The sequence below is a fragment of the Nocardia suismassiliense genome (assembly GCF_900269665.1).
GTDB classification, from domain to species: domain Bacteria; phylum Actinomycetota; class Actinomycetes; order Mycobacteriales; family Mycobacteriaceae; genus Nocardia; species Nocardia suismassiliense.
On the sequence record NZ_LT985361.1, the window covers coordinates 5,978,587 to 6,209,272 of the forward strand.

Below are 230,686 nucleotides of genomic sequence, written 5' to 3' on the forward strand. Positions count from 1 at the left end.
TGAATTCTTCAGTGCGGCAGCGTCAGTGACTTCGAGGAGCCCTTCGAATGTTGCGGTGGAGATGGTGACACGTTTATCACCGCGAGGGAATCGGCGCACACCTCGGTCGGTGATGAGAAGCTCGAGCTCGCCGTCGACAGCGTTGTCTGCCTGGCGCGGCTGTATTTTGAATCCGTGCCGCGAGGCACGGTCGAGCAGCCATTGTTGTTGTTGACGGACAGTGACGTGGCCGAGTGGTTTGGTGTCGGTCCAGCCTTCTCGCCGGCCGGAGTGGACGGGGTTGGCGGTGAGCCGAAATTGCCATCGTTGTCCGACGGTCAGGCGGTCGAGGAGGCGCTCATACGGTTTGGTGTCCCATGTTTCGGTGGTGGGCCATCCGGCTTGTTCGATGATGTGGGTGAAGTCGGGTTTGTCTGGGCTGGCTACGAACAAGATCACACGATGAGGTCCGTAGTTGTCCAGACGCCACAGGATTCTGCCTTCGTCGCTGGGCGTGGCGTCGGCGAACCCGCTGCACACTGCGGCGTGCAGGGCTTGCGGGGATGACAGCAGTATCCGAGCGCCACGACGACGTGGATTGATTTGCATCCTGGTCAGGAACATCGTTATGCCTCCAGGACCGACATGGCGTCGTGCTCGATGACCGGTGCGGCGGTGCCGTGCGGGTTGACGATGTCCACGGTGCCGCGCACGATGTTGCGCCATTCGTACTGGCGATGGTTCGGGTCGAAACTGACCGGGGTGTCATGGATCGTCTCACCGGTGAGTTCATTGTCGGCTGCGTCTCGGACCGTCGCCAGGGTGACACGGGTGTCGCGGGTCCGTTTCTGGGTCCGCGTGCTGGCCAGCCATGGCACAGCGGTCAATGCGCCCTGAAGGTCTGTATCGAATACCCCGAGCGCGATCGGTCCGGCGGGTGGGCACGAACGGCGGCCCAGGTAGAGCGGAAAGTGCGGGCTGCGCACCGCTGCGTCGATGGTGGTGACGAGTTCGTGCTCGCCTTCAAGGACTGCCAGGTAGACGGCATCGGAGATGTAGTACCGATACGACAGGGGCAGGGAAGTCCACGTGGTGGATCCATCGCGTTCGCGTTTGGGGCGTTGTGCGGTGTGGAAGTCACGGACAAGCTGTCCGGGTTGGTCGATGCGGACGCCGAACCGTAGGCCCAGCAACGATTCGAGGGGGTCGGTGCGTCGCAGTCCCTTGGCCGCGGCGACGAGGCCGAGCACGCCGCTTTTGGTGGGTGCGGTTTCGGTGTCGCGTCGCACGAATTTGCTGCTGGCGCCCCAGGATTGCAGAGGCCCGGCCAGTCGCAGAGCGACGACACTCATTGTGGCTCCCCGAGCCTCGTCTCGACCAGCGCACAGAGCTGGCTGACCAGGTCGGCGAAGCTGACGTTGCTACCGAGGTCGTTTAGGGCTGAGGTGTCGGAACCTAGGCGTGTCACCCAGCCGGTGACCGGTGCTTCGTTGTAGGCGCGTTCGATCTCTCGCGCCTCGTCGCGCAGTGCGTCGGCAGCTCGTTTGACCCGTCCACCGGTGCTGGATTCGCGGATGGGGTGTTCGAAGGCTCCGACCAGATTGATCGGTTGGGTGTCGCGCACGAAGACCACCACGGCTTCAGGCAGTGTTCGGTTGGCGAAGGTGTTCTGTTTGCCTGTCGGCATGGAGCGCACGAACGAGGTCACGAACGCTTCGACAGCGCGGCGGGGCGCTTCGGGGTCACCGAGGGTGTCGTGGAGGCGGTCGACATCGACGGTGGCGTATCGGTACAGGGTGGAGGAGTTGAATTCGACGGTGCCGATCATCGCCGCACCGGTCTCGGCATCGCCGATGTGATCGTCGACGGCGGTGAAGTAGTCGAATTCGGTCTCGACCGGATGGACGCTGATGGCGTGAGCGACCTGGACGGCGGCATCGACGTTGAGATCGGCTTGGTCGGCGACCATACGACCGAACAATGCGATGTCCACCGAGTGCTCACGATCAGCCAGGTCCTTGACCTTCGCTTCCTGCAACGCTTTGGTGACGTCGGTGGCGGCTGCGGCGTCGACGGCGGCTCGGGCCAGTGCCGCGATCTGATGCCTGCTGAGGAACACCAGATATCCGGCCTCCTCAGTGGCGTCTTTCTTCGGTGGCTTGACCTTGATCCCGATTTCCTTCATCACCGCACTGGCCAGTTCGAGCGCACGCGCCTCCAGATCAGGTGCGCGGGAGGTGATTTCAGAGCCCAGCAGCTCGACTACGCGCCGAGTGCGCACGCCGAGTTCGGATCGGTCGAGGTGGTCGTCGAATGCCACCCGGGTTGCGCGTTTCCACGCTTGGCTCGAGACTCGCGCGCGGCGCACACCGCCGTAGATGGCGGTTTTCGGGCTGCCGGTATCGTCGCGATTGAGGTTGCTCGGCGGCACTGTTTGCAGAATATGCAGCTCGATCAGGGTTCGGTTCATCAATCGTGTCCTTTTCGATAGTTACTATTGGGCCGGCTCTGGTTCGGCGTCACTGGGTGCAGGCGTGCGGTAGAACTCGCGGCCCCAGGCCAGACGCACGCGCTGGGCACGGCCGGGAGTGAGCAGGCCGACGAGGTCGTCAGCGAGGCGGGCGTAGTCGAATCCCTGTTTGGCTGTACGTAATTGCGTCACCAGACCACGAATGTGCATCAGCACCTCATCGATGGACTGCGCCGTGGCCACCGCCATGAATCGACGGGTCACAGCCTCGGCGCTTCGGCCCTCTGCCTGCGCCAGTATCCCCACTGCCCGCCCGAACGAGACCGCCGCGACGTGGGCTCGCACCGTCATCGATTGCTGGTGTGCAGCGAACAACGTCAGCACCGAGTGTGCGGCCTGTTCAGCGACACTGGGCCCGAAGTCATCGGCGCTATCGGTTCCGCGCAGCGCTGTCGGCACGGCGGCAATCGTCGAATCCCAGATCTCAGGGACATCGCCTGCCGACTTACCCAGGCCGCGACGCAGTTTGGCCAGCTCCGCTCGTGCGACCGGCGATCGGCGCAAGTACTCCTCTTGGAGCCGGTTCAGCCGCCATTCCAAAGCCGCGCCAAGTGGGCCTAGGCGTCGCTGAGTGGGTTTCGCCGGCGCTTGTTCTTCGTTGTCGACTGTGCTCACGCAATCACCATCTTCTCTGGTGTCGAGTCGTTGGGCCGGGTATCGGTGAGGGGTAATGCTTTTCGTAGCGCGGACCTGAGCCACAACTCGGCGCGGGACACGTTGGCCAACTGCCCTCGAACCTGCCGCCCCACCCAGGCGGCGGGGGGTGCGGCCGAGACCAGTTCCGCGACAATGGGGTATGTGGCGTCACGGACGGTGTGTTGCCACTGCGTCCGCGCTTCACCGAGATCGGCGCCGGGGGTTAGCGACGTCAACCATTGTCGGTAACGGGCGTCCAGCGCCGCATATAACTGCTCGCGAGCACGGTCGCCAGCACCTGATTTCGGTGCGGCGCCAGCGGCTTGGGCGATGTTCTCGGCGAAGCTCCATACCGCGAACGCCGCATGCTCGGCGTCGTCGACGGCATTCGTCGCTGTCTGACCCGCGGCCGGTTTGTCCTGGCGCAACAGGATCACCGGCAGCGGCAGCAGGTCCTCGACGATCTCGGCGAACGTGGCGCTCTGCGCCCCGTATTCCGCTCCCATGATCCGCACCCGTGGCGTATACCGTTCCGGCAGCAGGTCTTTCGATCCCAGACTGCCGATCCACTGCAAGATCCCTGGCGCCAGTCGCGGTTGCGGATCCGCGCCTCGGGCCGTCGGGCGACCCGAAACCGTGGGTAGCATCGCGCCGATACCCCGCCATACCGAGCGCTCTGGGTCATGGGTCAACGGCATATAGACCACGGTCTTATGCTTCTTCGACTGCGGTTCGCTGTATCGCCAGCACGTGTGCGGATCCATGTCGTTGCGGTTCTGCGGAACGATCCTGTCCCCGTTGGCCAGCACGACCCCTGTAACCCCTGTGTGGTCGCCTACCAGGCGGATACGACGCGTCTGCCACGTATACAGATCGATCGCACCGTGCGGCGGGCGCTCCTTCCCCGCTGGTGTATCCGGATCGCGCTCCCATGGCGGAACGTCACCCGCACCGCCGATGGTGACGTACGGGTTGTCTTCGTAGGCAACGATGTTCAGCAGCAGAGTCTCCCGCAGAGTCTCGCCCTGCGGCAGCACTCCTCCGATCTGGCCCGACCAGCCGGTGCCGATCGGATACCCTTTCCCGTTCTTGACTGTGTTGTCGCCGACGGCTCCGGACTTGATCCCCGACGGATCGAACGCATGCGCGTGCACTAGCCAGCGCGCCGCCTCCGCCGCCTCGATCCGGCGAAGACTCGCTGCAGACCGAGCGGTGAAAAACGGCTGCCCGTTCGGCACGTCCGCGACGAGCTTTTCCAGCCCCGACACCTCCTGCTTCGCCGTGTGCAACCCGGCGACCTGGAAAAACGGGGCCTCGGCGTCGAACAGGTCGAACCGATGACGAAGCGGATCAACATAAGCGCGAACACGATCCAGCGGCAGTGCCTCCGCGGCCCACAGATCGTGCCACTGATCTGCATCGGTCGGCCCATCGATCGCTCGATGCATAAGCGCCAGTAGCATCCGCGTGATCGCGAACCCCTGTGTCGACACCTCCCCACCGATCGTCGTCAGATCCCTTGCCTGCTCCAACAATTCGAGTATCGACAGCCTCCGCTCGCGACCATCGACTCCGAGCGCGAGTATCCAAGGCTCGTCGAGCAAGTTGAATCCCTGCCTATTTGGGCCATTCATGAGTGGATACCCGCTTCTCTCGATGAATCGACGGCGCTATGAGGGTTGGCTTCCTCGGCAGCCAATATCCGCAGTCCCGAATCTGGGGTGTAGTGCACACCTCGACCGGCGATCTCACCGAAACCGTCCTGATCGAGCACTAAGACCGGAAGGCGGTAGATCAATGGCGAAAATTCCCACTGTTCCGGGGTTGCAGCCCACAGTTCGCTCTCTGCCCGTTCGGTGCTGAACTCGAGTGGCAGCCGCAGCGAGCATGTAGCCATGATCTGGGCCAGCTGATCTGACGGTGTCGATTCACGAGGCACTCGGCGGTTGCCGTGATCTTCCGCCAGCCATGAGGGGGTGAACCAATCAGCATCAGTGTGTTGCTGGACCACGATTACCTCGAGGCTGGGAGCACCGTCGCGGACCTGCCCTTGTCCTTGAGAATGATCCTCGGTTTCGCCGACATCTGCTGCAATCCAGCCGACGATCGAGTTGCCAGGCCGCGCAGGCTCTTTGAGTTGAAACTTCTCCGCATTCGCCGCGCGCAGTGCGCATCGGTCCAGCCAGCTCTGACGCGCAGCATTCATTGCGTCCTGCCACGACTCCGGCCCTGCCTGCTCAAGGCCGTATGCGTGCTGAACCAATGGTGCGATGTCGTCGGGCAGACGAATTACATGACCTAGATGTGGGAGGAGAACTGCGGCCGCACGCAGCAGTGGATGCTCACCATAGACATGCCGTGCCGCTGCGGGTTCCAGCTCGGGTACTCCCGCAGTGAACTCCACACCGGCGATGTAAGTCTGCGCGGTTCGAAGTTTGGGTGGCCTCTCAACCTGGTTTTCGCCGCGTTGGTGGCGGTGCAACCGGCCCATTCTCTGCAGGACCAAGTCGATAGGGGCCAGATCAGTGACCAGCAGGTCGAAGTCGATATCCAGCGATTGTTCGACCACTTGTGAGGCGACAACGATATGCCGGGCGGGCCTTTGCTGAGCCCGATCGAGTGACCCGAAGCTATCGAGAAGCTCAATGTCCTTGCGCATCCGATCCGCGGCGATGAACCGTGCATGTACCACAGTCACGTCACCGGGAAAGTGACGTTCCAGTTCGGCGGCTGTGGCCAGTACACGGCGGACGGTGTTCCGGATGACCAGTGCACAGCCCCCGCCGGACAGCTTGTCCTCCAGCAGCGCAACCAAATCGGCCGCATCGTCATCGACCTTCCCGCCAAGCGAACACACCTGCACCGAGGTGCTCCGGCCCGAAGACTCGATCCGGCGGTGCCGCACCGCGGCACCTGTTGTCCACGACAGGATCGGATAGCCCTCGACATCACTCATGGGTGGCGGAGCAGTGCGATGACAACCGCGCCGGTACGCCGCCATCAGCTCCTGGCGACGATCAGCGGGCAACGTTGCCGACAATGCAATCACTGGAACCCGATAGGTGCCCAACCAGGTCAGTACCTTCGTCAGGTAGGAATTCATGTAAGCGTCGTAGGCGTGCACTTCATCCAGCACGACGACCTTGCCGGCCAGCCCCAGGTGCCGAAGCATCAAATGCCGAGACTTCAATGCCGCGAACAGCAGCTGGTCGATGGTCCCCACCGAGAAGTTCGCCAACTGAGCCTTTTTTCGGCCTGACAACCACGCGTGTGCTGTAACCGCATGGTGGGCGACACTTTTACTACCGATACCCGAGTCGCAGTCGATCTCTGCGTGACCAGTTCTCCCGTCCCGTACGAGTCCTTGGAACAGTCGGTTCAGCCTGGCTTTGCCGTGCCCGAGGGTGATCGATCCACCTACCTGCTGACCGTCATCGCCCAAACGGTCAAGCCAATCGACGACGCGAGCGAACATCGCGTCACTGGTTGCTTGCGTGGGCAGCGCCACCAGCAGCCCGCCTGCACCCCACCGTTGCGCCATGATCTCCGCTGCGGCCAGGGCCGCTTCGGTCTTCCCCTCCCCCATCGGTGCCTCGATGATCAGCAGCCCCGGCTCACTCATCGCCCTAGCAACATCGCACGCGGCGACCTGAACCGGCCGCACTCTCGCGCCCGGCGGCAACGAGAATCGCGTCGCGAAAACGTCCGACACCTCATCCGGTATCACCGAGGGGATCCACGGCACAGGCAGAGCCAGAGCCGCCAAGGCACGACTCGATCGTTGGGGGTCGATCACCGCCTCCGGCAGTTCTCCGGTATGGAACGGCAACAGCTCCTCGTTGCTGGCGATCCAATCCGAGACGATGACGATCCCCGTCACCAGAACTTGGAACCGCACCGACAGCCTCAACTCACGCCAACCGTCGAGGTAGTTCAGCACCTCCGAACGTTCGGCCATGCGGCACAACAGTTCTCGCTGAACCTGCACCCACTTGCCTTCGCCGAACAGGTGCGGATAGCTTTGCGGCAGCAGCCGATCGTCCTCATCGGGCGGCGCTCCGTGGTGGCCCCCGAGAACCACTCCCCACGCGGCTGCCCACCGTCGAGACCATCCTCTTTCCACCAGCCAGCCGATCAGCAGATGATGCCCTGCCACCGTATGATGAGCCAACTGCCGGTCAGCCATTTCACGCCGGTTGAGAGGCATATACAAACCATGCTCGCGCATCCGCTGAGCGAGTCCCTCGTGTTGAATTGCGAAGGCAGGCGTGGCTTTTCCGAGATCATGAACCCCCGCCAAGAACCGTATCGCGCACCGCGCCGCCTCGCAGTCACCACCTAGCTCCTTCACCAACAGCTCGACAACACCCGGTGCGAGCCAGTGGTCGAACAGATGACAGGCAACATCCGCAGAATCATCCATGTGCTGCCACAGCGGCAGCCACTCACCAGCAGCATTCGGCGACTTCGCCCACACCGATCGAGCAGCCTCGCTCAACACCAAAGACCGACCCCTTACGAAAGAATCCGCCCCGAAATTCCGGGAATGCCCAACACTGTCTCACCCCCCACCGACAAGTTCGCGGCGCCTCCGGAATGCCCAGAAGCTCAACGACTTCCGGCAACAGTACTCGCGAAACAAACTGTGCAAGCGCACTTCTAGCAAGCCACAACAGAAACATCGAAATGACCAACCGACCGGTTCTCCTGCCCGACGTACCAACCACCACCACGCACAGCAACGCGGTACAACCAACCCAGCCCTACCTCGCACCGCTGAAGCTCACCTCACCCAGCGAGCTCCACAGTCGGGCGCTCCCGTCACCAATAACCTTCATGCAGCGGACCATGCCTCTAACATCGGCATCAATCACGGGCAACACATCTCCCAGCAGGCGCGGCAACACTCGTCACGTTCGTTGCACAGCCGGTCGTCCTTGGGGGGTCATCCCCACGTGCACGGGAGCACTGACGAATCTGGATCTGAAAGCCAATCCGCAGAACATCCCCGCGTGCGTGGGGAGCACGACATGGATTGTCATCAGAGATTCCAAATACAGGGATCATCCCCGCGTGCGTGGGGAGCACCGCCGCCGCCCTGGTCAGTGCGCCGTCACTGGCGGATCATCCCCGCGTGCGTGGGGAGCACTTCGCGACGGTCTCGACGCTGAATTTGGTGCGCGGATCATCCCCGCGTGCGTGGGGAGCACCGGATTCGTCACAGCCCTACCTCCCTGTCACTGGGATCATCCCCGCGTGCGTGGGGAGCGCGCCCTCAAATTGCCGACCTCCGCGGCAGCCGACGGATCATCCCCGCGTGCGTGGGGAGCACGCGCAGGGGTCGTTTGCCGCCGCTGTCCAGGGCGGATCATCCCCGCGTGCGTGGGGAGCACCATCGCGAACCGGGTTCCATTCAACAACTCGGGGGATCATCCCCGCGTGCGTGGGGAGCACTTGTTAAAGGTCTCGTCGGCGTCAGAGAATTGCGGATCATCCCCGCGTGCGTGGGGAGCACTCAATGCTTGGGGTAAAACTTGCCGTGCTCGCCGGATCATCCCCGCGTGCGTGGGGAGCACTTCGCGTTTGGCCTTCGCAAGGTCTTGGTCGAAGGATCATCCCCGCGTGCGTGGGGAGCACGGCAAGCGGTTTCCATATCTCCGATACATGTAAGGATCATCCCCGCGTGCGTGGGGAGCACCTCCCGCGCACCGACACCTCACGCCGGTAGAGCGGATCATCCCCGCGTGCGTGGGGAGCACGAGTACCTGGCCACGTTCCTCGGTCGCTGGTCCGGATCATCCCCGCGTGCGTGGGGAGCACACTTCTTGACCTGGTCGTTTACCTCATGATTTCCAGGTTTTCGATCGGTTTGTTCCGCCCTTCCTAGGTGTTAGCAATGGTTAACCGCGTGTGCTCGAAACCTTCGAGCCGACACCGGTGTCGGTGGTGTCAGCACGCAGAAGATGGACAGCTTTCCAGTCGATTCCCCTAGGCGCTGCATCGAGGACGCTCGCGAGGAGGCCGAGACGCGCCGACCGAACCGACGAGTCATTGTCCATCACAAGGATGTTGTCGAAGAACACACGGAGGGCTCCGGCGAGCGGTGTCGCTCGGCTGATCCAGCTCACCAGCGAACGATCATCACCGCCGCGGGCGAGGCCGTCTACTACATCGATCAGCTGTCGCTCAGCGGGAGCGGTGAGAGCCGCAGGGTCCACGGAGGCTGTTGTCCCTAGGGGCAAGATACGGACGATCCGTTGGAGTCCTTCCACGAGTTCGGCGAATTGCAGTCCGTGTTCCCTGCGGGCTTGGTCGATCTCAATGCGCAGCTGGTCGGCTCGCCGCGGGGTGTGTGCGGAAGGGCGGACCGCGTCGATGAGCGCGGGGACAATGTTCGAATCGCGCAGTCGTTGTTCGTATCGCGTAATGAGTAGCTGTTCGGCGGTGTCGAGAACGTCTTCGGAGACGGTGATTCCTTGATCACGCAGGCACCCGACTGCGGCGGTGAGTCCGTCTCGGTAAGTGAGGTTTTCGAGTTCGGGCCGGTCACGAAGGATGCGGACGATGCCGAGCGCGGCGCGGCGCAGCCCGTAGGGATCCGAGGTTCCGGTGAGCTTGGCACCGACTGCGAGCATTGCGACCAGCAGGTCATAGCGGTCCCCCAGCGCCAGCAAGGCACCGGGCAGTGTGGTGGGGAGTCGATCGGCTTGGTGGCGGGGCAGTTCGGTGTCCAATAGCGCATCCGCCACCTCGGTCGGTTCTCCGGCTTTGAGCGCGTACTCGCGTGCCATGGTGCCGGCGAGCGAGGTCATCTCGATCACCATCTGAGTGGCCAGGTCAAACTTCGCCAGCTGACCCGCCCGCAACAGCGTTGCGGTCTCGTTGGTGGACAAGGTGATTCGCTGTGCAAGCTGCTGGCTGATCTTGGCGATGCGGTCAGCGCGCTCGGCTACCGAGCCGAGTCGCTGTTCGAAGGTGAGTTCGGTGAGTTTGGTCCGGAACTGCTCGGGTGGGGTGCGCAGATCAGCACTCCAGAAGAAGGAGGCGTCCTCGAAGCGGGCGCGGAGTACTTTCTCATTCCCGTCGCGCACCACTTCGAGGTCGCAGGCTCCGTTGGCGAGGGTCACGAACATCGGCAGCAGGGAACCGTCGCGTGCGCGAACGGCGATGTAGCGCTGGTGTTTACGCATGACGGTAGTCAAGATTTCGGCAGGCAAGGCCAGGTACTTCTCGTCGAAGTACCCGAGGATGCCGGCGGGGGTCTCGACCAGGTTGGTGATCTCCTCGATGAGCGCCTGTTCGGTGGAGATGTCGATGATCCCGCCGACCTGATCCGCCAGCGTGGTTGCGGCGTGGGCTACGGCGGCTTGGCGGTCACGCCGATCGAGGAGGATCCCTTCGCTGCGTATGGCGTCGCCGTAGTCGTTTGCGTGGCTGATGCTGATCTCGGGTTGCACTGCTTGGCGGTGAGTGCGGGTGATTCGGCCGGCTTCCAGAACTCCGGCGGTGACAGGCAGCACCGTGGCGTCGAGGAGGGCGAGCAGCCAGCGGATGGGGCGGCTGAAGCTGAGGTCGGGGTCGTTCCAGCGCATGTTCTTGTCCGAGTGCAACCCGGTCACGACTTGTGAGAGCACGGCGGTCAGGAGCTCGGGTGCGGTGCGGCCGGGACGGATGCTCTCGATCGCGACGTGCTCGGTGCCGTTGACTTCAACGCGGGTCAGGTCGGTCTCTGTCGCGTTCTGCGCGTTGAGAAACCCTTCCAGCGCACGGGTAGCCCGCCCGTCGTCGGTGTAGGCGGCAGCCACCTTGGGGCCGCGACGGACCTGGACGCTATCGGGCTCGCGGTCAGCGACGTCGTTGATACGCACCGCGATTCGACGCGGAGTGGCATCGACCCGGATCGTGCCGCAGCGCAGGCTGGATTCACCGAGCAACCGCATCAGCTCATGCTCGACGGCCGTTGCAGCTGAGTCGACGACATGGGGAGGCAGCTCTTCGACACCGATCTCGAACACCAGCTGCCCACCGTGCGCCGGGAGCGAGGCAGGGTCGACCGTCGAAGTGGCTGGGTGGGGGTGCTGGTAGATGCCGCGGGGGTGCCCGGCCTCGGCGCGCAGCTCGATCCACAGTTCGGCGACCGAGCGGGATTGATTGCGCATGGTCTGAAACCACTTGGCGCGCTCGGTGGTTGAGATCGCGCCGCGGGCATCGAGGACGTTGAAGGCGTGCGAGGACTTGAGAACGAAGCTGTGTGCGGGAATCGGCAGCCGTCGTTCGATCAGATGGTCGGCTTCGCGTGAGTAGATATCGAGCAGAGTGCGGGTGGCGTCGACGTCGGCGTCGTCGAGGTAGTAGCGCGACATCTCGTATTCCGATTGCCCGAGGAATTCACCGTAGGTGACACCGGGTGCGTACAGCAGGTCTTTGAAGTGGGTGACCTTCTGCATACCCATGAGGATGCGTTCGAGTCCGTAGGTGATCTCCACCGGGACAGGGTCGAGGGTCTGGCCGCCGACCTGCTGGAAGTAGGTGAACTGGGTGATCTCCATGCCGTCGAGCCAGACTTCCCAGCCCAATCCCCAAGCGCCGATTGCGGGTTGTGCCCAGTTGTCTTCGACGAACCGCACGTCGTGTGCGTGCAGGTCGATGCCGAGGGAGGCCAGTGAGTCGAGGTAGAGCTCTTGAGGATTGCCGGGTTCGGGTTTGAGAATGACCTGGAACTGGGTGTGGGTTTGCAGACGGTTCGGATTCTCACCGTAACGGCTGTCGTCGGGACGGACGGAGGGTTCGACGTAGGCGACCCGCCATGGCTCCGGACCCAGCACGCTGAGCAGAGTGGCTGGATTCATCGTTCCCGCACCGACTTCGGTGTTGTACGGCTGCGCGATCACGCAACCGTGACCGGCCCAATAGTTCTGGAGACGCAGGATCGCTTCTTGCATGGACAGCGACGCGCGCGCCGCTGTGCGGAAGGATTCGTCGGGGGCCATCGCGCGATCCTATCGGCCTTTCCCAGTCGTCGAGGCGGCACCCACACTCGGTAAGCCCAACCCCGTGACCTGCTTAGAGGTGAAGAAACTCGGCAGATGACAGCCGCCGCGGCACGCCTCGGCGACCACGCAGCCCGCGCAGGTGTCGCGGGTCCTGACTGCGGCATGGACTCGCTCAGTCAGATTTGGCCACAGCTCGGCGACTCGGTGCTCGGCGAGACGTCCGAAGTAGACGTTGCTGTGCGGGCAGTTGCGGAGCCGACCGTCGTAACTGACGCTGCCCCAGACCATCCCGGATTCGCAGTGACCGACGATTTGTGAGGACCGCAACGCCAGGGTTGGATCATCGGCGTGCAGCGGCATGTCCGTGTCGCTGGTGCACAGCTTTTGCGCACAAGGCCAGGCCACGCTCATGCCGGCGCATTCGGCGGCGGTCAATTGGTCGATCTGACGCATCAACGGCAGGGTCACCGACACCGGCACCCCGTACTGGTCGTCGTTGCGTCCGGTGGGCACGTAGCGCATCACACCGAACTCGCGCACGCCGATACGGTGCACGTCGCGGATGACATCGAGCGCGCCGGGGATGTTGTCCTTGACCAGGGTGAGTTCCGCGACGACGTTGATACCAGCGTCTTGCAGCAGTTGCATCGCTGTGATGGCTTTGTCGTAGGCGCGGGGGTGGCCGGTGAGTTGGTTGTGTTGGTCTCGGTCACCGTGAATGGACACCAGAGCGCATCGCACGTTGGCTGCGGCGAGGCGGGCGGCGCGTTCGGCAGTGATGAAGTGGCCGTTGGTGAAGATGACCTGGTAGAGGCCGAGTCTGCCGCCGTGCTCGAAGATGTCCATCGCGTCCGGGTGTAGCAGGGTCTCGCCACCGCTGTAGCGGATGACGAAGCACCCCTGTGCGGCGCACTCGTCCAGGATCGTCGTGGCCAGGTCGGTGGGTATGTGTTTCTCGGGCAGCTCGCGGACGGCGCGGCGGACATCGCGATCCGACATCGTGGGGTCGATCTTCCAGACGTTGTAGCAGAACCCGCAGTTCCAGTTGCAGACCGCGGTCAGCTCGATCTCCAGGCGCAGCGGGAAGCCTAACGGAGCGTCGAATCCCTTATCGATCTCATGGAGTGATCCTCCGGGGCGGCTCGACGGGGGTGAGGCGTTGGTGAGGTTGGCAACGAGGGCGTCGAGGTCCGCGCCGACAATCTCGGGGTTGGCTCGGAAGTGGCCGCTGATGCTGTCGATCACCGTTTGCCGGTCTGCACCGGAAAAGATCTGGGACACCATCTGTTTGGCTACTGAGTTGCGGAGCCGATGGAAGGTTCCCGACCGCGGATGGAAGAGCAGGCCGAGGTCGTGGCGGTAGCGCAGTGTGGCGGGAAGGCTGTCGAACGCTGTGGTCATCATGCTGCCCTTCGCGCTTTTGCCGGGGTGAGTCGTTCCAGCAGGCTGTGTACGTCGGCGGTGGCTCGATTCAGCGGCACCCGGTACTCGCCGGCGAGGGATGCCGCGATCGCGTCGAGGTCGTATCCGGCGTAGGCGAGGTCGATGATTCGTTCTGCGGTCGTGTTGCGGACACGGACGCAGGTGTCGGTTTGCCAGTCGTGCAGCAGCTTCAGCTCGCGGTTGTAGCGGTAGTGGCGCAGGATCCACTGCGGGCTACCGAACTCGGCTGCGTCGATCACGCGGTAGATGGCTGTGGCCTCGTCCAGATGGTCTCGGACAGAGGGGCGTTGCAGCAGCCGATGGGCGTACTCAGCGACCCGGCGATCGGCGATGCCGATTCCGAGGCCGGTGATCTGCTGAAAGCACGTCGAGAGCAGAACGTCGACGAGGCTGAAGTCGCCGACCACGAACGGGCCGCCGCTGTTGCCGAGGAGCGCGGCCACGGTGTCGCATACCCAGCGGGCTTGTTCGACCGCGCCCGCATTGAGCTCCGAGGGTGGTTGCGGGCGTATAGATTTCGCGTACGGCGCATCATCGATCAAAAGCGACAGATCGTGTGAGGCCCATGCACTCAGAGTCCGGATTCTGGCGCGTTGCGCCGCGGTTGACCCCGTCAGCGCGGCGCCAGAAGCTGAAGCGATGTCGTCGAGGTACTCGGCAATGGAGACCACGTCGGCAGCGATGGCGCGGGTGTCGGTGTCGACCAGGATCGGCACGCGCGGTAGCAGCTCCGCCACGGAACCCGCGAGCAGTCCCTCGGTATCGAGTACCTGCAGGTCGGTGAACGCGCATTGGCAGCCGATATGTGCTTCACGTTCCTCGATGACGTCACCGACCGTCAGGACGCCCTCGGGTGTTTCGGTAGTCGGCCAATCCAGTTCGATCCGCCGCTCTTCGAAGGAGATCTGCTTCTCCCGCAGGATGATTCGGCCACGCATGGACCAGCCGGAAAAGTGCAGGTCTCCGACGTACAGGATCAACATCAGATCTCCTCGAATAGCGCGGGCCGAGGCGAGACGGACGCGAGAACTTGCTGTAACTCGCACCCGCCCGACCCGGGGTTGATCAGTTGCACTGACGGCTGATGATTTCCTTGGTCTCCACCTCGGGCGCTTCGTACTCTTCGGCGTCTGCGACGACGATCTGTTGTGCCATGACTTGTTCTCCCTTCGAACGCATTCGGGTCGCTTGTACCATTCGAGTCTTCACCGCCGAACACGGCCGAACCATCCCGTCTACCTGCCGTGTTCGTGGACATCTCAGGTGCGGAGTGGACAGTTTCTGGACACCCCGGCGCACGCTGTCGGCAATATCCGATGTCGCTGGTGTGCCCGGTGGACATATCGTGGACAGATGGCACTCACCTCTGCTCCGTCGGTGGACCAAGTCAAGGAGTGCCTGATCAAGCTGCGCCAAGGCCAAGGCCTCGCGCGGCCCACCACGCTGCTGAGCGCGCTCGATGAGTCGGTGCGAACGTATCTGTGCCGGGGGCACGACTGCGAGCCCGATTCCGCCGCCCAGATCGCGGTGCTGGCTAAGGCGATCGGGACCGCGATCGACCAGCTGGCCGACCATGAACGCCTCTATGCCCAAGTGGATTTCAACCTCATACCCGAACACCGCTTCGCCACTCTCACCGAGCGGCAGGAATCACTGGCAAGCCACCAGAAGTGCGCCACCAAAACCGTCCGGCGCCATGCCGCTCGCGCCCTTGACACCCTCGCCTACCTTCTGATCGCCGACCCGGTCCAGCCTGCCGCAAACACGATGCACAATGTCGCGGCTCCGCAGCGCGCGCTTGCGCATGGTGAGCTCGTAGGGGCTGTGTGCGACTTCTGGAAGCTGGAGCCAGGCACACGAGTCGACATCGTCTGTTCGGAGATCCCCGACGACGAGCGCCCCGACTATGCATCACCTTCTGATCGCAACTACCTGCGGTACGCAAAGTTCGCCGACTTGGACACTCTTATCTTCGTGCGAACCCGCCTCGCGCAGCTGGCACCGACGGTGGTCGTGCGCGACTTCGCCCCCTCCGAACACTACGACACCCAAGCCGACATACTGGTGGTGATCGGTGGACCACCATGGAACGCGACCTACCGGAAGTTCCTGCCGCAGTTGCCGTTCCGGTTCGATTCGCACCCCTTGGGGGAGGACGATCCGCTCGTCGTCCCTGAACTCGACGACCTCACCATGGCGCCGCGCTGGACCGCGGATCATGAGCTGATCGAGGACCTCGCGGTGCTTACCCGCCTCACGGTGCAGGGCACGACGGTATTTCTCCTTGGCGGCTGCCTGACTCTCGGTGTCCTCGGTGCGGCGCGCTGTGTGCTCGATCCGGGGCGAGGCGCCGCCAATGCCGGCTACCTCACCGACCGCATAGGTAACGATGACTTCGTCCTGGTAACCGAAGCCCGACGCGTCGGCGGCATCACCGACGTCGCAGATCTCACCGCTGTCGATCCCTTGCTGCTGCTGTCACGACCAACCGGCGAGCGATTCCGAGTGGTCATCGATAACTCCAAACGCTATGTCTGCAGCGACCATCCCGCAGCGTGCGCCGAGTGATCGATCCTGGCGATATCGCGACTTACATCGTGAATCTACCGCGGCGAGATGACCGTCGGGCGTGGATCCAGCAGCGCCTACCCACCGGCCTACCGCTCACCTACACCTCGGACTGGGACATAGTCTTCGACGGCCACGAGCTAACGCTCACCGGTCTGCGAGCTCGCGGATTCAAACTGTTCGATTGGCAGATCGATTCCGACAACCCGTGGTGGAACAGACCTCTCAAATATGGCGAAATCGGTTGCACCCTCGCGCATCTGGCATGCTGGGCCCACGCCGCCGACCACACCGATACACCATATGTCCTGGTGCTCGAAGATGACGCGGTTCCTGGCCCGAACCTTCTCAGCAAACTACTGGCCGGGATTGACAACCTCGACCGGCACGCGGTGGAGTTCGATCTGCTCTACCTCGGGCGGTTCCCCCTGGAACCCGATCAACCGACTCCGGTGCCAGGGCTGGTCCGCGCCGGGTACAGCCACTGCAGCTTCGCGTATCTGCTGACCCGGTCAGCTGTCTTCACCGTACTAGCCGCTGGCCTCGCAGAAGCGATCATCCCGATCGATGAATTCTTGCCCGCGCTCTACCTCCCGCATCCACGCCCGGATCTTCGAGCCCGTTTCCCGGTCCAGCTCACCGCGCTTGCGTTCGACCCACCTCTGGGCGCCCAACGCCCGAAGGACGAAGCTGGCAGCGATACCGAAGATTCCGACTTCGTCTAACCAGATCACGCCTCACGGAGCCGTCCGTGACTTCCAGCACCCGATCAATGCCCTTAATCGCTCCCCGGTCCATTGGTCGATCGGCGTATGCGTGTTGATCCCGGTGACAACGTGTTCGGGCGCAACGTCTTTGGTCACCACCGCACCGGCCGCGACGTAGCTGCACGGCCCGATCCGCACCCCTCCGACCACGCGGGCACCGAATCCGACGACCGAGTCCGCTTCGATAACCGGCGACGGCTCGTCGATCCCCCACCAGCCAAGGTCTGGGCGTGTGTACTCGTGCACAAGATCGCCCATCACCGTCGATCGATCGCCAATCGTCGTAGCGTCGCAAACGAAGCCGGCCACACACGCATCGTCGCCCACCTGGACGCGGTCACAGAGATAGGCACCGTGTACCAGCCGCGTCCGTGCGCCGATCACACATCCGTAGCCGATCCGCGATCGGTCCTCCACCACACAGTCCGCACCGACCGCAGTGCCCTCGTGGATTACGACCTGGTTGAACAGCAGACACCGGTCGCCGATCACGACGGGCTCACCAACCGAGTAATGCCCCTGCTGCGCCTGCCGGATCCGAGCCTCCTTCGGATAACCCAGCACACAATGCTCGCCAACTACCGCCGACTCCGCCATACGAACCGGCGCGTACAGATCACCGACCTTCACACCTCCACCGCATACTGCTCGGACAACCAGCCGACCGTTACCCCGATCGCCTCATCTTCCCGTTCCCGCGAGTCGAACCCATGATCCGAACCGGCGACCGTATGGAACGTCGTATCCGGGCGGGACCGCGCGAATCCGGCGGCAATGTCGTAGGACACCGACTCGTCGCGATCACCGTGCACCACCAGCGCTGCCACCTGGGCGGAGAGGAGGTCATCGACCGGACGGTAGCGCTCGAACTCTGCAAACAGAACGCGACCCAACCTGAACTCCCCGTCAACGAGCAGAAATCCTTTGTCCTGCAATAATTTTTGCTGCTCGGGTCCGAAATTTTGTCTCCCCCATGCCAACTCGGGCACAAGGAATGTGTGAGACAGATCCAGCACTGGATTCCACAAAGCAAGACGGTGCAAACCAACCAGCCACGACAGCGACAAAGCCACAGAGACCGCCCCGAAACTCGCCGCCACGATCGACAATCGCTGGCCCGGGAAACGGTCCTGCGCCGCAGCCACCGCGGCCTGTAGGTCCAGGCACTCCCCCGCGATCGTTATCCCCTCCTGGGTACCACCGCTCGACCCGTGGCCCCGGAAGGAGAACCGCACGACATTGAATCCCGCGTCCACCAGCCGATCAGCCAACCGAACAAACATCCCCCCGCCCTCATTCATGTCCACCGTGATGCCATGCACCAACACCGCAACACCTCTCGTAGACGCGACCGGAGCGCGGTGCACTACGGCATCCAATTTGATCCCGTCTATCGAGGACAGCTCAAGGTGTTGCACCGAAGCGCTCCCATCCACTCGACTACAGGAACGCTCATCGTCTCCCGCTGGCACCGAGTCGCACAACAAGTCTCCGCCGTGAAGGATCATGCTGAGGGTTCGAGCCAGCACTCTGCCCGTGGTTGTCGGTTTAGCTCCGCCGAACTCTGCGCCTAACTTTAGCCCGCGCTCAGGACAAGCTGGTCATCTCAACTGCTAGGCGGAGTCGTCGTCATCTACACGCTGGCAACCTCTCGAACAAGTGCGGGCGGTGCCCGAATCGCGACCCCGCGTCCACGTGTAGGTTCTCAAAATTCGTGGCACCAACCGATGGCCTGATCCGTAGCTTCTTCGAACGTCTCACGACCGGGTCGACATCGTAGGTCTCAAATCGGTGGCATTTCCTCACAGAGGACGTCTCGGAGGGTGTGGCTTGGCCTCACTCGCGGCGGTCGCGCAGCCTCGTGGTGGTAAATGCGCGTTGATCGCGCGTCGGTTGTCACCTCCAACGTCGAGCTGCTGGGCGTGGTGGCGTGGCCTGGGCTTCGAACTCGGACCCAGGCTTTTTTCGTCAGCTGAGGCTAATTGGGCCGCTGTTGTCACCGCGGATATGGCCTGGCGGACCTGCGGCGGCGAAGGCTAGGTCGGTGCCTGCCGCCTCGGCGATCACCTCCGCCACGGTGTGGCCTGCTTCTGTGGGGACGGGCCATGTCGTGGCTCGAACTTGCCCGCTCGCTGTTCGCCAACTTCACGGGAACCATTGCTGTACAGATTCTCCCGATTGCGTTGTTCAGCAGTGTAATTCGAGTTTATCGGGGTGCCCGCATCCACTTAGTCGTGTTACCGTGTCTCACGGTGTTTGGGAGGAGTGTGCGTGGATCCGTTGACCATCATCATGACGGCGTTGATCGCGGGGGCAGCCGCGGGAGGTAAGGATGCCGCGTCTGCGGCCGTTCGTGATACGTATATGGCGTTGCGGAATCGACTCACCGGTGGTGACGACGATTCCGGGGCCGTCGCGGTGATAGAAGCGAACGAGGCAGCACCAGGCGGCAATATCGATGACCTCGAAGACACGCTGCGGCGCCGTCGGTCGGCCGAGGACCGTGACTTGCGATCGACCGCAGAAGTTTTGTTGTCGCGGTTGCCGCCGGATCGGGTCGACGACGCTCGCAGCAGGATTGATCTGCGGCATGCTCAAGGGGTACAGATAGGCGATCACGGCATCCAGCACAACAGCTTCGGATGACCAGTGGCGATCACGATACGGGTCCCTCGGTAGGTGGTCCCCGCGACCAGTCCGACACCGGTTTCAATCGCGACCGGTTGGTGGATGCGCGGGCGGCGCAGGGTGTACAGATCGGTGATCACAACACACAGGTGATCTACAACTACCGCAGAACGCGGACCGACAGTGTGGCACCGCCCCCGTCGATCGGTGTCGCCGGTGAACCGATCACAGCGGGGCTTCCGCCGGCACCGCGCACCTTTGTCGGCCGTGAGCGCGAGCTGCAACGCATCCTCGACTCCGCCGCCCAGGACGAGCGAGGGGTGACGATCCATGCGATCGACGGCATGGCCGGGGTCGGAAAGACCGCCCTCGCCATCCGCGCCACACACGAGTTGGCCAGCCGGTTTCCCGATGGCCGGTACTTCGTCGAGCTCCACGCTCACACTCCCGGCCAGACATCGGTGAGTCCGCTTGATGTGTTGGGCAGGCTGCTGTGGAGGCTCGGTGTAGATCCGCATGATGTGCCTGACACGCTCATCGAGCGCCGGGATCTGTGGCGCCACCACACCGCCCGCAAGGCGGCACTGGTAGTGCTCGACGATGCCGCCGACCGTCACCAGGTAGAGCCGCTGTTACCCAGTGGACCTCGTTGTCTGACGTTGATTACCAGCCGCCACCGGCTGATCCTGCCGGACATGCAGCCCATTGCAGTGGAAGTTCTCAGACCCGCCGCAGCCGCAGAGATGTTCCTCATCCTCGCTCACCGCGACCCGAGCCATGCCGGGGAGCGGGAGGTAGCCGAACGAATTGCCGCAGTGTGCGGGTACTTGCCGCTCGCGGTCGGACCGGTAGCTGGACACATTGCCCATCATCCGGCCTGGACGGTCACCGATATAAGTCAGCACGCTCAGCAATTGGCTGCGGCGGCCGACCGGCTGGCCGCCCTGGATTCGCCCGGCGATCCACGGATACAGGCCGCGTTCGAGTTGTCCTATCAGGCTCTCCCGACCTCGCGGCAGCTGCTGTTTCGGCGACTGGGTCTACACCCTGGCCCGGAACTCGAGGTGAACGCAGTAGCCGCACTTGCTGACGTCGATCTTGTTACTGCCCGCCGGGAGTTGGAGGCTCTCTACACCGATCACCTTATTGAGGAAACAGCACGAGGTCGGTACCGGTTCCACGACCTGCTGCGCGAATTCGCCCACGCCCTCGCGGCTACAGACCCGGCGGCCGACAACACCGGCGCGATCGAGCGGCTGCTGAATTACTACCAGCACACCGCAACCGCCGAGAACCGATGGGAACCGATTACTCCGGGTGCCGACCCCGACGATGGTGCAGCGGCCACTGCACCGGAGAGCGATGGGGAGGGCTCTGCAGCTCGACCTCGGGCGTTGGCATGGATGCGCGTCGAGCTGGCCAATCTGATGGCTTGCCTGGACTATTGCTCCGACAGGGATCCGGCCCGGATGGTCGAACTGACCGCCGCCATGGCGCCTCTGTTCATGGAGGACGGGCCATGGCCCGTCGCCGTCCAACTACACCAGCGCGCCGCTGAAGCCGCGCACCGTCTCGGTGATCAACTCGGCGAAGCCAACGCTCTAAACAACATCGGCCGCATGCGGTGGGGCACCGACGACTACGAGGCCGCCGAGGAGCTATTCCAGCAAGCCCTGACCCTCCACCGCAAGATCGGCAACGAGTTCGGCGAAGCCAACTCCCTCGCTGACCTCGGCCGTGTCCGATGGGCCCTCAACGATCACAGGCCCGCGGCCGAGCTGTTACAACAAGCCCTCGCCCTCTACCGTCGGACCGGCAGTTACCGCTGGACCGGCAGCCTTGTTGGGGCAGCCGACGCCCTCAACCTTCTCGGCCGGATCTTGGAGGCAAACGGCGGCTACGAGACCGCCGAAACACTGTACCGGCAAGCCCTCTCCTTGTATCGCAAGACCGGCATCCGCCGCGGCGAAGCCGAATCCCTCGGTGCCCTCGGCGGGATCCGACGGGCCACAGGCGATTACGAGGCTGCCGACGAACTACTCCAGCAGGCCCTCGCCCTCCATCGTCAGATCGGCAACCGACACGGCGAAGCCAGCACCTTGAACTTCCTCGGCCAAGTCCGGGTGGACACTGGCGATTACGCGGCTGCCGACGAACTGCTCGCGCAAACCCTCGCCCTCCATCGTCAGATCGGCAACCCACACGGCGAAGCCGAGGCCCTAGTCCTCCTCGGTCACGTCCGATTGAGCACCGGCAGCTTTGAGGCTGCCAACGAGCCAGCTCAGCAGGCCCTCACCATCCACCGCCAGATCGGCGACCGTCGCAGCGAGGCACACACCCTCCACCTCCTCGGCTTCATCCGACTCGGCACCCACAACTACGAGGCTGCCAACGGGATGTTCCAGGAGGCCCTCACCCTTTACCGTGAGATCGGCAACCGCGTCCACGAAGCTGACAGCCTCAGCTTCCTCGCTCAAGTCCGACTTAACACCCGCGACTATGAGGCCGCTGTCACGCTGTCCGAGCGCGCCCTCGCCATCTACCGCGAAGTGGACAATAGCCTCGGCGAAACCAACACCCTCAGCTTCCTCGCCCATGCACGTTCGTTCATATCTAGCAACCAGTAGCTGGCCAGGCAAGTTGGCGGCCTCTAATCGCCGGACGAACCGAACACAAATCGGCCTGTAGAAAGTGGAAATCTCAGAATCGCGGCGGATCTGCCACGGCACCGCCACACATTCCGAGATTCCGCCACGCGTTCTGAGGACCTACACTGTCATGCCGCTTATCGAGCGGTAGCGGACAACTCCGGACAGCTGCACCGCCGAGGGGAACCACCGACGCGGCCAAGCCCGTCAAAAGAAGCATGGACACTTCCGAATTCGACGCCGACCCATGGGATCGATACACCCCCGAGGGCCTGTTGAGCCAATGCCAGATGTGGCAACAGTGGATGGACGGGACGTACTTCACCGCCGTACGACCGCCGAACTGGAAGCCCTGGCCCGACGAGCCCAGCTGATCCTGTCGCACACCCCCAGAGAACCGTTGCAGAACAAGCCTGCGAATCAGCAGATGCAACTGTGTGCTACAGGCTTAGGAGCCCTAGAGAACGCATTACAGAGGGCTTAGGTTTCACGTGGCGGTGCAAGTGTCCGTCCTTGTCCGGGGACGGATTCGACGATGAGGGGTCGGGGCTGTAGGTTCTCAAACCTCGTGGCGGAATCTCAGAACGTTTGGGCAGTGACATGGCGGATCCGCCACCGGGCCAGGCAAGTGCACGACACGTCTGCGCAGAGTGAGAACCTACGCAGTCGGTGACTGTTTGTCTGATACCGATGATGGATGACCTCCGGCCCGCCGAACCCGCATCAGCCTTTCGGAATATATGCGCGTTGGCGTGTGGCGAGGGAGATGCTGCTGTTCTTCGGACCGCCGGGGGAGGCGCCGCATGCGGACGGGGAGGCCGAGGCGCGGTCGCTCGCGGATTTCATCGGCTACCTGCAAGAAAAATGGGGCGACGAGGATCTGGGGATTCGCTTTCCGCAGTTCATCGCACTAGCTGACTCGATGGAACGCGCCGGGCTGCTGCGAGGCGCGCCTGGGTCGCATCCCCCGTTTCGCAACTTCAGTGTCTTGGGTCTGGGCGTGACCGCAGCACAGTCGAACGGCATTCTGTGGTTGGCGAGGGCCCTGGGCCCAGAACTGATCATCCGCTCTTACGGCGCGGCGACCATCGCCATCACCGGCATCAGTGCCGACGGCGAGGCCTCCATCGGCACTGGTCTTCTGCTCGACGCGCGCCATCTATTAACGAATAAGCATGTCGTGGAAGAGATGACCCTCGATCGGGAGTTGAAGACTTCGGCAACCGCCGCACCTGACACCGACGTCGAAGTCGCCGAGCAGCAATCTGTACGTGTTGTGAACTTTCGGTCTCACGAAAGCATCGATGTCGCCGTCGTCGAGATCGAACCAATCAGCGGCGAAGCGACCATCAAGACTGTCGGAGGTGTGGCGTTCCGCGGTCCGGGGTGGGAGGACGATACATGGACCTTCGGCTATCCGCGGGTGCCGATGGCGATCGACCCACCACCGCTGGTGGTCCACAAGGGCAGCGTTGTCAATCCTTGTGTCCGCGACATGCTCGGATGCAAGTATTTTCTGTTTTCTGCGACGTCCAGACCTGGTAACAGCGGGGGGCCGATCGTCGCTCAGGACGGGCGGGTGCTGGGAATCGTGACGCGGACTCTGGAGATCAAAGGAGACACGGTCGACGACAGGCTCCATACGCCCTTCTACGCCGGTGTGCCCACGAATCAGATCGCGAAGGCTCTCGTAGATCTCGGGTATCCGGATCTTCTCAAGGTCGAAAAATGGGGCCCGGTGGACTGATAATTTGCCAGCAAATGTGGCCTTACCTGCGTGGTGTGGGCGCCACGACGCTGACGGGCAACGGCACCGGCTCACGAATCTCCGGAAATGGCGGCATATCGAGCGATCACCTCGCGAGGGTTGACGAGCGGAGGCGCGGTTCGTGGCGGGATGTCGTGATCACGGATAAAGCGTGAGGAAATGCCAGCGAATAGAGACTGGCAACGCCCGCCACGGCGGGAGCAAAACCAGAAAGGCCAGTTCAACCAGCTGGCGGTCCGCTACGACTTTCAGGACCCTACAGTCAGCGCTCAACCAGGGCTTTACTTGGTCCGATCCCTCTGCCCGACCACGACGACCCGGGCTGCGCCTGCACCGAAAAAACTAAACCAGTCGGTACTATTCGTTAGATCGCCAACACCAGTCCACACGGCGGGAAGGACCGGCTATACCGACACGGGCGTGAGCAGGCTGCCGCGCTATGCGGCCATGCTGGCAGCACCAGGAACGCTGCCCAGCGACGATACCGGCTGGTCCTACGAGGTCAAATATGACGGAATCCGTGCTGCTGCATACGTTTCCGACACACTGCGATTGATCTCGCGCAACGGAAACGACATCACCGCGGCCTGGCCCGAGCTCGCCGGGCTAGCACCAGCGGATCCGCCGTTCGTGGTCGACGGCGAGATCGTGGCCTTCGTCGACGGCCGCCCGTCCTTCGAGGCCCTGCAACCGCGCATGCACCAGCGCAACCGCCGCGCGATCACCGCGCTGGCTGCCACGACACCGGTCACCTTCGTCATCTTCGACTTGCTCCATATCGGCGACCGGCCGCTGGTCGACCTGAGTTATCTGCAACGGCGTGAACTGCTCGAGCGGATCGGCGTGCAGGGCTCGCACTGGCGGGTGTCTCCGCGGCTGGCCGGCGCCGGTGCCGATCTGCTCGAGATGTCGCGGCAGCTGGGTTTAGAGGGGTTGGTCGCCAAGCGCCTTGATGGCCGCTATCTGCCGGGGCGCCGTAGTCCACTGTGGACCAAGGTCAAAAACGCACTCAGCACCGAGGTGATCGTGGTCGGCTGGCGCCCCGGCACCGGCAACCGCAGCCGAACCATCGGATCACTGCTGGTCGCCGTCCCGGACCCGGCAGGCAGGCTGGTCTGGGTCGGTAACGTCGGAACCGGATTCACCCGCCTCGCACTAGCCGACCTGCACATCAAACTCACTGCCCTGCAACGAGACACGCCACCAGTCGTCAACGGCACCGGCATCACCGGCGTGGTGTGGACCGCCGCGGAACTAGTCGGTGAAGTGAGCTTCACAGAATGGACCCGCGAGGGCATCCTGCGCCACCCGGTCTGGCGCGGACTACGCGACATAACCCCAGCCCAAGTCACACCCCGCCTCTGATCAGCGTGGCGGACAGTTGCAGCTTGGCCATGCCATCGCATGACGACCCGAAAAATACTTCATCTCAGAGGATGTTCCAAACGATCTCGGCATTCACCTTCAGCGCTTCGATGCGCCGCAGAACCTCAGCCGCAGTGGAGGAGTCCCGTGCTGATTTTCGAGCATTGGTGGTGATCATGCGTAGCTCTCGCAAGTCACGTAACCACGGATAGCCCGACCAATCGCGGATGTCGAATCCGTACGACCTGGCGAACTGGTCGTACTCGTCGGCAGGGTGACCAAACCGTCGGCAATGGACCTCAAGCGTGGTGAGGTCCCACTCAGGTGGACCAATTGCCGCGCTCTCCCAGTCGGCTAGTACGGCGCGCCGATTCGATGCGTCCCACAGGGCATTTCGGTGATGCGCATCGCCATGGATCAGCCCCGGAGGCAGCGCCCACTGAATGTCGTCGGTCCGTTCTGCCAGTTGTTCTCGTCGTTCATGGAGCAGCCTGCGATCCTGGGCGGACAGGATCGTGTTGGTATCTATTGCCTCGGAGATCGCATTGAATGTGTAGACAATCTGATGGGCGGGCAGTGTCACTGGTACGGCTGTCCGACACAAGTGCAGTTTGGTGAGCGGGTTGGCAAGCTCAGCCGCGTTGACGATCCCGTCCTGCTGATCCAGGTATCGCCAAAAGGTGACCGGGCAGCCTGCGATCAGGAGCGGCTGCTCGGTGTCCACTAGAGACACACTTGGTACAGCCTGCTGTTGAAGCCACCGCACGAGGCCGACTACGTCGATGTGGCCGTCATGACCGGGTCTGCCGATCTTCACCACGATCGGTTCCGTATTGAGGAGATACACGGCGTTGGTATGGTGGCGGATCACCTCAGCGGCGGAGATATCGAAACCCGCTATGCGACATGCTATCTCAAGAATTCTGCGAGTGTTTTCCGGAGTGAATGTTGATTCGCTCAGGTGCGCAGACTTGGCGTCTTGAGGTGTCATTGCGCTTCCGACTGCGCGGTGACTAGCTCTCGCAGTGCACCCGCTGCAGGCAGTCCTCGTCTTCTCGCCGGTAGCGCTTCGAGAACGTCCGTCGCGCGGGCTATCACGAGGCGGGTCCGGTGCCCTGGAGGCAGCGAGTCCAGGACAGCCAACGCCAGCTGGCAGCTCTCTTCGGCCGATCTGTCCATCGCGTAGCCCACCGCAGCATCCAGTTGGATCAGCGCTGGGTCGATGACGACTGCCGGCGTTGCCTTGTAGAGCCGTAGCGCCTCATCCTGGACACGGCGGGCTCGAGCGATGCGCCCCATGTAAGTCAGTGTTCCAGACAAATAGAGCAGCAGCCTTTTGGAACTGAAACGAAAAGCTTCGTCACTGCTGGCACCATCGAGGCCGTCAGTCATTGCCTGAGCTTTCGCCATCGCCCGCTCGGCGCCGTGATCATCACCTAATCGCGCAAGCGCACGAGCCTCAGCGGCCGCAGCCAGTGCGGTCGCGTCACACGCTCTGTCGGGCAGCAGTTCCTGCGCAGACCGCGCCAACGTGACGGTATGCGCGAGATCACCGTAGTAGTAGGGCAGCATCGCGTGCTGGGCCCGAACGCCTGCGCGTAGCTCAAGATTTGGACTGTCGTCGGCGGCTAGGCGAGCTGTGCCGTACCAGTAGTTCGCGCGCTGGATCTGGCCCAACTTCATCAATGCGTCGGCGGTCAGCAGACTCAGTACTGCGGTTGCCTCTGAGAGGCGTGCCTGAATGGCGGCGGGTTGACGCTCCGCCGCGATCGATTGGACTTCCAGAAGGTCTGGCGTGATCGAGGCCAATGCTGTGCTGGGCGCGATCGTGGTGTAAGTCCGTACCTGTTCTGCTACGCGTTCTCCGATCAGCTCGACGCCAGCAGGAGTAACGCTGCACCTCGTCAGTGTCTGGTCGACTGCCATGCGCAAGCCGTCGAGTTCCGACAGCACACCTTCGCGGTGCTGTCGAGCGGGCAGGATTTGCCCGACGCGGGAGGCGGCTAGTGAGCTGTCCTCATGCGCCCGGTCATAGAGCGCCTTCTCGAATCGCTGTTTCCCGCGATCGTCCAGCTTGCGATACGCGTCCTCAAGAAGCCGTTTGCTGCTCGGGCTGATCCGCGCCTGGCTCCCTTGCGACAGCCATACCCGTACTGACCGCGGCGAGCATCCGATTCGGTAGGCAAAATCTTCGGTGCCAAGCAGCATCGCGTCTTGCAGGCACAACACTTCGACGCCGGTCCAGGTGACACCGATCATCGGCGGCTCCGCTGAGTGTGTGGTTGACAGTGGTGTCAGGCTACGCCGGGCGCGGCGGCCGGCGACCAAGGAATGCCGGAAAAATGCCGACTCGTTGCCTAGCCGCTTCCGACCTTTAGGCGAAGCCTGAAGGGGCACCCGGCGTTTCCAGTTCGAACTCAACTCAGTTATACGCACAGCTCACTCTCGCGCAAGACAGCCATATCCGGAGCCGCCGAGTACTCCAACCGCCAGCAGGGAGCCCACATCATGCACACCTCACTAACGGACCGATATCGGCAGTCAAATGAGCCCATAGCCTACCGGGCCGAATCCGGCATCGTGCCCCGAAGGACATAAGCGAATGTGGTTTGGATATTTCGTAATGGATCTGATCGGGGGTCGATCCAGCGATGCCGTCGCTGCATTGTGCGCGAGCGCTGTTCCGTACTCGCAGGACCGTCCCACGATCACGCGATGCACGCTGGGCCGCGAATACGCGAGGCGATTCGAGTCGGTCGGAGTGCGATTGTGATGGATACTGCACTGACGCTCGCGTCGTTGTTCGAGGTGACGGTTTCGCCGGTTTTCGGCTACACCGTTCTGCACACTGAGTCGTTGCCATCGCGGGATCAGGTGTTGACTGCTCTCGCTGGTCACCTGCGGGATGCACCGGACCTCCTCAGGTGTGCTCGCGAGCTTGGCGATCTACACGCTTCGTTGATCCCAGCAACCGTGGATCAGGGCCACCGCGAGGGTGTGGACGTTTTCGCGGTGCTGGACGAGATCGCTGGCGTGGAGGCCGCGATCGATTCATGGGCTGCGTTCAGCGTGCCGCGCTCACCGGTAGGGCGCCGACACACCCATTCACTGGGTGAGGTCATCAGCCACATTGCCCGCACCTATGCCCACGTGTCGTGGACGTTGCGCCACTGTGTTCGCGAGCTACACAAGGCATCTGAGGTCGAGCAGACCATGCACGAAGCGTGGTTCCACCTCGCGCAGGTTATCGAAGGCTACGCCGATCTCGTCGACGACCTCGACGCCGGTCGTGTCCAACTGCCGCTGGGCTGGCGTGGCGTGCGTCCCCCCGAACAGGTTCGCCCGGCATGAGGACGGAACCGGCGCGCGAGTCGATCGCGCAGATGTTGGCGGAGGTGACGGGATGATCGCCGTTCTGATTTCCTCCGCCATCACGGCGACATTTTATGGCCTGTTCTTCGGAATCCTCAGGCTCTTGTCACGGCGCGATCAGGAGCGGCTGCCGTCCCCGCCACGACCACCGCGTGTGGAGGCGATTGTTACTCGACCTGAGTTCTATGCGCCGCCGACGCGCCCGCTGCCGATTGTCATGGCAGCTGGCGCATTACAGGCTCGACACCCGCACATCGGAAGCCGTACGGCTTCCAAAATGTCTGTTCTGCAACGTATTTCTTGATCTCACGAAAGGCTGGTGAGCAAAATGTTCTGGTACGTCCGCATCTTCAAAACGGTGAGCTGCCTGTGATGGCGAGTCGGATGGTTCTTCGTATGTTATTGCTCGTCGTTGCATGGCTCGCCGTCGAGGTTAAGCGGCTCCGGGAGCGACTCGACCAGGCATATCACCCGGCAGTCGGCTGTCCCCACTATAGCCGCCGCAGCCATGTTCAGTTGCGTTGTGGGCGTGAGGATGATGCGCGATGAGCGTTACTGATACCGGGACTGTCAGATACGCCAATGAGCTTGGATGGGGATTTATCGCGCCGGACGGCGGTAAAGCCGACGTTCTGCTTCGCGACCGGGTCGCCTTACACACCAGAGTGCAATTCGAAATCGCTGAGGAACCTAGCGGCCTGTGCGCAACGAACGTCGTACCGGTAACGGGAAGTCCTCGCTGAAGCGAATCGGCCGAACGAATAGTCCTCGCATCAGCCATTCCAATCCGTTTACACCACGCAGGGATTAGACGAATAGCTGTTTCGGACAGAGGCTAAGTCTCGCCATCAGCCTAACCCTGCACGTTGCAACATTTCCAGAAAGGTCTCCGCTGTGGGTTCGGAAGACGACGATGATTGCAAAGGGGCCTGTCCGATGGGCCAGTGCCATTACTCGCCGCTTGCTAACGATATGCAGACTAAGCAAGACGTTTGGCGTGTGTTCCGCCGTCACGAAACACACCCGGAATGCTGCAGATATCGCAAAGCGTCTATGGCCGAGCTGGCGCGGCTCGGCCTGGTGGACTCGGCCGCTATCAGACGCACTCGTGCACAACAGCATGCCCCGATAGTGCACGAGGCGCGCGCGGCTGCACTGCGCAAGTTCAACCCGGTGAAAATGGCGCGCGCTCGCGGACACGTCCCCGAGTACGTGATCTCCGCGCCGGACGAACCCCGCGAGAGCATCAAGACCACAAGACTCCGGACGCAGAAGTTTCGCCACACCGTCCGCCAGCGTTTCCCCTACGCCCTCGCCGAAGTGAGCTTCGATGTCCCCGACGTAATGCCATGGCAAGCGCTGATCACTGCCCCACCGCTGCCCACCGTCGGAATCTCGCTAACCGACAACGGACTGCAAGCGTATATCGACCCCGCCACCGACACTACGGCCGCTTTCATTACGGCTTGGTACGCGAAAACATTTCCAGCGCCCGGCATGACGTTGTATCACCTTGACACCCACACCACTATTTCCCTCAGTCCCACTATCGCGGGTATGTCGATACTTGCCGAACTGACCAACGCCCGCGAGAGCGCCCCGCGATGACGGACGACAACCGAACGCCGCAACCGTTCGAGCATGGTCACCTGAACTCTGCCCGAATTTATGACTATCTGTTGAGCGGAAAGGATAACCGCGAGATCGACCGGGACATGGGCGATAAATTGCTCTCTCACGCACCCGAACTCAAGACGTTGGCTTGGTTCTGCCGGAGCTTTATGCTCAAGGCGGTCCAGCTGGCCGCAGATGCAGGTATCCGGCAATTTATCGACCTGGGCTCGGGTATTCCGAACTCGCCGAATGTGCATGAGGTGGCTCAGGAGATCGATCCATCGTCGCGGGTGGTGTATGTCGACTACGACCCGGTGGTGCACACCCATTGTGATGCGCTGCTGGCGGCCAAGGCGGACGGTGTCACAGCACTGCTGGGCGACATTCGTCATCCCCATAAAATTCTCGATGAGCTGAAGCATCGTACCTTGATCGACTTCAACGAGCCGGTAGCCGTCAGCCTCATCGGGGTTATGCATTACGTAATGGAGTTCGAGGACCCCGCCGGGATTATCGCAGCCTTCCGCGATGAGATGGCGTCAGGCAGTTACCTCGCGCTCACCCACGGCTCCCTCGATTCCTACCCCGAGATACTCCAGGTGCTCACCGCTACCAAAGGCACATCCGCCCAAGTCGAGTTTCGGACCGCAGCCCAAACGGAGGCACTGTTCGCGGGCTTCGAGTTGTTCGAACCCGGAGTAGTGCCAGTACAGGAATGGTTGCGCCCCGACTTGCCGAGCACTCGAATGGTCATGCTCGCTGGCATAGGGCGAAAGGGGAAATGACGGTATGGAACATGACAATGTTCCTGGCGAGCTCGGTATCTACCGCATGCGTCGCTTCAGCCTTGCCGCGTAGGCGCGCATCGGACACATCTCTACCCGCTCGCGTGCACGCTGCCCACCGAGCATTCCGAGACGCGACACCAGTTGCCGCGCTACATCTTCCGACCAACTCGACCAGATCGCCAGAAGGGATGGGTTCTGTGATCACCTCCCCGTACCGCTCACCGGATGCCCCCACCGTCGTGCTGGACACCGACGTCGGTTACGACCTCGACGACGCTCTCACCTTCTGGATTGCCGCGGTACTCAGGATCGCCAATCTCGTCGTCATCACCACCGACGAAACCGAGCATGATCAACGAGCGCAGCTGGCGGGTGCCATCCTCGACAGCTTCGCTCGCCCCGAGGTACCCGTCATTGCCGGGCGCCGACTGCCCGGTGCCGACACCCGGTTTCTCATGGACCCGCTGCCACGGGCGGCCCAGCCGGTACGCACCGATGTTGTCGACTATGTCAGCGCACTGTGTGAGAAGTCGACGCACCCAATCATTTGGGTCGGTATCGGGCCGACGTCCAATCTCGCCGACGTCCTCAGCGCCCGGCCCGAGCTCGCCAAACGAATCAAACTGACGATGATGGGCGGCTGGCTCGACCACTACCGCCGCCCCGACCTCGCCTCACACAACCCCCGACTCGACCCGGCCGCGTTCAGGCTCGTCATGGCCGCCGCACACCAACCGCGGCTGGTATTGAGCACCCACTGCAACGTCGACGAACTCGCCATCACCCCCACCTCCAACCTCTACTCGTGGTTGACCATGCCCGAGGCACCGGCCGATTACGCGCTGATCACCGAGAACGCTTCGCGCTGGTTCGACCACCGAGCCCGCCGCGCTCCCGACGCCGTGCCGAGCAGCTGGCTGAACGACCCGCTCACCTTCGCCGCCGCCATCGATGACGATGACCTACTCGTGAAATTCAGGACCGAAAAAGTGCGCATCGAAGCCGACGCTCGGATGTATCGCGACCCCCACGGGCACCCGATCCAGGTCTCCACCCACGTCGACTACACCGGCTTCCTGACCTGGCTCTCAACCATCCTGCCCCTGACCCCCATCGAACGCTGATCTCATCGCTAACCCTCGATCTCGCGACCGAGCTATCCCAGGGGTGGGTCTAGGACGGCATGTCCGAAGAAGGACGCCACAGCTTCCAATCATCAGCATGCCAACACGATCGGATTCATCACGTGACTAAAAGCCAGGTTTGTATGTCGATATTCCGTTGTGCCACAACCATCTTGACGCATCTATCAGGAGCAGCGCTGTTCTGTGCAGTGCTCCGACCCAGCCATCTTCGCAGCACCGTCGCTGCCGTCCACGGCGCGCTCGTCAGCTATGGCGGCGACTTCGATCCCGCACCGGTAACCACCGACCACAACTGATCACTCAAGACCGAAGGAGACCCGATGGAATACGGCACAGTCAAGAATTTCCACAAGCAAGGCTGGGGTCGGATCGTAAAAGACAGTGGCGGAGACATTTACGTCCACCACAGTGACATAGTCGCCGACGGGTATCGCATGCTGGAGGCGGGGCAGCGAGTCAGCTTCGTTGCCGGCAACAACGCCAAAGGCCCCATCGCACGGCACGTGCGGGTCCAATGACCGGCTCGCAGTACACAGGGTCTAGGCAGCACTGCGCGTCTGAGGATCCGGAGCACCCGCGGCGACAGCTGATCCGGGCAGCGACCGTGCTGTTCCTCTCCCGAGGAGTCGCTGCCACATCGGTCAAGCAGATCACCGACCGTGCCGACATATCGGGCTCGTTCTTCACGCATTTCAAATCTAAGCGTGCGATATGCGATGAAGTCGCCGATCTGCTGTGTGCTCAGGCCACCGCGCGGGTTCTTCGCTTTCGTCCCCGCGACAGCGAGGAACTCGTGAGCAAGTTGGTCACCTGGACAGAGGTCGCACTGGCCCGACCGGGTTGGGTTCGGCTCGAACTCGAACTCGCCGCCCGCAGCGATCCCGACCACCGATCCGGCAAACGTTCAGCCCAGCGTTCGGCCCAGCTTTGCAACGCGATCGCCGCACTGCTCGACACAGTGCGCAGCGAAATGACCACGGACACCCTCACCGAGGTCCGCGCGGCGATGGTGTGGTCGACGATCGTCGGGTTCGTCTGTCGCAACGCGCACAACCGCGAGGTCTCGCGTGCCGCGATAGAACAACACATCACGTATGTCGTGCGATTCGCGCTCACGTAATGGGTAGCGCCCCAGATCGTTTCGAGCCTACGACCGTCAGCGACTGCGAACCCACCGCGTCACTTGCCCATGCGCACTACACCGACCAGAAATCGGAGCCCGTCGATCGCGCCCTGCTGCTCGAGGTGCTCGCCGGGCTGCTGCAACTTCTCGCCCAGCAGTCACACGCAACCGCCCCAGATGATCCACAAGCACATGCTGAATAGACCGCAAACTGCACACGAGCACAGTCGCTTTCACCCCTCCGTGTGCCTTCCCACGTGGGCGTCCGGTGTCCCTGCGTGGACCGAGCTCGACGCCGTTGATGGAGGGAACTGATGTGACAATTCGCCAACACCTACCCACTGATCAACGAGACCTGTTGCTCCTACTCGACTGCGCCAGCCCACCACCTGAGCTCACCGGAGCGCAAGCCGACTTCCTGGCCCTCGTTCACGCAGGCCATGGTGCGGGTTGTCTGCAATTGCTCGCCGCGACGGCCTTGCGCTTCGCCGCATCGACCAACGAATCTTCCAGTAGCGCTGCACAGCCTGGCGCGCGCATCACCGAAGCTTCGGACACTTCCGGCAACATGCGGTACGCACCCGCAGACCGGATCGCCGCCTCGCCGACGGCGAGCAGCCGATGAACCACCTCCTTCAGGTGGTGACCAGCGCGCTGGCTTTCGGCGGTGTCGTGGGAGTTGTCCGCGCGCTGCTGCAGTCATCTCATGTCCGTACTGCCCGACGGGAACGCCTCTCAGCGTTCGAAGATCGCGGACAGCCGGGTACTGCGCCTCGCGGACCGACTCACACCGCACCTGCACGGCCCTTCACTATCGCTCAGGCGCACCGGGTGATGCAGCATCACTGTCGATGTGACCTCCGAACCTGCCCACGCAAACGCGCGGCATTCAAACGACTGATCGAGGTTGGTCATGCGGTACCCGATGTGACCCAGCTTGACTGGTCCTTCCGGGTGTGGCTCTACTGGCGGACGCTGCTCGTGACCGTTCGACAACTGCGACCGTGGACCCGTTAGGTTGTAACTGCGGTCCGGGGGTGAGCGAACCGCTACTACACGCGAATGTGCCAGTCTCGATCAGTGCGCGAAGACATCACCATCGTGCGGGCAGCCGACGCGGCACTGCCCGCATATCGAGCGTTACTTGAGCAGCTGGACCGGCTACACCTATTGCGCGACAGTTCCTTTGCCAGCCCCACGTGGCTACACCCCTGCCAGGCTGGTGACGGCTCGCTCAGACTCCTCGCGACCAGGCAAGGCCAGGCGGTGGGTTTCCTCGGCGGCCTGCCCGCGATCGGGCATATCTCCATCGTCGGCACTGTCCGCCCTGGGAGCGGGACCGGCTCTCGGCTGGTTTGGGCGTTTGCCGAGCATGCCCGCAGCGCGGGAGCCAGCGAGCTCACGGTTTCACTCGACAGCGAACCGAGCCACCGTTGGGTACGGCGACACTTCTTCGAAAGCAACGGCTTCACCGCGCAACCTGGCAGCGCCCTCCATTTCACCCGGCCGCTCACTGATACGCCACATGCGCAACGCCCGATGCGGTGATGGTTCGTACGCTATCCGCAATCATGCGCCCTTACGAAGGGCTGATCGATGAGGTTCCTGTTCGGTTTGGGTGCGCGTGAGCAGCAGTACGGCGTGGTGCGAAGCTACGTCTGACGGCGTTGCTCCCGGTCGGGATTGGCCGGAACCATTTGGCGGGCGAATCGCTCAGGGCGCGGCCGTAGGCGCGGACTGTGCCCGGCCACGGGTTGGTTATCCGGCCGTTGACGTGTCGATACCAGCTTGTCGTGGACGGCCAGACAGTTTTCGCGATGGACTGGTCGATGCGTGCTTGGTGTTCCTGCATCGCGGTGGGGTCGACGGCTATCGCACGCGCACCGATGCGTTCACGCCAGCGCAGGCACCGCACGATGAAGTGGGCTTGGCGTTCTTTCATCTGCGGGTTCGATCCTGCGGGGGTGAAGGTGTTCGGGCCGGCGATCATGAACAGATTCGGGTAGTCCGGGATAGCGATGCCCAGATGTGCTGTGGCGCCGGAACGCCAGTCTTCATTCAAGAGGCGACCTCGGCGGCCGCGCACTGTCATGGGTGCGAGGAATTCGGTGGCGCGAAACCCTGTGGCGTAGACGATGACATCGGCGTGGTGGTGTTGGTTGTCGCTGGTCTGGATGCCGTTGGTGGTGATTGTGGTGATCGGGGTGGTGATCAGTTCTACGTTGGGGCGGGTCAGGGCTTGGTAGTAGTGGCTGTCGATGATGATGCGTTTGCCGCCGAGGGGATAGTCGGGGGTGAGTTTGGCGCGTAATTCCGGGTCGGCGATTTTGTGGCGGAGGTATCGGCGGGCGGCCCATTCCGCGGGCCGGGCCGACCATCCGCGCCGCATGATCGGCTCGAGCATGAGGTCGGCGCCGGTCGCGAGCGCTTGCCGGTAGAGGTGGTGGGCGTACGGCAGGTGCAGAGCTGTCCTGGCGAGTGGCCCGAACTGTGGGGAGGGTTTGGGTAGGACCCAGTGTGGGGTGCGTTGAAAGACGCGCACGGTCTGGGCGGTGGCCGCGAGGTAAGGCAGCAATTGGGCTGCGCTGGATCCGGTGCCGATCACCGCGATGTCGCGACCGTGCAGGTCTTGAGTGTGGTCCCATCGAGCCGAGTGGAACCAAGGCCCGGTGAACTTGTCTCGACCGGGGATGTCGGGGATGTGAGGCCGATGCAGTTGCCCGACGGCGACGATCACGACCTCGGCGACGATGGTGTGGCCGGTGGTGGTTGTCAGCCACCACCGGCCTTCGGTGTCGAGGTAGGTGGCGTCGCTCAGGGCAGTGTTGAGTCGCAGGTGTGGTTCCAGGTCGTGTTCGTCGACCACGCTGTGGAGGTAGGCCAGGATTTCGCGTTGCCCCGGGTATCGGATTCTCCGATCGCGGTAGGGGGCGAAGGAGAACGAGTAGAGGTGTGCGGGGACGTCGCAGTTGCAGTCGGGGTAGGTGTTGTCGCGCCAGACACCGCCGACCTGGTCGCCGCCCTCGAGGATCGTGAAGTCCTCGACACCAGCGTTTTTGAGCCCCACGGCCATGCCGATTCCGCCGAAGCCTGCTCCGACGATGACCACCTTGAAGCGCGGGATACCGCTGGTCAGGTGCCGGTGGTTTTGTCTGGGTTGTGTGAGCATTCCGATCTCGATTCCATGTGTTGAGGTGTGGTCGCGCGGTCGATGACGGCAAGGGCCCGATCCGTCGTCTGGGCGATACGTGCCGCCAGCGGGGGCCAGTCCCGGCCCACGAACGGCTTAGGTCGCCGGACTGGGCGGTCGCGGTGGTAAGCCACTCGTGCACGGCGCGGTGATAGTCGCCGGTGTTGGGGCGCTTGTCCGGTGCCCGGCGGCCGCCGGGGACGTCGAAGGCGGTGGCGGTGCATGCGGCGGGATCTGGTGGATCGGCGTACGCGATGCCGGGTGCCACGACCAGCATCACCGGCGCGGTGAGTGCGGTGATAACACTGATTGCTCTGCGCGTGCGCGGGATATGCCCGGTCGCGAAGCAAGGTTCCGACCGGCGCTGGCCGTTGGGAACCGGAGTACCGGACCCCGCGACCACCAGTGCTTGTGCGGTAGCCGATGTTTCGTCGCGCATGGTGGTTCACCTGGGCTGCTCGGTGATCCATTGGCGGCTCTGGCTGGTCTGGGTGACGCGGCCGATTTGGACGTCGGCGAAGTGGACTCCGAAACCTGTCGTGTCGCCGTGACTGAGTTCTTCGATGAGGCGGCGGGCGGTGGTGACCGATCGAGTCGGATCGTCGTCGGCTGCCGCGCTCAGGTGCGGGTGGTGGATCTGGATGGGGCTGGTCAGGGCATCGCCGAAGGCGAGCAACCGACGCCCGCCCGAGGCGATGCTGTAGGCCATGTGTCCGGGTGTATGGCCAGGGGTGGCGATGGCTTCGACGCCGGGGCCGATGGTCTCGCCGTCATCGACGGTGCGGACTTGGGATGCGAACACCCCCAGCATTTCGGGGGCGACGCCGTCGGTGGCGGCGAGTTCGGGGTGGGACCATTCGATCGCGCCGACGAGTACTTCGGCGTGGGCGAAGGGGCTCGTGATCCTTCCGGGTGCGCTTTGCCACAGCCATCCGATGTGGTCGAGGTGCAGATGCGTCAGCGCGATCAGGTCAATGTCGGACGCTGATTTGCCCACTGCAGCAAGGCTTTCCAGTAGCTGTCCGCCGCGCAGGAGGCCGAAGGGGGTGGGCAGGGCCAGGGGGCCGACGCCGGCGTCGATGAGCATGGCGTGGTCGTCGGTTTCGATCATGAGGGCACCGACGCTGGCGACGAGGTATCCGTCGGGGTTGAGCAGGTGGGTGTGGTCGCGCCAGGTCTGTTCATCGGCACCCGGTAGCCAGGCGCGGGGTTCGAGCAGCGCGACACCGTCGGGTAGGTAGGTGATTCGGTGCGTGCCGAGCTGGTGGCTGTAAACGGTTGCTGGACGGGTGAATCGGTCAAGGCTGAGAGTCATGGGAGTCCTGTTCTCGATGATGCGGAGGCTGCGTGGTCGTGGCGAACGTGTGCGGGGCCGGTGTGGGTTCGGCCGGCAGGGATCTCGCCGGTGTGGTGGACCGGTCATGGCTGCCGATAACGCTGGGCGCGGATCACGCTCGGTTCGCTGTCGCCGGACCGGTGTCGGAGCGCTCGTGGTTATCGCGGGCGGGGGCCGGTAGCCAGTGATCGGAGAAGGCGGCGGTCGCTGCGGTCGCTCCGGCGGCTTGTTCGGCGCCAGCGAGGGTGCATCGACCCAGGCCACAGGCGGTGGCTACGGCGTGCGCGGGCCGGTTGGCGGCTCGTTCGAACAGGCGCAGACTGATCATGGAGTCGACGACGCTGGCCGGTGAGACAACCCCGGCGATCAGAGTCCATCCCGGATCCAGGCGTCGTAGCGGGGTGTAGAAGCGGGGATCCAGGGATGCGGGTTCGCCGCCGTGAGCGCAGGGGATGTGCACGGTCGGTAGCGGGATACCGTTGCGGCGCAGCTGGCGCGCCAGCGGGTTGAGCAGCGCGACGGCGGGGCCGAGGCTGCGTGGTTGCAGTAAGGCGGTGTGGCGGTAGTCGCCGTAGCACAGGTGCAGGCTCGATGCTGCGCCGAGACGATGCAGGCCGGTGAACACTCCGGCGAGCTGGCGGGCGACCATCGCCGCGAGCATGAGAGCGGCGTGCAGCTCGGTGGCTTTGACCAGCGATAGCAGCGCGACCGGGGACTCGACCTGCCAGGTGATGAGCGAGCCGTATCTTCTGGTGAGGGTGGTTATTTCCTGGAAGATGGCCTGGGTGAACACCGGTACATGGCGCAAAGCCGTGGTGAGTGCGCCGAGATGACTCAGGGCTTGACCGATCGGTAGCCCGTCGCCGGTGGCCGAGCCAGCGAGGGCGAACAGGCTCATATCCAGTGAGTTGGGTTGGCTGAGTTGGAGTTTGACGTTGGCGAGTTCTGGGCGATCGCGGCGCAGTGCGGTGTAGTGGGTCACGATGTGGTCGATGGTGCCGACGCGGCGCATCGTGAGATGGTGGGGTGCGAGGGTGACCCCTGAGCGGATTCGGCCAGTCGGCATGTGGTTGTAGTCGGCGTAATCGTCTGGGGTGTGGTCGAAGTCGAAGACGTCGGTGCGGGTATGGAGGTCGCGCAGGTAGTCGATGATCCAGTTGGGATCGATGTCGCACGGCAGCGCGGTCAGTGGTTGTCCGCCGCGGTGGTCGAGGATCCACTCCATCGCGGCGCGCGGGCTGCTCATGAGCGGTCCGGGCAGGCTGCCGACGAAATGCACCTTTCGTTTCATGGTCATTGCTTCCTTTCGTGAAGGGTCGTGAGGTGAGAAGAGCGGGTTCATGGCCGAGGGCGTGGGATCGTTGCGCGCGGTGGTCAGGGATCGGGCCCGAGCTCGTGCTCGGGAACGGCAGTGACTGCGGGCTGGCCTGGATCGGCCTCTGGGGTGGTGTCCCCGAGGTCGACTGTGCCGCCGATCGCGTCGCCGAGTGCGGTGTCGATGGCGCGGCCGGTGTCGGGTTCCTCGGACAGGATGATGTGCATGTAGTGGCGGGCCAGTACGACGTGCAGGGCCTCGCGGGCGTGCTCGATCAATGCCGCCGGTTCGGGTGGTTGGGCACGCTCTGAGTTGGTGCTTGTGGTCTTGGGGTCGGGGTTGGCTCGGTGCAGGCTCCGCAGCGAGCGCCGCACGCTCGACGCGATCGACGGTGTGGCGTGGTGGTAGAAGAGCGCGTCGAGGTCGGCGCGGCTGTAGTGCCAGAGCTCGGTGACACGCTCGCTCAGGTCCGCGTCGATTCTGAAGGTTCGGGCGCGAACCCGCCGCGACATCTCGGTCGCGTCGGCGGTGCGGACGGCGCGCGTCCACAGTGCGTCGAAGTTTCTGCGGAACTGTTCTGCGGCAACAGGATCGGGTTCTGTCGTGCCCGCACGGGCGAGGAGGTGTTCGCGGGTGACGAAGACCGCGGCCATTTCGGTCATTTGACGGGTGTCTCCCAGGACCCGGGTGGCCGTGGGTCTCTCGGGCTGCCGTGCGGGTGCTGGCAGCCGGAGGTCGTCGGTGAAGGGCTGGCCGGTGCGGCCGAGTCGGCGTGCGTGATCGATCCAGCCCGCGGGCAGACCGGTGGCGCGGGCACGGATTTCGGTCATCGCACGATCGCGGTCCACCATGCGCAACTGTTCGAGTGTTGCTGTCGCCGTGTCGGTATCGGCCGCGCCGTCTCGTGCGGCGGCATGCAACTGCGCCCCACGCTGTGCCAGTGCGTGAATCCGGCGAAGCATCCCCGCGTGCTCGGCAGGCAGCTCACCAACTCGCTTGCCGGTCGCCGGTGGTGTACTCACCGCTCGAGCCCCTCGGCATGCGAAGCGAAGATCGGAATGGGGATGTCCCGGTCCGGATCACCGTCGGGCCCCCAGGGATCGACCTCCGTCGCGCAGCTGAACAGTGCTGTTTCCGAACTTGTTTCGCTACCGTCCGCCGCTGTGAGGGCTGATGCGATCGCTACGCCGGGTGATGGCGTTTCATCCCGTGCGTGTAGTGAGGGCAGTGCGTGAGTCAGTGCGGCGACGAGGTGTTCGTGGGCGGGTAGAGCCGGGGTTGCGTCGAGGGCGATTTCTGCTGCTCGTAGAGCGCTCGCGTGCAGGGTGTAGGTGCCGGTATCGGTGCAGGCCGCGATGTTCCAGCGGTCGATGACCTGCTCGGCGGACAGTCCATCGAGCACCGCGACGCCGGTGTGGGCCCAGTCTTGGACATCGCCCCAGAGTTGTTCGCCGAGGTCGGTGTCGAGTCCGAGCAGGTTGGCGATACCGGTGGTGCGGGCGCGCAGGACCGCCAGGTTGTGGTCGAACGCCGCCGCGCCGAAGCCGCGATCGGGACTGTCCGCGCGGCGGGCCAGGTCCAGGGCGGTCCATTCCTGCAGGCGGGCAACGTCTGTGCACAGTGGGCCCAGGACCCGGTCCCAGTCGACAGGATCGGGAGGTCGCAGGGGGATGTCGGGGGGCCATGGCGTGCCGGTGGATCCGTGCTCGTGGACGTGGGAGATCCACGCTCGCGGGACCCCACCGGCGGCAGCGACCTGCTCGAGCGCTTCGCGCAGGATCGCGTGCTCTTGGTAGTCGCGATACCAGCTCTGCGGCGGGCGTTCACCGGTGCCGGCGCGGTGACGGGCCGCTTCGGTCAGCAAAGCAGCCAGGTGCGCGCAGTGGTCGTGCAGCGCGGTGAGCACCTGGCGTTGCGGCGGTGTCGGGATTCTCATGAGGAGTCCCTTCCTGTGATGGTCTCGGCGAGGGTGCGGAAGTCCGGCCCGAAGCCCAGGCGCTTGAGCTCGGTCGGTGTGCTCGCTCCCGGCGGGCCGAACCAGGCGGTGGGGATCGGGGCACTGGGCAGGCCAGGACATTCGACGTGCTGGTCGGGGGTGCAGCGGTGCAGCGGGCCTTTGGCCGCGTCGAGGACCTCGCGCAGGTGGACGTCGATGTGGCGCAGGAACAACGTGCTCATCGCGGCGGGGTCATCGGCGCGGGCACCGGCCTCGAAAGCCAGGTGGATTGCCGCGAAGCGCACGACGACGCTGTGGTGTCGCCACCACTGTCGGCACCAGCTGTACTGGCCTTCGCGGTTGTTGGCCGCGATCCGTATCGAGGTCACCGGCAGCAGCCAGTCCGTCACGAACTCCGAGTAGTGCGCGAACACCGGTGGCGGAGCCTTCTTTTCCCCGGCTGGTGTCGGTTTCGGTGCTTTGGGGCGGCCGAACCAGCCCGGGGGTACTGGATCGAACGGCAGCGACGGGGTGCTCACATGGGTCTGGCGGGTGCAGCGGTGCAGCGGGCCGTTGGCGGCATCCAGAATCGTGCGCAGGTGCCCGTCGACCGCCAGCAGGAACGTGCTCAAGGCGGTGCCGGCGCGGGAACGGCGTTGGCCTTCGAAGGCGCTGTGCAGGTGCGCGATTCGTACCGCGACCGCCCGGTGTGCCCACCATTGCGGGCACCAGGTGTAAGTGTTCTCCCGGTTCGCCTCGGCCAGGCGCACGTTGACATACGGCAGTAGCCAGTGCTCGGCGAAATCGGTGAAATGGCGGTAGCGGGGCGCCAACGGTGCAGGTTGGGCACCCGCAGCAGAGACGGAGGGGGCGCTCATGACCGCGGTCCCTGGTCATCGGACTCTGGTGGTGGCGCGGGAAGTGCGGCCGGGGCGGTGGCGGCTTTTTCGAAGCGTGCGAGTGAGGCGTGGATCAGGGGCGCGTATTCGGTTTGCTGCCACCAGATCTTGCGGACCACGACCGGCCCGTAGCCTGGAAGTCGCACCATGGCACGGTCTTTGGGCAGCGCGGCCAGCAGCGAGACGTCCAGAATGGGCTCGGGTCGCCAGTTCAGGCTACGGTTGACCCCGCCCGCTCCGTGGCTGCGGGAGCGATCGGCGACATCGTGCGGGCCGGTCATCGCCGCCCAGTGCTCGAGGTAGTCGACCGCGGCGATGCCACCGCCGTAGACCTCGATCGACTGCGCGCGCATCGTTTTAAGGCCGCTGGGACCCCACAGATCTTCGCCTTGCTCCAACACCTGCAGGATGGTCATGAGCACGATCCCGCTACCACCGGCGTAGGTGTAGTAGTAGGGCAATTCCGAGATGCGCGCGCAGTTGGCTGCCTCGTCCAAGACCCCGAGCAGCGGCACCGCGAGGCGCCCGTCCGGGCGCATGCGGGCCGCGGCGAGGGCGGCCTCGAGGATCTGCCCGACCAGGGCCGCGGTCAGCGGGGTCGCGCTATCGGCGCCCGCCATCGACAGCGCGTACAAGGTGTCGTTCGAGCTGACGAAATCACGCGGCCGGAACTGCGGCAGATCATGGGTCTGGTCTTGTTCGGTCCGGTCGATCACGATCTTCTCGCGGCCGCTCTTACCGGCCGTGGTCTCGCGCACGCGGAGCTGCTGGCGGCGCGGCGGGGTGATCAGCTGCGCGTAGCCCTCGTCGGAGAGCACGTTCAAAAACCTGCGGGCCATGTCATAGAGGCCGTCGCGCTGGCGGGCGTAGAGGGCTTGGCATTCGACGATGCGCTCGGCTTGGCGGTGGTGTCCGTAGTGGCGCAGGATCAGCGCCGGGGTCAGGTCCTGGTCACGGCCGAGCCACTCGGCCACATGCAGCAGATCGCCTCCCGCACACGCCGCGGCATAGGCGTACAACGCCAGCAGTTCCTGCGCGCCGCCGTCGAAGTAGCTGTCCACCTTCGCATTCGCCGCTTGGGTCGCCGAGGCGGTCGATCCGGAGACGAAGAAGCTGGCCAGCTTCCGCGCGGCGGGTAGGGTGTCGACCTGTTCGAGCAGGTCGACCCAGAACCCGCACACCGGTGCGCCGGTCACACCCTGCTGGTCGCACAGCCAGACCCGGCCGCGTTGTTCGCGCCCATAGACGGTGTGGCGGTACAGATCTGGCCGGATCGAGGTCGCGATACACGGTCCCCATGCCGCCAGCACCGCTGCCACCGCCCACGCCATGGTTTTGCCGGTGCGCGCTCCGGCGGTGATCGTCACGCACATCTCGGCCGGAACGTAGAGCTGCACTCCCCCGATCACCGTCTTGCCCAGCGGCGGCCCCGCCATGGCCTGGACCTCTGGCGCGGCATCACGCAACAGGCGCTGGTTGGCGATCGCGTTGTCACGCGCCCGCGCCAACCGGATCTCACCGGGGCGCTGCATCGTGCGCGCCGCCGCGTCGATCTCGCTGCCGGCGTGCAGCATCCGCCAGCACGCGAACATTGCACCGACACCGGCGGCGGCGAACACCGCCGCGGTTACCGTGGCCTGCCACGGCCACGGGCGCTCACCGAAGGCAAGGGAGGCCAGTACGGCGACCGGATGCCCGCCCACCGGCAGCCCGGCCCACCAGCTGCCCACCCACCAGGCCGCCCACACCCCCAGCGCGATGAGCACCAATGCCACGAACACCAGCAGCAGCGCGGTTTCCTCCCCGACCCCGCGTTTAGTTCGGCGCCGGGTTTCCCTAGTCGCGATCATGATCAATTCCCTCCGTGTCGTCGAAAGATCTTCATGAGCAGTGGTTTTCAGAAGTCCGGGTCACGGGCGGCATCCTGTGGTGGGGTGGACCGGTTCACCTCGGGCCGTACGGGGCCGTGCCAGTCGGTGGGCTCGGCCTCGGCCGACGCGTCTTCGATGGCTTGGTCGATCGCGACTCCGCCCGGCGTGGCGTTTGTGACTTGCGCGGGTGGATCGGGTGAGGCGGTGTCGTTGTGGTGGCCTGACGCGGGGTCGACGTGGGGGCCGACGTCGGCAGTGGAGTTCAGGCGCGGGTCACCCGGGCCCTCACGCCAGTAGGTGCCGCTCTGCCCGGCCAGCGAGACACTTCTGATCACCTCGGTCGAGGCGCCCGCCTGGGCTGCGACCACGCGGGCGTTCCGGGCGGCCGTCATAATCTGTTCCAGCTCCGCGACTTTGGCGAGGTTGCTTGTGACGGTGTCCGCGGTGAGGTCGTTGAAGCTCCCGACGGTGCGCGTGTGCTCGGCATACAAGTCCTGCAGCGTCTGCAACGCCTGCAGTTGCTGCTGTGGCGTGCCCGAAGGTTCCGTGGTGACCTTCGGCGATCGGCTCTGATCCGCCACCGCGGCACGATCGTCGACCGTGGAGATGTCGAATACTTGAGTGGCCCCGGTCGCCTGCTCGGTTTCGGCGATAATCGCGCCGGCCTCGTCGAGGTTCTGCAGATGCTGCGGGACTCCCAACGCGCGGGCGAGCAACCTGGGCCACGGTGGGGTCGAATCAACGATGGAGGCGGGGGCAGTGCCCGCGCCACGGTCTGCACTCGCGTCGGCGGCCGCGCTCGGTGTTCGGGTAACCGGCTCCAAATGGGAGTTGTAGTGCTCGGAGCCGGTGATGCCCGGTTCCCAACGGCCGGTCTGTGCACCAGCTTGACGCAGGTTGCGCAACCCGATCTCGTCGACGCCTTCCATACCCGCAGCGACGGCACGCTCAAGGTCCCGCATCTCCCGGGCCGCTTGGTCGGGAGAATTGGTCCATTTGGTGAACGCATCGCGCAGCCGCTGCCACTGGATGCGACGGCTCACGGACTCGTGACGGCTCCAGGTGACGGCCAGCGCGCCCGCCTCACGGACCCATGCAGCACTCTGCTCGGGAGTGTCGGCAGATTTTGCGATCTCGCGCAGGTAGTACCAGTGCGCCGCATCAGCCCGCAGTCGTGCTTCATCAGCGTCGGCGGCGTCGGGGTAGTGCTCAGGAGTATTGGGACCGGTGCGCCGCTCGAGCCAGCTCATGACACTGGCCCCATGTGGGTGGCATCGCTGATGGCATGGTCAGCCAACTGCGGTGATCCGACGAACGCGGAAGGGATGGAAAGGGTGGTGGTGGACATCGTCGACCTCCTGCGGAGGGTGCGTGCCACGCGTCGTCAACGCGAGGTGGCAGCGGTGTTCAGATGTCCCCGGCAATCGGGTTCGGCGTGGTGGTCACTACCCCGTGACCAGCCGCCGACGAAAAGCAGGCGAGGCAGGTTATTCGGTCAGGGTCCTAGTGGCTCCGTTCTTCGAGGGACTCAGGTATCCAGACCCACGTCCGGGTGGGAACTTTCGGGGATGTGCTGGCCGTCGTCGTATTCGCCGCCCCAGCTCGACGCACTCTCGGGCAGGGCGGACTCGACTGCGCGTGTCACAGCCGTACTGGGTCCGAGGTCGTGGTCTGGGGTGGCGTCGATGAATTCCGCGCGCAGCGCGGCCTTGGCGACGTCGAGCATTTGTTGTGGGGTCGGTGGTGTGACGCCGGCGTCGGCCAGCACCTTGTCGACGTCGAGATCTGCGGAAACGTAGGGCGGGCGTGCGGGTTTGGGGCTTGCCATGGCGTATCGACTCCATTCGGCGACCACGCTCAGCTCGTCGAGGCGTTCGAGGGTGACCGCATGCAATCTGCGCAAACTCTCGGCCGTCGCGCCCCACAGCGTGGCCGCGTCGTGCGCGGTGATCCCCACTGCCGCGGCTAGGGCGTTGACTCGCTGATATTGCCGGTGGGTGTTCTCGGCGAATTGCCGTACCGCCAGGGGGTTGTTCCCGAAAGGCCAGTGACCGGTTTCGATACGGGCACGTCGCAGCGCTTCCAGGCTGACCATGCGTTCGAGATCCCACATCTCGACGGCGAGCATGTCCTGACACAGCGCCTCAATGGTCTTCTCACCGGCTGGATCTCGTGCCGATGTGGTGCGTGGTGGTCCGGGCCGGGTGCCGTCGTGGCCGTACTCGCGCACATCGTCGATCACTTGCGCGGGGATGCCGGCGCTCAACGCCTCGTGCTCGAACTGTTCACGTTGGCGTTGCAGCTCCTCGAGTTTCGCGACGAAGGCGGCCTGGCGTTCGTGATCCTGGCTCGGGTCTTCGCCGGTCTCGTATCCGGCTTTGCGGACGCGGGTTTCCTCGGCGGCCAGTCTCTGAATCGGGCGCAGCAGCTGGTCGCGCCAGTCCATTACCCGTTCCGAGGGTGGGGGTTGCGATGGTGTGGTCATGATCGTGGCCGCTCACAGGTCGCGGTCGACGCCGTGACCGGCCTCGCGCGTCGGGTTGGGATCAGGGCCGGGTTCCTCGGTCCAGGTCGGCTCCGGTGTATTCGCCAGTGCGGCTTCGACCTGGCTGTCGGCCCTGCGACCTGCCGATTGCATCGACAGGGCCTCGGTGGCGTGCTCGATCAGAATTGGCGGTGACGGTGGTCGGGGCCCGGCCAGGTCGGTGCCCGCGGGCACGCCCAGGTTGTCGGTGCCGCGGCGGGCGTTGTGTTCAAGACCACGCCAGGTATGGGTGCGCCAGCGCTCATACAGTTCGGTGTCGCTGTATGAGCCCACCGTCACCTCGCCCAGCTGCTGCCAGCCGTGCCGGTCGCGTCCCCAGAGCTCTCGGGCTTCGGTGCCAGTCAACTCGATGACCTGGGCGACGGCGGCGGCCCGTTGCCACAGTGCCGCCATGTTGCGGTCGAACTGCTCTACGGCGCGCGGGTCGTGCGGGAATCGGCGGTCGTGGCAGCGGGTCTCGTGCGCGACCCGGATCATGGCCATGTGCTCGAGCTGCCACACATCGGCGGCGATGCCGCTGACCATGTGCGCGCGAACCGGTTCTTCGCCGTGGCGCATCACTGGTGGTGAGTGCACGCTGTCGCCCCACCGCTGGCCCCATTCCCCGGCCTCGCGGGCCGCCTCGATCGCGGCGCTCGGCACCCCCACGCCACGAGCGCGCAGTTCGATCTCGTGCAGGTCGGCTCGCAGCACCAGCAGATGCGTGCGCCAGGTCTGCACCTTGATGTCCCCGCCGCCGTCGTGCGGTTCATGGTCGGGGAAGCCGTGTCTCGCGGCTTTGGCGTGGTCGGCGGCGGTGTTCTGGATCGTCTCGAGCAGCCGCAGCTTCCAGCTGGGCAGGTTCTCCACCTCTGGTATCGGTCGATTCATCGGTCATGCTCCGATCGGGAAATATGGTGAAACGAGGGTGTGCGGGAACCGTCCACGGTTCATGGATCGGTTCCGTAGTCAGCCACCCGCGCGATCACCTCGGGTTCTGTTCCGCCCCAGGCGGATTCGTTGTGTGGAGGCTCGGTGGCGGCGTGCTCGCTCGGTGTGGCGGCGGCGACGGCTTCGTTGAGGCGGGCGGCCTCGGGTTCGCGGGGTATGGCGTCGAGTGCGACGTCGACCAGTTCGACCATCTTTTCCGCCGAATGCGGCATCTGCGTGGTGATGTGCTCCAGGCTTGTACCGGACTGGAGCATCACCATCAACGGTGTCGCTTCCATCGAGAAGTTGGCGTGCGCGACGGCATTGAACCGGTTGCTCAGTTCCTCGTCGCTGTGGCGGCTGCACTCCTGGGCCACGACGTTGGCCCAGTGACGGCTGCCGTGTCGCGACCACACCTGGTCTCGTTCTCGATCAGTCAGCCCCAGCTCGTGCGCCACCGCGCCCAGGCGCTGCCACCGCACGCCCATCACGGCCCCGAAATTGGCCTGCTCGTCGCTATCGAGGGTGTGCTGGCGCAGGGTGTGGGCGGCGAGAACACCTGCGGTGTCCTGCAAGCTGTGTATTTTCTCGCCCAGTGCCGCGATCAACGCCAGACGGGGAGCTTTGTCCGGGCTTTGGAACGGCCGCTCGGGGCTCCAGGGTTCGCCGCGTTCTCCGGCCTTGCGGGCGTAGTTCAGCCAGGAATGTGGGCAGCCCACCAGCGAGGCCAAGTCCTCGAGCTCGGTAAGGCTGCGGTGGTTCATCGCGATGTGCTCGACCACCTCTGGTGGTGGGGTGGCGTGGCCGGCGGCCACGGAATGGCTCGTCTTAATCCAGGTGTCGTGGGCCAGGTTCTGAATTCCTTTGAGCAGCAATGTTTGTAGGCGGGTCGGGGTCTGCATGTCACCGGCTCCCGCCGTCATTCGACCCCGCTGGGGTGGGTGCTTGGTTCATGGCCCGAGCTCCGGATCCGGTGCGGCGGGCAAGGCCAGTGGCGGGTCGAAACCGAAGTCCAGTCCCGCATCCGGATCCACCGCGGCCCTCTCATAGGGCGGTTGTGTGTCGGCGACGGCGGCGTCGTACCCAGTCCCGTCGGCAGCAGGCGAGTCGGAATCTTCACTGGCTCCGGCGAATTCGTGCTCGAGGTGGGTGAGCACCGTCAGTGCTTCGGCCAGCCCGGCGGTGTCGGCGATGAACACTCTCGATGCCGTACTCCCCTGGGCCGCTGGGGTGGCCGGGTCGAAGTTTTCGACGACTTCGGCATCGATGGCGTCGTCGACCGGGACCTTGGTGTCAGCCACGACTGTGCCGTCGATGAAGTCGTGGGGTTCGACGCCGGTGTCCTCGGTGAAGCGACGGCCGTAGGCGCGCGCGGCTTCGGCGTGCTCCTCGGAGAGTCCCTCGCTGGCCTGCGCTGCGGCGTGCGCGGCAGTCGACGCTCCCGCCGCGCTGTTCTTTCCGCCGTGGTCGGTGAGGGTGTCGCTCAATCCTGCTGCGCGGCGGCGGATCTCGATGAGCAGGGCTTTGTAGTCTTTGTCGAGCTTGTGCAGCTCTCTTGCGCGGGTCTCGCGGTTGTCGTACGCCGCGACCTGCTTGTCGTGGATGGCCTGTTTGTGCGTGCTGTCCAGCTCGCCTGCTTTGTCGCGGCGTTCCAGATCCTTATCGGAGCGATCGATCTGGCGTTTCGTCCGGCGCAGTTCCTCTTTGTGCAGTTCGGTGGCGTTGGTCGTGCGCTGTTTGACTTCTTCGATCTTGGCGGTGTTGAGCTCGATCTGCTGCGGCACGGTCGCGAGTTTTTCCTCCACCCGCAACCAGTGTTCGACGGCTGAGCGTTCCTCTTTGTTCGCGGCGATGCGCATCCGCTGGAGGAATTCGGTTCTCGACCGAGCGTCCCCGGCGCGACGCTGAAATAACCCCGCCACCATCGTCGCGGTCTGGAACGATTGCCAAACGTTCTGTTGGACCGCTTTGCCGAGGTCCTCACCTGGCTCCCCGCTCATGCGATCACCTCCAACGCGGCGAGCAGCCATGCTGCTGTTGTGGTGGTTCGGTGGGCGCGGGCGTAGACGGCGAACCCGATCGACGGTTGGTCGGCGGGACGTATCTGCACCGACAGGACCCGGGCGGCGGCGGTGGGGGTGTCGGGTGGGTGGTCGTCTCGGGTGAGGCGCACCAGCGTGGTGATCTCGATGCCGTCGCGGCGCCATTGCTGCCACTGGTCGGAGCCGACCGGGGCCCACACCAGCGCCGAAGGTTCCCCCTGTTGAGCGAACTCCGGGTCGATCAGATCCCGGGCCGTGCGGAACGCGGCGCGCTGATCGGGTTGTTCGCTGGGCCGGTAGCCGAAGATCGTGCGTACAGCCGTGAGCAGCACCGATTCAGCCGAGCACACATCGGTCTCGCCGGTGGCGGGCTCGATACCGGCTGTGCCGCACTGCGATACGGGGCGCGGTGGTTGGGCGGGAGTCTGTGTGCCGCATCCGCTGAGCACCGCGATAACCGCGATGCTCGCCGCGAGGGTGGTGATCGGCTTGTTCATGCCGACTCCTCGTCGGTGTCGAACAGGCTGCGCAAGTCGGCGGCAGACCAGTAGACGGCGTCGCGGCGGGCACGCTGTTCGGCGGCGGGATTGCGTCTACCACTGGTTGTCAGCTCCAGCACCAACCCGGCGGTCCGTGCTGCGTGCCGCAGCCTGCGGGTGGTGATCTCGTAGCTCTGAGCCATGACCAGCCGCAACGTCGCCGCAGGCTCTCCTGCCTGCTCACGCGCCAGCGCGGCGAGCCAGATCGCCTGGCGCGCTGCGGCTTCGGCGGCGATGGCGCCGGTGCCGATTGCCGCCGGGTTCTTGAACACGTCGTGCCAAACCAGGCGACCGTCACTGCGGCAGATGGTGAAGCTGACCATGGTCGCTGCGGAGAACAACCTCAGTCGCGGTCCTTTGGCCGCCAGCACCGCGAGCTTGCCTCCTGCCAGCTCGACCGCCTGCGCGGCCTCGGCCTGACATAGCCCGTCGTAGTCGATTCCCAGATTCAGCAAGGCAATCACGAAGCGGTCGAAACTCGCGCTGTCACTGAATTGGTGCTGGGCGGCGACACGATCGAACTGGCTGGTACGGGTGTAGGTGCGTAGTTCGCGGGCGCGAATACGCACAACCATTTCTGGAGTCACCGTGGCACCGACGGCCACGGACCGATGGGATTTCATCCTCGACCTCCTCGTGTCGAAGTGGAGTGGGTGACGAGTCAGCCGACATTCAGTGGCGAAACGTTCTGGTAGCCAAAGCTGTTGATGCAGCAGGCTCATAGTTCGACCTCCCGCTGTGGCTGAGCGATCTCTGGTACCGGCGCCGTCGCGCTGTCTGCGTCGGGTTCGTCAGCGAAGTTCTGTTCCGGCGTCGCGGCCTCGACAGCGGCAGCGATCTGAACACCGGGATCACCAGCGGCGGTCGCGGGTATCTCAGCGCCCTGCGCGCTGTCGGAGGCTCTCGTACCGCGCCACGCGGTTTCGGCGGCCAGATGGAGCTCGTGTGGGCGAGGTGGAGCGACGGCGCGGAGGGGGTCCAGTCCAGCCGCCCGTAGCGTGGCTTCACGCAAACGCGCGTGGGCTACCGCAGTGGCCGTGGTGTAGGACTTCCACCGTGTGAACAGCTCTGACGGTGTCAGCGCTCGAGCCGCCTCCAGCAGCGCTGTCCACCGCTGGGGGTCGCCGGACCATCTCGTGCCGACCTCGCCGCGGGTGACATTGAGTGCTCGGGAGACCATCGTGACCCGCAGCCACTGCAACCTTTGATGCTCAGAGAACCGTTCGGCGGCCAACGGCGTGATCGGATTGCCTCGCTCCCGGTAGATCCGGCGTAGCGCGGCCATCTCATAGAGCTGGTCCACATGAATGTGCAGCCGCGCCAGTTGCTGTTCGCGTGTCTCTGCGGTGGACGCGGGCAGCTGTTGGCCGTCGCTCCAGCGCAGGCCGGCGTTGCCTTGGGTTCGGACGAAAGCGATCCACCGTGGGGGGATGCCGATCTCGCGCGCCTGGTCTTGCAGCAGCCGCGCGGTGGTGACCAAGTCACGCATCATCTGCCGGTCTGCGGCCGAGCCGGTCACATTATCGAGGTCGGCAGTCACGTTCTGCAGTTGCTTGAGTAGTCGTTGCTGGACCACGGTGGGCACCGCGCTCCCGCCTCGGCTGGGTCCAGTCCTGGCCATGTCGTCATCCCTGAACCCGCGGACGGCGAGAAGAATTCACGGCTCCCGCTTCCCGTCGCTGACGCCGGCAAGAGCTGGCGAGGGCGTAGTTGCGACTACCAGTGCGGTCGATGTCAGCCAGCCGGCCACCGCAACGATCACTCATGGCTTGCCTCGGTTCTCGGTGGTAGCGAATCCGGTCGAACCGGCACGTCCCCGGTAGTTGTCGCGTTCTCCGTCCTCGTGTCGGCAGAGCTGAAAGTGTTGTGCCACCCGGCGAATTCGATCCATCGCGCGGTCGTGTCCCCGGCAATCGGTGCTGGAAGGTTCTCGGGCAGGGCGAACGAGCGGGCCAGGATCGGCAGGCGGTACTCCACGGCCGCGGTACGAGACCACAGGTCGCGGTTGAGCCGGGTGGCTCGGTCCCGGCCGAGCAATCCGTGCGCGTCGTACCAGTCGGCGTGCTCCCTGACGTGCCGTAGTCCGTAGAGCGCTGCAAGGTCGTACAGAATGCGTTGTACGGCAGGGCTACTGGCATCCGCGGCCGCTGTCCACAGCGCGTCTACTGCGGTGCGGGTGGTGACGGCGGTGGCGAGGTCTATGGCCGCCCGGTCGGGGTGCCGGGTCGAGTTCGGGGCTTGTGCCAGGGCGCGTTCGCGTTCGGCCAGCAGTCGGTACCACCACGCGCGCGGTTGTTCACCGGCGTCGATGAGGCGAGGGATCCCGGCTCGGCGCACGGCGCGTCCGGCGGCGCCGAGCGTGGCCCAAGTTTCGCCCTCGGCGGTCAAGATCCCTTCGCACGCCGTGACGTAGTCGGTGAGGTAGTTCGCCCGCAGGATCCCCTGGGCTGCGCAGCGATGCCGACACATCGTGGTCACTGTCCACGCGGTGTAGGAGGCGACGGGTTTGGTGAGCATCGCCCACAACGCGACCTCGCGGCTGTCGATGTCATCGCGGGCGCAGTGTGCGCGTACGGCGTTGACCAGACACGTCATCGCCCACACATCCGACATCGCATGCGCGAACTGCCCGGCCACGTGGTCGTGGGAGATCATCGACGCACTATCGGGGCCGACGCGGCGGTGGTGGCCGTAGCCGATAGCCAATCCCAGCCCGGCGCGGGCCGCCGACACCGCCGCACCGGCCACGCCCAACCGTGCCGCCGACAGCGGGCTCACCGTGCGGGCGAAGCGTTGCTGTGTCGTCAGCTCGCAGTGGAACCGGCCCGTGGCGTCGAATCCGGCGACCTCCCCGCCCAACAGTGCCGATTCGGGCAGTAGCGCGCCGTGGAATCTGGTCATGGCGTTGTCCATCCACAGCCCGAATCCGTTGTCGGGCAACGCCTTGATATCCACACCAGCGGCCAGGCCGTCGGCGGTGCGCAGCCGCATCAGAAACGGCCACACCCCCTCATCGGTGCCATCGACGATCAGGCGGGCGAGCACGACGACGCACCGGGGGACCTCGGCGGCGAGGTTGGGCATGAACTTCACCGAAGCGGGGGTCGGGCTGTCGAGTCGCACGCAGCGCTGTTCGGGCTGCCAGGTCGCGGTGGTTTCCAGGTGGATCGCGTCGGTGCCGTGCCCGAGCTCGGTGATCAGGGTGACTCCGGTCGCACGTCCGGTGTCCAGATCGCGCAGGCAGTCCTGTTGGAATGCTGATCCGTCGCCGAGGTTTTCGATCGCGGCGATGCTGAGTTTGAGATGTCCCGACAGCAGTGCGAGCAGCCGCGGTGCGAGCGCGGCGGACCAGTCGAACAGTGCGTAGGACGCGAGGTCGTCAGCGGCGATCGCTCGTGCCGAGCCGCCGAGTGCGTCGATGGCGCGTTCGAGCAGGGTGTAGCTGGCGCGGGCTTCGGTGGTCTGGGTCTGACCGGTGCCGGGCAGATCGCCGAGTTCGGCGAGGACGTCGCGGATTTGGAGGTGGCGCAGGTAGTGCTCGCCGTCGCCGAAGAGCGCCTGCGACAGTCCCCTACCGGGGTCGACCGACAAATGGGGTCTTCTCTGGGGTGATCGCAGTGCGCCGGTGTCGTGGTGGGAGGCGCGAGTCAGGAATGACATGTCGATGTCCTTCGGATGCGGTGTGTGGGTCTGGTTGATCTGGCGGCTGCTCATGGTTCGAGCCCTGGTGTCGGTTCCGTAGCCGGCGGGGTGTGGCCGGGATCGTCGTCGTTCCAGTCGATTTCGACGTGGTCGCCGACAGCGGCGGTGACGGCGTCGGTCGAGGGGCTGGGGAGGGGGTGGTGCAGCCGTCGTTGTGTGAGGGCTTGGGCCAGCAGTGCATGCGGGGAGGGGAACGCCGCGGGGGTCGCGGCACCGGGATCGACCTCGGGGGCGGGAACGAGCAGTTCATAGAGGGTGCGGGCTTCGTCGTAGGCATCCGGGAAACAGAACCCGCGCCAGACCTCCTCGACCACGGACTCATCCGCCGAGCGGGCCAGCCCAGCCCGGCGTGGCCTGCTGGCGGTGACTTCATCCCAGATCTGTTGCCGCTCTGCACCGCTCGCGCCGATGACATCGGCGTAACCGGTTGCCAGCAGCCATCGCTGGCCGAGGTTCGAGTGGAACTGCCGCACTTCGTCGTCGAGGTCGGCCACCCCGTCGCTGCTGGTCGTGGCTGCCGCGACGCTGTGGCGGTGCTGGTGTTCGGCGGCGACGACGCTCATGGTGTCGAGGCGTTCTACTTGGCGGCGGAGTCCGTCGAGCAGCAGCGTGCGTGCGGTGTTGATCGTCGGCAGCGGTTGCGTTTCCGACCAGACCAGACCCGAGCTCGCCTGCTGGTTCACCGCATCGAGCCACCGTTCGGGCACGCAGAGGGCACGCGCGCGTGCCCTGTGCTCGCGGCGGAAGCGGTCGTAGCTCTTCAGCTGCTCTTGCCACTGCGACCGTTCGGGCAGAAAGACCGGCTTATCCCCGGACAGACGTGCCCGTTCGGCGGCCAGCGCGTGAGTTTGCTCGAGGATCTTGCGCTGCCACAGCGGTAGCTCTGCGATCGTCAGGGTGTCCGGATCGGTCATCGAGACCACCTGCCTCGGCCCAATCGCTGGCGCGCCCCGATGATGCTGACGCCCAATTGATTTGCGCTCCGCAGGTAGCGGTCTTGGGGGCGGTGGAGAGCCTCGCTCACGTTCGACTGCTTGCGACGTCTTCGGACTGGTAGCGGCGGATGTCCATGCGCTCGCCGTCCCACGCCGACAACGGTGTGATCGTGACGGTCTCGCCGGTTTGCGGGGCATGCAGCAGCACGTCGTTGCCTTGTTTGTCTCGCCCGTAGTAGATCCCCACGTGATGCGAATCCGACTCCCCAGGCAAGGTGAAGAAGATCAGGTCGCCTGGGGATTTGGACGCGAAGGACACTGGCCGCGCAGAGGGGTGATCCTGTTGATACTGGGTGTAGTGGGGGAGCCGGATCCGACCACCGGATGCCTGATAGATCGCATACAACGTCAAACCGCTGCAATCGAACCCACCTTTGGTGGGGCCACTGGCGTCCCCACCGGCCCATACATAGGGGGTGCCGATCCAACGAGCGGCGTGATCGATCACTGCCTGTCCGAATGCGCTGGCCGCAGGGGCAACCGGCGTCCCGGATCCGGTCGGCCCGCAGCCGCTCGCCACGGTCCCGGGGTCGGTGCGTGGCATCGTCCGCGGGTCGAGGCCGGCGAACATCGCATACAGCCGTCGCGCTAGATCTAGTTGCGCCCCATAGGCGTTCGGCGCCGAGTTCTCGATTGCTTGGGCGAGTTCGGCAGGGGACATCTGCTGTGCGGCGCGTCCGAGTTGAGCGGCGCGGTCGTAGAACCAATTGATCTGGAAGATTGGATCCATCAGCCGCGCGATACCGAACGATCCGTGGATGCTGAACCGGATCTGGTGTGGGCCAACCGAATCGTGGTCGTAGCCCAGGCCGTCGTTGGTGTAGCGCAGCGAGTCCGGCACCGCCGGGTTCGCGAGATTGCGGAAGGTGCTTTCGGTGGCTTGGGCGGCGAGCTCGGCGATGATCACCGATTCGCTCATCCCCCGCTGCAGCCCGATCGCTACCCCGTTGCGGGCCAGTTGCAGTTGGCGTTCGTTCAATCCGGCCAGGCTCTGCCCGGTCGGTCCGCTCACCCCTGATGCGCTGCCCGCCGACAGCGGCGTCGCACACGACAGTGCAGGGTCGGCACCGACCACCACCAGCAGCAATAACAGCAAGACGACCGGTAGTCCCGCCGCGGTCGCGGTTACGGTCTTCGCGGAAGTATCCATACGCGTTCACCAGCAGCAGCGCCCACGGCGTCGGTCCCTGGATCTCGGGTGGGGGGCCGATCACGCCGTGTCTCAGCAGTTTTGCCGAGCAGCTCGGCATGGGTTGCGTGGTTTCGCCGGACGCCAGGGTTTGTGGGTAGTCGCGTGCAGCCGGTTGCCATCGAGCTGGTCGTGTAACTGAACGCGCCTGCGGCCCGTCCGGGTCGGCGAGAACGGCGGCGAGTCGGGGGCAGAGGGGAATCGTCATCGCGTGCCGGCCACATCATTCGGGATCGGCCAGCGTGCCGAATTCCGGTGGCCGGGCCAAAGCCTCACCTACCGGCTCACTACCCCAACTCGCCGCCGTGCCGCCGGGCGAACTCCCGACCATCGAAGCCAGGTGGTCGAGAACATCTCCGCCGTAGATGAACGCCTCGACTCGCGCCTCATCGATATCGACGCCCAAAGCGCGCGTCGCTTCGCTGATCAGCACACCGGGCTCTGGTGCCCACGTGCTCGACTCGGTGAGTTCGCCGTCGTCGACGGGTCCGGCGTTCACCCGACGGGCATCCCACTCGATGCCCGGCCAGGCGTAGGCATGCCAGCGCTCCTCGAGCTCGAGGTTGCTGTAGCCGTACACGGTGCGTGACACCAGCCGGATCCAGTCACCGTGATCGCGGTGCACCATCTCGGCTTGCTCGGCCTCGGTCAGCTCGACCGTCGCGGCCGTGCGGTTGACCCGCGTGCGGAGCGCGATCATGTTGCGCTCGTACTGCTGCTGCGCCGCAGGGTCGGGGATGAAGTGCCTCTGTTCCTCCTGCCGCGCTGCTTCGACCGCGGCCATGTGCTCGAGAGTCCACATGTCCTCGGCGATCGCATCGAGCAGCGGTGCGCGATCGGGATCATCCGGTGCCACCGTGAGCGGGTAGTCCGCGAGGTGATTCCAGTGCAGCTCACTGTGCCCGCTTTCGGCTGCCGCGCCGATCAATTCGACATCCACCCCGACCAGCTCGGCGCGGATTTCCAGTTCGGTGCGGATGGCATGAAGATCACGCAGCCGAGAGCGCCAGCCCTCGATCGCTGCCGCGCCGCGGCCGTCACCGTCGCGATAGCCTGGATACTCCGTGTGCAGCACCAGTGATTGGCGGGCCGCCAAGTCCGCGATTCTGTCCAGCAGTCGCGCTTTCCAACCAGCGAGCTCAAACGCGCGCAGGTGCACGTTATTGTCTGTCATCGCTTGCTTCCTTCTGTGAACCGTTGTGGTCTTAGACATCTCGCTCCCATACCGCCGTGCCGGCGGTTGTCCGCGCCGGATAGCGCCTTGTTCTTGCGCGACGGCAGGAGTGGGGCGTGTTCCTGAGTTCCGTTGTGCGGTACAGGCATTCAGTTTCTCCTAGTCCCACGGGTCGGGCCCGTGGTCGGTGATGCTGGGCGGCAGGGGCCGGTCGTGTTCTATGTCGGTCTCGGAGTGCGGTTCCCATTCAGTTGCGGGGTCCGAGACGGCCTCGAGGACGATGTCGTAGCGTGCGTGGGCGGCGGCACCGTTGGGGTCGAGGGCGGATTCCAGCGCCTGGGAGGCATCGGTCAACCACACCACCGGTTCCGGCGGCCCGAAGCCGGTGCCGGTGCCCGGCTGTGAGCCGGTGGGGGAGGCGAGTTCGGCGTAGAGGGGCAGGTTCTCCACGAAAGCGGTGACGTGAGTGGCGATGTCGGGGTCGGTGTACACCGACCACCACCGATCGAATACAGCCGGATCGGCACTCAAGTCCAGATTCACGGTGGCGCGCCACCGCTGCGGTGTTACCTGCCACAGCTGGCGGCATTCGTCGGCCTCGGCGCCGATCGCTTCGGCGGTGCGGGCCGCGCTGGTCCAGATGGCTCGCATGTTGGGCTCGAGCTGGGCCGCACTGAGTGCCTCGTCGAGCACATCGGTGCCATGGCGGTGGGCGCGCACAACGCAGGCGGAGGCGATGCTGGTCAGCCGCTCAATGTCGGCACCGATGCTGCGCGCCAGCCGTGCCCGGTGATCGATCCACGGGGCTGGCAACAGTTCATCGGCGGCCATCCGTATCCCGAACGCGCCCCAAACGCGTGCGTGGTTGATCCACCGGTATGGAATGTTGTCCGCCTTGGCGAGGGCTTCGATGTGACGGCGGTTCCAGTCGAGGTCATCAACGAACACTTCATCAGCGGCGCTCAGCGGACTCGACCGCTCTCTGACCGCAGCGGACCTGCCGGCCAGATAGTTGATCGTCCGTAGCGCCGATGCCCATTCGCCATCGATCGCATCGGCTCGCACAGCGGCGAAGGTCGGGTCCTGGGAATGGAATCGGCCGCGCCGCAGGAACAGCTGCGTCGCTACGGGGTCTCGTTCAGCGTTCATGCTCACCTCCGCGCGCGGTCTCGGTGTGGACGGTGTCCGGCCCGGATCCGGCTAGGTTGTCGAAGCGCCGGTTGGTGTTGTGCACGTCGGTGCGTCGTTCGGTGGGGGTGAATGTGAGGCGGAAGGGGATTCCGGGCTCGTTGGATTCGCCGGTTTTGAGGAGGAAGCAGCCGGTGCCGGGCGGGGTTTCGCGCCGGGACGGGTCCAGGTCGTCGTCGGTGGGTGGTCGTGGGGCCGCCCAGGAGGTGACCAGGAGTTTCTCGGTTTCGGTGATCCCGACCGCGTTTCGGATGCGGTTGATCTCTTCGGGTCCGACCGGCCCGATCAGTTTCGCGCGGGCGCGTTCGAAAAAGCCCAGCGCTTTGGCTTGGGCGGCAAGGGAATCGAAGCTGGAGAGGTCTTTGATGGTGTGGGAGCACATGATCAGCCCGGTGCCCAGGGGCCGGTTCAAGCGAGTCAGCGCATCGACCCGGTCGACCATGAATTCCCCGACACCGAGGACTCTCCAGATTTCGTCCATGACGACTTCGAAGGCGCGTGGCCGAGCTTGTCCGGCATCGGCGAGCGCGTGGGCGGCAGCGACTGCGCCGAATCCGTCACTCCAGCACACCATCAGCACCGCGGCCAGCAGTTTGGTGTCGCCTTCGGGGATGCGGGAGACATCCACACAGATCGCGGGGCTGTCCAGGTCGAGGCGGGTGGTGGTTTGGCCGTTGAATATCGCACCGAACGGCCCCTCGACCAGTGCGCGCAGGGACCGGCGCAGTGTTTTCGTGGCGGCCCGGTAGCTGAGTTCGTCGTCTTCTTCGACGAATTCGCGCAACCGGTCCCCGCCGTCGGAGATGACCTCGAGCAGATCCGACAGCACCGGTGGCTGGTCGTAGCTGAATCCGGCGGTGGCGCTGTAGAGTTCACGCAGTCCGGCGGCCAGGAGTACTTCTTCGTAGTCGGCCACGCGTGCGCCGCGCACGAGCTCGATCAGCCCGGCGACGATGTTGACCTGCCCGGCTTCGACGCGGGCGGTGATCTGGCGACGTTGGTCGGGGTCGGGCAGCCGGGTGACGACGGCGCCGAGCGCGCCGACATCGAGAGGATTGAGGGTGCCGTGGCCGTAGCCGACGTCGATGACTTGGCCGCCGAGCTCGATCACCAGATCGCGGTAGTCGGGCTTGGTGTCCCCCATGCACAGCGCCGTTCGTCCAGCGGCCACCGCTCCGGTGACCATGCGCCGGATGAGACTGGATTTCCCGAACCCGTTGAGCGCCAGCACGAAACAGATCGGTGCGGTGATGAAGCCCCGCAAGAACCAGCTCATCGGGTCGAAGTGGACCGGTCCCCCGGTGATGTAGTGGGTTCCGACTGGGGTACCGACCGTCGGTGCGCTCGCACCGACCGCGTAGGGCCATAGGCCGGCGACTTGGACGGTGGTTCCCCGCCATTCCGGTGTTGCCGGAACGACCGAGGCGCGGCCGCCGCCGATCCCGCGGTAGCCGCGGTCGGTCAACGGTGCCAGCGATCGGTCGAAGCCATCGTCGTGGCCCGAGCTCTGGGCGCGCCGCGCCGCGGTGGACCGGCGGTGATCATCGCTCGATATCGCCAGCCGTGCCCGCCATCCACGGAAACCGGGTGTGGCGGCGGCCGCCTCGGTTGCGGTGCGCGCCCCGGGACTGAGCACCCGCACACCCGCAACGAGCTCGGTGCGACTAGGCCGAGAAGTGCTGCCACGCTTGGTGTTTCTCATGCCGACACCCGCTTGGAGATGCTGGCGTGCTCGGGCAGGATAAGTCCGATGCCGAGGCTGGCGGCGAAGGCGGCGGCTTGGCTGCCGTAGCAGCGACGCACCCCCAGCCGGGCGGCTGGGGTCATTGCTCTCACCGATGCTTCGATGCCGGGAAGGTCGGCGTCGAGGTGGTCGGTCACCGTCACGTACAGCCCGAACCGGGTCAACCCGGCTCCGCGGGCCTGTTCCTCACGCGCTGCACCGGTGTTGCCCACCCGGATACGCGCCGAAGCCGAGGCGATGCCGCGTTCGGTCTGCTGGGCGGCCACCGCGTCACGGAAATCGGAATCCACCAGCGTGGTCGCTTCAGCGGCGGAGTGGAGCCGGTAGACGATCGCGACCCGTTTGCGTGGCACATCCGCGCGGGGCCGCAGCAGTTCCTCGAGCCCGGTCTCCATCACCGCGCCGCGTGGTGCGGCGTCCATCTCCCAGGTGATCGAGCGTGCCCCGTCATGCACGTAGTGGTCCCACGCATCGTTATGGGCGATCGGTCCGACGCTGTCCCAGGACTGGGTGCTGGTGATATCGGCGCCCGCGGCTTCGGCGTCGCGTTGGGAGGCCAGGTCGTAGCGTGAGCGCACCAGCGCGAGGACCTCCCACGCCTGCAACGGGGTCGCGGGCAGACCGGCGCGGGCGAGTTGGGACAACACACCTTGGAGGCGCTGGCCGATTTCGCGGGCCTGCTCGGCCTCGTCGCGGCGGATGCGTCCTTTGCCGATGGCGCGGTAGGTGATCGCGATACGTGCCTCGATCCGGACCCCGCCCCCGCCGGTGTCGGCGGCGGCCTCACGCATCACCGACTTCGCGTAGCGGGGTGCGTCCGGGCGGATGAGGCGGGTGACCTCGCGTGTCTGCCGCAAGCGGGTTTCAACGACGTTTTCCAGCACCGACGTCACCGCCACCACTTCCCCGCTACGGCCTTGCGCGGCCAGGAACTGGCCGTATCCCTCTATCCAGGAATCGATTTGGGACTGATCGACTAGTTCTTTACCGCGCGGAACTACCCGCAGGACCACGCTGTAGTGGTCGGTGCGGCGGATGTGGATCATCGCGAACCGGCGCCCGCCGGCGGTCTCGTACTCCGAGAGCCGCGAATCCGCCAGCAGCCCTGGAAGTTTCGCGATGCCCGGGATCTTCGAGAACCGCCCCGCCCGATACACCAGCTCACCGCGGGCGCGCGCGGCAGCGAACTGCATACGCAGTAGCGTGAATTCCCACCCCGTGCGTCCATTAATCGTCACGGCCATCGGCGTGAATATCAGCGCCGCCACCATGATCGACGCGCCCGCCATAGGCAAGGATCGGGTGATCATGAACCCGAGCATGATGGCGATGATCAACCCCAGCCCGAGCATGCTGGTGCCCCAGGTCAACCCGAAAAACCCTGCGCTGCGCGGGCGTTCCCAACGGCCGTACATCCGCCCCGTCATCGCCNACTCTCACCAGTGGCGCCTCCGGGCATTGGTCGGCCTCCACCACCCCCGGGTGGTGGTGCCGACGGTGGCGCTCCTGCTCCGCCTGCGCCTGGTGAGTTCTCGCCTTCGGCGACCTTGCGGCCTTCCGAGCCGCCACCGCTGCCTACTGTTGCCATCGCGACACCCGCGAGCCCGCCGGCCAGTGCTGCCCCCGCCCCTCCGCCGCCACCGAGAGTGGCGACAGCGGGCGCGACCAGGCGCATCAGTGCCGGGAGCACCACTACCGTCATCACCAGCAGAATGAGCCCGAGCAGCATCAGTTGCGGATCTTGCTGATCACGTCCAGCGACGGTGAACGCGATCGCGTACACCAGCGCACCGACCGGTTTCCACAACAGGAACGCCAATGACCAGCTCAGCAACCGTTTGTAGGCTTGCGAGCCCGGTCCGGTGCCCGAGGCTGCGGCCGCGAGGGGAAGGACCGCGACGACGAGAATCAGCAGTGCTTGGCGGACAACCAGCATCACCAGTTGCACCAGCATGCTGATGATGCCGAGGAAGAACAACACCAACAACACGCCTGATCCCAGGCTGCTGCCGTGTCTGAGATCGAACTCCACCAAATGGGTGACGACGCCGTCCAGGTCGCCTCGGCTGGCCTCCTGGATCACCCATTCGGAGAATTGCTCTCCTGCACGGGTTCCGGCGGTGATCACCGCACCGAAGGCCGCCGAAGCGAAAATCGCTTTCGCCAGCATCAGAAACGACTCCTGCGCCTCCCCCGCGGTCCCGCCACGCTTGGCCAGTGCCAAACGCGCAGCAGCAAAAAGGATTCCGGCGGTCAGAAGAAGGACTTGCAGTCCGCTGGTGTAGTCCCTGATCCCGGCCAGTACTGGTCCTGGACTGCCATCGCTAGTTGTCAGCTGGGGTGACGGCAACGTGGTCCACCACGTCATCGCCATCCGCAGGGCCTTGGCCATGCCTTCGCCGAGAGAGGTCACCAGGTCTTCGAAGGTCGAACTCGCGACATCGGAGGCGGCATTGCCGAGTGATTCGCATGCTTGCTGGGGTCCGAGAGGCAGGTCGCAAATTCCGGGAAGTTCGAGTTGGGTGTGCATCGGCGGACCGGTTCGCGCGACGCTGATCATGGCTGGTTCTTCCAGGAGCCGAAGCCGGTCAGTGTCGGCACCGATGCCGCAGGACCCCAAAGGGTTTCGATGTCGTCGGGAACGCGCACGCGCCAGTCGCCACTGATCCACGCCATCGGCCAGGTCGCAATCGCGTAGCCGCCCTCGGCTCGGCTGGCGATCTCCACGACCGCCAGGTCGTCGCGGTATCCGGGTCGTACTCGCACACCGTCGGGAACGACGACGTAGCGGGCGGCATCAGCAGTGCGTTCGCGTGAGCGCGCGAACCGCGACACCAGCGCGGGCCCGCCACCGTAGTAGCGCTCCGCCACCACCCGCTGCCATGTCCCCTCCGGCGCTGCCAGCGCGCGCCCGAGCGCGTCAAGGGCCGCCAGCGCCGCGCCTTGCGGCGTGCGGGCGAAATCGGTGGCGACTCCACGCTGGATCCGTGCCGGGCCGTCGCTCCCGGAGACCGGTAGCGCCGCACCGCCCCACCCTCGCTGCCACTGCATCCATGCCGGTGGCGCGGTGAGATAGTCCGGGCGCGCCGGATCGGGGCGTGCGGTGGGTTCTTGCTGGAGCGCGACGCCGGATTCCTCCGTGGGTACTTCCAGGCGCGAACCGAAGAGGTCGGTCATCGGCGGCAGTGACGTCGCGCTCGGTGTGAGGTCGGGGAAGCTTCGATGGGTCGGCATCGTGGGGCCGGCGGGATCCCCGCCGGTGTCGGGGGCGTCGTTGTCACCGGTGAGGGTCCATACGAACGCCGCGATGACCAGGGCGGTGATACTGGCGAGCAGGATGATCAGCAGGCGGAACGATTTCATCGGGGGTGCTCTCCTATCGCGCCGGGAGCGCGACCATGTCGGCCGGCGGTAGGTCGACCGCGCTGACCGGGCTGCGCGTGCGGTCTTCGGGCGGGCGTAGTCGCCAGTCGTCGACGTGCCAGATCACGCGGGTGCTGTTGCGGGTCAGGGAGTTGTCGGGGTGAATGCTGTAGACGTCGATGTCTGCGGCGTCGCCCGAGTAGTGAGATAGCCTGTAGCCCAAAAGCTTTGGTGCGCCGTCGGCGATCGGTGCGGTGATCGAGATCTGGGCGCGCGTAGTGGCCCACAGGTCGCGGGCGGGTCCGGGTGCGAGCATGCGGGCTCCGACCGAGGGCCACTGGCTGTCGCTGGCGATCGACATCCGCACCGTCGCGTGAATCGCGGCCAGCGCGGCACCGACAGGGTTTCGATCGAATCCGGTAGCGACGGCTCCGTCGATATGGCGCGGGCCCTGCTCTGCCACCGGTAAGTTCACGCCCTGGAACGGCTGCCACCGCAACGCGGTAGGCACGGCACTGGTAGCGGTGATCGCCGGGGGCTGCGGGTCCACGGGTGTGTCGCTGGTGCAGGCGAGCAGTCCGGCCGCGGCCATCGGGACCGCGAAGGCCGTCACGACGACGGCGGTGAAATGTGTTGTGTGCGAGCGGTTCACGACAGGGTTCTCCAGAGGGTGTGTCAGGTCGGGATGACGGCGACGGCAATCGCGCTCGCGGAACCCACCAGCGCCGCCCCCACCAGCGAGCCCAGCAACCCTTCGATTGCTTCCTCGCGATGCAGCCGGACCGCCAGCTGCCCACCTACCCAGATCGCGCGAGTGATGCAGATCAGCAGAACGAACCACGCGAGGTAACCCAGCAGCAGAGTCAGGGGCGAAAGAACATCCGGAGGAAGGTTTTTGGCGGTCACGGGTGGCCTCCGTCGTGGCGGTGTGCCCGGTAGGCCACGTCGAGTGCGGCCAGGATCGGTTCGCTGGCGTGGCGGGGGTTGGTGTGGGGCAGGGAGTGTCCTGCGCCGGGGATGGTGTCGTAGTCGGCCCAAATCCGCTCAGCCAGGTGCTGGGATCTGCTCGGGGTGACGACGGGGTCGAGTTCGCCGGTGACTACCCAGGTCGGGATGGCCCGCAGCGCAATCGCGGCTTCGGTGGTCAATACCGCGTGTGGATAAACCGACAGTTCCGCCTGCGTCACCTTCCCTATCCGAGCGCGATTCCTACGGTGGGATCGGCGCGGGAAGCGCCATGACGGCTGCGGCCAGCTACCGCGGGAGGGAGTCGCGTAGAGGTAGTCCCCCAGTTCCTCGCTGAGCGTGTACTTTCTCAGACGCTGCTTCGGTGCTCGAAGGCTTTCGTGGGAAGTCGCTGGGAGATAGGGGAAGTCGGCACAGGCGTTGAACAGGACGATCCCGGACAGTTCGCGCGCGCGTCGCGGATTGTGAGCGGCCCATTCGTGAATCAGCAATGCCGCCATCGAGTGCGCCGCCACCACGACGGCGCCGTGGACGTGGCCCAGGACGCAGTTCAGGTCGTCGGCCAACACGTTCAAGCTCAACGGTGTTTTCGGCGGGTGGCAGCCGGAGCGGCCGTGGCCTCGCTGGTCGTAGAAGATCTGGGCGATCCCGCCGTCGAGATGGTGGTTGAGGTGTCCCACCAGCGGCGTCCAGTAACGGGCATCAGTGAACATGCCGTGGACATAGACAACGCTCGCCGGTGCCCAGGCCGACCCGACACGTTGTGCCCAGAGGCGTACACCGTCACGGGCACTGACGGAAAACGAGCGGGTATCAAGAGAAGAATTCATACGGTTACCTCGAGGAATCCGGTGATCGCTGACGACTACTTGCGTCACGTTCGGCCGCGGTTGCGCACACAGCGTGTGCAGCGGGGCAAGGCGAATCCAGTTGGCGCGCATGGTGTTATCCGCCGGAGACGACAGAGTTCATGATCGGTCCAGCGCTGGTGGCGATGATGCCGCCGAACAGCGCACCGAGGATGATCTTGGGCGATTCGACCGCGCCGCCGTGCCAGCGTTCCCAGCCGAACTTGCCGCCCCCGTAGATCAGCGCCGCGATCCCGGCGAGGCTGACGAACCACGCCAGGTAATTCACCAAATTGACGAACTTTTCCATCTGCGGCGGGTTGACGGGCGTGATGTTGATTTCGGCGAGTACAGCCACCGCCTCGCCGACCGCGTACGCGGTACTCATAACTGGTCCTCCGAATCCTGTTGTGCTGCTGACTGACTGGCCGCAAGGCGGCTGATGATGCCGGCGCCGGCCCGGTACACATCGAGAGGAACGGTCTCGGTGAGGCGGGATTTGCGGCGTCGCTCTGGTGCGGCGGTGAGGGGGCTGTACTGGGCGAGGTCGGCTAGGTCGAGGACGACGAGTTCGTCGTGCCAGCCGATTTCATAAACCTCATCGACCAGCCCGGAGACCACGCTGCGGAAGCGGCGGACCTCGGCGGGGACAGAGCCCGGGCGGGCGGCGGTGAGCGCTAGCCCGATCACCGTGACTCCGTCCGGGGCGTATCCGGCGTGCCATTCGCGCAAGCGTTCGGCGGCCGCGGTCAGGCCCGGCATACACAATCGCGCGGCGACTACGACACGTTGAGTGGTGCGCGGGGAACCGGGCCAGGCCAGACCGGTGTCAGCGGCCGGGGCCCACCAGCGGGCCAGCGTCGAGGCGCCCGCGCCGCCGTGGGCGCCGAGCACCGCGAACAAGGGAGGGTGCTCGGCGGTAGTGGGCAGTGGAGCCTCGCGCACCGGCGCCATCCGTTCCGGCGTGGGTCCGACGATGGTGGCGGGGTCCAGCCGTCCCGGAGTCGGTCGGTCTCGATGGAGCTGCAGTGGGGCGGCGTTCATCGGTCAGCCCCGCTTCTGGATGTTGGTGATCACGGTGGTGCCGTGCTCATCGAGGCGAGTGTTGATCAGCTGCAGGTAGTCCCGGCGCCCGCCGTCGGGGTGGCGTTCGACCAGGTGCACCTCTGCGGCGGCACCGCCGGTGATCGGGGTGATCGCCACGCAGTGGGTGGTGCCTGGCGAGATCGAGGCGATACCGGCCGCGAGCGCCTCGGCGACGAGCCCGGCTTCCTGGCCGACCAACGCCAGCGCGGCGGCAGCGTCACGCGCGACGTAATAGGCGTGCTCGAACGCCGCGATCACCCCCGTCACGCTCCGCGTGTCTCCCGCGCTGTCAGTGACCGTGGCTCCGGACAAGCCAGCACAGGCACCACCGGTCGGTGACGTGGTGACGATGGGTGGCGCGGCGGTCACAGTGGGCAGTGCCGTGGGCGTGTCCTGGTGTCCGGCGGTGACTCCGACCCAGACGCCCACCGACACGACGCCCAGCACGACAGCGGTCGCGAGCCAGATCCACCTGCGCCACAGTCGATTCGGTGATTCGATCGCTGGCGGATGCGGACCGGCACCGGCGGTGAGCCATTGCCATTCCGAACCCTCGGGAGTTTCGCCGTCGTCAACGAGTCTGGGTGAGATCGGTTGCACGGCAGCAGGTTCTGTTGGACGCAGCCATCCCCAGCCGTGGTCGAGCTGGCCCTCGTGCGGGGTATGGGTGCTGGGCATGGTTCACCTCCTTGGTTTGGGTCGTGCGGGTTGAGGTTGTGGGGCCCTTCGGGCGCGGTGCCGGGGAGAGAATCAGTGGACGGGTCAGGTAAGGGGGTAGGTCCACTGATCCGGTTGCGCCCGAAGGGGTTTAACGACCACCACTGGTTGGTGCGGGTGTCGTGGTGGCGCTGGTCGGGGTGTGCGTCGCGGTGCGAGTCGGTGTAGTGCGGCCGAGATCCTGGGCCACAGCGGTGAACCACTCGGCGGTCGCGGCCAACGCCGAGCTGCCGGTCGCGGTGGCGGGCACGGTTTGGTAGGAGCCGTGGCGGCCGGTGGTGGAGCTGTATTGGGCGGTACTGGCCAGGGTGTAGAGCTCTCGCTGGTCGGTGACGGTGCCGGTGATGGCGTCGAACGCCTCGTTGACCCACCGGCTCGCGGTCTGGGGTGGCACGAGTTCGACCACCGCACCCGCGACTTTGGTACCGAGAGCGGCCACGGCCGCCCAGGGGTTGGCCATGCCGACGACCGCCAGCTCAGCGATGGTCTGGGGGGTAATCACCTTCTGCGCCACCGAGATCACCGCGTTCAACCCGATGGAACCGAGCTTGAACAGCGCTGCCAGTGCCTCGTTCGGGCCCGGTGGTGTCGTGCTCGGCTGGGATGCCTCGGCCAGCCGTTGGCCGAGGGGTTCGGCGGGCTGGTAGGACAGTTGATCGAGGCTGGTGCCGTGGAGGTCTTCGTTGATGACCTCGACGGCTGTCGTGTAGACCGTCGCTGACAGGGCGTCGGCGACGGTGGAAATCGCCGCGATCGGGTCACGCAGATCCGATCGTGCGGCGATGTTCGCCACGGTCGTGGCCAAGGGCCCGCCGGTAGGGGCGTCGCAGGTAGCGTCACCTGCCACACACAGATCGGCGACTCGCCCGGTCAGCGCCCCGTAGCTGACCTGCGGTGCCGCAGTGATCCCGGCACCGGACAGCGATGGGTTGTTCAGCGAGACCGTCGCCGTCTTCTGCCCCGACGCGCCAGGCACGGCTGCTGGTGTGCTGGATTGTGGGCGTCCGGGCAGAACGGGCGTGTGGGCAGAGCGAGTGGGGTTGGCCAGCAACGCGATTCCCGCGACCTGGTCCGGGGCGACTGTCGCGGCTCCGCTGCCGACGCGTTGGGCGAATCTCGCGACCGCGGGTGCTCCCTGGCTGTAGCCGGCGACGGCGAGTTTGGTTGCCGGACAGTACCGCACGAGCTCGGCGGCGGAGTCCTCCAGGCGTTGCGCCGCGGCGGTGACCGCGTCCTCGTACGGCAGCGCCGTGCCGTTGCTGTCATGTCCGAATGGGATGTAGGCGCGTTGCACCAACTCCCCGGCACGCGCCGCGAGTGGTCCGAACATCTGCCCGAGGGCACCGGTATCACTGGTGGTCGACGCTCCGGGGCTGGACTCCTCACCGCCCTGGATTCCCCACACGTACAACGCCGGGCACGTCGGCCCGATCGGCACGCCGGTGTCCGGTGCTGCGGAAACGACGTTCGTACCGATAGCGGATAGCGCCAACAGCGCCACCGCTGTGGCCGTCAATCGCACACTGGTGGACGCCGTGGCTGGGTCGTCGTGGGTGCTGTGCATGGTGTTCACCTCCTTCGAGGGTTGTGAGGGGGGCCTGCCCGCACCCATTCGAGGGCGGTTGAGTGCGGGCAGGCGATTCAGGTGGTCTGGCTGGAAGGTGGTGTGCGCGATCCGGGCGGGGTGGGGCGCCGTTGCAGGTAGCTGGCCAGGCGCGAGAGGGCTTCACTCGCTCCGTCTGCCGCGGAGCCGAGGTGGCTGTTGTGGTATTCGCGCCAGCTCAGATCCACACCGAGTGCGCGGTAGGCGCTGAAGAGTTCGCGGCCCATCGCGACGGGAACGAGAGCGTCTTCGGTGCCGTGGTACAGGTGCACCGGGACTCGCGGTGCCACGCGGGCGCTTTGCTCGTTGGCGAGCACGTAGCGCCACATCGCGTCGTTCCAGGGATCAGGGCGTTCGCACCACTGGCCCAGCGGCTGGTGCCGGTAGTCGACTTGAATATCGGCCGCATCCAGCGTTGACGCGCGTTTGATGACCTCGCGCCCTGACTCGAGCAGGACGTGGTCGACCGGCAGGTGCCGGTAGGCGCGGCCGAGCCCGATCAATCCGGCCAGCGCGAGCCCGGCCCCCGGGCCGCCGTCGATCTCGCGGATCAACGCGCCCGGATCGGCGACCACCGCACCAGCGGCCACGCCGCGTAGATCCAGCTCCGGGGCGTATTCCGGACGGGTCTCCCCCGCCCAGATCGCCGTGCGTCCGCCGTCGCCGAATCCCCATACCGCACAAGGGCTCTGCCTCGAGTCCAGCTCCGGCATGTCGCGCACCGCGCGAGCGAGGTCCAGGACCGCATGCGCGCCCACCTGACCGGCCAGAAATTGGTAGGGGCCAACGTCGGTCATTCCCAACCCCGGCCCGTCGGGCACCGCGACGGTCCACCCGCGCTGCAAGCCCGCGGCGAGGAATCCGGCTTCGGGTTCCTCGCCACGTGCCAGCAGCTGGGACGGTGCGCACGATCCACCGAGGCCGTGGAACTGTGGGCAGTACACCAGGGTCGGCCCACTACCAGCCACGTCCACTGTCGCTGGGGAGATCACGGTCGCCGAGGCCGGTATCGGAGCACTGAAGGCAGTGCGGGTGGCGTAAACGATCTGCCACGCGCGGCCACTGCCTTCGAGGTTCGGCAGATCGACGGCTCTGCGGCGCAAGATCCTGCCGGGCAGGGGGCCGAAACCGACGCGACCTCGGTAGAACTCGTCGTGTGTGTCTGGTTGGCTCATCATCGGCTCCCGGCGATGTCGTGGGCGAGCGCGACCATCCAGGCGATGCCCGAGTTCAGTTGGCCGCTGGCGGCGTATCCGGTGTGGCGGGCGACGGTGTCGGCGTAGCGCAGCCACACCCCGGGGTTGACCAGATCAGCGTTGTCGGCGACGAGCTGTCCCCAGGCTGTGGATAGTTGGCCGGTGAGCTTGGGCAGCAACGCGATCGGGTTGCCCGCGACGGTCGCGGTGATTTCGTTCCACCGCGCCTCAGCCACACCGCGTTCGCCCGCAGCAGACGACCGTGGGTCGGCGGCCTCGAGCAGCCGATCGGCCAGCGACAACTGCGGGACGTAGTCGACATTGCCGCCGCCGACCTGAAAGTCGTTGAGCACGACCGCTGTCCAGGCGTCCCCGAGCGCGCCCGAGAGCACCGCCTGGAGCGAGCCGAGAGCGGTGAACGGATCACGTAGATCGGCTTGGGCGGCGATCTCCGCACCGACCCGCAGGAGCGCGGCGTGATCCGGTGCCGAGCACGCCAGGTCTCCGTCGGTGCAGATGTCGGCGACACGGCCGGTCAGCGCCCCGTAGCCGATGTGATCGTCGGCGATGCCGCCACCGCTGGCGGGCGGGTTGGTGATCTGGACGCCCGAGACCGCGCCACCGCTGGTACCGGGTGCGGGGTCCGGGGTGATCTGGCCGGGACGTCCAGGGAAAATCGCGTCTTGTGGTGCGCGATCGGGGTTGGAATACAAGGCGATGCCCGCGATCCGGTCCGGCTCGATCGGCCCGGCACCTGCGCCGACATCTGCGGCGAAGCTCGATATCGCTTGTGCGCCTTGGGAATATCCGATTCCCGCGATCAGGGTGGCCGGACAAGCTTCCGCGATCTGGGTCACCGCCGCGTCGAGCTGGCGGCGAGCATCGGCGACCGACACCGAATACGGGGCGGCCCCGCCGCCCGGGATCGCGCCGCCGAAACCGGCGGGGTAGCCGATGTAGCTGCGCTGCACCAGATCTGGCACGGCCGCCAGGACCGGTGCGAGGAGCGCGCCGACCATCCCGGTGTCGGCCAGCGGATCCGCTCCCGGTGACGACTGCCCCGTTCCCTGGATACCCACCACGTACAGGGCAGGACAACCCGGTCCGATCGGGACCGCCGCCGCACTACCCGTGGCGGCCATCGCAGCGACCGTGGTCGCGGCCGCCACCGCCGCTGCGGCGCTTCGCTTTCTCATCGCGGTGGTGGTCATGGTTGCCCGACCCCCACACCAGCGCCGAAACCCGCGCCGACGGTGCCGCCAGCGACCGCACCCACCGCAGCGGCGGGGATACCAACGACCGCGGCACCGGCCGCCGCACCCGCGGCCGCCCCGAGTGCAGTTCCGGCCACGCCCGAAGTGACAGTGCCGATGATCGGCACGGGGATGACTGTCCCGAGTGCCGCACCGGCGATCCCACCGATAGTCCCGCCGATAAGCCCCCCGACTACCGCTCCAGCGGCAGCGACCGGGGCACCGGCGACCACTGCGCCTGCCGCACCGCCGATTCCCGCGCCTGCCAGAGTCGCCCCGCTGACACGATCCGATCGCCCCGCCGGAATGCCAATCGAGTCCAACGCCGTCGCGACCTGCGCCTCCGCGCCGGCGGCAGCGTCATTGATGGTGTCCGCGCATTCAGGGGGCAACCAGGCCGGACGGGGAGCTTGCCACTGCCCGATCCGAATCATGTTCTCCGGAGCCTCGATCGGCGCGACCGGCGGCACCGGTTCAGGCAAGTGCAACTCATCGATGCGAATAGGTTCCACCGGCTCACCCACCGGCGGAGCCGGACGCGAGGAGCTCTCGTTGCGCACCTGCGGCGGCTGGGAGTAATAGACCCGCGGAGGCGGCGGAGGAGGAGGCGATTCCGGCGCCGAATCCGCGGGCGGAGGCGGCGGAGGAGGAGGCGTCGGTGCGTTAGTACCAGGCTGAGAGGGACTGGTCACGCCCGGCTGATCGGCAATGGCCGCTGGCGGGGTTACGGCAGCGGCTGGCCCTGAGGCTGCGAAAGCCAACGCGAGCGGCATCGCGCCCGCCAGGATTGCCCGGCTACTCCGAATAGCGTTGTTCGTCAACGGTTTCCGACCGGAACGCCGGTCTTCGGTACAGCGAGGACTGCGGCCGTCAACGCTCGTGTGTTTCCTCAATCTGGGCATGGCAAGTAGACCCTTCGTCCTGAAGGCAAAATGGGAACTAGTAAGCGAATACAGCGAGGAGCCCGCTACGCGCACCTCCCAGTCGCTAATACGCTCCTGGGAGGCCGCTTCTCAGGCGTTTGCGTCAGATGAAGGGCAGAATGAACGCCAGTGCTTGGTAGGCCACCGACAAACCGTTGGACAGCAAGGACAATCCGGCGTTAACCAAGTTGAGAATTTCCAATGGTCCCAATGCAACTTCCTCTCAATCGGTTCGGACAACTACCTCCATCCAAACCCCGGAAGCATGTGCAGGGCTAGGGTTCTGACTCCCCTAGATTTCATTAACGGCCGCAGTGTCAAATAGCGATATGACGGTCTTGCAGGGTATTTGCCATCTAGTTCACACCCGGACCGTGAAACGTGGATTCTTCGAATGCCCTATGTTGCGCGTGGCCGGGCACCGGATCCCAGGCAAGCGGTGGGCGATTGATACGTGCGGCTGGGATGCGTGGCAGGCAACCGATGCCGTTTCAGCCCACCACGATTCGTGGTGTGAAGCCGATCGATGCACCGGATCTGTTGGGCGTGAGTTCGCCACGGCAGCAGCGAATCGACACTGGTGTGGCGACATCACGTACGGGAAGACCTGGGCCGGGTGTATCTGGCCACTGTGACCCGCCTGCACGACCGGGCGGCTATCGACTGGGCGCTCGTCGACCCACATGTGCATGGGGCTGGTCACCGACGCTATCGATCCCCATTCAGACTGCATACGGACCACAACGCGGCAAACCTCTGCCCTTCCGAGCTTGAAGGATCTGTGGCACTCGACCCGAGTCCCACGCCGGCGGACAACCTCAGGTTGCGTCCAACGTCGTGCCGCGTCTGGCTATGCGGGCACAGGAAGCCGATAGCCAGACCAGCTGTCATATGACCCAAAGTCCGTGCCCCGGTGTCATCAGTGGCGCAGGCCGGAAGGTCTCACCGTCGTGCCTTGCGCCGTCACAACAGGTTGCATCGCAGGGCCAAGGCCACGCACACCAGCCATAAGACTGCGGTACCGAAGCAGCACACGGTCGATGAGCTGATCCACTTGCCCCATCTTTATCGTCCGCACAACGAAGCACTGAGATCCGGATCAATGACCGGCTGTCATCCGCCATTCGCCGGGGTATTGCCCGTACCGTTGGCGAAAACTTTCGCGAAATGCACTGGCCGAACCGAAACCGGAGTTGAAGGCTATCTGAGTGACTGTGCCGGTACTGATCTCGAGTCGACGTCTCGCTCGTTTCAGCCTGGTTTCGCGCAGCATTCTCGCGGGAGTGGTCGAAGCGGTTCTCAGCGCCTTGTGCAGCTGGCTCAACGAGCAGCAGAAGTGCTTCGCAATCGAATCGGGAGTGACGGTCGGGTCATCGGAGTTGATTTCGATGTAGACCAGCACTTCCTGCGCCAGTCGCTCCAGCCTGGATAGCTCTGGGGCCTGGCGGTCATCGAGCGAACTCGCCAGAATCTGGCGCAGGTACGCGTTGATCTGCGTGAAGTCGTTCCCCGTCATCGTCTCGCGATGCTCGACGAGCGATTTCACCATCCCGACGGCTGTCCCGAGCAGAGGGCGGTGCGCATCCATCTTCAGCGGCGGCTGGTCGGTGAGCATCGTGGCGATGGGATCGCCGTCAGGAATGCTGAGGACAACCGCCCGGGCGGTGTCGTCGTGAGCAACATCCATGTCACGACCCATCGAGTACAGACCTACCTCGCCAGGTTCCAGCACAGTGACGTCGTCGTTCTGCCTCAGCGCCATACGACCTTCGCGCACGATAAGGAGCCGACCACTGCGGTCATCGTCGGTACGAACGTGCTGCTTGGTACGACGGTAATTGATCATGGTGGAGGCGAACTCGATGAGCACATCATCGCCGCACTCCTGGACCCATGTCCGCCCGTTGAAGTCTCGGTGATCGCCGAAGTCGAAGCTCAAACCGATGCGACCTTGATTCTCCTGGACCCGCTCAGCCCAAAAATCGGACCGGTCGCCCTTGGGGACCCAAAGGGTAGACTCGCGCCGAAGTTCGTAGCGTTGGCTGGTCACACGGTGCCCCTGTCCTATCTATCCTCCACACGGTTCAGGTAAGTCGATTCCAAGCACCGTTGCTTCGAACCAACCCCTCAGTCTGCCGCCGGTGCGCCGGCGCGTCCACCAAACCAGCCCTGGGTGCAAGAATCCGGCACGGAATGCAGAAGAATCCGTGAACCCCCTGACCCGCAGCACGAGAGCGCTGGTCCCGGCCCGAGGCCAAATCGTGCAAAGATCCGGCACTTCCGCGCAAGATCCCGGTCGATTTGCTCTTCGAAATCTGAATAGCATTGCCTGACAACCTGAGCTGAGCGCTCGCGACGGTTGGGCACTCCGGCCCATTTCAGGAGATCTGATGAACGACCAAACCAGCCTCATCGTATTGGACCCCAACGGAACCGACATCCACGGCGAAGCTGCTCGCATCCGCGCCCGCGGCCCCCTGTCCCCGGTCGAGCTGCCCGGCCAGGTCCGAGCATGGGCGATCACCGACCCCGAACTGCTCAAAAAGCTCCTGGTCGACGCCCGAGTATCCAAGGACCCTCGCCAGCACTGGCCCGAGTTCATCAGCGGTGAAATCACTTCCGCGTGGCCGCTGTACCCGTGGGTGTCGCCGGTCAACATGTTCAATGCCTACGGTTCCGATCACCGCCGACTGCGCAGAATCATCTCTCCCACCTTCTCCTCGCGACGGACCGAGGACATGCGCGCCCGGATCGAAGCCATCACCCACGAGCTACTATCCCAGCTCGCCGGCACTCCCCATGGCGAGTCGGTCGATCTACGTGAGGCCTTCGCCTACCCGCTACCCATCCGGGTCATCTCGGAGCTGGTCGGAGTACCCCACCACCTCTATCCACCCGTACGACGTTGCGCCGATGAACTTTTCGACACCTCACCGCGCACTTCGCAACAATCCGAAGCCAACAACGACCGGATATACGGCCTCTTCACCGATCTGGTCGCCTACCGGCGCGCCCACCCCAGCGACGACATGACCAGCCAGCTGATAGGCCACCGCGAACCCGACGGCTCCGGACTCAGCGAGCAGGAACTCATCGGCACTCTGCTACTGGTGATCAGCGCTGGCCACGAAACCACCGTAAACCTGCTCGACCACGCCATCTTCGCCCTGCTAACCCACCCCGACCAGCACGATGCCCTACGAGCCGACCAAGCCTGCTGGGCCGACGTGGTCGAGGAGGCACTTCGCCTCGAAGCACCCGCCGCTTATGTTCCCCTGCGCTACGCCGTCGAAGACATCAACATCGACGGAGTCATCATCGCCAAAGGTGACCCGATCCTGGTCTCCTACGCCGCAGTCAACCGCGACCCGCGCACCTACGGCCCCGACGCTGACCATTTCGACCTCCACCGAACCAACAAGGCCCATCTGTCTTTCGGGTACGGCGCCCACCGTTGCCTCGGCGCCCCGTTGGCTCGACTGGAAGCCACCATCGCACTACCCGCACTGTTCGACCGATTCCCCAATATGCGCCTCACCGCCGACAACCCGGCACCACTGGCCACCGTCAACAGCTTCATCTCCAACGGACACACCTCCCTCCCGGTCCATCTCACCTGAACCTCGCCGCCATGAATCGCCGAACGGTTCCGGCGGCCCGCGACTCACACCAGTGACCGCAGCCCCGCAGGAGTTGCCGCCCGGTACTCACACACCACCCACCTTGCGTCGCGTCGCGTCGAACAAGCCGCGGCCTCGTGCGACCTCGGGCCCAAATACTCCTACTCGCGCTCGACTCCCGCCCGCCTTGCGATACCAGATGAAAGGAGGGGCTCCGCATGAACCGAAACCCCGCATACCGTGCACGTTCCACCGTGCTATCACCAACCATCCCTACGATGGGAACCACCCTGCGATCGATCCGTGACAGCTTAGGGCTGACACGCCTGACCGCTCACAACCGCCACGGCGTCAGCTACTCCTACCTCTACGAAATCGAGGCGGACAAGTGCACGCTGAAACTCGAAACGTTGGAAGCGCTCATCTCCGGCTACAAAGTCGACCCGCTCCTAGCACGCCACCTCCGCGAACTACGTTCTGCCCCAGCAGTTCTGATGCCAAGAGAACGGCTCCGCAGACGAGTGACCTCTAACCCCGACTGGATGAGCCATCTCGATGATCTCCAGGAGCGCGGCGTTCTCGCCGCATACCTCGACCCGTTCTGGAATGTATTGGCCTGCAACGAACTCTTCCTATCGGTGATGCCCGGTCTCGAGAAGACCTGCTCGATCGCTGAGTGGCTCTTCAGCCCCATCGCTCAGGAAGCCTGGGTGGACTGGGAAAAGGAGGCCGCCTGGAATGTGGCCTACGACAAAGCCATTCTGGGGCTCTATAGAGAGAGCCAACAAGCCCGCGACCTCGTACGCCATCTAGGCCCCAATAGCGAATTTCGTCGCATGTGGGCGTCGAGTGTCGACGTGAACTACGGCCGCGACAGCGACTCCTTGCTCCACGTCCGACACCCCCCGAACAACGAAATCGTGTCCTACTGGCTCAGCTTCGCCCCCATGGTCGAGGACATGACCATCCTGCTCGCAACCGCAATCCCAAAGCCCTACGCCGGTCCCCGAAACCCCAGCACATTCGAGAGCCCGACACGGGCCACCGACACGCTGTAAAGCCATCTCAGCCCGGCCCCAGTCGACTAACGATACGTTTCAAGAGTCGACGCGATTTCCTCCACTTATTACACCATCGGTTCGCCCTTTAGTGAGCGCTTGCGCAGGTGCCCTCAGCGGCTACTTCGCGGTCCCATGTCCTCATAACTACAGCGCGGTGCCCCCTCGACATCAGCGTCTGAGCGGTCGAACAGTAGGAGGTCCTTCAATAGGTCGTGCCTGAAACGGTAGACCGGTCCCGCTTGATAGAGCACACCCCGATGGCACGCGTCCTCGACGAAATGCTTGAAACTTCGCGGCAGCTTTCCCTGAAAGGGAAGCCAGATACGGCAGAACACCAACCACTGCCCCCACGTGTTGGTACCAAAACCGAAGAGCAGCCCGATGGCGAGTCCACCGGCCAGTCCGGAATGCCAACCGATCATCGCCCATAGAACGATGCCGTATGCCAGTGCGAACATCGCGGAAAAGTACAGGGTGAAGGCGCAATTCGTCCGTACCATCTCGGCCATCGAGCGCGCGGGTTCGATCGATGCGGGCGTGGAAGGCACGTAGGCGAGGCCGGTGAGCACACCGAAGACGACCCCGATCACCAGCCAGTTGGACAATGATCCCATCCGCGCGTGCGTGATCACCCCCACCGCTGTGACAACGACGGCCCCCAGAAACGCGGCAGGGACCGTATTCCTCATTTCCTCGAAAGCGGTCGCACTGCCGGGAGTTGCCTTCCGCAGGTGCCCGACGCCGAGGGCAGGAAAGAAGCCGGCAACGGTGCCGCCGAGCAGGAGTGGCCACCAGGCACGGTCGACGTTTTCGATCAGTATCCAGCTGAGAATTGGGGCAACGAGCCCAAGAGTGAGACTGGCCGTAGAGTCCCGCCAACCTGCCTTGTTGGTGAATCGAAACTCCGCTGGTTCAGCCGGACTGGGGTATGCGCCGATAGCCGCACCCATAATTAGGCCGATAGCGGCGCTTGTCGCTGCGAACCAGAGCGGAGCTGACGACAGCGCCACCAACACTGCGCCGAAGGACCCGCCGAGCACACCGCCGAAGAGGCCGAACGGTATCGCCCGCAACGCTGTGGGTACCGCAGCGCGCAGCGTCCACCAGGCGATGGTGTCACTGTTGAGATTTGCGGCAAGAAAGCGATACCAACGTAATACGCTTTTCGTGGGGTAGGGACTCTCGCGGTAGACAGCGGGGATGAAGCCGCCCAACAGATATCCCTGCACGGTTTCGGCATCATCGGCAGCGAGCAATTCCAAGGGGTTCGGCCGCGCCTGTTCAGGGGACGAGCCGTAGACGGAATGGGCGAGAAACGCCATGAGCGGTGTGTTGATCGCGGCGTGAAAGCGTTCCGCCGCAGCCGGGTCCGTTTGGAGCCGTTCCTGAAGAGGCGCCCAGGTGGCCGGGGTGGTGCTCATCAGGTAGGCGATGGTGTCGTGCACCGATAGGTTTTCGAGCTGGATCCCGCAGGCGTGCTCGATGATGCCCGTGGTACGAACGGTGTCCTCGAACTCCGACGGCCGCGAGGTCAGCACGATGCGGGGCAGACCTGATTCGTCGCCGGCATCTATGTTGAGAGCTTGCACCAGCGAGACCCGTTGTGACTGGGTCAACTGGTCGAAGCCGTCGATGATCGGCAGAATCAGCCGCTCGTCGAGCAGTTGCCGAGCCAGCGTGGTCGACGGTGCAGACCTTTTCTGCAGCCCGGCATTGACGCGGATCAGTTCTGACTCTACCCACGCCCAGAACCTTGCCGATAAGTCGGCCGCAGTAGCGTCATCGTCCCAAGCGGGCGCTGTCGACCACGACGACGCCGAGATCACCACTGGCACCGGCTGGTCGGGTGCTCGCGCCGCACACAGCGTCATAGCGAACTGGGTTACCATGACCGATTTTCCTGCACCCGCCGCACCGAGCATGAGCATACGGCCGGAGCCGATCCCGCGATAGAAGGCAACCAGATCATCTAGCGTGCGTCCCAAGTGCGGTTGCGGGCGAGCCGATTCGACGTCCGTAGTGATCTGCGTGCGGCCATCGACCATTCCGGCGTCCGCCGTATCCCACTGGACCCTTAACCCCGCGGCGTCGCTGCTTACCTGCCGCATCGCCAGCTCGTTTCTCCAGTCCGACTGAAGTGCGGCAGCCAGAATTTCGAGCCGTCGCAGCAGATCGACGCGGGTCACCGAAAGCAGATGGTCGGAGTCGAGTCGGCCGAAGATGAAAATGCTGGCCGCTACCAGGGCGAACACGCCGATAAGTGCGTACCTGATTAGGCCAGGCGATAGACCGGGCGCTCCGATCGCCATGTAAATACCAGCGGCACAATCTGTCAGCACCAAGGCAGCGGCGGCGACTGCCACAGGGCGGACCTGCACCTGTCTACGCGGCTTCGATACGCGGCCTCCGTTCGGCTGCGTATGGACGGGGGGTGGTCCGGTAGTTGCCGCCCAGGTTGAGGACTCAGGCTTCGTCGCGAGTTCCGGTAGGACTGGCAGATCGTTCGGGTTGTCGACGTCGAGTAGCCGCCAGAACGATAGGGCGAGGTTTGTTGGCAACGCGTGGATCGAGGCGATAGGGGTGAAGCCCAGCGATCCCGTTCCTTCAGCGAGGGTGTGGCTCTGGATGACGCCGAGGACTCGGTCACTTCCGACGACGACGGCCGCTCCGGACATTCCACCCCATCGGCTTTTATCCACTCTGCTGATAGGCACGGAAGAATCACGAATCTGGATATCGGTGACTCGGAATGCGGCTACCACCGCCGATCCAGGTGACGCATGGGGATCAGGGCCTTCGGTAGTCGGCACGAAGCCGTGCACCTGTGCTCGCCGCACACCCGACTCCCCGTCCTTCCAAATCGGATATCCGAGCACCACACAGTTCTCGATACGCGCCGGGGCCGCAGTCGAATCGAATCGCGCGTACCTCATCGGTGCCATGGCCGGCAGCTCCGGTGCCGACAGAACCGCCAGATCCACTGCCGCAGTGCTGGTACGGAGCGCGACAGTCGCCCGGTACTCCGTTCCTTCAACGACGACTCGGTGTTCAGATCCCTCGGCGCAGTGATCGGCTGTCAGGATGTAGGTGCCACCGATACGTAACCCCGAGCCGCGTTTGCCTTTGCCACCGACCTCGTAACGCAGCAGGACAGCCCGCTCAGGGGTGAGCATCGCATGACCGCAAGCAGGCGAAGGCTACTGCGCGGCTATGCATTACGGATCAGCCGTCCGCGTCGAGTTTCTGAGATTCGACACCGGCAACCAAGTCGTCTGCGTCGATAAGGACCTCAACCTGGTGACCATTCTCATCGAACATTTGCGGCTCCAGGGTCAATTTCACCGTCTGCGTGGATACCGACTGGCCGGACGCTTCGCCATTCGCCGTGACAAGCCACCATCTGACACCTGCGCTCACCTTGCCGCCGTTGGTGACTGCTACTTGCAAGGTGAGTTCGACGGGCGAAGGCTTGAACCGCAACGTGCGCTGCACACCGTTCACCGTGTACGGAAAACCTGCACCCCACACCGACTGCATCAACTCATCACGTAGCGCACCGATCGCGGCAGAGATCGAGGCCTTGCCTTCGAGCCGCTCCCCTGGGTCAGACACCCGATCAACTCCTTTACACGAATCCTGCACGAACCGCGATGATCTACCGCTGTGCGGTACTGCATCCGCGTTTGTGATTCTAGAGCGCTCGAAGCTCAACCGGTGCGCTTCGAGATTCACCCGAGCATCACGCCTGCTGTGCACCGAATTCAGCAGTAGCTCGTGTACGCGCATGTCGTTGTTCGACTGCTGTTCCCATCTGATACTTGACATTCTGGCTTCACCAGGTCCAGGTTTCGTGGGTGTGTGCAGCCTTCGGCTGTGGCGCGAATGCTGAAGATCAGGTTTGATGGTGGAGAGAGAATCGGTGGGACGGGCAAGGAGTAGCCCACCATGCCCCTGTGCCAACCACCTCTCCCCCACTCGGCGATCGCTCACGCGTACTCCTACGTCCGCGGTTGTAGACTCCGCGCACATGAGCCCACTTTTGATCTGGGCTCACGATGACGCGTCGCGATCGCTCCGCCCGTAATCGTTCCAATCGAGACAGTCCGCCGCGCAAGATCGACGTCGTCTGTCCAGATAGTCCGCCTGCGCTGGACCCGACGGCCGCCAGAGCGCTCCTGCGAATCCTCCTGCGCCACACGGACAGACACGATGATCCACGACGAGATGTCAGACCCGTTGTCCGCCAGCGACCGACAGATTCCCGACGCCCGTCGCGTCCACCAGCTCGCCCGATCGAGTACGTCCAGAAGCCAGCGCAGCAAGGTGGTGGACGATCCCGTTGACGTCGGGCTGCTCCGACTAACGAGCCAGACTTCTAACAGCCAAGTCTCGCGCCTCGCAGCGATGCCGCACTTGTGCGTCGCGGTCACCGCCTGCGATCGCAATGACGCCCTGGGGGCATCATGGGATACACGCGCCAACAGACTGCCAAGGAGGAAGCGATGCCAAGCGAGAGCAACGAATGGGCAGTGCTCGATGGGCTGCTCGGCATCGAAGTCGCGGACCAGGAATCCGACGGGAGTCAGCGCCTCGCGTTCTACGGTCGTTGTTCGACCGAGGACAACCAGGACCCGGAGACCTCATATGGCTGGCAGTCCGGCAACGCCCAGAAGTTTGCGCCTGGCTCGATCGTCGCCTCCTACTTTGATGTTGGGCAGTCGAGGTCAGTGCCGTGGCATCGCCGGACGCAGGCCGCGAAGCTGCTCGCCGATCTGAAGAATCCCAATCGAGGCTGGACTGCGATCGTCGTGGGCGAGGGCACGCGCTGCTGGTTCGGCAACCAGTTCAGTCTCGTGGCTCCGCGGATTCAGGCTCACGGCGTCGATATCTGGGTGCCTGAGCTGGGCGGCAAGTACAACGCGAAGAACGCCACCCACAACATGATGATGAGCATGCTCGGGGGGCTCAGCGAATCCGAGCGCCAGCACGTTCAGCAGCGTACGCGCGCCAGCATGGACGCCCAGGTGCTCAATGAGGGACGTCACCAAGGCGGGCGCGCGCCCTACGGGTACGTCGTGGTCGACGGACCGCCGCACCCCAACCCGCACAGAGCAGCAGACGGGCTGAAGTTGCGCCTCCTCTCGATCGACGCCACCGCGGCGCCGATCGTCCAACGCATCTTCCGCGAATACATCGGCGGCAGAGGCGATAAGGCGATCGCGGAAGGGCTCAACCGCGACCAGATACCGTGCCCCTCAGCCCATCGCCCTGAACAGAACCGACATCGCTCCGGAGACGGCTGGCAGGCACCAACAGTCGCGGCGATACTGCAGAACCCGCGCTACACCGGCTACGCGGTGTTCGGACGATGGACCAAACGAGAAGAACTGATCGACCCCGACGACGTCGCCGCCGGGTACGTAGTCCGGTTCGTCCGAGCAACCGCCGATCGCGTCATCCGCTCCCGACGTCCCGCTCACCCGAACATCGTCTCCGTCGAACAATTCACCGAGGCACACCTGATCCGCCGAGGCCGGGCCGGCATCACCAACCGTGACCGCGCCAAACTCGAGCGCACCAGAACGTTGATCCCACGTCCGTACCTGCTGCGCGGGCACATCCGCTGCGACGCCTGCAACCGAAAGATGCAAGCCGAGCTGGTCGGCAAGAACGTCTATTACCGTTGCCGTGCAAAAACTCTCGCACCAGGTAGCGATGCGCTGACCGAGCACCCGAAGACGGTCAACCTGCGAGAATCAGTACTCATCGACCCGTTGGATGGTTGGCTTGCAACCCTTTTCGATCGCGAGCATCGAAACCACACCATCGCGACCCTGCTGGAGGCCCAGGAAACCGACGATACAGATACCGTTCGAGCGCTGCTGCGTCGCCGAATTGACGACGCGGACACGAAGTTACAGCGCCACTTGGCGGCTATCGAAGCTGGCGTAGACCCGGCCGCGTTCGTGACTTCGATGAACGCGGCGCAGGCCGAGAAGGCCGCAGCACGGGCCGAACTCGATACGATGCCGAAGCCGGTTCGACTGACCGAAACCGAGATGCACAAGCTCATCGATTCGGTCGGAGACATCCGCGCCGTACTGACGGCTGGAGCTCCGGAAGATAAGCAACTTCTCTACGAAGCCCTGAACATCCAGGTCCGGTACCAGCACCGACAACAACTTGCTGTTGTCGGTGCCAGCCTCCCTGGGTTTAGCACTGGTGTCCGGAGGGGGACTTGAACCCCCACGCCCGTTAAAGGGCACTAGCACCTCAAGCTAGCGCGTCTGCCATTCCGCCACCCGGACCGGTGGTGCTCAGCAAGATTATAGGATGTGGCGGCGTGGACCAAATCGCGGGCTGACCATGGGTTTTATCGGGGGGTGGTGGGCTCCCGGAGTGTGAGTCGGGAGCCCGGTCCGGTCAGAGGAGTTCTTCGATGGTTCTGGCGAACTCTTCGGCTCCGTGGCCGTCGGCGACCTGTCGGTCGATGAGGTTTTTGATGGGGGCGACGAAGTCGACGGTGACGCCTGCGTCTCGGGTGGCGCGGTTGATGGCGTCGAGGGCGGCTTTGTGGAAGGCGAGTGATTGGGTGGGGGTGGTGTAGTCGCCGCTGTCGATGATTGCGCCGTAGGCGGGGAGCATCTGGGCCATGGCGGTCACCCAGGGCATGGCTCGTTCGGCGAAGGTGCTGGCGGAGACGCCTACGGAGCGCATCATGGCGGCGCCGTGCATGAAGCCGCCGAACATGGCGTACATGTTGGCGAGCAGGGCGAAGTCGTAGGTGGAGGCCAGGCCGGCGTCGTCGCCGAAATATTCTGCGGCGGCGAGCAATTCGAGGGTTTCGCGGTGCTGGTCGAAGAGGGTTTGGGAACCGCTGTAGAGGATGGAGGCGCCGGGCTGCCCGATCATGGGCGGGATTGCCATGATGCCGCCGTCGAGGTAGTCGATGCCGTGTGCGGCCGCCCAGGTGGCGAGTTCCCTGGCTTCTTCGGGGGCGGTGCTGGTCAGGTTGATGACCTGTTTGCCGGACAGTTGGACGGCGACGGGGTCGAGGGTGGCGTGCACGGAGGCGTGGTCGAAGAGGACGGCGATGATCGGGCCGCCGGCCTGGACGGCTTCGGCGACGGAGGTGACGCTGTTGGCGCCGGCGGCGAGGAGGTCGGCGTCCTTGCCGGGGGTGCGGTTCCACACGGTGGTGGGGTGGCCGGCCTTCAGCAGGGTTGCGGCCAGCGCCTGGCCCATCGCGCCGAGTCCGAGGACTGTCACGGGGGTGTTCGTGGTTTCCGCCATTGCGGGGTCAACTCCTTGGCAAGTGTGTGAACAGGTGGTCAGCGCGCTGGAACCAAGGCTGCTCTTTGCCTGCCGCGGCGACAAGTACCTACTATTTAGTCCGGTACTTACCCATGGGTGTGTGAACAGGTAGCGAGGTCGGACGATGGGCGAAAAGAGATCCGGACCATACTTCTGCGGCATCGACGCGGCGATGGATGTGATCGGTGGCAAGTGGAAGGCGCTGATCCTGTGGGAGCTGGAGGAGCATGGGATCCGCCGCTTCGGCGAGCTGCGCCGGGGCCTGCCGGGCGTCTCGGAGAAGATGCTGATCCAGCAGCTGCGCGAGCTGGAGGAGGACGGAATCGTGTCGCGGGAGGTCTATCGCGAGGTGCCGCCGCGGGTGGAATACCAGCTCACCGCGTTGGGTACCGCACTCAACCGCGCGCTCGAACCGCTCGGCGCCTGGGGTCGGGACCGCATCGACCGGATCGGTGCGGATCGGGTCCATCCGGTGAACGCGTGACGCCTATTGGTGCCGGGAATCGGACTGAACTGTTGCGGTAGCAGGGTTTTCACCGGCGGGCGTCGGGATGTGCGGCAATGTCCGCACATGCTGGTCGGTCGCGGGCACCGGGTGCTCGGCCGTGGGCATCAGCCATAGCGTGAGGATTACGAGCAGCAGGGCCGCCGACCCACCGAGGATCGGTCGCCAGTAAACGAGCACATGCGGATGATCGGCACCGAGGCTCGAGCCGTTACGCGGATACGCGAATGTGCTTGTCTCAGGCCAGTTCCGGGGTTTCGGCCAGTGCGTCCGCAAGGTAGCTGACAATGCGTTGGGCCTGCCGGCGGCCGGTGTCGAGGTCGGGGTTGTAGATCGTCAATGTCATTCCGACACAACCGGGTTGGAGGGCGGCGGTGGTGATGGCGGTGAGGTCCGACCAGTCCAGGCCGCCCGGTTGCGGGTAGTCCACGGCCGGCATCGCGGCGGTGGACAGCACATCCAAATCCACGTGCAACCACCAGGGAAAGCCGCGGCGGCGGAAACGACCGACGGCGATTTCCGTGGGAACGGCGGCTCTTCCACGCAACTCGCGGTCGGTGAGCAGTGCGATGGTGGAGACCAGCGACGGCACGTCGGCGTCATGCAATTCTGCGGCGTCGCGGGGGCCGAGCGCCACGACGCGAGTGGGGTCGAGGGTGGGTAGCTGCGTTGCCAGTTCGGCCGGTAGGTCGGCGGTCGCCAGCATCAGACCGAGTTCGCAGTCGGCCGCTTCGCCGGTGGTGCTTCGATCCGGCGGCCACGCGTCTTCGTGTCCGTCGACGAAGACCAGTGCGACGTCACCGAGTGCGTCTTGGGCACCACGCAGAGCGCCGAGCAAGACGGGACAGTCACCGCCGAGCACCAACGGGAACTCCCCCAACACAACGCTTTCGATTACCGCAGTGCGGACGGAATTGGTTGTCGCTGTGAGGGATTCCAGGGACAGCAGGGTACTCACAGGATCGCGCGTCGGCCGGGGCACACCGACATCGACGTCACCGCGATCGCGCACATCGGGGCGGCGACTTCGTAATGCGCTGAGCAGTCCGGCTTCTCGTAACTCGGCAGGCGCGTTCGCCACTCCACCGGTCGTACCGGCGGAGTTGAACGGTGCCCCGATCACGGTCAGCAGTGTCGGCCCTCCTCCCGCGCGGCAACTCGGCCACTACCGACGATAGACCCCGGCCGGTTTACCCGAGGCAAACTTCCGCCGGGAGTTACCGCTGCGATGCGCGTCACATTCGCCTATTGAATGTGACCCAGCTTGGTGCTAAACATTGTGGCACGCAACGCAATACACGTTGCACTATATGCAACGAATGAATGGACCGAAGATTGATGCTGCACCGTGAATTCCGGTCAGGCGGGGCCGTGCGACGCGCACTGACGCTCGGAGCCGCACTGTTCCTGCTCGCCGGGTGCGCGCCGGTGCAGTCCGGCCCGGCGGGCTCGGGTGGCGACGAGAAGACCGGCACCGTCCGGGTCTGGCTTTTCGACGAGGCGAACCGCGCGCCGAAGGAAGCGGTGGTCAACGAGGCGATCGCGGAGTTCCAGGCGACGCGGCCGGGGGTCGAGGTCGATGTGCAGTGGGTGCCGGTGGCCGCACGCGCCGAGAAGTTCGCGGGCGCGTTCAACGACCCGGCCAGCGCGCCCGATCTCGCCGAGTTCGGCAACACCGACCTCGCCGGGTACGCCGTCACCGGCGCTTTCGCCGATCTCAGTGCGGATCTCGCGGCGTGGCCGGAGGGCAAGGACATCGACCCGTCCGTCCTGGAGACCGCGAAGTCCGGCGGCAAGGTCTACGGGCTGCCCTGGTACACCGGCATTCGCGCGCTGTACTACCGCACCGACATCTTCACCGAACTCGACCTGCGACCGCCGACGACGCTGGCCGAACTCACCGACACCGCACGCCGAGTCCGTGCGAAACGCCCTGACCTGTACGGCATTTCGGTCGGCGGCAAGTACACCTACGCCATGCTGCCGTTCCTCTGGGCGCACGGCGGCGAGATCGCCGAGAACGACGGCACGATGTGGAACGCCACCCTCAACGCCGACCGGGCGAAGGAAGGGATCACCCGCTACGCGGAGCTGATAAAGGACGACATCTGCCCGCCCGCGCAGTGCGCGGACTTCACCGGAACACAGAGCGTGCAGGCCTTCGCGGGCGGCAAGGCCGCGATGACGATCGGCGGCGACTTCAGTCGCAAGGCCATGGATCAGGGTGCGTCCAAGGACAAATACGCGGTGATCCCGCTGCCAGGCACCGAACTGGGTTCGGTCGCACCGGCCTTCGCGGGCGGAAACCTGCTCGGCGTCTTCCGCGCGAGCATGCGGCGCGGCCTGGCCGTCGACTTCGTGCAATTGCTCGGCAGCGCAAAGTATCAGGAGAAGATGTACCGGGCGATGGGGAACCTGCCGACGCTGACCAGTGTGCAGCGGCAGCTGGCGGCGAACGACCCCTTCCTCGCACCGTTCGTCGAAACGCTGCGTGCCGGAACGAAGTTCGTGCCGAGCACACCGGCGTGGTCGACGATCGACAGCCAGAACCTGCTGCCGACCGCGGTGCAGCAGATCGCCACCGGGGCCAAGGAACCTTCGGCGGCGTTGAACGCGGCGGCCGCCGCAATGAACAAGGCATTCAGGTAGGCGCACATGGCAATCCAGGAAATACCGATCATCACTCCCGCGCCGCGGCCGCCGGCGAAACCGCGTCGCGTCAGCCGGGACACGCTCACCGCGTGGCTCTACCTCGCGCCTGCGGGGCTGCTGCTCGCCGCCGTGCTGATCTATCCGATCTATCAGATCGTCCTGATCTCGTTCTACGACTATGGGCAGGCGCAGGCCACCGGTGCCGCGCCGCTGGAGTTCATCGGGCTGGGCAATTACCGAGAACTGCTCTCGGACAGTCAGTTCTGGCTCGTGCTGGCCAACACCTTCGTATTCGGTGGGGTGTGCGTGGTCGGCGGACTGGTGGTCGGCACAGCCTTGGCCGTCCTCGCGACGCGCATCCGGGCGGTACCGCGGATGATCCTGTTCCTCGCGGCGCTCGGCGCGTGGGCGACGCCGGCCATGGCCGGGTCCTACGTCTGGCTCTTCCTGTTCGATGCCGACTTCGGCATCGTCAACGAAGCGCTGTCCGGTCTCGGGTTCCGGTCGATGGACGGGCACTCGTGGACCTTCGGCACGCTCAGCGCGTTTGCACTGGTTGCCGCCGAGGTGATCTGGTGTTCGTTCCCGTTCGTCATGGTGACCATGTACGCGGGCATCAAGGCGATCCCGGAGGAGATACTGGAGGCCGCGGCGCTGGACGGCGCGTCGACGTGGCGGGCGGCTCGCTCGGTGATCCTGCCGATCCTGAAGCCACTGCTGCTGATCGCGACGATCCAGTCGATCATCTGGGACTTCAAGGTGTTCACCCAGATCTACGTCATGACCAATGGCGGCGGTGTCGCCGGGCGCAACCTGGTGCTCAATGTCTACGCCTACCAAAAGGCCTTCGCCGGGCAGGAATACGGGCTCGGCTCAGCGATCGGAGTCCTGATGACGCTGTTGCTGTTGTCGATCACCGGGTTGTACGTCCGGTCCCAGCGCAGGAGCACCCCATGGCAGTGAAAACAATGCCGCGCACACCGCGCAAGCCCGGACGGCTTGTCGCCGAGGTGGTCGCGGTGGTGATCGCCGGGTTCGTCGCCTTCCCGCTGTACTGGATGGCGCTGTCGGCGCTCAAGCCGCCGGGCGAGATCCAGTCGGCCGACCCGAGACCGTGGACCTTGGCGCCCAGCCTGGACAGTTTCACCCGGGTGCTGTCGATGAACGGTTTCGGACGGTTCTTCCTCAACAGCTTGCTGATCGCCGTTGTCGTGGTGTTTCTTTCGCTACTGCTGTCGTTCCTGTCCGCAGTGGCGTTGACCCGCTTCCGGTTTCGCGGACGGACGGTGCTGCTGGTGATGATCCTGGTGGCGCAGATGGTTCCCGTTGAAGCGCTGACGATTCCGCTGTTCTTCCTGATGCGCTCGGTCGGCGGTACGGTTCCGGCGTTGGGGCTCAACGAACTCGGCTCGATCATGCTGGTGGATCTGGTGTTCAGTCTGCCGCTGGCCATCTGGCTGCTGCGCGGGTTCGTCGCGGCGGTGCCGGTCGAGCTGGAGGAGGCGGCGAAACTCGATGGGGCGAGCCGGCTTCGGTTCGCCTGGCAGATCCTGCTGCCACTGGTGGCGCCGGGACTGGTGTCGGTCAGTGTGCTGTCGTTCATCCACGCCTGGAACGACTTCCTGTTCGCCAAGACATTCATCATCTCCAAGACCGAGAATCAGACGCTGCCGCAGGCGATCCTGGTGTTCTTCAAACCGGAGGACACTGATTGGGGCGCGGTGATGGCGGCCTCGACGCTGATGACGATTCCGGCGCTCGTGCTGTTCGTGCTCGTGCAGCGCAAGCTGGTCTCCGGGCTCGGCGGGGCGGTGAAGGGCTGACATGCCAGGATTCGACACGCTGCTCCCCCGGCCGGTTTCGGCGGTGCCGCGGCCCGGCGTCTGCGCATGGCCCGCACAGCTCGACGTGCGCACCGATAGCGGTTTGCCGCCGGAGGGGTACCGACTGGAGATCGCGACCAGCGGTATCACGCTCACCGTGGCGGATGATGCGGGCCGGAACCACGCGCAGCAGACTCTGCGTCAGCTCGCCGGCCCGGATGCGTTCCGGGCCGCGGTGATCGGGGCCGAGGGGCGCACCGTGCCGTGCGGGGTGATCGAGGATCATCCGCGGTTCCGTTGGCGCGGTTGCCTGCTCGACGTCGCCCGCAACTTCCGCACGAAAGCCGAAGTCCTGCGGTTCATCGACCTGCTCGCCGTGCACAAACTCAATGTGCTGCACCTGCACCTGACCGACGATCAGGGCTGGCGTATCGAGGTCCCCGAGTTCCCGAAGTTGACCGAAATCGGCTCGTGGCGAACGGGATCGATGGTGGGCCGGCATGACGGGCCGGAGCGTGACGGCCGACCGCACGGTGGCTTCTACACCACCGACGACCTTCGGGAGATCGTCGCGTACGCGGCCGGGCGGTCGATCACCGTGGTGCCGGAGATCGATGTACCGGGTCATGCCCGCGCCGCGATCGCCGCTTACCCGGAGCTCGGACCGGAACCTGAAACTGCCTGGGAGGTATGGACTTCCTGGGGTATCAGCACCTCGCTGCTCGATCCCACCGCGCATACGCTCGACTTCTTCCGCCGAGTCTTCGATCATGTGCTGTCCGTGTTCCCGTCGCCCGTCATCGGTATCGGCGGCGACGAGGTTCCCGGCGCGACACCGGCGCACGCTCGCCTCGTCGCCGACCTCGCCACCCATCTGGCGGCCCGTGGTCGACGGGCGCTCGGCTGGGACGAGGTGCTCGACGCAGGTACGTTGCCGCCCATGGTGATCGGCGCATGGCGTGACGATGCCGCGGCTACTCGCGCGGTCGCAGCGGGCCACGAGGTGGTGCTGTGCCCGGAGGACCACCTCTACCTCGACCACCGACAGTCCGATCATCCCGATGAACCGATCCCCGTGGGCTACCTGCGCACCCTGGAAGACGTGTACGGCTACGAGCCGCCGCTCGACGGAACGCAAGTCGCCGGTATTCAAGCTCAGCTGTGGAGCGAGCACCTCGACACGGTGCGGCGAGTCGACTACGCCGCCTTCCCCCGGCTCTGCGCGGTCGCCGAACTCGCGTGGAGCCCGCCGGGCCGCAGTTACACCGAATTCCTGCCTCGGCTACGCGATCATCACCTGCCTCGCCTGGCTGCCCTCGGCGTCGAATACCGGCCTCTCAACGGTCCCCTTCCGTGGCAAACCCGCCCCGATGTTCCGCCAACCGCCCACCGCCCCAACCACTTACCCATCGCCAGCCGGTCAGCCCGCTAGCGGCGCGGTCGAACAGCGCTCCCGCGCAGCGTTCGGCGTGGGGCGAGGTCCTCGATGGCCCCTTGTGAACCAGGACCATTCCCCCGCTGCGCAGCGAGTCGACATCCAGATCGGCCGCTGTGGATCGGTCGGCACACCCGATGGCTACGGACAGCCGGCGGCCCAGTGTGTCATCGATGCCGGCTCACTCAGGCCTCCAGTCGATCGACTCCGCCCACGCTTCCGCGCGCTGGGTGATTTCGGCGATCAACGACCCCTTGGCGTCGGCGTAGGCGTTCATATCGGGCCAGTTCTGCTGCGCGAGCTGCCTTTTGAGTTGCTCGTAGGCGGCGCGGTCATGGACGTTGTGCCGCAACCAGTCACGGAACAGGAGGTGGCGGCGTTCCCAGTCACTGCCGACGGTCGCGATATGGACGTGCACGTCGCGCTGCACAGTTCGGACCATACGGTGGGCGGGCTCGCGGACGCGAAGCTGGTACCCCGCAGCCAGTAGCGGGGGAAGATACGCCGCCTCATCCTCGACGTCGGGCACGCAGACGTCGATATCGATGATCGGCTTGGCGGCGAGTCCGGGCACCGAGGTCGAGCCGATGTGGTCGATGCGGCGGGCGGTGGTGCCGAGTGCGCGGGCGATGCGCGCGTGCTCTTCGGTGAAGCGCTGTGGCCAGGCGGGGTCGTAGTCGACGATGCGGATGTCCCGTTTCTCGATGCCGCCGATCAGTTCCATCCCACTATCTTCGCGCGTCCGCCGCTTCGGTAAAAGGTGGGACGTATTTCGGGCATGGACCAGACCCCTACCCGTGAATGAGGCACGGACAGAGGTCTGGTCCATTTCGAAGAGGTGTCGCGCGACTGAATGACGCTAGGCGGGGATCACTATTGTCGAGGTATCAGCATTTCTTCCACGAGAAGTGATAGGTCGTGTTGATTGCTCCGTCGACAGAATCCATGGTGATGAAACTGGTGGTCTTCTTCGGGTCCGAGGTCCCGGCGTCGACCCGCAATTGGGTGTTGATATTGAAATTGCGGTATTCGCCACACGGCTTGTAGACGATCGCGCCGACCTCGGTCTTGTCGGTCGCCTGCCAGTCGTCGTTCATGCCACCCTTGAACGTGTGGTCGATGAATGCGGTCGGCGAGTTGCCCTGGAAGTAGTATCGTGCCCTTTCCAGCGCCGTCGCGCCCTTCTCCAAGTGCGCGAAGCCGCGGTAGTCCGCCTGCGCGATCCCGTAGGTGAAGCCTTGTGGGACATGGACATCCAGGTTGATCTGGCAGTTCTTACGGAAGTCGGTCGGGTTCGACCCCACACCCACCTGCGCGGTGTACGCACTGTAGGTGACAGTGAAGGCCGTGTTGTCGGGCGATACCGCGACCGCCGCGGTTCCCTGTGGGCAGCCGGTGCCATTGACGGTCACCACGTCGATGACAATCTTGTCGGGGGGCGTCGGCATGTCCCGATCGTGCGTCGGCGCTCCAGAAGCCGGCGAACCCGCCAGCGGAATAGCAAGCGCGAATATTGCTGCGCCGAGGATTGTTGCTTTTTTATACATTTGGTGCCTCACAGTGCTCCGGGATCGGATGGAACTCACTGTAAGTCGTTTAAACCCGCCCGCAGCTCCCCAGCCGAAGTGGGGAAAATACGTAAATTGCCCCGTCGCTACATAATTGGCGGCAGCTCCTCCGGATACGGCGATAACCGTTGAATGTTGGAGTTTTGAGTGATCCCGTATCGCGGTCCGTTCGATTCACGGTCGGAGGAGATGAAATGTTTCCATACGCTTTCGATGGTACTCGAGATCGTCCTCGTCGTGCTCGACGCCGCGCGCGACCGCGATGCCGAAATAGACTGCCTCCCTGCGCAATCGGTGCCGCATCAGTTGCGCGAGCGCCACATCGTCCAGCTGCCCGGCTGTCCCGCCTTCGGCGTGGTAGTGGTCGACGAACTCGCGCGCGTCCGCGAGATCACGCCCCAGAACATCGGCGAACTCCAATGCGGCGGAAGCCAGTTCGACCTCCGGCGGGGCGACCAGTGCCTCATCCCAGTCGAGCACAGCGGTGACATGACCGTCCCGAGCCAGCAGATTGCCCTCGTAGTAGTCGCCGTGCAGGGGTTGCGGGCGGGCGGTGCGGCTGAACTCGGCGAGCCACCGGTCCAGGTCGGGATCCGGCAGTTCCGGGGACGGCGCACCGTCGAGCCCGATCTCGAGAAACGACTGCTTGGGCCGCGGCGGCGGTCGATGGTCCGCCAGCGCGCGGTGCACGCGCGCCAAGAGCCGGGCCGCCTCGGCGAACTGCACCGGGTCCTCACTGCTGGCCCACTGACCCTCGATCAGTGGCCACACGGTGATCGGGCGGCCCGCCACCAGCTGCACCGTCGACCCGTCCGCGCGCGGCAACGGCGCCACCGCCTCGGGCACCGTGCGGGCGGTGGCAACCGCAATGCTGTTGCACCATTCGACCTCGGCCGGGTCGCGATCCAGCGCGCCGATCCGTACGACCACGTCGCCGACGCGGTAGGCCGCGGACTCCTCGCCGCCGTGCAATCGCTCCCCGTCACCCTTGTACCCCCATTCGGCGGCAACGGCGGCTCGGATGTCCTCGGTCAGCGGCAGGGCGACGTAGATCACGCATTACTTCTACCAGCGTGGCTGATCGGGACGCAGCTGGATTTCGCGGCCGGACGCGCCAGGGCGGCACCTCTAGCCACCAGGCGTAATACACGCGTATTATGCGGAGTGTGGGTTTCGAGTGGCCTGATTGGGCGTTGGACATGCTCATCGGGATCTCTCCGAACGAGGTGATGCAGGTGCTGACCAAGCAGCGACGATGGCCACGCCGCGGTCGCGGCAGTACGGGCATCGAGATGCTCACGATCTGGGGCCGCACGGCCGCGGGCCGACCGCTGATCGTGGGCCTGCGCCAAGCCGAGCCTTGGCAATGGCAGATCGTCGCCGCCCGACCGATGAGCCCGGAGCAGGTAGCCGAGTTCGAAAAGTGGGAACAGGAGAACCAGTGATGGGCGACAACGATTTTCCGGCCACCCCGCAGGGCGTGGACGAGTTGATGGACAGCCTCGTCTTCGATGACGCACCGGTACGCGAGGCCGACGTGCCGCCGCCGATGACGCCCGGCGAGGACATCATGGTGGTGCGCTCGCTGCGACTCCCCCTCGACATGGACCAATCCATCAAGGCCGAAGCCCAGGCCCGCGGCATCTCCATGAGCGAACTCATCCGCGACTGGCTCGCCGTCGAACTCGCCGCCCTCGCCGACGACCAACCCATCTCCCGCGCCGACGCGTTGCGCGCGCTCGCCGGAGTCCGGCCGATCCACCCGCGCGCTAGTTGACTCCTCCGCTTCGAGTGGAGAACCGCACACCCTTTCTGTGAGCTGCACACCCGCTATACCGGGTGTGCGGTTCACACGAAGGGTGTGCGGCTCGCGTAGGTGGGCGGGTGCCAGACGGCTGGCTTCCTCGGTGACCGCGGCGCAAGATTCACTACAGTGGCATTGCGCGCCTGGTCCACGACCGCACGGTGCAACGACTTTCGGAGGTCTTTCGATGAACGTGCTGGTACTGGGCGGCTACGGAGCGGTCGGCGCACACGTCGTCCGGCTGCTGCGGGCGGACGGTCTGCAGGCTCTGGCCGCCGGCCGAGATCCGGCCCGAGCGGACGTAGTACTCGACCTCTCCGCGCCGGACAGCTTCGATGCCGCACTGAACGACGTTGCCGCAGTAGTCAATTGCGCAGGCTCCGAGGACATCCGACTGGCCGAGACATGCGCCGGACGCGGCATCCCGTTCCTGGATATCTCTGCCACCAGCGAATACGTGCAGAGCCTGGAGAAGGTCGCGGGCCCGGTCGTCGTCGGTGTCGGTTTGGCCCCGGGCTTGACCACCCTGCTCGCCGTGGAAACCCTGGCCAACCACCGCGGCCCGGTCGACATCATGACCGGCCTCGGCTCCGGCGAAAAGCACGGCCCCGCCGCAACCGCCTGGACCTACGGCCTACTCGGCAAGCACTTCCCCGACCCTGACGGCACCAGCATCCGAAACTTCACCAAGCCATCTCGTTTCGAGACACCGAAAGAGTCTGGCTACAAACCCGCCGCAGCCCTGCGCGCCGACTTCGCCGACCAGCACCGCCTCACCCGAGAATTCGGGGTCCCGGTCCGCACCTACCTACGGCTCGACTCCCGCTCGGCCACCGCAGGTCTCGCCCTGCTCACCCGCGCGCCCGCACTGAGTTCGCTTGCGCCGAAACACATGCCGGGCAGCGACCGCTGGGTGGTACTCGCCCGCGCGACGGACGGCTCGGCCCGCTGGGCGGCAGGCCGCGGCCAATCCCTGGCCACCGCTGTGGTCACCGCCGCCGTCGTGCAGGCGGTCCTCAACCGAACCCTCACCGCACCCACTTGGATCCACGAAATTCTCACCCTCGCCGACCTGCGGGATACGCTGCACGACAACGCAATCCATCTCGCGAGCTGAACTCAAGCAAGCGCGATGCCGGTAATCGAGGCAGCTGCCAAAACCAACCCGACCACTTGCGTTCGGGTCACGCGCTCCCGTAACACCGTGAGCCCGAGCACAACTGGAATGACGGGGTACAGCGCCGCCAGCACCACGGCGATCGCGAGCAACTGCTGCCAAGTGGCCCAGGTATAGAGCACCACCCCCGCCGTTCCGAGCGCCCCGGTACCGACCGCCCCGAGCAGCAGCCGAGGACGCATCCGCACCGACGCGTGCACACCCACTGCGAGCGGCACGATCGCAACCACCGAGGCGAAACGGCTGACGACCAGCGGCCACAACCCGGCCGCCGAGTCGATCCGGGCCAACGCGATGAATTGCAAAGCGAACCCGGCCCCCGCGATCAGCCCGTCGACGCTGCCGCCGCTGAGGCGGTCATCGTGGTCGCGAGACCGGGAAACCAACCACATCGCCGGCCCGGCGGCGACAATGCCAGCCCAGCTGAGCAACGACGGCCGCTCCCCCAACAGCAACACACCCACCATCACCGGCAGCATCAATGCACCGACGTCACTCAACGGCACCACCACACTCAACCGACCCCCGCTGACTCCGCGATAAAGGAACGTAACGCCGAGTCCGGTCCCGATCCCGGACAACGCCCCCCACGCCAGCGCCGACGCGGTAACGTGCGGCGCCGCGACCAACGGAACCGCAGCCAGAATCAACACACTCCCGCCGATCTGCGCATACAACGCCACCGCCGTGGCATCAGCGCGACGCGACAGCAACGCGCTCAGAAAGTGCGTAGTGCCGAAGCACACCGCCGAAGCCAACGCCAGCAGTTCCCCCACACCCATGATCGATACCTCCCGCCGTCGCGATCCGACCCGCGCCGCGGCCCGATCTTGTACTGCTGCTGCGTAACCGGCCGCCCGGTCTCGAAACCCCCACGCACCGCCCACCACCACCGGCAAACAACGAATGCGCAGATCAGCGGCGTGTCGGCCGTTACGGCGAACATCCCGATGCCAGGATGGACGGGCACAGAGGCAACGTTGTCGCCAGCTCGCCGAGGAGAGGTATGTCGCGTCGCCGTCTTGCCGGCATCGTTGTTCCCTTGCTGCTCCCCTTCATTCCCGTTGCCGCACACGCCGAGACGGCGGTCGATTCCAGCAGGTACGTGAACCCGTTCGTCGGAACCCAGGACGGCGGACCCGATTTCGGCCATGGCGGCGGCGCGGGCATGACCTTTCCCGGCGCGGTCGCACCCTTCGGGATGATGCAGTGGAGTCCGGACACGGTGCGCACCGCGGGCGGTGGTTACAAATACGAGGACAACCGCCTCTACGGCTTCTCGATGACGCATATTTCCGGCCCCGGTTGCACCGGCGCGCAAGACTTTCCGGTCCTGCCGATCTCCGGCATCATCGGCCGGTCACCGGCCGTCGACGGCGCCGGTTACCTGCAAACCTTCGATCACGCCAACGAGCAGGCGAGCCCGGGCTACTACCGGGTCACCACGGACAGTGGCGTGCAAACCGAACTGACGGCGTCGACCAGGGCCGGTGTCGCCCGCTTCACCTTCCCGAAGGACCAGCCGGGCACGCTGCTGCTCGACGTCACCGGCTCGGTGAGCGGAGTCGACGACGCCGAGATCACCATCGACGGAAACACCGTCTCCGGCTGGGCACACACCGGCGGCTTCTGCGGCTCCCGCGGCCGCTACCGGGTCTACTTCCACGCCACCTTCGACCGCCCGTTCACCGCGTCGGGCAGCTGGCAGGACAACGTCATCAAGCCGGGCACGACCAGCACCCGTGGTGCGGCACCGACCCGGCGCACGAAATCCGGCGAGATCGCGAGCAACGGCCTCGGCACCGGTCTTTTCCTGCAGTTCGATTCCGCTCAACCGGTGCAGATGCGTACCGGCCTGTCCTACGTCAGCCTCGACGGTGCCCGCGCCAATCTCGCCGCCGAAATAGGGCCGAAGGATTTCGACACCGTCCGGGTGGACGCGCGCGAGGCGTGGCGGCGCAGGCTCGATCAGATCCAGGTGACCGGCGGCGACCAGGATCGGTTGCGCACCTTCTACTCCGCGCTCTACCACGTATTCCTGCAGCCGTACATCTTCGACGACGTCGACGGCAGTTACACCGGTTTCGATGGGGAGACGCACCGGGTGCGCCCCGGGCACCACTACTACGCCACCTTCTCCGGCTGGGACATCTACCGCAGCGAGACCCAACTGCTCGCCTGGTTGGCACCCGATGTCGCTGCCGACATCGCCCAGTCGATGTACGACAACGCGCGCGTCCTCGGCAACGTCTGGGACCGCTGGTCGCATCAGAACACCGTCACCGGCGTGATGAACGGCGACCCGTACCACTCGATCATCGCCAGCACGTACGCCTTCGGCGCGCGGGACTTCGACGCTCGGGCAGCACTCGATTCGATGGTCGAGGGTGCCCTGCGCATCGGCGAGAAGTCCGGCTACACGGAACGACCGGCCAACGAGCATTATCAGCGACTCGGCTGGGTGCCCGGTCAGGTCTCCGACACCCTCGAATACAACATCGCCGACTTCGGCATCGCCCAGTTGGCGCACCGGCTCGGCGAACGCGCCGTCCACGACAAATTCCTGCGCAGTTCCCATGGCTGGCGGCACCTGTACAACCCCCTCACGAAATGGCTACAACCCCGATCCGCCGAAGGATTCTTCAATCCCTTCTTCGATCCGGCGGGCACCGATGGATACGTGGAAGGTAATGGCGCGCAATACCATTGGATGACCTTCCATGATGTCCGCACGCTCTTCGACATGATGGGCGGCAACGCCGCGGCGGCCGGTCGGCTGGACACTTTCTTCAGTCAGCTGAACGCGGGCCCGCATGCCCCCTTCGCGTACCTCGGCAACGAGCCGACGCTGCAAACGCCGTGGCTGTACGCCTGGGCCGGCCTCCCCCACCGTACTCAGGAGGTCGTCCGGCGCGCCCGCACCGAACTCTTCAGCCCGACGCCGAACGGCCTGGCAGGCAACGACGATCTCGGCACCATGTCGGCCTGGTACGTCTGGGCCTCGCTCGGCCTCTACCCCGTAATACCCGGCCGCGCTGAGCTTTTCGTGCACGGACCGGCCTTCACGAACGCCGAGATCCGCCGCTCCTCCGGCGAGCGCATCACCATCAGCGCGCCCGAAGCCACCGATGCCGCACCGTACATTCGCGCATTGCGGGTCAACGGCGCGGACACCACGAAAGCCTGGCTACCCGAATCCTTCGCCCTGTCCGGCGGCCGCCTCGACTTCACCATGGGCGCCGAACCGGACGCACGGTTCGGTACCGCGGCAGCCGACGCACCGCCCTCGTTCGCTGCGCCCCGCTAGCCGCCCAGTCATTCGGTCATCCGATGTCAGGACGATGGCAATCGCGCCGAACCCGTTCCGCTGACGGCAAACTGACCCATTCGACGCCGACCGCGCCCACTATTGATGAGGGCGGAGGATGAGGTTATTCGGCGGTGGATGAGGTCAGGGAAATCGTCGGCGTGGTCGAGCGGATCGACACGTTTCCGACAGTGGACGAATTGAACGAGTACGTCGACAAACTCGCCGGCACGCTGCCGGATCGGGTGACGGTCGCTGAGATCGGCAGATCGCGTGGGGGCGATCCGATTCGGGCGGTGCGGGTCGGCGCGGGGGCCCCGCAGGTGGTGATCATCGGGAATCCGCATCCGAACGAGCCGATCGGCATGGCGACAATCCGCCACCTGCTCGGCAGGCTGACCAGGGATAATGCGCAAACCCTCGGTGCTACCTGGCATTTCCTGCTGTGTCTCGATCCCGACGGAACGCGGTTGAACGAGGGATGGTTCGCCGGTGCGCGCAGCAGATCCGGCGTCGCGCGCGGTTTCTACCGTCCGCCCGCGGCCGAGCAGCCGGAGTGGTGTTTTCCGACCAACTGGCTCGGCACCGCGGTCGGTGCGCCACTGCCGGAGACCCTGGCGCTGATGGGCTTGATCGATCAGACCCGTCCCGCGCTGATCGTTTCCCTGCACAACGCCGACTTCGGCGGCGGATTCTTCTACGCCACCGGCGGCGATCGCGACTACTGGTCCGCGCTCACCGACCAGCTGACCGCGGCGGGCGTGCCGATTTACCAGGGACCACCCGACGTGCCCGGCGCGCGCACCTGGGCGCCGGGTGTGTTCGAGCTGCCGTCGTTCCAGCGCATCGCCGAGACCTTGACCGCCGAGGGCGTCGAGCCGCTGGCGATGATGTACGGCGGCGGCATTCGTGATTATGCGGCCGCCCACGGGACCGCGCTGCTGGTGTGTGAGTTGCCGATGTGGGTCGACTCGCGAGTCACCGACGACGCGCCGAGTGGCCACACCCTGGCGAGCGTGTTGCATTGCACCGCAACGGCTTACGATGAGATCGCCGAGATCGTGAGCGGCGCGCTCGAGCGAATCTCCGGAGTGTTGACCGGACGGTCGCCGTTCGAGCGCGCGCTGACCGATACCGTGCGCGCCCTGCGCGGCAACGCCATTGCCAAACGCTCCGCCACCGAGTCGCGCGTCGCCACCCGCGGTGAGGTCTTCATCGAGCAGTACGTGTGGGTCGGCGTCGCCCGCCTGCGCGCGGGCGGCATGCTGCTGCGCCTGCTCGACAGCGCACCACACGACGAGCGCTGCGCCGCGGAACGCGCTCGGTTCACCGCCATCTTCGAAAAGTGGTGCAGCGACGTCGAAACCAACGCACCCGGGCAGTCGATCCCGGTGCACCGCCTGGTCACGATCCAATCGATGGCGATCGTCAGCGCTGTCACGCGACTACGTGACGGCCGGCCCGTCTGACACTCGGTGCGACGAGGAGCGGAAACGGGTGCTGCAATCCTTAACGGGGACAGGCGAATACGCGCCCCGGCTGGCAACCGAGACGCGTACCCACCGATCAGTAACCGAACTGCCGCAAAATCGGCCCACACACGTGCCATTCATCGCCACCGTCGTGCGCCTCGTGATAGAGGTGCGCGACGTACCACATCACGATGTCCTGACCGTCGGTGTTCTCACCGTTGACGTGCCGCCAGATCTCGTCGTCGTTCGCGTTGCCGAGCGCACCGCCGAGATCTTCGGGCCCGTGATACGCGGTGATCGCGACGTCGAGCCGGGAGAACCAGTCGCTGGCACCGTCGAACGGTCCCTTGTCGATGAGGAACCCGCGGCCGGTGCCTTTCTTGATGACCGCCCAGCGGTTGTCGCCGATGTGGATCGAGGACAGTTCGTTCTTCCGTGGGATCCAGCCGGGACCGTAGCCCCAATCCTGGCTCGTCAGTGCGTGTTGCAGCGCGAGGTTGTTCGCGGCACCGTCGATGTCCCAGTCGAATCGCCAGTAGGTGTGGTGGCGATGGTTGGCCGGATGTTGCAGACCGGCGCTGTAGAGCTGCGGCAGGATGATGCCGTCGCTGCGGAAGATCCACCGGTTCAGCAGGCGGTAGCGCCCGATGACGTGATAGCTCTCCACCACCAGGAAACGGTGGTCCGGGGCGCTGCCCTCGTAGATCGCCACGGGCCGTTGCATATTGCCACTGCTGAGCGGGTCCTTGTACGGTCCGCCCGCGCCGCCGTCGTATTGCACGCGGATCATCGGCAGGCTGGCGCGGTGCAGCACCTTGATGCCCTTGTAGAAGACGTCGCGGAAAGCGATGGCTTCGCTCTTCCCGTCGACCACCTCCCAGTAGAACCGCCAGACCGGAGCCTCCGGGGGCCAACTAACTGTCCCTGAGCTACTCATGACCGACCCCCGGGAATCAGGCCGACCTCGGCCACGTCTTCCGCACTGAGATCCACGATCGCGAAGGCGGTGGGCACCCGCCGATCCGCGGGCCCGAACCGCAGGTCCACCAGCCGATGCCGATAACGCGAGCTGTGAAAATTCACGTCCTCGACGATCAGCCCAGCGCCGGTGTCGACGTCGATGCCGTGCTCGGCGAGCCGGCCGTCCCGGCGCACCAATTCGATGGCGCGAGCTTCCTCGACCTCGGACATGGCGGGCTGGCTCATCGTCTCGTGCAGTTCGACGAGTGACCGCGTGGTCACATCGACGATCGCCTCGATGACGACATCGTCGGAATAGTTGTAGATGACGACCACCGGATATTCGGTGTCCCGGTCCAGGAATCGGGTTCCGACGCTGATGATCTCGTACCGCTTGCCGTCGAGCAGGTCGTTGACGCCCGCCTGGCTCAGCGCCACCTCGGGTGCGACGGCCGCCGCTTCGTCGGCCGCTCGAAGGTCTCGCGCCTCGGAATACACCGGGGTGGTCTGCACCGGCGGGAGCAGTTCGCTCCAGTCGCGCGCGTCGGAAAACTTCGGATCGATGACGGGGCCGAGATCGATGATCTCGGTGCGCAGAAATCCCGGAGGGGGAAGGGTGAATCTTTCGGCCATGAGCGAACTCCATGCTCTTGGTAACTACCGCGCGGTTTTCCGCGCCCCCTCATCCTTCGACGCCGCGCCGAACAGGTCGCGAGTACTTCCGTACTCCACTTACACCAGCGCCCTCTGCGACCCGGCCAAGTAGCTGACCGGTACCTGGATACGCCGAACGGGACATGACCGAGGGTGTCATGTCCCGTTCGGGCGGGTGCGGCTACTGGACGCCGGTGGCCTTGGCGACGTCGGTGAGCATCTGGTCGGCGGCCTGCACGCCGATGCCGGACATCCAGGTCTCGTCCAGCACGTCGATGGCCTTGCCGTTCTTGACGGCGCGCAGGTCACGCCAGACGGGACTGGTGGTGACGGCGCCCTTTTCGGTCTTGCTCGGATCGTCGATGGTGGCGACGAAGATCAGATCGGCGTCGGCCTGATCGATCTGCTCGGGGCTGACGTCCTTCATGATCTTCTTCGGGTCGGTGGAGATCTGCGACTCCGGTCGCGGCAGGCCGATGTCGGCCAGCACCACGCCGCTGAAGGAGTTGCTCTGGTACAGCCGGGTCGGGCCGGCCAGGAAGCGCACCACCGAGACGGTGGGCAGCACGCCGTTGTTCTTGGCCTTGATGGCGTCGCCGAGCGCGCGGGCCCGCCCCTCGTAACCCTGCAACGCGTCGGCGGCCTGCTGCTCGAGGCCGAGCGCCTTGCCGTGCACCGCGAGGTTGGCTTTCCAAGGGCCACCGGTGGTCTCGGTGAACACGGTCGGCGCGATGCCGCTGAGCTTGTCGTAGATCTTGTCGTGGCGGACCTTCGAGGACAGGATCAGGTCGGGCTTCAGCGAGGCGATCCGCTCGAGGTTCGGCTCGAGCAGCGGGCCGACGTCGGTCACCCCATCGACCTTGCCCGCCAGGTATTCCGGGAACCCGCCCCTCGTCTTGGTATGCGGGACAACGGCACCCACCGGCTTGATGCCGAGCAGGGTGACCGAGTCCAGCTCGGCGGTGTCGAGCACCACCACGCGCTTGGGCGCCTTCGGAATGGTCACCTGGCCCATCAGGGTGTCCAGGGTGCGCGGGAAGCTGGCCGAATCGGCCGGGGAGGCAGCGGAATCCGTGTCGGCGGAGTTGTTGCCACAGGCCGCGAGGCAGGACAGGCTTACCGCCGCAACAAGTGTCGCGATACCGATGCGGCCGAGTCGGCGGCCGCGGAGTCGGGTGGACATGAGCAGTCCCTCATCTCTGGGAGTGGGTGGTGCATCAGCTCGAGCGAGGCGACGCTGGGGGTAGTCCGCTCAGACGGGAGCGGCGGCGGACAGTCGGGCGGCCCGGCTGCGCGGAACCACCAGCGGGGTCCCGGTTTCCGGGTCGGGTATCACCAGGGCATCGACCCCGAAGACGGTGCGGACGAGTTCGGCGTCCAGCACCTCGGCGGGCGGCCCGGCCGCGGCGAGGCGGCCCTCGTGCAGCACCACGAGGTGGTCGGCGTAGCGGGCGGCCTGGCCGAGATCGTGCAGCACCATGACGACCGTGCGGCCCGCCTCGGCGTGCAGGTCGGCGACCAGGTCGAGCACGTCGAGCTGGTGACGCAGGTCGAGGAAGGTGGTCGGCTCGTCGAGCAGCAGCAGGTCGGTGTCCTGTGCGAGGGCCAGCGCGATCCAGGCTCGTTGACGTTGGCCGCCGGAGAGCTGGTCGACCGGCTGTTCACGCAGATCGACGGTGCCGGTGCGTCGCAACGCGTCCTCGACGGCCGTCTGGTCGGTAGCCGACCAGGGCCGCAACAACTTCTGATGCGGATAGCGACCGAGCCGCACCAGCGCCTCGACTGTGATGGACTCCGGTGTGATCGGCTGCTGCGGCAGCAGGCCCATCCGTAACGCCAACGCGCGGGCGGACATTCGATGGACGTCGGCGCCGTCGAGGGTGACCGTGCCGCCGGACGGGCGCAGCAGCCGGGTGAGTCCGCGCAGCAGCGTGGACTTGCCGCAGGCGTTCGGGCCGACGATGGCGGTGACCGAGTCGCCGGGCAGCACCAGGTCGAGGCCGTCGATCACGACGCGGTCGCCGTACCGCAGATCGACTGCCTGCGCGGCCAATTCGTTGCGGGCGACCACGTCGTCCGGTGTGTCACTCATGCGGTCCTCCTGGAGACGGGCGCGCTCTCACGGAGCATCAAGATGAGCAACCACGGAGCGCCGACGGTCGCGGTGACCACGCCGACGGGCAACCCCTCGATCGGCAGCGCGTGCTGCACGATCAAGTCGCAGACGAGCAGCAACGTCGCCCCGGCCAGACCGGTGACGGCGAGCGTGACGGCGGTGGGCGGACCGGCGAGCCGCCGCACCAGGTGCGGAACCGCCAGCGCCACAAAGGAAATCGGGCCGGTGAGGGCGGCGGCCAGCGCGGCGAGCGCGATGGTGGTGACCAGCAGCGCCAGCCGGGCACGGGACACCCGGACGCCGAGCGTGCCCGCCGACTCGTCGCCGAGATCGAGCACCGACAGCGTGCGGTATTGCAGATACAGCAGGGCCAGCACCAGCACACAGGCCACCGCGGCAGCCTGGATCTCCGGCCAGGTGCGTCCGTAGAGCGAACCGGTCGTCCACTGCACCGCCGACCCGGCGAGCTCCAGCGGAAAACGCACCACCATCAGATTCACGGCCGCGGCCAAACCCGCTTGCACCGCGAGCCCGACCAGCACCAGGCGCGTGACCGGCAGCCCGGACCGCCAGCCCAGGATGCCGAGCAGCAGCGCGGTGAGCATCCCGCCACCGAGGGCGCCCAGTGGGATGAACGCCTGGCTCGCACCGAGGGCGAGCACGAGCACCGACCCGAAGGACGCGCCACCGGTCACACCCATGACGTCCGGCGAGGCGAGCGGGTTACGGAACAGCCGCTGGAGCACGGCACCCGCGGTGGCGAGGCCCGCGCCGGCGAGCAGCGCGGCGGCCAGCCGGGGCGCACGGAACTCTTGGACGACGTAGACCTCGCCCTGGTCACCGAAGCCGAACAAAGCGCGCAACGCGGTCGCCGCCGACATCTCGACCTCGCCGACGCTGAGCGCCACGGTCGACAGCACGACGATCGCCACCGCGCACACCGTGCCGATCAGGATCGCGCGCCTGCGTTGCCGCACCAGGACATTCACGCCAGAACGCAATGGTGCTCGACCATGCCGCAGCGACGACGCACCGATCGGTTCGCCGGAACCCTTGAAACGCAATAGTGTTCGACCGTGCCGCGGCGACGAGGCATCGGTCGGATCAGCGGAGCGCTTGGCACGCAATAGTGTTCGGCCGTTGCGCGGCGGCGGAGGGTCGATCATCGGCCCACCCGTCGGGCGAGCACGGCGAGCAGCGGCGCACCGAGGAACGCGGTGACGATGCCGACCTCGAGCTCCGAAGGCCGGGCGACGAGCCTGCCGACGATGTCGGCGGCCAGTAGCAGCAGTGGGCCCGCGATGAGGCAGCCGGGCACGAGCACCCGGTGGTCGCCGCCGAGCACCAGCCGAACCAGGTGCGGCGCGGCCAGTCCGATGAACGCGATCGGCCCGGCCACGGCCACCGCGGAGCCGGCGAGCAACACCACCGCGATCATCCCGGCCAGCCGGATGCGCCCGACCGGCATGCCGAGCGCTTCCGCTGCTTCGTCACCGAGGGCGAGGGTGTTGAGCGCGGGCGCGATCACCAGGCCGATCACCGCCCCGATAATCAGCGTCGGCAACATCGGCACCAGCACGCCGAGGTCGCGTTCGGCGATCGATCCGGCCAGCCAGAAGCGTGCCTCGTCCAGGGTGCGTTCGCTGAACAGCAGCACGGCCGAGGTCCACGAGACGAGCACCAGTTGCAGGACCGTGCCGCCGAGGACCAGCCGAACGGGATCGATGTCGCCGGCCCGGCGCCCGAGCGTCAGGGTGAACAACGCGGCGGCGGCCGCGCCCGCGAAGGCGAAACCCAGGTATTCGATCGGGCGGGTCAATCGCAGCGCGTAGATGGCGATCACCACGGCGAGCCCGGCTCCGGCGTTGATGCCGAGGGTGGTCGGCGCGGCTAGCGGATTGCGGGTGATGCCTTGCACGAGCGCGCCCGCGAGGCCGAGCGCGGCGCCGACCGCCAGCCCCACCAGGGTCCGCGGCATTCGCATACCGGTGACCACCATGGCGTCGCGGCCGTCCGCATCGCCGAGCAAGGCCTGCACGACGGTGCCGATCGGCACCGAGCGGGCGCCGAGCGCCAGGCTCAACACCACGCACAGCAGCAACGCGGCAAACCCGAGCATCAGCATCGGGATGCGGCGCGAGAACGCGGCCGTGCGGGTGGTGTCGACGGAGGTCACGGGACGAGAGCTTAAGTTAGCGATACCTAAGTTTGTCAACGCGCGACAACGCGTGTGATGTCCGTCTCGTCCGTTTTTCGCGCCGGGCCGCTGCGCCGGCAACACCGCCTGAGCAGCGATTCGAGCACGGAATCAACAGTCACGGTTTCGTAACGGGCCACGCTGGGTACTAACAGAACTATGACATCGACGGATCACCGACCAGCCCGCATCGCCGGCGTGGAGCCGGGGACCGCGGTACTGGCATTCGCTCTGTGCCTTGCCTTTTCGATCGGCATCGCCACTCTCACGCAGTCTGCTGTGACCACGGTCCTCGCATGCGCCAGCATCGCGGCCGGACTCGTACTCGTACTGAACATCTTGCCGCACAAGGCTTGACCCTTCTCGCCTCCGCCACCGCTGCGACTTCCAAGGTCCGGCTCTTGATTCCCGGACTCGCGCCTGGTGGCATAGCGCCAAGAGAGTCGGCGCAATTCGGAGGCATCATGCTGTCCCTTCCAGAGATTTCGGACCGCCTGGAGATCCAGGACCTGATGGTCCGGTATTCCCACGCGGTCGACACCGGACAGTGGGACCTGCTCGACGACATCTTCACCGAGGACGCCCACATCGATTACACCGCGATGGGCGGACCGGCCGGCGACGTGGCGGCGACGAAGAAGTTCCTCGCCGCCATGTTGCCGAATTTTCCCGCTTTTCAGCACCTGATCAGTAACTCCTCGATCACCCTCGACGGCGACACCGCCACCGGGGCGGACCATGTGTCACAACCCGATGATGCTGTCGGGTGGCGATGGTTCGCCCAGCCTCATGCTGTGCGGGCTGTGGTACCTCGACACGTTCGCACGGGTCGACGGGCAGTGGCGCATCGCGCGCCGGGTCGAGGAGAAGAGTTACATGTTTCTCGCCCAGGCGGTGCCGGGCGCGAGCTGAATGCACTGCGGCCCAGCCGATATCAGCCGACAATCGGTAGCCCACGTTCCGCCGAGAGCTCCCACAGTGCGTCCTGCATGACGCCGGTGACGAGTTCGTAGGCCGCGTCGACATCCAGTTCCGGGCCCAGTTCGGAATGTAGATCTATCGGCTCGAGGAACTCGACGGTGACCTTGCTCGGCAACGGGATGTGCCCGGCGAGATCACCGATGTTGAGTCCCCACGGCAGGGCGATCGAAATGGGAAAAACCTTCAGCCGCAACATGCGATCCAGCCGCAGCAGCTTGGCCAGCCGATCCCCGCGCGACAGCATCAGCGCGGTCTGCTGAGCGCCGATATTGACCATCGGCACGATGGGAACCTTCTCCTCCCAGGCCAATCGCAGAAAGCCGGTCCGGCCGGCGAAGTCGATCTCGTCTTCTTTCCAGGTCGGCCGGTGCACCTCCCAGTCACCGCCGGGATAGACGAGCACCGCCGCGCCGTCGCGCAATACCTGCCGTGCACTGTTCGGGTCCGCACCTACCGTGCCGAAGCGGCGCAGCAACGTACCGATGACCGGATAGGCCATCACCATGTCGTGCGCCAACTGGAAGAACGGGCGATGCGGACCGAACCGGCGCACGAACGCCAAAGTGGCGACCAATACCTCGGGTGACACGTTGCCACCGGAATGATTGCCGCCCAACAGGACCGGGCCGTCCTCCGGAATCCGGTTCAGGCCCCGGACCTCCGCGCGGAAGTACAGCCGCGCGAACCACCAGCCCGGACCCACCGTGTCGATGATGAACTCGGGGTCCCGGTCGGCAGGGTCGGGCGCTGGGACACGCGCGTTCACCTGCTGGGCGACCCAGTCGGTCACCTGGTCGATCCGGTCGGTCGGCAATCGAAACCAATTCATGGGCAACGCTTTCCGTTAGATCACGACTCGATCACCAGGAGCCTGCGGAAGAAGCCGCGATAGCCGCGCAGGGCCTGCCGCAGTTCCTCGGTGTCGCCGTCTTGCAGGCCGGAGCAGTGCTCCTCGAGGACGCGCTTGCGTTCGGCGTAGGCGGTCGTCAGCTGGTAGATGATGTCCGCGACGATCTTGTCGGCCTGGGTGACGGCGTCGCGCGGGCTGTCGACGAAGGCGCCCTGCACCTCGCGCCACTGGGTGCGGAGGCGGTCCAGGTCGGCGTCGGCGAAAAGCGGGGTGCCGACATTGTCGAGTGAAATCCGTTGCTGCTCAGTGCCGTTTGCTGCGGGGGTCGTCTCGTCCGAAGTGGTCGCCTGTTCGGTCTCGGCGGTGACCTGACCTGCTGCTGCAGAAGGGCTTTCAGCATCGTGATCGGCGGTGGGCCGGTGCACGGTTCCCGTTTCGTAATCGGCCGTGCCCGCCTGGGTGGTACTGGCGTCGTAGTCCGCCGCGCCTGCCGATGCGGTCTCGGCGTCGTAGTCCGCCGTGCGCGACGGCGCGGTCTCGGCGTCGTGATCCGCTGTGCGCGAGTGCGCGGTCTCGGCGTCGTAGCCCGCCGTCGATGCGGTCTTGGTGTCGTAATCGGCCGTGCGGGATTGGTCCGCGTCGTATTCCGTGGTGCGCACGTGCTCCGGTTCGACGTCCACGTCGGTCGTGCCCGCATGTTCGGCGTCATCGGCTGTCGAGCTCGCACGTCCGGTATCAGTCACGTCTGTCTCACCTTCCGTGGAACGGCTACCCGACTCGCCTGCGGCCCAATCGTTTTCGCGGCCCTCCTGCCACGACGAAGACCGTGCCTCCTGCTCGCTCATCGGGATATCCGCGCTGGGCGTCGCGGAACGGTCGGAATGCGCGGTGCGTTCGTATTCGGTGCTCATGACAGCGCTTTCTTGTCGTGCTCGGACGTCTTGTCCTTGTCGTGCTCGGGTTTCTTGTCGTCGGTGGCGCCATTCAGCAAGTCCTGGAACAGGTCCCGGTAGTGCACGATGGCGGTGCGCCGGTCCTCGGTGGACACCTCGGAACCGGTGGCCCGGGTGGCGATCTCGTGCGCGGCGCGGTAATGGCCGAGCGCTTCCGCGTGCTCCACGGACAGGTCGGCGACCTGCTGATCGAAATTCTCAGTGGGATAACCACGTTGGGCCATCACCGTGGTCAGCAGCCGATCGGCGGACTGCAACGCCTCGGCCGGGTCGTCGATGAACCGCTCCTGCACCTCGACCCACTGCGCGGTGTAGAGCTGCTTCTGCTCCGGGCTCAGCGCGCGCAGTTCGAGCTCGGCGTGCCTGCGTTCGCGTTCGGCCAGTTCACGTTCGGCCGCGCGCCGGTCGTCGAGTTCCTCGACCGTCCGGTCGTACTCCGGGCCGAAGCGGCTGCGTAGCCGCTGCCTGCGCACCATCGGCCACACCACCAGGGCGATGACCGCCGCCGCCAGTACCACCAGAACGATTACCGTGATCAATACTCCAGACGACACCTGGACCTCCTCGCCGAGCCTGTCGTATTCGGACAGGTAATGCCTCGCCGCCGAGGTTCCAAACTCTTGATCACACTTCGATGTCACACACTGGGATCGCAGCAGGCCCAGCGGTTTCCGCACGCGGCGTGCGGTCAGGCGCGGCGGAGGGCTTCGACCGGGCAGCTGTCGATCACCAGTTGGACGAGGTCGTGCGCGGTTTCGTCGATGGTGTCGGCAAGGGGGGTGACGATGCCGTCGTCGCCGACGCGGAACAGGTTGGGTGCCAGCGCCTCACACATGCCGTGCCCCGCGCAGCGGGTGCGGTCGGCGACGACGCGCATCACCGCAGCCGTTCCAGCCGGATGGGCAGGCCGTCGGCGGGCATCGGCCCGGTGCCCGCGACGAGCGGCACCTGGTAGTCCGGGCGCACCGACCAGCGGTATTGCAGCAACATCTGGTGCAGCACGGCTTTGACGGTCATGCCGCCGAAGTACAGGCCGATGCATTTGTGCGCGCCGCCGCCGAACGGGGCCCAGGCGAGCCGGTGCGATTTGTCCTCGCGGCGGTCGGCGGCGAACCGCTCGGGGTCGAACACATCGGGGTCGGCCCAGTAGTCGTCGGTGCGCATCATCGGGTAGGCGCCGACCATGACGAGCGTGCCCTGCGGCACGTAGTAGCCGAGGATGTCGGTGTCGGCGATGGTTTCGCGAATCTGCTGTGCCACCGGCGAATACATGCGCAACGTTTCCTTGAACGCCAGGTCCAGGCCGGGCAGTCGGTCGAGGTCGCCGTAGTCGAGGGCGGGCTTACCGAGCGCACGGGACTCCTCGCGCAACCGCTCCTGCCACTGCGGATGGCGGGCGAGTTCGTAGGCGAGCATGGACGCGGCGATCGTGCTGGTGTCGTGCGCGGCCATCATCACGAAGATCATGTGCTCGATCACCTCCTCGTCCGAGAACGCGTGGCCCTCTTCGGTCTCGGCGTGACACAGCACGCTGAACAGGTCGGTGCCCGCGCCCGCCCGCTTGGCGGGTAGCTCGCGCCGGAAGTATTCGCCGAGAATGCGCCGTCCGCGTACCCCGCGCGACCACACCCCGCCGGGCACATTGGTGCGGATGAGCGCGGTCGCGCCGTGCACGGCGTCCTCGAAAGCCCGTTCCAGCACCACGCTTTCGGGGCCGAGCTCGGCGCCGGCGAAGACCTCTGTGGCCTGCGCGAGCAGGATCTGCTTGATCGCGTCGAAGACCGGGAAGTGCGGGCCGGGCCGCCATTGCGCGACGCCGCGGGTGATGCGCGGAGTGGTCAGGTCCAGGTAGCCGACCAGCCGGGGCCGGGTGAACGCCTGCTGCATGATCCGGCGATGGAACAGATGCTCGTCGAAATCCCGGAGCAGCAGGCCACCGCGAAAGAACGGGCCGATCAAGAACTCCCAGCCACGTTGCGCCGAGAAAACCTTGTTCCGGTCCATCAGCACCGCCTCGATGGCGGCCGGACTGCTCACACCGACCATCTTGCGGCCGAGCACGCCCATCCAGTTCACCGGCCCGTACTGCTGAAATCGCTTGCGCGTCAATCCGATCGGGTCACTCAGCGCGTGCAGCGTGTACCCGATCCCCGGCGCACCGAAATCGCCTGGCATCGGGCGCAATCCGCTCCCCGGTGGTGGTTCGGCCAGCGGCCGCTCGACCGACGGGTACTGACCGGCGACGCGAGCACCCCACGTCTGCGCGTGTTTCGCCATGCGCGCCCGCAAGCGGCGCACATCCCCTTGCACCTCGGTGACCTTGGGGGAAACCAGAAGACTCATGACGGCCGTCCCTTCGCGACGCTGCGACCCCTCGACCATATCGGAAACACACGTTTCCGTACACAGTTGTTTCCCGACTTGTCTTGTGCAAGGCTGCTTCGGTGAGCGAGCGAACCCTCGGCACCCGGGGCCAGACGGTGCCACAAGTCAGCGAGGCACGGTCGTGACCCGCGTATTCACCGGCACTTACCGCGGCACCTCCCCCGCTGAGCGCCGGGAAGATCGGCGCAGGCGGCTACTCGACACCGCCCTCGAGATCGTCGGCACCCAGGGCCTGTCCGCCTTGACCGTGCGTGGCCTCTGCGAGCAGGCTCGGGTCGGACCCCGCTTCTTCTACGAGGCGTTCCCCGACCTGGACGCCCTCGCCGCCGAAATGCTCCTGGAGATCCAGGACGCCGCTCTCGACACCGCCCGCGCGGCCGTCGCCACCACCGAGGGGTCGCCTGCGGACAAGATCCGCGCCGGCGTCGCCGCCCTCATCGTCGAACTCACCGACGATCCACGCCGAGCCCAGGTCGTCTTCGCCCAGGCCTACGGCAACGAGGTCTTGATGCGCAGCCGCTTCGACGGCATGCGACGCGTCGCCGACGTCATCATCGAACAAACCCGACTGGTGCTCGATCTACCCGCCGGCCACGACACCGCCGTCGCCGCGACCTCCCAGTTGATCACCGGCGGCGCCGCGGAACTCGTCCTGGTCTGGCTCGACGGCGGCCTCGACGTCGACCGCGCGGGCCTGATCGACCTACTCGCCGATTTCACGATTTCGATGGTCGAGCGCCTGCCCGACGTCGCCCAGCGCTTGTCGGCAGCTGCCGAGTGATCGGGCGATCCCTTAAGCTGAATTCATGAACGCGTGCAGGCGATTTCTGCGCCCCGGGCCGTCAGTCGGCCACGGGGTCTGCCGCGTGCGTTCGCGCACGTAGTTCCTGTGGCCGTCGCCGGTTCGGGGGTTTCACCGAATCCGACTGGCTACCAAAGGAATTACTCATGCCTGCCTATCTCACTCCACTCGATCTGTCGCGCGCGCTGACGGTGCGCGACCTCAGCGACCCCACGCAGGGGCCACACGCCATGCAGGCGCTGCTGGAGGCGATGGTGCGCGCGCTGGCCGATGCGTGGGCGTCGAAGGTGCGCGTCGTGCGCAACTCGCCGCTCGTCGCCGTCGTCGACAACTACGACAAGCTCGGTTACGACCCGGCCGACGTCACCCGGGACGCGCGCTACACCCGATACGTCAGCCCGACCACGATGTTGCGGAGTCACACCACCGCCGACATCCCCGCGACATTACGGCGCTACGCCGAGGTGTCGGGTGAGGTAGACGACCTGATCGTGGTGCCCGGCCTGGTCTACCGCAGGGACGTCGTCGACCGAATCCATGTGGGCGAACCCCATCAGGTCGATCTGTGGCGGCTCCGATCGAGCCCGGACACCGGCGATCACCACGTCCGCGAGATGGTCGCGCACCTGGTGGCGGCCGTGCTACCGGGCGCCGAGTGGCGCACCACGCCGGCCCGGCACCCCTACACCGCCCTCGGCAGGCAGGTGGACGTACGCCTCGGCACGGAGTGGCTGGAACTCGCCGAATGCGGGCTTATCGCCGACCACGTCCTGGCCGGTGCCGGGCTCGATCCCGCCCGCTGGTCCGGCACCGCGCTCGGCCTGGGCATGGACCGAGCCCTCATGCTGCGCAAGGGAATACCCGATATCCGCTACCTGCGATCCGATAACCCACGCATCGCCGACCAGCTGCAAGACCTGTCCCCGTGGCGGCCGGTCTCCACCCTGCCGCCGATCCGCCGCGACCTGTCGGTGGTGATCACCGACGGCACCGACGACGAAACCCTCGGCGACACCGTGCGAAAGGTGCTGCACGATCGGGCCGACGACATCGAGTCGGTGCTCGTCACCGCCCGGACACCCTGGGCCGAGCTCTCCGACAAGGCCAGGGACAGACTCGGCATCGTGCCCGGACAGACGAATGCCGTTGTGCGGCTGGTTCTCCGGCCGCTGGCGCGCACGCTCACCGACGAGGAGGCCAACGCACTCCGCAACGAGGTGTACCTCGCCATCCATATCGGCCCCCAACTGGAGCTGGCATGAACGCGATACACCGGCCCAATTCCGGCCGCATGTCAGGTCTGTCGGCCGACCCGAAGTGCTGCTAACGTGGAGAAACTCAACGAAATGAAGTAATCGATGGGCCGGAACCCCTTCTGGGGCAAGGGGTTCCGGCCTCTGCGGCGATGCCGCTCGTCGGCATTACCCCACAGCGCCGAACCACCGACCCAGCGCCGCTTCCAGCCCGGCCGAGCTTCCCCCATCCGCCGCCCATGCCACGAACCCATCCGGACGAACCAGCATCCCCGTCAAATCCCCCGGCTCGACCGCCTTCGCCGTGACCACCCGCACCCGCGACGCCCAAGGTGCCACCGCTGCACGCAGTTCCGCGGAATCAGCCAGATCGAACAACACCGCAGCACCGTCGGTAAAGTGCCTGCCGAGCCGGGTTCCATCCGACAACTCGAAGTCAGGGACCACCGCACCGACGCGCTCGTGCCCGCCACCCAGGTCATAACGATGCAGCACGCCGGAGATCTTCTTGAAGATGACGGTCGCCGCGTCCCGCGTGGCAAGGAGTTCCGTCATCACCTCCCGCAGTTTCCTGCTGCGCAGGTCGGTGCGCATCAACGCCACCTGAGCCCGGGTCCAGTCGAGCACCCACGCCCCGATCGCATGCCGTTCGGTGGTGTAGGTGTCGAGCAGATCCGGCCGCGCCCACCCGCGCACCACCGCGGCCAGCTTCCAGCCGAGGTTCACCGCGTCACCGATCCCGAGGTTGAGTCCTTGCCCGCCGAACGGTGAATGCACGTGCGCCGCATCGCCTGCCAGCAGCACCCGTCCCTTCCGGTATTCGGTGACCTGACGGGTGTTGTCGGTGAACCGGGTGGCCGAGTGCACGGCGGTGATCTCCACCGGAACACCGGACACATTGCGCAGACTCGCCTGCAACTCCGCCGCCGTGATCGGCGCATCACGATCGGCGGGCGGCCCGTCGAGCTCCACGGTGAGAATCCGGCCCGGTACCGGACCGTGCACATAGATTCCGGTGTCGGTCGTTGTCCAGCCCGGATTCAGCCCTTCGGCCCCGGTCATCTCGACGATGGCCTGATGCCCGGTCAGCTCCGGGTCGAGGCCGGGGAAGTCGAAGCCGGCCAGCTTGCGCACGATGCTGCGCCCACCGTCACAACCGACCAGCCAGCCGGCGCGAACAGTGTTGTCGCCGAGGCGAACCGTGACCCCGTCGCCGTCGTCCGCGAAATCGGTGAGCTCGACCCCACGCCGCACGATGACACCCAACTCGTCGGCCCGTCGCCCGAGCAGGGCCTCGATGCTCTGCTGCGTCACCAGGTAGACCTCGGCGGCCGGGCCGAGATCCGTGAACGAGGAATGGTCGAAGTCGACGAGGCCGACTCCGATCATGATGCCCGCGAAATGCCCGAGAAACGGCGGCGCTATCGGCTTCTCGGCCGACTCACTGCCTGGCGTCAGGAATCGTGCCATCTGGTCGCGCATCCGCGCACTTTCGGCAACGAGTTCCGGTAGCAGCCCACGCCGGTAGAGCGCCTGCGCGGTAGGCACATTGATCCCACCGGCCTTCATCGTCGGATCGATCTCGTCCAGCCGCTCGACCACCAGCACAGCCACCCCGGCGAGCCGGAGTTCGCAGGCCAGCATCAATCCCACGGGCCCGGCGCCCGCGATCACCACGTCGTATGTCTCGTCCATGGATCCGACAGTGCCGCGCGTCGATTGCGCCGCCCTTGCACGGCACTTGCGCCGCGTCGGACGACGTAATCACTTCACCTTGCGCAACAGCCGAATCACCGCCCGGTCGACCAACTCCCGCTGCTCATCTTCGGAATCGGCGTTCCGTGCCCGACGCAACGCCGCGGCAATGGTCGAACCGTTCTCCCAGGCGGTCACCACCCGCGGGTCGACATAGGAGTTACGCGCGACAGTCGGCGTATTCCCCAGTGCCGCCGCGACGTCCTCCATCACCTTCTTCTCCACCGCTCTACGACCGCGTTTCGACTCGGGCCGTTCGGCCGTGGCGAAGTCCGCCGCCGCCAATACCGTTGCCTGCCAGGTGCGTAAGTCCTTGGCGCTGCATTCGCAGCATGCGAGTTCCTTGAACCGCAGATTGACGTCGTCGGCGTGCAGTTCGCGATAACCGGTCCCGTTCCGATAGACGAGCAACCGCGACGACTCGGCCGGGCAACGCCGCATGGCCCGAATGGCATTGGCCACCAACGGTTCCCTGATCCGCACCCGCCGCCGGATGCCACCCTTGGCGGGGTAGTCGAACAGCATCTCGTCACCGGAGAGCCGTACCTGCTCGCGCAGCAGCGTGGCGACTCCGCGGGTCCCGTTCTCCTCCGCGTACTCCTCGCCACCCACCCGGAACACGCCGCGGTCCAGCAGATCGATCGCCACCGCTTCGGCGCGCTGCTTGCTCAGCCCCCGCTCCCCCAGATCCGCCCTGACCTGCCGCCGTACCTCGGGCAGCCGGGCGGCGAGTTCGAGCACCCGGTCGAACTTCTCCTCGTCGCGTTCTTTGCGCCATTGCTCGTGGTACAGGTACTGCCGCCGACCGGCCGCGTCGATGCCCACCGCTTGGACGTGACCGTTGGCGTGCGGGCAGATCCACACCTTGCGCCACGCGGGCGGGATCACCAGGGCTTTGATGCGGTCGAGGGTTTCCGCGTCGGTCACCGCTTCGCCGTCGGTCGTGGCATAGGAGAATCCGCGGCCGCGTCTGACTCGGGTCAGGCCGGGGCCGTACACAGTGCTGCGGCGTAGGCGCATCGGGCATCCTCGGCTGGGGACGGCCGATGGGCGAGGCAGTCGCCTCGCCCATCGGCTGTTGTCGTGCTATCGGTTCAGGTGGCTGCGTTCGCCGCCGAGACGTTTGGCCGCGACCGGTTGGGCCGCCGCCCCCTTCTTGCCCGCCTCGCTGGCGCGCTTGGGGTCGTTGTCGAAGCTGCCGCTACTCGCCTTGCCACCCTGGCTGGCGATCTTGCGCTGCTGCTCCGGATCCATGGCGGCGAAACCACGTTGGGCTGCCATGCAATCCCTCCTTGCCTCGAGTACTTGTCGGCGACGGCTGGTTTGCCGTCACTGACGGCCCTACCCGGGGATCTCGGCAGCAAACACTAGGGGGTCGGAATTTCAGTGCTGGGGTACCAGCGTGGGGGTCGGCGCGGGCGCCCGCGCGGCCCGGCGACCCGACACGAAATACAGCGCGACCAGCAGCACGCTGAACCACACATAGGTGTTGCCGATGATGTGTTGCCATGGCGTCCATTGCGTTTCACGATGTTCGCCGTCGGGCAGCCAGTTCTGCGGGCCGTACACGAAGACCGCGGTGATGACGGCGATGGTCACCGACCAGCCGATCGCCTGACGACGCGGCAGCCGGGTGGCGTAACCGATGGTGGCCAGCAATGCCGGGGCGATCCACACCCAGTGGTGCGACCAGGAGATCGGCGAGAGCAGCAGGGTGAACACCGCGTTGATGGCCAGCGCGAGCGGCGGGAAGTCGACCGCGCGCCGCATCGCCGCGACCACGAGCACCAGCAGCACGGCGCCGAGGATCAGCCACAGCGCGGTGAACGCGGGCTCGGGCACCTGCAACCGGGCCAGCACCGCTTGAATCGACTGATTGGTATGGAATGCCGATCCGCTCAACCCGGACACATTGCCCATGCCGCCGAACCAGTACTTCACCGAGTCGCGCGGCAGCACGGCGAAGCCGATCAGCGTCGCGGCCGCGCCGGTCGCCGCGGCCGTCGCCGCCGACTTATAGTCCTTGCGCACCAGGAAATACAGCACGAATGCCGCCGGGGTCAGCTTGATGGCCGCGGCGATGCCGATCAGCATGCCGCGGCGCCAGCGCGGTTTGATCGCGAGGCAGTCGGCCGCGACCAACGCCATCAGCAGCAGATTGACCTGACCGAAGCCCAGCGTCGAGTGCACCGGCTCCAGCAGCAGGGCCAGTGGTGTCGCGCACCCGGTCACCATCAGCACCAGCTTGCGCTGATCCGCACCGGGCCATACCCGCCGCGCGACCAGGTACAGGGTCACCCCGAGCGCGGCCACCGACGAGACGAAGAAGGTGAACGCGGCCGCGGTCCACGGCAGCAGCGCGAACGGGCTCAGCGCCAGCGCGGCGAACGGCGGATAGATGAACGGCAGTCCGGCGCCGATGGTGGTCTGCGGCAGCTGTCCGTACATGTCGTTGCCGTGCCGTAGCGCGTCCACCCCGAGGCGATAGACCTGCAGGTCGATGAACCCGCCGGTGATCTTGTCGAACGGCCAGGTCGGCAGCAGCAGACAGAACGCGGCGAACGCGATACAGAGCACCGGTGCCAGCCACATCGCGACGCCGAGTCGACGATTCTTGGCTTCCGGCTCAACGTGGGTGGCGACACTACTCATCCGCGGCGACTATACCGACCTATCGCCTCCGGTACACCAGGTGGGAGGGCCTTCGACGGCCGATGGAGTGAGCTCGACCGAAACGGGTACGTCGACAGCAGTCCCCCAACCGAAGGAGGTCGACCCGATGACCGCGTTGACGGCCGTAGCGCTGGTGTGCAGTTTGAAGAAATCACCCGAATCGTCGAGCACGGAACTGCTGGCCGGGCAGGTGATGGACGAGCTGGAGCGACACGGAGTGGGCGGGCGCGTAGTGCGAGTGGTCGACTACGACGTGCGTCCGGGCGTCACCGCCGACGAGGGCGACGGCGACGCGTGGCCGACGTTGCGCGAGATGATCGCCGCCGCCGACATCGTGCTGATGGCGACGCCGACCTGGGTCGGGCACATGTCCTCGGTGGCGCAGCGCGTGCTGGAGCGGTTGGACGCGGAGCTGTCGGAGACCGACGACGAGGGCAGGCCGAGCATGGTCGGCAAGGTCGGCATCGCCGCCGTGGTCGGCAACGAGGACGGCGCGCACAAGATCATCGCGGATCTGTTCCAGGCGCTGAACGACATCGGCTTCACCATTCCCGCACAGGGCGGCACCTATTGGAACGGGCAGGCGATGGGCACGGTCGATTACAAGGACCTGTACCAGGTCCCGGAGTCCGTCGAAAGCACCACCGCCGCGGTCGCCCGCAATGCCGCGCATCTGGCCGGGCTGCTACGCGCCGAGGTGTATCCGCCCTACTCGCGCGAGTCGCAGGAGGCGTGATGAAGGCCCCGGGTGCCGCCGAGTTCGTTCCCGACACCGCGGACCTGTCGACCCTGCAAGAAGCGTCCTGCCACTGCCGCGGGTGCGATCTCTACCAGAACGCGACGCAGACCGTCTTCGGCGAGGGTCCCCCGGACGCGTCCGTGGTGGTGGTCGGCGAGCAGCCCGGCGATCAAGAAGACCGGCAGGGTCACCCGTTCGTCGGCCCCGCCGGGCACCTGCTCGACAAAGCGCTCGACGAGGCGGGCATCGACCGGGACACCGTCTATCTGACCAACGCCGTCAAACACTTCAAGTTCGTCGAGCGCGGCAAGCGGCGGATCCACAAAACGCCCGGCCGTACCGAGATCGTCGCCTGCTCGGCCTGGATCAACGCCGAACTGGCGCTCATCCGCCCGCGACTGGTGGTGTGTCTCGGTGCGGTCGCCGCGCAGGCGGTGATCGATCCGGCGTTCAAGGTGAGTCAGCAACGCGGCGAGGTCGTTTCGCGGCCCGACTACCGGGCGATCGCGACCGTGCACCCCTCGGCGGTGCTGCGTGCGCCGGACCGGGCCGAGGCCTATGCGGCGTTCGTCGACGATCTGAAGAAGGTCCGGGCCGAAATGGGGAAACGCGCGACGTCGAAATGAGTCGCCGGGGCCTGGTAGGAAGGGCGGATGGACGCTGACATGGACCCCGAACTCCTCGAGCTGGCCACCAAGGTGTTCGACTTCGCGCGCCAGGGTGACGCCGCCGCGCTGGCCACGTACGTGGACGCGGGGGTGCCCGCGGACCTGACCAACGACGCGGGCGACACCCTGCTCATGCTCGCCGCCTACCACGGCCATCGCGACGCGGTCGCCGCATTGCTCGACCGCGACGCCGACCCGACCAAGGCCAACGACAAGGGGCAGACCCCGTTGGCCGGCGCGGTCTTCAAGGGCGAGAACGAGATCGCGCGCTTGCTCCTCGAATCCGGCGCCGACCCGGACCAGGGCTCCCCGTCCGCCCGCGACGCCGCGTTGATGTTCGGCAAACCCGAACTCCTGGAGCTCTTCGCCGACTACTGACCACCGGCGGAATTTCGCCGCGCACTTCATGGTTGCTGCCCGTGAAAACGCAACCACTGGAGGCAATGACGTGTCCGATCCCCACAGCCCCGACTCCGAACCGAAGAGCTTCAACCAGCAGGTGATCGATGAGTTCCGCGCCAACGCGGGCAAGGTCGGCGGCATGTTCGAGGGCGCGGCGATGGTGCTGATCACCACCACCGGCGCCAAGTCCGGACGGCGCATCACCAACCCGCTGGTCTACCTGCCCGACGGCGACCGGGTCGTGCTCATCGCCTCCAACGGCGGCAACGACAAGCACCCGGCCTGGTACCACAACCTGCGCGCGAATCCCGATCTCACCGTCGAGATCGGCACCGAACGGTACGAAGCGAAGGCCGAACTCGTCTCGGGTGCCGAGCGCGACGAGCTCTACGCCAGGATGGTCGAGATCATGCCGGGCTTCGCCGAATACCAGGAGAAGACGTCGCGGGTGATCCCGGTGTTCGCGGTGTACCGCAGCGCGGCCTGAGCGCTATCCGCGCTCGCGCACCGCGCTGACCGCCTTGCGGGCGGCCACCAGGACGGGGTCCCACACCGGGGAGAACGGCGGCGCGTAGCCGAGATCGAGGGCGGTCATCTGTTCGACCGTCATCCGCGCGGTGAGCGCGACGGCAGCGATGTCGACGCGCTTGCCCGCGCCCTCGCGGCCGACGATCTGCACGCCGAGCAGCCGGCCGGTGCGCCGCTCGGCCAGCATCTTCACCGTCATCGACGCGGCATCCGGGTAATAGCCCGCGCGACTGGTCGATTCGACGGTGACCGTGACGAATTGCAGGCCCGCGGCCCGAGCGTCCTTCTCCCGCAGGCCGGTTCGCGCGACCTCCAGGTCGCAGACCTTGCTGACCGCGGTGCCGACGACGCCGGGGAAGGTCGCGTAGCCGCCGCCGACACCGGCGCCGATGATCTGGCCGTGTTTGTTGGCGTGTGTGCCGAGCGCAATATGACGTTCGCGACCCGACACCAGATCGAGCACCTCGACGCAATCGCCACCGGCCCAGATGTTTTCGTGACCACGCACCCGCATGGCCAGGTCGGTGAGCAGCCCGCCGTATTCACCGAGCGGCAGACCCGCCGCACGGGCCAGCTCGGTATTCGGCTGCACGCCGATGCCGAGCACCACCACATCCGCGCGGTATTCGACGCCGTCGGCGACCACCGCGCCGACCCGGCCCTGCTCGTCGGTCCGGATCTCGCTCACCTCGGCATTGCTGACCACCTCGATACCCATGCCGCACATGGCCTCTCGGACCAGCGCACCCATGTCCGGGTCCATCGTCGACATCGGCTCGGGGCCGCGCTGGACCATCGTGACGTCGTAACCACGCTGAATCAGCGCCTCCGCCATCTCCACACCGATATAACCCGCACCGACGACCACCGCGCGCTTGCCCTCGGTGCGTTCGAGCGTGTCGATCAGTGCCTGGCCGTCGTCGAGGGTCTGCACGCCGTGCACGCCGGTCGCGTCGATGCCGGGCAGCGGCGGCCGGATCGGGCGGGCACCGGTGGCGATGACGAGTTTGTCGTAGTGCGTCCATGATTCGGTGCCCGCGTCGAGATCGCGGGCACGCACCCGGCCGCCCGCGACATCGATCTCGGTGACCTCGGTGCGCATCCGCAGATCGATGTCGCGGGCGCGGTGCTCCTCGGGGGTGCGGGCGATCAGCGCGTCCCGCTCGCGCACGTCGCCGCCGACCCAGTACGGGATGCCGCACGCGGAGTACGAGGCGAACCGGCCGCGCTCGAAGACCACGATCTCCAGTTCGCTCGCGCCCTTCAGCCTGCGTGCCTGCGAGGCCGCCGACATCCCGGCCGCGTCACCACCGATGACCACCAGTCGCTCCATACGGCTCACGCTACGGCCGGCCGCCGGTCGCCGAACGGAGGGGGTCGCCGCGATTTGTGCGCGGTATTCCGGTTGCCATGCGGTTGACTCGGGTTTACTCCACACTGATCTTCTGGCAAACGCTGTGTGAGGGCAGTGTTTACATCCGGGAGCTGTACATGAGTGAACAACCGTCTCCGTCCGATGATGAACGTCGGCTCGCCGAACTCGGCTACAAACAAGAATTGGCCCGATCCTGGTCCGGATTCTCGAACTTCGCCATCAGTTTCACCATCGTCTCCATCCTGACCGGCGGATTGGCCAGTTACGGAATCGGTTTGGCCAACGGCGGCCCGATCACCATGGCCTGGGGCTGGCCGCTGGTCTCGATCATGGTGCTGTTCGTCGGCATGGCGATGGCGGAGTTGGCCTCCGCCTACCCCACCTCCGGCGGCCTGTACTGGTGGGCGTCGCAGCTCGGCGGGCCGGTCTGGGGCTGGTTCACCGGGTGGTTCAACCTGATCGGCCAGATCGCGGTGACCGCGGCCATCGATTACGGGGCGGCGATCTTCACGACCGCGGTGCTCAATGTGATCGGCATCGAGATCGGCACCGACCGCACCGCGATCTTCCTGGTCTTCACGGTGATCCTGGTGCTGCACGCGGTGTTGAACGCGATCGGCCCGCACCTGTCCGCGGTGATCAACAACATCTCCGCCTGGTGGCACGTGGGCGGCGTGGCGATCTTCGTGCTGGTGCTCGCCTTCGGCGCCGAAAACCATCAGAGCGTCGACTTCGTGTTCACCGAGACCATCGACAACAGCGGTGTCGGGTTCGGCGGGGTGGCGTTCAGCTTCCTGCTCGGCCTGTTGCACGCGCAGTACACGTTCACCGGTTACGACGCGTCGGCGCACATGTCCGAGGAGACCCACGACGCCTCCCGGATGGCGGCCAAGGGCATCATCAACACCATCGTGGTGTCCGCGATCGCCGGCTATCTGCTCATCATGGCGGTGACCTTCGCGATCCCGAATCTCGACGACGCGCTGGATCCGACCAAGAACAGCGGCTACCCGGTGATCTACATCCTGGAGAACTCGCTCAGCTCGTTCTGGTCCGGGCTGCTGCTGATCATCGCCGCGATCGCGCAGTTGTTCTGCGGCTACGCGTCGGTCACCTCCGCCTCCCGGATGCTGTTCGCGTTCGCCCGCGACGGCGCGGTGCCCGGCTCGGCGCTCTGGTCGAAACTTTCGGCCAGGAAGGTACCGGTCAACGCGGTGCTGTTCATCTCGGTCTTCGCGTTCGTGCTGCTGATTCCCTCGATGCTGGTGCCCGCCGAGAACGCGCCGACCGCCTACGCGGCCGCCACCTCGGTGGCCACCATCGGCCTCTACATCGCCTACGGCATACCGATTCTGCTGCGCCAGGTGCACGGGTCCCGATTCCGCACCGGCCCTTGGCAACTCGGCCGCTGGTACCGCCCGATCGGTATCGTCGCGCTGGCCTGGATCGCCCTGATCAGTCTCCTGTTCATCCTGCCGATGGACGACCGGGGCTACCCCTGGCACAGCGACTTCACCTGGAACACGGTCAATTACGCCCCGATCGCGTTGCTCGGCGTCGTCGGCGCCATCGGCATCTGGTGGGTGCTCTCGGCGCGCACCTGGTTCACCGGACCCCGGCGCACGGTGGAGGACGCGCCGGAGGCCGGCGACGAAACGGCGGTCAACGCCTGAATGAACGGCTCGGAGCGACTACTGATTCGCGGCTTGTCGGTGCCGGTCGCTAGGTTCGACAGTATGGAAAGGATCGACCCGGAAGACAATGCGACCATAGGTCGGATTGTGTTTCCGGGAAACCCGTGGCCCGCCGGACACGCGATCGACGAGTTCGCGTGGTCCGGGCGGATCGACGAGAACGGCAATTTATGGTTCGACCTGCACCTGCGGTCGGCCGAGTACCGCGCCGAAGGGGTACCGGAAAGTGCTGCGGGCGACGCGGATTGGTCGTCGCCGCAAGTGTGGTGCAACTACGGGAGTTGCACGCTGTCGTCCACCTACTGGGGTGAGGACGATGGCACCGGATTTCTCGCCGCCACACCGGGTAGTCCATTCCATTTGACATCGTTGACGCCGCAACGTCTGACGGCCGATCCGCTACCCCTCGTCGATATCGATCAGCTCGAATATCTCGCGTTCAATATTTACTTGCTCGGCCACGATTCCGTGGCCGACCAGGAGGTGTCTTTCACGCGCCGCCCGGACGGCAGCCATCACATCGACTGGCACGGACGCATCGCGCTGACCTACGCCGGTGACGTCGAATTCCGGCATCGATTCGAGGCCGAGATCGCGGCGGCCCTCGAATACATCCGCTACCCCGCGACGCTGTCGCGCGAGGAGGCCCACGACCACCTGCAGGCCGTCGTCGACGCGCCCGAATTGTTCGAGGCGGGACTCGTAGACGGTCAACCGGCCTGGGTGCCGAGGCCGTAACTCCGGCGGAATACCAGCTCTACGCTGCCGCGAACAACATGGTGCGGCCGCCCGGGTGCGGGGTTCGGCTACTACGCGGCCGAATGTCCCGGCAGCACACAGGCGGTGTCGAGACCGAGCACACGATTCAAGCGGCCGAAAGCCAGCCAGGAACCGATGCTCATGCTGAGTTCCACGACTTCGACCTGGGTGTACTCGGCGAGCATGCGGGCCCAGAACTCGTCATCGAGACCGTGGTGATCCAGGGCGTAACGCTCGGCGTATTCGGCGGCGAGCCGGGTGCGTTCGTCGAAAGCCTCGGTGCTGCGCCACTCGGTGACCGCGTCGGCGAATTCCGGCTCCACCTTGGCGCCGTCGCGTTCGGTGCGCCAGTCCTGGCAGAAGATACAGCCGTTGATTTGCGCGATCCGCAGCCGGGCGGCCTCGAATTCGCGCAGACCGAGCGTGCTGTGCGAATACACCGCCATGGAGAACTGGGCGGCGGCGACCCCGATACCGGGCACCATTTCGCCCCAGACGTAACCGATCGGGTCCTTGCCCTCGGGGACATCGATGATCATGGATTCTTCCTTCCGAGTTTGCCGACTGCCGGACGCAGTGGAATATCGAGTGCGTCGTAGAGTCCGGGTTCGGCCGCGGCGAGCCAATCGATGGCGCTCACCAAACGGCCTACGGCAGTGGCATTTCCACCCGCGGAACGGTTGCCGTTCTCGTCGGTCGCCTCGATGGTGACCTCGATGCGCGGGCGACCCTCGATGATCACCCGGTGCGCGCCGTCGCCGTCGGCGGGCGCGGGCCAGTCCGGCGCGCAGGACGGATGGATCCGGGTGACGTGTTCGATGACGATGCGCGGCTCGCCCGCCACGATGCCCTGCACCTCGAAGCGCACCGCACCCTGCGTGCCCGCCGCGAACTCCCCCATCGACACGGTGGTGATCGTGGTTTCGAGCGGTCGCCGATCCAGGGTCTCGCGGATCTCGTCGAGTTCGACGCCGAGCGCCCGCGCCATCAGCCGAATCTGGCCGCCCCACACCATGGTCGGCACCGTCGGCGCGAGCATGGGCGGCTGGTAGTCCATCGGCTGACCCATGCCCACGAGGTAGCGCACCGAGTCCGGCTGGTCGTAGGTCGAGTAGTCGAAGATCTCCTGGCAGCGCAGCACGTCGAGGGTGCCGCCGAGTCCGCTGAGCAACAAGGGCAGTACATCGTTGCCCCAGCCGGGATCCACACCCGAGACGAACAGCGAGCCGCCGCCCTCGGCGATCGCGGCGAGCACCGGATCGCGGATCTCCGCCGGTGCGTTGCGCGGGTCGTAGAGGGCGTACAGCGCGGGCGTCACGACTATCGCGCCCGCGCGGATCGCCCGCACGATGTCGGCGAGTGCGTCATCGGGGCGGATGTCGCCGGATGCCGCGTAGACGACCGCGCGCGGTTTCGTCGCCAGCACCGCGTCGATGTCATCGGTGGCCGCGACGCCGAGCTGATAGTCGAGACCGCTCAACTCTCCCGCGTCGCGCCCGACCTTGTCCGGATTGTGGACGAGCACATTCGTGAGGGTCAGCGCCGGATGGGCCTCGACGGCTCGAATGGCCGCCCGGCCGACATTGCCGGTGCCCCACACCGCCGTGGAGATCATGCCGGGAGCGTAGCAAGCGCTTGGTCGGTTTCACGGCGTAATCGCGAACCTACCCGAGGGGCGCCGTAGCGCCCGATCGTTGCAGCAGGTAGCATCATGTGCGGTCGGTCCGCGTGAACTCTCCGCCATACCCACCGAATCCCCCCTCAAAGTATCTGTAACCGTCGGTTACAGATAAATCGCGCTGACTAACACCGTGGTCGGACTCCTTTTCCAGGAACTTTCCATGTTGCCCACGCCAGGTTTGCCTCTGCCTACCGATGTCATTTTCAGGTAGATATCGATGCTTGGCGGTTGCTGAAACAACGACGAATCCCGCTCCTGGGCAACACATCATGGCAATCGGCGGCACCATATAGACGTTCCCGTCTGGAACTTGGGCCAAAAAGTTCCCCAATCGTTTGCCGAGCCCTACCGCCCCTACCGAACAGCGGTTAAGTTTGAGGAAGCTCGGGGCTTACAGATGAGGCTATCCACGGCGCCAGGGGTGGCATCCACGACAAGGAGGGTGGTGATGACGACACAACCAGCCGCACTCGGTTATGTGCGGCACGATATCTCGGGTGCGCAGCAAACCTGGGACGAGACGCAAATCCGAAGTCTCGCTAAAAGACTCGGGTACGAACTCATCGAGAACGTGGTCTTCGGCGCGGACACCGCCGACCGCCTCGGCCAGCTCGGCGACATCGTTCGGCGCCACGATGCCGAAGCGCTGATAACACCGACCCTCGAGCACCTGGACGGCACCGCCGAACCACTGGTCGAGATCTGCGACGTTATCACCGTCCGACCCGAGAACACCTACGCCCGCTGGGCCTTCCCCCAGATCCAGGCCGACGGCTGACCACCGACCCGGCGAACATCCGGCTTCCGCGCGTCGGCGGGGATACGATGCGCAGATGGCGCACCCCGCCCCGCCGGTTCCGGGGGCGACGGTCGCATCGGACCGTTCGCCCGCGAACTCGCGCGGGAATGGTGTCGCGGAGGTGGTGGCGCAGTTCACCGAGGCGTGGCGAGCCGGCGCCGAACCGCCGGATCTGCGGGCCTACCTCCCCGACTCCCCCGGCATCCGACGGGTGTCGTTGATCGAGTTGATCAAGGTCGATCTGGCCCATCGGTGGGGACGCGGCACGGCGCCGAAACGCCTGGCCGACTATGTCGAGGATCTACCGGAATTGCGGACCTGGCCGCTGCCGCCGGATCTCATCTACGAAGAGTTCCACGTCCGGCGGCGGGCAGGCACCTCGGTGCAGGTCGCGGAGTACACCGCGGCCTATCCCGAACAGGCCGAACAACTTTCGGAAATGCTGGCGACCGACGACTATCACAGCACGATGATGTCGGCCGCCGAGCCGGTGCATCTCGACGACATCGACGCCGGGCAGCAGATCGACGACTTCGACCTGATGACCGGACTCGGCCGCGGTGCGTTCGCGCGAGTATTCCTGGCGCGCCAGCGGTCGATGCAGCGGCTGGTCGCCGTGAAGATCTCCCGCGACAAGGGCACCGAGCCGCAGACGCTGGCGCAACTCGACCACGACTACATCGTCCGGGTCTTCGATCAGCGCGTGCTGGAGCACCGCAAGCTGCGGCTGCTGTACATGCAGTACGTGCCGGGCGGGACCCTGTTCACCGTGCTGGAGCGGGTTCGGGCCACGCCGCCGGCACAGCGGGACGGGAAGTTGCTGCTGGACGTCATCGACTCGGTGCTGGCGGGCAAGGGCGAGATCAGGCCGAGCGAGTCGCCGCTGCGGGCCCGACTGGCCCAGCTGTCCTGGCCGGAAACCATTGCCTGGCTGGGGCGGCGGCTGGCCGAGGCGCTCGATTACGCGGGCAAGGTCGGCGTGCTGCACCGCGATATCAAACCGGCGAACGTATTGCTCACCGCGGACGGCATTCCCAAGCTCGCCGACTTCAATATCAGCTTCAGCGGCAATGTTTCGGGCGACAGCCCGGTCGCCTACTTCGGTGGCTCGCTCGCTTATATGTCGCCCGAACAGCTCGCGGCTGTGCACCCGGACCGTCCGGGCACAGCCGAGGATCTCGACACCCGCAGCGACCTGTACGCGCTGGCCGTGGTGCTGTGGGAATTGCTCACCGGCCGAAAGCCTTTCGACGACGACTCGGTGACCGGCGGCGACCGCACGGCGCTGGACGGCATGCTGGAGCGGCGCTCCGGCAGTCCGAAAGCGCTGCCCTACCAGGACCTTCCGCCGGATTGCCCGGCGGCGCTGGAACGCGCGCTGGTACGCGCGCTCGATCCGGAGCCGGACAACCGGTGGCCGTGCGGGGCGGACATGGCCCAGCAGTTTGAGGTCTGCCTCGACGCCCGCGCCCGCGATCTCGTCGACCCGCCGCCCGCCAGTTGGCGATTGCGGGCACGCAAGTTGATGCACTCGATCATGGCGCTCGCCATCGCCGTGCCGAACGCGCTCGCGATCTGGTACAGCTACAACCACAACCGGACGCTCATCATCAGCAAGCTGGACGAGCAGGCCCAGCATCGCTTCGACCAGATCGCGGTGACCACCTACGGCCTGTGCTTCCTGATCGGCTTCGTGGTCACCAACGTGCTGCTCGCGAACCTGTGGTCGATTTCGCGCGGACTGCGCAAGGGCAAGCCCTACGACGCGCAGACCCTCGCCCGTGCCCGCGGCGACACCTTGCAACTCGGCAAGCGAAATGTGCTGACCTGCTTCGCGCTGTGGGTCATCGCGGGCGTCGCGGTGCCGGTGTCCGTGCAGGTCTCCGGTAATCACATCACGCCCGAGTCGTACCTGCACTTCTTCATCACCCAGATCGTGTGCGGCGCCATCGCCATGGCGTATCCGTACTTCATGGTGAACTTCTATGCGGTGCGTTCGCTGTACCCGATGTTCCTGCGGCACGGCGGACTCGGCGCGCAGGACGCACGCGCGCTACGCCGACTCGACCGCCGCAGCACCTACTTCCTCGCCATCGCCGCCGCCGTTCCGCTGCTCGGCGTCGCGGGGGCAACATTCATTCCGGCCGAGGACATTCCGGCGGTCATCGTGGCGCTGCGGGTGCTGTGTGTGGGCAGCGCCCTCGCCTTCATCGGCGTGTACTGGCTGTTCCGCATGCTGGAGCAGGACCTCGCCGCGCTGGAACGCATCGTCGCCCGCTCCGCCTGAGCACCGCCGCGGTCGCGTCAAGGGGCCGCATGATTGCTGCGCCATTCCCGGCTTCGGCGAGTACGGTATATCCCGCCGCACAGCGCAGGGACGGCACGACGCATTCGGCGGAAAGGCGGGCATCACGTGAACGAGCCGTATTCGTCATGGGCCGCGCGGAATTCGCCCGATGATCGGCCGCTCGCCGCCCGATATCAGAGCGCGGAACCGATCGTATTGCGTGGCAGCAAGGTCTATCCGATGTACACCGAGCAGGTCGGGCCGGATCCGACCGCGGTCACCGTGACGCTGCTGTCCGCCGCACCCCCGGCCGGGCTGCGCGGCCTCGGCATGGGACTGTCGGTCGTCGACGGCTACGTCGACCTGAACGGGCGCCGCCTCAACGGGGTAGATGTCTGGTCCGATGCCCTCGTCGGCGGCATCGACTTCGAGATCATCGGCACCGCCCCCGGCACCCTGGTGACGCTGACACCCGTCTGGGTGGACGGATTCGGCGAGCAGAAGTCCTGGGTCGGCAACTACGGCATCGTCGTGGAGAACACCCCGGACGGCCGCGTAGTGCTCTGGTGCAGCATCGGCGAAGGACCCGCCAACTTCGCCAACCTGGTCGTCGAGGTGCAGACCGCGCCGGTCGAGATGCAAACCGCCCCACCTGCCCCAGAACCCGCAGTGGACAGCCAACCCACCCATCCGCTGCGCCCGCCGAACCTACCGCCGAATCCGATCGGCCCGCACCCCTCGGCTGCACAGCCGAACATGCACTCGACGCAGCACAATTCAGGTGACGATCTCGCAGCGACCACCAACCCGCCAGCCGCGCAACCGGCTCAGCACAACCCAGACGGCGGCTTCGCGGCAAACACCCATCCGCCAGCCACACAGTCAGCCCAACACAACTCTGGCAGCGGCTTCGCGGCAAGCGCCCATCCGCCGACCACGCAGCCAGCGCAGCACAACCCAGGTGACGGCTTCGCCGCGAACAACCACCCGCCCGCCACACAACCGGTGCAGCACAACCCAGGCGGCAGGTTCCCGGCGAACATCAACCCGCCAGCCACACAACCGGCCCAACACAACGCAAGCGACGAATTCGCCGCGACCACCAACCCGCCTGCTAAGCACAACCCGAGCGGCCGTGTCGCACCGAACAGCCACCGGCCGGCCACACAGCCAGCCCAACACAACCCAGGCGGCGGATTCCCGGCGAACACCAACCCGCCAGCCACACAACCGGACCCACACAACCCGGGCGGCAGCTTCACCGCGAACAACCACCCGGCGGCCACGCAGCCGACCCAACACAATTCGGGTGACGGCTTCGCCGCGAACATCCACCCGCCGGCCACACAACCAGCCCAGCACAGCCCAGGCGGCGGATTCCCGGCGAACATCAACCCGAGCGGCGGTGTCGCACCGAACAGCCACCGGCCGAGCACACAACCGGCCCATCACGACCCGGGCGACGACTTCGCCGCGAACACCAACCCGCCAGCCACACAACCGGCCCCAGCCAACCCCGACAGCGGCTTCGCGGCAAGCAGCAACCCACTGACCACACAGCCGGCCCAACACCACCCGGGCAGCAGCTTCACCGCGAACGCTCACCCAGCGACCACCCAGCCTGCGGACACGCCCCCTGCGACCACAGCGCCGGCGGCCGCGCAGCCAGCGACGGCGCACCCGCCGACCATGCCCGCGGCGCAGCACAACCCCGGCGGTGATTTCGCAACGAACAACCATGCGCCGACCAACCAACCAGGCACGCACAACCCTGGCGGCGGATTCACAGGCAACAACCACCCACCGGCCAGGCACAACCCAGGTGACGGCTTCGCAGCGAACACCCAACCGCCGACCACACAACCGGCGCAGCACAATCCAGGTGACGGCTTCGCGGCAAACAACCACCCGCCGACCACACAGCCAGCCCAGCACAACTCAGGCGGCGGATTCCCGGTGACCACCAACCCGCCAGCCACACAACCGGCGCGACACAACCCTGGCAGCGGCTTCGCGGCAAACACCCGACCGCCGACCACGCAATCAGCCCGACACGACCCGAGCAGCGGCCTCGTAAACAACCCCTCAGCGCCGAGTTCCGCGTATTCCGGTGTGGCACAGCCTCCGCCGAACCCGCACGCCGGTACCCAGCCCACTCCGACGCCACCTCTCGGCTCGGACGCGCAGTACGGCCCCGGCGTCCAATCGGCCCCCACCCGCCCCATGCGGTCCAAACCACCGGCCGACGAACCCCCGGCACCGGACGCAGGCGCGAGCTACCGGACCGCCCTCTACGACCTCGGCGTCGCCATGTACAGCCGCGGTGAGGAAGAACAAGCCTGCGGGCTCTGGCAGCAGGCCGCCGACGCCGGTCACGCGGGCGCCGCCTACGACCTGGGCGTGGTCCACTTCCGCCGCGGCGACCTGGACGACGCGCAACGCTGGTGGCACGCCGCCGCGGAAGGTCGCGAACCGCGCGCCATGGCGGGCCTCGCCGAACTATTGGACCGGCAGGGCGACTACGCCGAGGCCCGCGTCTGGCGGGCCCGCGCGGACGAGGAACGCGTCGCCAACGCCGATCAGTCGGTCGGCTGACCGCCACGCAGTGCCGCGCGCGCGTCCATCAGCGCGAAGCCGAGCAGGTTCAATCCTTGCCACTGCGCGGGATCCTCGGCGCGGGGATCGTCGGCGGCCAGCCCGATCCCCCAGATCCGGTCCACCGGACTGGCTTCCACCAGCACCCGGTCCCCCGTCCCGAGCAGATACTCCGCCAGGTCCGCGTGCTGCCCGAACTTCGCGACGTTCCCGCGCACGACGATCTCGTACCGATGCGCGCTCCACTCGCGGCTGTCGAAGCCGCGGACCTCACGCCCGAGCGCTTTGGCCTCCTTCGGCGTCGGCGCCGCCAACACCCGCTCGGCATTCGCCGTATCGCCGAACAGCCGCGCCTTACCCCACATCATGTAGTGCTCGGCCGACCGGAACTCCGCCCCGTCCAACACGAAAGACGCAGGCCACCACTGACTCAAACAGCTGGGCCCGATCCGGCCGCTGCGCTCCGGCTGATGCCCCCAGAACATCAGGTAGTCCACCTTCTCGCCCGCAGCTGTCGCCTCGACCAGGTCGCCCACCGAACGCAGGTTCATGATCATAGTGTGCACTATGGTCCGCCCTCCCTGTCCGACGAATATCCGCGAAGGTCGTTGTGGGCGGCGAACATAGAGTTCCTGGAGTGAACAGACACATCGACTTCGAACGGCTACACAACTTCCGCGATCTGGGCGGCTACCCGACCGCGGACGGAAACCTGGTGCGCTGGGGGCGGCTGTTTCGCGCCGACTCGCTGAGCAAGCTGCGCGACCAGGACTGGGAGCGCTTTCTCGAGCTGGGCATCACGACCGTCATCGACCTGCGCTACCCCTGGGAGATCGAGGCGAAAGGTCGAGTCCCGCAGCACGAGTCGCTCGTCTACCACAATCTCAGCATCGAACATCGCCCGTACGATCAGGCCGCGCTCGGACCGGACATCGAGGCGGGACCGTACCTCGCCGAGCGATTCCTGGAGGTCGCCGCGGACGGTGTCGAGGAACTGCGCCAGGCCCTCGAGGTGCTCGCCGCCGCGGACGGCCCGGCGGTCTTCCACTGCGCGTCCGGCAAGGACCGGACCGGGCTGCTCGCGGCCGTAGTCCTGAATCTGCTCGGCGTGTCCGATGAGCAGGTCATCGAGGACTTCGCCCTGACCGAACTGGCTACCGACCGTCTCATCGCGGACTGGCGGGCGGCGTATCCCGACAAGCAGCTGACCTGGCCCGGATACGGGCGAGCGCCCGCCGAGGTGATGCGGTTGTTCCTGGCCGCGCTGGCCGCCGAACACGGTTCGGTGCGCGGATATACGACAGAGCGGCTCGGCGTCGATGACGACGTGATCGCGGCACTGCGACAGAGCCTGCTCGAAACGGCGTAACCCGCGGGCGAAAAACTGGTCGCGGGCCGGCACGGGGGTGCGATACCTTGCGCCCATGAACGGTTCGGCGATGAACGGCGGGTACGCGATCAGCGCGTACTACATCCGGCTGCGCACGGAGGCCTGGGCTCTGCCAGTGCACCGTTGCGCTCCGTTGTCCCGACTGGTCTGATCGGGATGTGCGCCGACGGTCGATGACCGTCGGATTTTCTGTGCTCTGGCATGGGTCCGGGCGAATCACTATTTCTGATTCGACCACTCCGTTCGGAGGATACCCATGTCCCGCCATCGTTCGCTGCCGCGCGCCCGCGATACCCGGACCGGCACCCGTAAACGTTTGTCCCAGAACTTCCTCGTCGATGCCGGCGCCGCCCGGTTGATCGTGCGCTCGTCCGGCGTCACCGATACCGACCTCGTGCTGGAGATCGGTCCCGGCGACGGCATGCTGACCAGACAGCTACTCAGCACGGCAGGCCGGATCCGCGCCTACGAGAAGGACGCCTACTACGCCGATCGGCTGCGCAGGCGCTACGCCGACGACGATCGAATAAAGCTGTTCCACAGCGACTTCCGCGCGGTGCACGCGCCGGGCGAGCCGTTCGCGGTGGTCGCCAATGTGCCCTTCGCGGTCACCACCGACGTGGTGCGCTGGTGCCTGGCCGCCCGGCGGCTCACCTCGGCCACCCTGCTCACCCAATGCGAGTTCGCCCGTAAGCATTCCGGCGACTACGGCCGGTGGACCAAACTCACCGTCACCCATTGGCCCACTGTCGCAATGGAATTGGGTGCACGCATCGGCCGCCACAGCTTCCACCCGGTACCGAGCGTCGACACCGCGGTCCTGCACTTGCGACGCAGGCCGCGCCCGCTGCTGCCGAGCTCGGCGCGCGCCGAGTACCGGCGGATGGTCGAACTCGGTTTCTCGGGGGTGGGCGGCTCGCTGGCGACCTCGTTGCGCAGGCAGTTCCCGGCGCGGGCGGTCCGGGCCGCCTGCGCCGCGGCGGATCTGCCGGAGAACGCACCCGTCGGGCTGGTCGATCCCGACCGCTGGCTGATTCTCTTCCGGACATTGACCGGGTAAGCATTCCGCTACACAAATGTATCGGATACATTTATGTATCAAACGAGGAAGGGAGTGCCGTGACCGGCAACTTCGGTGACTACCAGTACGAGATCTACTTCCAGGGCCTCGGCGGTGTCCTGCCCGACCTGCCGATGACCTACGCGGAGCTGGAAGCGCGGGCACAGGCCGCGCTGCCCCCGGGAATCTGGTCCTACGTGGCCGGTGGTGCGGGCGACGAGCTCACCCAGCGCACCAACGCGACAGCCTTCGAGAAGCTCGGCCTGATGCCCCGCATGCTGCGCGCGACCAGGGACCGCGACCTCTCGGTCGACCTGTTCGGGATGAAGCTGCCGTCCCCGATCTTCATGGCCCCGGTCGGCGTGATCGGCCTCTGCGCCCAGGACGGCCACGGCGACCTGGCGACCGCCAAGGCCGCGGCGCACACCGGCGTCCCGATGGTGGCCTCCACCCTGACGGTCGATCCGCTCGAAGACGTGGCCGCCGAATTCGGCGACACCCCCGGCATGTTCCAGCTCTACACCCCGAACGACCGCGACCTGGCGCAGAGCCTGGTGAGTCGCGCGGAAGCCGCGGGCTTCAAAGCCATTGTGGTGACTCTGGATACGTGGGTGCCGGGCTGGCGGCCCCGCGACCTGAGCACCTCGAACTTCCCGCAGCTGCGCAGCCACTGCCTGGCGAACTACTTCAGCGATCCGGTGTTTCGCGGCATGCTCGCGAAAACTCCCGAGGAAGACCCGAAAACCGCGACGCTGACCTGGGTTTCGCAGTTCGGCAACCCGATCACCTGGGACGACCTGGCCTGGCTGCGTTCGCTGACCGATCTTCCATTGGTGCTCAAGGGAATCTGCCACCCCGACGACGCCCGCCGTGCCAAAGACGCGGGCGTGGACGGCCTCTACTGTTCCAACCACGGTGGCAGGCAGGCGAACGGCGGCATTCCGGCGATCGAGCACCTGCCCGAGGTGGTGGCCGCCGCCGACGGCCTGCCCGTGCTGTTCGACTCCGGAATCCGTTCCGGCAGCGACATTGTCAAGGCGCTGGCGCTCGGTGCGACGGCGGTCGGCATCGGCCGCCCGTACTGCTACGGGCTGGCGCTGGGTGGCGTCGAGGGCATCGTGCACGTGCTGCGCGCCCTGCTCGCCGAGGCGGATCTGCTGATGGCGGTCGACGGGTATCCGGCGATCGCCGAACTCACCCCCGACGTGATTCGCCGGTTGAGCTGACGACCTCAGCCGAGCTGGGCGCACGCTCAGCTCGGCTGAATCAGCGTGCGCTTCAAAATCTTTCCGGTCGCGTTGCGTGGCAGCGCCTCCAGGAAGGTCACGTCGCGCGGCACGGAAAATCGGCTGAGCCGATGACGGATGTAGTTGCGGACCATGTCGCGGTCCAGCCCGAAGCCCTCCCGCGTCACCACGAACGCGGCGAGCCGCTGGCCGTACTCCTTGTCCGGCACGCCGACCACCGCCACCTCACTCACCTGCGGCAGGTGCGACAGCGCCTCCTCGACCGGCCGCGGGAAGACGTTCTCGCCACCGGAGATGATCATCTCGTCGTCCCGGCCCGCGACGAACAACAACCCGTCGGCGTCGAGGTAACCGAGGTCGCCGGTGTCGAGCAGGCCACCCCACTCGGTAGGTGGTGTGGCATCGGTGTAGCCGTCGAACAACATGTGGTTGAGCACGAAGATGCGACCGGTCACGCCGCGCGGCACCGGCCGCAGATCCTTGTCCAGCACAGCGAGTTTCGTGCCGAGCGGCGGACGGCCCGCGGTGGTCGGCGCCGCGCGCAGATCCGCCGGATCGGCGATGGTCGCCCAGGACACCTCGGTCGAGCCGTAGACGTTGTAGAGCACGTCGCCGAAGGTGTCCATGAACTTCAGCACCGTCGGACCCGCAAGGGGCGCACCACAACTCGCGACGACCCGCAGGCTCGACGTGTCGTAGCGATCCCGAATGTGCGCGGGCAGATCCAGGATTCGGTTCACCATCACCGGCACCACGATCAGCGCGGTGACCCGGTGCTCCTGGATCAGCCGCAGGCAGTCCTCGGCGTCGAACCGCTCCGGTAGCACCACGGTCGCGCGGATCGGGGTGCTGATCTGCAAGGCCGCCAACCCCCACGTGTGGAACAGCGGCGCGGGGATGAGCATGGTCTCGTCCATCCGCATCGGAATCCGCGACAGCAGCGCCGCGACGGTGCCGAAACCCTTGGGCTGCGGGCGTTGTGCGCTCTTGGGTGTGCCGCTGGTGCCGGAGGTGAGCACGATCAGCCGGCCGGGATGCTGCGGTCGCGCGAAGGCCGGTGCGTCGAGGTCGATCAGATCGTCGACCGTGTAGCGCTCGAACGCGCTGCGCCGGCCGGTGGCGAACCGCGGCACGCCGCCCGCCACGTACTTGGTCAGCGCGTCGTACTCGTCGTCCAGGAAGATCGCGGACAGCCCGTGCCGGTCGGCGACATCCTCGATCTGCCGGGCCGACAGTCCGGTGTTCAGCAGCACCGTGTCCACGCCGAGTTTGCCGGTGGCGACCATACATTCGACCATTGCCACGCGATTGCGGGACAGTAGCCCCACTTTGTCGCGCGCGCCGATGCCGAGCATGGTCAGCGCGGAGGCGAGTTTGTGCGTGCGCGCGTGCATTTGACCGAACGTGTAAGCGGACACATCATCCACGACAGCGAGGCGATGCGGCGAGTGCCCGGCGGCGGCCGCGTAACCGCCCGCCAGGGTGAAGCCCCATTTGGCCAGCCCGCCCACCTGCTTGAGCGCGCGGTCGGGCCGATAGGTGCGCACGACACCGGTCGACACCATCTGTTTCAACGTGCCGACCTGCTGTTTCGCCGCCGACTCCTCACCGTTGACCAGCACCGAGGATGGCGTGCCGAGGATGGCGTCGGTGATCCGGTCGAGTCCGGCCATGGTCCAGGCGATCACGTCGGCGTTGTCCTGCGCGGCGATCCACGGATGGATCCGGCCCGCGCCGAAGTAGGTGATGGTGACCCTGGTCTGCTCCTGCTCGCCGCGGAGTCGGATCGCGGCGAAACTGCCCAGGCCGGGGCACTGTAGCTCGAAGGTTTCCAGCTCTTTGCCGATCACCAGCCGGAGAGCGGGCACGCTGAGTTCGGTGCCGTCGTGCCAGGCCCGGATCAGCAGAACGGGATGCGAGTCCGAGGTTTCCGCGCGATCACAATCTCCGATTCCTAGGAACATCCGGGTGTAGGTCTGCGGGTCCATGAAAGAGTCCCACATGGCTTTGCGTGCGGCCGAGAACTCCGCATCGATAGTGATGACGTCCGTTACCAACTGCGTTGCATTTCTTCATGTGCCGACCGAGCGGTATGCGTCGGCATGGTCACGTAGTTGTACCCAGCGGTAACAATTAGGTCAAGTGCTTCGCCAGTTGCCCCCGATTTGCCACGAACCTGGTCGAGTGCCCATATTTGTGCGAGATACCAACCGGTGACCGCACTCTGCACAAAGAGCGCGAAAATGCTTCCGGACCAGCCACGATCGCGCACCGAACCGAGAAGGCCACGCGCGCAAAGGCGAACGGCGATGTGCGCGGACCGCTGCCCCGTGCACGCGACTTCTGGTCGCTGAGTGATCTTGTGGCGAACCCCAACGTGGTCAGGTTGTCCAGGACATTGCGCACGCCGGAAGAACAGTTGGCGGGGCTCGCCGGGGATAGGGTCCGAATCCGGCTGCGTAGACGGCAACAGCGGAGGGCCGACAGGATCGTACCGCCGATGCGCGTGGGGCGCGCGGCGAGCGCTGAGCCCTGCCGAAGGCGCATTTCGGCGAAGCCACCACTAACGCGAAAGCGCCCTTCGGTCCGGCAAGGAGGACCGAAGGGCGCTTTCGAGTGGCGAATCAGGCAGGCAGCGGCGTGAAGTCGCGACTGCCGATGTAGCCCGGCCGGGGCGCCGGCGCCGCGAACGGTTCTACCAGCGTGTTCTCCACGCTGTTGAACACCAGGAAGATGTTCGACCGCGGGAACGGCGTGATGTTGTTCGACGAGCCGTGCATCAGGTTCGAGTCGAACAGCAGCGCGGACCCGGCCCGGCCGGTGAACTGGCTGATGCCGTAGGTGTTCGCCAGCGTGGTGATGTCGGACTGCGCGGGCACCCCGATCTCCTGCTCCTGCAACGACTCCCGATAGTGCTCGGCGGGCGTGCTGCCCAGACAGGGCACGAACGTCCGGTGCGAACCGGGCATCACCATCAGGCTGCCGTTGATCGGATAGTTGTCGGTCAGCGCGATGGACAGGCTCACCGCCCGCGGCACCGGCATGCCGTCCTCCGCGTGCCAGGTCTCGAAGTCCGAGTGCCAGTAGAACCCCGCACCGCGGAAACCGGGCATGTAGTTGACCCGGCTCTGATGGATGTAGACCTCGGAACCGAGGATCTGCCTGGCCAACCCGGCCACCCGGGACTCGCGCGCCAGGTCGGCGATCGCCGCGCTGAGCCGGTGCACCTCGAAGACCGACCGAACCCGGTTCGACGACTTCTCCACGATCACCCGCTCGTCGCCGCGCAGCGCCGGATCGCCTGCGAGACGGCCGATCTCGGCGCTGAAGTCGGCCACCTCGGTGGGCGTGAGCAGTTCGTCGATGCTGGCGAAACCGTCGGCGTCGAAGTTCGCCAGCTCCGGGCTCTCGACCCGGCCCCACACCGTCGGATCCTTACGATCCAGATGCGTGGCGGGCGTGCTCAGCCGAGTCGGGTACCGATCGACTCGGTCGATCACGGGCCGAGTTTCAGTGTGCTGCAATACCATTACTGCCTATCCCCCGATCGTCGCGGCCACCAGCGGGTAAGCGCCGGTACTGTCGTGGACCTCCTGCCCGGTGACCGGAGGATTGAACACGCACATCATGCGCATCTTCGTCGTCGCCTCGAGCCGGTGCCGTTCGTGCTCGTCGAGCAGGTACATCGAGCCGGGCTCGAGCACATACGTCACGTTGTTGTCGAGGTCGGTGAGCGTGCCGGTGCCCTCGATCAGCCACACCGCCTCCACGTGGTAGCGGTAGTGGAACTCGTGCGTGGTACCCGCATCGATGGTGGTCTCGTGGAAGGAGAACCCGACGCCGTCGCCGCCGAGGATGATGCGCTTGCTGCGCCAGCCCTCCCCCGCCACATCGCGATCGGTGCCGGTGATCTCCGCGGTGCTGCGCACGATCATGCGATCGCCCCCACGCCACTGCAGACGGTGTCCACGGCGCCGGTCAGGATGCCGAGGCCGTGGTCGAGCTCCTGGTCGGTAATCGTCAACGGCGGCAACAACTTCACCACCTCGTCGGTGGAGCCGGAGGTCTCCACCAGCAGGCCGCGCTCGAAGGCGACCTGGCAGACCTTGCTCGCCTGCGAGGCGTCGTCGAACACCACGCCGTGCACCAGGCCGCGACCGCGCGTCGACAGGCCCGGCACATTGTCGGCCAGCTCGGTCAGCGTCCGGGCCACCCGCTCGCCCTTGGCCAGCGTCGAGGCCTGCAGCGTGCCGTCGGACCAGTAGTGCCGCAACGCGACTCCGGCGGTGACGAACGCCGGGTTGTTGCCGCGGAAGGTGCCGTTGTGCTCACCCGGCGACCACTGATCGAGCTCGGACTTGAACAGCACCAGCGCCATCGGCAGGCCGTAGCCGCCGATCGACTTGGACAGCGTGACGATGTCCGGGGTGATCCCGGCCAGCTCGAAGGAGAAGAACGGGCCGGTGCGGCCGCAGCCCATCTGCACGTCGTCGACGATCAGCAGGATCTCGCGGGCCGCGCACAGCCCGGCCAGGTGCCGAAGCCATTCGGCGCGTGCGACATTGACGCCGCCCTCACCCTGCACGGTCTCGACGATCACCGCGGCGGGACGGTCGAAGCCGGACGAGGTGTCGTCCAAAACCTTTTCCATCCACTGGAAGTCGGCGGTGGTGCCGTCGAAGTAGCCGTCGTAGGGCATGTGCGCCGCGTGCACCAGCGGCACACCGGCACCCGCGCGCTTGGCCGCGTTGCCGGTGACCGACAGCGCGCCCAAGGTCATGCCGTGGAAGGCGTTGGTGAAGCTGACGATCGTCTCGCGACCGGTGATCTTGCGGGCCAGCTTGAGCGCGGCCTCGACGGCGTTGGCGCCCGTGGGTCCGGGGAACTGCACCTTGTAGTCCAGGCCACGCGGCGCGAACACGGTGTCACGCAGGGTGACCAGCAGGTCCCGCTTGGCCGAGGTGGACATGTCGAGGCCGTGCGTGATGCCGTCGCCGGCGATGTAGTCCAGCAGCGGCTGCTTGAGCACGTCGTTGTTGTGGCCGTAGTTCAGCGCACCCGCGCCCGCGAAGAAGTCGAGATAGTCGTTGCCGTCTTCGTCGCGTAACCAGCTGCCCTTGGCCTTGGTGAACACGGTCGGCCAATTGCGGCAGTAGCCGCGGACATTGGATTCCAGACTTTCGAAAATGCTCGTGTCAGCGTTGATCATCGGTGGTCCTCCTGCGTTGTGCGAGCGGTCGGTGCGATGAGATAGAGATCCTCGGGCGCGTGGCTGTCCGGGAAGACACCCGCGTCGAACAAGGGGCGCTTGGTGATTCGGGCGTCGCGGCGCCGTGCCACCGAGGTGAACAGGGCGATCGATGCGGCGTTGTCCGGCGAGATGGTGGTTTCCAGCTTCGAAACTCCCTGGGCGGCAACATTGTCGAGCAAGGCGTGCAGGAGTTGCGCGCCGGTTCCCTTGCCCTGCTGGGCGCGGTCGACGGCCACCTGCCAGACGAACACCGTGTCCGGCGCCTGCGGCCGCAGGTAGCCGATCACGAAACCGGCGACGCGGCCGTTCACCTCGGCGACGACCGAGGTGGTCGCGAAGTCGCGACACCACAGCACGTAGGCGTAGCTCGAATTGGTGTCGAGCACTTGCGAATCCTTCGCGATCCGCCACAGCTGGGCGCCGTCGGCGACGCGCGGCGCGCGCAGCACCACGGCGGGCCCGGTCTGCTTGCGCGCCGGTGCGGAGCCGAGCGCGGCCGCGGCCTGTTCGACACGGATGCGTTCGAGCTCCGCGGTGTTCAACGTTGGCAGTGTCATACAACTCCCTGGTCGGGTCCGCAGTACTTATCCAGGCTTACGAACCAACTTTGAGGTGGCCTGGTCGACTTCATTACGGTTGTGTTACGACTCGATTGCGTCGATCCCCGGCACGGTGACGACGAAGCGGGCGCCGCCGCCCGGCCGATCGGTGCATTCGACCTGGCCACCGTGCTTGGTGACGGTCTCCGCGACCAGCGCGAGCCCGATACCGGTACCGGTCGCCGAGCGGCGTCCGCTGCGCGCGGTCGCGAAACGTTCGAAGATGCGCACCCGGTCCGGCGGCGGCACCCCTGGCCCCGCGTCGTCCACCACGATCACCGCGTCCCGGCCCGTGCGATCGGCGCGGACCGCGACGACGCCACCGCCGTGCAGATCGGCGTTGCGCAGGAGATTGCCGACCGCCCGCTCCAGTTCGAGCTTGCGGCCGCGCACCACGACGTCCTCGTCGATCGTCAGCAAGTCCGACGGATACCGGCGCTCGGCCAGCGTGTGCGTCAGCAGATCGCGCACCGACAGCGGCTCCATATCGCCGCGGTGCATGCCCGCCTCGACCCGCGCCAAGGCCAGCAGATCGTCCAGCAGCCGACGCAGATGATCGACCTCGTCGCTGACCAGACCCAGCGCGCGTTGCGACCGTTCCGGCAGATCCGTGCGATGCCGGTTGAGCACGTCGACACTGGCCGTCAGGGTGGTCAGCGGTGTACGCAGTTCATGGCTGACATCACCGAACAGCCGATGCTCGCGTTCGATCCGCCGCTGCAGCGAGTCGACCATGCTGTTGAACGACTCCACCGTGATGGCCAGATCCTGGTCGCGGGTGGTGGACAGGCGCAGATCCAGATCGCCGGAGGCGATCCTGGCCGCCGTGCCGGCCAGCTCGTGCAGCGGCGTCAGCACCCGTCTGCTCGCCCACCAGCCGACGGCCGCGCCGATCAGCGTCACCACCACGGCACAACCGATCAGCACATTGCGCAGCAGATCTAAATTCGACTCCAGGTCGGTGACGCCGGCCTGCGCGTGCTGCAGATAACTGCGGCTGATGGTGAACACCGACACGACCAGCACCAGCGACATGAGCGCGGTGATCGCCGCGAACATGGCCGTCACCCGGCCGCGCAGACTCCAGCGTTTCGGATCGAACCAGCGCTCAGCGCTGGACATCGAGGCGGTAGCCGAGGCCGCGCACGGTCACCACGATGCGCGGATCGGACGGGTCCTTCTCGATCTTGGTGCGCAGCCTGCGCATGTGCACGTCGACTATGCGCTCGTCGCCGAAAAATCCTTGGTCCCAGACTCGTTCGAGCAATACGGTGCGGCTCAGCACCCGGCCCGGCGCCTCGGCCAGCTCACACAGCAGCCGGAACTCGGTGAGCGTCAACCGGATCTCCTCGTCGCCGCGGCGGACCACGCCGCCGTCCTGCGCGAGCACCAGCGGAGCGTCAGGGTCGGCGTCGAGCACCATCTCCTGTGGTGCTTCGCGCTCGACGGTAGGCCGGGCCCGGCGACGGACCGCGCGCATGCGCGCGGTGATCTCTTTGATCTCAAAAGGTTTCGTCACGAAGTCGTCGGCGCCGGCTTCCAGCGCGGCCACCACATCGTGGGTATCGTCGCGGGCGCTGACCACGATGATCGGCACGTCGTGCTCGCGTCTGATCTCGCGGATGCAGTCGAAACCGTCCATACCGCCGAGCATCAGGTCGACGATCATGACATCGGGCACCCCGTTGCTGCGCAGATGGGTGAGCGCGTCCTCAGCCTCTTCGGCCTCTTCGACGTCGTAGCCTTCGTCCTCCATGGCGAGCCTAAGCGCCCCACGGACCCTATCGTCGTCTTCAACGATCATCAGGTTCGCGCTCACGACTGCGCCTCGCTGACGCTCGGCTCCGCCGTGACCGCGATGGCGGGTGCGCCAACTGTTCGCTCGCTACGCTCGCTCAAATACCTATCCTTTGCAGACACGCGGACACGCGTCGGCCTGTGCGGAAATTCGCATCCCCAGACCAACGCGACATTCCGCTGTTCGAGCCACCTTGCCGACCTTCCGAGTACCCGAACCAACCGTTCGGTAAACGTCGACTGGACGCTCGATCAGTAGCCATCGAGCCCTACCGGGGACGGTGCGACTCGCGCTGCCGTGACCCCTTCGGGCCAGCTGATCAGCGTCTGACTAGTTATCCACCATGGTCGGAATCGCACCGTTACGCAACCGTTACGTGACTCCCGACACATTCCCGCTACCAGCTATTCACCCGTTTCACCGCGAGGGTGTATCAGGGGCGATATTTGCTTGTCAGCGATCCTCGCGAGTCGGGCGTTCCAGGCGGTTGAAATTGCTCGGTGTCCCGTCCGCGCGACGATCCTGATAGCGAAAATGCAGGTGTCGCTCGTCGAAGGTGGCGAACCATTCGTCCCAATTCACCGGCCGCAGCACCGCTCCGCCGTACCCGGGGAAATCGAAGCGCAGCACCCTGAGCTGACCGTTGTCCTCACTGCCCGGCATGGTGGCCGGGCGCGCACCGCGCCGCTCGGCCCACTGCCGGATGATGTCGTGATTTCTGGTGACGCGTGTGCGCTCCACATTTCCGAAGCGCATGCGATCCATCCGCTCGGGCGACTGGATTTCCTGCGAGTATTTCGGCGACCTCGAGCTCCCCGATCCGGCGTACGGAGTCCGGGTGCCTAGTCGGTGTTCGTTCATAAACGAGCTCCCTGAGCCATCGGCATCGTATGTCCGGTTCCCTTTCACGTACCCGACCTCGGCTTCGGGCAAACCGGCTGTAGCGCACTCCACTGTCGAACCGGGCACATTCGGCGCGAAAAGCACTGACCGACAGCGCGTCTGTGAGCCGAGTCACCCGCAACAAGGTGGCGATCGCGGCTGATTCAGCCGGACGCGGCTGGGTAACGCCGAACGAAGGAGGCATACAGATGACCAGTCCCGTATCTCCCGAACCCAGTCCGGTCCCCCCGGCCCCCAATCCCGATCCCGTCCCGCCGNGGTGGCGCGGGTGTTCTGCCAGTAGCTGGTGTCCATCGCCATCCGCACGAGCCCGGTGTTGTCGGTCAGGCCGTCGGAGAGTTCGTTGAAGGCGAGCTTGGCGACGCGATCCAGGGTCACCGGCGGGGTCAGCGTCCGTACCGCGCCACCCCGGTTCGCCGCGGGCCGGCCCAGCGCGGCGTCCGGGGCGGCCGCCCAGGCGGCCCCCCCCCCCACCGCCCCGCGGCGGGCCCCGCGCACCCGGGCGCCAACCCGCCCCCCCCGCCCCGCCGGACCCGGTACCACCGGTGCCCGGTCCCGACCCGGCGCCGTCGCCGCCGGACCCCGGTCGCCCCGATCCGCTCCCGCCGGTCCCCGACCCCGGTTCGCCGTTCCCGCCGACCGACCCGGTGCCACCACCGACCGACCCGGTCCCGCCGAATCCGCTCTGAGCCGGGGCAATTCGGCGATCAGTCGCGTAAGGCCTGATCGCGCAACTGATTCAGGGTCTTCGACAGAATTCGCGAGACGTGCATCTGGGAAACCCCCAGCACGTCCGCGATCTGCGACTGCGTCTTGGACTCGAAGAACCGCATGATCAGCACCTGACGCTCGCGCTCGGGCAGCTCTTCGATCAGTGGCCGGACGGCGAGGTAGTCCTCCACCAGATGGTAGGAAGGTTCTTCCTCGCCAAGGCTTTCCAGCAGCGGCAACGGCGCGTTCTCGATATCGTCGCCGGCCACCGCGTCGATGGACGAGGACTGATAAGCGTTGCCGGCGATCAGCGCCTGGGTGACCTCGACGATGTCGACGTCCAGCTCGTCGGCGATCTCGCGGGCGCGCGGTATCCGGCCGAGCCGCTGCGACAACGCCTCCACGGTGGCCCCGATGCTGAGCTGAATCTCCTTGGTGCGCCGCGGTACTCGCACCGCCCAGGTGTTGTCCCGGAAATGCCTGCGCACCTCGCCCATGATGGTGGGCACCGCGAAGGCCAGGAACGACGAGCCGCGGGTGACGTCGAACCGGTCGGTCGCCTGCACCAGCCCGAGCCGGGCGACTTGCAGCAGATCATCGAAATTCTCACCGCGCCCGGCGAATTTACGCGCGATGTGCTCGGCGAGCGGCAGGCAGCGGCCGATCAGTTCTTCGCGCATCGTCTCGCGACGCGGGTCCCCTTGGTCCAGTGCGGCGATCTTCTCGAACAGCGGCTCGATGTTGTCGTAGCTGTCGCCGCGTGATCTCGATTCACCCGCCATCCGATGCCCCTCGTATCCAACTGAAGTCGACCACAGTGGGATACCCGGATAGGAAGCCGTCGAACGGCGCTTGCGCGGCGGCGATCGAATGGGTCAGCGTGCGCACGATGTGCCAGCCGAACCCCGCCTGCCCCACCACCGACTCCGAGGTGGCCACCGAGGCGACGTGCACGAACATTTGCCTGCTGTCATAGGTGAAGTCGCAGTCCAGGGTGGATCCGGGCACCGCGTCCAAGATCAGCGAGGTGGCGACCTCGTCGAGCGCGAGGCGGATGTCGGTGACCTCGTCGAGGGCGAAGTCGGCGATGAGGGCGACGGTCTCGGCGAGCGCGCGCAACATCGTCAACTGTTCCAGCTGCGCGGGGATTCGAACGCCGACCGTTGTTGTTTCCGTTGAGGATCGGGAAGTCGATTCCCCCATGCCCATCACCACCTTGCTCTCGCAGCCGAACCCGGTGCCGTCGGTGACCGTCCATCCGAGTTATTCCGGGCCGCCCGCACCCAGCGCCGCGACAGGCAACCACTTCGAGGCCGCAGCGCTCCTCATCGCTTCGGTCGTACCCGCCGCAGCGGGTACGAAACGTGCGTGCGGGCTCAGTCGGCGTCGATGCGCTCGTGTGCGGTCAGCAGGAGATGGTCGAATCGGGTGCGCAAGCCCGCCGTCGCGGTGGTGAGCGTGGTGAGGTCGGCGACCAGGCGCGAAGCCAAGGTGCGCAGCTTGATGTTGGTCTCCTGCGAGCGCCAGCTGAGCACCCGGAACGCCTGCTCGGAGCTGACGCCGTAGACCAGCATCACCGCGCCCTTGGCCTGTTCGATCACCGCACGGGAGGCCCACAGTTCGGGCAGCGCGTCGTCGAGAGCTTCTTGCCGATGGTGCTCGAGGGTGTCGGTCACGTCGATGTAGTACCCGGCGGTGCCCGCGACCTGCTCTCCCTCATCGAAGAGATGGTCGGCGACGACGATGATGTGGTGGACCTCGCCTGCGGTGTCGATGATCCGGTGCCTGCTGGAGAACGGTTCGCCGTGCTCGATGGATTTGGCCAGTGCGTTGGCGACCTGGGCGCGATCGTCGGGGTGTTTATGGGTCAGCAGCAAATCGGTGGTCGGCACCACGGTGCCCGGCGTATAACCGTGCATCGCGGCGACCTCGTCCGACCATTCCCAGCGCTGATCGGCGAACCAAAAGCGAAAACTACCGACACTCTGTGGTGTCCCCAATCCGATCACCCGGTCCAGCGCAAGCGAATCCTCGGGCTGGACCGGCCCCATTTCAGTCACAGCGCAAGTATCCGTCGTCGGCCTACGCCACGCGAACAGATCCGGCATCGCCACGCCGGAATGGGCGCCGCTCCTGCGTCGGTCGTTCCTCACGCGTCCAGTGCGGCGCGCATCGACGAATAATGATTGAACAGCGGCCGGACGCCGGAGACCTCGAGCGACCGCTCGATCGCGGGGCGACCGGCGACGATGCGGACATCGGTGCCTTCGCACGCGGCGCGCTGCCGGACCGAGCCGAGGGTGCTCGCGGCCCGCAGGCTCAGGAACCTGGCTGCGCGTAGATCGATCACCACGACGTGGCAGTTGGATCGAACGGCCTGTTCGACGGTGGCGAAGAACTGGGGGCAGGCCGCCGCGTCCAATTCGCCTTCGGCGCGGACCACCACACATTCGTGGCGGCGGTCTACGCGCTGTGCCCAGGAGTGATTGTCGTGGCTCGGCCCCGAACCATTCCGGTGCACGCCCTCTGCGTGCGAATGCAGAGCGGAACTAACGGACATAACTGAACCTCCCATATAAGGGGGGAAATTCCAGTTCCACGCAACACGTCCGGACGAGAAAAGAGAAGGGGGCGAACAACTGTCGCAACTGTGCGAATAGGTCGTCGCGACGATCCCATCGACCGGATTTCGGCGGGTGTGGTGCGCCAGGCGTCGAACCGGGGCGGCTGTAGTCTCAACCTCCCTCTAGTGTCGCATGGTCCGTTGCCGATGTCACAAATTCAGACACCACCGCAGGTCCACGGGGCACTGGCGCGATGGCCGCAGCGGATCTCTCGATGATCGTCTGCCCGCAATACGTACCGGCAAACAACCCGGATTGATGCCGTGGCGAGCGGGTAGGCCCTGCATATGGAAATACTGGTGATCATCGGAATCGCGGTGCTCGTCGGCGCCGTAGTCCTGTCGCGTAAATCGAAAGGCCGACGACCGAACGCCCCGGAATCGCCGGGCAACGACGGAAAGTAGGCGCGTGATGGCCGCTATGGACCCCGACCCGGCACGCACCCCCGATCTGGAGCGCGGCGGCGGCGTACCGCCGGGCTCCACGCCGCCGGAGACCGCACAGACCTCCGGCCTGTCCGCTCCCGAGCCGTCGACCAGCCATCACTTCCCCGGCACCGGCGTCGTCGCGATCATCGTGACGATCGTGCTGGTGGTCCTGTTCACCGCGGCCGCGCTCGGCATCATCGTATCGATGATCTGACTCCGCCGCGTATCACTCAGCGGGGTCAGGGGTTTCGTTCGCGCGCCGACGGGCATATCTGTGACATAGCCGAATTCCACACATGTCACGCGATGCCTGGTCGCGGGCACCGCGCAGCGCCGCCTTGTGCCCGTCGTGGTGAGAACGGAGCACATCGTGAAAATTGCCATGGTTTCCGAGAACGCCAGCCCACTCAGCACAACCGCGGTGACCGGCCAGCATATCCATGTCGCGGAATGGGCGGCGGCCTACGCGCGGCGCGGACACGAGGTCACCGTCTATCCCCGCCGCGATGATCCGAATCTGTTGCCGGAGTTGGTCACCGATGCGGGCTACCGTGTCGTCCACGTGAACGCCGGCCCGGCCGAACCGCTGCCCAGAGACCAAAGTCTGCCGCACCTCGGCGATTTCGGCACTTTCCTGCAGCGCCAGTGGGGGCTGGACACCCCGGACATCGTGCACGCGCACTTCTGGATGTCCGGCCTCGCTGCGGAATTGGCCGCACGCGCGCACGGGATTCCGGTGGTGGTCACCTTCCACGCGCTCGGCACCGTACGGCGCCGCCATCAGGGTCTGGCCGACACCAGCCCGCGCTCGCGCATCCGCTTCGAACGCCTGATCGCCGGGCGCGCAGCCCATATCGTGGCGACCTGCTCCGACGAGGTGATGGAGCTGACCAGGATGGGCATCCCCCGGTTCCGCATCTCGGTCGTGCCGAGCGGCGTGGATCTGTCCGCCTTCACCCCGGAGGGCCCGGTCGCCGAACGCGGGCAACGGCACCGCATGCACCGCGTGCTCTCGGTCGGCAGGTTGGTGCCGCGCAAGGGATTCGACGTCGCGATCAAGGCGCTGCAGGAGCTGCCGGACACCGAACTGGTGATCGCGGGCGGACCGGTCGGTGACGACATCGAGGACGACAGCGAGGGCAGGCGACTGCGCAGGCTGGCGATGGAATACGGTGTGCAGGACCGGCTTCGCATGCTCGGCCAGCTCCGCCGTAGCGAGCTGCCCCGCTGGTATCGGTCCGCCGACGTGGTGCTGAGCACGCCCTGGTACGAACCGTTCGGCATGGTGGCGCTGGAGGCGATGGCCTGCCGGAAACCGGTGGTGGCCACCGCGGTCGGCGGTCAGCTCGATACCGTCGTCGACGGGGTCACCGGCAGGCTCGTCGCACCGCCGGATCCGCTCACCGTGGCCAGGGCGGTCCGCCAGCTGCTCGAAGACCGGACCCTGCGCGAAACCTGGGGTGCGGCCGGGTACCAGCGCGCCGCCAGTCGTTATGCCTGGGATCAGGTCGCCCTCGAAACGCTCACCGCCTACCACCGGGCAGCGCCCGCGCACGCCGGGGAAGTCGTCTCGGCCCGCTGAACGCCGTCAGCTCGTTTCGTCGTCGGGCCGGCTCGTCCTGCGCCAGAACAGCGGCGCGATCAGCCACGCCACCAAGAACAGCACCGCGACGGCCACACCCGCCACCACCCCGTCGGCCGTCCCGGTGACCATGGTGACCACCAGCACCGTCGCCCCGATCAGCGCGATGCCGAGCAAGCCGACGCCCGCCATGGCGCAGCGATGCGCCGCGGCGACCACATTGCCGAGCCGGTGCCGCCGGAACAGGATTCGATGCCACGAGACCGGCGCGACCAGGAACACCGTCGCCCCGATCGCCGCGAACAAGGTCACCAGGTAGAGCACCCTGAGCCCATGTGACAACGACGCGAACGCGGGCTGGAACGGCACGATCAACAGGGCCGAGATCAGGAACTGGACACCCGTTTGCACCACCCGCAACTCTTGGATGAGATTGCTCCAATTGCGGTCCAGCCGTTCGATTTCGGTCTCACCGCGGACGGTGCGATTCCACTCGGCATCACTGCTCGGCACGGACGGCCCGCGCTTGCTCGGCCCCCGGGTAGCGTCCATCTCCGGTCATCTCCTACTCACCCCGTCCCAGCTGTGCACGGGCTGTTTCCGCAGGTATGGGGGTACCCGGTCTGCCGGGGATTAACCAGCCGGCCGTCGGGTACCACCCAACGCGCCGGGCCCGGCGAAAGCCGCCCGGGTCTTCGAAAACGCAATCCTGCCGTCAACTCGTCGGCAGTGGATGGCGAGCGTGCGTTTCGGAAACCCCGACGCGGGCACCCGGGCCATATGGAAGCTCCGACGACTGAAACGAACGGGGCGGCCGAACCGCTGAACGTTCTTGTCTGGCATGTGCACGGCCCCTGGCTCAATTCGTTTGTCCAGGGCAAGCATCGGTACCTGGTGCCGTATGACGGTCGCGACGGCGCGCCGGGAAGCGAATGGGCGCGCGGTCGCTGCGGTCGGCCTTGGCCCAACGCCCGCGACATCGCACCGGCCGATCTCGCCGGCGAGAACATCGATGTCGTTGTGCTGCAACGCCCCGGCGAACTCGACCTGGTCGCGGAATGGCTGGGCAGATCACCCGGCGCCGACCTGCCCGCGGTCTACGTCGAGCACGAAACTCCGCGTGAGCACGCGGCGCTCACCCGGCATCCGCTGGCCGACCGCACCGACATACCGCTGGTCCACGTCACCCCCTTCAACCGGCTGATGTGGGACAACGGCCGATGTCCCACCACCGTCATCCCGCACGGCGTGCGCGACCCCGGTCTGCTGTACACGGGCGAACTCCCCAGGGCCGCAACGATCATCAACGACCCGATCGCCCGCCGGCGGATCACCGGCACCGACCTGCTCGCCCCGCTCTCGCTGGCCGCGCCGATCGACGTGTACGGCACCGGCACCGAAGACCTGCCCAACGCCTTGCAGGTACCGCCCGAACGGGTCTGCGGCGCAGGCGATTTGGTCCAGGACCGGCTGCACGCCGAGCTGGCGCGCCGCCGGGTGTTCGTGCATACGCCGCGCTGGACGTCGCTGGGCTTATCGGTGATCGAGGCGATGTACCTCGGGATGCCGATCGTCGCGCTCGGCACGACCGAGGCTTCCGCGTCGATCCCCGCCGACGCGGGCGTGGTCTCCACCGAGCCGGACATTCTCGCCGAGGCGATCCGGCAGTTCCTGCACGAACCGGTGTTCGCCGAGCTGACCGGTAAAGCCGCACGACATTGGGCGCAGGCCAATTTCGGCATTGCGCAGTTCCTCGACCGCTGGGACGCGGTGCTCGCCGAGAGTACCGCCGCGCACCAGACGTTGCGGACGCGATGAGCCGCCATGTCCTGGTGGCGCGGCTGGACAGCGCCGGTGATGTCCTGCTCGCCGGACCCGCCGTGCGCGCGGTCGCCCGGGTCGCCGGCACCGTGACCTTTCTCGCGGGTCCGCGCGGCAGTTCGGCCGCCGCGCTGCTGCCCGGCATCGACCGGGTACTCCAGTTCGAGGCGCCCTGGCTGGACGCCGATCCGCCGCCGCTGACCCACGCGTCCGTGCGCGCCCTGATCGAATGCCTGCGCATGCTCGCGCCGGACGAAGCGATCATCAGCACCTCGCAGCACCAGTCCCCGCTGCCGCTCGCGCTGATCCTGCGGATGGCGGGCGTGCCGCGGATCAGCGCGATCACCACCGATGAGGCCGGGTCGCTGCTGGATGTCCGTCATCGAGTGAAAGACGATATGCCGGAACAGATTCGCGCCTTGTCGCTGGCTGTCGCGGCAGGCTATCCGCCCGCCGGTCATCGGCTGCGGGTCCGCGACGATCTGCCCGAGGTCGACGAATTGACCGGTGGCCCAGGCTATGTCGTGCTACATCCCGGTGCCACCGAGCCCTCCCGCCGGATGTCGGCGACGCGCAGCAGGCAGGTGGCCGCGGCGCTGGTCGACGCGGGGCACCGCGTGGTGGTGACCGGCAGCGCGGCCGAGCGAGCGCTCACCGATGCCGTCGCCGACGGGCAGGCCCGCGACCTCGGGGGTGCCACCGATCTGGCCGGTCTGGCCGCCGTGCTCCGTGATGCCGACGCGGTGGTCGCACCGAACACCGGCGCCGCTCCGCTGGCTGCCGCGGTGGCGACGCCCGTAGTTTCGCTGTTCGCACCGGTGGTCCCGGCGCGGCGCTGGGCGCCTTACGGCGTGCCGACCGTGGTGCTCGGTGATCAGTCCGCACCATGCGGCAGGCACGGCCTCGACGCCATCCCGGACTTCGCGATCGTCTCCGCGACCGAGCAGGTGCTTCGCGCCGCCGATTGAGCCCCGCTCGTCCGGGTATGCGTTCGAATGCCCCCTCTGACGGTGGTTGGACCAGAAAGGACCCCCTATGCTTCCCGGACCGGACGAAACGACCACGGGTCACGGCGGTGCCGAGCACCACGGACGTCCCGACGACAATTTCCCGGATTACACCCGTACCTCGCGCGCCCACGTCGGTGAATCCATCGAGGACGCACGCAATTGGCCGGGCATCATCCTGGTGGCAATCGGACTGGTCGGCCTCGGGCTGACGCTGACCGCCGCAGGCTACGGCTTCGAGGGCTGGGCCATCATCGGCGCCATCGCCACCGTGGCCTGCATGGTGGCGGGCGTGCTCATCATCGTGCTCGAGCACCGTCGCCTCAAGAATCGGGCGGGCCTCGGCCTCACCGACCAGGCCGGCCATTGATTGGTCATATCGCACCCGGGTATTGCGCATCATGACGCCGCCGACCGCGGCGGCCTTCGTCTGAGGAGAAGACATGACCCGACATCGCCATCGGCCGATGGTGCGTGCACTGCTGCTCTCCGGTGCGCTCGCCGCGGCCCCGCTGCTCGCCGCGTGTTCGGACGACAAGGATCCGGCGGCACCCGCCACCCCCGACAACACGGTCATGCTGACCATGCCGTCGACGACGGCCCAGGTGCCCGACCCGGACGATCAAGTGTCCGACGCTGCGGCGAAACAGCTGTGCGACATGATGCGTCCGGAAATCGACAACTGGCGCACCGAGGGTGCGGCGCTGGGCCGAGTGGCCTTCAACGGCACCGTGCACAACTGGGCAGCCCGCAACGGCGGCCTCAACGACACCGTGCTGAAGGACCGCGGCGTCATCGACAAGATCACCACCCAGCACTGCCCGGACGTGCGCCAGCAGGCGCTCGAGGTACTCGATACCTCTGACCTCGCAGGCGCGCTCGCCGGATTCGGAGGCTGACGATGAGCAGAACCACCACCTCGCTCTGCGTGTTCGCACTGGCCACCGCCTTTTTCGTGGGCGGCTGCGGTGACGAGCCGGAGAAACTCGTCAACAAGGGCGGCGATACGCCGTGCAACGAGTTCACCGCGCAGGATCCGGACAAGCAGCGGATCACCGTAACCAAGTTCCTCGAGCAAGAACGCGGCGGCGAGGCGCCGTCCACGCAGGACCAGACCGTGGACGCGTCGATCGCGGCGATCAAGTTGATGTGCACGGCTCAGGCGAATCCGGATACCCCGATCAAGAAGGCCGACCTGACCGGCATTCTGGTCCCGAAGTAAACACGCAGGCACGAACGAGGCGAGGACATGACATCGCGTCATCATAGAAACGTTGTGGAACTGCTTGTTCTGCAACACAATCGGATGCGCGAGCTGTTAGAGGAGATGCAGTCCACGGCGGGCCCGGAGCGCAGGGAGTCGTTCGAGGAGTTCGTCCGCTGGCTCGCGGTGCACGAGGCCACCGAGGCAGAGTTGATGCAGGACACCGCTATGTCGTGGTGAGCAACTTCAGCACCGTGTCCACCGGCAGCGCCGGCGAGCGATGGCCGTCCCGGCCGACCATCGTCTCGCCGGCGAACAGCACGTTCACCACGGCCTCCTCGACCACCTGGACGATCGCGTCGTAGAACGGGTTGAGCTGACCCCACGGGATGAATGTCAGCTGTTCGTAAGGGCTTTCGCCGTTGGGGAAGGTACTGGTGAGCGCGCCCTCGTTGGCGGTGGAGAAGGTCAGGAAGATGTCGCCGGAGAAGTGTGACCCGGTGGTGCCGGTGCGCGCGAGACCGAGCGGCACCCGGCGCGACATCGCGGTCAGCTGCCCCGGCAGCAGCGGCGCGTCGGTCGCGACGACGACGATGACCGAGCCGGAACCCGCCGGGGCGGCCCACTCCCCCAGCGGATCGTCCTCGGCCAGCACCTCACCCAGTGGCACGCCGCGGATCGTAAGTTCCTTGCGGGCACCGAAATTCGCTTGCACGAAGGCACCGACGGTGTAGGTGTCCTTGCCGTACTCGACGCGGCGCGACGCGGTGCCGCTACCGCCCTTGAATCCGTAACAGTTCATTCCGGTGCCGCCGCCGACGCTGCCCTCGGCGATCGGCCCACCCGCAGCGGTCTCGATGGCCGCCATCGCATCGGCCGACGTGACGTGCGCACCGTTGATGTCGTTGAGGTAGCCGTCCCAGGTTTCGGCGACCACCGGCAGCGACCAGTCGTCGGGTAGCTCCGGAAACGCCTCGACCAGCCAGTCGATGATCCCCCGGTGACAGGTGCCGACCGCATGAGTGTTGGTGATCAGGATGGGCAGCGCCAGCGAACCCGTCTCGGTGAGCCAGACGGTGCCGGTCATCTCGCCGTTGCCGTTGAGCGAATACCAGCCCGCGGCACACGGCGTGAATACCCGCTCGCGGCCGCGCGGCAGGATCGCCGTGACGCCGGTGCGCACGTCCTCGCCGCGAATGAGGGTGGTGTAACCGACCTCGACGCCGGGCACGTCGGTGATAGCGTTCAATTCCCCAGTGGCTCCAGGGAATTGCAGCCCGAACTCCCGCGCACGCACATTCATGGGATGATCCTAAAGAAAGAAACCGACCGCCGCGCGGTTATCCGGCCAGTTTTCAGACATCGAGCTCGGGTTTGCCCGGTCGCGGACCGGTTATGCCGGGACTATGACGCCACTATGGTTGAACGACGCCGAGGTTCCCGCGCGGTTGCGATTGACGCCCGGATCACGCTTCGACACCGTCGTGATCGGCGGCGGTCTCACCGGACTGGTGACCGCGCTGCTGCTCGCCGAGAGCGGCGTCCAGGTGGCGGTCGTCGAGGCCAAACGGGTCGGCGCGGGCACCACCGGCGCCAGCACCGCCAAGATCAGCCTGCTCCAGGGCACCAGGGCACAGCAGATCCGAAAGCGCCATTCCGTGGGCACGCTCCGCGACTATGTGGCGGCGAATCGCGAAGGGCAGCAATGGTTGTTGCGGTTCTGCGCCGAGCACGGCGTCGCCGTACAACATCAGGCGGCACTCACCTACGCGCAGTCCGAAGACGAAATCGGCAAGGTGCGTGCGGAATTCGACGCGACCCGGGCGGCGGGCCTACCCACCGAGCTCGTCGACGAGCTCGACGTCCCCTTCCCGAACCACGGTGCGGTGCGGCTGGCCGACCAGGCCCAGGCCGACCCCATGGCCGTTCTCGCCGCGCTCGCGGCCCAGGTCGAGTCGCATGCGGCGCCGATCTACGAGTCGACCACTGTGCGCGGCGTGCACAGTGGTCACAACGGCGAGCTCACCGTGGAGACCGAACACGGTGACCTGGGCGCGCGTACCGTCGTCTTGGCAACGGGCACACCCATACTCGATCGCGGCGGGTTCTTCGCCAGGCTCACCGCACAGCGTTCCTACCTGGCCGCTTTCCGGCTGGACGAACCGATGCCGCGCGACATGTACATCAGTGCGGGGCAACCCACCCGCTCGATGCGGTACGCGCCGACGCCGGACGGGGACGTGCTGCTGGTCGGCGGCAACGGTCATCCCGTCGGACGCACGAAGTCCGAGCGCGCGAAGGTCGACGATCTGCTCAGCTGGACGCGGACCTGGTTCCCCACGGCGCAACCCATGCAGGAATGGTCGGCGCAGGACTACTCGCCGGTCGGCGAACTGCCCTATGTCGGGCCGCTGCTGCCGGGCCGGGAGAACATCCTGCTCGGCACCGGGTACGCGAAGTGGGGCCTCACCAACGGCGTCGCCGCCGCCTTGGCGCTGGCCGGTCGGATCACCGGCAAGTCACCGCACTGGGCGGAGGCGCTCGCCAGCTGGCGGCCGAACGAACTCAAGGCGCTGCCGTCCGCCGCCCTCGCGAACGGCGCTGTCGCGCAACAACTCACGACCGGCTGGCTGCGCGTGACCACCCACGCCTCCGATCAGGTCCCGGCGGAGGGCTGCGGCACCGTCGAACGACACGGCCTGCGCCCCACCGCGACCTGCACGGTCGACGGCACCACCACCGAGCTGTCCGCCGTCTGTCCGCACCTCTACGGAATCGTGCGCTGGAACGACGCCGAGCGCTCCTGGGACTGCCCGCTGCACGGTTCCCGATTCGCCCCCGACGGCACCCTGCTGGAAGGACCCGCCACCAAGCCGCTCACTCCGCTCAGCCCACCACGGCCGTCGTGAAAGCCTGACCGGACATAGCAAATTCTTGCCTATCGGGCTCACGACGCGGCCCGATCCGCCCTACGGCCGTTAGCGTGGGAGACGTGGTCACGCTGACACGGTCGGCTCAGGGCGCTGCGGCAGATTCACCAGCTTCCCTCGACCGATCGCCCAGTGGCACAGCACCACTGAACGGCGGGGAGGCCCGCGCGGGTTACTGCGGCAGCGGTTCCGCGCGGGTCAAAATCTGGTCGACGGTCTGCTCGACGGTGAGATCGGAAGTGTCCAGCCACAATCCGATGCGCGGGGTGGTCTGCCGCAAGGCGGAGTCCAGGTCGGCCACGCTGAACGTGCCGTACGCTTCCTTGCCCCGGGCGGCTTCCCGGGCGGCAACGGCGTACGGTCGCGGCGCCAGCACCACCACGTACAACGGCCGCGTCTCGATCTGATCGATGGTGTACTGCAACAACTCTCCGAGCACGGTGTCCTGCAGCACCGCGGTGAAACCGGCCTCCGCGTAGGCGTCGGCGGCGTTCGCCGCGAGCCGATGCCGCAAACAGAGCTGCCGCAGCGCCTCCTGCGAAGGCTCCCTGCTCATTTCGTCCCGGCCACCGACGATGAACCTTCGAAAAGTGTCACCCCGAACATGCGCCGACCGCGGCAGTCGCTCGGCTAACGCCTGCGCCACAGTCGACTTCCCCGCCGCCTGAATGCCAGTAATGAGGAAGACCGAAGGTGTCATGCTGATCATAATTGCACTGGATGCAAGTGAGTATCAGGTGAGGCGGCGGATACCTCACCCCGGGGAGCCATGCCCGGAAGCGGATCGGTGGTTACGATCAAGCCATTGTCGAAACTTGGCCTTCATCAGCGGCCGTTGCCAGAATCCGACCAGGAGGCCAGTTGACGATCTTCCGCAGTGTCATCGGAGTGCAGTTGTTGCTGACCAAGGGCGAACGCGTCCTGCTCGCGCGGCGGCGGAATACCGAGTTCGGCGACGGGGAATGGAACGCTCCCGGCGGGCGGCTGGATGCCGGGGAGGACGTGCTCACTGCGGTTATTCGGGAGGCCGAAGAGGAGATCGGGGTGCAGGTGGAGCGCGAGCACGTCCAGATGGTCGCCTCGATGCACATCCAGTCCCCGCCTGGTCAGGCCTTGATCGTATTCATCTTCCAAGCCGATACCTGGTCCGGCGAACCGTGGAACCGGGAACCCGAACGCTGCTCGGAACTGCGCTGGTTCGACGTCGGCGACATCCCGGACGACACCATCCTCAGCACCCGCGCCGGGCTGGACATGTTCCGCGACAACGAACACTTCGGCCTGTACGGCTGGCCCGAGCACGCCGCCCTGCGGTAGGGACGGCGGTCAGAGCAGGGTGCCGCCGGACGCGTCGATGTAGGAGCCGGTGATCCAGCGAGCGTCCTCGGACGCGACGAAGGCCACCACGTCGGCGATATCGGATACCTCGCCGACCCGGTTGAAGGCGGACCAGGCCGACATCTCGGCGACGGTGTCCGGGTCATCGAACACCGGATCACCGTTGTTGGTGACGCCCGGGGCGACCGTGTTGATGGTGATGCCGCGGGGCGCGATGTGCAGGGCCAGTTGCAGGGTGATCTGCTCCATGGCGCCCTTGCTCATCGCGTAGCAGATCTGCGACGGCAGCGAGGTCCTGGTCATGCCGGAGGAGATGTTGATGATCCGGCCACCGGAGGTCATCGAGCTCAGTGCGCGCAGGGTGAGATAGAACGGCGCCTTGGTGTTGACCGCGATGTGCCGATCGAACATCTCCGGCGTGACGTCCTCGGGCATCGTGCCGGTGAATCCGGCGTGCGCCGCGTTGTTCACCAGGATGTCCAGCCGCACGGTGCCGGTCCGGGTGAGCAGTTCCGGTTCCAGCTGCGCGAACAACTCCGAGATCGCCTCGGGCGCACCGAGTTCGGCGCGCACCAAAAAGGCGTGTCCGCCTGCCGCCTCGATCAGCCGGACGGTCTCTTTACCCGCCCCCTCGTTGGTCGAATAGTGCACCGCGACCAGCGCACCGTCCCGCGCCAGCCGGCAGGCGATGCCGCGTCCGATACCACGGCTGGAACCGGTGACCAGGGCCACTTTGCCCTGCAACTTGCCCATGACTTCCCCTCCGCTACTACGGTTTGTAGTACATAGTAGCGAAGTACACCAACGGGACAATCCCGGCGAACCGTGCCGAATGCCACAGGCGAAAGCTGTTGCGGGGAGACCGATCGTCTGCGTGTCAGCCGGCCGGAGCCGCGCGGAAGGTGAGGTAGCTCGGCTGCTCGGGGTCGAGCACAATGGCCTGACCGGTGATCGTGCGCCGCAGCCACGGCGGGATCAGGTGCCGGGGAAAGCTGCTGCGGCTCACCGCAACCCGTAGTCGATGGCCGGCCCGCACCAGCGCTTCGGTGGGGTTGATCTCGATGTCGACCACGAACGGCACGCCGGGCGTCACCGGCAGCGCGGACTCGGCGGTGAGGGTATGCAGCGGGAACAACAGCTCGCCGTCGACGTACTCACTGCCTGCGGCGTCGATCGCTCGCAGACTGGACAGCAACGCGCCACGGGTGAGCGGCACCGACGCGCCATCCGGCTCGACGTCACACACGGTCACCGACCAAAAGGCGTCCATGCCTTCGGCTTCCACGTTGAGGTGCAGGTTCATCGGGCCGGACAGGACGGTGTCCGCGGTGAACGGCGCACTGGTGAACGTGACGGCGCCCGCCTCGGCATGCCGGTCATCGGTGCCGAACCGACGCCCGAACAGCAGCGTCACGCCCATGCTCATGACGCCGGTGTTGTTGGACGCCATCCGAATTCGCCCGGTGGGCAGCGGTAGTCGCGATTCGAGCTCGGTGGGCGCCGAGGACAGTCCCGCGTCGGTACCGGCATGCGCTGCCACACCGGTGATCTCGGCGTTCAAGTAGAGCCGTTGCCGCGTGGCCGCGGGATCCGGGAACACCGGGTGCCGCAACCACCGACCGTCGCCCTGCCTGCGCACCGTGACCGGACCGTAGCGATCGATGCCGTTGTCGATGTCCTTGACCCACCGGTCGAACCAGGCGCATTGCAGCTCGTCGATCGCCTGCGGACTGTCGGGCGCACCCAACCCCGAACCGACGGTGAGATGGTAGGAGTCGTCGACCACGACCTGTTTTGCCCCGCCGGACAACGGGATTCGATCGAACATCCGGAAGTTCGAGCGGTTGTAGACGTCGTGCCACCCGCCGTGGATCCAGGTCGGTGCCGTGATGTCCTCGAAGCGCGCCAGCTTGCCCGCCCACATCGGATTGAGGAAGCTGTCGGGATGTCGTTCGGTGAGCCCGATGTCGATCGCGTGCCGCACCCAACCGGCCGGATCGGCGATCCGGTCACGCAGGAACTGACCGGTCATGCCCGCGCGCAGCAGGCCGGGCACCGACGGTAGCCATTTCGAACCGGTGACGGCGAGAATCCACAGCAGCATGCCCGGCGTCGGCACGCCCCCGGTCAGGCCGAGCTCGCGCATCGGGTCCTCCCCCGCCTCGATGGCGAACACGGCGCGCAGGCCCTCCGGTCGCAGGCCCGCGGTGATCAGTGCGGCGATGGCGCCGTACGAAATACCGGTCACCGCGAAATCGCCGTTGCACCAGGGCTGTTCGCGCACCCACGCGATCGCCTCCAGATAGTCCTGCTGCTCCCGCGGCTGGAAGAAATCCCAGCTTCCCGTCGAGGTGCCGGTGCCACGCACGTCGATCATCAGGCCGACGTAGCCGCGGCGGACCGCCGTTCGGTTGATCACGAACGGTTCCAGAATGCCGCCCGCGGGCGTGTGCAGTACGTCGCGCGCGGTGAACCGCCGGCGATCCGAGGAACCCACCCGATGGCCGAGGGCGCGCAGAGTGTCGTTCCAGCGCATGCCGTGCCGGTTGAGCATCTTGTTGTACGGGGTGAAGTTGATGATGGCGGGCAGCGGCTCCCGCGCGGGACCGGAGCCGTCGCCGGGTCGCAGGATGTCGGCCGTGAGGATGGCCCCGCCCGACATCGGAATGGGAACGGTGGTGGCGCCGAACAACTTCGGATACCGGACGGGCCCGATATCGAACCGATGATTCGGCGGCACCGGCGCCGCGGGGGTGGTCAGCGGCTCGGCCATGCTGGGGTCCTCTCGGCGTCAGCGCACGATGGTCTTCGTGGCCGGTTGATCGATATAACGGCTCATCGCCCAGTTCAGCCCGCGCATGGCGAGGTTGTAGGCGGGCGGGAAATACCGCTGCGCCCAGTGCCCGAGGCGAATGTCGTTCGAGGTGTAGACCAGGTAGGTGTTGCGCTCGACCCCGCGCACGATCGAGCGCGCCGCGGCCTCCGGCGTCACGGCGTGCCGCAGGAACAGGCCCATCGCCCGCTGCACCGCCTCGCCGGTCCGGTCCACGCCCGCGATATCCACGCGGTCGGCCATCGGCGTCGCCATCGCCCCGGGGCAGACCAGGCTCACGCCGATGCCGTGCTGACGAAGATCGAACCGCAGCACCTCCGAGACGCCGCGCAACCCGAACTTGCCCGCGCTGTACGGCGCGTGCCACGGCAGCCCGAACAAGCCGGCGGCCGAGGACACGTTCACCAGGTGGCCGCCGCGGCCCGCCGCGATCATCGGCGGCAGGAACTCCTCGATGATGTGGATCGGGCCCATGAGATCGATATCGATGGTCCGCCGCCACTGCGTGTGGGTCAGCCGGTCGACGGTCCCCCAGGTCGCGATGCCCGCCACGTTCATGACGATGTCGACACTGGCCACCTCGTCATGCGCCCTGGCCGCCAGCGCGACCACCTCGTCGTGCACACTCACGTCGGCGGTGGCCGCGAGGTGCACCGTCGCGCCCGCAGCCCGCGCCAGCGTCGCGGTCTGTTGCAGCCCTTCGGCATCGATGTCGGTCAGGATCAGCGAGGCGCCCTTGGCCGCGACGGCGAGGGCGGTACTGCGGCCCAGACCGCTTGCCGCCCCGGTGATCAGGCAGCTCTTGCCGCCGAACTTCGTCATAACTCACGACGATAGGCGCAAATGAACAACGTTGTCTACAAATCCGGCCATGCTGTCCCAGACGCAAAGAGCCTGTCGGTCAAGCGGGTTCAGACCTGCTCGCGGGTGAATACGATGGTGGTCCAGCCGCCCAGATGAATACGGTCGCCGCTGCGCAGCCGCACCGGCACCTTCGCGGGAATGAGGTCGTCACTGCCGTTGACGCTGGTGCCGTTCGTGGAACCGAGATCGGTGACGGTGAGCGCGTCACCGTCGATGTGGATGACCGCGTGCGTCCGGGAGACACCCACATCGGCGGGGGCGATGCCGAGATCGATATCGGGAGTCAGCCCCTGCGAGACGCTCCGCTTGCCGACCGAGATGTCATTGCCGCGCAGAATGATTCGGCGTTCCGGATAGAACGGCGGAAAGCCGACCTGATCGGCGTCCGGTCCCTTGCGGGCGATCACCCGATCGTAGAACTCACGATCCGCCGAAACAGTGGCCACCCAGGTGACCGCCGAGCCGGCGGGTGCGGGGTCCGGAGCAACGCTCGCGACGTTCGGCACGACCGATTCGGTCTGGGTCGGTTCACTCTCGATTACCGGATCGGGCGTGGCCGCAGAACTGGGCAGGGCCGAATCATGCCCGCACACTTCACAGAATCGCCCGGCGCTCGGCGCTCCACAGGACGGGCACAGCGCGACCGGCTCCACTGCGGCAGTCGGCGCGGCCGCGCACATCGGCGCGCCACACACATCGCAGTAGTCCGTCGCGACCGACTGGTGGCCGTCGGGACAGCTGGCAACCACTACCCCTCCTTCCGTACTCTGGCCGTCTTCGTCGAGCGCGCATCCAGGGCCATCTCGTCGGCGGCCTCGACGCTGGCCCGCAATCGTACGGTGCCGCTGCGCTCGTCGACCTCGACCACACCGCGCAACAGCTTCGCTGTGCTCTCGTTGCCCGACTCCGCCGCGAGTTCGACCGCGCGCCGCAGTTTGGCGGTGGCGGTATCGGCGTCGCCGCTTTTGCGCGCGGCCAAGCCCTCCTGCACGACCTGCGCCAACTCGGCCTGCCCGGTGTAATGCGCTACCCGCCTGCTGATTCGGGTCGACAGCTCGGTGTCGGTGGTCCATACCGCCTTCACCAGCCCCTGCCCGAGCACCTCGTCTCCGCTGACCACACTGACCCGCGCGGCGAGCTTCTCCCGGCCGGGCGCGGCGGGCTCCACCTCGACCTGCACGTGGTAGTCGCGATCTTCCGCGCCCCACGCGCCGAGCGGGTACTCCCCCACCTGCGCCGCGGTGTCCACCCGTCGCGCGGTGAGGTCTTGAATATCCGGAGCGACCTGCTTGACGAACCGCACCTTCGCGCCGGCCGGAGTCCAGATCCGCAGGGTCAGTTCCGGAATCGCCTTCGCCATCGAGCCTTGCATCATCGCGGCGAAGTCCTCGGCGAGCTTGGCGGGGTCGGCGACGATGTCGACGGTGCCGTGCAGCGCGGAGGCGATGGCGCGCAATTCGTCTACCCGCCAATCGGTTCCGACGCCACGGCAGTCGCAGGTGAACACGCCCTCGGACTGTTTGATCTCCGCAGCGAGCGACGCGGGTTCTTCGTGTTCGTTCTTGCCGTCGGTGAGCAGGATGGCGTGCACCATGGCGCCGGCATGCTTCTTGGCCAGCTGCCGGGTCAGCCCGAGCCAGGTGCCCATCGCGGTGCCGCCGCCGGGCTTGAGCTTGTCCAGCGCGCGCCGCGCGGCCGCCCTGGACTCCCGATTCACGGGCACGGACGGCACTTCGGTGGGGTAGATCAGCCGCGCCATCGCGGTGCCCTCGACGATCGCGAACCTGGTGCCGTCGGCCATCACGTCGAGCGCGGCCAAGGCGGCTTGGCGCGCACCGGGGAACTTGCGACCGGTGGCCATCGAGCCGGAGCAGTCGAGAATGAGAACTTCCAGCCGTTCCTGCGGTGCGGCGGCCACCACCAGCTCGGCCGCGGTCTCCACGGTCACCACGGCGTCGACCGTGCCGACACCGTCGGCCAGATACTCGTTCTGATCGACGGCTACCGAAATGCCATTGCCTGCAACGGAACTCACTGTACTTCTCCTGGCTTCACGGACCATGGAACGGGGACGATCGCGACGGTGATGTTGTCGCTGCCGCCGCAGCGCAGCGCGAACTCGACCAGTTCGCGCGCGGCGACGGCCGGGGCGGTCGCGGTGGCCACCTCCGCCAACGCGGTCGCGTCGGAGAGGTAGTTCCAGAGGCCGTCGCTGCACAGCAGCAGCACACCCGGTCCGGTGGTGCGCAAGGTCTGGATACAGTTGTCGGCCCACGGTTTCGGCGGACTGTCCGCGCCGAGCCAGCGGATCAGGGTGTGCGCCCGCGGATCGTTCATCGCGGCCCGCTCGTCCAGCGCGCCCGCGTCGACCAGCGCCTGGGCCCAGGAGTCGTCGACGGTCAACCGCTGCGACGGCGGATTGTCCGGGCCGTCGGGTGCGTCGGCGTGCAGCCAATAGGCCCTGCTGTCACCGACATTCGCGACGGTGATCTCGGTGCCGGCGGCGTCGGTCCGCACCACGGCCGACACATACGTGCACGAGGGCGCGTGCCCGTCGGTCGTCGCGATATCGCGCACCGCCTGGGCGGCCGCCGCGAGACCGGCCATCGCCGCGTCGGTGGCGGACAGTCCATCCAGCAGCGCCGTGCGACCGGCATCGACACCTGCCCTGGCCGCCGCGCCCGAGGCCACCTGGGGATCCTCGGAGGTCGACACCCCATCGGCGACCGTGATCACCACCGCGTTCGGCACGCCATCGGTGCCGTTCAGGACGGCTGCCGCGACGGCATCCTCGTTGCGCGCGTGGGCGATGCCGCGATCGGTGACCACCGCGACCGCGCCGAGGTCCGCGTCGAATCGGTCCGGCATGCCCCGCAATTGGCCGCAGCCCGCACAGTAACCGTCGGCGTCGTAGTCCAGGCCGCCGCAGCCCGCACAGGCGGTCGGCGCACCGGGCTCGTGGTTCGGCAGCGCGACGCGCGTGCCGCCGAGCTCCTGTCCGCAGTTCTCGCAGAAGCGATCCTGCGGCTGCACCTCGGCGGTGCACCCCGGACAGCGCACGCCTACCTCGGCGCTCACAGCCTGGTCCTCGGCCGCACGGTGTTCGCCTGCTCTACCAACGCGAATCGCTCCCACATGTCGTCGGTTTCCCGGGCCAAGTCCCGATAACAACGCTCCAATCCAGTGCGCACACCGTCTTGATCCAGCTCGGCGCCGAGCAACGGATCGGGTCGATCCGGCACCTTGCCGGCCCGCAGCCAGCCCAGTGCAGCTGTCAGCACGCGCAAACGCACCTGCGCGGCACGGCGTTTGGAGTCCAGCCGCAGCCGGGCCACCCGTTCGCCCGCGTCGCGCAGGATCGGCTCGGTCAGCTCAGCAGACGACCGTCCGTTCAGGATGGTCTCCACCGCAGCGATTCTCGCCTCGGTGAACAACGAAGAGCCCGCGTCGACCTGATCGAGCACGGTGACGGCGCCCTCGCGGTCACCGGCCGCCGCGCGCAGCCTGGCCAGACCGAACACCGCGCTGAGATAGGTGCGATCGGTGCGCCACACGGTCTCGTAATACCGTGCCGCCCTGCGCTTTTCCTGCGCGGCATCGAAGCCGTTGGCATCAGGGGCCTGCTGACCCGCCAGCTCCGCGACGGCCGCCAGCGCCAGCTTCGGCGCGGCTTCACCGGGCAAGGCCGCATACACCGCGTCGAACTCAGTCGTTGCCGCCGCGAAATCACCAGCGAGCAAACGGCTTTCACCGCGATACCAGGCCAGCCGCCAGTCCCCGGGCAGCGTCGCGGCCGCCTCCGTCAGCCGCCGGTCGGCCTCGGCGGTGTCGCCCACCTCCAGCGCGGCCCGGATGAGCCGCAACGGAATCTCGGTCGACGCGGCTTTGCCGGTGACGACCGAGCGCAGTCCGGCCTCGAACGCGTGCTCCAGCTCCGCCGGGGTGGTGCCGGTCGTGGTGGCGAGCAGCGCGGCCGCGCTGTCGGTCGGGTCGACCAGCGGAACCGGCAGCGCGGCAACGATATTCGCCGCGCTCACCGGAGCGTCGACACCGAAGACACCACGCGGCGGTCCGAAGTAGGTCGACATACCGGGACGCGGCACCCCGTCATCGAGGGACAAGACCTCGCGCAACACCCCGGTCAGCTGATCGGTCATCTCCTCCATCGAGGCGAACCGCGCGTCGGGGTCGTCGTCGGTGGCGCGCAGCAGGAGTCGGTGCAGCGAATCGTAGGTCGCCAGCAGCGGTTCGGTGTCCGGGCCTGGCAGTGCGCCGAAATGACCGCCTTGCTGCGGCACATTCAGCAGCAGCACGGCCAGCGTGCGCCCGACCGTGTAGACCTCGGTGGCGACGGTCGGCCCGGTCTCGGCGATCTCGGGCGCCTGGTAGCCGATCGTGCCGTAGATGGGGCTGTCCTGATCGTCCATGGCGATCACGGCGCCGAGATCGATGAGCTTGAGTTGCTCGTCGGTCTGCATCACGTTGTCCGGCTTGAAATCACAGTAGGCCAGGCCGAGCGAGTGCAGGTAACCGAGCGCGGGCAGCATCTCCAGCACGTAGGCGATCGCCTGGGCCGGCGGCAGGAAACCCCCGGTGGTGTCGCGGTGGCGGCGCAGGATCTGCTTGAGCGAGGTGCCGCCGACGTACTCCATCACGATGTAGCCGACCGGCACGCCGTCCGACCCGGCATGCTCGACGAAGTTGTGGATCTTGACGATGCTCGGGTGTTCCACCTCGGCGAGGAAACGCTTCTCCGCCATCGCGGCCAGCAGCGCATCCGTATCGCCCGCGTTGAGCAGACCCTTCAGCACCACCCAGCGGTCGCTGACATTGCGGTCGATCGCCAGATAGATCCAGCCGAGCCCGCCGTGCGCCAGACACCCCGCCACCTCGTACTGCCCGGCGACCAGATCGCCCTTGACGAGCTTGGGGTCGAAGGAGAATCGGGTGCCGCAATTGGCGCAGAAGCCCGAGGTGCGGCCGGGTTTTCCGTCGCGCCCCCGGCCGACCGGCTTCTCACATTTGCCGCAGAACCGCTTGTTCTCCGGCACTTTCGGGTCGGCCATGATCGCGGTGGCCGGGTCGATGCGCGGCACCCGAGGCACCTCGACCATGCCCGCGCCCAGCCGCCCGCGGCGACTCGACCTCGACGACGACCGGCCGGTGCGCACCGAGCGCGAACTGCTCCGAGTGCTGCGCGTACTCCCGGAGGCCGCCTCGACCGGCGCAGGGGCGGTGCCGCACACCTCGCAGTAACCGTCGATAATCGTTCCGCCACAACCGGGTTCGGTGCATCCCCGGTGTGCCGCGGCGGCCGTCGTCACCTCGGCAGGAGACGATGCCGCCTCCACCGTGACCGCCTCAGCAGTTGACGGTGTCGCCGCTACCGTGGTCGCGTTCGCGGACTGCGGTGCAGCTGCTACCGTGGTCGCCTTCGCGGACTGCGGTGCCGCCTCGACGGTGGTCGCCTCCGCCGGAGCCGTCCCGCACACGGCGCAGTAACCGTCGACAATCATTCCGCCACAACCAGGTTCGGCACACCGCCGGTCTCTCGCCGCCGCCGTCGTCACCTCCACCGCCGACGATCCCGACCGTACCGTCGTCGCCTCCGCCGGGGCGGTCCCGCACACGGCGCAGTAGCCGTCCTCGATCGTGCCCGAACAGCCGGGCTCCGTGCAGGTTCTCATGTTCCCCTCCCCGATTTCTCCGCGATGAGTTGCTGATAGTCGGCGATGGCGCGGGTGGCCGCCGCCAGGTCGCACGGCGTGCGGGCCAGCAGCCCGGCCGCGATCTGCTGGGAGGCGAGCAGATCACGGTCCTCGCTGACGCCGAGGCGGGCCGCCTTGGCCTGGTAGGCGGCCAGCCTGCCACGCAGTTCGCCGCGCCGGTCCAGCAGACCCTGAGCCAGGTTCTCCGCAGTGGCGGCGCTCTCGCTCGCGTTGTCGATGCGCCGGCCGAGCGCCAAAAGGGCGGCCGCAGCGCCGGTCTGGACCGCGAGGGTATCCAGTTGTGCGCGCAACAAGCCGACATTGTCAGCGGGCACCGGCAGCGGACCCGACACGATGGTGCGCTCGACCTTCGCTTTCGCCGCGGCGGCCCGCTCGCACGTGGCCTGCAAGGCGTCCAGCTTTTTGCGCGCCGCCGCGATCGCACCGGGCCAGTTCGCCACCATCGCCGCGAGTTCGGCGAGCACCGCCGCCTCCCGGCGCATGGCCGCGGCGAGTTCGGCGACGCGAGCGTCGATCTCGGCGGTGGTGAGGGCGAGCGGGTCGGTGGCCGAGCGGCCCAGCAGATCGGCGATGCCGTCGGCGATGGCGCGCAGTTCCGGCGTCACCGGCCCCGCCTTGTCCAGACTCTGCTGCAGCGGCGCGAGGCCCGACATGACGCGGGTGTTCACCTTGTCCACCGCGTCGAGGAACTCGGCAATCACCGGGAAGGTCGCCCGCATGCGTTCGAGCGTATCGGCGAGGCCGACGAACAACACGTGTTCGCTCGGACCGGTCAGTGAGCGTTCGGCCAGCGGGATCGGCGTGCGCGACACCTCGTAGGGGTGTCCGTGCAGCAGCTCGGTCAGCTCCGCGCGCTGACCGTCGTCCAGCTTGGCGCGGGTGCCGCGCACCGCGCGCGCCGAATCCAGGATGGCGCGCATCCGGCCGAAGTCCTCCCACATCAGCGCGAGGGCGTCCCGGACCGGCAGCCAGCGCGCCTCGGTCACCCCGGACGGCGGGTAGCGTCGCACCAGAGTGAGTCCCGGATGCTTGTCCAGATCGAGCAGAGTGGCCACGATCGTATCGACTTCGGTTGCGCGCCTGGCTAATTCACGATCGATTTCGGGCACGGTGAGTAGCGGCATGGTGGTCCGGCTCATCCCACATACCGTGGCTCGGGCGGCTCCTGGACCTGGCCGAGGGAGCCGAGGCGCGCCGCGGAGATCCGCTGCCACGTGCCGTCGGTCCGCATCCGGTCGAGCACGCCGTTGACGAAGCGGACCAGTTCGTCGCTGCCCTTGGGCACGCCGACTGCGTAGGCGCCGTTGCCGATCGGTGTGCCGACCACCTCGAGGTTGCGGTCCTGGGCGACCAGACCGAACAGGATCGGGTCGTCGCCGCTGATCGCGTCCACCTGGCCCTGTTGCAGCGCGACGAGGCAGTCGGTCCAGTTGGTCACGCCGATGACGGTCGGCCGCTTCGCCAGCGTGAACAGTGGAGCGGGCGCGGTGGTGCCGCGAGCCACGCAGACGCGCTTGCCGCCGAGGTCGTCGCCGGACTTGATGCCCGAGTCACGGGGCGCCAGGATACGTTGCGCCGCACGGTAATAGACGGCCGAAAAGTCGACTTCCTTGCGCCGCTCGCAGGTCGCCGAGAAGGTCCGCACGATCATGTCCACCTGCTTGTCGCGCAGCGCGGGGATGCGTTCGGCCGCCGTCACCGAGCGCAGTTCGATCTTGGTCGGGTCGCCGAACAGCGCGCGGGCGATCTCGCGCGCGATGTCGATGTCGAAGCCCTCGAGTTCGCCGGTACCCGGATTACGGAAGCCGAACAGGTAGGTGTTCTGGTCGACGCCGACGCGCAGCCGCTGGTTCGCCACGATCGTCGCCATCGCCGAACCGGCAGGCATGGCACCAGGTCTCGGCAGCGGACCGGGCCGCAGCGTCGCCTCCGTGTCACAGCCGCCGTCGCCCTCGGCCTGCGGTGGGGCGGTGATCTCCGCGGCGCCGGCGGGCAGCGGATCCACCGCGTCGAGCGTGCTCGGCGCGGGCAGCTCGCCCGATCCGCAACCGGTCATCAATACGCTCGCCCCGACCAGTAGCGCGGCGAGCAACAAGCGTGTCCTCACAAGAACTCCTTCAGCCGCGGCCACACGCCGGCCACCACGGCGGCCGCGGCGAGCACCAGCAACGCGAGTGTGCCGAGCGGACTGAGGAACAGCGCGGTGCCCGCGGTGCGCAGCCCGTCGCGCAGGTCGCGGCGGGCCTGCGTCAGGTTGTCGTTGAGCGAACGGTCCAGCGCGGCGAACTGAGTGGCCGACGAGGCGGGTCCGGTACCGATCGCCTGTTCGAGCGCCGCCGGGTAGTTCGCCGCCTGGTACGCGGCGATCTGGGCGCGGTGCCCGGTGGTCCACTTGGTGAGTTCTTGCGCGGCAACGGACTCCGGGCCGACGACGGCACCGATCCGATCGCGCAGCTCGGTGGCGTACTTGTTGTAGTTCTCTTCGCCCGCCGCGATGTCACCGCGAGTGATCAGCTGCAGTGTTTCCTCGGTGCGGGCCTGCTGGGCCGAGATGCGCGCCTTGGCCAGGGTTTCGAAGCGGTCCTGCGCGCCGGTGTCCATGGCGTCGGCCGCCACGCTCGTCGCCACCACCGCCCACAGCAGCGCCAGCGCCGCCGCGCCCGCCGCGGCCAGCACGCCGAGGTTGGCCATCCGGTTGGTGCGCTGCAACAGGATCCACGATCCGACCACGCAGGTGAGCAGCACCAGTGCGATCAGCACGATGCTCAACCACGGCAGCGCGGCGATGGCCTTCTGGTCCTCGTGCACCGCGGCGAACCGGCTGGCGGTGAGCCGTTCGGCGTTGGGCAGCAGGGACTTCTGCATCACCTCCGAGGCCGCACGCAGATAGGACGAGCCCACCGGGAAACCTTGCCGGTTGTTCGCTCGCGCCGTCTCGACCAGGCCGGTGTAGGCGGGCAGGTCGGCGGCGATGCGGGCCACGATCTGCCTGGTCTCCTCGTCGGAGACGCCTGCGGTGGCCTCGGACAGCGCGGCGGCGGCATCGGCGAGCGATTGCTGATACTGCTTGCGCAGCGCGGGTCCTTCGACGCCGGGGGCCAGGAAGGCGGTGGCCGCCGAGGCGTCGGCGGCCGACAGCGCCACATAGAGCCGTTGGGCGGCGAACGCGAGTGGCTCGGTGCGTTCGAGCGCGACGTCACGGCGCTCGCTCTTACCGCTCAGCTGGCTCGCGGACGCGAAACCGGCGAGCAGGCACAGCACAACGGAGACGACGACAACCACCGCGACCACCCCCGGCGTCGTTCCGGCGAAGCGTCGCAACCACAGGGTCCCGTTGCGGATGCGAGGTCCCACACCGTCCTCCTTACATCTCCCCGGCCGGTGTATCCGATCGCGATAGTACGGGAGCAGGATTCGGTGTGCCGACCGATTGCCCAGGTAGTGGACAATCGGGGTTTCAGAAGCGTGCGCGAACCGCCTTGGGCGCGGTGCTGATTCGGGCGGCCACCAGGGCGGCGGCGCACAGACCGGTGATGGTGAGCCAGCCGAGATGGGCGGGCAGCCGGAAGGCCGCGGCCGAGGTCAGGGCCCCGGGATGGCTGGCGATCAGCGAACCGATGACGGCCACGCCGAGCGACTGGCCGATCTGACGGGAGGTGCTCGCCAAGCTGGCCGCGACGCCGGCCTGTGCGGGTGGCAGTCCCGCCACGGCAGTCGCCGTGATGGGCGTGTAGATCAGGCCGATGCCCGCGCCGAACATCGCGTAACCGATGAGCAGCAACAAGTTTGCGCTGCCGTCGAAGGTCAGCGTCAGCACCGCCGCGGCGGCGGTCGCCACCACCGCGCCTGTGCTCAGCGCGCTGCGGGCGCCGCGGCTCGCCACGATCCGGCCGGACATCGGCCCGAAGACGAACATGGCAGCCGCCATCGGCACCAGCGCCAGCCCGGCCACCAAGGGCGAGTCGTGCCGAATCTCCTGGAGGTAGAACGTATTCAGGAACAGGAAGCCACCCATCGCGGCGAACGCGAGGATCGCGATCACGAACGCACCGGTGAACGGGACCGAGCGGAACACCCGCAGATCGATCAGCGGGTGCGGATGGCGCGGCGCGTACCGCAGCAGCGCGGCGAGGCACACCGCCGAGCCGGCGAAGCTGCCCAGCGTCTCCGGCGCGAGCCAACCTCGGTGTGGCCCTTCGATAATCGCGAACACCAGCAGCCCGAGCACACCGATCACCAGCAGTTGCCCCACCGGATCGAGCGCGCGCGGCCGCTCCGATTTCGACTGCGGGACTACGAAAAAGGTGAGCGCCAGCGCCGTCGCCGCGATCGGCACGTTGATCCAGAACACCGCTTCCCAGCCGATCGTCTCGACCAGTAAGCCGCCGATGACCGGGCCGGCCGCCATGCCGATCCCGATCGAACCGCTCCAGATCCCGATCGCCCGCACCCGTTGTCCCGGTTCGGTGAATACGGCCGAAATGATCGCCATCGCTACCGGAGTCAGCATCGAGCCACCGACCGCCTGCATTACCCGGAACGCGACGAGCCAGCCGATCGAGGGCGCGAGGCTACACGCCAGCGAACTCATAGCGAATATCGCGAGGCCGATTTGGAAAATGGTCCTTCGGCCGATCCGGTCGGCGAGCGAGCCGGACAGCGTCAGCAAGCAGGCCAGGGTCAGCGTGTAGGCCGCGACCACCCACTGCGCACCCGCCACCGAACCGTCCAGCCCGCGACCGATCGCGGGTAGCGCGACGTTGACCGCGGTGGTGTCCACATTCGCCATCACGACGGCGGTGCAGCAGACGGCCAATACCGTGGCCTGGCGGATCGTCTTCGGGACACTCGGCGCAACGGGAGCGCTGATCGACATGCCAGCATACTTGCAGCATCCAGCGCGTCTGCCATGCCCAACACACCGGGCGACCTCAGTCGTTCCACTTGGAACTCTGTGCGGACCTTGTTGACTGAGGCTCGCTGGGAGTTCGCCTACCGGGCGCCGACCGGGACGGGCGTGCGCGCCGGTGCCGGTGATCGGCCGCCGTGCAGCCGGAACTCTTGTGGCGGACACCCTTTCCAGCGCCGGAACGCGCGGATGAAGGACGCGGCTTCCGCATAGCCGAGGCGGGCGGCGACCTGTTCGGTGGTCAGATCGGTGTGCCCGAGCAGTTGCTCCGACAACAACTGGCGGACCTCGTCGAGCAATGCGCGGAACGAGGTCTGCTCCTCGTTGAGCCGCCGCGACAGGGTGCGCGGGCTCATGAACAATTCGTTGGCGACCGCGATCTGATCGGGAATATCGCCGGGGTTGCGGACGAGCAGTTCGCGCACGGTGCCCGCGACGCCGGTGCGGGTGTGATGCCGATCCAGCAGGTCACGGCAGAATTGTGCGCAGGTGTTGCGCGCCCGTTCGTCGGTGACCGGCACCGCCTGATCTAGCGCGCGGCCGTCGAAGCACATCGCATTGGTGTCCGCGCCGAAAATGGGGGCCACGGCGAAGATCTCGCGATACCTGCTGTTGTCCGTCGGCGCGCGGTGCCGGAATTCGACTCGCGTCGGCGTAATTTCGGTACGTCCTGCGGCACTGCCGATCGACTTGATACCGGCCAGGATTCGCTCGGCCAGAAAAGCCCGCACGTCCGGTGTGCTTTCGGAATCATCGAAGCGCAGGCGGAGCGAGCTCGCCGTTTCCTCGACGGTGAGCCTGCCGGACACCGCGGCACGGTCGAGATAGCGGGCCGCGACGTCGATCGCGTCGCGCAACGTACGGCTGCTGAGCAGCGCCAGGCCCCACGGGCTGTACGGCGGAATGTCGGCCCGGCCACCGGCTTCGGCCCCGAGCCCCGGCTCGGCGCCGCAGCGGGCGAGCAGCGTGCGCACCGCGAGCAGTTCCTGCTGCGCCGTGCACTCGGTATCGCCAGGTGACAGCCGCGCGCCGGACAGACAGTCCGCACCGGACATTCCGCGTTCCTCGGCAAGCCCGATCAGCACCCGAACACCGTCGGTGCTGCGGCGAAAATCCCGGTCGAACATGTACTCGCATTCCTCATCGAATTCGCCATACCCCGACGACTCGGCGAAATCTATCAATGCCGAGCCGCTCTGATGGGCAAAACGACAAACTGATCGAGGTGCGCGCGGTCGTAAATGCCGTTTCCCGCGTCGGCTCGATCTTCGTGCGACGCTGTCGATTCGAAACGGGCGGTGGACGTTCAGCTGGTCCGGATGGCCGGGGCGCGCAGGAGTGCGACGCTTACCGCGAGCAGCCAGAGGATGGTCAGGCCGCCGGTGGTGGCTGTGGTGCCCCAGCCGTTGGCGGCGTAGAAGTCGGCGGGGTTGTTGCCGAAGTACATCGAGGGGACGAAGGCCAGGTGGATTGCGGCCAGACCGAAGGCCGACCACACCGTCCAGCGTGGTAGCAGGGTGGTGCCTGCGATGGCGGTGCCGAAGGCGATCAGGAACAAGGCGATCAGCAGCTTCGACAGCGAGCCGTAGAGGAGGTAGGTGCCGGTGACTGCGATGGTGGGGTCGATGGGGTCGGGTGCGGCGATGGCGGCGCCGACCTCGAGGCAGGTGGAGATCGAGGTGACCGTGAGCCACATCAGTCCGGCGACCGCGCTGAGCGAGCCGAGCCAGGCGTAGGCCGGGCCGTGTGCCTTCAGCAGGTGCGGGAGACCGACCATGAATACGACGAGCAGGGCGCTGCCGATGAGCCCGAACATGCTGCGGGTGAAGATGTTCCAGTCCGGTGGCGGGCCGCCGTAGACGAAGTAGAGCGGCAGTTCGATCAGCGTCAGGAGTGTGGCGATCAGGCCCGCCGTGCCGGTGGTGCGCTGGATGACTTTGCTGTTCACGGGCCCTCTTCCCTCGTTAGTATATCTCTTATACTATAAGGCGCATGCTAATGTTCCCGCCGTTCGAGCACAAGCACTGAGGAGGCACCATGGTCGACGACACCCCACCGGTCGAGCTGGTCCGCCTGTGGCGGCTGCCCACCGGCGCGAAACTCGGGCGGCCGGCCGGACTCGATGTCGATCAGGTCGTGCGCACCGCGGTGGAGCTGGCGGACCGGGACGGGTTGTCAGGTGCGACGCTGCCGAAGATCGCCGAAAGGCTCGGTGTCACACCGATGTCGCTCTACCGGCATATCGGGTCGAAGGAGGAGCTGTTCGTCCTGATGGCCGACGCCGCCACCGGCCTTCCCCCGGACTTCCCTGCGCCGCAGGATGATTGGCGGCCCGCGATGCGCGAGTGGGCCGTTGCCCTGTGGTCAACGCACCGGCGGCGACCCTGGCTCACCCAGCTGCCGATCTCCGGGCCACCGAGCGGGCCCGGCGCCATCGGCTGGATGGACGCGGGATTACGCGCGCTGCGACCCACCGGGCTCGACGCCGGAGCGAAGGTCGGGGTGGTGATGGTGGTCAGCGGATACGTGCGGCAAGCCGACCTGCTGGCGCAACAGCTCGAACAAGGCAGGCGCACAACAGGTCTCGATGAAACGCAGACCAACCGCGACTATGGTCGGCACATGGCGCGCCTGATCGATCCGGAGCGCTTCCCCGACGCGGCCGAGCTCTTCAGCTCCGGACTGTTCGAGTCAGCGCCACCACCGTCGACACCCGACCCGAGTCAGGATGATTTCGAGTTCGGGCTCGAGGTGGTGCTGGACGGTGTGGCCGCGACGGTTGCCCGTGCCGAGGCGGGCGCGTAGCGGCTACTGGCACAACGCATTCCGCGCGGCCTCGGACCGTCGAGCATTGGCGTCGGGCTTCGAGCGGCGGCGTCGAGCGGCGAGCCCTCCGGCACCGGGCGTCGAGCCTCAAGCGTCGACGGTCGACGGTCGACGGTCGACGGTCGACGGTCGACGGTCGACCGTCGGGCGGCGGGCGGCGGGCGGCGGGCTTCGACCCTCGGGCGTCGGCGTCGAGCGGCGGCGCGGCGTCGAGCCCTCGGGCATCGGGCATCGGGCATCGGGCATCGGGCATCGGGCATCGGGCATCGGGCATCGGGCATCGAAGCGGCGTCGACGATCTGCTCGGCCTCGAACCGGCGGGACCGCAGCCGCACGACGGCCAGCCGCGCGGCGTCCCGGTTCGACAGGACCTTTCAGGAGTTCCGGACCACGATGCCCAAGTGGCGGGCGAAGGCGGGGGCCAGTTCCATCAATTGGCCGTTGTCGATGGTTGCTCCGCGGAGCGAGTCCAGGCCGTCTGTGATGTCGAGAGCGCGGGCACCGCGCAGGTCGACCTTGGTCAGCTTGACTCGGTTCATCACGAGGCTTTCCAGGGTGGATCCGGGGAAGGTGACGTTCGTGAGCGCAGCGTCACCGAAATCGCAGTCACGCAGCACACATTCGACGAACGACACGTCACGCAGTTTCGCCGTGCGGAAATTGACCGAGTCGAATTTGCAGCCCTCGAAACGCACTCGGCGCAGGCTCGAACCCGCCAGATCCACGCCGGACATTGCGCCCGCGAGCACCTCACCGTCCAGCCAACCGGTGTCGGCGAGCTCGGTCCCCACCCAGCGCACATTGCGCAGCCACACATCGGCAAACCTGGTGTGCCGCATGCTCCCCCGAGTGAACGCCACCGACGTGAACGCCGACTCGCTGAACCGAGCGTTCTGCACCTCGACATCCTCGAACTCGCCCCCGTCCAAATGCACACAGTCGTAGTCCCCCTCCGGCTCGAGCTCACCCTCCCATGCCACGAGATGACGCGCGTAGGGCAGGTCTTCGAGCTCGTGCGGCATGCGATTCCTCCGGTGCGGGTTGGTGGTGCGACAACAGTCGAGTATTCCGTCCGGCACCGACAGGTTCCGCCCCGGCCCGGGTCGCCGTGACATGCTGGGCGGCATGCGCATCGACGGAACTGTTGCTCCTGGATACACGGCGGTTCGGGACGCGTTCGCGGCGAACTTCGCTGATCAGGGCGAGGTCGGGGCGGCTGTGTGCGTGTATCGGGACGGCGAGCCGGTGGTCGACCTGTGGGGTGGGCTGGCTGATCCTGACACCGGCCGGCCGTGGGAGCGCGACACTCTGCAACTGGTCTACTCGGCGACCAAAGGGGTGGTGGCGGCCGCCGCCCATCTGCTGGTCCAGCGCGGTCAGCTCGACTTGGACGCACCGGTGGCCCGGTACTGGCCGGAGTTCGCGGCGGCGGGCAAGGGTGAGATTCCGGTGCGCTGGTTGCTGACGCATCAGGCGGGTCTTGCCGCGATCGACAAGCCGGTGCCGCTCGCCGAGGCGCTGGCCTGGACACCGATGGTGGACGCGCTGGCCGCGCAAGCGCCGAACTGGGTGCCAGGCACCGACCACGGTTACCACGGCCGGACCTACGGATGGCTCGTCGGTGAGGTGATCCGGCGCATCACCGGGCACACCGTCGGACAGTTCCTCGCCGAGGACATCGCGGGACCCTTCGATATCGATTTCTTCATCGGACTGCCTGCCGCCGAACAACATCGGGTCAGCCGGTTGGTGTTCGCGCCGAAACCGGATCTGACGGCACTGCCCGACGAACTGGTGCCGGAGCAGTTCCGGCCGATGGTCGCCGCAATGCGCGACCCGGAATCATTGGCGAACCGAGCCTTTCAGATCACCGACCCACCCGACATCGACTTCAACTCCCCCACCGTGCACGCCGCGGAAATACCCGCGAGCAACGGCATCGGCACCGCGCGCGGACTGGCGCGCCTATACGCCACGCTGGTCGGCGAGGTCAACGGGCACCGACTGCTGACCGCAGACACCCTCGCCGCCGCCATCCGCGAGCAGACCCGCGGCATCGATCGAGTGATCATGCTGCCAGACCGCTACGCCAGCGGATTCATGCTCCCCATCGCCGATCTCACCCTGGGCGGACCGAATTCGTTCGGCCACCCCGGCCGCGGCGGCTCCCTCGCCTACGCCGACCCCAAACGCACCCTCTCCTTCGCCTACGTCACCAACCACATCGTCGAAGGCGCCCTCGACCTACGCGCCCACAACCTCGTCGAAGCCCTCGAAACCACCCTCACCTAACGCTGGCCCCAGACGCCCAGGCCACCGCTATCAGCCGCACTCTCTCGGGAGCGTCTACTGGCCAAGCCACCCGCTGACCTAACCTCAAGCCGCCCGCTGACTTAACGCACGAAGCGTCTTCTTGACGTAGGCAGCAGCATGCGTCAAGAGAGTGCTGCCTACGTCAAGTCGTCTGCCTCAGCGAGTGCGGCTATTGCCAAGTCGCCCCGCTGACCTGACGCACGAAACCTCTTCTAGACGTAGGCAGCAGCATGCGTCAAGAGAGTGCTGCCTACGTCAAGTCGTCCGGCTCAGCGAGTGCGGCTGTTGGCCAAGCCACCCGCTGACTTGATCCCAGGCCTCCTGCTGACTTGACCTTCAAGCCGTCCGCTCACTGCACGAAGCCGCACGCTGACCCCAACCCCAAGCCGCGCGCTGACGTGAACCCACCCACCCGCCGACTTGACGTACGAAGACTCCTCTTGACGAAGGCAGCAACACGCGTCAAGAGAGTGCTGCCTACACCAAGTCGTCTGCCTCAGCGAGTGCGGCCATTGCCCAAGTCACCCGTTGACCTAAACCCGAGCCGCCCGCTGACCTGACGCACGAAGCGTCTTCTTGACGTAGGCAGCAGCATGCGTCAAGAGGGTGCTGCCTACGTCAAGTCACCGGATCGGTGGAGGCCGCCGGGCCCGCTGCGAAGTGTGGGGTGGCGGCTTCGTTGGGGGTGCGCTAGAGGAGGGTGCGGATCCAGCGGCGGGTGTCGGCTGGGTCGATTACGTCGTCCAGTTCGAGGACGGTGGCTGCCGTTAGGGCCTTGCCGCTGGTGTAGGCGAGGGTGACCAGGTTGTCGAAGGCTTCCTGGCGTTTGTCTGGGTCTTCTATGGCGGCGAGCTCTTTGGCGAAGCCGAGGCGGACGGCGCCTTCCAGGCCCATGCCGCCGATTTCGCCGGTGGGCCAGGCGACGACGAAGTGGGGGGCGCGGAAGGAGCCTGCGGCCATGGCTTGGGCGCCGAGGCCGTAGCCCTTGCGCAGGATGATGGTGCCCCATGGGACGGACAGTGCGGCCGCGTCGATGAACAGGCGGCTGAATTTGGTTACGGTGGCGCCTTTTTCGGCTTCGGGGCCGACCATGAAACCCGGTGTGTCACAGAGGGAGACGATCGGTAGGTCGTTGGCGTCGCAGAGGCGCAGGAAACTGCTGAGTTTGTCGGCGGCGGGGGCGTCGATGGCACCGCCGAGGTGGTGGCAGTTGTTGGCGATCAGGCCGTAGGGGCGACCCTCGACGCGGATCAGCGCGGTGAAGATGCCGACGGCCCAGTCGCGGCGCAGCTCGAGGATGGAGTCGAGGTCGGCGATGGCTTCGATGGCCGCCCTGATGTCGAAGGCGTGTAATCGGTTCTCTGGGACAACGTGCCGGGACAGGCGCGGGTCCGGAGCCGTCCAATCATCAACCGGCCCTTGGAAGTACGCCAAGTATCGCTGAGCGATGCGAACAGCCTCGGCTTCGTCGGCGGCGACGATGTGCACGACACCGTTGCGGCGCTGGACCTCGATCGGGCCGATATCCTCGGGCGCGTAGACGCCGAGTCCGCCGCCTTCGATCATGGCCGGACCACCCATGCCGATGTTCGCGTCGGGGGTGGCGATCACCACGTCGCACATGCCGAGCAGAGCGGCGTTGCCCGCGAAGCAGCGGCCGGACACTATGCCCACCAACGGGACTCGGCCGGACAAGGCACCCATCGCACGGAAGGTGGTGACGTCGAGGCCCGAGATGCCGCCGTAGTCGGTGTCGCCGGGGCGTCCGCCACCGCCCTCGGTGAAGAAGACCACCGGAAGATCTTGCGCGCGGGCCAGCTCGAGCATGCGGTCGGTCTTGGCGTGGTTGCGCATGCCCTGGGTTCCAGCCAGCACGGTGTAGTCGTAGGACATGACGACCACCCGGGTGCGGTCGGCGCCGAACCGGTCGGCGTTGATGGTCGCGACGCCGCCGACCAAACCGTCGGCAGGGGTGTTTGCGATCAGGTCTTCGGGGCTGCGGCGCAGGCGTTGCGCGGCGACCGCCAGCGCGCCGTATTCGACGAAACTGTCCTGGTCGACGAGATCGGTGATGTTCTCGCGGGCGGTGCGTCGGCCGAGCCGGTGGCGTTTGGCGACCGCGTCGGGGCGGGACTCGTCGAGAGTGATGCGGTGGCGGTCGCGCACCTCGGCCAGGTCCGGGCGGATCGTGTCGAGGTCGACCGCCGCGATGTCGGCGACAGACCCGTCGTGGTCGGCTTCGGTCCAGACCAGCAGGGGCGCATGTGGATCCACCGTCGTACCCGGTGCGGCGATATGCCGTCGGACGCGCAGCGGTTGTTCGGCGCGCAGCACGTGCTGCATTTTCATGGCTTCCAGCACGGCCACCTCGGCGCCGGCCGCGACGACGGTGCCCGGTTCGACCAGGCTGACCACGGTCCCGCCCATCGGTGAACGCAAGGTCTGTTCGTCATCTTGCAGGACAACAGAATCCGGGATGGCCGAAACAACGTCGGCTTCGATGTGTACCGCTGGTGCGTAATCGCTTGCCCGAGCGGAGAGTTCGTTCAGATTGTCTTCGAACCACGCTGTCGATACGGTGACCCCGTCGGCGAGCTCGTCCAATGCCGCTCGCAGCAGCGCCACATTCGTATCGACACCGACGACCACCGTTTCGGCCAACGCATCCGAACACCGGCGCACCGCAGCGGAATACGACGGACCACGCGCGATCACCTTCGCCAGCAACGAATCGAATTGTGCCCCTTGCCGCATACCCGCATAAGCGGCCGTGTCGACCCGGACACCCACCCCCGTCGGCGCGGCGAACTGTGCCACTGTGCCCGTACTCGGCAGCACATCACCGCCCGCGGTGACGATTTCGGCATTAACCCGCGCCTGCACGGCGTACCCGCGCGGACCACCAACGGGCACCGCGAGTTCATCGAGACTGCACCCCTGCGCCAGATCCAGTTGCAGCGCCACGAGATCCACCCCCATCACTTCCTCGGTGACCGTGTGCTCCACTTGCAGTCGCGGATTCACCTCGAGGAACCACGCACCATCATCACGCACCAGGAACTCAACGGTAATCACCCCGCGACACCCCACCGATTCGGCCAACCGCACCGCATCACTGTGCAGCCGTTCCCGCAGCGCCGCAGCAAGATTCGGCGCAGGCGCCACCTCGATCAACTTCTGCTGCCGCCGCTGCACACTGCAATCCCGGTCCCCGACAGCCACCGCGCGTACCCCATCGGCCACCACCTGCACCTCGATATGCCGCGCATCGGCCACCAACGCTTCCCCATACACCGCGTCGTCCCCGAACCCCGCCAATGCCTCCGCCCGACAACGCTCATACGCCTCCCCCAGCGCCNCCACCACGCGCATCCCGACAGTCTCCCCCAGCCCAACCCGGCACCGACGGGGACCTGCCCGAGGTGCACGATGCCGTCGCCGCGCTCGGCCACCACTAGTTCGGCGACGGTCGCCACGGCCAGCGCTCCGCCCGATGCCACCTCGGGCGGAGCACCACCTGTTCAGACGATGAAATCGTCCAGGACTTCGGCGACGGCCCTCGGCGCGAAATGGTGCAGGCCGTGGCCGACGCCGGCGAGGCTGCGGACGGTTCCGCCGGTCGATCGAACGAGCGCGGCGTCCTCCTCGGTGGTCATGGCCATGACCGCCGGATCACCGCGCAGCAACAACACAGGTCCGGGTGCGGCGGCGAGCCAGCTCTCCGCGTGAACCAAGCAGTCGTAGACCGTTTCGCGGTCCTCGAGCAGCGCGCCGATGAACTCTGGGTCGTGCCGCCGCAGCGACGCCGCCATCCCGAGCAGATAGGGGTGGTCCCGGCCGAGCGCATCGGCGAAGGTCCCGTCGCCGTAGGCTTCCGCGCCGAGCAACTCCACCAATTCCGCTTCCGGGCGACCGCACCATTCCCGCCATCGCCGCAGCCGCTCGGCGCTGTGCTCGAGTATCCGATACATCCGCTCGGGATCGAGCGGAGTATCCCCGAGAACGAGTCCGGCGAACAGTTTCGGTACCGCACCGGCCGCAGCGAGGACGGCTTGACCGCCGTACGAATGCCCGTACCACCAAGCCGGGGTCGGGATCTCGCGCTCTGCCCACTCGGCAAGAGTCGCGCCGACGATGTCGAGGCCGTATCTCCCCGGCGTCCACGGTGATTCGCCATGGCCGGGCAGATCCACCGCCCACCACCGAATCCGATCCGGCAGCGCCGACAGCAACTCCTCGCACAACCGCGACGAACCCGAGCCGCCATGTACGACGACCAACGGCAGGTCCCCGTCCCCTCCACTCCGCACATTTATCACCCGCCCAGTCTCCAACACCGCAGCGAGACGTGTCCGAGTGTGAGCCAGCGTCCGGCCGGCCGGACCCGGAAGCACCGAATCCAGCTGCGACACTGGAGACGCCGGCAGTAGATGTCCGCCAGCGAGGGATCCAATCGATTACTCCTGAACCGGCCGGACTTCGCTAGCCTTGCGGTACTTCCCGTGCCGCCCTTCACCGATGAGCCACGTCACCGGCATCCCTGGCGTGATGCGTTGGTCGTCACCCTCGTACTGCCAGCGCGAGAACCACACATCATCACCGGACTGGCTGGCGATGAGACCGTCATAGCTGTGCGGCAGCCACCATCGAACCACCCCGTCGAGGCTTGGATCGGGCTCCTTCGCCGTCTTGACCTGCCCGTACGGCACCGAGACGCTCGGCCCCTGCCACCCGTTCGAGGTCGGGAGCAACGGCTGGTCGCCACCTGCATCGTCGGCGGGCCAGATCTTTCCGCTGCGGGCCAGGACATCGTCGTGGATGCGTTGTGCGAGTTCACACGCCACACCACTCGGGGTCGACTCGCTCGGCGTACAGCCGACCAGGACGTTCAAGGCCGGGATGGTGAACTCGATCCACCAGCCCGGTGGAGAAGGTTGCCGACTCAGGTGCTCAGGGATCGTTTCGTCGATGTGTACCTCGAAGCCGAGAGCCGACTCGATGTCAGCCGCCAGCAAGTCGGCGCCGCGCCTCGATGTTTCCTGATCCATGGAGCTATCCTCCCGAATAGGGGACGGTGCAACGGTTGATGGGGGTCACGTACAGGTGTTTTCCGGCAGCGTGCGAAGCGGTCACCTGGATTTCGTCGCCGGAGTCGTACACATAGCGTCCGCCTTGGTACCGGGGGATCGTGAAGTGCAGGTTGTCGTCCTTGTGGATCGTCTCGGTTTTCAGCGGCGTGCCGTTGATCCGGATCTGGTAGTCGTATCTGCCTGGCACATGGGAGATGTCGTTGATGAACATGGCCCAGGCGATGTTGCCGATGTAATCCGTTCCGGCCGGCCTGGTGTCGACTTCGACTCTGCCCCAGTTGGTCGTGACCCGGTAGTTGGTGCACGGCTGGTAGTTCGCCTGTGCGGCGCCGGCGGCTTGCACACCGGTGATCATCAGGATCATCGATGCGACGGCCAAGAGCAGTGTTCGGATGAATCCGGCAGAGCGGCCGGTAAGGCGCCCCTGCGCGGCCGGATCAGCCGTGCGGAAAAGGTTCATGACTTGCTCCCCCTGTTGTTCTGAGCTGTGAACAGCTACAGCGCAGCTCCGGACACTCCCCGGTCCGAAACTTGTTTTGTCACAGGGTTTGACGGCCGCCCCGGCGGATCGGTTCCACGATTTCGGAAGATATTTTTCCGACCGGAAAACCGTCACTTCGATGCTCAGTGAGGAACATGTCCACCGCACGATCGGCGGCCCGGATGGCGTCGAACACGCGGGCGAACGCACCTTGGCCGAGGGCGATCAGCAGGTCGAAGTCGTCGATAGTGGCGCCGGGGGACAATCCGCGCACGGTCCGGGCGCGCACACAACGACGCGGACACGCCCGGTCGCTAGCGACACGGAGACGCCCCGCTCGCTAGCACCGTTGATCAGCGTGGGCCGCTACCGCATCGCGGAAGCTCGACCGAAGTTCAGGCGGTACGCGTCGCTTCCAACGGCCGTCCCTCGGATGCATCCCCAGCAGAGCTCGCGCCGCGCGCAAAGGTGAGCACACCGTCTTCAATCGGCCCCTTACGGAGCATCTTGCGATCACGGAAGTAGTTGTTGATGACCTGCCAGGGCCCACGAACACCTTGACGCGGCATCACGGCGTCACCACGCTGGATGTACCCGGAGGTCAGCGCACCACCCATCACCGAGTCGGGCGACCGATCGCCTTCTTCGGCCACCGCAACCATGCGCGTGTAACTGTGCGCCTTCATGTGGTTGAGAACCCGGCAGAAGTACTCGGCGGCAAGGTCAGCCTTCAACGTCCAGGACGCGTTGGTGTAACCAAGGACCATGAGCGCGTTCGGCACCCCGTCGAGCAGCGCACCCTTGTAGACAACCCGGTCACGAGTGACCACGGGCTCGCCGTCCACCTCGAGAGTGGTGCCGCCGAGCATCTGCACGCGCAGTCCGGTCGCGCTGATCACGATGTCGGCAGGCAGTTCTTCACCGGAGGCGAGCCGGATGCCGGTCTCGGTGAAGCTCTCGATGCGGTCGGTGACGATGGACGCCTTGCCGCTGCGCAGCACCTTGAACAGGTCACCGCTGGGCACGACACACAGCCGCTGGTCCCACGGGTTGTAGGACGGCGTGAAGTGCCGCATGTCGATGTTCGGACCGAGTTGCAGCCGCACCGCCGCGAGCAGCAGCTTGCGCGATGCGGCGGGATTGGTGCGAGACAGCTGAAAACTGGCGCGCTGCAACGCAATATTGCGCGCGCGACCCGCCCGGTAGGCGATCTTGGCGGGCACGCGAGCCAGCTTCATGCCGACAGCGACGGGGTCGTCGGCGGGCAGCGCGGTGATGTAGGTGGGCGACCGCTGCAACATGGTGACGTGCGCTGCGTCGCCGCTCATCGCGGGCACGAGGGTGATCGCGGTGGCACCGCTGCCGATGACGACGACGCGCTTGCCGCGGTAGTCGAGGTCCTCGGGCCAGTGCTGCGGGTGCACGATCTGCCCGCCGAAGTCCGCCTCGCCGGGGAACTCGGGCCGGTAGCCGTTGTCGTAGTCGTAGTAGCCGGTGCAACCGACCAGGAAGTTGCTGGTGAAGGTCTCGACGTCGCCGGTCTGCTCGTTGAGCGCCTCGACGGTCCAGATGCCCGCCTCGCTGGACCAGCGGGCGGTGGTCACCTTGCGCCCGAAGTGGATGTGCTCCTTGACGCCGTATTCGACGGCGGTGTCCTCGACGTACTGGCGGATGTGCGGCCCGTCGGCGAGCACCTTGGTGCCGATCCACGGGCGGAAGCCGTAGCCGAAGGTGAACATGTCCGAGTCGGAACGGATGCCCGGGTACCGGAACAGGTCCCAGGTGCCGCCGATGGCGGTGCGGCGCTCCAGGATGGCGTAGCTGCGTCCGGTCTGCTCACGGGTGAGGTGGCAGGCCATGCCGATGCCGGAGAGGCCCGCGCCGATGATCAGTACGTCGACATGCCGCGTCATTGAGGATCTCGTTTCGTCTGGTCACGCCTCGATCCCCTTCGACCGAGAGCTCCTTGTCGAGGTTACGTGTTATTTCAGGTTACGTCTAGTAGTGGTTGCTGGAAACACGCTGACGAGGGCGGCCCAATTAAAACCGGGTTGGTTTCAACCGGTGACTCCGACCCGCCGCGCGCACAGCATGGATAACTGCGGCGCGCTAGCGGCGATCCGCGTTCCTGTCCCCTACCCGAGGTGTCGCGTGTCATCAATTGTCTTGGAGCCGACACCGATTCGGGTTCAGCCTGCGGCTCGATGGCGGCCGCGCAAGACCTGGCTGCGGGTCGTCAGCCCGTTGGTCCTCGTGGTCGCATGGCAGGTTGCCAGCGTCACCGGCGTGCTGCCGGAACGGTTGCTCGCCTCGCCGGTCACCATCGCGGAAACCACGTGGGAACTGCTGCGGGACGGGACGCTGCAGGAAGCTATCACGGTATCGCTCGGCCGCGCGGCGACCGGCTTCGTGATCGGTGCCGTGCTGGGGATCGGGTTGGCCGTGCTGGCCGGCTTGAGCACGGTCGGCGAGTACGTGGTCGATCCGCCGATGCAGATGCTGCGCACGGTGCCGTTCTACGGACTGATCCCGTTGCTGATCCTGTGGTTCGGCATCGGCGAGTTGCCGAAGGTGGTGCTCGTCGCGTTCGGCGCGGCAATTCCGTTGTATCTCAACACCTTCGCCGGTATCCGCGGGGTGGACGGCAAACTGGCCGAGCTGGCCGAGGTGCAGCAGCTCGGCAGGCTCGCGCTGCTCGGGCACATCGTGCTGCCGGGGGCGTTGCCGCAGACGCTCGTCGGATTGCGCCAGTCGCTGGGTATCGCGTGGTTGGCGTTGATCGTCGCCGAACAGGTCAATGCCGATGCGGGACTTGGTTTTCTGATCAATGACGCCCGCGAATTCCTGCGCACCGACGTCATCGTCGTCGGCCTGCTGGTGTACTGCGTGCTCGGCCTGCTGACCGACGCGTTCGTCCGACTGATCGAAAGGAAGGCGCTGGCATGGCGACGCGGGTTCTTGGGGCAGTGATCTCGGCCCGGCCGATGGCACGCGAACCATCGGCGCCAGAGACTAACCCAGACTCGGCGGGCGAGACCGCTAATACTCCGGTGGCCCGGGTGCGTGGGCTGGTACGCGATTTCGACGGCCGCCGCGTGCTCGACGGTCTCGATCTCGACATCGCCCCAGGCGAATTCGTCGCTTTGCTCGGTCGCAGCGGTTCGGGAAAGTCCACCCTGCTGCGCGCGCTGGCCGGTCTCGATCGAGGCGTTCGGGGTGAGCTGACCACGCACGGCACCATTGCCGTCGCCTTCCAGGAACCGCGACTGGTGCCGTGGAAACGCGTGCTGGCCAACGTATTTCTCGGTTTGCGGCACCCGGATCCCAAGGCTGCGGCGCGCGCCGCGCTGGCCGAGGTCGGGTTGGCCGAACGCGCGAATGCCTGGCCCCTAACGCTTTCCGGCGGTGAGGCGCAACGTGCCAGCCTCGCCCGGGCACTGGTCCGCGAGCCGGATCTGCTGTTGCTCGACGAACCCTTCAGCGCCCTCGACGCGCTGACCCGAATCACCATCCACCGCCTCGTCATCGACCTGTGGCAGCGCCGCCGTCCCGGGGTCCTGCTGGTCACCCATGACGTGGATGAGGCGCTGCGCCTGGCCGACCGGGTGCTGGTGCTCGGCGACGGGCGCATCGCCCACGAGTCCCGCATCGAGCTGCCGCGTCCGCGCCGCAGCGATCACCCGCTCCTGCTCTCCCTGCGCGAAACCCTGCTCGCCGAGCTCGGTGTGGCACCGGAAGGAACCGAATGAAAGCCAGAAGGCTGTTGCTCGCAACGACTCTCGCACTGGTCGTCACGGTCGGCACGGCCTGCGGGTCCGACAAGTCCGACGATGCGGCGGTGCGCCCGGACGGTTCGGTCGACCTGTCCCAGGTGACGGTGCGCGCGGGCGATCAGAAGGGCACGGGGTTGCAAGCCCTGCTGACCGCGGCAGGCGAGGGGGAGACGCCCTACAAGATCAGCTGGTCGCAGTATCAGGCGGGCCCGCCGATGCTGGAGGCGATCAACTCCGGCGCGGTCGATATCGGCGGTGTCGGCAACGCCCCGCCGATCTTCGCCGCGGCGGCCAAATCGGCGATCAAGATTGTCAGCGCCTACCAGGCGGGCAAGGATGGTCAGGGCATCGTGGTGCCCAAGGATTCGCCGTTGCGCAGCCCGGAAGAGTTGCGCGGCAAGAAGATTGCCGTTACCAAGGGCAGCTCGGCGCACGCGCACCTGCTCGCGGTGCTCAGCAAGGCCGGCATCAAATGGGACCAGATCGAGCCGCAGTACCTCCAGCCGCCGGACGCACTAGCCGCGCTGACCACCGGCAGGGTGGACGCGTGGGCCATCTGGGATCCCTACACCGCCCAGGCCGAGCAGCAGGCCAACGCGCGAATCCTGGTGAGCGGCAACGGTTATGTCACCGGCGACGCCTTCTACGTCGCCGGTGACAAAGCACTGGGCAGCAAGGCGACCGCCGCCGCGCTGCGTGACCTGCTCGCCCGCATCGCCCGCGCGCACGCCTGGGTCAACACGCACCCCGAGCAGTGGGCGAAGACCTACGCCGAACTCACCGGCCTGCCCTACGACGTCGCGCTCACCGTCGTGAACCGTGGCCCGTACCAAGACCATCCGCTCGACGCCGCCGCCATCGCCGCCGAACAAGGCGTCGCAGACGCGTTCGCCGACGCCGGGCTGATCCCGCGCAAGGTGAACATCGCCGACTACACCGACACCCGCTTCAACGACCTGTTCCCCGCTTCCTGAGGAGTTGGCTCCATGACTTTGTCGTTCCATTGGTTCCTGCCCACCTACGGCGATTCGCGCGGCCTGGTCGCCGGCGGGCACGGCACCTTCATGTCCGGCGACCGCCCCGCGACGCTGCGCTACCTGAACCAGATCGGCGCCGCCGCCGAGGACAACGGCTTCGAGGCCGTTCTCACCCCGACCGGTGCCTGGTGCGAGGACGCCTGGCTCACCACGGCGATGATGGTGGACACCACCGAGACGCTGAAGTTCCTGGTCGCGCTGCGCCCCGGCCTGGTCAGCCCGACGCTGGCCGCGCAGATGGCGGGCACCTTCCAGCGGCATTCGCAGGGCAGGCTGCTGCTGAACGTGGTGACCGGCGGCGAGCCGCACGAGCAGCAGGCCTACGGCGACTTCCTGGACAAAGAACAGCGGTACACCCGAACCGGCGAATTCCTGCACGTGGTGCGCGAGCTGTGGCGTTCGCACGAGCCGATCACCTTCGAGGGCAAGCACATTCACGTCCGCGACGCGTTGCTGAGCAACCGGCCCGACCCCATTCCGCCGGTGTTCTTCGGTGGATCCTCCGCACCGGCCGGTCCGGTCGCGGCCCGCTACGCCGACACTTACCTCACCTGGGGTGAACCGCTGCTCGCGGTGAGCAGGAAGCTGGAGTGGATCCGGCGGCTGGCCGTCGATCAGGGGCGCATCCTCGACTACGGTCTGCGCATCCACGTGATCAGCCGCGATACCTCGGAAGAGGCGTGGGCCGAGGCGGATCGGCTGCTGCAAGGCATCGATCCGGCCGATATCGAGCGCGTGCAGGCGAGCCTGGCGCGCAGCGAGTCGGAGGGGCAGCGTCGGATGTCCGAGTTGCACGGGGGTGCCACCGATCGGCTGGAGATCGCACCCAACCTGTGGGCCGGGGTCGGGCTGGTGCGGGGTGGGGCGGGTACGGCGCTGGTCGGCTCGCACGCCGAGGTTGCCGAGCGGTTGGTCGAGTACTCGAAGCTGGGGATCAGCCACTTCATCCTGTCCGGGTATCCGCATCTGGAGGAGGCGTACTGGTTCGGTGAAGGGGTGCTGCCGATTCTCGAGCGCAAGGGGTTGTGGACGCATCCGTCTCGGCCCGTCGCCGCGCCGGTTGCGACGCCGTTCGCGGCGTCGTCCAGCAGCTGACGCGCTCCGTTCCCATGCGTTTCGCGGGGGTGTGGTGTCAGGCGATCCAGTCGGTCGCCTGACCACACACACACTGATTCCCGCACATGTTTCGCAGGCGATTCAGGTGCTGAACCGCCATCGCATGCCCGCCAACTTCTACACGTTTCGTGGGCCCGGCTGCTGAGCTGTGCCGCCGCACGCCTACTGATTTCCCGCACACGGTTTCGCATGCGATTCGGTATGCGGGAAGTCAGTAGGCGTGCGTTTGCGCAGGTAGCAGACCCCCAGTTGACGGCGGCGCACGCACTCCTACGAGAATGGTCTGTCGGTTCGGCGCTCAGGCGGGACCTCTGGACGAGTTCGTAAGGGAGTCATGACCACCCCAGCCGCTCAGCGATGGCGCCGCCGTTTGCCCGACACCGCGATGTCCGATGGAGCGCCCACGCTGGCGCGCAGGCTCGGCCGCATCGACCTCACGGCGATGGGTGTCGGCACCATTGTCGGCGCGGGCATCTTCGTGATCACCGGTGTGGCCGCCGCGGAAAAAGCCGGGCCGTCGATCGTGCTGTCGTTCGTGCTGGCCGGCACCGTGTGTGTGCTGGTCGCGCTCTGCTACAGCGAGCTGGCGGCGATGGTGCCGGTGTCCGGCAGTGCCTACACCTACACCTATGCGACCCTCGGCGAGGGGCCCGCGTTCTTGGTCGGCTGGAATCTGTTGCTGGAGTTCGTGATTGCCGGGGCCGCGGTGGCGATCGGCTGGTCGGGGACCACGGTGTCGGCGCTGGATTCGTTGTTCGGCATCACCATTCCGAAAGCTATCGCGGCGGGGCCGACCGAGGGCGGGATCGTGAATCTGCCCGCGATGCTGATCATCGGAGCGATCGTCGCGGTGCTGGTCGGTGAGGTGTCGCTGACCGCGCGGATCACCAAGGTGCTGGTCGGCGTGACGATCGGCGTGCTGGTGCTAGTGGTCGCGGTCGGTGCGCCGCACATCGACGTGCAGAACTGGACGCCGTTCGCGCCGTTCGGCGTCAGCGGCATCATCGGGGGTGCGGCGATCGCGTTCTTCGCGTTCCTCGGCTTCGACGTCGTCGCCGCCTCGGCGGAAGAGGCGCGCAATCCGCGCCGGGATATTCCGTTCGCCATCATCGGCACGGTGCTCATTGCGACCGTGCTCTATGCCCTGGTCAGCGCCGTGCTCACCGGTATGGCGCCGTTCGCGACGCTGAACAACGGGGCGCCGATCGCCACCGCATTCGACGGGTTGAAGATCGGCTGGATCGGCAACGTCATCGTGATCGCCTCGATCATCGCGTTGACCAAGGGTCTGCTGATGATCGTGTATGCGCAGGTGCGGCTGGGGTTCGCGATGTGCCGAGATCGGTTGCTGCCCTTCGGGTTGGCGCAGACCGGCAAGCGGTCCACGCCCGTGCGGCTGACGTTGCTGCTGGGCACGGTCTGTGCGGCGATCGCCGGGCTGCTGCCCATCGACATCGTGGTGGAGCTGGTGAATATCGGTGCGCTGTCCGCGTTCGCGGTGGTGTGCATCGGGGTGCTGGTGTTGCGGAAGGCGGAGCCCGAGCGGGAGCGGCCGTTCCGCACCCCGTTCGTGCCGGTGGTTCCGGTGCTGGCGCTGGTTGGGTGCGTGTTGCTGGCGACCACGTTGGATGGGTTGACCTGGGTGCGGTTCGCGGTGTGGGTGTTGGTCGGCGTCGCGGTTTATCTCGGATATGGGCGCAAACGCTCGACGCTCGCGCCGGTGGCTGTCCGCTAGGGCGGTGTCGAACTCCGGACGTCGGATACGGGCGCGAACGCTGGACGCTCGCGCCTGTTGCCGCCCGCTAGGCCTGGTGCCGTAGTCCGGACGGGAGCGTCCGGGGATGGATCATCGACATGATTGGGCCGAGCAAGACCACGCCTGCCACCTTGAAGACCGTGCGTCCAGTTTGTCCGATCAGGCCCCATCGCGCAGTTTGTCGGATCAGGCCCGTCGCGCGGTTTGTCGGCTCAGGCCCCGTCGCGACGACAACGCGGCCAGGCTTGGATTCGGCTCCCGGATCGGACTTCGGCACCGTCCTAGCAGCGAAAACCGGCCCGTAGAGGTCGGGATATCTCACATAAGACACGGAATCCATTGCGCCCCATGCGTCTTTTCGGCAGGCTCACTGCATGCCGAACGGACTGGTGAGGCGCCGTATGAAGGGACGATGAACGATGTCGGACGACGAGAAGACGATCCGGGTTCTGATCGAGCGGTGGGCTGCCGCCGTGCACGCGGGCGACCTGGCCGCCGTTCTCGCCGATCACGCCCCCGACATCGTCATGTTCGATGTGCCGCCGCCGGACGAAGGTCTGCGCGGCATCGACGCCTACCAGGCAGCGTGGCCGCACTTCTTCGAGTGGCAGGCGCAGGGGGCGACGTTCGAGATCGTCTCCCTGGACGTCACGGCGGGCGCCGACGTCGCGTTCGCCCATGCCCTGCTGCTGTGCGGCACGGCCGAGGACTTCGCCACGAACCCAGGCCGGCGGCTCCGCCTCACCCTCGGCCTGCGCAAGGAGAACGAGCGGTGGATCGTGGCGCACGAACACCACTCGTTCCCCGACGCCAGCCTGCCCGCCGTCTGAATTTTGCGCGGCCGGGCGGAGGGTTGTCCGGCCGCGGTCCCGGCTTGCCGCAGGAGTAATGGACAGGCGGGGCGTCGATCAGGCCTCGATGACGGCTCGCCGCCACGACCACCAAACGTTTCGCCGAGCGAGTGGTCGAGAGCTGCAGCAACGAAACGGCCACCGCGCGAACGATGGACCGTCGGACAACAAACGTCCCGCCGCAGCAGCGATGGGATGACCGGAGTTGGACCGCCTCGCCGCGCGAGTGAAGGTCGGGCAGATTCCCCGCCATGCGAGTGGTGGCCGGACGGATCCCCATTACGCGAGCGATGTTCAGGCAGATTCTCACCGCACGAGCGATGGCCGGGCAGAACCCCCGCTCCACGACCGAGGGTGGAGCTGATACCCCGTCGCGCGAGTGGTGGCCGGGCAGATCCCCCGCCGCCCCAGCGATGTTCGGGCAGATCCCCTGCTATGCGGGTGGTGACCGGGCGGATTCCCCGCCGCCCGAGCGACGAATGGCCTCGTACCAAACCCCGCGTCGCGGAAGCGATGGGTGAGCGCTGCCGCCCGTCCCGCGGCACGCTCATCCCACGGCACCGGGGGTTGTCACCCATCTCAGTACCCCGGTATTAGACGCGAATAGTGCTGCGGCGGGACGTGTTCCGAGGGTGACGATTCCTACCTTCGATGCATGCCCACATCACATTCCGCCGCGGTCGCCGACCGGTCGGCGCAGGTGCGGCATCGCCGCCGCACCGGATCCGTTGCTCGCCTGCATCGGCCGCTGACCTGGATGGCGCTGGTCATGACCGTGCTGACCGTCACCTCGCTGGTGGGGTTGCTTGTCGACGACCGGATGCTGCTCGGCGAGTCGGTTTGGTTGAAGCCGTTGAAGTTCGGTTTCGCTTTCGCCCTCTACGGTCTCACGCTGGCATGGTTGCTGTCGTTGCCGCACAAGGGAAGTCGCGCGACCTGGTGGCTGGGCACGACGTTTGCGGTGGCCGGCGTCCTCGATGTCGGCTTCATCGCCGTGCAGGCGGCGCGCGGAACGTTCAGTCATTTCAACAACTTCGACACCGATCCCGTCAACGAGATCGGTCAGCGCATCTTCATGTCCGGCGTGCCGGGGCTCTTCCTCGCGAACCTGGTCATCGTGGTGATCTTGTCGTGGCAGCGCCTGGTGGACCGGCCGACGGCCCGGGCGATTCACTTCGGGCTGGCCCTCGCCGTCACCGGCATGGCCATGGGCTATCTGATGGGATACACCGGCAAGCAGCTGGTGCGTGACACCAACGGCAAAGTGATCGAACTGATCTCCGGCCACACCGTCATCGACCCCGCCAGCCGCGACCTCTCCCCCCGCGACGCCGCACCAGGCATGCCGATCACCAACTGGAGCACCATCGGCGGCGACCTCCGCGTCCCGCACTTCGTCGGCCTACACGGCATCCAGATCCTGCTCCTCACCGTCATCGCGCTGGCCTGGCTAGCCCCCCGCTACCCCTGGCTGCGCCCCGAACGCACCAGAGCAGCACTGGTCGGCGTACTAGCCCTCGGCTACACCGGCCTACTCACCATCGTCTTCACCCAGGCAATACGAGCCCAGCCCCTCATCCACCCAGACACCACCACCCTGACTTCATTCGTCGGCCTCACAGCGGGGGTGGCCCTACTCCTCGGCGCCGTCTACTGGCGAGCGCGCACACATCCCGAGCCCAACGATCCCACCGCGGACACCGACACCATGCCCCTCCCATTGGTTCAGCCGCTAGCAACCCACACCCCCCGCGCTCGGGTCTAACCGACCCCGCATGCGGAGCTAGCCGACCGCTGGTTCGACCGCAAAGCCGCCATCCCCACCTGACGTAAGTTCCGCGCTCCTGACGCATGCTGCAACAGCAGTCAAGAGCACGGAACTTACGTCAAGTCAGCGGTGCGGGTCTGGTCGACGTGGGCGTCGCGTCGCGTCGCGGGCGGGCCCAGGCAGCCTGCCGCAGGTCAGCGTGGGCATTCGGTTCGCGCGTCAACGCAGGCGTGCGGCGTCACCCGCACGAACCGGCGCTCGCAGCCAACGGGCGGCGCGCGCCGTCGCCAGTGAACATAGGCGCCCACCTCGCAGGTCAGCACCGACTTTCGGCGGGCAGCCAGCACTACCTTCGTCAGCTGGTCAGCACAATCGTTCGGCGCCGCAGGTCAACGCAATCGTTCGGCGTCGCGGGTTAGTTCGAGGAGGGTTTTGCCGAGGGTTGCCAGTTCTTCGGGGCTGGCGTTCTCTTCGATGGCGATGGCGACGTCTTCGGCGGCGCAGCGGGCGGCGAACCAGCGGTCGGCCAGGTCGGCGGCCTCTTGGGCGCTCAGGACGACGGAATCGTCGGGGATCCCCGTGCCCTTGAGGCTGTTGCGGTGTTCGTAGGCACGTTGACGACAGGACTGACGGCAGTACCGGCGGCGACGCCCGGCCTCCGACTCCACGATCTCTCGCCCACACCACAGGCAGGACAGTTGGCGAGAGTGACGACGATCAGAGATGGAACACACCCCCTAGCGGCAAGTCAGGCAGGACAACAAGCGGCTCGACATGACGCAGAACCTTAATGCTTCGACCGCCCTCAGCCGCTCAACGACCCCCTTGAACCGCCGGATGGCGGGCGTGGCGAGGTCGGCACGCCGATGGCACTACAATGGAACGGTTCCGTGGCCCGTCGGGAACTATCGGCGCAGGCCCGTTCGTTGCACATAAGGTCCAGCGAGCACCAGACGCTCGTACGGTCGCAGCAACAAGACTCGAGCACACAGGGAGAGGCACACCATGGCAGATCGCGTACTCCGGGGCAGTCGGCTCGGAGCGGTGAGCTACGAGACCGATCGCGACCACGACCTGGCTCCGCGTCGGATCGCCCGGTACCGCACCGACAACGGTGAAGAATTCGACGTCCCGTTCGCCGACGACGCCGAAATCCCCCCGACCTGGCTGTGCCGCAACGGTCAGGAAGGCATGCTGATCGAAGGCACCACCGTTGAGACCAAGAAGGTCAAACCTCCGCGCACCCACTGGGACATGCTGCTGGAGCGGCGGAGTAAGGAAGAGCTGGAGGAGCTGTTGAAGGAGCGCCTCGATCTTCTGAAGACTCGTCGCCGGGTTTAGGGTCTGCCGGGTTCGCTGTTGGGTCTGAAGGTTATTGAACCGAAAGGGCCTTGCCGGCCGGAAGGTTCCAAGGCCAAACCGGGGAAGTCGGTATATCCAGCAGGCCAGCAGGTTTCAACGCCCGGCCGGAAGGTTGGTTGACTGAGAGGCCTTGCAGGCCCAAGGCCCACCGCAGGCCGGAAGGCCTTGCAGGCCGAAGGGTGTACCCAGGGCCAGGAGATTGGTAAACGAAAAGGCCGCCTGCGTCGAAAGATGTAGGCGGCCTTTCGCATACCCTCTGGCGCTTCGTTCATGGTCAACCGGAGCCCAGTGGCACCCAAGCGCGCGGCTCGCCGCCGCCATGTCCCGCTGGGTGAGCAACTGAGTACCGAGTGGGACATCACGGCGAACTTACCCGCGGTTTCCGACCCTAAGTCCCGCTGGGTGCTCGGCTCGGCCGCAAGTGGGACGTCACGGTGGACTTACTCGCGTTCCCCACCCCTGTGTCCGGCTGTGCGCTCGGCTCGGCTTCGAGTGGGACATCACCGCGAACTTACTCACGGTTTCCGACCCCTAAGTCCCGCTGGGTGCTCGGCTCGGCCTCGAGCGGGACATCACGGTGGACTTACTCGCGTTTTCCCACCCCTGTGTCCCGCTCGGTGCTCGGCCCAACCTCAAGTGGGACATCACGGTGGGCTTACTCGCGTTTTCCGACTCCTATGTCCCGCTGGGTGATCGGTTCGGTTTCGAGTGGGACGTCATGGCGTACTTCCCCGCGTATTCCCGCCCCCATACCCGTCGATCACGAAAACTGGCCGCTGCCAGCATAATCCGCACCCACTCTCGGGATCCGCACCCGCTTGGGACCCCCGCCTTGGGTGCGGAACCCGAGAGCCAGTGCGGATCTTGATGGCAACCACCGCACCCCGCCAGCAGTGGGGCAATCCCACAGCCCGCGCGTACCTCTCACTCCGCTCCCCACACCCACGCACACCGTATGTCGCACGATCATCCTGGCAACGGGCGACAAGGCCTGTGAACGGTATACACAGTCCGTGAGTCCACCTTGCCCCCAACATGTTCCATTCCCCGAAGCTCTCGAAACGCAACCACAGCCAGATGACCACGCTGGAACTGAGCGCCGCGTGACCGACCGCAGAGGTAAGCCGGGTACGGCACACGACGCGCCCAGCACTACTCACGGGAAAACCTGGCTAGGTCTTCAGCTCACTGGACTGCTCACCTGGGGAGCCCTTTCGGCACCTATCGGGCAGGTGCACCTTCGCCGAAGGCACTGGGCGGACAAGGATTCGATCAGGAGCGGGCGGGGTACTTGGTCCTTCAGCATGACGGAAAACTGGATAAACGAATTTGGGGGGCGCAGATGACGCAGAGCGTCGAGGTCAGTCCGGAGGCACAGCGGTTTGCCGAGGAGACCTGGAAATCGGGGATCAAGCAGATGGTGGTGACGGTTGACGCCGCCGAAGCCACGGTCGAGTTGACGCGGAAGTATCCGATGCCGAAGGAACCGCCTGCGGATTTCCTGGCGAAGTTCGCGGTCGAAACGGAAGTCGCGACTGATCCGCATGGCAACGAGTGGGTGATTTACACAGCGACGGAGCGGGATCGGGTGCCGGAGCGGACCGTTGTGTACACCCATGGTGGTGGGTTCGTGCTGCGGATGTCTGACGCCAGCTGGGACATGTGCGCAGAGCTGATCACCGAAACCGCTGCCAGCCTGATCATTCCGCTGTACCCGTTGGCACCCGAGGGCACCGGCGAGGTTGTGCCGGACATGCTCGCCGACTTCGTGGCGAAGGTGATCGCCGAGGAAGGTCCCGAGCGGGTGAGTCTGGTCGGGAACTCCGTCGGGGGGACCATTACGTTGGCGGCGGCGCAGATCATGCGCGATCGGGGTGTGCCGAATCCACATGTGACCGTGTTGATCGTGCCGGTGCTCGACAACCGATACCAGGAGCCGGAAATGGCCGAGCTCGATGAGCTCGACCCGTTCCTCAGCCCGGCGGGGTGCCGCTACTTCGGCAGCCTGTACTGCGGCGACCTGCCGGCGACCGACCCTCGGGTCAGCCCGATCCTCGGCAACAACGACCACCTCGGCCGCCTGCTCGTACTCAGCGGCACCTACGACATCCTGAACTGCCAAGCCCGCAACTACGCGGCCATGGCGCCCACCTTCACCGGCACCCACCTCGACTACCACGAGGCGCCGCAGATGATTCATATCTGGGCGACCAGTCCGACACCCGAGGGTGCGGCGGCACGGGAGACGATTCACCGGGCGATCCGGACCTAACGGCTGGCCGTTTTCCGAACCAGCGGCTGGCCACCTCCTGCCTCAGCGGCGAGTCGCCCCGGACTTAGCCGCTGGCCACCTCAGGCCCTAGCCGCTGGCCGCCATTCTGGCTCAATAACCAGCCACCTCCGGTCGGTCGCTGACCACGTTCGGACTCAGCGACCGACCACCTTCCGGCCCTAGCGACTCGCAGCCTCCGAACTAAGCGGCCAGCCACCCCCGGCCCTACCAGCCTGGCCACCTCCGGTCCTAGCGACCGACCACGTCCGGCCTCAGCGGCCACCGGCCTTCCGGCCCTAGCGACCTGGCCACCTCTGGGTCCTAGCCGCCGACCACCTGCGGCCTCAGCGGCCGACCACCTGCGGCCTCAGCGGCCGACTACCTTCGGGCTCAGCGGCCAGCTACCTTCCTGACGCAGCGGCAACCATCCTCCGGCCCCAGCGACTGGCCACCCTCCGGACTCCAGCGGCCAGCCGCCTTCCGCGCTCAGCGGCCGACCCACCTTCCGAACTCAGCGGCCGACCACCTTCGATCTCAGCGGCTAGCCACCTTTCGGTAGCGGAGCAGCGCCAGCGGTACCGCTACCGCCAAGATGGCGACAGAACAGCCGATGGCGTAGCCGACGCAGTGATCGGCGGCCCAGCCGGTGGCGGGGGCGAAGGTGGGGGGTGCGTCGTTGTCGAAGAGTTTGCGGCCTGCGGCGGAGACCGCGGTGATCGGGTTCCATTCCGCGATCGTGCGCAGGGGGCCGGGGAGGGTTTCGGCGGAGATGAAGGCCGAGGAGATGAAGGACAGGGGGAACAGCCAGATGAGGCCTGCGCTCTGCGCCACTTCGACGGTGGGTGACAGCAGGCCGGTGAGCGCGCCGACCCAGGACATGGCGAAGGCGAACAGCAGGATTACGCCGAAAGCCAGTGCGGCGTCGGCGATTCCGCCGTTGATCCGCCAGCCGACCACGTAACCGCAGCCGACCATCACCGCGACGCTGAGCACATTGACGACCAGGTCGGACAGGGTGCGGCCCATCAGCACGGCCAGCCGCGACATCGGCAGCGTCCGCATCCGATCGATGATGCCCTTCTGCAAGTCACCGGCCAGCCCGACGGTGGTGAAGGCCGCGTTGAAAGCGACTGTCTGCGTGAAGATTCCGGCGAGCAGGAACTCGCGGTACTGACTGCCGCCCAGCGATGCCCCGAAGATGTAGGCGAACAGGAATACGAACATCAGCGGCTGGATCGTCGCGGTCACCAGCAACGTCGGCACCCGCAGGATGGTGAGCAGATTGCGGTAGGCGACGATCGCGCTGTCCCGGAAGATCCGCAGCCGCGGCCCCGAATCGAGCTGCACCGCTGGCATTTTCGGGGTATCGACCACCGCAGTCACGACAGAATCTCCTCTTGTACGTCATCGGTTTCTGGCTGGCGGTCGGCCCCGTCTCGGGCCGGCGTGCCGGTGAGAGAAAGGAATACGTCGTCCAAGCTCGGACGGTGCACGTTGGCGTCCACCACGCACACGCCCGCGTCGTCGAGCCGGCGCAGCGCCTCGACCATGGTGCGCGAGCCGTCGCCGACCACGATCGACGCCTCGTCGGTGCCCGCCTCGTGACTGGGCTCGCCGATGCCGACCTGCGCGAGCACGGTCAAGGCGGGCTTGACGTCCTGACCGGCGGCGAGGGTGATGGTGAGCCGGTCGCCGCCGATGGACATCTTCAACTCGTCCGCAGAACCACGCGCGATCACCCGTCCGCGATCGATAACGGTGATCCGGTCCGCGAGCAGATCGGCCTCTTCCAGGTACTGGGTGGTGAGCAGCACGGTGGTGCCGTCGTCGACGAGATCGCCGATGACACGCCACATGTCGAGCCTGCCGCGGGGATCGAGTCCGGTGGTCGGTTCGTCGAGCACCACCACCGCGGGCCGGGCGACGAGCGCGCCGGCCAGGTCGAGTCGCCGCGCCATGCCACCGGAGTAGGTGCCTGCCCGGCGGTGCGCGGCATGGTCCAACCCGAACGCGCTCAACAGTTCTTCAGCGCGGCTGGTGGCTGCACTGTGCGACATGCCGTAGAGCCGCGCGACCATGCGCAGGTTCTCGTACCCGGACAGATTCGCGTCGACCGCGGCGTACTGACCGGACAACCCGATCCGCCGCCGTGCCGCGCCCGGATTGCGCAGCACGTCTACCCCGGCCACCCGCACCGACCCGTTGTCCGGGCGCAGCAGAGTGGTGACGATGCGGACCGTCGTCGTCTTGCCCGCACCGTTCGGCCCCAGCAGACCCATCACCGTGCCCGCCGGAATCTGCAGGTCGATGTTGTCCAGCACCCGAATCTTGCCGTAGCTCTTGACCAAACCGAGAACTTCTACCGCCAGACTCACGACTCCACCTCGCTAGGACTAGACGCACCGTGCCGTCGGCTCCCTCGCTGACGCGCGCTCACGACCCCACCTCGCTGGCACTCGACCCCGCCGTGCGCCTAAACGCACCACGCCGTCGGCTCCCTCGCTGACACTCGCTCACGACCCCACCCCGCTGGCACTCAACCCCGCCGTGCACCTAGACGCACCACGCCTCCGGCTCCCTCGCTGACACTCGCTCACGACTCCCCCCACCATCCAGTCCGGTCTACTCACCTTTGCTTCTCCTTCTTTCGGATCCCGATGGCAGGTTTCTCGGATCGTGAGCCGTTCTTCCCCCGCTTCGCATCCCCGTTAACCGGATGCAACCCGTTGGCGGACGGGTGCTCGGGCTCGCCGTCCAGCCGGCGCCGCAGCACCGGGCCGATCGCGGCGAGCGATTCGGGTGCGGTCATCGCCGAGTGTCTGCACGGGAGTTCGTGGTCGTGGATGTCGCCGGTGACGAACGGCTGCCAGGCAAGAGCGCGGCGCTCCGGGTCGGCCCGGTTGATCTCGTCCGCGGCGGCGGTGAAGAACAGCAGATCGCCGTCGAAGACGCGGGGCCGGAAGCTGTGCGCGAGCAGGGTGCCGTTGGTGTAGCCGGCGTAGAGCCGCTCGAGGTGCTCGACGGTGAGCGCCGCGAACGGTCCCGGCCGCGTGCGCAGCAGCTCCGCCGCGTCGCGCAGGTTCATCGCCGGATCGATCGGTGTGTCGAGCTGATCGCTGCCGAACTCCTCGATGATCTCGGCCACGCTGGGGATCGCGTGTTCGAGCCAAGCGTCGGAGAGCCGGTAGCTGTCCATCATCGACAGCAGCGCGACCTGATCACCGGACTCCTGCAACCGCACCGCCACCTCGTGCGCGATGAGGCCGCCGAGCGACCACCCGAGCAGGTGGTAGGGCCCGATCGGCTGGATCGACTTGATATGTGCCACATACTGTCCCGCGGCCTCGGCGATCGAGGCGAACCCGTCCTCGCCCGCGACGTGCGGCGCCTGCAACCCGTACACCGGACGGTCCGGCCCGAGGTGCGCGAGCAGCCCCGAGTAGCACCAGGCCAGCCCGATCGCCGGATGGATGCAGAACAGCGGTGCCGCGGCACCGGTCGGCCGGATCGGCAACACCGGCCCCAGCGCCGCCGCGATACCCGCACCCGAACCGTCGAGCCGCGCGGCGATGGCCGCCGGAGTCGCTTCGCCGAACATCAGCTGCACAGGCAGGTCCAGGCCGTTCGCCCGCACCTGCGCAACAACTTTGGTGGCCAGCAGCGAGTTACCGCCGAGCTCGAAGAACCCGTCGTCGGCGCCCACCACTTCCAAACCGAGCACCGCCGCGAACGCCGCACACAGCGCGACCTCCGTCGGTGTGGCTGGTGCCCGGTACCCCTCGATTGCGGTGAACACCGGTTCCGGCAACGCTTTCCGGTCCAGCTTGCCGACCGGGCTCAGCGGTACCTCGTCGAGCAGCATGACCGATTGCGGCACCATGTAATTCGGCACCAGCCCGGCGACGTGCTCGGTGAGCTCGACCGCTGTCACCTCGACACCGTTGCGCGCCTTGACATACGACACCAGCGCGGTGGTACCCGCGGGCGTGCGATGCCCGATGGTGGTGGCGAACTCCACCGCCTCGTGCCGCGCCAGCGCCGCGTCGATCTCGCCGAGTTCGATCCGGAAACCGCGGATCTTGACCTGATGATCGGTGCGGCCGACGTACTCGATCTCCCGGCCCGAGCCCGTGCTGCGCCCCGCCGACAGCGAGGCCTGCCCGGCGCACCAGCGCACGAGATCGCCGGTCCGATACATGCGCTCCCCCGGCTTGCCATACGGATTCGCGACGAACCGCTGCGCCGTGAGCCCCGGCCGATTCAGGTAACCACGCGCCAGCGCGGCACCGGCCAGATGCAACTCACCGGTGACGCCGACCGGCGCCGGGTGCAGCCGCGTGTCCAGGATGGCCGCATTGACCCCGCGGATCGGACCACCGATGGTGATCGGCCCACCCGGCGTCAACGGCTGCCCGATCACCGTGACGATGGTCGTCTCGGTGGGCCCGTACACGTTGTACAGGTTGCGGTTCGGCGCCCACCGCGTCACCAGGTCCGGCGGCAGCGCCTCGCCGCCGACCAGCACGTGCCGCAGCGAGGTGACCCCGGTCGGGTCCACCGTGCCCAGCGCCGAGGTGGTGATGAACGCGTGGGTGATCGCCTCCTCGATGAACACCCTGGCCAGGTCTTCCCCGCCGACCACACCGGGCGGCGTGATCACCAGTGTGGCCGCACCGCCGAGCGCGAACAGCAGATCGAGCATCGCCGCATCGAAGCTCGGCGTCGCGAAATGCAGTACGCGGCAACCCGGTTGGACCTCGAACCGCTGCGCGGTCTCGGCGGCGAAGTTGGACAGCCCACCGTGGGTGACCACCACGCCCTTCGGGGTGCCGGTGGAACCGGACGTGTAGATCACGTAGGCCGGATTGTCCACCCGCAGCGGCGCGGTGCGCTCCGCCGCGGTGATCGGCGCATCCGACGTGTCGAGCACGACGCCGCGGAAGTGCGCGTCGTCCAGCACGATCCAGTCCACACCGTCGGGCAGCTCGTCCCGATAGTCGCCGAGCGTGATGCCCAGTGCCGCACCAGAATCCGACAGCATGTGCTCGATCCGATGCGCCGGGTACAGCGGATCGACGGGCACGAACGCGGCACCGGCCTTCGCCACCGCGAGCACCGTGGCCACCGACTCGACCGACCGCGGAATACCCAGCGCCACCAGCGTTTCCGGACCGACACCCTGCCGGATGAGCACCCGCGCCAACCGGTTCGTCCACCGGTCGAGCGCGTCGTAGCTCACCTGAGTGTCCTCGGCGCGCAACGCGATCGCCTTGCGGTCGACGTTCACCGCCGCCTCGAACACCTCCGGGAAGGTGATCGGCCGGTCCGGCTCCGCACCACGAACCGGGGCGAGCCCGGACCATTCGGCAGGATCCAGCAGCTCCAGATCACCAACGGCGGTAGTCGGATTCGCGGCGACGGCGGCGAGCAGCCTGGTGAGCCGCTTGCCGAGCCGCAACGCGGTCTGCTCGTCGAACAGATCGCTCGCATAGTTCACCGACAGCGTGATGCCCGCCGGATCCCGTTCCGGCGTCTGTGTTTCGGTGAGCGTGAACTGGAGGTCGAACTTCGCGATACCGGTGTCCACATCGGCCGCCTCGATCCGCAGATCGGGCAGGTCGAGCCCGCGCACCGGCTGGTTCTGCACCGAGAGCATCACCTGGAACAGCGGGTGATGGGCCTGGGACCGGGCCGGATTCAGCACCTCTACGAGGCGCTCGAACGGCACGTCGGCGTGCGCGAACGCGTCGAGATCGGTGTCGCGGACGGTGTGCAGCAGATCGGTGAACCTGGCGTCCGGATCGATCCGGGTGCGCAGCACCAGCGTGTTGACGAACATGCCGATCAGCCCGTCCAGCGCGGGATGGCCGCGCCCGGCGATGGGCGTGCCGACGGCGATGTCGTCAGTGGCCGTCATCCGGTGCAGCAGCACCGCGAGCGCGGCGTGCAGCACCATGAACATGCTGACGTTGTTGCTGGTCGCCACGGTCCGCAAGGCCCGGTGCAGGTTTGCGTCGACCGCGCATTCGACCAGCCCGCCGCGGTAGGACGGCACCGGTGGGCGCCGCCGGTCCGCGGGCACGGTCAACAGCTCGGGGCTGCCGTCCAGGGTGCGCCGCCAGTAGTCGAGCTGGCGGCTCAGCACCGAGCCGGGATCATGCTCGGCACCGAGCGCATCCTGTTGCCACAGTGTGTAATCCGCGTACTGCACCGTGAGCTCGGTCCACTCGGGTGTCCGGCCCGCGCAGGCCGCCCGGTAGGCGGTCGCCACGTCGAGCGCCAGCGGCTCGAGCGACCAGCCGTCCATCGCGATGTGGTGCACCACCAGCACGAGCACGTGCTCGTCGGACACCTCTGCCGGGTTCTGCACGCCGGTGTCACCGTAGGGCGAGACCGAGATCAAGGCGGCCCGCATCGGCACCATGCCGGCCAGGTCGAATCCCGGTGCGGCAAAACGCCGTACGGCATCGTCGACCTCGCCGGGCGTGACCGTCGCGACGAACAGCGTGATCGCGGCGGCGGCCAGATCGAGCACCTGCTGGGCCGGTTCGCCGTTGGTCTCGGGGAACACGGTGCGCAGCGTCTCGTGGCGGGCCTGCACCGCGTGCAGCGCCATGACCAGCGCGTCCACGTCGAGCTTGCCGTTCATCCGGAGCACGACCGGCACGTTGTACGCGCCCGCCGTCTGCTCGGCCGCCTCGCCGGATCCGTTGAACCGGTTCAGGAACCACAGCCGACGCTGCGCCGCCGACAACGGAACCCGCTCGGGACGATGGCGACGCACCAAAGCCGGACGCGCCTCCGCGCCACCGGGACCCGAGTCGAGCAGTGCCGCCAGCTCGGCCACCCGTGGCGCGGCGAACACGGTGCGCACCTCGAGCCGGATGTTCGTCGCCGCGGCCAGCCGGGCGACGAGTTGTGTTGCCAGCAGCGAGTTTCCGCCGATATCGAAGAAGCTGTCGCCGGCCTGCACCGCGTCGACGCCGACCAGCTCCGCCATCACCTCGGCGACCAGCAGCTCCGACGCGGTCTCCGGCGCACGCGACGCGACGTCCGCGACGAGCCGCGGTTCGGGCAGCGCGGCGGTATCCAGCTTGCCCACCGGGGTCAGCGGAATGTGTTCCAGCACAGTGATACTCGCGGGCACCATGTGCGACGGCAACAGCGCGCCCACATGGGCGCGCACCGCCTCCACATCCACACCTGCGTGCTCGTCGGAGGGCTGCACGAACGACACGATGCGATCCACGCCCGCGATCTGCCGCACCTCGGTGTGCGCGAACCGCACGCCGGGATGCTCACCGAGCGCGGCGGTGACCTCGCCGAGCTCGATGCGGAAACCGCGCACCTTCACCTGATGGTCGCTGCGGCCGAGATAGCAGAGCTCGCCCGCGTTGTTCCAGCGCACCACGTCACCGGTGCGGTACATCCGCGCGCCGGCTGGGCCGAACGGATCGGCGACGAAACGTGTTGCCGTGAGCCCGAATCGGTCGAAGTAACCGCGGGCCACCCCGTGCCCGCCCAGGTACAGATCGCCGGGCACGCCCACCGGCACCGGACGCAGCCGCTCGTCGAGGACCAGCGCCCGCGCCCCGCGAACCAGCGTGCCGATGGTGACGGGCCGGTCGGCGGTCAGCGACGCGATGCTCGCGACGACCGTCATCTCGGTCGGCCCGTAGCCGTTGAGCATGGCCCGTCCCGGCGCCCAGCGGGCGACCAGATCGGGCGAGCATGCCTCGCCGCCGACCATCAGCGCACGCAGCTGCGGCAGCGGCCAGCGGTCCCGGTCGATGGTGGACAGCGCGGCCGGGGTCAGGAAGGTGTGCGTGATCCGCTCCCGTTCCAGCAGCGCGGCCAGCTCGTCGCCGCCGTAGATCCCGGGCGGGCAGATCACCATGGCCGCACCGGAACCCACCGCGAGCAGCAGGTCCAGCACCGCGGCGTCGAAGCTGGGCGAGGAGAAGTGCAGCGTGCGCGACTCGCGGTCGACCCGCATCCGGTCGCGCAGCTCGTCCGCGAAATTGGACAGCCCCGCGTGGGTGACCGCGACGCCCTTGGGCTTTCCGGTCGAACCGGAGGTGTAGATCAGGTAGGCCAGATCGTCCACCTCGATGGTGCACAACCGGTCGAGGTCGTCGACCAGCGCGTCGTCGTGGCTGTCCAGTTCGGCGGCGAAGTCGGGGTCGTCCAGCAGCACCCAGTCGGTCACCGGGCCGTCCGAGGCGGCCGCGTGCAGCTGCTCGGCATGCGCGGTGACGGTGACGCCGACCCAGCAGCCCGCGTCGGTGAGCATGTGCCGGATCCGGTCCGTCGGATAGGTCGGGTCGACCGGCACGAACGCGGCACCGGTCTTGACCACCGCGAGCACGGTGAGGACCGACTCGATCGAGCGGGTGAGCCCGAGCGCGACCCGGTCGCCCGAGCCGATATCCCGGGCGATGAGGGCGCGCGCCAGCCGGTTCGAGCGGCGGTCCACCTCGGCGTAGGTCAGCGTGGTGGTGCCCGACCGCAGGGCGGTGCGATGCGGGTGCATGTGCGCGGTCGCCGTGAAGTACGCGGGCAGCGTGCACTGCGGCATGGTCGCGCCGCCGGTCGCCGGGGCGAACAGCCGCCGCTCCCGCTCGGTGCGAGTGTCGATGTCGCGCACCAGGACTCGCGGATCGGCGGTGACCGCCGCGAGCACCCGCAGGAACCGGTCGGCCAGCGTGTGGATCGTCGATTCGTCGAACAGCTCTGCGGCGTAGACGAATTCGAAAGCCTGACCGGGTTCGCCGGGCCCCGCGTCACAGCCGATGTGGGCGACCCGCAGCTCCAGGTCGAACTTGGCCAGCGCGATGTCGAGTTCCTCGGCGCGCAGTGCGAGACCGGGCAATTCCAGCGTCGGGACTGGTCCGTCCTGCACGCTCAGCGCCACCTGGAACAGCGGGTGCCGCCCGGAACTGCGTGTCTCGCCGCCCAACTCCTCCACAATGCGCTCGAACGGAATATCGGCGTGCGCCATCGCGGCCAGCTCGGTGTCCCGATCGGCGCGCAGCAGGCCGGCGAAGGTGCGGTCCGGGTCGACATCGGAGCGCAGCACCAGCGTGTTCACGAACATGCCGACCAGCTCGTCGAGTTTGGTATCGGTGCGGCCCGCGACCGGCGTGCCGATCACGATGTCACGACCGCCGGTTACCGCGCGCAGCAGCACAGCGAGGGCCGAGCGCAGCACCATGAACATGCTGACGCCCTGATCCCGGCCCAATTCGGCGAGGGCGTGCTGAACCGGTTCCGGCACGGTGAATTTCACCGCGCCCGCCTGCTGGGTCGGTTCCGCGGGCCGCGGCCGGTCGTAGGGCAACGGCAGTTCCGCGGGCAGATCGGCCAGCGCGGTCCGCCAGTACTCGAGCTGGTTGCCCGCGAGGCTGCCCGGATCGTTCTCGTCGCCGAGGCAGGCGCGCTGCCACAGCCCGAAGTCGGCGTACTGCACCGGAAGTGGCGCCCAGCCGGGCGCGGAGCCCTCGTGCCTGGCTACGTATGCGGCGGCCAGGTCCCTGGTCAGCGGGCCGAGCGACCAGCCGTCGGCGGCGATGTGATGCACCACGATGCCGAGCAGGTAGCGCTCGGAGCCGGTGCGCAGCAACGTCGTTCGCAGTGGGGTGTCGCGGACCAGGTCGAAGCCGGTGTGCGCGAGGGTGCGCAACGCGGCCACGGCACCGGCGTCGTCGGCGTCGATCGGCTCGACCGTCGGCAGCGCGCGAGCGGTCGGCAGCACCGACTGCTGTGCGCCGCCGTTGTCCTCCGGGAACACCGTGCGCAGCACCTCGTGTCGCTCCACCAGGTCGGTGAGCGCGGCACGCAGCGCGGGCACATCCAAATCACCGGAGATTCGGATAACGAAAGCGATGTTATATGCGCTCGATTCGGGAGAATATCGATTGAGGAACCACAGTCGCTGCTGCGGCAGCGACAATGGAATGCGTCCCGGACGCGTGGTCTGCACAGCCAGCGCCAACCGCTGCGTCCGGGGCGCTTCCGTGAGCCGCTCGGCGACACCGGCGACGGTCGGCGCCTCGAAGATCGCCCGCACCGGCAGGTCGACCCCGAATTCCGCGTGCAGTGCCGCAGCCAGTCGGGTGGCCAGCAGCGAGTTGCCGCCGACATCGAAGAAGCTGTCCTCCGCGCCGGTGACCGGGCGGCCGAGGATGTCGCCGAACACCGCGGCGACGCGCAACTCCAGCTCGGTGCTCGGCGCGCGGGAGGACCCGATGGCGGCGAAAACGGGTTCCGGGAACGCCTTTCGGTCCAGCTTGCCCGCCGGGGTGACCGGCAGTTCGTCCAGCACGGTGACCGAGGCGGGCACCATGTATCCGGGCAACCGCTGACGCGCGGTCTCGATCACCTCCGCCGCCGTCACCGGCTCGTCCGCGGTCACATACGACGCGAGCCGCGGCTGGCCCTGCTCGTCGGTGTGCACCACGGTGAGCGCGAAGCTCACCCCGGGATGGGCGCGCAGCACGTGGTCGATCTCGCGCAGCTCGATGCGGAAGCCGCGGATCTTGATCTGGTCGTCGGCGCGGCCGAGGAAGCGCAGCTGCCCGCCCGGCTCGACGACCACCAGGTCGCCGGTGCGGTACATGCGCTCGCCCCGCCTGCCGTGCGGGTTGGCCGGGAAGCGCTGTGCGGTCAGGCTGTAGCGGCCGTGGTAGCCGCGCGCCAGGCCGGGGCCGGACAGGTACAGCTCGCCCGGCGTCCCCGGTGGCACCGGGTGCAGTCGGCCGTCCAGCACGAACAACCGCATGCCGCGGATCGGCCTGCCCAGCGGCACCGGGCGGCCCGGCACCAGCGGCCCGGTCGCGGTGGCCGCGACGGTCGCCTCGGATGGCCCGTACATGTTGTGCATGCGGTGCTCGATCGACCAGGTCTCCACCAGTTCCTCGGCACACGCCTCACCGCCGACGATGACCGCTTCGAGCTCGTCGAGGCCCTCGGTGGGCACGGTCGCGAGCGCGGCGGGGGTGATGAAGGCGTGGGTGACCCGTTCCGTCCGCAGGAATGCGGCGAGTTCGGCGCCGCCGTACAGGTCGGCCGGGGCGACGACGATGGTCGCGCCCGCGGCGAACCCGAGCAGCAGCTCCAGCACCGACGCGTCGAAGCTGGGCGACGAGAAGTGCAGTGTCCGTGCCGAATCCGAGACGCCGAACAGATGCGTCTGCTCGTTCGCCAGCGACGCGAGCCCGGCGTGGGTGATCACCACGGCCTTCGGCGTGCCGGTCGAGCCCGACGTGTAGATCAGGTACGCCGGATGCACCGTGCACAGCGGGAGATGCCGATCGGCGTCGGTGATCGGCGCGCTGGTGTAGTTCAGGCATTCTTCGGCCAGCTCCGCGGAGCCGAGCACCAGCCAATCGACCGAGTGCTTACGGTGCTTGCCGCGCGGCGCGGGCCATTCTGGCATGGCCGCAAGGCATTCCGCGTCGGTGAGGCCGAGCATGGCGCCGGAGTCGCTGATCATGTGCGCGATCCGCTCGCCGGGGTAGCCCGGATCGATCGGCACATAAGCCGCACCGGTTTTCGCGACGGCCCACACCGCGGTGATGGCGTCCAGGCCACGCGGCAGCGCGATCGCGACGACCACCTCGGGGCCCGCGCCGTGCTCGATCAGGGCGCGCGCCAGCGTGTTCGACGTCTCGTCGAGCTCGCGGTAGGTGGTGTCGGTGCCGAGGTAGCGCACCGCCACCGCGTCCGGCAGTCGTTCGGCGGTGTCGGTGAGCAGCTGGGCCAGCGTGCTGAACGGCTCGGCGGGCGAGCCCGCGATCGGCACCAGGTTGGCCAGTTCGCGGCGGTCCAGGATGGTGAGATCACCGATCGGCAGGCTCGGCGCCGCGACCACCGCGTTGAGCACGGCGACGAAGCGGCGGGCGAAGGACTCGACCGTCGACTTGTCGAAAATGTCGGTGGCATAGCCGAATTCGGCCGTCAGCGGCCCGTCGGAAATATCGTCGTGCACCACCAGTTGCAGGTCGAACTTGGCGATGTCGGAGACGATCGGCAGCACCTCGGCGCGCAAGCCGGACAGCTCCACGCGCAGGTCCGGTGCGCGATCGTAGGACAGCATCACCTGGAACAGCGGATGCCTGGCGGCGGAGCGTTCCGGGTTGACGACCTCGACCAGCCGCTCGAACGGCACGTCGGCGTTGGCGAAGGAGTTGAGGTCGGCCTCGCGCACCACGTCGAGCATGCGGTCGAAGCCCGCGGCGGGGTCCACCTCGGTGCGCAGCACCAGCGTATTGACGAACATGCCGACCAGCTCGTCGAGCGCCGGGTCGGAACGGCCGGCGATCGGCGTGCCGATGGCGATGTCGGTGCTCGCGCACAGCCGCGCGAGCAACGTCGCCAGCGCGGCGTGCAGCACCATGAACATGCTCACGCCGCGGGAGGCCGCGAGTTCGCCTGCGGCGCGCCGGATTTCCGGGGCGATGGTGAACTCGACCCTTGCGCCGGTGGTGGAGCGGCGCAGCGGGCGCGGACGGTCCAGCGGCAGGTCGAGCTGGTCCGGCAGCCCGGCCAGCGCCGAACGCCAGTGCGTCAGTTGGGCACTCAGCGCACTGGCCGGATCGGCCTCATTGCCGAGCAACTCGCGCTGCCACAGCGCGAAATCGGCGTACTGCACGGGCAGCGGCGTCCACTGCGGCGCGGCACCCTCGCTGCGCGCCGAGACCGCGGTCATCAGATCCCGGGCCAGCGGCGCGATCGACCAGCCGTCACCGCAGATGTGATGCAGCACAAGGAGAAACACCCACTGGTCCGGCCCGGTGGTGTAGAGCGCCACCCGGATCGGCGCCTGGATGCGCAGATCGAAGCCGTAGCCGGCGAACTCGGTGGCCAGCGCCGCGACGTCGGCGCCGGTGGCGTCGATCGGGTCGAGGGTGAGCGGGATCTCGGCGGCCGGATGGATCAGCTGGCACGGTCCGTCCGCCGCCTCCGGGAAGGTGGTCCGCAGGCTCTCGTGCCGTTCGATCACGTCGATCAGCGCGGCGCGCAGTGCCTCGACGTCGAGGGCGCCCTCGATCCGGACGGCCAATGGCATGTTGTACGCAGCGGCGTGTTCGGCGAACCGGTTCAGGATCCACAGTCGCTGCTGAGCGAGCGACAGCGGAATCCGTTCCGGCCGTTCGCCCGCGATCAGTTTCGGCGAGGCGACGTCGGTGGTGTGCGTGGCGAAGCACTCGGTGAGCGCGGCGATGGTCGAGGCCTCGAACAGGTCGCGGATGGTGAGTCCGGTGCCGAGGGCGGCATTGATCCTGGCCACCGCACGGGCGGCGATCAGCGAGTTGCCGCCGAGGTCGAAGAAGCTGTCCTCGACCCCGAAGTCGTCGGTGCCGAGCACCTCGGCGAAGATGCCTGCGAGTACCCGCTCCACCTCGGTGCGCGGCTCGGCGGTGGACCTGCTTGCCGAGCGCGAGCCCAGCACGGGAGCGGGCAGCGCCTTGCGATCGATCTTGCCGTTGGCGCTGAGCGGCAGCTCGTCGAGCTCCATCAGCGCGGACGGCACCATGTACGCGGGCAGGGTACGACGCAGCGCGGTCAGCAGTGCGGCTGTGTCGATCCGGGACACCGGATGCGGAGTGCTGGCCGACGGGGTCGGCGGGCGATAGTCCTCGGCGTCCGGGGTCGCGACGACGTAGGCGACCAGTTCGTCGCCGTTGCGCCCGGTGTGCGCCACGCAGACCGCTCTGGCCACCCGGTCGTCGGCGAGCAGTGCCGCCTCGATCTCGCCGAGTTCGATGCGCAGGCCGCGGATCTTCACCTGGAAGTCGCTGCGGCCCATGTACTCCAGCACGCCGGGGTGCTCGGCCGAGAGCTGCCAGCGAGCCAGGTCGCCGGTGCGATACATGCGGGCACCCGGAGTGAACGGGTTGGCCACGAAACGGTCGGCGGTGAGGCGGGGCTGGCCGAGGTAGCCGCGGGCCAGCTGCACGCCGGCCAGGTAAAGCTCGCCGACGACGCCGGGCGGCACTGGTCGCAGGCGGGCGTCCAGCACGTAGGTCTGGGTGTTCCAGACCGGCGAGCCGATCGGCACGCTCGCCGGGTCGGCGGGGCAGGGCCAGTAGGTGACGTCGACCGCGGCTTCCGTTGGGCCGTAGAGGTTGTGCAACGCCGGGTGGTGCCTGGGGGCGGTTTGCGAAGTGCTGGGAACGATGGGTGAGCGCAGCGCGGCGTAGAAGTCGCGCACCGTCGCGGCGGGCAGCGCCTCACCGCTGCAGAACACCTGACGCAGCGCCGTGCAACCGCGCACATCGGTGTCGGTGACGAACACCGACAGCATGGACGGCACGAAATGCGCTGTGGTGATGTGCTTTTCGGTGATAAGGCGAGCAAGATAGCCGGGGTCCCGGTGCCCGTCGTGCTCGGCGACCACGAGCCGCGCGCCGATCTGCAAGGGCCAGAAGAACTCCCACACCGAGACGTCGAAAGTCGCCGGGGTCTTCTGCAATACCGCGTCGGCGTGGTCGAGCGGGTACTCGTGCTGCATCCAGCGCAGCCGGTTGACGATCGCGGCGTGGGTCACGCCGACGCCCTTGGGTTTTCCGGTCGACCCGGAGGTGAAGATGACGTAGGCCAGGTGGTCGGCCCGCAAGGCGGCGATACGGTCCGCGTCGGTGATCGGGGCACCGTCGAAGCGCGACAGATCGACCGCGTCGATGGCGAGGCTGCTCACGGACAGGGTCAGCGCGTCGCGGTCGGCGGTGAGCACGCAGACCGGTGCGGCCTGGCGCACGATCTGCTCGATGCGCTCGGCCGGGTGCTCGGGGTCCAGCGGCAGGTACGCCGCGCCGGACTTGACGATCGCGTACATGCCGACGACGAGTTCGATGCTGCGCCGCAGGCACAGCGCGACCACCGTCTCCGGGCCCGCGCCGCGGGTGATCAGCAGCCGGGCCAGCCGGTTGGCGCGGTCGTCGAGTTCGGCGTAAGTGAGTGTCTCGTCGCCGAATTCGAGGGCGACGGCGTCGGGGCAGCTCGCGGCCCGCTCGGCGAACAGGCTCGCGAGCGTGCCGAGGTGCGGCGGGGTCTCGGTGGCGTTCCAGTCGTAGAGGACCCGGCTGCGTTCGGCCGCGGTGATCGCGGTGAGCGTCTCCGCGCGGGTGTCCGGCGCGGCGGTGAGGAAACGGGTGAGGAAATCGAGGTAGCGGTCGTGGTGGGTGGCCACCTCGGTCTCGCTGTAGAGCCGCGCGTTGGCCTCGAAGTCGACGTGGATGCGGTTGCCGACGCCGTTGTACAGGTTGATCGACAGGTCCTCGACCGGGCCGGTGGCCAGCACGTTCAGCGAGCCGACCAGGCTGCCGAACTTCAGCTCGTTGTGGAACAACATGATGTTGACCATCGGGCCGAAGAAGCCGCGCGCGTCGCGGGAGTAGCCGCAGTCGCGGCGAATGTCGTCGTGGCGGTAGCGCTGATGTCTCAACGCGCCGGTGATCTGCAGTTCGGTGGCCTTCACCACGTCGGCGACGGTGGTGTCGGCGGTGAACTTCAGCCGGATCGGCACCACATTGGACACCACACCGGCCGAGCGCCGCAGCGACACGGTGGTGCGCGCGGACACCGGCAGGCTCAGCACCACATCCGGGTTACCGGTCACCGACCGCACATACGCGGCCAGCGCGGCGACGAACAGCGCCGAGTTGGCGGTGCCGAAGGCGGCGGTCGCCTCGTTCATCGCGGACTGACACCGGTCGTCGAGCACACCGGTAGCGGTGCGCCTGCCCGCCTCGTGCGTCGCGGCGGTGACGGTGGCGCCGCTGAGGCTCATCGGCTCGCCCGCGCCCGCCAGCTGCTCGAGCCAGTAGTCCCGGTCGGCGCGGAACCGGCTGGAATCCCGGTAGCGCAGCTCGTCGGCGTACATCTCGACCAGCGGGGTGGCCCGCGAGGCCACCGGCTCGGTGTGGTTCTCCACCGCGGTGTAGATCTCGGCGGTGCGGGTGAGCGCGTTCATCGCGCCGTAGCCGTCGATCACGATGTGATGGGCACGGGCGTACCAGATGTAGTCCGCATCTCCGGTCCGCAGCACCACATTGGTGGTGAGCGGATCGTGCTCCAGATCGATCGGCGAGCTGGCGTGCTCGTTCATCCAGCGCAGCGCCGCCGCCTTCGGGTCGGCCTCGGCGCGCAGGTCGAGCCGGGCCCAGCCGGGGCGGCGGGTGCTGTCGACGCGCTGATGCGGGATGCCATCGATCTCCAGCAGCCGTATCTGGCCGACCTGGGTCTCGGCGCCGAAGCGCTCGATCGCATAGAGCAGCCGCCCGACATCCAGGTCACCGTGGATCTCCACATACTGGGCGATGGTCAGCGGCACATCCGGGCGGATTCGCTGCGCGTACCAGAGCGCCGTTTGCGCCGGCGACAAAGCGAACGGTTGTGCCGAAAATTCGCCGGATGAACATTGGTCGACGCGGTCCGTGGCCAATGAACTCATCAATCACTCCGTTCTGCCTCTGTTGACGCAACTCCCCTAGCAACCGCCGCACGACCGGCGCGCAGGCGCCGATCATGGACGGGATCCACGACAGATGATTCGGAGCGTCGGAACGGGCGGATTGCCGCCGTGTTGGATTTGTTTCACATCCAACGCCGTTGGCACACCGTGACTTTGACTAGCTACATCCTCGCGAACCGGGCGATTAGGGCACGCGCCTCGGAAAAAGGCCAGGAAGATAGGTGACGCGACAAGAAAACGGCCGCGTACCCCATCGGTTTCGGCGAATCATGCGCTACATCACAATATGGCTACAGCTGCCACAGAAAATACCGAGTGTTCGGTCCGTATTCGGGCCGGTCAGGAAACGGGTTGCCCGATCTCGGTGCGCGGGGCAGCCGCGGTGTGCGCCCGCCGACGCCGAACCACGGCGGCCACGAGGGCGGCGGCGGTCAGCACGACGAAGACGACCTCCGGTGCGGGACCGACGCGAGTCGCGAGCGTGTTGCTGGTGCGCAACGGTAGATCGGCGACCAAGGCGGCGGGCACGAACTGCGGGGTCTCCTGCCGCACGCTGCCGTCCGCGGCGATGATCGCGCTCACCCCGGAGGTCGCCGCGACAACAAGGGCGCGGCCGTGCTCGACGGCGCGGATGCGCGACATGGCCAGCTGCTGGTAGGTCATCTCGCTGTCGCCGAACGTCGCGTTGTTCGTCGGCACGGTGAGCAGCTGGGCGCCCGCGCGCATCGCGTCCTCGAAGGCGCGGTCGAAAGCGACCTCGTAGCAGGTCGCGACGCCGATATCGATGCCGGCGGCCTGCACCACGCCGTCGCCGTGGCCCGGCACGAAATATCCGGCGCGGTCGGCGTATTCGGAGAACAATCGGAAGAACGAGCGCATCGGCAGGTACTCGCCGAACGGCTGGATGATCTTCTTGTCGTGCCGCTCCCCCGGGCCCGCCACGCCGTTCCACACAATCACCGAGTTGGTCGTGGTGCGATCGCCGTTCACCAGCACCGCGCCGACCAGGATGGGCGCGCCGATCTGCTCGGACGCCTCGGTGATCAGGGTCGCGGCGTCGGCATTGCGCAGCGGATCGATATCGGAGGAGTTCTCCGGCCAGATCACCACATCCGGCTTCTTCGCCTGCCCTGCCTCCACCGCGCGCGCCAGTTCTTTCGTGCGGCGGACGTGGTTGTCCAGGACGGCGCGCCGTTGCGCGTTGAAATCGAGTCCGAGGCGCGGGACGCTGCCCTGGATCGCGGCCACGGTGATGGTGCGGTCGCCGCGATCCGGGTCGGGTAGTGCGGAGCCGAGCAGCAGGCCGGCGACCGGCATGAGGACCACTGTGACTGCTGCGGTGACCACTGCGGTGCGCAGGCGACGTGTCCCGGCGATCCCCGAGGTCTCCGCCGCTCGGCTGGGGACTTCGGAGTTACCGCTGCGCGCGGCAGCGTCTTCGGTCGACGCGGCACCGCTATTCGACTCCGCGCGAACATCATCCGGACCGCTCGTGCGATAGTTCGCTTGCCGTCTCGGCCACATAGCCGAAATCAGTGCTGCGGCACCGGTTCCGGTGAGGGCCACCGCGAAGCTGACCAGCGGTGCGCCACCGAGCGAGGCCAGCGACAGGAACCATCCGTCGGCCTGCCCGAACGCCAAACGGCCCCACGGGAACCCACCGAAGGGAAAGCTGGACCGAGCCCACTCCGCGGTCGCCCACGCCAGCGCCACCCACAGCGGCCAGCCGGGCATTCTTCCCAGAAGGCGCGCCATCAGCCCGAATAGCCCGATGTACACCGCGCACACCGCCGAAAGCGCCAGCCAAGGCAGCGGTCCGACGTAGATCCCGGTCCACGGCAACAGCGGCACGAAAAACGCGAGACCGGCCAGCAGCCCGTACCCGAACCCACCGCGCAGCCGCCCGCTGCCCCGCACCGTCAGCGTGAGCACCGTAATGCCCAGCGGCGCAAGGAACCACCACGGTCGCGGCGGAAAGCTGCCGAACAGCAACAGTCCGGCCAGGATCGCCGACACCGACCGCCACAGCACGGGGTACCGGTCCAGCGCGGCCGATAGTCGTTCACGCACCACGAGTGGTTGCCTTTCGCTGCGGAGCACCGGAGGACAACCCCGCTGCGTTAGCTCGATGGTCTGCTGTCATCCCGGGCACGGCGCGTTCACGCCTCATGGATGACGGCTCCGCGGTGCACGGTGCGCAGGCAGTTCGGCAGGGGCGCGTCCGGTGTCAGGGGCGGCAGGCCGGGGACGCGGGATCTGGGGTCGGTGGACCAGCGTTGGACGGTGTCGGCGGCGGACGCGACGACGAGTTCGTCGGCGTCCCAGACTGCGTAGGAGGCGGGGGCGCCGGGGACGAGGGTGCCTGCGATGCCGTCGCGGACGCCGCCCGCGCGCCAGGCGCCCCGGGTGGCAGCAGCGAAGGCGGCGCGGGGGGACAGGCCGTGGCCGGGGGTGCGGTGGTTGACTGCGGCGCGGATGGCGGCCCAGGGGTCCAGGGCAGTGACGGGGGCGTCCGAGCCGATGGCGAGGGAGATGCCCGCGGCGGCCATGGCGGCGAACGGGTTCAGGGTGGCGGCGCGTTCGGCGCCGAGGCGGGCGGCGTACATGCCGCCGGTGCCGCCCCATGCCGCGTCGAATCCTGGTTGCACGCTGGCGATTACGCCCCAGGAAGCGAGTTTGGCGATCTGGTCGGCGTCGAGCAGTTCGGCGTGTTCGACGCGGTGGCCGCGGGCGGCGACGGCGGGGCCGCCGAATTCGCTGACCACACGGTCGAATCCGGTGATGATCGCGTCCATGGCGGCGTCGCCGATCACGTGGAAGCCGGCTTGGATGCCTGCCTCGGTGCAGGCGCGCAGGTGGGCGGTGATGGTGTCGGCGTCGAGGTAGGCGCGGCCGGTACCCGGGTCGTCGGCGTAGGGGTCGCGCAGCCAGGCGGTGTGGGATCCGAAAGAGCCGTCTACGAACAGATCTCCGCCGAGAGCGTGCACCCCGAGTTCGGCGACCAGCGCGCGTGCCTCATCCGCGCTGGCGACCGCTTCACCCCAGTACGCCCGCACCTCGACGCCGTGCTGGAAGTCGAGCAGTTCACGAATGTCGGTGCGGCCCGCGATCTCCGGTCCCCCGCATTCGTGCACCGCGACGACGCCGTGCGCGGCCGCGTGGTCCAGCGCCGCGGTCCTGGCCCGATCTCGTTGTGCCCGATCGAGTTCCGCGAGCACCGCGCTGCGCACGAGGTGATGCGCGGCGGCGCGCACCGGCTCGCCGCGGGTGAACCCGTCGGCGGCGGTGACCTGCGGCAGGGTGTCGAGCAGGGCCGAGGACACCACGGCCGAGTGCGCGTCCACCCGGGACAGATACACGGGCCGTGCGCCCGCGGCCTCATCGATCTCCGCGGTGGTGGGCGGGCGCCCCTCCGGCCAGGTGGTTTCGTCCCAGCCGTCGCCGAGGATCGCACCGGTGGGCTGCGCCGCGGCGAAGTCGCTCAGCAGGGTCAGGCAGTGCTCGAGCGAGCGGGCCGCGGACAGGTCGAGTCCGGTGAGCTTCAGCCCCAGCGCGGTGACGTGCACGTGCGGATCGACGAAGGCCGGCGCCACGAACGCGCCGTCCAGGTCGATGACCTCGGCGTCCGGGTGCAGCGCCCGGCCCGGCTGTTCGGCGCCCAGCCAGACCACGGTTCCGTCGGCGACCGCCATCGCGGTCGCATCCGGGGAACTGGAGCTGTAGAAACGACCGCCGATCAGCAACTGGGTATGCACGAGGCACCAGTCTGCCGTATGCCTGTTTCAGGCGTTCAGGTCAGCCGTTCAGTACGGGGTGCGGCACCGTGTCCTCGGGGCACGCCAGCACCGTCATCACTTCGGCGAAGCGCGACGGCCCCGGATTCGAGCCGGGTCGACACCCCGCTTCGATGGCGATCAGTTCCAGCCGCAGCGCGGCGGCGGTGAATCCGGAGATCGATTGTCCGGCAGCAGCCGCAGCCTTCTTGACCGCTGCGGCTAGCTCCTCGCTCACCGTGATGGTGAGTTGCTCGGTGGCCATCGCGCCACCATAGCCCTGTTTCGCGCGGATCCCTAGCGCGCTGGCGTGCCTTTACTACCCGTTGGTAATAGCGAGACTAGGACTTGGTAATCGCGCGGTGGGCGTTGCCTTGTCCGTCGTCGTACCACTGCTGCACCACGACGCCGTCCACCACCTGATCGCCGTCGATCACCACGCCGCGGTACGGCGCCGCGGCCGCCAGCTTGGCGAACCGGCGGGCGGCGAACGCGGTGAGCAGCGGACGCACCAGCATCCGGGTCGGCGGCAACAGCAGCAGCAGGCCGAACAGCGAGGTGACCAGTCCGGGCACGAACATCAGCACCGCGCCCGTCGCGACGAGCGCGCCGTCGGCGACCGCGGTGCCCGGTGCGATCTCGCCGCGCCCGGCCCGGCGGAACTGTTCGAACACCCGCCGTCCCTGCGCGCCGACGAGCAGCATGCCCGCCGTCGATCCGGCGATCAGCAGCAGGATGGCGGGAATCACGCCGAGCCACTGGCCGACGGCGACCAGCGCGGCGATCTCGGTGACCACGTAGAGCACGAATACCAGGACGGGCATGGCGATCCTTTCGGACGATCTACTGGTTGCAACGTCCGGCGGCGCCATTTTTCTCCCGAATCCGCCTGAGAGCCCGCTGAGATCCGGTGCGGGTCAGCCCGGGCCGGCCGTCGACTTGCGCATCCCGGTGTTGTAGATGTCGTTGGCGATGTCGAGTCCGAGGGCCAGGCCACCGATGCCGAACAGCCGCGGCGCGAAGTCGAATTCCCAGTGCACGCCGAGCCAGACCCGGCTGCGTCCGTTCTCCACGATCATCTGCCAGAGCCCGTCGGGGAAGCTGCGGACGTGGCGCGGGCGCACCGTGCCGGTGTTGTCGGTGGTGACGCCGTTCAGTTCGTCGGACACGAACGTGAGGCCGTCGGCGAGATCGTCCGGATTCCGGTCGTCCTCGGCGATGTCGTAGAACCGCCGCACGATGTGCAGGGCGGCCGCGCCGAATGTCGCATGCCCGGAGGGATAGGCGGGGAAATTCGGTGTGAAATTCCGATTGGTCGAATTCGACGCCGGTGCGCCCATCGGCAACCAATCCAGCTGGGTATCGGTGCCGATGCCGTTGTCACCTTCGACCGCACCCGGTCCCATCGCCGGGGCGTGTTCCCGAATGCCGAGCACGGGGCGCCACAGGTCGTGGAAGTATTTCTGCTCCCAGGAAAGGATTCCCGCGTCGGCCATGGCGACATTGACCAGCGCGAACAATCGCGCGTTCTCCTGCGTCGAATTGTTCCGGTTCTCGGCGACCGTGCGCACGATCTGGTTGTAGAGACGCGGCGGTGTGCCGATACCGTTCGCTCCGTCGTAAGCCCAGAACAGGCCGATCAGCGTCCGTTCCTCGGTGCGGCGCTGCCGGTCCGGCGGGAGGCCCTCGATGAGGAACGACGGCAGAGTGCCCAGCAGGTCGGGGGCGATCCCGGTGACGCGGACGATCCGTTGCGTCTCGACGTACTCCGCGCCGTCGCCGTCGGGCGGTGGCGCGTTCCGGTGCCGTTCGGTCGCGGAGAACAGCTTGGATCGCGCGCCGTAGAACGGGCCGTGGAAGCCCTGATTAGGGTTGAACGGGTCGACTCTGTGGTGGAAACGCTCAGGTGAGGGCTGGTATCCGGTGCCGCTCGCGTCGGGGTCGTCGGCGCGGTCGGCCAGGATCCGTTCGGCGACGAGCCGGCCGAACGCCAGTCCTTCGTCGACGCCGGGGCCGCTGAGTCCCGCCTCGTCCCGCGCCTGATCGATCGCCTCGCGCTGACGTGGGAACAACGACGTCAACGTCGAATGCGCCGCACCGGCCACCGCGGCATCGGCATTCGCGCCCGGTGGTGCGGGCGGTAGATCGGGGAGATACGGCGGGTATTGCGCGCTGTCGCCGAGCACACCGATGTAGCCGTCGTACATCGCCAGGTGCACGATGCCCAACGCCCGCGCACTGAGCGGCGGGCCCGTCTGTTCGTTGGCGCCGTTGCTGTGGCTGATGCGATTCGCTTCCAGCGCGACGGCATTCCAATAAAAAATAGAATCCATGACTTCCCCCTGAAGTTTGTACTGTTCAGTCCAGCACTCGAACACTCCTAGGGACAGCCCGAAATGGTCGGGGCATCGTGCGTTTTGCTACGGAGTTGTCGGCGTCAGCCGCCGGGGCGCACCAATCCGGTCTCATAAGCCAGCACCACAGCCTGAACCCGGTCGCGCAGACCGAGTTTCGTGAGCACCCGGCCGACATGAGTTTTCACCGTGGCCTCGGAAAGGAAGAGTTGCTCGGCGATTTCGGCGTTCGAGCGGCCCGCGGCGATCTGCTCGAGCACCTCGCGTTCGCGCGCGGTGAGCACCTCCAGCACACCGGGGTCGCGCATCCGCGCCGGATCCTCGGCGATGAGCCGATCCAGCAGGCGCTTGGTCACTTTCGGCGACACCACCGCGTCGCCCGCGGCGACACTGCGGATGGCGGAGATGAGATCCTCCGGCGGCGTGTCCTTCAGCAGGAAGCCGCTGGCCCCCGCGCGCAACGCACCGAGAGCGTGTTCGTCGAGATCGAACGTGGTCATCACCAGCACCCGGCAGCCGTGGCCCGCGTCGACGATCCGCGCGGTCGCGGTCACCCCGTCCACCACGGGCATCCGCACATCCATCAACACCACATCGGGCCGCAACTCCGCCGCCCGGCTCACCGCGGCCGCCCCGTTCGCCGCCTCCCCGATCACCTCGATGTCGGGATGCGCACCGAGCACCATCTTCAGCCCCATACGCATGAGTTCCTGGTCATCCACAACGAGAACGGTGATCGGCACGCCCCCAATCTAACGTGCCCACGGCCGCGCACCCGCTCGCCCACCACGCACGGTCGGTGCTGGCGATGGCACCGCAGCAGAGCCGGGCGCACGCCGGGGTCACGATGGATTCCGCCTGGCGCACCCAAATCTGCCGGCAGTTTCATGAGCGGCGGGCACTCTTGTGCCCGACGGACGCGGCGGCCCGGCCGGTCGCGCAACGAGCGGAAGGCAGCGCGGCGCAACTACTCCGGAAAGCCGGGTTCGAGCGGGATGGTCGCGTGCACCCGCCAGGCACCGTCGGCGGCGCGGCCGGTTTCCAAGGTGCCGCCGAGGACCGCGATGCGTTCGCGCATGCCGACCAACCCCATGCCGCCGCCTTTGAACCGCATGGACGGCTCGTCGAGCGGGACCCCGCCGGTGTCGCTGATGTCGATGGTCACGTCGGTGTCGCGCCGGCGGATCTGCACCCATGCCTTGGGGTGCGGGCCCGCGTGCCGCAGCGTATTGGTGAGCGATTCCTGCACGATGCGGTGCACGCCGAGGCTGACCTCGGGTGCGATGTCGTCGAGCTCACCGGTCAGCTCGAGTTCCACCGCCAGGCCGGTGCCGCGCATCATCTCGACCACCCGCGCCAGGCCCGCGGTCCCGTGCTGCGGCAACTGGTCGGGCGCGTGTTCGGTGCGCAAAAGCGCGACGGTTCTGCGTAATTCGCGCAGCGCCTCCCGACCGGTGCTCGCGATCGTGCTGAGCGCTTGTTCGGCCGCGTCGGGATCGCGGCGCAACGCGTAGCGCGCGCCGTCCGCCTGCACGATGATCACGCTCACCGCGTGTGCGACCACGTCGTGCAGTTCCCGCGCGATCCGGGTGCGCTCGGTGGACACGGCGTCGTGGGCGCGCCGCTCCTTGTCGTAGTCGGCGACCGCCAGCCGCGCCGCGACCTCGGTGTCGTAAGCGTGCCGGGCCCCGATGAATTCGGCCAGCGTCCAGCACAACGCGAAGAACATGACGGTGAAGATGACGTCGCTGGCGGACCTGACGACCTCCGCCGAGTACGACAGCGCAGTGTCCGCGACCAGACCTGCCGCAAACCACAGACCTTCCCGCCGCCCGACATAAGCGACCAGCGTGTACAGCATGATGCCGAGGCTGAACAACGTGATGTGCTCGACCTTTTCGTCGCCCACCACGTACTGCACCGCGCTCGCGGTGAACGACAGCAGCAGCGACGCCACCGCCATCGCCCGCGGATACACCCGCCGGAACACCACCGGAACCGGCAACCACAACCCGATGGCGAGCGAGGCGACCTTGTGCTCCGCATTGGCGGCGCCGAGGATCTCGAGCGCCAGCAGGACAATCGCCAGCATCGAATCCGCAACGATGGGCTTGCCACGAAGCCACAGACTGAACCGGCGCACGTCCTCAGCCTAGGTCGACCGAGCGGTTTCGCCTGGCACCCGCCCCGCGACGCCGTCGACCATGCCGCTCGAAGCCGGACCTCCCGCGCGACGCCGTCGGTCCGAGTCCGCCGCCGCGCCGGGCCACGCACTGGACTGCTCACTGGACTTGGATATCCGATCTGATTGGCTCACCGACGTGCAGATCGGTGATTGGGCAGTTCTTTTGACGGCGGCGACGGCCGCCGGCTGGGTGGACGCGGTGGTCGGTGGCGGCGGATTGATCATCCTGCCGACGTTGTTCCTCGTCGCGCCGACCATCACACCGCAGACCGCGCTCGGCACCAACAAGCTGGCGGCGGTCGCGGGCACCGGCGCGTCGGTGGTGACCTTCGCCAGAAAGGTGCCGTTGCGCTGGCGAGTGCTGCTGCCCGCAGCCGTGATCGCCGCGGTCACCGCCGCGATCGGCGCCGCGGCCGTGTCGTTGATCGACCGCGAGCTGTTCATCCCCATCGTGATGGTGGTGCTCGTCGCCGTCGCCGTGTTCGTCACGCTGCGCCCGTCGATCGGCGTCACCCTCGCCACGCACCCGCCGACGCGCCGCAAGTTCATCCTCACCATCGCGCTGGCCGCCGGCCTGGTCGGCCTCTACGACGGCCTGCTCGGTCCCGGCACCGGCACCTTCCTCATCATCACCTTCGCCACCCTGCTCGGCACCGAGTTCGTCCGGGCCGCCGCGATGGCGAAGGTGATCAACTGCGGTTCCAACGTCGGCGCGCTGATCTTCTTCGGCGCCACCGGCAACATCCTGTGGGCGCTCGGCGCGGCCATGGCGGTCGGCAATGTAGCGGGCGCGATCGTCGGCTCGCACATGGCGTTGCGCAACGGCGCGAAGTTCGTTCGCGTCGTGCTGCTCGTGGTGGTCGTCGGGATGGTGATCCGGTTGGGGTGGCAGCAGTTCGGCTGATCAGCCCCGGGTTTCGACCTGCGAGGCAAGCCACGGCTTGAGCACCCGCGAGGTCGTCTCGTGGATGCGCCGGTGCAGCCGCTCGCCGTCCTCGGCGCCGTTCAACGGCTGCTGGAACAGCACGGTGAGCGCACCCGAGACGGCACCGACGACGGCGCCGACCAGCGCGGCGGCCCCGACCTCGTCCAGTTCGGCCGGAAACGCCACGTGTAGCTGCCGGGCGATCTCGCGCTGCGCGACCAGCTGCGCGTGCGCGGCCCGCCCGCTCACCGAGGGCACGGTGCGCGACACCTGCGCGCGCAGCGCGGCGATCCGGGCGTTCAGGTCGTCGACGAGATGCTCGCCGGGATTGTCACCGGCCGCACGCAAGGCCCGTAGCAACACCTCGACCGGGCGTTCCCCCGGCCGCCTGCTGCCGATCGCAGCCACCGCGGCCCGCACGCGCTCGTCCGTCTCCGGGAAAAGTAGCTCTTCCTTGCTGGCGAAGTAGTTGAAGAAGGTGCGGGTCCCGACATCGGCTACCGCAGCGATGTCGGCCACCGTAGTTTCTTCATAGCCTCTCGTCTCGAACAGCTGTACGGCTGCCTCGAGCAGCGCTCGGCGGGTACGTTCGCGTTTACGGTCACGAAGGGCGGATGGCGGCACGCGGGCACAGTACGGCATTTCGCGAGGCAGACGCGGTAGGCGCTGGTTTCGCGCGTGCCGTTCCCGCCGCCTACCCTCCGTTCTTTCACGCTGCGCCACTGTGCATTACGTGCTGGTTTGCATGCGCTGCAAACTCGCACGGCGTGTAATCCCGGTAGGCGCAAGTCCTCTCGGATGGAACCGACTAGGTTGGACCGGGTGAGCATCGCGACTTCCAAGGATGTGGACGCCGAGTTCCTCGACCTCCCACTGGCCGCGCTCGCCGAGGCCGCGTTGACCGCGGCGAAGGCGGCGGGCGCCCACCATGCCGATCTGCGGGTCCATCGGCTGGTCACCCAGTCGATCCGGCTGCGCGACGGGCGGGTGGAGTCGATCACCGACAACGCCGAGCTCGGCTTGGCGGTCCGGGTGATCGTCGACGGTACGTGGGGTTTCGCCTCGCACGCCGCCCTGACCCCCGCGACGGCGGTGGAGGTGGCCCGCCGCGCGGTGACCGTCGCGACGACCTTGCGCGCGCTCAACCGCGAGCGCGTCGAACTCGCCGACGAGCCGATCTACGACAACGTGCGCTGGGTCTCGGCCTACGACCTGGATCCGTTCACGGTGCCGACCGCCGACAAGGTCGATCTGCTGCAAGACTATTCGGGCCGCCTGTCCAGCGCGGACGGCGTCGACCACGTCACCGCGTCGGTGCTGCAGGTGAAAGAGCAGACCTTCTACGCCGACACCGCGGGCTCGTCCATCACCCAGCAGCGCGTCCGGCTGCACCCGCAGTTGGAGGCGACGACCGTCGACTCCTCGGCGGGCGTGTTCGAGACCATGCGCACGCTAGCGGCTCCGGTCGGCCGCGGCTGGGAGTACGTCACGGGCGCCGACGGCACCTGGGACTGGGCCGACGAACTCGCGCACATCCCGGAGTGGCTCGCCGAGAAGGTGAAGGCGCCGACGGTCACCCCCGGCCCGACCGATCTCGTGATCGACCCGACCAACCTGTGGCTGACCATCCACGAATCCATCGGCCACGCCACCGAATACGACCGGGCCATCGGCTACGAATCCGCCTACGCGGGCACCTCGTTCGCAACACCGGACAAGCTCGGCAAGCTCCAGTACGGCACGCCGATCATGCACGTCACCGGCGACCGCACCGAGGCGCACGGCCTGGCCAGCATCGGCTACGACGACGAGGGCGTCGCCGGGCAACGCTGGGACCTGGTGCGCGACGGCATCCTGGTCGGCTACCAGCTGGACCGGGTCTTCGCGCCGCGCCTGGGCCTGGACCGCTCCAACGGCTGCTCCTACGCCGACTCCGCGCATCACGTGCCGATCCAGCGGATGGCGAACGTCTCGCTGCAACCCGACCCCGAGCGCGACACCAGCACCGCCGAACTCATCTCCCGGGTCGACAACGGCATCTACATCGTCGGCGACAAGTCGTGGTCGATCGATATGCAGCGCTACAACTTCCAGTTCACCGGCCAGCGCTTCTTCCGCATCCGCGACGGCAAGCTCGACGGCCAGCTGCGCGACGTCGCCTACCAGGCCACCACCACCGACTTCTGGGGTGCCATGGAAGCCGTCGGCGGACCGTCCACCTGGCAGCTCGGCGGCGCGGCCAACTGCGGTAAGGCCCAACCCGGCCAGGTCGCGGCGGTGAGCCACGGCTGCCCGTCGGTGCTGGTGCGCGGCATCAACATTCTCAATACCCGGACGGAGGCGGGCCAATGACCGCGCTTATCCCTGCGGGCGAGGTCGTCGAACGCGCGCTCGCCCTGTCCCAGGCCGACGAGGCGATCGTGCTCGTCACCGATTCGCACGACGCGTCGCTGCGCTGGGCCGGAAACTCGATGACCACCAACGGATCCTCGGTGTCGCGCGCATGGTCCGTTGTCTCGATCTTCCGCGACGAGGCCGGCGCGGCACGCGTCGGCACCATCGGCTCGACCAGCGTCGACCCGGCCGAGATCGAAGCGGTCGTACGCAAGAGCGAGGCGGCGGCACGCACCGCCGAACCCGCCCGCGACGCGATGCCGCTGCTGGATTCGGACGTGCCCGCCGACGACTGGGCCGCCGCCCCCGGCAGCACCGACATCGAGGTGTTCACCGATCTCGCCCGCGGCCTGTCCGCCGGTTTCGACGGTAGCGACCGCCTCTACGGTTTCGCCCACCACACCGTGCAGACGATCTGGCTGGGCTCCTCGACCGGTCTCCGGCGTCGCTTCGTGCAGCCCACCGGTTCGGTGGAGATCAACGGAAAACGCGGCACGGGAAGCGATCTCGCCAGCGCCTGGGTCGGCGTCGGCACCCCGGACTTCACCGATGTCGACGTGCCGGGCCTGCTCACCGAGCTGTCCCGGCGACTGGACTGGGCCAAGCGCAAGGTCGAACTGCCCGCTGGCCGCTACGAGACCCTGCTGCCGCCCTCGGCCGTCGCCGATCTGATGATCTATATGAACTGGGAGATGGAAGGTCGTGGCGCGCACGAAGGCCACACCGCGTTCTCCCGGGCCGGCGGCACCCGAATCGGCGAGCGGCTCACCGACATTCCGCTGACGCTGTACTCCGACCCGAAGGTCGCCGGACTCGAGTACTGCCCGTTCGTCGCGACATCCTCGTCCTCCCAAGCGGTCTCGGTCTTCGATAACGGGTTGTCCGCCGACCGGGTCGACTGGGTGCGCGAGGGCGTCATCCAATCGCTGGTCTACCCGCGCGCCGCCGCCACCGAATTCGGTACCGCCCCTACGGTTCCCGGCGACAACCTGCTACTCACCGGTGGTTCCGGCGCCACGCTCGACGAGATGATCGCGCGCACCGAGCGCGGCTTGCTGCTCACCACGCTCTGGTATATCCGCGAAGTCGACCCGGCCAGTCTGCTGCTCACCGGGCTGACCCGTGACGGCGTCTACCTCGTCGAGAACGGTGCAGTAACCGCGGCGGTCAACAACTTCCGGTTCAACGAGAGTCCGCTGGATCTGCTGCGCCGGGTCACCGAAGCGGGCGCCACCGAGGTCACGCTGCCGCGCGAGTGGAAGGACTGGTTCACCCGAACGGCCATGCCGCCCTTGCGAATTCCGGACTTCCACATGTCCTCGGTCAGTCAGGCCACCTGACTCGGGTGCCGACGAGGAGAGTCATCTGGTCGCTGAGGATCCCGCGCAGCAGCCATTCGACTCTCCTCGGTTTCCGCGAATGATCAACCGGGGAAGGTGATCTCGACGGCGACGGTGCCCTTCTTGCCGCGGCGCAGATTGCTGCCGAGGATGGTGATCGGACCCATCAGCCAGTACTTGCGCATGAGCAACTTGCGCACGCGATCGGTGCCGTCCTGGTCGAGGATGCGCCCGGTGCCCGTGACCACCTCGCCGTGCGGCTTGCCGCGCACGTTGCACGGCTGCACGGTGACGTCGGGGTTGCGGCGCAGGCGCTTCACCTTCCAGCTGTCGGTGACCGTCCAGACGTAGAGCTTGTCGCCGTCGGCGACCGCCCACACCGGCGTGCCGACCGGCGTGCCGTCCTTGCGGAACGTGGTCAGCAGAACGTAATCGGATGTGCCGACGGCTCCGAGCGTGTTGGTCATGCACGCAGCGTAGGCGTTCTATTCGGACATTCGGTATTCGCCTGCTTCGAGGCGAGCCACCACGCCGTCGGTCCAGCCCGTGAGGTTGCCGAAGACGCTGCTCCACAGTTCGAGCAGGTCCGTCGCGTGCGGCGGCTCGCCGCGGCCGGGGAAGTCGGGGATCATCTCGAGCAGGCCGACGCGGACCTCCTCGCTGCGGCGGCGCTGTTCGCGCAACTTCTCGATGACGTGCGCGCGGGGCAGCGCGTCCATGAACGCGATGCCCGCGCCGAGTTCCTCCATGTCAATGCTGACCAACGCCTCGTCCATCAGCTTGCGGAACTCGGCTTCGCCCTCGTCGGTCAGCTGGAACAGCGTGCGGCCCGGGCCTTGGCTGCTGCCCTCGGTGCCGTAGGCGCTCAGTTTGCCTTCCTGAGTCAGCTGTTTCAGCGCGTGGTAGATCGAGCCCGGCTTCACGTTCGTCCACGTTTCCGCACGCCACGACAGCAATTCGCGCCGCACGGCGTAGCCGTAGGTGGGCTGACGCAGGCGCATCACCCCCAGCACCAACAGGCGCACAGCCGACATCGGCGACCTCCTTCAGATAGGAAATTTCTACAGTAGTCAAACTTGACTTCTGGATCGCGACCGCCCTACCCTTTGCTAGTCAAAATTGATTACCGCAGGTAGTGGGAGGCTTTTCATGGGCGACACGGCAGTACCGGTGATGTGGGGCGGCAACTTGACCGAGACGCTCGCGTTCTATCAGGCCTTGGGATACAAGGTGACCTGCGAGCAGACCAGCCCTTACGCCTTCGGTGCGGTGGAACGCAACGGCTACGGCTTGAACTTCTACCGCGACCCGAAAGACACACGAAGCGCGGAAGACATCGAGGCGGCGGGCTGCCTGGTCATGGTCGACGAGGTAGCACCCCTGCACAAGCAGTTCAGCGCCGCGCTCCGCGAGCATTTCGGCCGCATTCCGATCAAGGGCATACCGCACATCAGCCGATTCCGTCCCGGCCAGACGCGCTTCAGCGTCACCGATCCGAGCGGCAACAGTGTTACCTATATCCAACGCGACGAACCCGATTTCGAGTACGGCGGATCAAGGGAACTGCAAGGGCTGCAACGAGTTCTGGATAACGCGCGGATCCTGCGATTCTCCAAGGAGGACGACGAGGCGGCCCGCAAAACACTCGAAGCCGGACTGCGCCGCTTCGCCGCCACCGCGTCGGTGCTCGACAAGGCGCACGCGTTGGCAGAGCTCACCGAATTGGCTGTGGCGATGGGCAATCCGGAACGGGCGGCCGAATTGCGTAGCGAGATAGCGGGACTCGAGTTGTCCGACGGGGAGCGCGCCGAGATCGCGGAGCATCTTCAGATCGCGGCCGACTTGGAGCAGTGGTTGGCTGACGCCGAGTAATTGAGGTCGGCGCCGGTGGTCGGCATGGCGCGTGCCGACCACCGGGTGGTATCGAGCCACCGAGGCGTCACGGCACCGGGAATGAGGTGACGGTCGACTAGAGGTGCGGCGCGGCCGTTGAGGGGTCGGGGCGTCGAGCACCTCACCATCGGGCCGTCGGACCAGCGATAGCTCGAGCCATCAGTCGTCAGCCACCGAGGCGTCGGGTCATCAATGCACTACGGCACCATGGCTGGGACTCTCGGACAGTCGAGGCGAAGGTGTTGCGCGGCTTCTTACCGAGCGAGGGTCAGCACCTTGGGAACATCGTCGGTGATGGCGATGGTGTGTTCGGAGTGGGCGGTGCGAGAGCCGTCGGCGGAGCGCAGGGTCCAGCCGTCGGGGTCGGTGACGACGCGGTCGGTGGTGCGGGCGAACCAGGGTTCGATGGCGATGGTGAGGCCGGGGCGCAGGCGGTAGCCGCGGCCCGGCTTGCCCGCGTTGGGGATGTGCGGGTCCTCGTGCATGGTGCGGCCCAGACCGTGGCCGCCGAATTCGGTGTTCACCGGGTAGCCGTAGTCGTGTGCGACGGCCGAGATCGCGGCGGAGATGTCGCCGATGCGGTTGCCCGGCAGCGCGACTGCGATGGCGGCGGCGAGGGCGTCCTCCGTTGCGCGGATCAGGCGGAGGTCTTCCGGGGCGGCCGTGCCGACCACGATGGTCGTCGCCGAGTCGGCTACCCAGCCGTCGATGCCGACGGCGAGGTCCATGGTCAGCACGTCGCCGTCGCGGAGGGCGTAATCGAACGGAAGTCCATGCAGCACAGCGTCGTTGACCGAGAGGCAGACGGTGTTGCGGAATGGGCCGCGGCCGAAGGACGGCGAGTAGTCCCAGTAGCACGACTGCGCGCCGCGCAGCCGAATCTTCTCGCGCACATGGGCTTCCAGTTCCAGCAGGTTCACGCCGACGCGGGCGCGCTCCCGTAACTCCCCCAGCACCTCGGCCACGAACTGGCCCGTCACCAGCATCCGTTCGATCTCACCCGGCGTCTTCAACTCCACCATCAACTAACCCCAATCTCGGTATTTTAATACCACCCTAACTCATTCGGTATTTTAATACCAACCCGCCAGTCTTGGCCGTTGTTCCCAACCCCAGGGACCGACGCTCGCCGACTCGGGGTGTGAACATCGTTAGATGCGCATATCTACGTAGGAACATGTTTATCAGGAACCTTGCGGTATTTAAATACCATCTCTACCCTGTCCCCATGGTCCGTCTCCCGTTGACTCCGGCTCAAATCGACGCCGGCCGCCGCCTCGGCACCGCCCTGCGCGCGGCCCGCGCCGACCGCGACCTCACCGATGTCGCCCGAGCGGCGGGCATTTCCCCGGAAACCCTCCGCAAGATCGAAACGGGCCGCCTCCCCTCCCCCGCCTTCGGCACCGTCGTCGCCCTGAGCCTCGTCCTAGATCTCCCCCTCCAAGACCTGGCCGACACCTGGCGCGCCGCCGGACTAGCCGAATCCGCCTGACCCAAGTCCCGTCCCCCGACGGGTTTCATGATCAACGGGACACGGTGGCGGCGAAGTGCGAGTGAGCCCGCCCCTATGTCCCGTCGAGGCACGGTATCCAAGGGCTTACGGGACGTGGTGGCGGTAGAACCCCGCCGTGCCACGGGGTCAAGCACTACTCGCCGGGTCGCGGGGTGATGGCGAGACCAACAGAGGCCTCGGCCCCGCGAAACAGCTTGTGCGACTTGATGGCCACCGTGCCGATGACGCCGTACTTGCGGGAGACCAGGTCACGTACGCGCTGAGTTCCCTCGGCGTCCAGGATCGTCGCGGTCCCGGCGAACACCTCGTCGCCTTTCGGACGACCACGCCCATCGCACTGCTGCAACGTCACCTCGGCATTGCGCCGGATGCGCTTGACCTTCCACGTCTTCGAATTGGTCCATACGACGATCCGGTCGCCATCCGGCGCTACCCACACCGGCGTCCCCACCGGCGTGCCGTCCTTCTTATAAGTGGTCAGCAGCGCGAACCTGCTCGCCCCCAGCTCTTTCCATGTCATAGCGAAAACAGTAGGCCGCCGAGCCCGGCGCGACATCCGCCCACAGGCAGAATTCCGTCGTACGCGCGGTGACGTATCGGTGCGCCAGAAACCAGCTACAACCACGACAGTCGGAGCGGCCCAACCATCCCCGCTCTGGCGCCTGCCGACCGCCCGGATGGATGCCGCGCACCGCCGCCCAACTCGCTCGAGGCCACTGACCCCACTGGCCCCGCTAGCAGCCCTACTGTCGCCGGTCGCCCCACCAGCCCTGCTCGCCCGCCGCCCCGCTCGCCCGACTCGCCCGCTGCCCCGCTCGCCCGACTCGCCCGCTCACCCCGCTAGACCCACCGGCCCTGCTCGCGCGCTGCCCCGCTCGCCCGCTGTCCCGCTCGCCCGACTCGGCCGCTGCCCCGCTCGCCCGACTGGCCCGCTCAGCCCGCTAGCCCTGGTGGCTCTGCTCGCCACGCTGGCCCCGCTCACCGGCGGGGGGCGCGGATCGGCGCACCCCACCTGCGCGACTCACCCCCGATGCTTGCGGGAGAACGTCCGCACATCTTCAAGGAACAGCTTCGGCTGTTCCAAGGCCGCGAAAAGACCACCTTCGGCGTACTCGGTGAAGTGCTCGATGTTGCCGTCCGGATTCATGACCCGACGCATCAGCGGGCTCGTATTGAACACCGCCATACCCTGCGGGACGCCGGACGGCATCGCCCAGCCCGTCCCTGAATGCGCTGTCTCCCAGAGGAACTGAGCGGCCGAGGCACCGCTACGGGTGAACCAGTAGATGCTGATGTTGGTCAGCAGGACATCGCGGTCGACCGCCTCGCCGGCGGGACGCGCCGGATCGGTCCAGACCTGGAACTTCTCAGCGATCCACGCCAATTGCGCGATAGGCGAGTCGGTCAAGGCGGCGGCGATGGCATTGGGCTGGGTCGATTGCAGCACCAGGTAACCCTTTTGCTCCGCCCATTGGGCCTGCGCTGCATGGATCTCCGCCAGTTCCTCGTCGGTCAGGCCGTCCGGAATCGGCAGCTGCTCACCGACGAGCCCGAGCGAACCTTGATCGCTGTTGACGTGCGTGGCGATCACCCGCTCCGGGTACAGCGCGGCCAGCCGCCCGGTCACCCCGGCACCCACATCCCCGCCCTGCGCGACGAACTTCTCGTATCCGAGCCGAGTCATCAACTCCGCGAACGCCTCCGTGGTCCGCGCCAACTCCCACCCGGTCGCAGCCAGCGGCGTCGAGAACCCGAACCCGGGCAGCGACGGAATCACCACATGGAACGCGTCCGCCGAATCACCGCCGTAGGCAACAGGATCCGTCAACGGCCCGATCAGGTCGAGGAACTCGACCACCGACCCCGGGTAACCGTGCGTGATCAGCAGCGGCACCGCTCCCTCTTCCGCCGATCGCACATGAATGAAATGGATTGTCTGCCCATCGATCTCGGTCGTGAACTGGTCGTGCGCGTTCAGCTTCGCCTCCTGCGCCCGCCAGTCGAAGTCATCACGCCAATACTGCGCCAACTCCGCGAGGTAGGCGGGCGCGATGCCGCGGCGCCAATCGTTCTCGGTCCCCGGCACCGGATGCGGGATCCGAGCATGTGCCAGCCGGTCCCGCAGTTCATCGAGCTCGGCCTGCGGGATGTCGATACGGAAGGGGTGGATGTCTGTGTTCGTCATGGGAACCACCCTCGCGGGCATTGCGGAAGACTTC

195 protein-coding genes, 1 tRNA gene, 3 pseudogenes and 1 CRISPR repeat array (1 of these 200 cut by a window edge) are annotated in these 230,686 nt (G+C 66.6%); of the genes and pseudogenes, 71 read left to right on the plus strand and 128 right to left on the minus strand.

From position 1 onward, the window contains the following. The 9 genes from cas6e to DBO33_RS26475 form a co-directional block, all read right to left on the minus strand. Window positions 1–603, minus strand: partial view of a type I-E CRISPR-associated protein Cas6/Cse3/CasE gene (gene cas6e, locus DBO33_RS26435; protein WP_107657483.1) — the 5' portion only. Its footprint begins 87 nt before the window's first position; the window shows 603 of its 690 coding nt (coding positions 1–603); the start codon lies at window positions 601–603; its stop codon lies off the left edge, out of view. A 2-nt stretch (window positions 604–605) separates the two neighbouring features. After that, window positions 606–1,331 (minus strand): type I-E CRISPR-associated protein Cas5/CasD, encoded by a 726-nt coding sequence (gene cas5e, locus DBO33_RS26440; RefSeq protein ID WP_107657484.1) that lies wholly within the window; start codon window positions 1,329–1,331, stop codon window positions 606–608. Then, window positions 1,328–2,449, minus strand: coding sequence for a type I-E CRISPR-associated protein Cas7/Cse4/CasC (gene cas7e / locus DBO33_RS26445; protein ID WP_107657485.1), 1,122 nt, complete (start codon window positions 2,447–2,449; stop codon window positions 1,328–1,330). Before cas7e ends, cas5e begins: the two co-directional genes overlap by 4 nt. Window positions 2,450–2,473: 24 nt before the next feature. Next, on the minus strand, window positions 2,474–3,124 hold the full coding sequence (casB, locus tag DBO33_RS26450) for a type I-E CRISPR-associated protein Cse2/CasB (protein WP_107657486.1): 651 nt from the start codon (window positions 3,122–3,124) through the stop codon (window positions 2,474–2,476). After that, the gene (casA, locus tag DBO33_RS26455; RefSeq protein WP_234391047.1) at window positions 3,121–4,749 is read right to left on the minus strand and encodes a type I-E CRISPR-associated protein Cse1/CasA; all 1,629 of its coding nucleotides are present in this window, start codon (window positions 4,747–4,749) and stop codon (window positions 3,121–3,123) included. Before casA ends, casB begins: the two co-directional genes overlap by 4 nt. Window positions 4,750–4,775: 26 nt before the next feature. Then, a complete protein-coding gene (gene cas3 / locus DBO33_RS26460; RefSeq protein ID WP_234391403.1) occupies window positions 4,776–7,646 on the minus strand; it encodes a CRISPR-associated helicase Cas3' in 2,871 nt (956 codons plus the stop codon). Between the two features lie 498 nt (window positions 7,647–8,144). Next, window positions 8,145–8,965: direct repeats of the CRISPR family, unit length 28 nt; unit sequence GGATCATCCCCGCGTGCGTGGGGAGCAC. An 80-nt stretch (window positions 8,966–9,045) separates the two neighbouring features. After that, the gene (locus tag DBO33_RS26465; RefSeq protein WP_107657488.1) at window positions 9,046–12,135 is read right to left on the minus strand and encodes a glycine--tRNA ligase; all 3,090 of its coding nucleotides are present in this window, start codon (window positions 12,133–12,135) and stop codon (window positions 9,046–9,048) included. A gap of 9 nt (window positions 12,136–12,144) precedes the next feature. Continuing rightward, complete coding sequence (locus tag DBO33_RS26470; protein WP_107657489.1) at window positions 12,145–13,539, minus strand: radical SAM/SPASM domain-containing protein; 1,395 nt, start codon at window positions 13,537–13,539, stop codon at window positions 12,145–12,147. After that, the gene (locus DBO33_RS26475) at window positions 13,539–14,564 is read right to left on the minus strand and encodes a glutathione S-transferase family protein (RefSeq protein WP_107657490.1); all 1,026 of its coding nucleotides are present in this window, start codon (window positions 14,562–14,564) and stop codon (window positions 13,539–13,541) included. The genes DBO33_RS26470 and DBO33_RS26475 overlap by 1 nt, the downstream gene beginning before the upstream one ends. A 370-nt stretch (window positions 14,565–14,934) precedes the next feature. Here DBO33_RS26475 and DBO33_RS26480 point away from each other — a divergent pair, with 370 nt between their 5' ends. Together DBO33_RS26480 and DBO33_RS26485 are read left to right on the plus strand one after the other, a co-directional pair. After that, a complete protein-coding gene (locus DBO33_RS26480; RefSeq protein ID WP_107657491.1) occupies window positions 14,935–16,149 on the plus strand; it encodes a hypothetical protein in 1,215 nt (404 codons plus the stop codon). After that, entirely contained in the window at window positions 16,146–16,874 is a 729-nt protein-coding gene (locus tag DBO33_RS26485) for a glycosyltransferase family 25 protein (protein ID WP_107657492.1), read from the plus strand. Before DBO33_RS26480 ends, DBO33_RS26485 begins: the two co-directional genes overlap by 4 nt. Window positions 16,875–16,886: 12 nt before the next feature. Here DBO33_RS26485 and DBO33_RS26490 read toward each other — a convergent pair whose 3' ends face one another. The 3 genes from DBO33_RS26490 to DBO33_RS43065 all read right to left on the minus strand — a co-directional run bounded on the left by DBO33_RS26490 (window position 16,887) and on the right by DBO33_RS43065 (window position 19,535). After that, window positions 16,887–17,513, minus strand: a complete 627-nt coding sequence (locus tag DBO33_RS26490; RefSeq protein ID WP_234391048.1) for a DapH/DapD/GlmU-related protein — start codon at window positions 17,511–17,513, stop codon at window positions 16,887–16,889. Window positions 17,514–17,542: 29 nt separating this feature from the next. Continuing rightward, the gene (locus DBO33_RS26495) at window positions 17,543–18,388 is read right to left on the minus strand and encodes an alpha/beta hydrolase family protein (RefSeq protein WP_325050806.1); all 846 of its coding nucleotides are present in this window, start codon (window positions 18,386–18,388) and stop codon (window positions 17,543–17,545) included. Window positions 18,389–19,163: 775 nt separating this feature from the next. Further along, window positions 19,164–19,535, minus strand: coding sequence for a hypothetical protein (locus DBO33_RS43065; RefSeq protein WP_159080542.1), 372 nt, complete (start codon window positions 19,533–19,535; stop codon window positions 19,164–19,166). A 23-nt stretch (window positions 19,536–19,558) separates the two neighbouring features. Here DBO33_RS43065 and DBO33_RS26505 point away from each other — a divergent pair, with 23 nt between their 5' ends. The 4 genes from DBO33_RS26505 to ligD all read left to right on the plus strand — a co-directional run bounded on the left by DBO33_RS26505 (window position 19,559) and on the right by ligD (window position 25,325). Next, window positions 19,559–22,171 (plus strand): ATP-binding protein, encoded by a 2,613-nt coding sequence (locus DBO33_RS26505; RefSeq protein WP_107657496.1) that lies wholly within the window; start codon window positions 19,559–19,561, stop codon window positions 22,169–22,171. Window positions 22,172–22,410: 239 nt separating this feature from the next. Next, on the plus strand, window positions 22,411–22,566 hold the full coding sequence (locus DBO33_RS43070) for a hypothetical protein (RefSeq protein ID WP_159080543.1): 156 nt from the start codon (window positions 22,411–22,413) through the stop codon (window positions 22,564–22,566). 323 nt (window positions 22,567–22,889) lie between these two features. Further along, window positions 22,890–23,939 carry a S1 family peptidase gene (locus tag DBO33_RS26510; protein ID WP_107657497.1) on the plus strand — a complete coding sequence of 350 codons (1,050 nt, stop codon included), beginning with the start codon at window positions 22,890–22,892 and terminating at the stop codon, window positions 23,937–23,939. Window positions 23,940–24,380: 441 nt separating this feature from the next. Next, a complete protein-coding gene (ligD, locus tag DBO33_RS26515; RefSeq protein ID WP_234391050.1) occupies window positions 24,381–25,325 on the plus strand; it encodes a non-homologous end-joining DNA ligase in 945 nt (314 codons plus the stop codon). A 64-nt stretch (window positions 25,326–25,389) separates the two neighbouring features. Here the strand turns inward: ligD and DBO33_RS26520 are convergent, their stop codons facing one another. Together DBO33_RS26520 and DBO33_RS26525 are read right to left on the minus strand one after the other, a co-directional pair. Then, a complete protein-coding gene (locus DBO33_RS26520; protein ID WP_107657499.1) occupies window positions 25,390–26,316 on the minus strand; it encodes an aminoglycoside phosphotransferase family protein in 927 nt (308 codons plus the stop codon). After that, entirely contained in the window at window positions 26,313–27,584 is a 1,272-nt protein-coding gene (locus DBO33_RS26525; RefSeq protein WP_107657500.1) for a hypothetical protein, read from the minus strand. The genes DBO33_RS26520 and DBO33_RS26525 overlap by 4 nt, the downstream gene beginning before the upstream one ends. Before the next feature lie 513 nt (window positions 27,585–28,097). On the opposite strand from DBO33_RS26525, the gene DBO33_RS26530 reads away from it, so the two are divergent. The 10 genes and pseudogenes from DBO33_RS26530 to DBO33_RS26575 all read left to right on the plus strand — a co-directional run bounded on the left by DBO33_RS26530 (window position 28,098) and on the right by DBO33_RS26575 (window position 34,915). Next, entirely contained in the window at window positions 28,098–28,676 is a 579-nt protein-coding gene (locus DBO33_RS26530; protein WP_107657501.1) for a hypothetical protein, read from the plus strand. Window positions 28,677–28,728: 52 nt separating this feature from the next. After that, on the plus strand, window positions 28,729–29,001 hold the full coding sequence (locus DBO33_RS43075; RefSeq protein WP_159080544.1) for a hypothetical protein: 273 nt from the start codon (window positions 28,729–28,731) through the stop codon (window positions 28,999–29,001). 749 nt (window positions 29,002–29,750) lie between these two features. Next, window positions 29,751–30,305: a hypothetical protein gene (locus DBO33_RS26540; protein ID WP_107657503.1), complete on the plus strand. Its 555-nt coding sequence runs from the start codon at window positions 29,751–29,753 to the stop codon at window positions 30,303–30,305. Further along, a complete protein-coding gene (locus DBO33_RS26545; RefSeq protein WP_107657504.1) occupies window positions 30,302–31,096 on the plus strand; it encodes an SAM-dependent methyltransferase in 795 nt (264 codons plus the stop codon). The genes DBO33_RS26540 and DBO33_RS26545 overlap by 4 nt, the downstream gene beginning before the upstream one ends. 200 nt (window positions 31,097–31,296) lie before the next feature. Further along, window positions 31,297–32,223, plus strand: a complete 927-nt coding sequence (locus DBO33_RS26550) for a nucleoside hydrolase (RefSeq protein WP_159080545.1) — start codon at window positions 31,297–31,299, stop codon at window positions 32,221–32,223. Window positions 32,224–32,564: 341 nt separating this feature from the next. Next, window positions 32,565–32,762 carry a cold-shock protein gene (locus tag DBO33_RS26555; RefSeq protein ID WP_107657506.1) on the plus strand — a complete coding sequence of 66 codons (198 nt, stop codon included), beginning with the start codon at window positions 32,565–32,567 and terminating at the stop codon, window positions 32,760–32,762. Beyond that, window positions 32,759–32,956, plus strand: a pseudogene (locus DBO33_RS44795) (TetR/AcrR family transcriptional regulator); the annotation flags it as partial. The gene DBO33_RS26555 and the pseudogene DBO33_RS44795, both read left to right, overlap by 4 nt. An 81-nt stretch (window positions 32,957–33,037) precedes the next feature. Continuing rightward, complete coding sequence (locus tag DBO33_RS44135; protein WP_234391051.1) at window positions 33,038–33,364, plus strand: hypothetical protein; 327 nt, start codon at window positions 33,038–33,040, stop codon at window positions 33,362–33,364. Between the two features lie 319 nt (window positions 33,365–33,683). Continuing rightward, a complete protein-coding gene (locus tag DBO33_RS26570; RefSeq protein ID WP_159080547.1) occupies window positions 33,684–33,992 on the plus strand; it encodes a hypothetical protein in 309 nt (102 codons plus the stop codon). A gap of 455 nt (window positions 33,993–34,447) precedes the next feature. Then, the gene (locus DBO33_RS26575) at window positions 34,448–34,915 is read left to right on the plus strand and encodes a GNAT family N-acetyltransferase (protein WP_107657510.1); all 468 of its coding nucleotides are present in this window, start codon (window positions 34,448–34,450) and stop codon (window positions 34,913–34,915) included. A gap of 31 nt (window positions 34,916–34,946) precedes the next feature. Here the strand turns inward: DBO33_RS26575 and DBO33_RS26580 are convergent, their stop codons facing one another. The 34 genes from DBO33_RS26580 to DBO33_RS26750 all read right to left on the minus strand — a co-directional run bounded on the left by DBO33_RS26580 (window position 34,947) and on the right by DBO33_RS26750 (window position 73,946). Next, complete coding sequence (locus tag DBO33_RS26580; RefSeq protein WP_234391052.1) at window positions 34,947–36,536, minus strand: flavin-containing monooxygenase; 1,590 nt, start codon at window positions 36,534–36,536, stop codon at window positions 34,947–34,949. A gap of 466 nt (window positions 36,537–37,002) precedes the next feature. Beyond that, window positions 37,003–37,872 carry an MBL fold metallo-hydrolase gene (locus DBO33_RS26585; protein ID WP_107657511.1) on the minus strand — a complete coding sequence of 290 codons (870 nt, stop codon included), beginning with the start codon at window positions 37,870–37,872 and terminating at the stop codon, window positions 37,003–37,005. A 133-nt stretch (window positions 37,873–38,005) separates the two neighbouring features. Beyond that, window positions 38,006–39,190, minus strand: coding sequence for a hypothetical protein (locus DBO33_RS26590; RefSeq protein WP_107657512.1), 1,185 nt, complete (start codon window positions 39,188–39,190; stop codon window positions 38,006–38,008). A gap of 77 nt (window positions 39,191–39,267) precedes the next feature. After that, complete coding sequence (locus tag DBO33_RS26595) at window positions 39,268–40,230, minus strand: hypothetical protein (protein ID WP_107657513.1); 963 nt, start codon at window positions 40,228–40,230, stop codon at window positions 39,268–39,270. Continuing rightward, window positions 40,227–41,144, minus strand: coding sequence for a hypothetical protein (locus DBO33_RS26600; protein WP_107657514.1), 918 nt, complete (start codon window positions 41,142–41,144; stop codon window positions 40,227–40,229). Before DBO33_RS26600 ends, DBO33_RS26595 begins: the two co-directional genes overlap by 4 nt. Then, entirely contained in the window at window positions 41,141–42,022 is an 882-nt protein-coding gene (locus DBO33_RS26605) for a DUF4913 domain-containing protein (protein WP_107657515.1), read from the minus strand. The genes DBO33_RS26600 and DBO33_RS26605 overlap by 4 nt, the downstream gene beginning before the upstream one ends. Continuing rightward, window positions 42,019–43,893 (minus strand): type IV secretory system conjugative DNA transfer family protein, encoded by a 1,875-nt coding sequence (locus tag DBO33_RS26610; protein WP_159080549.1) that lies wholly within the window; start codon window positions 43,891–43,893, stop codon window positions 42,019–42,021. The genes DBO33_RS26605 and DBO33_RS26610 overlap by 4 nt, the downstream gene beginning before the upstream one ends. 47 nt (window positions 43,894–43,940) lie before the next feature. Continuing rightward, a complete protein-coding gene (locus DBO33_RS26615; RefSeq protein WP_107657517.1) occupies window positions 43,941–45,164 on the minus strand; it encodes a hypothetical protein in 1,224 nt (407 codons plus the stop codon). 278 nt (window positions 45,165–45,442) lie between these two features. Continuing rightward, entirely contained in the window at window positions 45,443–46,399 is a 957-nt protein-coding gene (locus tag DBO33_RS26620; RefSeq protein WP_159080550.1) for a hypothetical protein, read from the minus strand. Window positions 46,400–46,411: 12 nt separating this feature from the next. Next, complete coding sequence (locus DBO33_RS26625) at window positions 46,412–47,329, minus strand: hypothetical protein (RefSeq protein WP_159080551.1); 918 nt, start codon at window positions 47,327–47,329, stop codon at window positions 46,412–46,414. A 59-nt stretch (window positions 47,330–47,388) separates the two neighbouring features. Continuing rightward, window positions 47,389–48,270, minus strand: a complete 882-nt coding sequence (locus tag DBO33_RS26630) for a hypothetical protein (protein ID WP_107657520.1) — start codon at window positions 48,268–48,270, stop codon at window positions 47,389–47,391. A 48-nt stretch (window positions 48,271–48,318) separates the two neighbouring features. Beyond that, the gene (locus DBO33_RS26635) at window positions 48,319–49,368 is read right to left on the minus strand and encodes a hypothetical protein (RefSeq protein WP_159080552.1); all 1,050 of its coding nucleotides are present in this window, start codon (window positions 49,366–49,368) and stop codon (window positions 48,319–48,321) included. Beyond that, window positions 49,365–49,907, minus strand: a complete 543-nt coding sequence (locus DBO33_RS26640) for a hypothetical protein (protein WP_107657522.1) — start codon at window positions 49,905–49,907, stop codon at window positions 49,365–49,367. Before DBO33_RS26640 ends, DBO33_RS26635 begins: the two co-directional genes overlap by 4 nt. After that, the gene (locus DBO33_RS26645; RefSeq protein ID WP_107657523.1) at window positions 49,904–50,572 is read right to left on the minus strand and encodes a hypothetical protein; all 669 of its coding nucleotides are present in this window, start codon (window positions 50,570–50,572) and stop codon (window positions 49,904–49,906) included. The genes DBO33_RS26640 and DBO33_RS26645 overlap by 4 nt, the downstream gene beginning before the upstream one ends. A 95-nt stretch (window positions 50,573–50,667) precedes the next feature. Beyond that, complete coding sequence (locus tag DBO33_RS26650; RefSeq protein ID WP_159080553.1) at window positions 50,668–51,570, minus strand: hypothetical protein; 903 nt, start codon at window positions 51,568–51,570, stop codon at window positions 50,668–50,670. A 137-nt stretch (window positions 51,571–51,707) separates the two neighbouring features. Next, on the minus strand, window positions 51,708–53,663 hold the full coding sequence (locus DBO33_RS26655) for an acyl-CoA dehydrogenase family protein (RefSeq protein ID WP_107657525.1): 1,956 nt from the start codon (window positions 53,661–53,663) through the stop codon (window positions 51,708–51,710). After that, window positions 53,660–54,565 (minus strand): hypothetical protein, encoded by a 906-nt coding sequence (locus DBO33_RS26660; protein WP_107657526.1) that lies wholly within the window; start codon window positions 54,563–54,565, stop codon window positions 53,660–53,662. The genes DBO33_RS26655 and DBO33_RS26660 overlap by 4 nt, the downstream gene beginning before the upstream one ends. Before the next feature lie 106 nt (window positions 54,566–54,671). Then, entirely contained in the window at window positions 54,672–55,796 is a 1,125-nt protein-coding gene (locus DBO33_RS26665) for a C40 family peptidase (protein WP_234391053.1), read from the minus strand. Between the two features lie 262 nt (window positions 55,797–56,058). Beyond that, the gene (locus DBO33_RS26670; RefSeq protein WP_107657527.1) at window positions 56,059–57,009 is read right to left on the minus strand and encodes a hypothetical protein; all 951 of its coding nucleotides are present in this window, start codon (window positions 57,007–57,009) and stop codon (window positions 56,059–56,061) included. A gap of 159 nt (window positions 57,010–57,168) precedes the next feature. Continuing rightward, window positions 57,169–58,158, minus strand: coding sequence for a hypothetical protein (locus DBO33_RS26675; protein WP_107657528.1), 990 nt, complete (start codon window positions 58,156–58,158; stop codon window positions 57,169–57,171). Further along, window positions 58,148–59,899 carry a hypothetical protein gene (locus tag DBO33_RS26680; RefSeq protein ID WP_199856768.1) on the minus strand — a complete coding sequence of 584 codons (1,752 nt, stop codon included), beginning with the start codon at window positions 59,897–59,899 and terminating at the stop codon, window positions 58,148–58,150. The genes DBO33_RS26675 and DBO33_RS26680 overlap by 11 nt, the downstream gene beginning before the upstream one ends. Next, window positions 59,896–61,368, minus strand: a complete 1,473-nt coding sequence (locus DBO33_RS26685) for an SCO6880 family protein (protein WP_107657529.1) — start codon at window positions 61,366–61,368, stop codon at window positions 59,896–59,898. Before DBO33_RS26685 ends, DBO33_RS26680 begins: the two co-directional genes overlap by 4 nt. A 1,129-nt stretch (window positions 61,369–62,497) precedes the next feature. Next, window positions 62,498–63,304, minus strand: coding sequence for a hypothetical protein (locus DBO33_RS26695; RefSeq protein ID WP_107657531.1), 807 nt, complete (start codon window positions 63,302–63,304; stop codon window positions 62,498–62,500). Between the two features lie 13 nt (window positions 63,305–63,317). Beyond that, window positions 63,318–63,956, minus strand: coding sequence for a hypothetical protein (locus DBO33_RS26700; protein WP_107657532.1), 639 nt, complete (start codon window positions 63,954–63,956; stop codon window positions 63,318–63,320). Between the two features lie 23 nt (window positions 63,957–63,979). Continuing rightward, window positions 63,980–64,210 carry a hypothetical protein gene (locus tag DBO33_RS26705; RefSeq protein ID WP_107657533.1) on the minus strand — a complete coding sequence of 77 codons (231 nt, stop codon included), beginning with the start codon at window positions 64,208–64,210 and terminating at the stop codon, window positions 63,980–63,982. Continuing rightward, window positions 64,207–65,211 carry an alpha/beta fold hydrolase gene (locus DBO33_RS26710; RefSeq protein WP_107657534.1) on the minus strand — a complete coding sequence of 335 codons (1,005 nt, stop codon included), beginning with the start codon at window positions 65,209–65,211 and terminating at the stop codon, window positions 64,207–64,209. The genes DBO33_RS26705 and DBO33_RS26710 overlap by 4 nt, the downstream gene beginning before the upstream one ends. A gap of 4 nt (window positions 65,212–65,215) precedes the next feature. Then, window positions 65,216–65,506, minus strand: coding sequence for a hypothetical protein (locus DBO33_RS26715; protein WP_107657535.1), 291 nt, complete (start codon window positions 65,504–65,506; stop codon window positions 65,216–65,218). Then, window positions 65,503–66,162: a P-loop NTPase family protein gene (locus DBO33_RS26720; RefSeq protein ID WP_107657536.1), complete on the minus strand. Its 660-nt coding sequence runs from the start codon at window positions 66,160–66,162 to the stop codon at window positions 65,503–65,505. Before DBO33_RS26720 ends, DBO33_RS26715 begins: the two co-directional genes overlap by 4 nt. Window positions 66,163–66,165: 3 nt before the next feature. Continuing rightward, window positions 66,166–66,882, minus strand: coding sequence for a hypothetical protein (locus DBO33_RS26725; RefSeq protein ID WP_107657537.1), 717 nt, complete (start codon window positions 66,880–66,882; stop codon window positions 66,166–66,168). Window positions 66,883–67,012: 130 nt separating this feature from the next. After that, complete coding sequence (locus DBO33_RS26730) at window positions 67,013–68,485, minus strand: cutinase family protein (RefSeq protein ID WP_159080554.1); 1,473 nt, start codon at window positions 68,483–68,485, stop codon at window positions 67,013–67,015. Window positions 68,486–68,562: 77 nt separating this feature from the next. After that, window positions 68,563–69,699 (minus strand): lipase family protein, encoded by a 1,137-nt coding sequence (locus tag DBO33_RS26735; protein ID WP_159080555.1) that lies wholly within the window; start codon window positions 69,697–69,699, stop codon window positions 68,563–68,565. Further along, window positions 69,699–70,916, minus strand: a complete 1,218-nt coding sequence (locus DBO33_RS26740) for a cutinase family protein (protein WP_234391054.1) — start codon at window positions 70,914–70,916, stop codon at window positions 69,699–69,701. Before DBO33_RS26740 ends, DBO33_RS26735 begins: the two co-directional genes overlap by 1 nt. Before the next feature lie 11 nt (window positions 70,917–70,927). Beyond that, the gene (locus tag DBO33_RS26745) at window positions 70,928–71,485 is read right to left on the minus strand and encodes a hypothetical protein (protein WP_159080556.1); all 558 of its coding nucleotides are present in this window, start codon (window positions 71,483–71,485) and stop codon (window positions 70,928–70,930) included. A 1,510-nt stretch (window positions 71,486–72,995) separates the two neighbouring features. Then, window positions 72,996–73,946 (minus strand): helix-turn-helix transcriptional regulator, encoded by a 951-nt coding sequence (locus DBO33_RS26750; RefSeq protein WP_107657541.1) that lies wholly within the window; start codon window positions 73,944–73,946, stop codon window positions 72,996–72,998. A 340-nt stretch (window positions 73,947–74,286) separates the two neighbouring features. Here DBO33_RS26750 and DBO33_RS26755 point away from each other — a divergent pair, with 340 nt between their 5' ends. Together DBO33_RS26755 and DBO33_RS26760 are read left to right on the plus strand one after the other, a co-directional pair. Next, the gene (locus tag DBO33_RS26755) at window positions 74,287–75,516 is read left to right on the plus strand and encodes a cytochrome P450 family protein (RefSeq protein ID WP_107657542.1); all 1,230 of its coding nucleotides are present in this window, start codon (window positions 74,287–74,289) and stop codon (window positions 75,514–75,516) included. Between the two features lie 278 nt (window positions 75,517–75,794). Beyond that, window positions 75,795–76,574, plus strand: coding sequence for an MmyB family transcriptional regulator (locus DBO33_RS26760; protein ID WP_159080557.1), 780 nt, complete (start codon window positions 75,795–75,797; stop codon window positions 76,572–76,574). Window positions 76,575–76,687: 113 nt separating this feature from the next. Here DBO33_RS26760 and DBO33_RS26765 read toward each other — a convergent pair whose 3' ends face one another. Beyond that, window positions 76,688–79,750: a serine protease gene (locus DBO33_RS26765; RefSeq protein ID WP_107657544.1), complete on the minus strand. Its 3,063-nt coding sequence runs from the start codon at window positions 79,748–79,750 to the stop codon at window positions 76,688–76,690. A gap of 49 nt (window positions 79,751–79,799) precedes the next feature. Next, window positions 79,800–80,189, minus strand: a complete 390-nt coding sequence (locus tag DBO33_RS26770; protein ID WP_159080558.1) for a trypco2 family protein — start codon at window positions 80,187–80,189, stop codon at window positions 79,800–79,802. Window positions 80,190–81,079: 890 nt separating this feature from the next. Between DBO33_RS26770 and DBO33_RS26775 the strand changes: the two genes are divergently transcribed. Continuing rightward, the gene (locus tag DBO33_RS26775) at window positions 81,080–82,819 is read left to right on the plus strand and encodes a recombinase family protein (RefSeq protein ID WP_107660604.1); all 1,740 of its coding nucleotides are present in this window, start codon (window positions 81,080–81,082) and stop codon (window positions 82,817–82,819) included. Here the strand turns inward: DBO33_RS26775 and DBO33_RS26780 are convergent. Beyond that, window positions 82,798–82,885: transfer RNA gene (locus DBO33_RS26780), tRNA-Leu, on the minus strand. The two genes, DBO33_RS26775 and DBO33_RS26780, sit on opposite strands and share 22 nt — an antisense overlap. Before the next feature lie 115 nt (window positions 82,886–83,000). Next, window positions 83,001–83,870 carry an NAD(P)-dependent oxidoreductase gene (locus DBO33_RS26785; protein WP_107657546.1) on the minus strand — a complete coding sequence of 290 codons (870 nt, stop codon included), beginning with the start codon at window positions 83,868–83,870 and terminating at the stop codon, window positions 83,001–83,003. A 145-nt stretch (window positions 83,871–84,015) separates the two neighbouring features. Between DBO33_RS26785 and DBO33_RS26790 the strand changes: the two genes are divergently transcribed. Continuing rightward, the gene (locus DBO33_RS26790; RefSeq protein ID WP_107657547.1) at window positions 84,016–84,375 is read left to right on the plus strand and encodes a winged helix-turn-helix transcriptional regulator; all 360 of its coding nucleotides are present in this window, start codon (window positions 84,016–84,018) and stop codon (window positions 84,373–84,375) included. A 259-nt stretch (window positions 84,376–84,634) separates the two neighbouring features. Here the strand turns inward: DBO33_RS26790 and DBO33_RS26795 are convergent, their stop codons facing one another. Beyond that, window positions 84,635–85,519: an arginase family protein gene (locus tag DBO33_RS26795; RefSeq protein ID WP_159080559.1), complete on the minus strand. Its 885-nt coding sequence runs from the start codon at window positions 85,517–85,519 to the stop codon at window positions 84,635–84,637. Window positions 85,520–85,767: 248 nt separating this feature from the next. Here DBO33_RS26795 and DBO33_RS26800 point away from each other — a divergent pair, with 248 nt between their 5' ends. From DBO33_RS26800 to DBO33_RS26815, 4 genes are read left to right on the plus strand one after another with little or no spacing between them, the layout of a single operon-like run. Continuing rightward, a complete protein-coding gene (locus DBO33_RS26800; RefSeq protein ID WP_234391055.1) occupies window positions 85,768–87,045 on the plus strand; it encodes an extracellular solute-binding protein in 1,278 nt (425 codons plus the stop codon). A 6-nt stretch (window positions 87,046–87,051) separates the two neighbouring features. Then, complete coding sequence (locus tag DBO33_RS26805; protein WP_107657550.1) at window positions 87,052–88,011, plus strand: carbohydrate ABC transporter permease; 960 nt, start codon at window positions 87,052–87,054, stop codon at window positions 88,009–88,011. Next, complete coding sequence (locus DBO33_RS26810) at window positions 88,002–88,871, plus strand: carbohydrate ABC transporter permease (RefSeq protein WP_199856769.1); 870 nt, start codon at window positions 88,002–88,004, stop codon at window positions 88,869–88,871. Before DBO33_RS26805 ends, DBO33_RS26810 begins: the two co-directional genes overlap by 10 nt. 1 nt (window position 88,872) lies before the next feature. Beyond that, window positions 88,873–90,303 carry a beta-N-acetylhexosaminidase gene (locus DBO33_RS26815; RefSeq protein WP_107657552.1) on the plus strand — a complete coding sequence of 477 codons (1,431 nt, stop codon included), beginning with the start codon at window positions 88,873–88,875 and terminating at the stop codon, window positions 90,301–90,303. Between the two features lie 184 nt (window positions 90,304–90,487). Here the strand turns inward: DBO33_RS26815 and DBO33_RS26820 are convergent, their stop codons facing one another. From DBO33_RS26820 to DBO33_RS26830, 3 genes are all read right to left on the minus strand, one after another. Further along, entirely contained in the window at window positions 90,488–91,030 is a 543-nt protein-coding gene (locus DBO33_RS26820) for a GrpB family protein (protein ID WP_107657553.1), read from the minus strand. 163 nt (window positions 91,031–91,193) lie between these two features. Continuing rightward, complete coding sequence (locus tag DBO33_RS26825) at window positions 91,194–91,865, minus strand: DUF4360 domain-containing protein (protein ID WP_234391056.1); 672 nt, start codon at window positions 91,863–91,865, stop codon at window positions 91,194–91,196. A 183-nt stretch (window positions 91,866–92,048) separates the two neighbouring features. Beyond that, complete coding sequence (locus tag DBO33_RS26830; protein WP_107657555.1) at window positions 92,049–92,930, minus strand: phosphotransferase enzyme family protein; 882 nt, start codon at window positions 92,928–92,930, stop codon at window positions 92,049–92,051. A 101-nt stretch (window positions 92,931–93,031) separates the two neighbouring features. On the opposite strand from DBO33_RS26830, the gene DBO33_RS26835 reads away from it, so the two are divergent. From DBO33_RS26835 to DBO33_RS26845, 3 genes are all read left to right on the plus strand, one after another. Then, window positions 93,032–93,319 carry a hypothetical protein gene (locus tag DBO33_RS26835; RefSeq protein ID WP_228541599.1) on the plus strand — a complete coding sequence of 96 codons (288 nt, stop codon included), beginning with the start codon at window positions 93,032–93,034 and terminating at the stop codon, window positions 93,317–93,319. Further along, window positions 93,319–93,651: a ribbon-helix-helix protein, CopG family gene (locus DBO33_RS26840; RefSeq protein WP_159080560.1), complete on the plus strand. Its 333-nt coding sequence runs from the start codon at window positions 93,319–93,321 to the stop codon at window positions 93,649–93,651. Before DBO33_RS26835 ends, DBO33_RS26840 begins: the two co-directional genes overlap by 1 nt. Before the next feature lie 214 nt (window positions 93,652–93,865). Then, window positions 93,866–94,795, plus strand: coding sequence for an NAD-dependent epimerase/dehydratase family protein (locus DBO33_RS26845; RefSeq protein ID WP_107657558.1), 930 nt, complete (start codon window positions 93,866–93,868; stop codon window positions 94,793–94,795). Window positions 94,796–94,797: 2 nt separating this feature from the next. Here DBO33_RS26845 and DBO33_RS26850 read toward each other — a convergent pair whose 3' ends face one another. Beyond that, a complete protein-coding gene (locus tag DBO33_RS26850) occupies window positions 94,798–95,637 on the minus strand; it encodes an EamA family transporter (protein ID WP_199856770.1) in 840 nt (279 codons plus the stop codon). Between the two features lie 224 nt (window positions 95,638–95,861). On the opposite strand from DBO33_RS26850, the gene DBO33_RS26855 reads away from it, so the two are divergent. Both DBO33_RS26855 and DBO33_RS26860 read left to right on the plus strand, forming a co-directional pair. Next, entirely contained in the window at window positions 95,862–98,162 is a 2,301-nt protein-coding gene (locus DBO33_RS26855) for a GH92 family glycosyl hydrolase (RefSeq protein WP_107657559.1), read from the plus strand. 134 nt (window positions 98,163–98,296) lie between these two features. Further along, window positions 98,297–99,631, plus strand: a complete 1,335-nt coding sequence (locus tag DBO33_RS26860; protein ID WP_107657560.1) for a M14 family zinc carboxypeptidase — start codon at window positions 98,297–98,299, stop codon at window positions 99,629–99,631. Window positions 99,632–99,728: 97 nt separating this feature from the next. Here the strand turns inward: DBO33_RS26860 and DBO33_RS26865 are convergent, their stop codons facing one another. The 6 genes from DBO33_RS26865 to DBO33_RS26890 form a co-directional block, all read right to left on the minus strand. Next, a complete protein-coding gene (locus DBO33_RS26865) occupies window positions 99,729–100,571 on the minus strand; it encodes a hypothetical protein (protein WP_159080561.1) in 843 nt (280 codons plus the stop codon). Further along, window positions 100,568–101,227: a hypothetical protein gene (locus DBO33_RS26870; protein WP_107657562.1), complete on the minus strand. Its 660-nt coding sequence runs from the start codon at window positions 101,225–101,227 to the stop codon at window positions 100,568–100,570. Before DBO33_RS26870 ends, DBO33_RS26865 begins: the two co-directional genes overlap by 4 nt. Window positions 101,228–101,429: 202 nt before the next feature. Then, window positions 101,430–102,431: an ABC transporter substrate-binding protein gene (locus DBO33_RS26875; protein WP_107657563.1), complete on the minus strand. Its 1,002-nt coding sequence runs from the start codon at window positions 102,429–102,431 to the stop codon at window positions 101,430–101,432. Window positions 102,432–102,500: 69 nt separating this feature from the next. Next, window positions 102,501–103,340 (minus strand): ABC transporter ATP-binding protein, encoded by an 840-nt coding sequence (locus tag DBO33_RS26880; RefSeq protein ID WP_107657564.1) that lies wholly within the window; start codon window positions 103,338–103,340, stop codon window positions 102,501–102,503. Then, window positions 103,337–104,353, minus strand: coding sequence for a FecCD family ABC transporter permease (locus DBO33_RS26885; protein ID WP_234391057.1), 1,017 nt, complete (start codon window positions 104,351–104,353; stop codon window positions 103,337–103,339). Before DBO33_RS26885 ends, DBO33_RS26880 begins: the two co-directional genes overlap by 4 nt. A gap of 173 nt (window positions 104,354–104,526) precedes the next feature. Then, window positions 104,527–105,540, minus strand: coding sequence for a FecCD family ABC transporter permease (locus DBO33_RS26890; protein ID WP_234391058.1), 1,014 nt, complete (start codon window positions 105,538–105,540; stop codon window positions 104,527–104,529). A gap of 485 nt (window positions 105,541–106,025) precedes the next feature. On the opposite strand from DBO33_RS26890, the pseudogene DBO33_RS26900 reads away from it, so the two are divergent. Beyond that, window positions 106,026–106,473, plus strand: a pseudogene (locus DBO33_RS26900) (nuclear transport factor 2 family protein). 22 nt (window positions 106,474–106,495) lie between these two features. On the opposite strand, the gene DBO33_RS26905 reads toward DBO33_RS26900, so the two are convergent. The 5 genes from DBO33_RS26905 to DBO33_RS26925 all read right to left on the minus strand — a co-directional run bounded on the left by DBO33_RS26905 (window position 106,496) and on the right by DBO33_RS26925 (window position 110,622). Next, window positions 106,496–107,371 (minus strand): 1-acyl-sn-glycerol-3-phosphate acyltransferase, encoded by an 876-nt coding sequence (locus DBO33_RS26905; protein WP_107657567.1) that lies wholly within the window; start codon window positions 107,369–107,371, stop codon window positions 106,496–106,498. 20 nt (window positions 107,372–107,391) lie between these two features. Beyond that, window positions 107,392–108,303, minus strand: a complete 912-nt coding sequence (locus DBO33_RS26910) for a hypothetical protein (RefSeq protein ID WP_107657568.1) — start codon at window positions 108,301–108,303, stop codon at window positions 107,392–107,394. Next, on the minus strand, window positions 108,300–108,899 hold the full coding sequence (locus tag DBO33_RS26915) for a hypothetical protein (protein ID WP_234391059.1): 600 nt from the start codon (window positions 108,897–108,899) through the stop codon (window positions 108,300–108,302). The genes DBO33_RS26910 and DBO33_RS26915 overlap by 4 nt, the downstream gene beginning before the upstream one ends. A 134-nt stretch (window positions 108,900–109,033) precedes the next feature. Next, window positions 109,034–109,222: a ferredoxin gene (locus DBO33_RS26920; RefSeq protein ID WP_199856771.1), complete on the minus strand. Its 189-nt coding sequence runs from the start codon at window positions 109,220–109,222 to the stop codon at window positions 109,034–109,036. After that, complete coding sequence (locus tag DBO33_RS26925) at window positions 109,222–110,622, minus strand: cytochrome P450 (RefSeq protein WP_234391404.1); 1,401 nt, start codon at window positions 110,620–110,622, stop codon at window positions 109,222–109,224. The genes DBO33_RS26920 and DBO33_RS26925 overlap by 1 nt, the downstream gene beginning before the upstream one ends. Window positions 110,623–110,851: 229 nt before the next feature. Here DBO33_RS26925 and DBO33_RS26930 point away from each other — a divergent pair, with 229 nt between their 5' ends. After that, window positions 110,852–111,511, plus strand: coding sequence for a TetR/AcrR family transcriptional regulator (locus DBO33_RS26930; protein WP_107657570.1), 660 nt, complete (start codon window positions 110,852–110,854; stop codon window positions 111,509–111,511). A gap of 167 nt (window positions 111,512–111,678) precedes the next feature. After that, window positions 111,679–112,794, plus strand: coding sequence for a PheS-related mystery ligase SrmL (gene srmL / locus DBO33_RS26935; protein WP_107657571.1), 1,116 nt, complete (start codon window positions 111,679–111,681; stop codon window positions 112,792–112,794). Window positions 112,795–112,953: 159 nt separating this feature from the next. On the opposite strand, the gene DBO33_RS26940 is transcribed toward srmL, so the two are convergent. The 4 genes from DBO33_RS26940 to DBO33_RS26955 form a co-directional block, all read right to left on the minus strand. Further along, the gene (locus tag DBO33_RS26940; protein ID WP_107657572.1) at window positions 112,954–114,480 is read right to left on the minus strand and encodes an FAD-dependent monooxygenase; all 1,527 of its coding nucleotides are present in this window, start codon (window positions 114,478–114,480) and stop codon (window positions 112,954–112,956) included. Window positions 114,481–114,549: 69 nt separating this feature from the next. Continuing rightward, complete coding sequence (locus DBO33_RS26945; RefSeq protein ID WP_107657573.1) at window positions 114,550–115,560, minus strand: DNA topoisomerase IB; 1,011 nt, start codon at window positions 115,558–115,560, stop codon at window positions 114,550–114,552. 66 nt (window positions 115,561–115,626) lie between these two features. Next, complete coding sequence (locus DBO33_RS26950) at window positions 115,627–115,821, minus strand: con-10 family general stress protein (protein ID WP_107657574.1); 195 nt, start codon at window positions 115,819–115,821, stop codon at window positions 115,627–115,629. 102 nt (window positions 115,822–115,923) lie between these two features. Then, window positions 115,924–117,192, minus strand: a complete 1,269-nt coding sequence (locus tag DBO33_RS26955; RefSeq protein ID WP_107657575.1) for a glycosyltransferase 87 family protein — start codon at window positions 117,190–117,192, stop codon at window positions 115,924–115,926. Between the two features lie 127 nt (window positions 117,193–117,319). Here DBO33_RS26955 and DBO33_RS26960 point away from each other — a divergent pair, with 127 nt between their 5' ends. The 4 genes from DBO33_RS26960 to DBO33_RS26975 all read left to right on the plus strand — a co-directional run bounded on the left by DBO33_RS26960 (window position 117,320) and on the right by DBO33_RS26975 (window position 119,509). Further along, complete coding sequence (locus tag DBO33_RS26960) at window positions 117,320–117,949, plus strand: flavodoxin family protein (RefSeq protein WP_107657576.1); 630 nt, start codon at window positions 117,320–117,322, stop codon at window positions 117,947–117,949. Next, a complete protein-coding gene (locus tag DBO33_RS26965) occupies window positions 117,949–118,578 on the plus strand; it encodes a UdgX family uracil-DNA binding protein (RefSeq protein WP_107657577.1) in 630 nt (209 codons plus the stop codon). The genes DBO33_RS26960 and DBO33_RS26965 overlap by 1 nt, the downstream gene beginning before the upstream one ends. Before the next feature lie 27 nt (window positions 118,579–118,605). Further along, window positions 118,606–118,998 (plus strand): ankyrin repeat domain-containing protein, encoded by a 393-nt coding sequence (locus DBO33_RS26970; RefSeq protein WP_107657578.1) that lies wholly within the window; start codon window positions 118,606–118,608, stop codon window positions 118,996–118,998. Between the two features lie 70 nt (window positions 118,999–119,068). Further along, window positions 119,069–119,509 (plus strand): nitroreductase family deazaflavin-dependent oxidoreductase, encoded by a 441-nt coding sequence (locus DBO33_RS26975; protein ID WP_267897896.1) that lies wholly within the window; start codon window positions 119,069–119,071, stop codon window positions 119,507–119,509. A gap of 3 nt (window positions 119,510–119,512) precedes the next feature. Here the strand turns inward: DBO33_RS26975 and DBO33_RS26980 are convergent, their stop codons facing one another. Further along, window positions 119,513–120,883: an FAD-dependent oxidoreductase gene (locus tag DBO33_RS26980; protein ID WP_107657580.1), complete on the minus strand. Its 1,371-nt coding sequence runs from the start codon at window positions 120,881–120,883 to the stop codon at window positions 119,513–119,515. 158 nt (window positions 120,884–121,041) lie between these two features. Here DBO33_RS26980 and DBO33_RS26985 point away from each other — a divergent pair, with 158 nt between their 5' ends. Both DBO33_RS26985 and DBO33_RS26990 read left to right on the plus strand, forming a co-directional pair. Continuing rightward, window positions 121,042–122,598: an amino acid permease gene (locus DBO33_RS26985; RefSeq protein ID WP_234391061.1), complete on the plus strand. Its 1,557-nt coding sequence runs from the start codon at window positions 121,042–121,044 to the stop codon at window positions 122,596–122,598. Window positions 122,599–122,661: 63 nt separating this feature from the next. Further along, on the plus strand, window positions 122,662–123,357 hold the full coding sequence (locus DBO33_RS26990) for a hypothetical protein (protein WP_159080562.1): 696 nt from the start codon (window positions 122,662–122,664) through the stop codon (window positions 123,355–123,357). Window positions 123,358–123,428: 71 nt separating this feature from the next. Here DBO33_RS26990 and DBO33_RS26995 read toward each other — a convergent pair whose 3' ends face one another. Then, window positions 123,429–123,917 carry a carboxymuconolactone decarboxylase family protein gene (locus DBO33_RS26995; protein ID WP_107657583.1) on the minus strand — a complete coding sequence of 163 codons (489 nt, stop codon included), beginning with the start codon at window positions 123,915–123,917 and terminating at the stop codon, window positions 123,429–123,431. Continuing rightward, the gene (locus DBO33_RS27000) at window positions 123,914–124,993 is read right to left on the minus strand and encodes an NAD(P)H-dependent amine dehydrogenase family protein (RefSeq protein WP_107657584.1); all 1,080 of its coding nucleotides are present in this window, start codon (window positions 124,991–124,993) and stop codon (window positions 123,914–123,916) included. The genes DBO33_RS26995 and DBO33_RS27000 overlap by 4 nt, the downstream gene beginning before the upstream one ends. A 514-nt stretch (window positions 124,994–125,507) precedes the next feature. Between DBO33_RS27000 and DBO33_RS27005 the strand changes: the two genes are divergently transcribed. The 3 genes from DBO33_RS27005 (at window position 125,508) to DBO33_RS27015 (ending at window position 130,740) form a co-directional block, all read left to right on the plus strand. Next, window positions 125,508–125,837 (plus strand): hypothetical protein, encoded by a 330-nt coding sequence (locus DBO33_RS27005; RefSeq protein ID WP_107657585.1) that lies wholly within the window; start codon window positions 125,508–125,510, stop codon window positions 125,835–125,837. Between the two features lie 55 nt (window positions 125,838–125,892). Beyond that, window positions 125,893–128,145 carry a serine/threonine-protein kinase gene (locus DBO33_RS27010; RefSeq protein ID WP_107657586.1) on the plus strand — a complete coding sequence of 751 codons (2,253 nt, stop codon included), beginning with the start codon at window positions 125,893–125,895 and terminating at the stop codon, window positions 128,143–128,145. Window positions 128,146–128,271: 126 nt separating this feature from the next. Further along, the gene (locus DBO33_RS27015) at window positions 128,272–130,740 is read left to right on the plus strand and encodes a tetratricopeptide repeat protein (protein ID WP_107657587.1); all 2,469 of its coding nucleotides are present in this window, start codon (window positions 128,272–128,274) and stop codon (window positions 130,738–130,740) included. On the opposite strand, the gene DBO33_RS27020 is transcribed toward DBO33_RS27015, so the two are convergent. After that, window positions 130,725–131,291: an NADAR family protein gene (locus tag DBO33_RS27020; RefSeq protein WP_107660609.1), complete on the minus strand. Its 567-nt coding sequence runs from the start codon at window positions 131,289–131,291 to the stop codon at window positions 130,725–130,727. The two genes, DBO33_RS27015 and DBO33_RS27020, sit on opposite strands and share 16 nt — an antisense overlap. Window positions 131,292–131,377: 86 nt before the next feature. Here DBO33_RS27020 and DBO33_RS27025 point away from each other — a divergent pair, with 86 nt between their 5' ends. From DBO33_RS27025 to DBO33_RS27035, 3 genes are all read left to right on the plus strand, one after another. Further along, window positions 131,378–132,109, plus strand: a complete 732-nt coding sequence (locus tag DBO33_RS27025; protein WP_107657588.1) for a tyrosine-protein phosphatase — start codon at window positions 131,378–131,380, stop codon at window positions 132,107–132,109. 277 nt (window positions 132,110–132,386) lie between these two features. After that, window positions 132,387–133,190 carry a 23S ribosomal RNA methyltransferase Erm gene (gene erm / locus DBO33_RS27030; RefSeq protein ID WP_107657589.1) on the plus strand — a complete coding sequence of 268 codons (804 nt, stop codon included), beginning with the start codon at window positions 132,387–132,389 and terminating at the stop codon, window positions 133,188–133,190. Window positions 133,191–133,249: 59 nt separating this feature from the next. After that, a complete protein-coding gene (locus tag DBO33_RS27035) occupies window positions 133,250–134,416 on the plus strand; it encodes a lactate 2-monooxygenase (protein WP_107657590.1) in 1,167 nt (388 codons plus the stop codon). A 26-nt stretch (window positions 134,417–134,442) separates the two neighbouring features. On the opposite strand, the gene DBO33_RS27040 is transcribed toward DBO33_RS27035, so the two are convergent. The 12 genes from DBO33_RS27040 to DBO33_RS27100 all read right to left on the minus strand — a co-directional run bounded on the left by DBO33_RS27040 (window position 134,443) and on the right by DBO33_RS27100 (window position 146,259). Continuing rightward, window positions 134,443–136,494: an AMP-binding protein gene (locus DBO33_RS27040; RefSeq protein WP_407670538.1), complete on the minus strand. Its 2,052-nt coding sequence runs from the start codon at window positions 136,492–136,494 to the stop codon at window positions 134,443–134,445. Between the two features lie 567 nt (window positions 136,495–137,061). Beyond that, window positions 137,062–137,967, minus strand: coding sequence for an ectoine hydroxylase (thpD, locus tag DBO33_RS27045; RefSeq protein ID WP_107657591.1), 906 nt, complete (start codon window positions 137,965–137,967; stop codon window positions 137,062–137,064). A 6-nt stretch (window positions 137,968–137,973) separates the two neighbouring features. Further along, window positions 137,974–138,372: an ectoine synthase gene (locus tag DBO33_RS27050; protein WP_107657592.1), complete on the minus strand. Its 399-nt coding sequence runs from the start codon at window positions 138,370–138,372 to the stop codon at window positions 137,974–137,976. Further along, window positions 138,369–139,646: a diaminobutyrate--2-oxoglutarate transaminase gene (gene ectB, locus DBO33_RS27055; RefSeq protein ID WP_107657593.1), complete on the minus strand. Its 1,278-nt coding sequence runs from the start codon at window positions 139,644–139,646 to the stop codon at window positions 138,369–138,371. Before ectB ends, DBO33_RS27050 begins: the two co-directional genes overlap by 4 nt. Beyond that, window positions 139,643–140,245 carry a diaminobutyrate acetyltransferase gene (ectA, locus tag DBO33_RS27060; RefSeq protein ID WP_107657594.1) on the minus strand — a complete coding sequence of 201 codons (603 nt, stop codon included), beginning with the start codon at window positions 140,243–140,245 and terminating at the stop codon, window positions 139,643–139,645. Before ectA ends, ectB begins: the two co-directional genes overlap by 4 nt. An 84-nt stretch (window positions 140,246–140,329) precedes the next feature. Further along, on the minus strand, window positions 140,330–141,409 hold the full coding sequence (locus DBO33_RS27065; RefSeq protein ID WP_107657595.1) for a HAMP domain-containing sensor histidine kinase: 1,080 nt from the start codon (window positions 141,407–141,409) through the stop codon (window positions 140,330–140,332). Further along, window positions 141,396–142,106 carry a response regulator transcription factor gene (locus DBO33_RS27070; protein WP_107657596.1) on the minus strand — a complete coding sequence of 237 codons (711 nt, stop codon included), beginning with the start codon at window positions 142,104–142,106 and terminating at the stop codon, window positions 141,396–141,398. The genes DBO33_RS27065 and DBO33_RS27070 overlap by 14 nt, the downstream gene beginning before the upstream one ends. Before the next feature lie 432 nt (window positions 142,107–142,538). Beyond that, a complete protein-coding gene (locus tag DBO33_RS27075; RefSeq protein ID WP_234391062.1) occupies window positions 142,539–142,841 on the minus strand; it encodes a hypothetical protein in 303 nt (100 codons plus the stop codon). Between the two features lie 854 nt (window positions 142,842–143,695). Continuing rightward, entirely contained in the window at window positions 143,696–144,481 is a 786-nt protein-coding gene (locus DBO33_RS27085) for an RNA polymerase sigma factor SigF (protein WP_107657598.1), read from the minus strand. Then, the gene (locus DBO33_RS27090; protein ID WP_199856772.1) at window positions 144,471–144,902 is read right to left on the minus strand and encodes an ATP-binding protein; all 432 of its coding nucleotides are present in this window, start codon (window positions 144,900–144,902) and stop codon (window positions 144,471–144,473) included. Before DBO33_RS27090 ends, DBO33_RS27085 begins: the two co-directional genes overlap by 11 nt. Before the next feature lie 173 nt (window positions 144,903–145,075). Next, window positions 145,076–145,750, minus strand: coding sequence for a PAS and ANTAR domain-containing protein (locus DBO33_RS27095; RefSeq protein ID WP_107657600.1), 675 nt, complete (start codon window positions 145,748–145,750; stop codon window positions 145,076–145,078). Between the two features lie 98 nt (window positions 145,751–145,848). Then, window positions 145,849–146,259 carry an STAS domain-containing protein gene (locus DBO33_RS27100; protein ID WP_107657601.1) on the minus strand — a complete coding sequence of 137 codons (411 nt, stop codon included), beginning with the start codon at window positions 146,257–146,259 and terminating at the stop codon, window positions 145,849–145,851. Window positions 146,260–146,734: 475 nt separating this feature from the next. Here DBO33_RS27100 and DBO33_RS27105 point away from each other — a divergent pair, with 475 nt between their 5' ends. Both DBO33_RS27105 and DBO33_RS27110 read left to right on the plus strand, forming a co-directional pair. Further along, window positions 146,735–146,965, plus strand: a complete 231-nt coding sequence (locus tag DBO33_RS27105; RefSeq protein ID WP_107657602.1) for a DUF6480 family protein — start codon at window positions 146,735–146,737, stop codon at window positions 146,963–146,965. A 156-nt stretch (window positions 146,966–147,121) separates the two neighbouring features. Continuing rightward, the gene (locus DBO33_RS27110) at window positions 147,122–148,333 is read left to right on the plus strand and encodes a glycosyltransferase (RefSeq protein WP_199856773.1); all 1,212 of its coding nucleotides are present in this window, start codon (window positions 147,122–147,124) and stop codon (window positions 148,331–148,333) included. A gap of 6 nt (window positions 148,334–148,339) precedes the next feature. Here the strand turns inward: DBO33_RS27110 and DBO33_RS27115 are convergent, their stop codons facing one another. Continuing rightward, window positions 148,340–148,885: a DUF6328 family protein gene (locus tag DBO33_RS27115; protein ID WP_107657604.1), complete on the minus strand. Its 546-nt coding sequence runs from the start codon at window positions 148,883–148,885 to the stop codon at window positions 148,340–148,342. Window positions 148,886–149,113: 228 nt separating this feature from the next. On the opposite strand from DBO33_RS27115, the gene DBO33_RS27120 reads away from it, so the two are divergent. The 6 genes from DBO33_RS27120 (at window position 149,114) to DBO33_RS43085 (ending at window position 152,605) form a co-directional block, all read left to right on the plus strand. Beyond that, window positions 149,114–150,151 (plus strand): glycosyltransferase, encoded by a 1,038-nt coding sequence (locus DBO33_RS27120; RefSeq protein WP_107657605.1) that lies wholly within the window; start codon window positions 149,114–149,116, stop codon window positions 150,149–150,151. Next, entirely contained in the window at window positions 150,148–151,122 is a 975-nt protein-coding gene (locus tag DBO33_RS27125) for a glycosyltransferase family 9 protein (protein WP_107657606.1), read from the plus strand. The genes DBO33_RS27120 and DBO33_RS27125 overlap by 4 nt, the downstream gene beginning before the upstream one ends. Before the next feature lie 67 nt (window positions 151,123–151,189). After that, window positions 151,190–151,531: a hypothetical protein gene (locus DBO33_RS27130; protein ID WP_199856774.1), complete on the plus strand. Its 342-nt coding sequence runs from the start codon at window positions 151,190–151,192 to the stop codon at window positions 151,529–151,531. A gap of 73 nt (window positions 151,532–151,604) precedes the next feature. Beyond that, window positions 151,605–152,060 (plus strand): hypothetical protein, encoded by a 456-nt coding sequence (locus tag DBO33_RS27135; RefSeq protein WP_107657607.1) that lies wholly within the window; start codon window positions 151,605–151,607, stop codon window positions 152,058–152,060. A 2-nt stretch (window positions 152,061–152,062) separates the two neighbouring features. After that, window positions 152,063–152,383: a hypothetical protein gene (locus DBO33_RS27140; RefSeq protein ID WP_107657608.1), complete on the plus strand. Its 321-nt coding sequence runs from the start codon at window positions 152,063–152,065 to the stop codon at window positions 152,381–152,383. 84 nt (window positions 152,384–152,467) lie between these two features. Beyond that, window positions 152,468–152,605, plus strand: a complete 138-nt coding sequence (locus tag DBO33_RS43085; RefSeq protein ID WP_159080564.1) for a hypothetical protein — start codon at window positions 152,468–152,470, stop codon at window positions 152,603–152,605. Here DBO33_RS43085 and DBO33_RS27145 read toward each other — a convergent pair. Next, window positions 152,592–153,668, minus strand: a complete 1,077-nt coding sequence (locus DBO33_RS27145; protein WP_107657609.1) for a DmpA family aminopeptidase — start codon at window positions 153,666–153,668, stop codon at window positions 152,592–152,594. The genes DBO33_RS43085 and DBO33_RS27145 overlap by 14 nt on opposite strands. A gap of 103 nt (window positions 153,669–153,771) precedes the next feature. On the opposite strand from DBO33_RS27145, the gene DBO33_RS27150 reads away from it, so the two are divergent. Further along, the gene (locus tag DBO33_RS27150; RefSeq protein WP_107657610.1) at window positions 153,772–155,274 is read left to right on the plus strand and encodes an FAD-dependent oxidoreductase; all 1,503 of its coding nucleotides are present in this window, start codon (window positions 153,772–153,774) and stop codon (window positions 155,272–155,274) included. A gap of 193 nt (window positions 155,275–155,467) precedes the next feature. On the opposite strand, the gene DBO33_RS27155 is transcribed toward DBO33_RS27150, so the two are convergent. Beyond that, complete coding sequence (locus DBO33_RS27155; RefSeq protein WP_107657611.1) at window positions 155,468–156,004, minus strand: AAA family ATPase; 537 nt, start codon at window positions 156,002–156,004, stop codon at window positions 155,468–155,470. 152 nt (window positions 156,005–156,156) lie between these two features. Between DBO33_RS27155 and DBO33_RS27160 the strand changes: the two genes are divergently transcribed. Continuing rightward, complete coding sequence (locus tag DBO33_RS27160; RefSeq protein ID WP_107657612.1) at window positions 156,157–156,612, plus strand: NUDIX domain-containing protein; 456 nt, start codon at window positions 156,157–156,159, stop codon at window positions 156,610–156,612. 9 nt (window positions 156,613–156,621) lie between these two features. Here DBO33_RS27160 and DBO33_RS27165 read toward each other — a convergent pair whose 3' ends face one another. The 7 genes from DBO33_RS27165 to DBO33_RS27195 all read right to left on the minus strand — a co-directional run bounded on the left by DBO33_RS27165 (window position 156,622) and on the right by DBO33_RS27195 (window position 165,444). Beyond that, window positions 156,622–157,386 (minus strand): SDR family oxidoreductase, encoded by a 765-nt coding sequence (locus tag DBO33_RS27165; protein WP_107657613.1) that lies wholly within the window; start codon window positions 157,384–157,386, stop codon window positions 156,622–156,624. A gap of 124 nt (window positions 157,387–157,510) precedes the next feature. Further along, the gene (locus DBO33_RS27170; protein WP_107657614.1) at window positions 157,511–159,406 is read right to left on the minus strand and encodes a CocE/NonD family hydrolase; all 1,896 of its coding nucleotides are present in this window, start codon (window positions 159,404–159,406) and stop codon (window positions 157,511–157,513) included. Window positions 159,407–159,424: 18 nt separating this feature from the next. After that, entirely contained in the window at window positions 159,425–160,288 is an 864-nt protein-coding gene (locus tag DBO33_RS27175) for an SDR family oxidoreductase (RefSeq protein ID WP_107657615.1), read from the minus strand. A gap of 89 nt (window positions 160,289–160,377) precedes the next feature. Continuing rightward, entirely contained in the window at window positions 160,378–161,079 is a 702-nt protein-coding gene (locus tag DBO33_RS27180) for an FHA domain-containing protein (protein ID WP_107657616.1), read from the minus strand. Next, window positions 161,079–162,365, minus strand: a complete 1,287-nt coding sequence (locus DBO33_RS27185) for a vWA domain-containing protein (protein ID WP_234391064.1) — start codon at window positions 162,363–162,365, stop codon at window positions 161,079–161,081. Before DBO33_RS27185 ends, DBO33_RS27180 begins: the two co-directional genes overlap by 1 nt. Continuing rightward, a complete protein-coding gene (locus tag DBO33_RS27190; RefSeq protein WP_234391065.1) occupies window positions 162,362–163,408 on the minus strand; it encodes a PP2C family serine/threonine-protein phosphatase in 1,047 nt (348 codons plus the stop codon). The genes DBO33_RS27185 and DBO33_RS27190 overlap by 4 nt, the downstream gene beginning before the upstream one ends. Next, window positions 163,405–165,444 carry a tetratricopeptide repeat protein gene (locus tag DBO33_RS27195; RefSeq protein ID WP_456093881.1) on the minus strand — a complete coding sequence of 680 codons (2,040 nt, stop codon included), beginning with the start codon at window positions 165,442–165,444 and terminating at the stop codon, window positions 163,405–163,407. Before DBO33_RS27195 ends, DBO33_RS27190 begins: the two co-directional genes overlap by 4 nt. Between DBO33_RS27195 and DBO33_RS44140 the strand changes: the two genes are divergently transcribed. Continuing rightward, entirely contained in the window at window positions 165,443–165,586 is a 144-nt protein-coding gene (locus DBO33_RS44140) for a hypothetical protein (RefSeq protein WP_234391476.1), read from the plus strand. The genes DBO33_RS27195 and DBO33_RS44140 overlap by 2 nt on opposite strands. A 427-nt stretch (window positions 165,587–166,013) precedes the next feature. Here the strand turns inward: DBO33_RS44140 and DBO33_RS27200 are convergent, their stop codons facing one another. The 6 genes from DBO33_RS27200 to DBO33_RS27225 form a co-directional block, all read right to left on the minus strand. Continuing rightward, complete coding sequence (locus DBO33_RS27200) at window positions 166,014–167,198, minus strand: hypothetical protein (RefSeq protein ID WP_107657618.1); 1,185 nt, start codon at window positions 167,196–167,198, stop codon at window positions 166,014–166,016. Then, a complete protein-coding gene (locus tag DBO33_RS27205) occupies window positions 167,195–168,166 on the minus strand; it encodes a glutamate ABC transporter substrate-binding protein (protein WP_107657619.1) in 972 nt (323 codons plus the stop codon). The genes DBO33_RS27200 and DBO33_RS27205 overlap by 4 nt, the downstream gene beginning before the upstream one ends. After that, window positions 168,163–169,413 (minus strand): hypothetical protein, encoded by a 1,251-nt coding sequence (locus DBO33_RS27210; RefSeq protein ID WP_234391066.1) that lies wholly within the window; start codon window positions 169,411–169,413, stop codon window positions 168,163–168,165. The genes DBO33_RS27205 and DBO33_RS27210 overlap by 4 nt, the downstream gene beginning before the upstream one ends. A 103-nt stretch (window positions 169,414–169,516) precedes the next feature. Further along, the gene (locus DBO33_RS27215) at window positions 169,517–170,935 is read right to left on the minus strand and encodes an MFS transporter (RefSeq protein WP_107657620.1); all 1,419 of its coding nucleotides are present in this window, start codon (window positions 170,933–170,935) and stop codon (window positions 169,517–169,519) included. Window positions 170,936–171,051: 116 nt separating this feature from the next. Further along, complete coding sequence (locus tag DBO33_RS27220; protein WP_107657621.1) at window positions 171,052–172,095, minus strand: AraC family transcriptional regulator; 1,044 nt, start codon at window positions 172,093–172,095, stop codon at window positions 171,052–171,054. A 179-nt stretch (window positions 172,096–172,274) separates the two neighbouring features. Then, a complete protein-coding gene (locus DBO33_RS27225; protein WP_107657622.1) occupies window positions 172,275–172,916 on the minus strand; it encodes a hypothetical protein in 642 nt (213 codons plus the stop codon). 89 nt (window positions 172,917–173,005) lie between these two features. On the opposite strand from DBO33_RS27225, the gene DBO33_RS27230 reads away from it, so the two are divergent. Continuing rightward, on the plus strand, window positions 173,006–173,773 hold the full coding sequence (locus tag DBO33_RS27230) for a TetR/AcrR family transcriptional regulator (protein WP_107657623.1): 768 nt from the start codon (window positions 173,006–173,008) through the stop codon (window positions 173,771–173,773). Between the two features lie 395 nt (window positions 173,774–174,168). Here the strand turns inward: DBO33_RS27230 and DBO33_RS27235 are convergent, their stop codons facing one another. Then, window positions 174,169–174,816: a pentapeptide repeat-containing protein gene (locus DBO33_RS27235; RefSeq protein ID WP_107657624.1), complete on the minus strand. Its 648-nt coding sequence runs from the start codon at window positions 174,814–174,816 to the stop codon at window positions 174,169–174,171. A 103-nt stretch (window positions 174,817–174,919) separates the two neighbouring features. Here DBO33_RS27235 and DBO33_RS27240 point away from each other — a divergent pair, with 103 nt between their 5' ends. Continuing rightward, window positions 174,920–176,086 carry a serine hydrolase domain-containing protein gene (locus DBO33_RS27240; protein WP_107660615.1) on the plus strand — a complete coding sequence of 389 codons (1,167 nt, stop codon included), beginning with the start codon at window positions 174,920–174,922 and terminating at the stop codon, window positions 176,084–176,086. Between the two features lie 711 nt (window positions 176,087–176,797). Here the strand turns inward: DBO33_RS27240 and DBO33_RS27245 are convergent. The 6 genes and pseudogenes from DBO33_RS27245 to DBO33_RS27270 form a co-directional block, all read right to left on the minus strand. Then, window positions 176,798–179,482, minus strand: a pseudogene (locus DBO33_RS27245) (carboxyl transferase domain-containing protein); the annotation flags it as partial. 146 nt (window positions 179,483–179,628) lie between these two features. Next, window positions 179,629–180,387 (minus strand): alpha/beta fold hydrolase, encoded by a 759-nt coding sequence (locus DBO33_RS27250; protein ID WP_159080565.1) that lies wholly within the window; start codon window positions 180,385–180,387, stop codon window positions 179,629–179,631. Window positions 180,388–180,564: 177 nt separating this feature from the next. Next, window positions 180,565–181,155, minus strand: a complete 591-nt coding sequence (locus DBO33_RS27255) for a hypothetical protein (protein WP_107657626.1) — start codon at window positions 181,153–181,155, stop codon at window positions 180,565–180,567. 4 nt (window positions 181,156–181,159) lie between these two features. Beyond that, the gene (locus DBO33_RS27260; RefSeq protein WP_159080566.1) at window positions 181,160–181,657 is read right to left on the minus strand and encodes a hypothetical protein; all 498 of its coding nucleotides are present in this window, start codon (window positions 181,655–181,657) and stop codon (window positions 181,160–181,162) included. 79 nt (window positions 181,658–181,736) lie between these two features. Then, complete coding sequence (locus tag DBO33_RS27265) at window positions 181,737–181,967, minus strand: hypothetical protein (RefSeq protein WP_107657628.1); 231 nt, start codon at window positions 181,965–181,967, stop codon at window positions 181,737–181,739. 106 nt (window positions 181,968–182,073) lie between these two features. Then, the gene (locus DBO33_RS27270) at window positions 182,074–183,591 is read right to left on the minus strand and encodes a flavin-containing monooxygenase (protein ID WP_107657629.1); all 1,518 of its coding nucleotides are present in this window, start codon (window positions 183,589–183,591) and stop codon (window positions 182,074–182,076) included. Window positions 183,592–183,829: 238 nt separating this feature from the next. On the opposite strand from DBO33_RS27270, the gene DBO33_RS27275 reads away from it, so the two are divergent. The 7 genes from DBO33_RS27275 (at window position 183,830) to DBO33_RS27305 (ending at window position 191,976) form a co-directional block, all read left to right on the plus strand. Next, window positions 183,830–184,648: an ABC transporter permease gene (locus DBO33_RS27275; protein ID WP_234391067.1), complete on the plus strand. Its 819-nt coding sequence runs from the start codon at window positions 183,830–183,832 to the stop codon at window positions 184,646–184,648. A gap of 80 nt (window positions 184,649–184,728) precedes the next feature. After that, window positions 184,729–185,427 carry an ABC transporter ATP-binding protein gene (locus DBO33_RS27280; RefSeq protein ID WP_456093882.1) on the plus strand — a complete coding sequence of 233 codons (699 nt, stop codon included), beginning with the start codon at window positions 184,729–184,731 and terminating at the stop codon, window positions 185,425–185,427. Then, the gene (locus tag DBO33_RS27285) at window positions 185,424–186,425 is read left to right on the plus strand and encodes an ABC transporter substrate-binding protein (protein WP_107657631.1); all 1,002 of its coding nucleotides are present in this window, start codon (window positions 185,424–185,426) and stop codon (window positions 186,423–186,425) included. Before DBO33_RS27280 ends, DBO33_RS27285 begins: the two co-directional genes overlap by 4 nt. A 12-nt stretch (window positions 186,426–186,437) precedes the next feature. Next, window positions 186,438–187,583 carry an LLM class flavin-dependent oxidoreductase gene (locus DBO33_RS27290; RefSeq protein WP_107657632.1) on the plus strand — a complete coding sequence of 382 codons (1,146 nt, stop codon included), beginning with the start codon at window positions 186,438–186,440 and terminating at the stop codon, window positions 187,581–187,583. A gap of 355 nt (window positions 187,584–187,938) precedes the next feature. Continuing rightward, window positions 187,939–189,339: an APC family permease gene (locus DBO33_RS27295; protein WP_107657633.1), complete on the plus strand. Its 1,401-nt coding sequence runs from the start codon at window positions 187,939–187,941 to the stop codon at window positions 189,337–189,339. 440 nt (window positions 189,340–189,779) lie between these two features. Further along, window positions 189,780–190,190, plus strand: a complete 411-nt coding sequence (locus tag DBO33_RS27300; RefSeq protein WP_107657634.1) for a YybH family protein — start codon at window positions 189,780–189,782, stop codon at window positions 190,188–190,190. 676 nt (window positions 190,191–190,866) lie between these two features. Continuing rightward, a complete protein-coding gene (locus DBO33_RS27305; RefSeq protein WP_325050747.1) occupies window positions 190,867–191,976 on the plus strand; it encodes a hypothetical protein in 1,110 nt (369 codons plus the stop codon). Between the two features lie 392 nt (window positions 191,977–192,368). Here the strand turns inward: DBO33_RS27305 and DBO33_RS27310 are convergent, their stop codons facing one another. Then, complete coding sequence (locus tag DBO33_RS27310) at window positions 192,369–192,704, minus strand: hypothetical protein (protein ID WP_107660617.1); 336 nt, start codon at window positions 192,702–192,704, stop codon at window positions 192,369–192,371. A 280-nt stretch (window positions 192,705–192,984) separates the two neighbouring features. Here DBO33_RS27310 and DBO33_RS27315 point away from each other — a divergent pair, with 280 nt between their 5' ends. Both DBO33_RS27315 and DBO33_RS27320 read left to right on the plus strand, forming a co-directional pair. Further along, complete coding sequence (locus DBO33_RS27315; protein WP_040731279.1) at window positions 192,985–193,320, plus strand: RNA polymerase-binding protein RbpA; 336 nt, start codon at window positions 192,985–192,987, stop codon at window positions 193,318–193,320. Window positions 193,321–194,683: 1,363 nt separating this feature from the next. Then, window positions 194,684–195,613, plus strand: a complete 930-nt coding sequence (locus DBO33_RS27320; protein ID WP_107657635.1) for an alpha/beta fold hydrolase — start codon at window positions 194,684–194,686, stop codon at window positions 195,611–195,613. A gap of 534 nt (window positions 195,614–196,147) precedes the next feature. Here DBO33_RS27320 and DBO33_RS27325 read toward each other — a convergent pair. The 10 genes from DBO33_RS27325 to DBO33_RS27370 form a co-directional block, all read right to left on the minus strand. Next, entirely contained in the window at window positions 196,148–196,930 is a 783-nt protein-coding gene (locus DBO33_RS27325; protein WP_107660618.1) for an ABC transporter permease, read from the minus strand. A 62-nt stretch (window positions 196,931–196,992) separates the two neighbouring features. Beyond that, the gene (locus DBO33_RS27330) at window positions 196,993–197,988 is read right to left on the minus strand and encodes an ATP-binding cassette domain-containing protein (RefSeq protein ID WP_107657636.1); all 996 of its coding nucleotides are present in this window, start codon (window positions 197,986–197,988) and stop codon (window positions 196,993–196,995) included. Window positions 197,989–198,239: 251 nt separating this feature from the next. Beyond that, entirely contained in the window at window positions 198,240–212,069 is a 13,830-nt protein-coding gene (locus tag DBO33_RS27335) for a non-ribosomal peptide synthetase (RefSeq protein ID WP_107657637.1), read from the minus strand. Between the two features lie 360 nt (window positions 212,070–212,429). After that, window positions 212,430–214,160, minus strand: a complete 1,731-nt coding sequence (lnt, locus tag DBO33_RS27340) for an apolipoprotein N-acyltransferase (RefSeq protein ID WP_234391068.1) — start codon at window positions 214,158–214,160, stop codon at window positions 212,430–212,432. A gap of 89 nt (window positions 214,161–214,249) precedes the next feature. Beyond that, on the minus strand, window positions 214,250–215,845 hold the full coding sequence (locus DBO33_RS27345; protein WP_107657638.1) for an amidohydrolase: 1,596 nt from the start codon (window positions 215,843–215,845) through the stop codon (window positions 214,250–214,252). Window positions 215,846–215,885: 40 nt separating this feature from the next. After that, the gene (locus DBO33_RS27350; protein ID WP_107657639.1) at window positions 215,886–216,128 is read right to left on the minus strand and encodes a ribbon-helix-helix protein, CopG family; all 243 of its coding nucleotides are present in this window, start codon (window positions 216,126–216,128) and stop codon (window positions 215,886–215,888) included. A 76-nt stretch (window positions 216,129–216,204) separates the two neighbouring features. Further along, window positions 216,205–216,687 (minus strand): FxsA family protein, encoded by a 483-nt coding sequence (locus tag DBO33_RS27355; protein ID WP_107657640.1) that lies wholly within the window; start codon window positions 216,685–216,687, stop codon window positions 216,205–216,207. Window positions 216,688–216,780: 93 nt separating this feature from the next. After that, a complete protein-coding gene (locus tag DBO33_RS27360; protein WP_107657641.1) occupies window positions 216,781–218,196 on the minus strand; it encodes a vanadium-dependent haloperoxidase in 1,416 nt (471 codons plus the stop codon). A gap of 104 nt (window positions 218,197–218,300) precedes the next feature. Beyond that, a complete protein-coding gene (locus DBO33_RS27365; RefSeq protein ID WP_107657642.1) occupies window positions 218,301–218,960 on the minus strand; it encodes a response regulator in 660 nt (219 codons plus the stop codon). A gap of 224 nt (window positions 218,961–219,184) precedes the next feature. Beyond that, a complete protein-coding gene (locus DBO33_RS27370) occupies window positions 219,185–220,360 on the minus strand; it encodes a sensor histidine kinase (RefSeq protein WP_234391069.1) in 1,176 nt (391 codons plus the stop codon). A gap of 178 nt (window positions 220,361–220,538) precedes the next feature. Between DBO33_RS27370 and DBO33_RS27375 the strand changes: the two genes are divergently transcribed. Then, window positions 220,539–221,306 carry a TSUP family transporter gene (locus tag DBO33_RS27375; RefSeq protein ID WP_107660621.1) on the plus strand — a complete coding sequence of 256 codons (768 nt, stop codon included), beginning with the start codon at window positions 220,539–220,541 and terminating at the stop codon, window positions 221,304–221,306. Here DBO33_RS27375 and DBO33_RS27380 read toward each other — a convergent pair whose 3' ends face one another. After that, a complete protein-coding gene (locus DBO33_RS27380; RefSeq protein WP_234391070.1) occupies window positions 221,307–221,951 on the minus strand; it encodes a TetR/AcrR family transcriptional regulator in 645 nt (214 codons plus the stop codon). 174 nt (window positions 221,952–222,125) lie between these two features. Here DBO33_RS27380 and DBO33_RS27385 point away from each other — a divergent pair, with 174 nt between their 5' ends. Together DBO33_RS27385 and DBO33_RS27390 are read left to right on the plus strand one after the other, a co-directional pair. After that, window positions 222,126–223,679: a TldD/PmbA family protein gene (locus tag DBO33_RS27385; protein WP_407670539.1), complete on the plus strand. Its 1,554-nt coding sequence runs from the start codon at window positions 222,126–222,128 to the stop codon at window positions 223,677–223,679. Next, entirely contained in the window at window positions 223,676–225,061 is a 1,386-nt protein-coding gene (locus DBO33_RS27390; protein ID WP_107657643.1) for a metallopeptidase TldD-related protein, read from the plus strand. Before DBO33_RS27385 ends, DBO33_RS27390 begins: the two co-directional genes overlap by 4 nt. A gap of 83 nt (window positions 225,062–225,144) precedes the next feature. On the opposite strand, the gene DBO33_RS27395 is transcribed toward DBO33_RS27390, so the two are convergent. Both DBO33_RS27395 and DBO33_RS27400 read right to left on the minus strand, forming a co-directional pair. Continuing rightward, window positions 225,145–225,528 carry a PPOX class F420-dependent oxidoreductase gene (locus tag DBO33_RS27395; protein ID WP_107657644.1) on the minus strand — a complete coding sequence of 128 codons (384 nt, stop codon included), beginning with the start codon at window positions 225,526–225,528 and terminating at the stop codon, window positions 225,145–225,147. 18 nt (window positions 225,529–225,546) lie between these two features. Continuing rightward, on the minus strand, window positions 225,547–226,095 hold the full coding sequence (locus DBO33_RS27400) for a PadR family transcriptional regulator (protein WP_107657645.1): 549 nt from the start codon (window positions 226,093–226,095) through the stop codon (window positions 225,547–225,549). 115 nt (window positions 226,096–226,210) lie between these two features. Here DBO33_RS27400 and DBO33_RS27405 point away from each other — a divergent pair, with 115 nt between their 5' ends. Then, window positions 226,211–226,933, plus strand: coding sequence for a VOC family protein (locus DBO33_RS27405; protein ID WP_107657646.1), 723 nt, complete (start codon window positions 226,211–226,213; stop codon window positions 226,931–226,933). 275 nt (window positions 226,934–227,208) lie between these two features. Here DBO33_RS27405 and map read toward each other — a convergent pair whose 3' ends face one another. Then, window positions 227,209–227,976, minus strand: a complete 768-nt coding sequence (gene map, locus DBO33_RS27410) for a type I methionyl aminopeptidase (protein WP_107657647.1) — start codon at window positions 227,974–227,976, stop codon at window positions 227,209–227,211. A gap of 206 nt (window positions 227,977–228,182) precedes the next feature. Between map and DBO33_RS27415 the strand changes: the two genes are divergently transcribed. After that, window positions 228,183–228,446 (plus strand): helix-turn-helix transcriptional regulator, encoded by a 264-nt coding sequence (locus tag DBO33_RS27415; protein ID WP_107660624.1) that lies wholly within the window; start codon window positions 228,183–228,185, stop codon window positions 228,444–228,446. Window positions 228,447–228,600: 154 nt separating this feature from the next. On the opposite strand, the gene DBO33_RS27420 is transcribed toward DBO33_RS27415, so the two are convergent. Next, on the minus strand, window positions 228,601–228,987 hold the full coding sequence (locus DBO33_RS27420; protein WP_107657648.1) for a PPOX class F420-dependent oxidoreductase: 387 nt from the start codon (window positions 228,985–228,987) through the stop codon (window positions 228,601–228,603). Between the two features lie 501 nt (window positions 228,988–229,488). After that, the gene (locus tag DBO33_RS27425; RefSeq protein ID WP_107660625.1) at window positions 229,489–230,652 is read right to left on the minus strand and encodes an epoxide hydrolase family protein; all 1,164 of its coding nucleotides are present in this window, start codon (window positions 230,650–230,652) and stop codon (window positions 229,489–229,491) included. Window positions 230,653–230,686 lie beyond the last annotated feature (34 nt).

Excerpts from the sequence above, each read along its gene's own strand:
- cas5e (WP_107657484.1), bottom strand. The coding sequence starts at position 1,331 with ATGAGTGTCGTCGCTCTGCGACTGGCCGGGCCTCTGCAATCCTGGGGC.
- cas7e (WP_107657485.1), bottom strand. The coding sequence starts at position 2,449 with ATGAACCGAACCCTGATCGAGCTGCATATTCTGCAAACAGTGCCGCCG.
- DBO33_RS26465 (WP_107657488.1), bottom strand. The coding sequence starts at position 12,135 with ATGGCCCCCGACGAATCCTTCCGCACAGCGGCGCGCGCGTCGCTGTCC.
- DBO33_RS26470 (WP_107657489.1), bottom strand. The coding sequence starts at position 13,539 with ATGACCACAGCGTTCGACAGCCTTCCCGCCACACTGCGCTACCGCCAC.
- DBO33_RS26475 (WP_107657490.1), bottom strand. The coding sequence starts at position 14,564 with ATGTTGATCCTGTACGTCGGAGACCTGCACTTTTCCGGCTGGTCCATG.
- DBO33_RS26480 (WP_107657491.1), top strand. The coding sequence starts at position 14,935 with ATGGCACTCACCTCTGCTCCGTCGGTGGACCAAGTCAAGGAGTGCCTG.
- DBO33_RS26490 (WP_234391048.1), bottom strand. The coding sequence starts at position 17,513 with ATGGCGGAGTCGGCGGTAGTTGGCGAGCATTGTGTGCTGGGTTATCCG.
- DBO33_RS26505 (WP_107657496.1), top strand. The coding sequence starts at position 19,559 with ATGACCAGTGGCGATCACGATACGGGTCCCTCGGTAGGTGGTCCCCGC.
- DBO33_RS43070 (WP_159080543.1), top strand. The coding sequence starts at position 22,411 with ATGGACACTTCCGAATTCGACGCCGACCCATGGGATCGATACACCCCC.
- DBO33_RS26510 (WP_107657497.1), top strand. The coding sequence starts at position 22,890 with ATGACCTCCGGCCCGCCGAACCCGCATCAGCCTTTCGGAATATATGCG.
- DBO33_RS26520 (WP_107657499.1), bottom strand. The coding sequence starts at position 26,316 with ATGACACCTCAAGACGCCAAGTCTGCGCACCTGAGCGAATCAACATTC.
- DBO33_RS26525 (WP_107657500.1), bottom strand. The coding sequence starts at position 27,584 with ATGATCGGTGTCACCTGGACCGGCGTCGAAGTGTTGTGCCTGCAAGAC.
- DBO33_RS26530 (WP_107657501.1), top strand. The coding sequence starts at position 28,098 with ATGGATACTGCACTGACGCTCGCGTCGTTGTTCGAGGTGACGGTTTCG.
- DBO33_RS43075 (WP_159080544.1), top strand. The coding sequence starts at position 28,729 with ATGATCGCCGTTCTGATTTCCTCCGCCATCACGGCGACATTTTATGGC.
- DBO33_RS26540 (WP_107657503.1), top strand. The coding sequence starts at position 29,751 with ATGGCCGAGCTGGCGCGGCTCGGCCTGGTGGACTCGGCCGCTATCAGA.
- DBO33_RS26545 (WP_107657504.1), top strand. The coding sequence starts at position 30,302 with ATGACGGACGACAACCGAACGCCGCAACCGTTCGAGCATGGTCACCTG.
- DBO33_RS26555 (WP_107657506.1), top strand. The coding sequence starts at position 32,565 with ATGGAATACGGCACAGTCAAGAATTTCCACAAGCAAGGCTGGGGTCGG.
- DBO33_RS26580 (WP_234391052.1), bottom strand. The coding sequence starts at position 36,536 with ATGCTCACACAACCCAGACAAAACCACCGGCACCTGACCAGCGGTATC.
- DBO33_RS26585 (WP_107657511.1), bottom strand. The coding sequence starts at position 37,872 with ATGACTCTCAGCCTTGACCGATTCACCCGTCCAGCAACCGTTTACAGC.
- DBO33_RS26590 (WP_107657512.1), bottom strand. The coding sequence starts at position 39,190 with ATGACCATGAAACGAAAGGTGCATTTCGTCGGCAGCCTGCCCGGACCG.
- DBO33_RS26600 (WP_107657514.1), bottom strand. The coding sequence starts at position 41,144 with ATGAGAATCCCGACACCGCCGCAACGCCAGGTGCTCACCGCGCTGCAC.
- DBO33_RS26605 (WP_107657515.1), bottom strand. The coding sequence starts at position 42,022 with ATGAGCGCCCCCTCCGTCTCTGCTGCGGGTGCCCAACCTGCACCGTTG.
- DBO33_RS26610 (WP_159080549.1), bottom strand. The coding sequence starts at position 43,893 with ATGATCGCGACTAGGGAAACCCGGCGCCGAACTAAACGCGGGGTCGGG.
- DBO33_RS26615 (WP_107657517.1), bottom strand. The coding sequence starts at position 45,164 with ATGAGCTGGCTCGAGCGGCGCACCGGTCCCAATACTCCTGAGCACTAC.
- DBO33_RS26620 (WP_159080550.1), bottom strand. The coding sequence starts at position 46,399 with ATGACCACACCATCGCAACCCCCACCCTCGGAACGGGTAATGGACTGG.
- DBO33_RS26625 (WP_159080551.1), bottom strand. The coding sequence starts at position 47,329 with ATGAATCGACCGATACCAGAGGTGGAGAACCTGCCCAGCTGGAAGCTG.
- DBO33_RS26630 (WP_107657520.1), bottom strand. The coding sequence starts at position 48,270 with ATGCAGACCCCGACCCGCCTACAAACATTGCTGCTCAAAGGAATTCAG.
- DBO33_RS26635 (WP_159080552.1), bottom strand. The coding sequence starts at position 49,368 with ATGAGCGGGGAGCCAGGTGAGGACCTCGGCAAAGCGGTCCAACAGAAC.
- DBO33_RS26640 (WP_107657522.1), bottom strand. The coding sequence starts at position 49,907 with ATGAACAAGCCGATCACCACCCTCGCGGCGAGCATCGCGGTTATCGCG.
- DBO33_RS26645 (WP_107657523.1), bottom strand. The coding sequence starts at position 50,572 with ATGAAATCCCATCGGTCCGTGGCCGTCGGTGCCACGGTGACTCCAGAA.
- DBO33_RS26650 (WP_159080553.1), bottom strand. The coding sequence starts at position 51,570 with ATGGCCAGGACTGGACCCAGCCGAGGCGGGAGCGCGGTGCCCACCGTG.
- DBO33_RS26655 (WP_107657525.1), bottom strand. The coding sequence starts at position 53,663 with ATGAGCAGCCGCCAGATCAACCAGACCCACACACCGCATCCGAAGGAC.
- DBO33_RS26660 (WP_107657526.1), bottom strand. The coding sequence starts at position 54,565 with ATGACCGATCCGGACACCCTGACGATCGCAGAGCTACCGCTGTGGCAG.
- DBO33_RS26665 (WP_234391053.1), bottom strand. The coding sequence starts at position 55,796 with ATGGATACTTCCGCGAAGACCGTAACCGCGACCGCGGCGGGACTACCG.
- DBO33_RS26670 (WP_107657527.1), bottom strand. The coding sequence starts at position 57,009 with ATGACAGACAATAACGTGCACCTGCGCGCGTTTGAGCTCGCTGGTTGG.
- DBO33_RS26675 (WP_107657528.1), bottom strand. The coding sequence starts at position 58,158 with ATGAACGCTGAACGAGACCCCGTAGCGACGCAGCTGTTCCTGCGGCGC.
- DBO33_RS26680 (WP_199856768.1), bottom strand. The coding sequence starts at position 59,899 with ATGAGAAACACCAAGCGTGGCAGCACTTCTCGGCCTAGTCGCACCGAG.
- DBO33_RS26685 (WP_107657529.1), bottom strand. The coding sequence starts at position 61,368 with ATGACGGGGCGGATGTACGGCCGTTGGGAACGCCCGCGCAGCGCAGGG.
- DBO33_RS26695 (WP_107657531.1), bottom strand. The coding sequence starts at position 63,304 with ATGAAATCGTTCCGCCTGCTGATCATCCTGCTCGCCAGTATCACCGCC.
- DBO33_RS26710 (WP_107657534.1), bottom strand. The coding sequence starts at position 65,211 with ATGCGCGCCAACTGGATTCGCCTTGCCCCGCTGCACACGCTGTGTGCG.
- DBO33_RS26715 (WP_107657535.1), bottom strand. The coding sequence starts at position 65,506 with ATGAGTACCGCGTACGCGGTCGGCGAGGCGGTGGCTGTACTCGCCGAA.
- DBO33_RS26720 (WP_107657536.1), bottom strand. The coding sequence starts at position 66,162 with ATGAACGCCGCCCCACTGCAGCTCCATCGAGACCGACCGACTCCGGGA.
- DBO33_RS26725 (WP_107657537.1), bottom strand. The coding sequence starts at position 66,882 with ATGCCCAGCACCCATACCCCGCACGAGGGCCAGCTCGACCACGGCTGG.
- DBO33_RS26730 (WP_159080554.1), bottom strand. The coding sequence starts at position 68,485 with ATGCACAGCACCCACGACGACCCAGCCACGGCGTCCACCAGTGTGCGA.
- DBO33_RS26735 (WP_159080555.1), bottom strand. The coding sequence starts at position 69,699 with ATGAGCCAACCAGACACACACGACGAGTTCTACCGAGGTCGCGTCGGT.
- DBO33_RS26740 (WP_234391054.1), bottom strand. The coding sequence starts at position 70,916 with ATGAGAAAGCGAAGCGCCGCAGCGGCGGTGGCGGCCGCGACCACGGTC.
- DBO33_RS26755 (WP_107657542.1), top strand. The coding sequence starts at position 74,287 with ATGAACGACCAAACCAGCCTCATCGTATTGGACCCCAACGGAACCGAC.
- DBO33_RS26760 (WP_159080557.1), top strand. The coding sequence starts at position 75,795 with ATGGGAACCACCCTGCGATCGATCCGTGACAGCTTAGGGCTGACACGC.
- DBO33_RS26765 (WP_107657544.1), bottom strand. The coding sequence starts at position 79,750 with ATGCTCACCCCTGAGCGGGCTGTCCTGCTGCGTTACGAGGTCGGTGGC.
- DBO33_RS26775 (WP_107660604.1), top strand. The coding sequence starts at position 81,080 with ATGCCAAGCGAGAGCAACGAATGGGCAGTGCTCGATGGGCTGCTCGGC.
- DBO33_RS26785 (WP_107657546.1), bottom strand. The coding sequence starts at position 83,870 with ATGGCGGAAACCACGAACACCCCCGTGACAGTCCTCGGACTCGGCGCG.
- DBO33_RS26790 (WP_107657547.1), top strand. The coding sequence starts at position 84,016 with ATGGGCGAAAAGAGATCCGGACCATACTTCTGCGGCATCGACGCGGCG.
- DBO33_RS26805 (WP_107657550.1), top strand. The coding sequence starts at position 87,052 with ATGGCAATCCAGGAAATACCGATCATCACTCCCGCGCCGCGGCCGCCG.
- DBO33_RS26810 (WP_199856769.1), top strand. The coding sequence starts at position 88,002 with ATGGCAGTGAAAACAATGCCGCGCACACCGCGCAAGCCCGGACGGCTT.
- DBO33_RS26815 (WP_107657552.1), top strand. The coding sequence starts at position 88,873 with ATGCCAGGATTCGACACGCTGCTCCCCCGGCCGGTTTCGGCGGTGCCG.
- DBO33_RS26820 (WP_107657553.1), bottom strand. The coding sequence starts at position 91,030 with ATGGAACTGATCGGCGGCATCGAGAAACGGGACATCCGCATCGTCGAC.
- DBO33_RS26835 (WP_228541599.1), top strand. The coding sequence starts at position 93,032 with ATGCGGAGTGTGGGTTTCGAGTGGCCTGATTGGGCGTTGGACATGCTC.
- DBO33_RS26840 (WP_159080560.1), top strand. The coding sequence starts at position 93,319 with ATGGGCGACAACGATTTTCCGGCCACCCCGCAGGGCGTGGACGAGTTG.
- DBO33_RS26845 (WP_107657558.1), top strand. The coding sequence starts at position 93,866 with ATGAACGTGCTGGTACTGGGCGGCTACGGAGCGGTCGGCGCACACGTC.
- DBO33_RS26850 (WP_199856770.1), bottom strand. The coding sequence starts at position 95,637 with ATGGGTGTGGGGGAACTGCTGGCGTTGGCTTCGGCGGTGTGCTTCGGC.
- DBO33_RS26855 (WP_107657559.1), top strand. The coding sequence starts at position 95,862 with ATGTCGCGTCGCCGTCTTGCCGGCATCGTTGTTCCCTTGCTGCTCCCC.
- DBO33_RS26865 (WP_159080561.1), bottom strand. The coding sequence starts at position 100,571 with ATGAGTAGCTCAGGGACAGTTAGTTGGCCCCCGGAGGCTCCGGTCTGG.
- DBO33_RS26870 (WP_107657562.1), bottom strand. The coding sequence starts at position 101,227 with ATGGCCGAAAGATTCACCCTTCCCCCTCCGGGATTTCTGCGCACCGAG.
- DBO33_RS26875 (WP_107657563.1), bottom strand. The coding sequence starts at position 102,431 with ATGTCCACCCGACTCCGCGGCCGCCGACTCGGCCGCATCGGTATCGCG.
- DBO33_RS26880 (WP_107657564.1), bottom strand. The coding sequence starts at position 103,340 with ATGAGTGACACACCGGACGACGTGGTCGCCCGCAACGAATTGGCCGCG.
- DBO33_RS26905 (WP_107657567.1), bottom strand. The coding sequence starts at position 107,371 with ATGAATTGGTTTCGATTGCCGACCGACCGGATCGACCAGGTGACCGAC.
- DBO33_RS26910 (WP_107657568.1), bottom strand. The coding sequence starts at position 108,303 with ATGAGCACCGAATACGAACGCACCGCGCATTCCGACCGTTCCGCGACG.
- DBO33_RS26920 (WP_199856771.1), bottom strand. The coding sequence starts at position 109,222 with ATGCGCGTCGTCGCCGACCGCACCCGCTGCGCGGGGCACGGCATGTGT.
- DBO33_RS26925 (WP_234391404.1), bottom strand. The coding sequence starts at position 110,622 with ATGGCGAAACACGCGCAGACGTGGGGTGCTCGCGTCGCCGGTCAGTAC.
- srmL (WP_107657571.1), top strand. The coding sequence starts at position 111,679 with ATGCCTGCCTATCTCACTCCACTCGATCTGTCGCGCGCGCTGACGGTG.
- DBO33_RS26940 (WP_107657572.1), bottom strand. The coding sequence starts at position 114,480 with ATGGACGAGACATACGACGTGGTGATCGCGGGCGCCGGGCCCGTGGGA.
- DBO33_RS26945 (WP_107657573.1), bottom strand. The coding sequence starts at position 115,560 with ATGCGCCTACGCCGCAGCACTGTGTACGGCCCCGGCCTGACCCGAGTC.
- DBO33_RS26950 (WP_107657574.1), bottom strand. The coding sequence starts at position 115,821 with ATGGCAGCCCAACGTGGTTTCGCCGCCATGGATCCGGAGCAGCAGCGC.
- DBO33_RS26955 (WP_107657575.1), bottom strand. The coding sequence starts at position 117,192 with ATGAGTAGTGTCGCCACCCACGTTGAGCCGGAAGCCAAGAATCGTCGA.
- DBO33_RS26960 (WP_107657576.1), top strand. The coding sequence starts at position 117,320 with ATGACCGCGTTGACGGCCGTAGCGCTGGTGTGCAGTTTGAAGAAATCA.
- DBO33_RS26965 (WP_107657577.1), top strand. The coding sequence starts at position 117,949 with ATGAAGGCCCCGGGTGCCGCCGAGTTCGTTCCCGACACCGCGGACCTG.
- DBO33_RS26970 (WP_107657578.1), top strand. The coding sequence starts at position 118,606 with ATGGACGCTGACATGGACCCCGAACTCCTCGAGCTGGCCACCAAGGTG.
- DBO33_RS26980 (WP_107657580.1), bottom strand. The coding sequence starts at position 120,883 with ATGGAGCGACTGGTGGTCATCGGTGGTGACGCGGCCGGGATGTCGGCG.
- DBO33_RS26985 (WP_234391061.1), top strand. The coding sequence starts at position 121,042 with ATGAGTGAACAACCGTCTCCGTCCGATGATGAACGTCGGCTCGCCGAA.
- DBO33_RS26990 (WP_159080562.1), top strand. The coding sequence starts at position 122,662 with ATGGAAAGGATCGACCCGGAAGACAATGCGACCATAGGTCGGATTGTG.
- DBO33_RS26995 (WP_107657583.1), bottom strand. The coding sequence starts at position 123,917 with ATGATCATCGATGTCCCCGAGGGCAAGGACCCGATCGGTTACGTCTGG.
- DBO33_RS27000 (WP_107657584.1), bottom strand. The coding sequence starts at position 124,993 with ATGATCTCCACGGCGGTGTGGGGCACCGGCAATGTCGGCCGGGCGGCC.
- DBO33_RS27005 (WP_107657585.1), top strand. The coding sequence starts at position 125,508 with ATGACGACACAACCAGCCGCACTCGGTTATGTGCGGCACGATATCTCG.
- DBO33_RS27010 (WP_107657586.1), top strand. The coding sequence starts at position 125,893 with ATGGCGCACCCCGCCCCGCCGGTTCCGGGGGCGACGGTCGCATCGGAC.
- DBO33_RS27020 (WP_107660609.1), bottom strand. The coding sequence starts at position 131,291 with ATGAACCTGCGTTCGGTGGGCGACCTGGTCGAGGCGACAGCTGCGGGC.
- erm (WP_107657589.1), top strand. The coding sequence starts at position 132,387 with ATGTCCCGCCATCGTTCGCTGCCGCGCGCCCGCGATACCCGGACCGGC.
- thpD (WP_107657591.1), bottom strand. The coding sequence starts at position 137,967 with ATGGTATTGCAGCACACTGAAACTCGGCCCGTGATCGACCGAGTCGAT.
- DBO33_RS27050 (WP_107657592.1), bottom strand. The coding sequence starts at position 138,372 with ATGATCGTGCGCAGCACCGCGGAGATCACCGGCACCGATCGCGATGTG.
- ectB (WP_107657593.1), bottom strand. The coding sequence starts at position 139,646 with ATGATCAACGCTGACACGAGCATTTTCGAAAGTCTGGAATCCAATGTC.
- ectA (WP_107657594.1), bottom strand. The coding sequence starts at position 140,245 with ATGACACTGCCAACGTTGAACACCGCGGAGCTCGAACGCATCCGTGTC.
- DBO33_RS27065 (WP_107657595.1), bottom strand. The coding sequence starts at position 141,409 with ATGTCCAGCGCTGAGCGCTGGTTCGATCCGAAACGCTGGAGTCTGCGC.
- DBO33_RS27075 (WP_234391062.1), bottom strand. The coding sequence starts at position 142,841 with ATGCGCTTCGGAAATGTGGAGCGCACACGCGTCACCAGAAATCACGAC.
- DBO33_RS27085 (WP_107657598.1), bottom strand. The coding sequence starts at position 144,481 with ATGGCGGGTGAATCGAGATCACGCGGCGACAGCTACGACAACATCGAG.
- DBO33_RS27090 (WP_199856772.1), bottom strand. The coding sequence starts at position 144,902 with ATGGGGGAATCGACTTCCCGATCCTCAACGGAAACAACAACGGTCGGC.
- DBO33_RS27095 (WP_107657600.1), bottom strand. The coding sequence starts at position 145,750 with ATGGGGCCGGTCCAGCCCGAGGATTCGCTTGCGCTGGACCGGGTGATC.
- DBO33_RS27100 (WP_107657601.1), bottom strand. The coding sequence starts at position 146,259 with ATGTCCGTTAGTTCCGCTCTGCATTCGCACGCAGAGGGCGTGCACCGG.
- DBO33_RS27105 (WP_107657602.1), top strand. The coding sequence starts at position 146,735 with ATGGCCGCTATGGACCCCGACCCGGCACGCACCCCCGATCTGGAGCGC.
- DBO33_RS27115 (WP_107657604.1), bottom strand. The coding sequence starts at position 148,885 with ATGGACGCTACCCGGGGGCCGAGCAAGCGCGGGCCGTCCGTGCCGAGC.
- DBO33_RS27120 (WP_107657605.1), top strand. The coding sequence starts at position 149,114 with ATGGAAGCTCCGACGACTGAAACGAACGGGGCGGCCGAACCGCTGAAC.
- DBO33_RS27125 (WP_107657606.1), top strand. The coding sequence starts at position 150,148 with ATGAGCCGCCATGTCCTGGTGGCGCGGCTGGACAGCGCCGGTGATGTC.
- DBO33_RS27130 (WP_199856774.1), top strand. The coding sequence starts at position 151,190 with ATGCTTCCCGGACCGGACGAAACGACCACGGGTCACGGCGGTGCCGAG.
- DBO33_RS27135 (WP_107657607.1), top strand. The coding sequence starts at position 151,605 with ATGACCCGACATCGCCATCGGCCGATGGTGCGTGCACTGCTGCTCTCC.
- DBO33_RS27140 (WP_107657608.1), top strand. The coding sequence starts at position 152,063 with ATGAGCAGAACCACCACCTCGCTCTGCGTGTTCGCACTGGCCACCGCC.
- DBO33_RS43085 (WP_159080564.1), top strand. The coding sequence starts at position 152,468 with ATGCGCGAGCTGTTAGAGGAGATGCAGTCCACGGCGGGCCCGGAGCGC.
- DBO33_RS27145 (WP_107657609.1), bottom strand. The coding sequence starts at position 153,668 with ATGAATGTGCGTGCGCGGGAGTTCGGGCTGCAATTCCCTGGAGCCACT.
- DBO33_RS27150 (WP_107657610.1), top strand. The coding sequence starts at position 153,772 with ATGACGCCACTATGGTTGAACGACGCCGAGGTTCCCGCGCGGTTGCGA.
- DBO33_RS27155 (WP_107657611.1), bottom strand. The coding sequence starts at position 156,004 with ATGATCAGCATGACACCTTCGGTCTTCCTCATTACTGGCATTCAGGCG.
- DBO33_RS27165 (WP_107657613.1), bottom strand. The coding sequence starts at position 157,386 with ATGGGCAAGTTGCAGGGCAAAGTGGCCCTGGTCACCGGTTCCAGCCGT.
- DBO33_RS27170 (WP_107657614.1), bottom strand. The coding sequence starts at position 159,406 with ATGGCCGAGCCGCTGACCACCCCCGCGGCGCCGGTGCCGCCGAATCAT.
- DBO33_RS27175 (WP_107657615.1), bottom strand. The coding sequence starts at position 160,288 with ATGACGAAGTTCGGCGGCAAGAGCTGCCTGATCACCGGGGCGGCAAGC.
- DBO33_RS44140 (WP_234391476.1), top strand. The coding sequence starts at position 165,443 with ATGCCCGCGCCCAGCCGCCCGCGGCGACTCGACCTCGACGACGACCGG.
- DBO33_RS27195 (WP_456093881.1), bottom strand. The coding sequence starts at position 165,444 with ATGGTCGAGGTGCCTCGGGTGCCGCGCATCGACCCGGCCACCGCGATC.
- DBO33_RS27200 (WP_107657618.1), bottom strand. The coding sequence starts at position 167,198 with ATGAGCCGGACCACCATGCCGCTACTCACCGTGCCCGAAATCGATCGT.
- DBO33_RS27215 (WP_107657620.1), bottom strand. The coding sequence starts at position 170,935 with ATGTCGATCAGCGCTCCCGTTGCGCCGAGTGTCCCGAAGACGATCCGC.
- DBO33_RS27220 (WP_107657621.1), bottom strand. The coding sequence starts at position 172,095 with ATGTTCGACCGGGATTTTCGCCGCAGCACCGACGGTGTTCGGGTGCTG.
- DBO33_RS27230 (WP_107657623.1), top strand. The coding sequence starts at position 173,006 with ATGGTCGACGACACCCCACCGGTCGAGCTGGTCCGCCTGTGGCGGCTG.
- DBO33_RS27235 (WP_107657624.1), bottom strand. The coding sequence starts at position 174,816 with ATGCCGCACGAGCTCGAAGACCTGCCCTACGCGCGTCATCTCGTGGCA.
- DBO33_RS27240 (WP_107660615.1), top strand. The coding sequence starts at position 174,920 with ATGCGCATCGACGGAACTGTTGCTCCTGGATACACGGCGGTTCGGGAC.
- DBO33_RS27255 (WP_107657626.1), bottom strand. The coding sequence starts at position 181,155 with ATGGATCAGGAAACATCGAGGCGCGGCGCCGACTTGCTGGCGGCTGAC.
- DBO33_RS27260 (WP_159080566.1), bottom strand. The coding sequence starts at position 181,657 with ATGAACCTTTTCCGCACGGCTGATCCGGCCGCGCAGGGGCGCCTTACC.
- DBO33_RS27270 (WP_107657629.1), bottom strand. The coding sequence starts at position 183,591 with ATGACGCGGCATGTCGACGTACTGATCATCGGCGCGGGCCTCTCCGGC.
- DBO33_RS27285 (WP_107657631.1), top strand. The coding sequence starts at position 185,424 with ATGAAAGCCAGAAGGCTGTTGCTCGCAACGACTCTCGCACTGGTCGTC.
- DBO33_RS27290 (WP_107657632.1), top strand. The coding sequence starts at position 186,438 with ATGACTTTGTCGTTCCATTGGTTCCTGCCCACCTACGGCGATTCGCGC.
- DBO33_RS27295 (WP_107657633.1), top strand. The coding sequence starts at position 187,939 with ATGACCACCCCAGCCGCTCAGCGATGGCGCCGCCGTTTGCCCGACACC.
- DBO33_RS27300 (WP_107657634.1), top strand. The coding sequence starts at position 189,780 with ATGTCGGACGACGAGAAGACGATCCGGGTTCTGATCGAGCGGTGGGCT.
- DBO33_RS27305 (WP_325050747.1), top strand. The coding sequence starts at position 190,867 with ATGCCCACATCACATTCCGCCGCGGTCGCCGACCGGTCGGCGCAGGTG.
- DBO33_RS27315 (WP_040731279.1), top strand. The coding sequence starts at position 192,985 with ATGGCAGATCGCGTACTCCGGGGCAGTCGGCTCGGAGCGGTGAGCTAC.
- DBO33_RS27320 (WP_107657635.1), top strand. The coding sequence starts at position 194,684 with ATGACGCAGAGCGTCGAGGTCAGTCCGGAGGCACAGCGGTTTGCCGAG.
- DBO33_RS27335 (WP_107657637.1), bottom strand. The coding sequence starts at position 212,069 with ATGAGTTCATTGGCCACGGACCGCGTCGACCAATGTTCATCCGGCGAA.
- DBO33_RS27350 (WP_107657639.1), bottom strand. The coding sequence starts at position 216,128 with ATGGCCACCGAGCAACTCACCATCACGGTGAGCGAGGAGCTAGCCGCA.
- DBO33_RS27355 (WP_107657640.1), bottom strand. The coding sequence starts at position 216,687 with ATGCCCGTCCTGGTATTCGTGCTCTACGTGGTCACCGAGATCGCCGCG.
- DBO33_RS27360 (WP_107657641.1), bottom strand. The coding sequence starts at position 218,196 with ATGGATTCTATTTTTTATTGGAATGCCGTCGCGCTGGAAGCGAATCGC.
- DBO33_RS27385 (WP_407670539.1), top strand. The coding sequence starts at position 222,126 with ATGGAACCGACTAGGTTGGACCGGGTGAGCATCGCGACTTCCAAGGAT.
- DBO33_RS27390 (WP_107657643.1), top strand. The coding sequence starts at position 223,676 with ATGACCGCGCTTATCCCTGCGGGCGAGGTCGTCGAACGCGCGCTCGCC.
- DBO33_RS27395 (WP_107657644.1), bottom strand. The coding sequence starts at position 225,528 with ATGACCAACACGCTCGGAGCCGTCGGCACATCCGATTACGTTCTGCTG.
- DBO33_RS27400 (WP_107657645.1), bottom strand. The coding sequence starts at position 226,095 with ATGTCGGCTGTGCGCCTGTTGGTGCTGGGGGTGATGCGCCTGCGTCAG.
- DBO33_RS27405 (WP_107657646.1), top strand. The coding sequence starts at position 226,211 with ATGGGCGACACGGCAGTACCGGTGATGTGGGGCGGCAACTTGACCGAG.
- map (WP_107657647.1), bottom strand. The coding sequence starts at position 227,976 with ATGGTGGAGTTGAAGACGCCGGGTGAGATCGAACGGATGCTGGTGACG.
- DBO33_RS27415 (WP_107660624.1), top strand. The coding sequence starts at position 228,183 with ATGGTCCGTCTCCCGTTGACTCCGGCTCAAATCGACGCCGGCCGCCGC.
- DBO33_RS27420 (WP_107657648.1), bottom strand. The coding sequence starts at position 228,987 with ATGACATGGAAAGAGCTGGGGGCGAGCAGGTTCGCGCTGCTGACCACT.
- DBO33_RS27425 (WP_107660625.1), bottom strand. The coding sequence starts at position 230,652 with ATGACGAACACAGACATCCACCCCTTCCGTATCGACATCCCGCAGGCC.